Annotated in this window: 207 protein-coding genes and 3 pseudogenes (2 of these 210 only partly in view); 71 read left to right on the top strand and 139 right to left on the bottom strand. The window is 66.6% G+C overall.

All coding sequences use genetic code 11. The features are described from left to right. Together G3W89_RS10730 and G3W89_RS10725 are read right to left on the bottom strand one after the other, a co-directional pair. Positions 1 to 224, bottom strand: the start of a protein-coding gene (locus G3W89_RS10730; protein ID WP_162574067.1) for an excinuclease ABC subunit UvrA. Its footprint begins 2,425 nt before the window's first position; only the first 224 of its 2,649 coding nucleotides appear in the window; the start codon lies at positions 222 to 224; its stop codon lies beyond the left edge, outside the window. 132 nt (positions 225 to 356) lie between these two features. Then, positions 357 to 773: a surface-adhesin E family protein gene (locus G3W89_RS10725; protein ID WP_232076452.1), complete on the bottom strand. Its 417-nt coding sequence runs from the start codon at positions 771 to 773 to the stop codon at positions 357 to 359. A gap of 397 nt (positions 774 to 1,170) precedes the next feature. On the opposite strand from G3W89_RS10725, the gene G3W89_RS10720 reads away from it, so the two are divergent. Beyond that, positions 1,171 to 1,491 carry a hypothetical protein gene (locus G3W89_RS10720; RefSeq protein WP_162574065.1) on the top strand — a complete coding sequence of 107 codons (321 nt, stop codon included), beginning with the start codon at positions 1,171 to 1,173 and terminating at the stop codon, positions 1,489 to 1,491. A 19-nt stretch (positions 1,492 to 1,510) separates the two neighbouring features. Here the strand turns inward: G3W89_RS10720 and G3W89_RS10715 are convergent, their stop codons facing one another. The 4 genes from G3W89_RS10715 to G3W89_RS10700 are packed head-to-tail and all read right to left on the bottom strand — an operon-like array spanning position 1,511 to position 5,049. Then, positions 1,511 to 2,479: a Bug family tripartite tricarboxylate transporter substrate binding protein gene (locus G3W89_RS10715; RefSeq protein WP_162574064.1), complete on the bottom strand. Its 969-nt coding sequence runs from the start codon at positions 2,477 to 2,479 to the stop codon at positions 1,511 to 1,513. A 37-nt stretch (positions 2,480 to 2,516) separates the two neighbouring features. Continuing rightward, positions 2,517 to 2,894: a VOC family protein gene (locus G3W89_RS10710; RefSeq protein WP_162574063.1), complete on the bottom strand. Its 378-nt coding sequence runs from the start codon at positions 2,892 to 2,894 to the stop codon at positions 2,517 to 2,519. Further along, positions 2,891 to 3,880, bottom strand: coding sequence for a hydroxymethylglutaryl-CoA lyase (locus tag G3W89_RS10705; RefSeq protein WP_162574062.1), 990 nt, complete (start codon positions 3,878 to 3,880; stop codon positions 2,891 to 2,893). Before G3W89_RS10705 ends, G3W89_RS10710 begins: the two co-directional genes overlap by 4 nt. Then, positions 3,877 to 5,049: a CaiB/BaiF CoA transferase family protein gene (locus tag G3W89_RS10700; RefSeq protein WP_162574061.1), complete on the bottom strand. Its 1,173-nt coding sequence runs from the start codon at positions 5,047 to 5,049 to the stop codon at positions 3,877 to 3,879. The genes G3W89_RS10705 and G3W89_RS10700 overlap by 4 nt, the downstream gene beginning before the upstream one ends. 124 nt (positions 5,050 to 5,173) lie before the next feature. Between G3W89_RS10700 and G3W89_RS10695 the strand changes: the two genes are divergently transcribed. Together G3W89_RS10695 and G3W89_RS33490 are read left to right on the top strand one after the other, a co-directional pair. Then, positions 5,174 to 6,109: a LysR family transcriptional regulator gene (locus G3W89_RS10695; RefSeq protein WP_162574060.1), complete on the top strand. Its 936-nt coding sequence runs from the start codon at positions 5,174 to 5,176 to the stop codon at positions 6,107 to 6,109. 229 nt (positions 6,110 to 6,338) lie between these two features. Then, entirely contained in the window at positions 6,339 to 11,873 is a 5,535-nt protein-coding gene (locus G3W89_RS33490; protein WP_162574059.1) for an autotransporter-associated beta strand repeat-containing protein, read from the top strand. A gap of 26 nt (positions 11,874 to 11,899) precedes the next feature. On the opposite strand, the gene G3W89_RS10685 is transcribed toward G3W89_RS33490, so the two are convergent. Next, positions 11,900 to 12,112, bottom strand: a complete 213-nt coding sequence (locus G3W89_RS10685; RefSeq protein WP_162574058.1) for a hypothetical protein — start codon at positions 12,110 to 12,112, stop codon at positions 11,900 to 11,902. Between the two features lie 256 nt (positions 12,113 to 12,368). On the opposite strand from G3W89_RS10685, the gene G3W89_RS10680 reads away from it, so the two are divergent. From G3W89_RS10680 to G3W89_RS10665, 4 genes are all read left to right on the top strand, one after another. Beyond that, positions 12,369 to 14,201 carry an FAD-dependent oxidoreductase gene (locus tag G3W89_RS10680; protein ID WP_162574057.1) on the top strand — a complete coding sequence of 611 codons (1,833 nt, stop codon included), beginning with the start codon at positions 12,369 to 12,371 and terminating at the stop codon, positions 14,199 to 14,201. 62 nt (positions 14,202 to 14,263) lie between these two features. Continuing rightward, positions 14,264 to 16,069, top strand: coding sequence for a 2-oxoacid:acceptor oxidoreductase subunit alpha (locus tag G3W89_RS10675; protein WP_162577422.1), 1,806 nt, complete (start codon positions 14,264 to 14,266; stop codon positions 16,067 to 16,069). Further along, entirely contained in the window at positions 16,066 to 17,121 is a 1,056-nt protein-coding gene (locus G3W89_RS10670) for a 2-oxoacid:ferredoxin oxidoreductase subunit beta (RefSeq protein ID WP_162574056.1), read from the top strand. Before G3W89_RS10675 ends, G3W89_RS10670 begins: the two co-directional genes overlap by 4 nt. Positions 17,122 to 17,165: 44 nt before the next feature. Further along, positions 17,166 to 17,606, top strand: a complete 441-nt coding sequence (locus tag G3W89_RS10665) for a CBS domain-containing protein (RefSeq protein ID WP_162574055.1) — start codon at positions 17,166 to 17,168, stop codon at positions 17,604 to 17,606. Between the two features lie 31 nt (positions 17,607 to 17,637). Here the strand turns inward: G3W89_RS10665 and G3W89_RS33670 are convergent, their stop codons facing one another. The 13 genes from G3W89_RS33670 to G3W89_RS10600 all read right to left on the bottom strand — a co-directional run bounded on the left by G3W89_RS33670 (position 17,638) and on the right by G3W89_RS10600 (position 28,904). Then, a complete protein-coding gene (locus G3W89_RS33670; RefSeq protein WP_162574054.1) occupies positions 17,638 to 17,841 on the bottom strand; it encodes a TonB family protein in 204 nt (67 codons plus the stop codon). A 22-nt stretch (positions 17,842 to 17,863) separates the two neighbouring features. After that, a complete protein-coding gene (locus G3W89_RS10655; protein WP_162574053.1) occupies positions 17,864 to 18,172 on the bottom strand; it encodes a hypothetical protein in 309 nt (102 codons plus the stop codon). Between the two features lie 178 nt (positions 18,173 to 18,350). After that, on the bottom strand, positions 18,351 to 18,638 hold the full coding sequence (locus G3W89_RS10650; RefSeq protein ID WP_162574052.1) for a hypothetical protein: 288 nt from the start codon (positions 18,636 to 18,638) through the stop codon (positions 18,351 to 18,353). Between the two features lie 2 nt (positions 18,639 to 18,640). Next, a complete protein-coding gene (locus G3W89_RS10645; protein ID WP_162574051.1) occupies positions 18,641 to 19,831 on the bottom strand; it encodes an RHS repeat-associated core domain-containing protein in 1,191 nt (396 codons plus the stop codon). Then, complete coding sequence (locus tag G3W89_RS33260) at positions 19,807 to 20,526, bottom strand: aspartyl/asparaginyl beta-hydroxylase domain-containing protein (RefSeq protein WP_162574050.1); 720 nt, start codon at positions 20,524 to 20,526, stop codon at positions 19,807 to 19,809. The genes G3W89_RS10645 and G3W89_RS33260 overlap by 25 nt, the downstream gene beginning before the upstream one ends. Positions 20,527 to 20,599: 73 nt before the next feature. After that, a complete protein-coding gene (locus tag G3W89_RS10635; RefSeq protein ID WP_162574049.1) occupies positions 20,600 to 21,370 on the bottom strand; it encodes a hypothetical protein in 771 nt (256 codons plus the stop codon). Positions 21,371 to 21,376: 6 nt separating this feature from the next. Then, a complete protein-coding gene (locus tag G3W89_RS10630; RefSeq protein WP_162574048.1) occupies positions 21,377 to 21,823 on the bottom strand; it encodes an SRPBCC family protein in 447 nt (148 codons plus the stop codon). A gap of 97 nt (positions 21,824 to 21,920) precedes the next feature. Next, positions 21,921 to 22,304 carry a hypothetical protein gene (locus tag G3W89_RS10625; RefSeq protein ID WP_162574047.1) on the bottom strand — a complete coding sequence of 128 codons (384 nt, stop codon included), beginning with the start codon at positions 22,302 to 22,304 and terminating at the stop codon, positions 21,921 to 21,923. Between the two features lie 32 nt (positions 22,305 to 22,336). Next, complete coding sequence (locus G3W89_RS10620) at positions 22,337 to 23,845, bottom strand: efflux transporter outer membrane subunit (RefSeq protein WP_162574046.1); 1,509 nt, start codon at positions 23,843 to 23,845, stop codon at positions 22,337 to 22,339. Between the two features lie 13 nt (positions 23,846 to 23,858). Continuing rightward, the gene (locus G3W89_RS10615) at positions 23,859 to 24,989 is read right to left on the bottom strand and encodes an ABC transporter permease (RefSeq protein WP_162574045.1); all 1,131 of its coding nucleotides are present in this window, start codon (positions 24,987 to 24,989) and stop codon (positions 23,859 to 23,861) included. An 11-nt stretch (positions 24,990 to 25,000) separates the two neighbouring features. Next, on the bottom strand, positions 25,001 to 26,122 hold the full coding sequence (locus G3W89_RS10610; RefSeq protein WP_162574044.1) for an ABC transporter permease: 1,122 nt from the start codon (positions 26,120 to 26,122) through the stop codon (positions 25,001 to 25,003). Then, on the bottom strand, positions 26,119 to 27,879 hold the full coding sequence (locus G3W89_RS10605) for an ATP-binding cassette domain-containing protein (RefSeq protein ID WP_162574043.1): 1,761 nt from the start codon (positions 27,877 to 27,879) through the stop codon (positions 26,119 to 26,121). Before G3W89_RS10605 ends, G3W89_RS10610 begins: the two co-directional genes overlap by 4 nt. Beyond that, positions 27,879 to 28,904, bottom strand: a complete 1,026-nt coding sequence (locus tag G3W89_RS10600) for an HlyD family efflux transporter periplasmic adaptor subunit (RefSeq protein WP_162574042.1) — start codon at positions 28,902 to 28,904, stop codon at positions 27,879 to 27,881. Before G3W89_RS10600 ends, G3W89_RS10605 begins: the two co-directional genes overlap by 1 nt. A gap of 107 nt (positions 28,905 to 29,011) precedes the next feature. On the opposite strand from G3W89_RS10600, the gene G3W89_RS10595 reads away from it, so the two are divergent. After that, a complete protein-coding gene (locus G3W89_RS10595; RefSeq protein WP_162574041.1) occupies positions 29,012 to 29,692 on the top strand; it encodes a TetR/AcrR family transcriptional regulator in 681 nt (226 codons plus the stop codon). A 159-nt stretch (positions 29,693 to 29,851) separates the two neighbouring features. Here the strand turns inward: G3W89_RS10595 and G3W89_RS10590 are convergent, their stop codons facing one another. From G3W89_RS10590 to xdhC, 3 genes are all read right to left on the bottom strand, one after another. After that, a complete protein-coding gene (locus G3W89_RS10590) occupies positions 29,852 to 31,180 on the bottom strand; it encodes a glycerate kinase type-2 family protein (protein WP_162574040.1) in 1,329 nt (442 codons plus the stop codon). Between the two features lie 55 nt (positions 31,181 to 31,235). Next, a complete protein-coding gene (locus tag G3W89_RS10585) occupies positions 31,236 to 32,444 on the bottom strand; it encodes a urate hydroxylase PuuD (RefSeq protein WP_162574039.1) in 1,209 nt (402 codons plus the stop codon). 268 nt (positions 32,445 to 32,712) lie between these two features. Further along, positions 32,713 to 33,516 (bottom strand): xanthine dehydrogenase accessory protein XdhC, encoded by an 804-nt coding sequence (gene xdhC / locus G3W89_RS10580; protein WP_162574038.1) that lies wholly within the window; start codon positions 33,514 to 33,516, stop codon positions 32,713 to 32,715. A 53-nt stretch (positions 33,517 to 33,569) separates the two neighbouring features. Between xdhC and G3W89_RS10575 the strand changes: the two genes are divergently transcribed. Beyond that, positions 33,570 to 34,094 (top strand): hypothetical protein, encoded by a 525-nt coding sequence (locus G3W89_RS10575; RefSeq protein WP_162574037.1) that lies wholly within the window; start codon positions 33,570 to 33,572, stop codon positions 34,092 to 34,094. Here G3W89_RS10575 and uraH read toward each other — a convergent pair. Then, the gene (uraH, locus tag G3W89_RS10570; RefSeq protein ID WP_162574036.1) at positions 34,079 to 34,441 is read right to left on the bottom strand and encodes a hydroxyisourate hydrolase; all 363 of its coding nucleotides are present in this window, start codon (positions 34,439 to 34,441) and stop codon (positions 34,079 to 34,081) included. The genes G3W89_RS10575 and uraH overlap by 16 nt on opposite strands. Before the next feature lie 94 nt (positions 34,442 to 34,535). Between uraH and G3W89_RS10565 the strand changes: the two genes are divergently transcribed. The 4 genes from G3W89_RS10565 to G3W89_RS10550 are packed head-to-tail and all read left to right on the top strand — an operon-like array spanning position 34,536 to position 39,185. Further along, positions 34,536 to 35,213, top strand: a complete 678-nt coding sequence (locus tag G3W89_RS10565; RefSeq protein ID WP_162574035.1) for a GntR family transcriptional regulator — start codon at positions 34,536 to 34,538, stop codon at positions 35,211 to 35,213. Positions 35,214 to 35,222: 9 nt separating this feature from the next. Then, the gene (gene puuE, locus G3W89_RS10560; protein ID WP_162574034.1) at positions 35,223 to 36,176 is read left to right on the top strand and encodes an allantoinase PuuE; all 954 of its coding nucleotides are present in this window, start codon (positions 35,223 to 35,225) and stop codon (positions 36,174 to 36,176) included. 1 nt (position 36,177) lies between these two features. Continuing rightward, positions 36,178 to 37,956 carry a 2-oxo-4-hydroxy-4-carboxy-5-ureidoimidazoline decarboxylase gene (gene uraD / locus G3W89_RS10555; protein WP_162574033.1) on the top strand — a complete coding sequence of 593 codons (1,779 nt, stop codon included), beginning with the start codon at positions 36,178 to 36,180 and terminating at the stop codon, positions 37,954 to 37,956. Beyond that, a complete protein-coding gene (locus tag G3W89_RS10550) occupies positions 37,953 to 39,185 on the top strand; it encodes a M20 family metallopeptidase (protein ID WP_162574032.1) in 1,233 nt (410 codons plus the stop codon). Before uraD ends, G3W89_RS10550 begins: the two co-directional genes overlap by 4 nt. 41 nt (positions 39,186 to 39,226) lie before the next feature. Here the strand turns inward: G3W89_RS10550 and G3W89_RS10545 are convergent, their stop codons facing one another. Continuing rightward, entirely contained in the window at positions 39,227 to 40,327 is a 1,101-nt protein-coding gene (locus G3W89_RS10545; protein WP_162574031.1) for a glycosyltransferase WbsX family protein, read from the bottom strand. A 259-nt stretch (positions 40,328 to 40,586) separates the two neighbouring features. Here G3W89_RS10545 and G3W89_RS10540 point away from each other — a divergent pair, with 259 nt between their 5' ends. Then, positions 40,587 to 41,984, top strand: a complete 1,398-nt coding sequence (locus G3W89_RS10540) for an FAD-containing oxidoreductase (RefSeq protein ID WP_162574030.1) — start codon at positions 40,587 to 40,589, stop codon at positions 41,982 to 41,984. 376 nt (positions 41,985 to 42,360) lie between these two features. On the opposite strand, the gene G3W89_RS10535 is transcribed toward G3W89_RS10540, so the two are convergent. The 3 genes from G3W89_RS10535 to G3W89_RS10525 form a co-directional block, all read right to left on the bottom strand. Beyond that, the gene (locus G3W89_RS10535; protein WP_162574029.1) at positions 42,361 to 43,332 is read right to left on the bottom strand and encodes a Bug family tripartite tricarboxylate transporter substrate binding protein; all 972 of its coding nucleotides are present in this window, start codon (positions 43,330 to 43,332) and stop codon (positions 42,361 to 42,363) included. A gap of 56 nt (positions 43,333 to 43,388) precedes the next feature. Beyond that, positions 43,389 to 43,757 (bottom strand): AtuA-related protein, encoded by a 369-nt coding sequence (locus G3W89_RS10530; protein WP_162577421.1) that lies wholly within the window; start codon positions 43,755 to 43,757, stop codon positions 43,389 to 43,391. Positions 43,758 to 43,840: 83 nt separating this feature from the next. After that, entirely contained in the window at positions 43,841 to 45,226 is a 1,386-nt protein-coding gene (locus G3W89_RS10525) for an acyclic terpene utilization AtuA family protein (RefSeq protein ID WP_162574028.1), read from the bottom strand. A 106-nt stretch (positions 45,227 to 45,332) separates the two neighbouring features. Here G3W89_RS10525 and G3W89_RS10520 point away from each other — a divergent pair, with 106 nt between their 5' ends. Both G3W89_RS10520 and G3W89_RS10515 read left to right on the top strand, forming a co-directional pair. Next, a complete protein-coding gene (locus tag G3W89_RS10520) occupies positions 45,333 to 46,247 on the top strand; it encodes a LysR family transcriptional regulator (RefSeq protein ID WP_443083203.1) in 915 nt (304 codons plus the stop codon). Between the two features lie 143 nt (positions 46,248 to 46,390). Continuing rightward, a complete protein-coding gene (locus G3W89_RS10515; RefSeq protein ID WP_162574026.1) occupies positions 46,391 to 47,875 on the top strand; it encodes a nucleobase:cation symporter-2 family protein in 1,485 nt (494 codons plus the stop codon). A 4-nt stretch (positions 47,876 to 47,879) separates the two neighbouring features. Here the strand turns inward: G3W89_RS10515 and G3W89_RS10510 are convergent, their stop codons facing one another. Then, on the bottom strand, positions 47,880 to 48,737 hold the full coding sequence (locus G3W89_RS10510; protein ID WP_162574025.1) for an aldo/keto reductase: 858 nt from the start codon (positions 48,735 to 48,737) through the stop codon (positions 47,880 to 47,882). Positions 48,738 to 48,994: 257 nt separating this feature from the next. Between G3W89_RS10510 and G3W89_RS10505 the strand changes: the two genes are divergently transcribed. Then, the gene (locus tag G3W89_RS10505) at positions 48,995 to 49,453 is read left to right on the top strand and encodes a GAF domain-containing protein (protein WP_162574024.1); all 459 of its coding nucleotides are present in this window, start codon (positions 48,995 to 48,997) and stop codon (positions 49,451 to 49,453) included. Positions 49,454 to 49,493: 40 nt separating this feature from the next. On the opposite strand, the gene G3W89_RS10500 is transcribed toward G3W89_RS10505, so the two are convergent. Next, the gene (locus G3W89_RS10500; protein ID WP_162574023.1) at positions 49,494 to 50,426 is read right to left on the bottom strand and encodes a LysR substrate-binding domain-containing protein; all 933 of its coding nucleotides are present in this window, start codon (positions 50,424 to 50,426) and stop codon (positions 49,494 to 49,496) included. 108 nt (positions 50,427 to 50,534) lie between these two features. On the opposite strand from G3W89_RS10500, the gene G3W89_RS10495 reads away from it, so the two are divergent. Together G3W89_RS10495 and G3W89_RS10490 are read left to right on the top strand one after the other, a co-directional pair. Continuing rightward, positions 50,535 to 51,623: a tartrate dehydrogenase gene (locus G3W89_RS10495; RefSeq protein WP_162574022.1), complete on the top strand. Its 1,089-nt coding sequence runs from the start codon at positions 50,535 to 50,537 to the stop codon at positions 51,621 to 51,623. A 61-nt stretch (positions 51,624 to 51,684) separates the two neighbouring features. After that, a complete protein-coding gene (locus G3W89_RS10490; RefSeq protein ID WP_162574021.1) occupies positions 51,685 to 52,680 on the top strand; it encodes a Bug family tripartite tricarboxylate transporter substrate binding protein in 996 nt (331 codons plus the stop codon). A 19-nt stretch (positions 52,681 to 52,699) separates the two neighbouring features. Here G3W89_RS10490 and G3W89_RS10485 read toward each other — a convergent pair whose 3' ends face one another. Further along, positions 52,700 to 53,155, bottom strand: a complete 456-nt coding sequence (locus G3W89_RS10485; RefSeq protein ID WP_162574020.1) for a carboxymuconolactone decarboxylase family protein — start codon at positions 53,153 to 53,155, stop codon at positions 52,700 to 52,702. A 70-nt stretch (positions 53,156 to 53,225) separates the two neighbouring features. Then, complete coding sequence (locus G3W89_RS10480; RefSeq protein WP_162574019.1) at positions 53,226 to 54,413, bottom strand: MFS transporter; 1,188 nt, start codon at positions 54,411 to 54,413, stop codon at positions 53,226 to 53,228. Positions 54,414 to 54,525: 112 nt separating this feature from the next. Here G3W89_RS10480 and G3W89_RS10475 point away from each other — a divergent pair, with 112 nt between their 5' ends. From G3W89_RS10475 to paoC, 4 genes are all read left to right on the top strand, one after another. Next, the gene (locus tag G3W89_RS10475; RefSeq protein WP_162574018.1) at positions 54,526 to 55,518 is read left to right on the top strand and encodes a GlxA family transcriptional regulator; all 993 of its coding nucleotides are present in this window, start codon (positions 54,526 to 54,528) and stop codon (positions 55,516 to 55,518) included. Between the two features lie 125 nt (positions 55,519 to 55,643). Continuing rightward, complete coding sequence (gene paoA / locus G3W89_RS10470) at positions 55,644 to 56,297, top strand: aldehyde dehydrogenase iron-sulfur subunit PaoA (RefSeq protein ID WP_162574017.1); 654 nt, start codon at positions 55,644 to 55,646, stop codon at positions 56,295 to 56,297. Next, positions 56,294 to 57,304, top strand: coding sequence for an FAD binding domain-containing protein (locus G3W89_RS10465; RefSeq protein ID WP_162574016.1), 1,011 nt, complete (start codon positions 56,294 to 56,296; stop codon positions 57,302 to 57,304). The genes paoA and G3W89_RS10465 overlap by 4 nt, the downstream gene beginning before the upstream one ends. Positions 57,305 to 57,307: 3 nt before the next feature. Further along, entirely contained in the window at positions 57,308 to 59,521 is a 2,214-nt protein-coding gene (gene paoC, locus G3W89_RS10460) for an aldehyde oxidoreductase molybdenum-binding subunit PaoC (RefSeq protein WP_162574015.1), read from the top strand. 104 nt (positions 59,522 to 59,625) lie between these two features. Here the strand turns inward: paoC and G3W89_RS10455 are convergent, their stop codons facing one another. Continuing rightward, positions 59,626 to 59,871: a hypothetical protein gene (locus tag G3W89_RS10455; protein WP_162574014.1), complete on the bottom strand. Its 246-nt coding sequence runs from the start codon at positions 59,869 to 59,871 to the stop codon at positions 59,626 to 59,628. Positions 59,872 to 60,132: 261 nt separating this feature from the next. Here G3W89_RS10455 and G3W89_RS10450 point away from each other — a divergent pair, with 261 nt between their 5' ends. Both G3W89_RS10450 and G3W89_RS10445 read left to right on the top strand, forming a co-directional pair. Then, positions 60,133 to 60,447: a hypothetical protein gene (locus G3W89_RS10450; RefSeq protein ID WP_232076450.1), complete on the top strand. Its 315-nt coding sequence runs from the start codon at positions 60,133 to 60,135 to the stop codon at positions 60,445 to 60,447. Positions 60,448 to 60,472: 25 nt separating this feature from the next. Beyond that, entirely contained in the window at positions 60,473 to 60,742 is a 270-nt protein-coding gene (locus G3W89_RS10445) for a GlsB/YeaQ/YmgE family stress response membrane protein (RefSeq protein ID WP_162574013.1), read from the top strand. A 59-nt stretch (positions 60,743 to 60,801) separates the two neighbouring features. Here G3W89_RS10445 and G3W89_RS10440 read toward each other — a convergent pair whose 3' ends face one another. From G3W89_RS10440 to G3W89_RS10430, 3 genes are all read right to left on the bottom strand, one after another. After that, positions 60,802 to 61,368, bottom strand: a complete 567-nt coding sequence (locus G3W89_RS10440; protein WP_162574012.1) for a DUF4142 domain-containing protein — start codon at positions 61,366 to 61,368, stop codon at positions 60,802 to 60,804. 12 nt (positions 61,369 to 61,380) lie between these two features. After that, positions 61,381 to 63,399 (bottom strand): ATP-dependent zinc metalloprotease FtsH, encoded by a 2,019-nt coding sequence (ftsH, locus tag G3W89_RS10435; RefSeq protein ID WP_162574011.1) that lies wholly within the window; start codon positions 63,397 to 63,399, stop codon positions 61,381 to 61,383. 91 nt (positions 63,400 to 63,490) lie between these two features. Next, positions 63,491 to 64,627: an ATP-dependent DNA ligase gene (locus G3W89_RS10430; protein WP_232076447.1), complete on the bottom strand. Its 1,137-nt coding sequence runs from the start codon at positions 64,625 to 64,627 to the stop codon at positions 63,491 to 63,493. 124 nt (positions 64,628 to 64,751) lie between these two features. Here G3W89_RS10430 and G3W89_RS10425 point away from each other — a divergent pair, with 124 nt between their 5' ends. After that, positions 64,752 to 65,156, top strand: a complete 405-nt coding sequence (locus tag G3W89_RS10425; RefSeq protein WP_232076445.1) for a hypothetical protein — start codon at positions 64,752 to 64,754, stop codon at positions 65,154 to 65,156. Positions 65,157 to 65,171: 15 nt separating this feature from the next. Here G3W89_RS10425 and G3W89_RS10420 read toward each other — a convergent pair whose 3' ends face one another. After that, positions 65,172 to 65,453 carry a hypothetical protein gene (locus G3W89_RS10420; protein ID WP_162574009.1) on the bottom strand — a complete coding sequence of 94 codons (282 nt, stop codon included), beginning with the start codon at positions 65,451 to 65,453 and terminating at the stop codon, positions 65,172 to 65,174. Between the two features lie 216 nt (positions 65,454 to 65,669). Between G3W89_RS10420 and G3W89_RS10415 the strand changes: the two genes are divergently transcribed. Together G3W89_RS10415 and G3W89_RS10410 are read left to right on the top strand one after the other, a co-directional pair. After that, entirely contained in the window at positions 65,670 to 68,471 is a 2,802-nt protein-coding gene (locus tag G3W89_RS10415) for a PAS domain-containing hybrid sensor histidine kinase/response regulator (protein WP_162574008.1), read from the top strand. 137 nt (positions 68,472 to 68,608) lie between these two features. Continuing rightward, entirely contained in the window at positions 68,609 to 70,030 is a 1,422-nt protein-coding gene (locus tag G3W89_RS10410; RefSeq protein ID WP_162574007.1) for an FAD-binding oxidoreductase, read from the top strand. A 19-nt stretch (positions 70,031 to 70,049) separates the two neighbouring features. Here the strand turns inward: G3W89_RS10410 and G3W89_RS10405 are convergent, their stop codons facing one another. From G3W89_RS10405 to G3W89_RS10370, 8 genes are read right to left on the bottom strand one after another with little or no spacing between them, the layout of a single operon-like run. Then, positions 70,050 to 70,838: an ABC transporter permease gene (locus G3W89_RS10405; RefSeq protein ID WP_332107438.1), complete on the bottom strand. Its 789-nt coding sequence runs from the start codon at positions 70,836 to 70,838 to the stop codon at positions 70,050 to 70,052. Between the two features lie 16 nt (positions 70,839 to 70,854). Beyond that, the gene (locus G3W89_RS10400) at positions 70,855 to 71,742 is read right to left on the bottom strand and encodes an ABC transporter permease (protein ID WP_162574005.1); all 888 of its coding nucleotides are present in this window, start codon (positions 71,740 to 71,742) and stop codon (positions 70,855 to 70,857) included. Between the two features lie 17 nt (positions 71,743 to 71,759). Next, positions 71,760 to 72,764 carry a Rieske 2Fe-2S domain-containing protein gene (locus G3W89_RS10395; protein ID WP_162574004.1) on the bottom strand — a complete coding sequence of 335 codons (1,005 nt, stop codon included), beginning with the start codon at positions 72,762 to 72,764 and terminating at the stop codon, positions 71,760 to 71,762. A 34-nt stretch (positions 72,765 to 72,798) separates the two neighbouring features. Continuing rightward, entirely contained in the window at positions 72,799 to 73,974 is a 1,176-nt protein-coding gene (locus G3W89_RS10390) for an ABC transporter ATP-binding protein (RefSeq protein ID WP_232076444.1), read from the bottom strand. Then, a complete protein-coding gene (locus tag G3W89_RS10385) occupies positions 73,971 to 75,017 on the bottom strand; it encodes an ABC transporter substrate-binding protein (protein ID WP_162574003.1) in 1,047 nt (348 codons plus the stop codon). Before G3W89_RS10385 ends, G3W89_RS10390 begins: the two co-directional genes overlap by 4 nt. A gap of 35 nt (positions 75,018 to 75,052) precedes the next feature. After that, positions 75,053 to 76,066 (bottom strand): Rieske 2Fe-2S domain-containing protein, encoded by a 1,014-nt coding sequence (locus G3W89_RS10380; RefSeq protein ID WP_162574002.1) that lies wholly within the window; start codon positions 76,064 to 76,066, stop codon positions 75,053 to 75,055. 24 nt (positions 76,067 to 76,090) lie between these two features. Then, positions 76,091 to 76,540 (bottom strand): lactoylglutathione lyase, encoded by a 450-nt coding sequence (gene gloA / locus G3W89_RS10375; protein ID WP_174258250.1) that lies wholly within the window; start codon positions 76,538 to 76,540, stop codon positions 76,091 to 76,093. Positions 76,541 to 76,569: 29 nt separating this feature from the next. Continuing rightward, on the bottom strand, positions 76,570 to 76,956 hold the full coding sequence (locus tag G3W89_RS10370; protein ID WP_162574001.1) for a RidA family protein: 387 nt from the start codon (positions 76,954 to 76,956) through the stop codon (positions 76,570 to 76,572). Between the two features lie 264 nt (positions 76,957 to 77,220). Here G3W89_RS10370 and G3W89_RS10365 point away from each other — a divergent pair, with 264 nt between their 5' ends. Further along, positions 77,221 to 78,225 (top strand): LysR substrate-binding domain-containing protein, encoded by a 1,005-nt coding sequence (locus G3W89_RS10365; protein WP_162574000.1) that lies wholly within the window; start codon positions 77,221 to 77,223, stop codon positions 78,223 to 78,225. After that, positions 78,212 to 79,660 (top strand): amidase family protein, encoded by a 1,449-nt coding sequence (locus tag G3W89_RS10360; protein WP_162573999.1) that lies wholly within the window; start codon positions 78,212 to 78,214, stop codon positions 79,658 to 79,660. The genes G3W89_RS10365 and G3W89_RS10360 overlap by 14 nt, the downstream gene beginning before the upstream one ends. 108 nt (positions 79,661 to 79,768) lie before the next feature. On the opposite strand, the gene G3W89_RS10355 is transcribed toward G3W89_RS10360, so the two are convergent. The 4 genes from G3W89_RS10355 to G3W89_RS10340 all read right to left on the bottom strand — a co-directional run bounded on the left by G3W89_RS10355 (position 79,769) and on the right by G3W89_RS10340 (position 84,018). After that, positions 79,769 to 80,641: a carbohydrate ABC transporter permease gene (locus tag G3W89_RS10355; RefSeq protein WP_162573998.1), complete on the bottom strand. Its 873-nt coding sequence runs from the start codon at positions 80,639 to 80,641 to the stop codon at positions 79,769 to 79,771. Beyond that, the gene (locus tag G3W89_RS10350) at positions 80,638 to 81,492 is read right to left on the bottom strand and encodes a carbohydrate ABC transporter permease (protein WP_162577416.1); all 855 of its coding nucleotides are present in this window, start codon (positions 81,490 to 81,492) and stop codon (positions 80,638 to 80,640) included. The genes G3W89_RS10355 and G3W89_RS10350 overlap by 4 nt, the downstream gene beginning before the upstream one ends. An 82-nt stretch (positions 81,493 to 81,574) precedes the next feature. Beyond that, positions 81,575 to 82,903, bottom strand: coding sequence for an ABC transporter substrate-binding protein (locus G3W89_RS10345; protein ID WP_162573997.1), 1,329 nt, complete (start codon positions 82,901 to 82,903; stop codon positions 81,575 to 81,577). A gap of 41 nt (positions 82,904 to 82,944) precedes the next feature. Further along, positions 82,945 to 84,018 carry an ABC transporter ATP-binding protein gene (locus tag G3W89_RS10340; protein WP_162573996.1) on the bottom strand — a complete coding sequence of 358 codons (1,074 nt, stop codon included), beginning with the start codon at positions 84,016 to 84,018 and terminating at the stop codon, positions 82,945 to 82,947. A 166-nt stretch (positions 84,019 to 84,184) separates the two neighbouring features. Here G3W89_RS10340 and G3W89_RS10335 point away from each other — a divergent pair, with 166 nt between their 5' ends. From G3W89_RS10335 to G3W89_RS10325, 3 genes are read left to right on the top strand one after another with little or no spacing between them, the layout of a single operon-like run. Beyond that, entirely contained in the window at positions 84,185 to 85,006 is an 822-nt protein-coding gene (locus G3W89_RS10335; RefSeq protein WP_162573995.1) for a FadR/GntR family transcriptional regulator, read from the top strand. Beyond that, positions 85,003 to 86,019: a D-erythronate dehydrogenase gene (gene denD, locus G3W89_RS10330; RefSeq protein WP_162573994.1), complete on the top strand. Its 1,017-nt coding sequence runs from the start codon at positions 85,003 to 85,005 to the stop codon at positions 86,017 to 86,019. The genes G3W89_RS10335 and denD overlap by 4 nt, the downstream gene beginning before the upstream one ends. Next, entirely contained in the window at positions 86,019 to 87,827 is a 1,809-nt protein-coding gene (locus tag G3W89_RS10325) for an IlvD/Edd family dehydratase (RefSeq protein WP_162573993.1), read from the top strand. The genes denD and G3W89_RS10325 overlap by 1 nt, the downstream gene beginning before the upstream one ends. Before the next feature lie 46 nt (positions 87,828 to 87,873). Here G3W89_RS10325 and G3W89_RS10320 read toward each other — a convergent pair whose 3' ends face one another. Continuing rightward, positions 87,874 to 88,506, bottom strand: a complete 633-nt coding sequence (locus G3W89_RS10320) for a trimeric intracellular cation channel family protein (RefSeq protein ID WP_162577415.1) — start codon at positions 88,504 to 88,506, stop codon at positions 87,874 to 87,876. Positions 88,507 to 88,620: 114 nt separating this feature from the next. Continuing rightward, on the bottom strand, positions 88,621 to 89,889 hold the full coding sequence (locus G3W89_RS10315) for a M20 family metallopeptidase (protein ID WP_162573992.1): 1,269 nt from the start codon (positions 89,887 to 89,889) through the stop codon (positions 88,621 to 88,623). A gap of 552 nt (positions 89,890 to 90,441) precedes the next feature. Between G3W89_RS10315 and G3W89_RS10310 the strand changes: the two genes are divergently transcribed. Further along, positions 90,442 to 91,083, top strand: coding sequence for an N-acetyltransferase (locus tag G3W89_RS10310; RefSeq protein ID WP_232076442.1), 642 nt, complete (start codon positions 90,442 to 90,444; stop codon positions 91,081 to 91,083). 108 nt (positions 91,084 to 91,191) lie between these two features. On the opposite strand, the gene G3W89_RS10305 is transcribed toward G3W89_RS10310, so the two are convergent. The 8 genes from G3W89_RS10305 to G3W89_RS10270 all read right to left on the bottom strand — a co-directional run bounded on the left by G3W89_RS10305 (position 91,192) and on the right by G3W89_RS10270 (position 100,256). Next, complete coding sequence (locus G3W89_RS10305) at positions 91,192 to 92,247, bottom strand: LacI family DNA-binding transcriptional regulator (protein ID WP_162573991.1); 1,056 nt, start codon at positions 92,245 to 92,247, stop codon at positions 91,192 to 91,194. Positions 92,248 to 92,425: 178 nt separating this feature from the next. Next, the gene (locus G3W89_RS10300; protein WP_162573990.1) at positions 92,426 to 93,910 is read right to left on the bottom strand and encodes a CsgG/HfaB family protein; all 1,485 of its coding nucleotides are present in this window, start codon (positions 93,908 to 93,910) and stop codon (positions 92,426 to 92,428) included. Between the two features lie 21 nt (positions 93,911 to 93,931). Then, entirely contained in the window at positions 93,932 to 94,591 is a 660-nt protein-coding gene (locus tag G3W89_RS10295; protein WP_162573989.1) for a hypothetical protein, read from the bottom strand. Positions 94,592 to 94,647: 56 nt separating this feature from the next. Further along, the gene (locus G3W89_RS10290; RefSeq protein WP_162573988.1) at positions 94,648 to 95,784 is read right to left on the bottom strand and encodes a hypothetical protein; all 1,137 of its coding nucleotides are present in this window, start codon (positions 95,782 to 95,784) and stop codon (positions 94,648 to 94,650) included. Continuing rightward, positions 95,775 to 96,956: a hypothetical protein gene (locus tag G3W89_RS10285; protein WP_232076441.1), complete on the bottom strand. Its 1,182-nt coding sequence runs from the start codon at positions 96,954 to 96,956 to the stop codon at positions 95,775 to 95,777. Before G3W89_RS10285 ends, G3W89_RS10290 begins: the two co-directional genes overlap by 10 nt. Positions 96,957 to 97,249: 293 nt before the next feature. After that, positions 97,250 to 98,233, bottom strand: a complete 984-nt coding sequence (locus G3W89_RS10280) for a Bug family tripartite tricarboxylate transporter substrate binding protein (RefSeq protein WP_162573987.1) — start codon at positions 98,231 to 98,233, stop codon at positions 97,250 to 97,252. Between the two features lie 28 nt (positions 98,234 to 98,261). Beyond that, positions 98,262 to 99,383, bottom strand: coding sequence for a mandelate racemase/muconate lactonizing enzyme family protein (locus G3W89_RS10275; protein WP_162573986.1), 1,122 nt, complete (start codon positions 99,381 to 99,383; stop codon positions 98,262 to 98,264). Further along, positions 99,384 to 100,256, bottom strand: coding sequence for a TauD/TfdA dioxygenase family protein (locus G3W89_RS10270; protein ID WP_162573985.1), 873 nt, complete (start codon positions 100,254 to 100,256; stop codon positions 99,384 to 99,386). On the opposite strand from G3W89_RS10270, the gene G3W89_RS10265 reads away from it, so the two are divergent. Continuing rightward, positions 100,255 to 101,298, top strand: a complete 1,044-nt coding sequence (locus G3W89_RS10265) for a LysR family transcriptional regulator (RefSeq protein WP_162573984.1) — start codon at positions 100,255 to 100,257, stop codon at positions 101,296 to 101,298. The two genes, G3W89_RS10270 and G3W89_RS10265, sit on opposite strands and share 2 nt — an antisense overlap. 87 nt (positions 101,299 to 101,385) lie before the next feature. Here the strand turns inward: G3W89_RS10265 and G3W89_RS10260 are convergent, their stop codons facing one another. From G3W89_RS10260 to nac, 12 genes are all read right to left on the bottom strand, one after another. Then, positions 101,386 to 102,228 (bottom strand): ABC transporter substrate-binding protein, encoded by an 843-nt coding sequence (locus G3W89_RS10260; protein WP_162573983.1) that lies wholly within the window; start codon positions 102,226 to 102,228, stop codon positions 101,386 to 101,388. A 67-nt stretch (positions 102,229 to 102,295) separates the two neighbouring features. Continuing rightward, positions 102,296 to 103,030, bottom strand: coding sequence for an amino acid ABC transporter ATP-binding protein (locus tag G3W89_RS10255; protein ID WP_162577412.1), 735 nt, complete (start codon positions 103,028 to 103,030; stop codon positions 102,296 to 102,298). A 98-nt stretch (positions 103,031 to 103,128) separates the two neighbouring features. Further along, entirely contained in the window at positions 103,129 to 103,884 is a 756-nt protein-coding gene (locus G3W89_RS10250) for an amino acid ABC transporter permease (protein ID WP_162573982.1), read from the bottom strand. A gap of 3 nt (positions 103,885 to 103,887) precedes the next feature. Continuing rightward, complete coding sequence (locus G3W89_RS10245) at positions 103,888 to 104,589, bottom strand: amino acid ABC transporter permease (protein ID WP_162573981.1); 702 nt, start codon at positions 104,587 to 104,589, stop codon at positions 103,888 to 103,890. 31 nt (positions 104,590 to 104,620) lie between these two features. Beyond that, on the bottom strand, positions 104,621 to 105,373 hold the full coding sequence (locus G3W89_RS10240; protein ID WP_162573980.1) for an SDR family oxidoreductase: 753 nt from the start codon (positions 105,371 to 105,373) through the stop codon (positions 104,621 to 104,623). Positions 105,374 to 105,534: 161 nt separating this feature from the next. Next, the gene (locus tag G3W89_RS10235) at positions 105,535 to 106,299 is read right to left on the bottom strand and encodes a LamB/YcsF family protein (protein WP_162573979.1); all 765 of its coding nucleotides are present in this window, start codon (positions 106,297 to 106,299) and stop codon (positions 105,535 to 105,537) included. 18 nt (positions 106,300 to 106,317) lie between these two features. Then, positions 106,318 to 106,758, bottom strand: a complete 441-nt coding sequence (locus G3W89_RS10230) for an acetyl-CoA carboxylase biotin carboxyl carrier protein (protein ID WP_162573978.1) — start codon at positions 106,756 to 106,758, stop codon at positions 106,318 to 106,320. Next, positions 106,755 to 107,744 (bottom strand): biotin-dependent carboxyltransferase family protein, encoded by a 990-nt coding sequence (locus G3W89_RS10225; RefSeq protein WP_162573977.1) that lies wholly within the window; start codon positions 107,742 to 107,744, stop codon positions 106,755 to 106,757. The genes G3W89_RS10230 and G3W89_RS10225 overlap by 4 nt, the downstream gene beginning before the upstream one ends. Next, positions 107,741 to 108,403, bottom strand: a complete 663-nt coding sequence (gene pxpB / locus G3W89_RS10220) for a 5-oxoprolinase subunit PxpB (RefSeq protein WP_162573976.1) — start codon at positions 108,401 to 108,403, stop codon at positions 107,741 to 107,743. Before pxpB ends, G3W89_RS10225 begins: the two co-directional genes overlap by 4 nt. Then, a complete protein-coding gene (accC, locus tag G3W89_RS10215; RefSeq protein WP_162573975.1) occupies positions 108,400 to 109,752 on the bottom strand; it encodes an acetyl-CoA carboxylase biotin carboxylase subunit in 1,353 nt (450 codons plus the stop codon). The genes pxpB and accC overlap by 4 nt, the downstream gene beginning before the upstream one ends. A 10-nt stretch (positions 109,753 to 109,762) precedes the next feature. Then, complete coding sequence (locus G3W89_RS10210) at positions 109,763 to 110,236, bottom strand: acetyl-CoA carboxylase biotin carboxyl carrier protein (RefSeq protein ID WP_162573974.1); 474 nt, start codon at positions 110,234 to 110,236, stop codon at positions 109,763 to 109,765. Positions 110,237 to 110,369: 133 nt separating this feature from the next. Beyond that, on the bottom strand, positions 110,370 to 111,308 hold the full coding sequence (gene nac, locus G3W89_RS10205; protein WP_162577411.1) for a nitrogen assimilation transcriptional regulator NAC: 939 nt from the start codon (positions 111,306 to 111,308) through the stop codon (positions 110,370 to 110,372). 158 nt (positions 111,309 to 111,466) lie between these two features. Here nac and G3W89_RS10200 point away from each other — a divergent pair, with 158 nt between their 5' ends. From G3W89_RS10200 to G3W89_RS10180, 5 genes are all read left to right on the top strand, one after another. Then, complete coding sequence (locus G3W89_RS10200) at positions 111,467 to 112,675, top strand: aspartate transaminase (RefSeq protein ID WP_162573973.1); 1,209 nt, start codon at positions 111,467 to 111,469, stop codon at positions 112,673 to 112,675. A 41-nt stretch (positions 112,676 to 112,716) separates the two neighbouring features. After that, a complete protein-coding gene (locus G3W89_RS10195; protein ID WP_162573972.1) occupies positions 112,717 to 113,388 on the top strand; it encodes an RraA family protein in 672 nt (223 codons plus the stop codon). Between the two features lie 36 nt (positions 113,389 to 113,424). After that, entirely contained in the window at positions 113,425 to 114,429 is a 1,005-nt protein-coding gene (locus G3W89_RS10190; RefSeq protein ID WP_162573971.1) for a 2-hydroxyacid dehydrogenase, read from the top strand. Between the two features lie 105 nt (positions 114,430 to 114,534). Further along, complete coding sequence (locus tag G3W89_RS10185; protein WP_162573970.1) at positions 114,535 to 115,308, top strand: glucose 1-dehydrogenase; 774 nt, start codon at positions 114,535 to 114,537, stop codon at positions 115,306 to 115,308. An 8-nt stretch (positions 115,309 to 115,316) separates the two neighbouring features. Further along, positions 115,317 to 116,354 carry an L-idonate 5-dehydrogenase gene (locus tag G3W89_RS10180; protein ID WP_162573969.1) on the top strand — a complete coding sequence of 346 codons (1,038 nt, stop codon included), beginning with the start codon at positions 115,317 to 115,319 and terminating at the stop codon, positions 116,352 to 116,354. Between the two features lie 158 nt (positions 116,355 to 116,512). On the opposite strand, the gene G3W89_RS10175 is transcribed toward G3W89_RS10180, so the two are convergent. Continuing rightward, entirely contained in the window at positions 116,513 to 116,989 is a 477-nt protein-coding gene (locus tag G3W89_RS10175) for an NUDIX hydrolase (protein ID WP_162573968.1), read from the bottom strand. Positions 116,990 to 117,064: 75 nt separating this feature from the next. Between G3W89_RS10175 and G3W89_RS10170 the strand changes: the two are divergent. The 3 genes and pseudogenes from G3W89_RS10170 to G3W89_RS10160 all read left to right on the top strand — a co-directional run. Next, a pseudogene (locus G3W89_RS10170) lies at positions 117,065 to 117,358 on the top strand (carboxymuconolactone decarboxylase family protein); the annotation flags it as partial. Further along, on the top strand, positions 117,355 to 117,618 hold the full coding sequence (locus tag G3W89_RS10165) for an alcohol dehydrogenase catalytic domain-containing protein (RefSeq protein WP_232076440.1): 264 nt from the start codon (positions 117,355 to 117,357) through the stop codon (positions 117,616 to 117,618). The pseudogene G3W89_RS10170 and the gene G3W89_RS10165, both read left to right, overlap by 4 nt. 23 nt (positions 117,619 to 117,641) lie before the next feature. Beyond that, positions 117,642 to 118,598, top strand: coding sequence for an AraC family transcriptional regulator (locus tag G3W89_RS10160; RefSeq protein ID WP_162573967.1), 957 nt, complete (start codon positions 117,642 to 117,644; stop codon positions 118,596 to 118,598). A gap of 120 nt (positions 118,599 to 118,718) precedes the next feature. Here G3W89_RS10160 and G3W89_RS10155 read toward each other — a convergent pair whose 3' ends face one another. From G3W89_RS10155 to G3W89_RS10095, 15 genes and pseudogenes are all read right to left on the bottom strand, one after another. Further along, positions 118,719 to 120,359, bottom strand: a complete 1,641-nt coding sequence (locus G3W89_RS10155) for an acyl-CoA synthetase (protein ID WP_162573966.1) — start codon at positions 120,357 to 120,359, stop codon at positions 118,719 to 118,721. Between the two features lie 300 nt (positions 120,360 to 120,659). Continuing rightward, positions 120,660 to 121,370 (bottom strand): ThuA domain-containing protein, encoded by a 711-nt coding sequence (locus tag G3W89_RS10150; protein ID WP_162573965.1) that lies wholly within the window; start codon positions 121,368 to 121,370, stop codon positions 120,660 to 120,662. A gap of 3 nt (positions 121,371 to 121,373) precedes the next feature. Then, on the bottom strand, positions 121,374 to 121,685 hold the full coding sequence (locus G3W89_RS10145; RefSeq protein WP_162573964.1) for an NIPSNAP family protein: 312 nt from the start codon (positions 121,683 to 121,685) through the stop codon (positions 121,374 to 121,376). Position 121,686: 1 nt separating this feature from the next. Further along, on the bottom strand, positions 121,687 to 122,433 hold the full coding sequence (locus G3W89_RS10140) for an SDR family oxidoreductase (RefSeq protein ID WP_162573963.1): 747 nt from the start codon (positions 122,431 to 122,433) through the stop codon (positions 121,687 to 121,689). 12 nt (positions 122,434 to 122,445) lie between these two features. Then, positions 122,446 to 123,315, bottom strand: coding sequence for a 3-keto-5-aminohexanoate cleavage protein (locus G3W89_RS10135; RefSeq protein ID WP_232076802.1), 870 nt, complete (start codon positions 123,313 to 123,315; stop codon positions 122,446 to 122,448). An 85-nt stretch (positions 123,316 to 123,400) separates the two neighbouring features. Continuing rightward, a complete protein-coding gene (locus G3W89_RS10130) occupies positions 123,401 to 125,152 on the bottom strand; it encodes a CocE/NonD family hydrolase (protein ID WP_162573961.1) in 1,752 nt (583 codons plus the stop codon). Between the two features lie 183 nt (positions 125,153 to 125,335). Continuing rightward, complete coding sequence (locus G3W89_RS10125) at positions 125,336 to 126,304, bottom strand: Bug family tripartite tricarboxylate transporter substrate binding protein (RefSeq protein WP_162573960.1); 969 nt, start codon at positions 126,302 to 126,304, stop codon at positions 125,336 to 125,338. Between the two features lie 104 nt (positions 126,305 to 126,408). After that, positions 126,409 to 127,380: a LysR family transcriptional regulator gene (locus G3W89_RS10120; protein ID WP_162573959.1), complete on the bottom strand. Its 972-nt coding sequence runs from the start codon at positions 127,378 to 127,380 to the stop codon at positions 126,409 to 126,411. Positions 127,381 to 127,637: 257 nt separating this feature from the next. Beyond that, complete coding sequence (locus tag G3W89_RS33665; protein WP_443083202.1) at positions 127,638 to 127,850, bottom strand: DUF6537 domain-containing protein; 213 nt, start codon at positions 127,848 to 127,850, stop codon at positions 127,638 to 127,640. A gap of 50 nt (positions 127,851 to 127,900) precedes the next feature. Beyond that, positions 127,901 to 128,116, bottom strand: a pseudogene (locus G3W89_RS33660) (DUF6537 domain-containing protein); the annotation flags it as partial. Positions 128,117 to 128,239: 123 nt separating this feature from the next. Then, positions 128,240 to 128,704 (bottom strand): annotated as a pseudogene (locus tag G3W89_RS10115) (indolepyruvate ferredoxin oxidoreductase family protein); the annotation flags it as partial. 132 nt (positions 128,705 to 128,836) lie between these two features. After that, on the bottom strand, positions 128,837 to 129,130 hold the full coding sequence (locus G3W89_RS10110) for a DUF1330 domain-containing protein (RefSeq protein ID WP_162573958.1): 294 nt from the start codon (positions 129,128 to 129,130) through the stop codon (positions 128,837 to 128,839). A 1,000-nt stretch (positions 129,131 to 130,130) separates the two neighbouring features. Further along, positions 130,131 to 131,072 (bottom strand): thioredoxin-disulfide reductase, encoded by a 942-nt coding sequence (trxB, locus tag G3W89_RS10105; protein ID WP_162573957.1) that lies wholly within the window; start codon positions 131,070 to 131,072, stop codon positions 130,131 to 130,133. A 45-nt stretch (positions 131,073 to 131,117) separates the two neighbouring features. Then, positions 131,118 to 131,870, bottom strand: coding sequence for a glutaredoxin domain-containing protein (locus G3W89_RS10100; protein ID WP_162573956.1), 753 nt, complete (start codon positions 131,868 to 131,870; stop codon positions 131,118 to 131,120). A gap of 62 nt (positions 131,871 to 131,932) precedes the next feature. Next, positions 131,933 to 132,904 carry a LysR substrate-binding domain-containing protein gene (locus G3W89_RS10095; RefSeq protein ID WP_162573955.1) on the bottom strand — a complete coding sequence of 324 codons (972 nt, stop codon included), beginning with the start codon at positions 132,902 to 132,904 and terminating at the stop codon, positions 131,933 to 131,935. 129 nt (positions 132,905 to 133,033) lie between these two features. Here G3W89_RS10095 and G3W89_RS10090 point away from each other — a divergent pair, with 129 nt between their 5' ends. Continuing rightward, complete coding sequence (locus G3W89_RS10090) at positions 133,034 to 134,014, top strand: tripartite tricarboxylate transporter substrate binding protein (protein WP_162573954.1); 981 nt, start codon at positions 133,034 to 133,036, stop codon at positions 134,012 to 134,014. A 172-nt stretch (positions 134,015 to 134,186) separates the two neighbouring features. On the opposite strand, the gene G3W89_RS10085 is transcribed toward G3W89_RS10090, so the two are convergent. The 7 genes from G3W89_RS10085 to G3W89_RS10055 all read right to left on the bottom strand — a co-directional run bounded on the left by G3W89_RS10085 (position 134,187) and on the right by G3W89_RS10055 (position 143,668). After that, a complete protein-coding gene (locus tag G3W89_RS10085) occupies positions 134,187 to 134,528 on the bottom strand; it encodes a hypothetical protein (protein WP_162573953.1) in 342 nt (113 codons plus the stop codon). Positions 134,529 to 134,541: 13 nt separating this feature from the next. After that, a complete protein-coding gene (locus G3W89_RS10080; RefSeq protein WP_162573952.1) occupies positions 134,542 to 135,672 on the bottom strand; it encodes an acyl-CoA dehydrogenase family protein in 1,131 nt (376 codons plus the stop codon). 7 nt (positions 135,673 to 135,679) lie between these two features. Continuing rightward, positions 135,680 to 136,864 carry an acetyl-CoA C-acyltransferase gene (locus tag G3W89_RS10075; protein ID WP_162573951.1) on the bottom strand — a complete coding sequence of 395 codons (1,185 nt, stop codon included), beginning with the start codon at positions 136,862 to 136,864 and terminating at the stop codon, positions 135,680 to 135,682. Positions 136,865 to 136,916: 52 nt separating this feature from the next. Next, entirely contained in the window at positions 136,917 to 137,675 is a 759-nt protein-coding gene (locus G3W89_RS10070; RefSeq protein ID WP_162573950.1) for a 3-hydroxyacyl-CoA dehydrogenase, read from the bottom strand. Between the two features lie 15 nt (positions 137,676 to 137,690). Then, positions 137,691 to 141,215: an indolepyruvate ferredoxin oxidoreductase family protein gene (locus G3W89_RS10065; protein WP_443083163.1), complete on the bottom strand. Its 3,525-nt coding sequence runs from the start codon at positions 141,213 to 141,215 to the stop codon at positions 137,691 to 137,693. A 221-nt stretch (positions 141,216 to 141,436) separates the two neighbouring features. Next, positions 141,437 to 142,366 carry a hydroxymethylglutaryl-CoA lyase gene (locus G3W89_RS10060; protein WP_162573948.1) on the bottom strand — a complete coding sequence of 310 codons (930 nt, stop codon included), beginning with the start codon at positions 142,364 to 142,366 and terminating at the stop codon, positions 141,437 to 141,439. A gap of 84 nt (positions 142,367 to 142,450) precedes the next feature. Further along, positions 142,451 to 143,668, bottom strand: a complete 1,218-nt coding sequence (locus G3W89_RS10055; protein WP_162573947.1) for a CaiB/BaiF CoA transferase family protein — start codon at positions 143,666 to 143,668, stop codon at positions 142,451 to 142,453. Between the two features lie 55 nt (positions 143,669 to 143,723). On the opposite strand from G3W89_RS10055, the gene G3W89_RS10050 reads away from it, so the two are divergent. The 10 genes from G3W89_RS10050 to tnpC all read left to right on the top strand — a co-directional run bounded on the left by G3W89_RS10050 (position 143,724) and on the right by tnpC (position 155,511). Then, positions 143,724 to 144,422, top strand: coding sequence for an IclR family transcriptional regulator (locus G3W89_RS10050; protein ID WP_162573946.1), 699 nt, complete (start codon positions 143,724 to 143,726; stop codon positions 144,420 to 144,422). A 491-nt stretch (positions 144,423 to 144,913) separates the two neighbouring features. Continuing rightward, positions 144,914 to 146,257 (top strand): C4-dicarboxylate transporter DctA, encoded by a 1,344-nt coding sequence (locus G3W89_RS10045; protein ID WP_162573945.1) that lies wholly within the window; start codon positions 144,914 to 144,916, stop codon positions 146,255 to 146,257. A 14-nt stretch (positions 146,258 to 146,271) separates the two neighbouring features. Next, a complete protein-coding gene (locus G3W89_RS10040) occupies positions 146,272 to 146,970 on the top strand; it encodes a GntR family transcriptional regulator (protein WP_162573944.1) in 699 nt (232 codons plus the stop codon). An 86-nt stretch (positions 146,971 to 147,056) separates the two neighbouring features. Further along, positions 147,057 to 148,124, top strand: coding sequence for an AI-2E family transporter (locus G3W89_RS10035; protein ID WP_162573943.1), 1,068 nt, complete (start codon positions 147,057 to 147,059; stop codon positions 148,122 to 148,124). A gap of 177 nt (positions 148,125 to 148,301) precedes the next feature. Beyond that, a complete protein-coding gene (locus tag G3W89_RS10030; protein WP_162573942.1) occupies positions 148,302 to 148,712 on the top strand; it encodes a DUF2141 domain-containing protein in 411 nt (136 codons plus the stop codon). Between the two features lie 8 nt (positions 148,713 to 148,720). Then, entirely contained in the window at positions 148,721 to 150,226 is a 1,506-nt protein-coding gene (locus G3W89_RS10025; RefSeq protein WP_162573941.1) for a carotenoid oxygenase family protein, read from the top strand. A 306-nt stretch (positions 150,227 to 150,532) separates the two neighbouring features. After that, on the top strand, positions 150,533 to 153,085 hold the full coding sequence (locus tag G3W89_RS10020; RefSeq protein WP_162573940.1) for a galactose oxidase early set domain-containing protein: 2,553 nt from the start codon (positions 150,533 to 150,535) through the stop codon (positions 153,083 to 153,085). 83 nt (positions 153,086 to 153,168) lie between these two features. After that, positions 153,169 to 153,510 carry an IS66 family insertion sequence element accessory protein TnpA gene (gene tnpA / locus G3W89_RS10015; protein WP_014386446.1) on the top strand — a complete coding sequence of 114 codons (342 nt, stop codon included), beginning with the start codon at positions 153,169 to 153,171 and terminating at the stop codon, positions 153,508 to 153,510. After that, positions 153,507 to 153,848 carry an IS66 family insertion sequence element accessory protein TnpB gene (gene tnpB / locus G3W89_RS10010; RefSeq protein WP_014386445.1) on the top strand — a complete coding sequence of 114 codons (342 nt, stop codon included), beginning with the start codon at positions 153,507 to 153,509 and terminating at the stop codon, positions 153,846 to 153,848. The genes tnpA and tnpB overlap by 4 nt, the downstream gene beginning before the upstream one ends. A 145-nt stretch (positions 153,849 to 153,993) precedes the next feature. Next, complete coding sequence (gene tnpC, locus G3W89_RS10005) at positions 153,994 to 155,511, top strand: IS66 family transposase (RefSeq protein WP_059153614.1); 1,518 nt, start codon at positions 153,994 to 153,996, stop codon at positions 155,509 to 155,511. A gap of 9 nt (positions 155,512 to 155,520) precedes the next feature. On the opposite strand, the gene G3W89_RS10000 is transcribed toward tnpC, so the two are convergent. Further along, positions 155,521 to 155,700, bottom strand: coding sequence for a hypothetical protein (locus G3W89_RS10000; protein WP_162573939.1), 180 nt, complete (start codon positions 155,698 to 155,700; stop codon positions 155,521 to 155,523). 38 nt (positions 155,701 to 155,738) lie between these two features. On the opposite strand from G3W89_RS10000, the gene G3W89_RS33075 reads away from it, so the two are divergent. Further along, the gene (locus G3W89_RS33075; protein WP_162572177.1) at positions 155,739 to 156,209 is read left to right on the top strand and encodes a hypothetical protein; all 471 of its coding nucleotides are present in this window, start codon (positions 155,739 to 155,741) and stop codon (positions 156,207 to 156,209) included. 57 nt (positions 156,210 to 156,266) lie between these two features. On the opposite strand, the gene G3W89_RS09990 is transcribed toward G3W89_RS33075, so the two are convergent. Together G3W89_RS09990 and G3W89_RS09985 are read right to left on the bottom strand one after the other, a co-directional pair. Beyond that, positions 156,267 to 157,364, bottom strand: coding sequence for a cupin-like domain-containing protein (locus G3W89_RS09990; protein WP_162573938.1), 1,098 nt, complete (start codon positions 157,362 to 157,364; stop codon positions 156,267 to 156,269). Positions 157,365 to 157,419: 55 nt separating this feature from the next. Next, complete coding sequence (locus G3W89_RS09985) at positions 157,420 to 158,322, bottom strand: LysR family transcriptional regulator (protein ID WP_162573937.1); 903 nt, start codon at positions 158,320 to 158,322, stop codon at positions 157,420 to 157,422. Positions 158,323 to 158,432: 110 nt separating this feature from the next. On the opposite strand from G3W89_RS09985, the gene gcl reads away from it, so the two are divergent. The 4 genes from gcl to G3W89_RS09965 all read left to right on the top strand — a co-directional run bounded on the left by gcl (position 158,433) and on the right by G3W89_RS09965 (position 164,688). Beyond that, positions 158,433 to 160,226 (top strand): glyoxylate carboligase, encoded by a 1,794-nt coding sequence (gene gcl, locus G3W89_RS09980; protein ID WP_162573936.1) that lies wholly within the window; start codon positions 158,433 to 158,435, stop codon positions 160,224 to 160,226. A 19-nt stretch (positions 160,227 to 160,245) separates the two neighbouring features. Beyond that, a complete protein-coding gene (gene hyi, locus G3W89_RS09975; protein ID WP_162573935.1) occupies positions 160,246 to 161,025 on the top strand; it encodes a hydroxypyruvate isomerase in 780 nt (259 codons plus the stop codon). 39 nt (positions 161,026 to 161,064) lie between these two features. Beyond that, a complete protein-coding gene (locus tag G3W89_RS09970; RefSeq protein WP_162573934.1) occupies positions 161,065 to 161,994 on the top strand; it encodes a 2-hydroxy-3-oxopropionate reductase in 930 nt (309 codons plus the stop codon). A 333-nt stretch (positions 161,995 to 162,327) separates the two neighbouring features. Beyond that, positions 162,328 to 164,688, top strand: coding sequence for a hypothetical protein (locus G3W89_RS09965; protein ID WP_162573933.1), 2,361 nt, complete (start codon positions 162,328 to 162,330; stop codon positions 164,686 to 164,688). 24 nt (positions 164,689 to 164,712) lie between these two features. Here G3W89_RS09965 and G3W89_RS09960 read toward each other — a convergent pair whose 3' ends face one another. Next, positions 164,713 to 165,357, bottom strand: coding sequence for a hypothetical protein (locus G3W89_RS09960; RefSeq protein ID WP_162573932.1), 645 nt, complete (start codon positions 165,355 to 165,357; stop codon positions 164,713 to 164,715). A 110-nt stretch (positions 165,358 to 165,467) separates the two neighbouring features. Next, complete coding sequence (locus G3W89_RS09955; protein ID WP_162573931.1) at positions 165,468 to 165,833, bottom strand: nuclear transport factor 2 family protein; 366 nt, start codon at positions 165,831 to 165,833, stop codon at positions 165,468 to 165,470. 175 nt (positions 165,834 to 166,008) lie between these two features. Between G3W89_RS09955 and G3W89_RS09950 the strand changes: the two genes are divergently transcribed. Next, complete coding sequence (locus G3W89_RS09950; protein ID WP_162573930.1) at positions 166,009 to 166,500, top strand: thermonuclease family protein; 492 nt, start codon at positions 166,009 to 166,011, stop codon at positions 166,498 to 166,500. Between the two features lie 45 nt (positions 166,501 to 166,545). On the opposite strand, the gene G3W89_RS09945 is transcribed toward G3W89_RS09950, so the two are convergent. Then, positions 166,546 to 167,862: a hemolysin family protein gene (locus G3W89_RS09945; RefSeq protein WP_162573929.1), complete on the bottom strand. Its 1,317-nt coding sequence runs from the start codon at positions 167,860 to 167,862 to the stop codon at positions 166,546 to 166,548. Between the two features lie 25 nt (positions 167,863 to 167,887). Here G3W89_RS09945 and G3W89_RS09940 point away from each other — a divergent pair, with 25 nt between their 5' ends. Beyond that, entirely contained in the window at positions 167,888 to 168,730 is an 843-nt protein-coding gene (locus G3W89_RS09940) for a symmetrical bis(5'-nucleosyl)-tetraphosphatase (protein ID WP_162573928.1), read from the top strand. Positions 168,731 to 168,740: 10 nt separating this feature from the next. On the opposite strand, the gene G3W89_RS09935 is transcribed toward G3W89_RS09940, so the two are convergent. The 4 genes from G3W89_RS09935 to guaD all read right to left on the bottom strand — a co-directional run bounded on the left by G3W89_RS09935 (position 168,741) and on the right by guaD (position 173,256). Next, positions 168,741 to 170,210: a DEAD/DEAH box helicase gene (locus tag G3W89_RS09935; protein WP_162573927.1), complete on the bottom strand. Its 1,470-nt coding sequence runs from the start codon at positions 170,208 to 170,210 to the stop codon at positions 168,741 to 168,743. Positions 170,211 to 170,304: 94 nt separating this feature from the next. Then, positions 170,305 to 171,186, bottom strand: a complete 882-nt coding sequence (gene ypfJ, locus G3W89_RS09930) for a KPN_02809 family neutral zinc metallopeptidase (protein WP_162573926.1) — start codon at positions 171,184 to 171,186, stop codon at positions 170,305 to 170,307. Positions 171,187 to 171,340: 154 nt separating this feature from the next. Continuing rightward, positions 171,341 to 171,907: a dCTP deaminase gene (gene dcd / locus G3W89_RS09925; protein ID WP_162573925.1), complete on the bottom strand. Its 567-nt coding sequence runs from the start codon at positions 171,905 to 171,907 to the stop codon at positions 171,341 to 171,343. A 59-nt stretch (positions 171,908 to 171,966) separates the two neighbouring features. Next, a complete protein-coding gene (gene guaD / locus G3W89_RS09920; protein WP_162573924.1) occupies positions 171,967 to 173,256 on the bottom strand; it encodes a guanine deaminase in 1,290 nt (429 codons plus the stop codon). Positions 173,257 to 173,439: 183 nt separating this feature from the next. Between guaD and G3W89_RS09915 the strand changes: the two genes are divergently transcribed. Together G3W89_RS09915 and G3W89_RS09910 are read left to right on the top strand one after the other, a co-directional pair. Beyond that, positions 173,440 to 174,585: a glycosyltransferase family 4 protein gene (locus G3W89_RS09915; RefSeq protein ID WP_162573923.1), complete on the top strand. Its 1,146-nt coding sequence runs from the start codon at positions 173,440 to 173,442 to the stop codon at positions 174,583 to 174,585. After that, positions 174,582 to 175,244: an acyltransferase gene (locus G3W89_RS09910; RefSeq protein WP_162573922.1), complete on the top strand. Its 663-nt coding sequence runs from the start codon at positions 174,582 to 174,584 to the stop codon at positions 175,242 to 175,244. Before G3W89_RS09915 ends, G3W89_RS09910 begins: the two co-directional genes overlap by 4 nt. 15 nt (positions 175,245 to 175,259) lie before the next feature. Here the strand turns inward: G3W89_RS09910 and G3W89_RS09905 are convergent, their stop codons facing one another. Continuing rightward, the gene (locus G3W89_RS09905) at positions 175,260 to 176,348 is read right to left on the bottom strand and encodes a BMP family ABC transporter substrate-binding protein (RefSeq protein WP_162573921.1); all 1,089 of its coding nucleotides are present in this window, start codon (positions 176,346 to 176,348) and stop codon (positions 175,260 to 175,262) included. 241 nt (positions 176,349 to 176,589) lie between these two features. Between G3W89_RS09905 and G3W89_RS09900 the strand changes: the two genes are divergently transcribed. Further along, positions 176,590 to 177,333 carry an EAL domain-containing protein gene (locus tag G3W89_RS09900; protein ID WP_232076436.1) on the top strand — a complete coding sequence of 248 codons (744 nt, stop codon included), beginning with the start codon at positions 176,590 to 176,592 and terminating at the stop codon, positions 177,331 to 177,333. A gap of 38 nt (positions 177,334 to 177,371) precedes the next feature. Here the strand turns inward: G3W89_RS09900 and G3W89_RS09895 are convergent, their stop codons facing one another. Beyond that, positions 177,372 to 179,255, bottom strand: a complete 1,884-nt coding sequence (locus G3W89_RS09895) for a GspE/PulE family protein (RefSeq protein ID WP_162573920.1) — start codon at positions 179,253 to 179,255, stop codon at positions 177,372 to 177,374. Between the two features lie 108 nt (positions 179,256 to 179,363). Continuing rightward, positions 179,364 to 182,453, bottom strand: coding sequence for a sensor domain-containing diguanylate cyclase (locus tag G3W89_RS09890; RefSeq protein ID WP_162573919.1), 3,090 nt, complete (start codon positions 182,451 to 182,453; stop codon positions 179,364 to 179,366). 202 nt (positions 182,454 to 182,655) lie between these two features. On the opposite strand from G3W89_RS09890, the gene G3W89_RS09885 reads away from it, so the two are divergent. Next, complete coding sequence (locus G3W89_RS09885; protein ID WP_162573918.1) at positions 182,656 to 183,087, top strand: hypothetical protein; 432 nt, start codon at positions 182,656 to 182,658, stop codon at positions 183,085 to 183,087. Positions 183,088 to 183,144: 57 nt separating this feature from the next. Here G3W89_RS09885 and G3W89_RS09880 read toward each other — a convergent pair whose 3' ends face one another. From G3W89_RS09880 to xdhA, 10 genes are all read right to left on the bottom strand, one after another. Further along, a complete protein-coding gene (locus G3W89_RS09880) occupies positions 183,145 to 184,197 on the bottom strand; it encodes an adenosine deaminase (protein WP_162573917.1) in 1,053 nt (350 codons plus the stop codon). Position 184,198: 1 nt separating this feature from the next. Continuing rightward, complete coding sequence (locus G3W89_RS09875) at positions 184,199 to 185,182, bottom strand: aromatic ring-hydroxylating oxygenase subunit alpha (protein WP_162573916.1); 984 nt, start codon at positions 185,180 to 185,182, stop codon at positions 184,199 to 184,201. Positions 185,183 to 185,249: 67 nt separating this feature from the next. Beyond that, positions 185,250 to 186,419: a BMP family ABC transporter substrate-binding protein gene (locus G3W89_RS09870; protein ID WP_162573915.1), complete on the bottom strand. Its 1,170-nt coding sequence runs from the start codon at positions 186,417 to 186,419 to the stop codon at positions 185,250 to 185,252. A gap of 47 nt (positions 186,420 to 186,466) precedes the next feature. After that, a complete protein-coding gene (locus G3W89_RS09865) occupies positions 186,467 to 187,387 on the bottom strand; it encodes an ABC transporter permease (RefSeq protein ID WP_162573914.1) in 921 nt (306 codons plus the stop codon). Continuing rightward, complete coding sequence (locus G3W89_RS09860; RefSeq protein ID WP_162573913.1) at positions 187,387 to 188,541, bottom strand: ABC transporter permease; 1,155 nt, start codon at positions 188,539 to 188,541, stop codon at positions 187,387 to 187,389. Before G3W89_RS09860 ends, G3W89_RS09865 begins: the two co-directional genes overlap by 1 nt. Next, positions 188,534 to 190,072 carry an ABC transporter ATP-binding protein gene (locus tag G3W89_RS09855; RefSeq protein WP_162573912.1) on the bottom strand — a complete coding sequence of 513 codons (1,539 nt, stop codon included), beginning with the start codon at positions 190,070 to 190,072 and terminating at the stop codon, positions 188,534 to 188,536. The genes G3W89_RS09860 and G3W89_RS09855 overlap by 8 nt, the downstream gene beginning before the upstream one ends. Positions 190,073 to 190,158: 86 nt before the next feature. Next, complete coding sequence (locus tag G3W89_RS09850; RefSeq protein WP_162577409.1) at positions 190,159 to 191,511, bottom strand: NCS2 family permease; 1,353 nt, start codon at positions 191,509 to 191,511, stop codon at positions 190,159 to 190,161. A 105-nt stretch (positions 191,512 to 191,616) separates the two neighbouring features. After that, positions 191,617 to 192,570, bottom strand: coding sequence for a LysR family transcriptional regulator (locus G3W89_RS09845; protein ID WP_162573911.1), 954 nt, complete (start codon positions 192,568 to 192,570; stop codon positions 191,617 to 191,619). Positions 192,571 to 192,652: 82 nt separating this feature from the next. Beyond that, positions 192,653 to 195,079: a xanthine dehydrogenase molybdopterin binding subunit gene (gene xdhB, locus G3W89_RS09840; protein WP_162573910.1), complete on the bottom strand. Its 2,427-nt coding sequence runs from the start codon at positions 195,077 to 195,079 to the stop codon at positions 192,653 to 192,655. 2 nt (positions 195,080 to 195,081) lie between these two features. After that, positions 195,082 to 196,686 (bottom strand): xanthine dehydrogenase small subunit, encoded by a 1,605-nt coding sequence (gene xdhA / locus G3W89_RS09835; RefSeq protein ID WP_162573909.1) that lies wholly within the window; start codon positions 196,684 to 196,686, stop codon positions 195,082 to 195,084. 189 nt (positions 196,687 to 196,875) lie between these two features. Here xdhA and G3W89_RS09830 point away from each other — a divergent pair, with 189 nt between their 5' ends. The 3 genes from G3W89_RS09830 to G3W89_RS09820 are packed head-to-tail and all read left to right on the top strand — an operon-like array spanning position 196,876 to position 199,331. Next, positions 196,876 to 197,547, top strand: a complete 672-nt coding sequence (locus G3W89_RS09830) for an alpha/beta hydrolase family protein (protein WP_162573908.1) — start codon at positions 196,876 to 196,878, stop codon at positions 197,545 to 197,547. 3 nt (positions 197,548 to 197,550) lie between these two features. Further along, a complete protein-coding gene (locus tag G3W89_RS09825) occupies positions 197,551 to 198,510 on the top strand; it encodes a diacylglycerol/lipid kinase family protein (RefSeq protein ID WP_162573907.1) in 960 nt (319 codons plus the stop codon). Further along, entirely contained in the window at positions 198,507 to 199,331 is an 825-nt protein-coding gene (locus tag G3W89_RS09820; protein WP_162573906.1) for a metallophosphoesterase family protein, read from the top strand. The genes G3W89_RS09825 and G3W89_RS09820 overlap by 4 nt, the downstream gene beginning before the upstream one ends. A gap of 33 nt (positions 199,332 to 199,364) precedes the next feature. Here the strand turns inward: G3W89_RS09820 and G3W89_RS09815 are convergent, their stop codons facing one another. Genes G3W89_RS09815 through G3W89_RS09770 form a run of 10 tightly spaced genes read right to left on the bottom strand, consistent with a single transcriptional unit; the run spans position 199,365 to position 208,656 of the window. Beyond that, positions 199,365 to 200,339 (bottom strand): alpha/beta hydrolase fold domain-containing protein, encoded by a 975-nt coding sequence (locus tag G3W89_RS09815; RefSeq protein WP_162573905.1) that lies wholly within the window; start codon positions 200,337 to 200,339, stop codon positions 199,365 to 199,367. Positions 200,340 to 200,350: 11 nt separating this feature from the next. Continuing rightward, entirely contained in the window at positions 200,351 to 201,238 is an 888-nt protein-coding gene (locus G3W89_RS09810) for an alpha/beta hydrolase (RefSeq protein ID WP_162573904.1), read from the bottom strand. Beyond that, positions 201,228 to 201,941 (bottom strand): ABC transporter ATP-binding protein, encoded by a 714-nt coding sequence (locus tag G3W89_RS09805; RefSeq protein ID WP_162573903.1) that lies wholly within the window; start codon positions 201,939 to 201,941, stop codon positions 201,228 to 201,230. Before G3W89_RS09805 ends, G3W89_RS09810 begins: the two co-directional genes overlap by 11 nt. Next, positions 201,934 to 202,716 carry an ABC transporter ATP-binding protein gene (locus G3W89_RS09800; protein WP_162573902.1) on the bottom strand — a complete coding sequence of 261 codons (783 nt, stop codon included), beginning with the start codon at positions 202,714 to 202,716 and terminating at the stop codon, positions 201,934 to 201,936. The genes G3W89_RS09805 and G3W89_RS09800 overlap by 8 nt, the downstream gene beginning before the upstream one ends. After that, a complete protein-coding gene (locus G3W89_RS09795) occupies positions 202,697 to 203,764 on the bottom strand; it encodes a branched-chain amino acid ABC transporter permease (RefSeq protein ID WP_162573901.1) in 1,068 nt (355 codons plus the stop codon). Before G3W89_RS09795 ends, G3W89_RS09800 begins: the two co-directional genes overlap by 20 nt. Beyond that, positions 203,761 to 204,633 carry a branched-chain amino acid ABC transporter permease gene (locus G3W89_RS09790; protein ID WP_162573900.1) on the bottom strand — a complete coding sequence of 291 codons (873 nt, stop codon included), beginning with the start codon at positions 204,631 to 204,633 and terminating at the stop codon, positions 203,761 to 203,763. Before G3W89_RS09790 ends, G3W89_RS09795 begins: the two co-directional genes overlap by 4 nt. A gap of 36 nt (positions 204,634 to 204,669) precedes the next feature. Continuing rightward, positions 204,670 to 205,572 (bottom strand): hypothetical protein, encoded by a 903-nt coding sequence (locus G3W89_RS09785; RefSeq protein ID WP_162573899.1) that lies wholly within the window; start codon positions 205,570 to 205,572, stop codon positions 204,670 to 204,672. A 2-nt stretch (positions 205,573 to 205,574) separates the two neighbouring features. Further along, positions 205,575 to 206,510 carry a ferritin-like domain-containing protein gene (locus tag G3W89_RS09780; RefSeq protein WP_162573898.1) on the bottom strand — a complete coding sequence of 312 codons (936 nt, stop codon included), beginning with the start codon at positions 206,508 to 206,510 and terminating at the stop codon, positions 205,575 to 205,577. Positions 206,511 to 206,546: 36 nt separating this feature from the next. After that, positions 206,547 to 207,722 (bottom strand): ABC transporter substrate-binding protein, encoded by a 1,176-nt coding sequence (locus tag G3W89_RS09775; protein ID WP_162573897.1) that lies wholly within the window; start codon positions 207,720 to 207,722, stop codon positions 206,547 to 206,549. A gap of 52 nt (positions 207,723 to 207,774) precedes the next feature. Next, positions 207,775 to 208,656: a GntR family transcriptional regulator gene (locus G3W89_RS09770; RefSeq protein WP_162573896.1), complete on the bottom strand. Its 882-nt coding sequence runs from the start codon at positions 208,654 to 208,656 to the stop codon at positions 207,775 to 207,777. Between the two features lie 119 nt (positions 208,657 to 208,775). Here G3W89_RS09770 and G3W89_RS09765 point away from each other — a divergent pair, with 119 nt between their 5' ends. Then, positions 208,776 to 210,014 carry a hypothetical protein gene (locus tag G3W89_RS09765; protein ID WP_162573895.1) on the top strand — a complete coding sequence of 413 codons (1,239 nt, stop codon included), beginning with the start codon at positions 208,776 to 208,778 and terminating at the stop codon, positions 210,012 to 210,014. Between the two features lie 651 nt (positions 210,015 to 210,665). Here G3W89_RS09765 and G3W89_RS09760 read toward each other — a convergent pair. From G3W89_RS09760 to G3W89_RS09705, 12 genes are all read right to left on the bottom strand, one after another. Further along, on the bottom strand, positions 210,666 to 212,195 hold the full coding sequence (locus G3W89_RS09760) for a UxaA family hydrolase (protein WP_162573894.1): 1,530 nt from the start codon (positions 212,193 to 212,195) through the stop codon (positions 210,666 to 210,668). Positions 212,196 to 212,206: 11 nt separating this feature from the next. Further along, positions 212,207 to 213,181 (bottom strand): tripartite tricarboxylate transporter substrate binding protein, encoded by a 975-nt coding sequence (locus tag G3W89_RS09755; protein ID WP_162573893.1) that lies wholly within the window; start codon positions 213,179 to 213,181, stop codon positions 212,207 to 212,209. A gap of 35 nt (positions 213,182 to 213,216) precedes the next feature. After that, entirely contained in the window at positions 213,217 to 214,662 is a 1,446-nt protein-coding gene (locus G3W89_RS09750; protein ID WP_162573892.1) for an FAD-dependent oxidoreductase, read from the bottom strand. A gap of 33 nt (positions 214,663 to 214,695) precedes the next feature. Continuing rightward, positions 214,696 to 215,358: a GntR family transcriptional regulator gene (locus tag G3W89_RS09745; protein ID WP_162573891.1), complete on the bottom strand. Its 663-nt coding sequence runs from the start codon at positions 215,356 to 215,358 to the stop codon at positions 214,696 to 214,698. Positions 215,359 to 215,608: 250 nt separating this feature from the next. Continuing rightward, a complete protein-coding gene (locus tag G3W89_RS09740) occupies positions 215,609 to 217,282 on the bottom strand; it encodes a sensor histidine kinase (protein WP_162573890.1) in 1,674 nt (557 codons plus the stop codon). Between the two features lie 84 nt (positions 217,283 to 217,366). Next, entirely contained in the window at positions 217,367 to 220,198 is a 2,832-nt protein-coding gene (locus tag G3W89_RS09735) for an ATP-dependent Clp protease ATP-binding subunit (RefSeq protein ID WP_162573889.1), read from the bottom strand. A 17-nt stretch (positions 220,199 to 220,215) separates the two neighbouring features. Beyond that, positions 220,216 to 220,677: a PRC-barrel domain-containing protein gene (locus G3W89_RS09730; RefSeq protein ID WP_162573888.1), complete on the bottom strand. Its 462-nt coding sequence runs from the start codon at positions 220,675 to 220,677 to the stop codon at positions 220,216 to 220,218. 31 nt (positions 220,678 to 220,708) lie between these two features. Next, entirely contained in the window at positions 220,709 to 221,272 is a 564-nt protein-coding gene (locus G3W89_RS09725; RefSeq protein ID WP_162573887.1) for an Hsp20/alpha crystallin family protein, read from the bottom strand. A gap of 29 nt (positions 221,273 to 221,301) precedes the next feature. Continuing rightward, positions 221,302 to 221,919, bottom strand: coding sequence for an HdeD family acid-resistance protein (locus tag G3W89_RS09720; protein WP_162573886.1), 618 nt, complete (start codon positions 221,917 to 221,919; stop codon positions 221,302 to 221,304). Positions 221,920 to 222,024: 105 nt separating this feature from the next. Continuing rightward, positions 222,025 to 222,696: a BON domain-containing protein gene (locus G3W89_RS09715; RefSeq protein ID WP_162573885.1), complete on the bottom strand. Its 672-nt coding sequence runs from the start codon at positions 222,694 to 222,696 to the stop codon at positions 222,025 to 222,027. Between the two features lie 144 nt (positions 222,697 to 222,840). After that, positions 222,841 to 223,710 carry a helix-turn-helix domain-containing protein gene (locus G3W89_RS09710; protein WP_162573884.1) on the bottom strand — a complete coding sequence of 290 codons (870 nt, stop codon included), beginning with the start codon at positions 223,708 to 223,710 and terminating at the stop codon, positions 222,841 to 222,843. Between the two features lie 120 nt (positions 223,711 to 223,830). Further along, positions 223,831 to 224,454 (bottom strand): response regulator transcription factor, encoded by a 624-nt coding sequence (locus G3W89_RS09705; protein WP_162573883.1) that lies wholly within the window; start codon positions 224,452 to 224,454, stop codon positions 223,831 to 223,833. Between the two features lie 136 nt (positions 224,455 to 224,590). Between G3W89_RS09705 and htpX the strand changes: the two genes are divergently transcribed. Next, positions 224,591 to 225,499: a protease HtpX gene (htpX, locus tag G3W89_RS09700; protein ID WP_162573882.1), complete on the top strand. Its 909-nt coding sequence runs from the start codon at positions 224,591 to 224,593 to the stop codon at positions 225,497 to 225,499. Between the two features lie 16 nt (positions 225,500 to 225,515). Then, positions 225,516 to 226,144 carry the 5' portion of an NAD(P)/FAD-dependent oxidoreductase gene (locus tag G3W89_RS09695; protein WP_162573881.1) on the top strand. 652 nt of this gene lie beyond the right edge of the window, so only the first 629 of its 1,281 coding nucleotides appear in the window; it begins with the start codon at positions 225,516 to 225,518; its stop codon lies beyond the right edge, outside the window.

Here is a 226,144-nt window from a genome sequence, read left to right as displayed (position 1 = left end):
TACGGGGCCACCGATTCGAGATAGCGCCGCTGCGCCTCGGCATAGATCGTGCCGAAGGCCAGCGACGACTTGCCGGAGCCGGAAACGCCGCTGAAGACCACCACCGCATCGCGAGGGATGTCGACGTCCACGTTGCGCAGGTTGTGCTCGCGCGCGCCGCGGACCCGGACGAAGCGATCGTGCACAGGGACGCCGGGCGACTTCGTCCCTTCGGGCTTTCTCACCGGTCTGTCCTTGCTTCGGGAACGGCCATTTACCGGCAATGTTGGCGCGCCATGCGTTCGTGCAGCGCCGGCCGGCGCCCTGGGGACAAGTCGGACGGCTTCGCAGCCCTGCCGCCGCCGCGCAACCAGCTACTACGCCGCGACGATGCAGGCCGCACGGATGATGCGGTCGGTAGGATTGGGCACCATGTCGCGGAAACGCATCGGCCGCGGGTTGTCCGAATAGTCGGTCGTCTTGTGCGCCTCCCCCTGCCACAGGGGTGCCATATAGAAGCGCACGAAGCGGTACTCGGCCTTTTTCGCGCGGCAGTTAAAGGCGACGCGGGCCTCGTAGGAACGATAGGGTACCCCCTCCCAATTGGCGCGATCCTGCGACCGGCTCACGCGCAGATTCATCGTCCTGCGCTCGCCCGCAACCATGATCGCGACCGGATCGACCTGAACCGAGTCGACCGAAGCATCTGCCGGATTGCCGGCCACCGTGAACCAGGCCGCCTGTGCCGCTACGCTGGCGCCCCATAGACCGAAGCACGCGAACCACCATCTCACGCCCTGCATCCTTCCAAATAAACCACTGATTCTAGGGTGACCCGTGCCGGTCTGTAGGCAGCGTCGCCCGATTGCCGACGGCATCGTCCTACCCGTGGCGATGGAAGACCTTGTCGTATGCGAACCTCTCCAACGCGTTCCACCAGGGGGTTGCGCTATCTGCATGTATCCGACCAAGGCCACGCTCACCGGTGGAGACCCGCGGCTGGCGAGCTCGTACGTCTGCTCCTGAGGGGCCGTAGGCCGCGCCAGCGGCCTATGCCGTATGAAATCTTGCGCCGTGTGGCGACTAATGCCACAGTTCGCTAGCCTTCTCCTCTGCGGGGAAGGCCTTCCAACCTCTTTTTTGCGCGACTATCGAGCCATTCCAGCAACAGCACGCACTGCGAGCACTTCCATGGCCAAGACCACCGTCGCGCAATCGCCCGCAACCGCCACCCGGCGCGCTCCAAAGCTGGTTTTCCGTGCGGCCAATGCGCGCCGTCCGTTCCGCCGAGGTGACCTGGCGCTCCATGCCGGCTCCATCGTCGTGATCTGCATGTCGGAACATGACAACGGCGACCTCGACGCCGAGCTGCCGGTGCGCACCACCCGCGGTGTCGTCGGCAGCGCGAGCGCTAGAGGCCTGCGGCTGCTGGCCGGCGTCGACACGCAGGAGTTCGGCCCCGGCTACCACGACCTGCTGAAGTTCATCTCCGACGCCGCAACCGCTCGCTGATTCGCGTCGGCGGCGCCGATCAATCGGCCTTGATGTCGGCCGCCTTGATCACTTTCGACCACTTTGCGAGCTCCTGGTCGACAAACTTGCCCAGCGCAGGCGGGTCCAGGTAGACGGCGAAGGCGCCCTGGTCGTCCACCTTCTTGCGGAAGCTCTCGCTCTCGACGATCTTGCGGATCTCGGCGCTGAGCTTGGCCACCACCTCGGGCGGCGTCTTCGCCGGCGCGAACACCGCAAACCACGAATCCACCTCGTAGCCAGGCAGCCCGGCCTCGGCAGAGGTCGGCACATCGGGCATCGAGGGATGCCGCTGAGTCCCCGTATAAGCCAGTGCCTTGAGCTTGCCGCTCGCAATGTGGCCGATCACCGAGGGGGGCGTGGTAATGAACATGTCCACGTTGCCCGCGATCAAGTCGTTGATGGCGGGCCCCGAGCCCTTGTAGGGCACGTGGGTCATCGGCTGCTTCGCCTGGCGCGACAGCAGCTCGCCCGCGATGTGCTGGATCGAGCCGTTGCCGGAGGAAGCGTAGTTGAGGCCGCCGTCGCCCTTCTTCTTGCCGTACTCGATGAGCTCCTTCATCGATTTGACCGGCAGCTTGCCGCTGACCGCCACCACGTGCGGCGCGCGCATCACCAGCGCGACGGGCATGAAGTCCTTGGTCGGGTTCCACTTGATCTGCTGGAACAGCGCAGGGTTGCCCACGTGGTAGCCCGAGTACTGCATGAGCAGCGTATAGCCGTCGGGCGTGGCGCGGGCCACCGCCTCGGTGCCGATGTTGCCGCTGGCGCCGGGCTTGTTGTCGATCACCACCGGCTGGCCGAGCGCGCGTGACAACGGATCCCCGACCAGGCGCGCCATGATGTCGGTGGAGCCAGCGGGCGCGGTGGGAACGATGAAGGTGATGGGCTTCGAAGGCCAGCTGTCGGCGTGCGAGGCCATGATGGTGAAGGCGGCGCAGGCCGCGAACAGGCGGGGGGCGAGGTTCATGTCTTGTCTCCTTGTCGATACGAATACGGTGTGTTGCTCAGTTCAGTTCCGAGATCTCGATGAGGTTGAGATCCGGGTCGCGCACGTAAACCGAGCGGATGCGCGAGATCGCGCCGGTGCGCATCACGGGGCCCTCGACGATGGGCACCTGCTTCTCGGCGAGCCGCGCAATCACCCCGTCGAGCGGTACGGCGGCAATGAAGCACAGGTCCAGCGCGCCCGGCATGGGGACCTGCGCCTTCGGCTCGAACTCGTGCCCCTTCACGTGCAGGTTGATCTTCTGGTTGCCGAAGCGAAAGGCTTTGCGGCCCTCGCCGAAGGTCTCGAGCGTCATGCCCATGACTTCGATGTAGAAGTGCACGCAAGCGGCCTCGTCGCTGGTGGTGAGCACCAGGTGATCCAGGTGGTCGATCATGTCTGCAGCTCCTTCGTGCCTGCGTCGCGCGCCTTCGCCCGCTCGACGATCTGCGCGAATTCGGCCGGTGGCGCGTGGCGCGTGAGCCGATGGCCGGCGCGGGAGACCTGGGCTGCAAGCGCGTGCTGCACCAGCGCTTCGAGCCGCGCCGCCGCACCGACCAAGCCATCGAGGTCCATGCCTGTGTCGTAACCCATGCACTGCAGCATGTGGACCACGTCCTCCGTCGCGACATTGCCGGTCGCGCCCGGCGCGTAGGGGCAACCGCCGATGCCGCCCAGCGACATGTCGAGGCGCCGCACGCCTGCTTCGACCGCCGCCACCGTGTTGACCAGCCCCATGGCGCGCGTGTTGTGGAAATGCGCGGTGAAGTCCAACCCCGGAAAGCGCGCGAGCACGCTCGCGCAGACCTGCTGCACCTGCGTGGGATAGGCCATGCCGGTGGTGTCGCACAGTGTGATGCCCGCCACGCCCCACTCGGCGAAGCGCTCGATCCAGCCCAGCACGCCATCGAGCGGCAACTCGCCTTCCATCGGGCAACCGAACACGCAGGACAGCGAGACGTTCACCGGCACCGCTGCCTGCCGCGCCAGCGCGATCACCTCGGTCAGTTGCGCGAAGGACTGCACGCGGGTCATGCGCAGATTGGCCAGGTTGTGGGTCTCGCTTGCCGACATCACGACGTTGAACTCGTCGACGCGGCTGTCCAGCGCGCGCTCGCCGCCGCGCAGGTTGGGCACCAGCGCGGTGTAGACCACGCCAGGGCGGCGCGCGATCCGGCCCATGACTTCCGCGCCGTCGCGCAACGTCGGGATGGCTTTCGGCGAGGTGAAGGAGGTCACCTCGATCTTCGCGTAGCCGAGGCCGCTCAGCCGATCGATGAGCGCGATCTTTTCCTCGGTGGGGATGAAGCGGCTTTCCATCTGGAAGCCGTCACGGGTAGCGACCTCGTTGATGTACAGGCGCGTGCCGTTGCCGCTGTTCATGTCGGGCTCCTTCTGGTGCGCGCGGGCCAGCCAGCACCGGGCCGCAGTTGATCGTCGTGCTCGCCCAGCCGCGGTGCCGGATGCGCGATGCGGCCTGGCGTGGCGCTGAGCTTGGGCACGATGCCGGGCACCTTGAGCGTGCGGCCGTCGGAGGTCCGTGTCTCGACGATCATTTCGCGTGCCAGGTATTGGGGATCGCTTGCGATGTCGGCGACCGTGTAGATGCGCCCGGCCGGCACGCCGGCGGCGTCGAGCGCGGCCAGCACCTGCTCGCGGCTTCGCTGCACGGTCCACGCTTCGATGGAGGCGTCGAGCAGGTCGACCTGCTCCACGCGCCCGTCGTTGTGGCGCAACGCCGGGTCGTTCTCCAGGTCGGGTCGCTCGATGGCACGCATCAGCCGGCGGAAGATGCTGTCGCCATTGCCCGCCACCAGCACATAGTGGCCATCGTTGCAGCGGTAGGCGTTGGTGGGCGCGATGCCCGGCAGCGCACTGCCGGCGCGTTCGCGCACCGCGCCGAAGGCGTCGTACTCGGGCAGCAGGCTCTCCATCACGTTGAAGACCGACTCGTACAGCGCCACGTCGATGAACTGCCCCTCGCCGCCATGGGCGGCGCGATGGTAGAGCGCCATCAGCACGCCGATCACACCATGCAGCGCCGACAGCGTGTCGCCCAGCGAGACGCCGACCCGAACCGGCACCCGGCCCGGCTCGCCGCTCAGATAGCGCAGCCCGCCCATCGATTCGCCGAGCACGCCGAAGCCGGGCTTGTCGCGACAAGGGCCGGTCTGCCCGTAGCCCGAGATGCGCAGCATCACCAGCTTCGGGTTGAGCGCATGCAGCTGCTCCCAGCCCAGGCCCCAGCCCTCCAGCGTGCCGGGCTTGAAGTTCTCGATCAGGACATCGGCCTCGAGCGCCAGGGCGCGCACCGCCTCCTGCCCCTCGGGGCTGCGCAGGTCCAGGCAGACCGAGCGCTTGTTGCGCGATTGCACCTCCCACCACACGGACGTGCCGTCGCGCAGCATGCGCCACTTGCGCAGCGGGTCACCGGTTTCAGCTGGCTCGACCTTGATCACGTCAGCGCCGAACTCGGCGAGCGTCTTGCCAGCGAAGGGGCCGGCAATGAGCTGGCCCAGCTCCAGGACTTTGAGGCCTTCGAGTGCGTTCATGGCGCTGCGTCTGTCTCTCTTGAGTGGAAGGGCCTCCACTTTAGAAACGCAGCGCCGCTGGCGGAATTGCTTTGACGGCAGCAGGCCTTCGCAGAATGCGAAGGCCCTCTCTAGAATCTCGCGCATGGCCCGCACCATCAACCCGGCCCGCGTCGATTTCGTCACCCTGCGTCTGTTCTGCGCGGTGGCGCAGACGGGCAGTATCACCAAGGGTGCCGAGGCCTGCCACCTGGCGCTCTCGGCCGCGAGCCGGCGGCTTTCGGAGTTCGAGAGTGCCACCGGTTCGAAGCTGCTGGAGCGCAGCGCCCAGGGGATTGCGCTCACGCCAGCCGGCCACGTGGCGATGCAGCACGCGATGCGCCTGTTCCAGGGTTTCGAGCAATTCAGCAGCGAGCTGGGCGACTACGCGAGCGGCGTGCGCGGCCATGTGCGGCTGTGGGCCAACATGTCGGCGCTCACCGAGTTCCTGCCGGCGGCGCTCGCGACCTTCCTCGAGCGGCATCCCGACATCCGCGTCGAGGTGGAGGAACAGCTGAGCGGCGACATCGTGCGCGCCCTGGTCGATGGCCTGGCCGACGTGGGCGTGTTCGCAGAGAACACGCCCGCCTACGGCCTGGACATCGCCCCCTTCCAGACCGATGAGCTGGTGGTGCTTTGCGCGCGGCAGCATCCGTTGGCGCGCCTGAAGCGGGTGGACTTCAAGACCTGCCTGGCGTACGAGTTCGTCGGGCTGAATCGCAGCAGCTCGCTGCTGGAGCTGACCTCGCGCGCCGCCGAGCAGGCCGGCGTCCCGATGCGGCTGCGCGTGCAGGTGCGCAGCTTCGATGCGATGTGCCACATGATCGCTGCCGGCCTCGGCATCGGCGTGGTGCCGCTGGCGGCCTGCTCGGCGCAGGTCAGCGTGCTGGACCTGCGGGTGTTGCGGCTGAAGGATGCATGGGCGACGCGGCGGCTGCTGATGGCGACGAAGACGGGCGAGCCTCTCTCGGCGGCAGCAGCGCTGCTGGTGAAGCACCTGGCAGCCCTTTCGGAAACAGACAAAGGCGCGGTAAGCAGGTGACCTTTGCGCCGGCTGTGCCTTCCTGGGCCGGCAGGTCGCGAATGAATTCTCGCTTTTTGTGGCGACAGGCCGCCGATTCAAACGGCCATTCCTAGCATTTGCCGATCCTCGGCTCACCCGCCGCGGCCTGAGCACCGGCGTGTGTACGGGAAGCACCTCCTGCGCAAGACCCGGGTGCTGCCCCGCCCCGAACCATGCACGTTCCCCGAACGCCTCTTCGACATCCCTCATGAACAGAACACACCGCAGTCTTTGGAACTCCGCACTGGGCGCCTGGGTGGCCGTGCCCGAACACGCCCATGCACGAGTCAAGGGCGGCGGCATTCGGCGGGTTCGTGCGTCGGTGGCAGGGGCCTTGTCGATGCCCGGCATTCGCCTCCTCGTAAGCGCCAGCGTGCTTGCGTGCGGGGCACCCTCTGCCTTCGCCTGCAATGCCGACGACACCGCGTCATTGGCCAACTGCGTTGCAAACATCACCAGCGACAGCACGATCACGTTGACGGCCGATATCGCACTCACCGGCAACATCGGCGTGCTCGCCGGCGATGCGAAGATCGACGGCAATGGCCATACCCTGAGCGGCGCGAACACCTACCGCGGCTTCTTTATCGACTCCGGCGCGGTGACCATCAGCAACCCGGTCCTGCAGAACCTGAGGGCCCAGGGAGGCAATGGCGGCAGGGAGGTGGGTGTGGGCGGCGGCGGCATGGGTGCAGGCGGCGCCGTGTTTGCACGCAGTGGCGTGGCGCTGACCCTGCAGGATGTTTCATTGATCGACAACAGCGCAGCAGGCGGCGCTGGCTATATCACCACGAGTTTTCCGCTGCCTGGCGGTGCTGTACACCTCAATGGCGGCGGGGGCGGCGGCATGGGAGGCGACGGCGGCGCTGCCCCGATGGCGGCGAACCAGAACGTCGGGCAAGGTGGCGGCGGGCTGTACGAACCTGGCGGCGCAATCATCAATGCGGCGCCAGGTGTGCTGGCCGGCGGGCCGGGAGGCGGTCCCAACGGAGGCGCCGGAGGTGTCCTTCGATTCGTTCCCCCTTCCATCACCAACCCGGAGCCGGGAGGCGCCTACAGCGGCGGGGGCGGTGGGGTCGAAGGGGCCCATGGGGCGATGGGCGGCTTCGGCGGTGGGGGAGGAGGGGCCTACACAGGCGTCGGCGGAGCGGGCGGTTTTGGCGGCGGTGGCGGCGGAGCGTATGGCGGCATCGGCGGCGCCGGTGGTTTCGGCGGAGGTGGTGGTCACGGGGCCGTGGGTGGCGCCGCAGGATTCGGCGGAGGCGCCGGCGCGACGAACAGCAGCGGGTCCGGCGCCGGCATGGGGGGCGCGATATTCGTGATGGACGGCGCGAGCGTCACGATCACCGGGTCGCTCGACATCAATGGCAATCTGGTCACCGGCGGGAGCGCGCCCAACGCGAACGGAACCGGCGCAGGACTCGCGTTCGGTTCGGGCATCTTCCTCGAGGGCAGCGGTTCAGCACTCACCTTCGCGCCCGCCGCAGGTGCGACACAAACGGTCGGCAACGTCATTGCGGACCAGACCGGCTCCGGTGGTACAGGCAACGCTGCCGGCAGCGTCGGGATTGCCAAGAGCGATGCCGGCACGCTCGTTCTTACGGGCGACAACACCTATAGCGGCGGTACCACCGTCGGCGGCGGGACTCTGCAGGTCGGCAACGGCGGCAGCAGCGGCGCCTTGGGAAGCGGCGCGATCTCGATCGGCCAAGGCGCAATCCTGCGCTTCGACCGGAGCGACAGCGCTTCCGTCACCGACACGATCAGCGGGAACGGCAACCTCGACAAGACCGGAGCCGGGACACTGACGCTCTCGGGAGCGAACACCTACGCCGGGACGACAACGGTCAATGCGGGTACGTTGAAAGCCGGCGCCGCCACCAACGCCTTCGGCAACGGCAGCGCGGTCACCATCCGTACCGGTGCCGTGCTGGACTTGAACAACTTCGACGAAACCGTCGGCAGCCTGGCAGGATCGGGCGCCCTCGCCCTGGGCAGCGGCGTGCTGACGGCCGGAAGCGATAACACCAGCACGGTCTTCGCCGGTTCGATCCAGGGAAGCGGCGGGCTGATCAAGACGGGAAGCGGAACACTGGCGCTCTCCGGGGCCAACGACTACGCCGGTTCGACCACGATCAACGCCGGTACGCTGCGCCTGGGCCACGTCGCCGCCCTGGGGCGAAGCACTGCCACCGCCACTGTGAACGCCGGTGCCACGCTGGACCTCGGGGGCCAAGCGGGCGTCGCGCAACGGATCGGCGTGGCTGGGGGAACGCTCACCAACAGCACGGGCGCCGGGCTCCTGAGCGGGGCGGTGGACCTGAGCGCGGGAGGCGCCAACACGATCAGCAGCAACAGCGGCACCACCCTGACTCTGTCGGGCGTCATCGGCGGAGGCAGCGTCACCATTGCCGGCGGTGGCTCCGTGATCTACCGCGGAGCCAATACCTACACCGGAACGACGACGATCGAGGCGGGCACCACTCTGGATACAGGGGCGGCCGGTGTGGAATCCGGCAGCGGTATCGTGAACGGCGGCACCCTGGTCTTCAATCAGCCGACCGGCAGCGGTACGGTCGGCCAGCCCATCAGCGGCAGCGGCAGCGTGAGCAAGCGCGGAACGACGGGGACCGTGACCCTCTCCGGCGCCAACACCTACACGGGAGCGACGACCGTCAGCGAAGGGACGCTGCAAGCCGGGTCGGCCAACACCTTCAGCCCGGCCAGCGCGGTGACGCTCGGCGGCGGCGCCACGCTGGACCTGAACAACCACGACCAGACCGTTGCCAGCCTGGCCGGCTCCGGCTTCCTGACCCTGGGCAGCGGGACGCTGACGACGGGGAGGGACAACAGCAGCACGCTCTTCAGCGGCGTGATGTCGGGCAGCGGCGGACTGACCAAGGTCGGGACGGGGACGATGACACTGTCGCGGGACAACACCAACACCGGATCGGTCACGATCGACGCAGGCACGCTGCGCCTGGAAAACAGTCCTGCCGCGCTCGGGGCCGCCAGCGTCATCGCGACGGTGAACACCGGCGGCACGCTGGACCTGGGCGGACAGTACGGCGTGGCGCAACGCATCGAGCTGAACGGAGGCACGCTGGCCAACAGCAGCGGCGACGCCAGGCTGACGGGCCCGATCAACCTGGCCCCGGGCGGCGCCAACACGATCCGCAACAACGGCAGCAGCCTGACGCTGGCCGGCAACATCAGCGGTGACAGCGTCACGATCGGGGGCAGCGGCAGGGTCGACTATCAGGCAGCCAATACCTACACCGGGACGACGGTGATCGATGCCGGCGTGTTGCTGAACACGGCGGCGGCCGGGGTGGGCGGCGGCAGCGGCATCACCAACAACGGCACGCTGGTCTTCGAGGAGCCGGGCAATGGTGCCGTCAGCCAGCGCATCGGCGGCAGCGGCAATCTGTTCAAGATCGGCGGCGGCACGCTGACGCTCTCCGGCACCAATACCTACAGCGGCAACACCACGGTCGCGGCGGGCACGCTGTCCATCTCCGCGGACGGGCACCTCGGCGAACCCTCGGCCCTGTTGACCCTCGATGGCGGTACCTTGCGCACCACCCGCGCTTTCACCACCGGGCGAAATGTCCAACTCGGCGCGAAGGGAGGCACCCTGCAGACCGACACCGATCTCGCGGCGAGCGGCGTCGTGACGGGCACGGGTGCTTTGGTCAAAAGCGGTGCGGGCACGCTGGCTCTCACCGGCGAGAACGACTACAGCGGCGGCACGGACCTCAAGCAAGGCCGAATCGACGTCACCCACAACAGCGCCCTCGGCACGGGAGCGCTCGCCATGCACGAGGGCACCACGCTGCGCTTTGCCGCTGACCGGCTCGCCCTGGCCAATCCCATTGTCTTCACCAACGCGGTCGATCCGGCCATCGACACCGGCCCCTTCACCGCCACGCTCACCGGCGCCATCGCGGGGCCTGGAGACTTGAGCAAGCTGGGAAGCGGCACGCTCATTCTCTCGAGCGCCAACACCTACGCCGGCGCGACGACCGTGACCGAAGGCACCCTGCGCGCCGGGGCTTCCAACAGCTTCAGCGGAGCCTCGTCGCACACCGTCAACCCGGGAGCCACGCTGGACCTTGCCGGCTTCAATCAAAGCATCGCAGCGCTCGCCAATGGTGGCACGGTCTCCCTCATCGGCGGCGCGCCAGGCACCACCCTCACCGTCACCGGTCCCTTCGTGGGCAACAACGGACTCCTGCGCCTGGGCACCTTTCTCGCAGACAGCGCCAGCGCCAGCGATCGGCTCGTCCTGAGCAGCCCTGCTGCCGTGGCCAGCGGGCGCACGACCCTGCAGGTCGTCAACCTCGGCGGCCTGGGTGCGTTCACTACCGGGAACGGCATCGAGCTGGTCAGTGCGCTCAACGGGGCCACGACGACTGCGCAGAGCACGAAGGACGCCTTCGCCCTGCAGGGCGGCCATGTGGATGCGGGCGCCTACGAATACCGGCTGCAGGCGGGCGATGCCACTGGCGCCGGAGAGAACTGGTACTTGCGCTCCACCAGCACGATCGTCCTGCCGCCCTCGCCGCCGCCGCCCGCACCGCCAAGCCCTCCGGCACCGTCGAATCCACCAGCTCCACCTGCCCCAGCGGCCCCGCAAGCACCTCCAGCACCGCCGTCAGCCCCGTCAACGGCGGCCCCGCCTGCCCCACCGGCATCGCCGGCACCTGTCGGCACGCCTTCGCTGCCGCCGGCTCCCTCTGCGGCCCCCATCCAGGTGCCCACCTACCGCGCCGAAGTGCCCCTCTTCGCAGCACTGCCGGAGCAATTGCGCCAGGGCAACCTGGCCATGCTCGGCAACCTGCACCAGCGCCTCGGCGACGACGACGTGCGCTCGGCTGCCGGCGCACAGACCACCGCTGCCTCGGCCACCGGCGAACGCCGCGCCTGGGGCCGCGTCCTCGGCACCGGCCTGAACATCCAGCAAGGCGGGACCGTCAGCCCGCAAAGCGAAGGGCGCCTGAGTGGCCTGCAAGCCGGCACCGACCTGTGGACGAATGCCAACTGGCACGCCGGCCTCTACGTCGGCCAGCTCGACGGCGACATGCAGGTCAAGGGTTTCGCCCGGGGCATCGCCAACCTCGCCGTCGGCAGCAACGACCTGCGCAGCCAGTACCTGGGTGGCTACGCCACCTACACCGATACCAGCGGCTTCTACGTCGACGGCGTGCTGCAGGCGGGGCGTCACCGCTACGAGGTCAAGCCCCAGGCCACTCTGCGGACCAAAGGCAAGGCCAGCAGCCTGAGCGCCTCGCTGGAGCTCGGCCAGTCCTTCTCGCTCGGCGAGGGCTGGCAGATCCAGCCGCAGGTGCAAGTGGTGCACCAGCGCCTGGACCTCGACGATGTGGACATTGCGGGCGCACGCGTGCACCAGGAACGCGATGCCACCTGGCTCGCCCGCGTGGGTGTGCGCGTGAAGGGCGACATCGCCACGAGCGCAGGCCGCCTGCAACCCTATGCGCGGGTGAACCTGTACCGTGCCCCGGGCGGCAACGATGTCACCCGCTTCATCAACCCGGCGGCCCGCACCGCGATCGCCAGCAGCAGGGGCGGCACTTCGACCGAACTGGCAACAGGCTTCACGCTGGGCCTGAGCGAATCGACCAGCCTCTACGGCGAGGTCGGCAAGCTGTGGGCCTCGGGCGGCGACACCCGCGTCAAGTCGCAGCTCAACGCCTCGGCAGGGCTGCGGGTGCGCTGGTAACAACTGCTGGCAACCCAGGCGCGCTGCTAGGTATTCAGCGCAATCAGGCCGTCGCGCACATAGCGCTCGTACTCGGCGATCGGCAACGCGGTGCTCTGCGTGTTACCGGCGTCTCCCCAGCTGAGCACGGCGCTGTCGTCCGCCAGCTCCACTTCCACCGGCCCCTCGGGGATCCGGATCATGGGACCGTCACCGGCCCGGTAATTCACCTCTCCCTTGACCATCGCGTTGGCACCCATGTTCACTCCGGCTGTGCAGTTTGAATGCATCGCAGCCTAATGCCTTGGCGGGTGCACGGCGTCGCCGAAGAGCCTCCCGTTCTGTAGGTCGGCACAAGCGATGCGAACCGCCTTGCCGCCCCGGGGCCAAGCGGGACCCTGACCTGCTGAGGGCTTTCACCGAGCCCCGTCCGGGCCGCACGCGGCGCATACTGCCGGAAAAGCCCGCTTCGGCCCCACCCACGAGGAGCCACGGGCGGCAGCAAGGAGACAAGCTTTGCAGCGAACCGATATCGCGAACCCGGCCTACTTTCACAAAGTCGTCGATTGCCAGTACGCCTGTCCGGCGCACACCCCCGTCCCCGAGTACATCCGATTGATCGCGCAGCGTCGCTACAGCGACGCCTACATGGTCAACTGGGCCTCCAACGTCTTCCCCGGCATCCTCGGGCGCACCTGCGACCGGCCTTGCGAGCCGGCCTGCCGGCGCGGGCGGGTGGAGGAAAGCAATTCACAGAAGCCGGAGCCGGTGGCGATCTGCAGGCTCAAGCGCGTCGCGGCCGACATGAAGGGCGACGTGCGCGCGCGCATGCCGGCCCTCGAGCCACGCAACGGCAAGCGCATCGCCTGCGTGGGCGCCGGGCCGGCCTCGCTCACCGTCGCGCGCGACCTGGCACCCCTGGGCTACGAGGTGACGGTGTTCGACGAGGAGGCCAAGGCCGGCGGCTTCATGCGCACGCAGATCCCGCACTTTCGCCTGCCCGAGTCGGTCATCGACGAGGAGACCGGCTACATCCTGGACCTCGGCGTCGAATTCCGCAGCGGCGAGCGCATCGACTCGATAAAGGCGCTGATGGCGCAGGACTGGGATGCGATCTTCGTCGGCTGCGGCGCGCCCCGCGGACGCGATCTCGACCTGCCCGGCCGTCGGGAGGCCGCAGCCAACGTCCACATCGGCATCGACTGGCTGGCCTCCGTCTCTTTCGGCCACATCACCAGCATCGGCCGGCGCGTGATCGTGCTGGGCGGCGGCAACACGGCCATGGACTGCTGCCGGTCGGCGCGCCGGCTGGGCGGCAGCGACGTGAAGGTGATCGTGCGCAGCGGCTTCGAGGAAATGAAGGCTTCGCCCTGGGAGAAGGAGGATGCGCAGCACGAGGGCATCCCCATCATCAACTTCCACGTGCCCAAGGCCTTCGTCCACGAGAACGGCAGGCTCGTCGGAATGCGCTTCGAGATCGTGCGCGCGCAGTACGACGCACAGGGCCGGCGTTCGCTGGTGCCCACCGGCGAGCCCGAGGCGTTCTTCGCGTGCGACGACGTGCTGGTGGCCGTGGGCCAGGAGAACGCCTTCCCCTGGATCGATCGCGACTGCGGCATCGCCTTCGGGCCGTCGGGCATGCCGGTGCTCGACAAGAGCACCTTCCAGTCCACCGTCCCGAATGTGTTCTTCGGCGGCGATGCGGCCTTCGGGCCCAAGAACATCATCGAGGCCGTGGCCCACGGGCACGAGGCCGCGGTGTCGATCGACCGGCTGCTGCACGGCGAATCGATCCAGCAGCGCCCTGCCCCCATGACCAACCTGATGTCGCAGAAGATGGGCATCCACGAGTGGAGCTACGACAACGACATCACCAACGACCTGCGCTACAAGGTCCCCTGGGCCAAGGCGGAGACGGCGCTGGCCAGCATCCGGGTCGAGGTGGAGCTGGGCTTCGACGCCGCCACCGCCTTCAAGGAGGCCGAACGCTGCCTCAACTGCGATGTGCAGACCGTCTTCACGGAACCGGCGTGCATCGAATGCGATGCCTGCGTGGACATCTGCCCGATGGATTGCATCACGTTCACCACCAACGGCCAGGAGCCGGATCTGCGGCAACGGCTCAAGGCACCCGCGCTCAACCTGGCGCAGGACCTGTACGTGTCGGGAGGGCTGAAGACCGGCCGCGTGATGGTCAAGGACGAGGACGTCTGCCTGCATTGCGGCCTGTGCGCGGAGCGCTGCCCCACCGGGGCTTGGGACATGCAGAAGTTCCTGCTGAAAACGACGCAGGCGGGCCCGGGAAGCCGCGATGCGAGGCGCGCGCCGAAGCAGGGAGTGCCGGCATGAGCGCAACGCTTCCGCCCAAGGGCCTGCCGGCTGCCCCGGCGAGCGCAGGGGCCGTGCCTTCGATGGCAGCGGTGAACGACTTCGTCATCAAGTTCGCCAACGTCAACGGCTCGGGCTCCGCTTCGGCCAACGAGCTGTTCGCCAAGGCCATCCTGCGCATGGGCGTGCCGGTGAGTCCGCGCAACATTTTTCCGAGCAACATCCAGGGCCTACCGACGTGGTACGAAGTGCGCGTTTCCGAGCAGGGTCACATGGGACGGCGCGGCGGCACCGACATGATGGTGGCAATGAACCCGCAGACCTGGGACGCCGACGTGGCGGAGCTCGAACCCGGCGGCTACCTGTTCTACGACAGCACGCGCGCCCTGCCGCCCTCGAAGTTCCGCGACGACATCCGCGTGATCGGCATGCCGCTGACCGAGATCTGCAACGCGGTCTATCACGACCCGCGGCAGCGGCAGCTGTTCAAGAACATCGTCTACGTGGGCGCGCTCGCCGTCCTGCTCGGTATCGAGCCACAGGTGGTCGAGAAGCTGCTCGGCGAGCAGTACAAGGGCAAGGAGAAGCTGCTCGCCTCCAACGTGCAAGCCCTGCACCTGGGCTGCGACTTCGCGCGCGAGCACCTGCGCGAGACCGTGGGGCTGCAGGTGCGGCGTGCCGACCGCGTGGGCGAACGCATCTTCGTCGACGGCAACAGCGCCGCGGCGCTGGGCTGCGTGTACGGCGGCGCCACGGTCGCCGCCTGGTACCCGATCACGCCCTCCTCCTCGGTGGCAGAGGCCTTCCAGAAGTACTGCGCCAAGTTTCGCGTGGACCCGGGCACCGGCCAGAACCGCTTCGCCATCGTGCAGGCCGAGGACGAGCTGGCCTCCATCGGCATGGTGGTCGGCGCGGGATGGAACGGCGCGCGCGCCTTCACTGCGACCTCGGGCCCCGGCATCTCGCTGATGACGGAGTTCATCGGGCTCGCCTACTTCGCCGAGATCCCGGTGACCCTCATCAACGTGCAGCGCGGCGGGCCCTCCACCGGCATGCCCACCCGCACCCAGCAGGCCGACATCCTGTGCTGCGCCTATGCGTCGCACGGCGACACCAAGCACGTGCTGCTGTTCCCCGAGGACCCGCACGAATGCTTCGAGCATGCCGCCGCCGCGCTGGACCTGGCCGATCGTCTGCAGACCCCCGTGTTCCTGATGACCGACCTCGACATCGGCATGAACCAGCGCCTGTGCGCGCCCTTCGAATGGGACGACAGCCGCACCTATGACCGCGGCAAGGTCATGACGGCCGAGGAGTTGGAGGCCGGCCGCGATTTCGGCCGCTACAAGGACGTGGACGGCGACGGCATTCCTTGGCGCACCCTGCCCGGCACGCACCCGACCAAGGGCAGCTTCTTCACCCGCGGCACCACGCGCGACGCCTACGCACGCTACTCGGAGCGCGGGCCCGACTACATCTACAACATGGAGCGCCTGCTGAAGAAGTTCGCGACCGCCGCCACGATGGTGCCGCAGCCCGTGCTGCGCGCAGCGGCACAGGCCACGGACCTGGGCGTGATCTATTTCGGCTCGACCAGCCCGGCCATGCACGAAGCGCTCGACGCACTCGACGACCGCGGCATCCACCTCGATGCGATGCGCCTGCGCGCCTTTCCCTTTCCGCAAAGCGTGGTGCAGTTCCTGGCCGAGCACCGGCAGGTCTTCGTCGTCGAGCAGAACCGCGACGCCCAGATGCGCAGCCTGCTGATCAACGAACTCGACATCGACCCGGCCCGGCTGGTGCGCGTGCTGCATTTCGACGGCACGCCCATCACGGCGCGCTTCGTCACCGAAGCCATCGCCGCGCATGTGACGAAGGAATCCGAATGACCTATCTCGCCAAGCCCAAGCTGAGGCATCCCACCCTCGCCACCAACAAGGTCGGCCATACCCGGCGCGACTACGAGGGCAAGATCTCCACGCTGTGCGCCGGCTGCGGGCACGACTCGATCTCGGCGGCCATCATCGAGGCCTGCTGGGAGCTGGACATCGAGCCGCACCGCGTCGCCAAGCTCTCGGGCATCGGCTGCAGCTCCAAGACGCCGGACTACTTTCTTGGCGCCTCGCACGGCTTCAACACCGTGCACGGCCGCATGCCCAGCGTGCTCACCGGCGCCAACCTGGCCAACCGCGACCTGCTCTATCTCGGGGTCTCCGGCGATGGCGACTCGGCGTCCATCGGCCTGGGCCAGTTCGCCCACGCCATGCGGCGCGGCGTGCGCATGGCCTACATCGTCGAGAACAACGGCGTCTACGGCCTCACCAAGGGGCAGTTCTCCGCGACTGCCGACGAGGGCTCCAAGAGCAAGAAGGGCGCGATCAACACCGACAGCCCGGTAGACCTCGTCGCCATGGCGCTCCAGCTGGGCGCCACCTACGTCGGGCGTGGCTTCTCGGGCAACAAGGCGCAGCTGGTGCCGCTCATCAAGGGCGCCATCAGCCATGGCGGCGCCGCCTTCATCGACGTGATCAGCCCCTGCGTAGCCTTCAACAACCATCCGGGAAGCACGAAGAGCTACGACTACGTGCGCGAACACAACGAGGCGGTGAGCCGCATCGATTTCATCCAGGGACGCGAGGCGATCACCGCGGACGTGGCGCCGGGCGAGGTGATGGACGTGCGCCAGCACGACGGCACCCTGCTGCGGCTGCGCAGCCTGCATGCCGGCTACGACCCCGGCGACCGCCACGCTGCCATGGCGCACATGCAGCGGCACCAGGCAATGGGCGAGGTGGTGACCGGGTTGCTCTACGTCGATCCGCTGGCCACCGACCTGCACACGGCACTCAACACCAGCGCCCGCGCGCTCAACCAGCTGGGGCCCGCCGACTTGTGTCCGGGCGCCGCGGCGCTGGAAAAACTCAACGCCTCCTTGCGCTGAGCGCCGGGCCGTCGCAACATCGCGCTTTTGCCGGAGGGCGGACCATGGCGGAAGAACGTACTGTGTTTCAGTCCATATCGCGCAAGCATGTGCTGAGCCTCGGGCCGCATGCCAGCGTGCGCGACGCCGCTGGTGCGATGACCCGCGCCAACTGCGGCAGCGTGCTCATCATGGAGCCGCCCGACATCCTGCTGGGCATCCTGACCGAGCGCGACCTGATGACGCGGGTGCTCGCGAAAGGAGTCGATCCGGATCGCACGGCCGTGCGCGAAGTGATGACGCCCAATCCGATCTGCGTGCCGCCGGAGACGCCGGTGTCGGATGCCGTGGTGCTGATGCTCGAACGGGGGTTCCGGCACCTGCCGCTGGTGTCGGGGACGAAGATTTTGGGCGTGTTTTCGGTGAGGGATGCACTGCCAAGGGAGATCGGAGTGGCGCTGGGGCAGGCGGAGTTCAATGCGCAGGTGAATGATGTGTTGGGGTAGAGGCGTGGGGACTGGGGCGGGTCCGGCTCTCTTACTGCGAAGGTGCCGGGTCGTCCGGAGGATCCAGTTTGAAAGTAATTGGCTGACGAAGCCGCACCTTGACCGGTACGCCACGATAGGTGTGAGGCCGGAATTTCCATTGACTGACGGCGCTGACTGCTGCGTCTGCCAGCAACTTGGGGGACTCGCCGATGACGGCTGTACGCGCAACGTTTCCGTGCTCGTCGACTTCCATGGTTTATGTTTGCTAAATGGGATTAGTCCGCTATCGCATGAAGGGCCTTGTGATCGGCGATTGCGTCGGCTACTAACTCGCTCAATCCGTCGAGGAACCGCTGTAGATCAATCGACGTGACTTCGGCACGAAGTAATTGAACCTGTTCAGCCAGCTCCGGAAGATCATCGGCGGCAATCTCCGCATCTTCGTAGTAGTCCTCGAAGTCCTGGAAGCGACCAAGCGCACGAGCAGCGGCGGCGGTGATCAATTCATAGTGCAGATCGACACCCAGCGACAAGGTCTTCTCTGGTGCTCCGCTCTGACCAAGAATCGCAAAATCGAGAGACATAGAACCTCCTACGGGCGCCCGGGGTACGCTGTGACCAACTCGCCATTCGGACGGGTAATCACGGTCATGACTGAGGTTTGCTGACCGGTGCCACGATCGATTCCGATGGAGCGACCCGCATCCCATGTGAAGCTCACAGCAATGGTGCGGCGATAGCTCGGGGATCACTCCGCTCTGGTCAGCCCCCTTCCAGAACGTTCTTTAAGTACGCCTCCATGTCAGACACATAACGTTCGACATCCCTAGCGCTCACGTCGTTTCCTTGTTGAGCGCGCATGGATTCCAACGGTGTCCAAAGGTCGTACCACCTTTTAACAAGGCCCTGATCTCGAAACTCGCCCGCATCAAGAGTGCCTTCCAATGCGCCAACAAAATCGTAGTATTCCAACTTACCTTGCCGAAACTGCTCAATTAGTTGAAGCATTTTTCGCAAAAGTCTCGACTGGTGTTCATTCAGGACTGCCATATTCAATTTCCGATCTTAATCACAGAGATGATGCGAGTACCTTCAGGATTTGTGATCACTCGGACGTTCTCAAAGGTACGGACGACTTCGGCAGCACTATTTCCAGGCGTCACGTTACCAAGTCTGACTGCGTTTTCTACGGCAGACGGCGGAACGCCTCTGCTAAACATCGCACCCTCCTTAATGATCGTGCCTACGGGCTGCATTCGTTCAAGTGCGTGGGTCGTGTACTCAAGTCCATTGACGACGGTTCGACCTCCGCTTGCTGCTGGCCATAAAGACATCGCCTCCTTTGCGGCCACCTGTCCTGCGCCTCTCAGGATCGCCAGCCCTCCCCCAATCAGAAACTGCTCGGGATAGACCCCTTCAAGCGGCGGATCGTGGATTGGCGAATTGTCAATCCAGTTCCCAAGGGAAGTGCCTTGCACGTTGGACTGCGGAGCAACAGGAAATGCGGATGCACCGCCAACACCTGCTCCCAGCGCCGCTGCCTGGCTGGCGATCAACCCGGAAGGGTCGGTCCTGTTCGCCGGGTTGCTGCCCACGTAGGCATACAGATTGACATCATCCTTGTAGCCGATCGGATCGGTCTGCAGGAACCTGCCCAGGCTCGGCGAGTAGAAGCGCGCCTTGTAGTAGTACAGCCCCAGATCGCCGATGAGCTGCTGGCCCGTGTACCGGAACCTCGGCCCTGTCGTCGTGTTCGGCTCGCCGTAGGGCCCGTAGCTGTAGATGCCCGTGGAGGCGCCCGTTGCATTGGCCGTGGCCACGATGCTGCCCAGGTGGTCCGCGTAGAGCCAGTTCTTCGCGGTGGTGCCTGATCCTTCGTACCAGACGATCGGCTCGTCGGTGCCCGGTCCGTGCACATAGCGTCTTTGCAGCGTCGTGCCCGCCGCGTCGTACTCGGCAATCAGGTTCGCGGCGTCGTACAGCAGGTTCGTCGTCGTTGTTCCGATGGCTGTTTGCCGCAGTCTTCCCTCGGCGTCGTAGCTCAAGCTCGCTGCAGTGCCGACCTTGCTCGCCGTCTTCAGCCGGTTGTCCAGGTCATAGCCGTAGCTCCAGGTGCCATCGCCCGTGAGGTTGCCGTTGGCGTCATAGGCGTGCGCTGTACCACCCGCCGCGGTGTACTGGTTCAGCCCATTGCTGCTGTATCCATGCCCCAAAGGCTCTAGCTGTAGAACCCGTCTTCCCACCGCGCCTGGTTCTTCACCGCCACCTTCACGAAGGCCGTGCGCTGCATGACCTCCATCATGAGTTTGTTCACCAGGCGGGGCACGAGCGGCAGGGGTCGCAGGAAATCCACGAAAAGAACGATGCGCCAATGCGGCGTCCGGTTCCAGGCCTCGTGCATGAAGGTGTCATCGAAGACCAGCGACTCGCCTTCGGACCAGTTCCTCACGATGCCGTCGACGCGAATGGCGCAAGTCTCGTCCGATGCTGGAACGCGCAGCCCGAGGTGATACCTGAGGACGCCGTTGTAGGGACCACGATGCTCGGGAATCACCTTGCCGGGGGCGAGGATGGAAAAGAAGGCCGTCTTCATGCCGGGAATGAGCGCCAGTGCTTCGGCCGTGCGGGGGCAGCGCTGCATGTTCTTCGGGAAATCGACGCCGTAGCCTTTGAAGAAGAAGGTCTTCCAGCCGGCGTCACTGGTCAGTGTCGCCTGGTCCGGCGAAATTTCCTGGAAGCTCGGGAGCTTCTGGACGTCCTTGAGCAAGTCGTCCAGTTCGGCGCGAATCTCGAGGCTGCGAGCCTCCAGAAGCCGCGGCCAAGCCAGATCGCTTGACGAGAAGAACGGGTGGTTGCCGAGCAAGGAATGACGCCTGTTCATTCGCTCGGCGGCCATGAGCGTGCGGAACAGAACACGGGCGGGCAGATTCCTCAGCATGGGCTTCCTGGGTTCACGTAAGTTGTCGAGCCGGGACGCATGTTAGTCGGCGGCCTGGCGCTACACGCGCGAATCAAATCACGTCCGCGGTAACTTTCAGCGACCCGTTGCCGGGGAGCCAGCGGCCGGAACCCGGGCATACGCGAGCCTGTGCGCCATTCACCCAGACCTGCTCTTCATCGAGTTGCAACGAGGTCGAAGGGTCGACGTCGAAGTCGACACGAAGCACGCGCCCGACATCGGCATGTTCGATGGGAAGCTCCCAGGTCAGGAACAGTTGGGTGCAATCTTGCTCGGGCCCGAAGTCGGTTGAATCGAAGCTGCCGCTGTGCCGCCTGATGACGGCGTGCGGCTGGCCCGTATCGAAGATCACTGCGGTGCCCCTGGCAAGGGGAATTCGGCGACCTGCGGCGGGAAGGTGCAGGTCCAGTCCCTTGTCCTCGCTCAGGAAGAGATTGCAAAAGGCCGCGCCGCCGTAGTGCGCGCCGTCATGGTGGTACCTCGCGCCGCGGCAAGCCATCAGTGCGACTTCGCTGGACGCCAGCACCTGCTTGAGGCCGAGCGTGCGGGTCCAATGGGACACCGCCTGGACGCAATGCCTGAAGTCAGGCCAGCGCGCACGCGCTCGCGCCAACGACAATGCCTCGACGTCCCCGGGCTCCAGGCCCAGGCGCATCGATACCTCCCTTTCGCAATCTGCCAACAGCCTTGCAGGCAGCACAGGCATGCCGAGGAGGCCCGAGAGCACGACATCGCTCACGCTTCGACTGCGGACAGCATCGCCGCTCCAGAAGTAGGACACAAGGACGTCTCGTGCACGACACGGCGAAGGGGACAGGGTCATCCGGGGCTAGTCGTTGATCTCTGGTTCAACCAGCCTCGCCAGGTTCAGCAGCGACTCCTGCCAGCCCAGGTAGCACGCTTCCAGGGGAATCATCTCGGGGATGCCTTCCTGGACGATGTTCAGCTCGGTGCCGACGAGGACCTGCTTCAGCGTGACGGTAACGTGCATTTCTCCGGGCAGGTTCGGATCGTCGAAGACGTCCGTGTACCGCACGCGCTCATTGGGCACCAGCTCGCGGTATTCGCCGCCCCACGAGTGGCTCTTGCCCGTCGTGAAGTTGGTGAACGACATCTTGTATTTGCCGCCCACCGTGGCGTCCATGCTGTGGACCTTCCCGGTGAAGCCATTCGGCGGCAGCCAACGCGCCTTGGCGTCGGCGTCGATGAACGCCCGATAGACTTTTTCCGGCTTCGCGGCAATGACACGATGCAGCCTGACTGTGTTGGTACTCATGGTTCTCCTTGGATGATGGACGCGAAACCCCGAGCCTACGAAGGATCGGCCGGCGCCACAAGGACCAGGGAACCGCGAATCCTGCCAAGCCGCCGTTTCACAGGGCCCGCCACGCATCGAGACAATGCGCCGCGAGCGCCGTCACCCAGTGCGGCTGACAGGGGTCGAAGGCCAGCCCGAAGCGCGGGCTGACGACAAAGCCTGCCCGCTCGAACACCCCGGGATCCTGCTGCTGGACGAACGACGGCAGCGCATCGAATGGCACCGCCACATTGCCGAAGTTCACCACCGTCGCCTGCATGGTGACCTCCTCCAGCCTGCCACTGTCCTGAAACCGGTAGACCACCGATGCATAGTCGAGCTCGTTCAGCCCGACGCTGTTCCGGCCGGCTTCGATGGGCTGGCCGCGCATCTTCACGATCTCTTCTTGCGAGATCGTGAACGGGACTCCATCGACGCTGACGAACGGATCCAGTTTCATGACGGACCCAGCATGCCAGAGATCCGATCGCACTAGCGCCGCGCTGCGTTCCGGTCCTCGGCCCCGCCCAGCGCCTTGGTCAGCATCACCAGATCCATCGCCAGCCGCCCTCCGCTGTCCACCTGGTCGCGCTGCGCCTGCAGCAGCGTGCGCTGCGCGTCGAGTTGCACCAGGAAGTCGGTCAGCCCATGCGCGTAGCGCACCCGCGCCAGCTCCCACGCATCGCGGCTCTGCCGCTCCTTGTCCGCAAGCTGAAGATGCCGCTGCCGCTCGGCGGCGTAGGCGCTCAGCGCATCGTCGATCTCGTGCCAGGCCTTCAGCACGGCCTGCTGATACGCCACCACGGCTTCCTGCTGCTGCAGTTCGCGCAGCGTGACAGTGCTGCGGCGCCTTGCGCCATCGAACAGCGGAAGCTGCAGGCTCGGCCCGATGGACCATTGCCGGCTCCCCCATTCGCCGAAGTTGCGGCTTCCCACCGATTCAAGACCGAAGTTCGCGCCCAGCGTGATGTGCGGGTACAAGTCGGCCACCGCGACGCCGATGCTCGCAGTGGCCGAGTGCAGCTGCGCCTGGGCCCGCCGGATGTCAGGACGGCGCAGCGCCACCTCGGAAGGCAAGCCCGGCGACAGGTCGGGCAACGCGCCTGCGGGCCCATCGGCGGGTGCTGCGAGCTGCGCCTGCAGCGTGCCGGGCCGCTCGCCGAGCAGCAGCGTGATCCGGTTGGTGGTCTGCGCCTCCTGCGCCAGCAGTTGCGGCAGTCGTGCGCGCAGGTCTGCGGTCTGCGCCGCTTGCCGGCGCACGTCGAGATCGGTGGTCAAGCCGCCGTCGGCGCGGGCCTTCACCAGCGTCAGCGACTCGTCACTCGCTGCGATATCGTCGCGCGCGATGCGCAATTGCCGCTGCGCCGTGCGCAACTCGAAGTAGTTGCGCGCCAGCTCCGACTGCACGGCCAGTTGCACCTGCGCCAGCATGGCTTGCGACGCGTCGACATCCGCATCGGCCGCCTCGACAGCGCGACGCACGCGGCCCCAGAGGTCGAGCTCCCACGAGGCATCGAAGCCGGCCTGGTAGAGGTTGTGCGGCTCGCTCAGCGCGCCGATCAACTGCTCGCGGTTCGAGGGATTGAGCGCATCGATCAGCCGCGTGCCGGAGCCGAACTCGCTCTGCCGCTGGCGCGCAGCGGCTGCGCTGGCATTGAGCTGCGGCCCGCGCTGGGCCTCGGCTTGCTGGCGTTGAACGCGGCTCTGGGCGAAGCGAAGCGCAGCCGTCTGCAGGTCGTGGTTGGCGTCGAGCGCCTTCGCCATCAGCGCATCGAGCACCGGGTCGGCGAAGGCCGACCAGCCAATGGGCATGCCCGCTGCATCGCGCGCCTGCGTATCGAGCAGCTCCGCCGAGCCGCCGTGCCAGGCCGAGAAATCCGCCGGCACTTCCGCCGTGGGCGCCTTGAACTCGGGCCCCACGGCGCAGCCGCCGGCCAGCATCAGCACCGCGAGCCAGGGAATACAAAAGGACAGCGAGGAGGAGCGTTGGGGTTTCTTCATGTCGCGCTCTCTTTCAGACGAGACGATTGCGAAACAGCCAGGCCGCCAGCGGCAGCGTGATGGCCGCGATGACGACCAGCGGAATGAGGTTGTGCCAGACCGTCAGCAGGCCCACCCCTTCGAGGTAGACACGCTGCACCAGGTCGATGGCGAAGCGCAGCGGGTTGGCGAGCGTCGCGATCTGCAGCGCCTCGGGCATGTTGCGCACCGGCGTGGTCAGCCCCGACAGCAGCATCAGCGGCATGATCAGCACGAAGGTGTAGAGCATGGCTTGCTGCATGTTGGCCGACACCGCCGAGATGGACAGCCCGATGCCCACGCTGGCAATGGTGAAGCAGGCCAATCCCGCATAGAGGGTGAGGAGGGAGCCGGCCATCGGCACCTTGAACCAGAGGAGCGTGACCCCGAGCACGATGGTGGATTGCACCAGCCCGATCAGCACCGGCGGGACGGCCTTGCCGATCATGATCTCGGTGGGCGTGAGCGGCGTGACCAGCAGCTGGTCGAAGGTGCCCTGCTCCCGCTCGCGCGCCACCGAGAGCGCGGTCAGCAGCAGCGTCTGCAGCATGCTGAGCGCGGCAATCATGCCGGGCATCAGGTTCCAGCGCGTCTCGAGGTTGGGGTTGTACCAGGCGCGCGAGTCGATGCGCACCGGCGCCTGCGCCCCCCCATGCCGTGCGCGCCACTGCGCGTTGAAGTCGGCCACCACCGCGCTCACGTAGCCGGCGGCGGAGCCCGCGGTGTTCGAATTGCGCGCGTCCAAGATGAGCTGGACGGCGGCGTCTTCGCCGGCCTGCAACTGCTGCTCGAAGCGCGGACCGATGTGGATCACGAAGAGCGCATCCTGCGCATCGATGACGCGCTCGATGTCGCCCGCGCTGCGCAAGGTCGCGGCACGGTGGAAGACGCCCGTCCCGTCGAGCTTCGCGACCAGCGCCGTCGAAGCCGCGCTGTGGCTCTGGTCGAGCAGCGCGTAGTCGGCCTGGTTGAGGTCGTAGGTGGCGGCATAGCCGAACAGCAGGCTCTGCATGAGCGCGGGCACGATCAAGATGGCGCGGCTGGCCGGGTCCTTCAGCACGGCCAGGAATTCCTTGCGGCACAGGTTGAGGATGCGCAGCACGGTGTCGACAAAGGAAGCGTTCATGGCGGTCGGCCTCAGTCCAGCGTCTTGCGAGTCGTTGCACGCGCCACGCCGAGCAGCAGCACGGCATAGGCAATGAGAATGGCTCCGTTGCGCAGCACCAGCGGCCAGACGTCGCCGGCCAGGAGGAGCGTGCGGATCAATTCCATGAAGTAGGTGGCCGGCAATGCCTGCCCCACCACGCGGACCGCGGCGGGCACGTTGCGCAGGTCGAAGAGAAAGCCCGACAGCATCAGCGAGGGCAGGAAGCTCGCGAGCAGCGCGACCTGGCTGGCCAGGAACTGGTTGCGCGTGACCGCCGAGATCACCAGCCCCATGCCCACCGCCACCAGCATGTAGAGCATGGCGCACAGCACCAGCAGTGCGAGCGATCCGACCATCGGCACCTCGAACAGGAAGCGCGCGGCCAGCAGGCACAGCGCCAGGCCGACCATGCCCACGCCGAAGTAGGGAATGATCTTCGCCAGCAGGATCTCGATCGGCCGCACGGGTGTGACGAAGAGCGCCTCCAGCGTCCCGCGCTCCCATTCGCGCGCCATCACCAGGGCGGTGAGAAAGGCGCCCACCAAGGTCATGATCAGCACGATCAGCCCGGGCACCAGGTACCAGGTGCTGGTGTTGGCAGTGTTGAACCAAAGCCGCTGCTCGACGCTCACGCGTCCGATGGCAGCGGCGGGCTGGCCGCGATCGGCCTGGCGTTGCGCGTTCTGCTGCAGCGCCGCCGTCGCGTAGCGCAGCACGATGCTGGCGCGGCCTGCGTCGGCGCCATGCACCACGACCTGGATGTGCGCATCGCCGGCCGCGAGCCGGCGCGAGAAGTCGCCAGGCACGCGCACGATGCCGTCGACCCGGCGCTCGCGCATCAGCAGCTCGGCATCGTGCATCGAGCCGAGCATCACGGGGGAGATGTAGGGCGTGAGCTGAAGGCCCGCGACAGCGTCCATCGCCGTGGGGGAGCTGTCTTCCATCACCAGGGCCAGCGGCGCGTTCTTCACGTCCAGCGAGAGCCCGAACCCGAAGATCAGGATCAGGATGATGGGCAGCAGCACGCCGATCGCGATGCTGCTCGGATCGCGCAACAGCTGGCGCGTTTCCTTGCGCGTGAGGGCGGCCACACGCGAACCAAAGCCGCTCATGTCGTGGCCCTCCGCTCGCGCGCCTGCGTCACGATGCCGATAAAGGCCTCTTCCATGTCCGGCGCGCGGCCCGCCTGCAAGCGCACCTCCTGCGGCGTGCCGATGGCCAGCACCCGGCCGGCGTCCTGGATGACGATGCGGTCGCAGTACTCCGCCTCTTCCATGAAGTGCGTGGTGATGATCACGGTCACGCCGGCTTCCGCGAGCGCGGTGATGCGGCGCCAGAACTCGCGCCGCGCGAGCGGATCGGTGCCGCTGGTGGGTTCGTCGAGGAACAGGATCTCGGGCTCGTGCAGCAGCCCCGTGGCCATGGCCAGGCGCTGCTTGAAGCCGCCCGGCAGCAGCCCGCTGGCGGACTGCTCCTGGCAGCTGAGATCGAACTGGTCGAGCACGGCGCGCATGCGTTCGCGCAGGCGCGCGCCGCGCAGCCCGTAGGCGCCGCCGAAGAACTCCAGGTTCTCCTGCACCGTCAGGTTGCCGTAGAGCGCAAACTTCTGCGAGACATAGCCGATGCGCGCGCGGGCCTGCGCGCGCGCATGGCGCAGGTTGACGCCAGCCACTTGCAGGAAGCCGCTGCTGGCGGGCAACAGGCCGCACAGCATGCGAAAGGTGGTGGTCTTGCCCGCGCCGTTGGGCCCCAGCAGGCCGAAGATCTCGCCTCGGCGCACGCTGAAGCTGGTGCTGGCCACGGCGGTGAAGTCGCCGAACTTGCGCACCAGCTCCTTGACCTCGATCACTGTCTCGTCGGCAGCGCCGGCGACCGTCACGCCGGCGGCCGTCATGTTCGCTGCCGCGCTCTTCTTTTTCTGCTGGGCACGCAGCAGCACCATGAAGCCGTCCTCCAGGCGCGCAGGCACGGGCTCGCAAGGCGCGCCGTCGAGCAATGCGGCCAGCGCCCGGCTGTCCACGCCCGGCTGGCGGATCAGGCGCACTTCGCCGCCTTGCGGCACCGCATCGATGACGGTGGCCGGCGCATCCAGCAGCTTCGCTTGCAGTGTGCGCGCCGCCATGCCCCGCGGCGGCTTCGCGATGAAGCAGAGATCGCGCGCCCCGTCGCGCAACTGCTGCGGTGCACCGTGCGCGAGCAGGCGGCCTTCGTACAGCACGAAGACGCGCGAGCACCGCTCCGCCTCGTCGAGGTACGCGGTGCTGATGATCACGCTCAGTTGCTCGTCGTCGACCAATTGCCGCACGATCTCCCACAGCTCGCGGCGCGACAGCGGGTCCACGCCGACGGTGGGCTCGTCGAGCAGCAGCAGTTGCGGCGAACGCACCAGCGTGCAGGCCAGGCCCAGCTTCTGCTTCATGCCGCCGGAAAGCTTGCCCGCAGGCCGCGCGGTGAACCGGCCGAGGTCGGTCATCTCCATCAGCCGCGCATAGCGCTCGGTGCGCTCCTTCTTCGGCACGCCATGGAGGTCGGCGTAGAGGTCGAGGTTCTCCTGCACGCTCAGATCCTCGTAGAGGCCGAAGCGCTGCGGCATGTAGCTGATGCGGTCCTGCACGGCCTGCGGGTCGGCCGCTACGTCGATGCCCAGCACACGCAGCGTGCCCTGGTCGGCGCGCATCAGGCCGGCCGCGAGCCGCAGCAGCGTGGTCTTGCCCGCGCCGTCGGGGCCGACCAGCGCGCTGAGCGTGCCGGCGGGAATCTCGAGCGACACATCGGCAAGTGCCTGCACCGTGTGCCTGGCGCCCTTCGGCTCGAAGCGCTTGTGCAAGCCATGGCCCGCGAGCGCGGGCGCGGGCGCGGTCGCATTCATCAGCGCCCCGCGACGGCCGGCGTCGCGCTGCCGTCCAGTGGCAGGCGCACGGTGACCGGCATGCCCAGCCGGAGGCGGTCATCCTTGTCATCGGCGAGCACACGGATCTCGTAGACCAGGCTGCTGCGCAGCGCCTCGGTCTGCACGGTCTTGGGCGTGAACTCGGCCACCGACGAGATGTAGCCCACCTTCCCCGCGAGCGCCTGCCCGGGGTGGCTGTCGGTCGAGAGCGTGGCCGCCATGCCGGGCCGGACGCGGCCGAGGTCGGCCTCGGTCACATACGCGCGCACCCATTTCGGATGGATGATCGCGAGGGTGTAGACGGGGCGTTGCGGCGAGGCCATGTCGCCGGGTTCCATCAGGCGCGCACGCACCACCGCGTCGATCGGGGCGCGCAGTTCGGCTTCCTCGAGCTGGCGGTCGAGCAATGCGAGCTCGGCGCGTGCCACTTCGAGCTGGGCCCGCGCCTGCGCGATGTCTTCCTTGCGCGGACCGGTCACCACCAGCTGCCGGGCCTTGCGTGCGTTCTCCAGCTGCGCCTGTGCGACCTTGCGGCGGGCCAGCGCGCTGTCCAGGTCCTGCTGGCTGACGGCGCGGCCGGCGGTGGTCTGGCGGATGCCCTGCAGGCGCTCCAGTTGCTGGCCCGCCAGTTCGGCCTCGGCCTCGGCGGCGGCCACGCTGGCGCGGGCCTGCCCGAGCTCCTCGGGGCGGCTGCCGGCCTTCAGGCGCTGCAAGGCCTGCTCCTGCACGCCGATCTGTGCCTGGGCCTGCGCGGCGCGCAGTTTCAGGGTGCGGGTGTCGAGCTCGCCGAGCACCTGGCCGGCCTTGACGTGGTCACCCTCCTCCACGTTGAGCTTGCCGATGCGATCGCTGCCATTGAAGGCCAGCGAGACCTGGCGCTGGTCGACGTTGCCGTAGAGCACGAGGCTGGACGTGTCCACGGGCTTGCGGTTGAAGTACCAAGCGGCCGCAGCCAGCGCCGCCACGATCGCGATGCCGCCGAGGATGAGGGGTTTCTTGTTCATGGGTGGGCCTTCTCGCCAGCGTTCGCGTCGATGCAGTAGACTGGATCTTAGCGAATTCGAATTTAAATTCAAACTCAATTCGATCCGCGCGCATTGATTGTTCTGCCATGCCCACTGCCACCAGAAAAAAAGCCCCTGCGTCGCGCGCCGTGCGAGCGCCCCGCCCCGACGGTGCCGCCACCCGCGCGCTGCTGCTCGAGATCGCCGGCCAGGTGTTCGCGGAGCGCGGCTATGCCGACGCCACCAGCAAGGAGATCTGCGAGCGCGCCGGCACGCCGATGGCGTCGGTCAACTACCACTTCGGCAGCCGCGAGGCCTTGTACGAGGAGGTACTGGTCGAGGCGCACCGCCAGATTGTGAGCGTGGACGAGCTGGTCGAAATGACGCGCGCGCTCGGCGATCCGCGCGACAAGCTGCGCGCACTGCTGGGGCATATGGTGGCGCCCTCTCCGCGCGGAAACGCGCCCTGGGGCTTTCGCGTGGTGCTCCGGGAAATGATGTCACCGGGACCGCTGGCGCCAGCCCTGGTGGAAAAGGCGGTTCGGCCCAAGGCGAAGCTGCTGCTCGGCCTCCTGGCCGAGATCCTGCAGCTGCCGGCCGATCACCCGGCCGTGCAGCGAGCGCTGGTGTTCTCCGTGCTGCCCTGCATCGTGCTGCTGGTCGCGCCGAAGGAGATTCCGCGCAAGGTGCTGCCGGCCATGGCCAAGGACAGCGAGGGCATGATCGAAGACCTGATGCGCTATGTGTTCGCGGGATTGGCGGCGTTGGCGAAGGCGCATCGCCGATGAATGCGGCGCCCGTTCGCCTCCTCAAGCCATCTGCCGCGGCAGCACCTCCGGCGCACGCAGCCGCGCAATCTCCTCTTCGTCAAAGCCATGCGCCGCGAGAACGTCGGCCGAATGCTGCCCGAAGCTCTGGATGCTCGCGACGTCGAAGACACATCTGATCTACAACACCAGCAACGCCCTGAAGTCGTTCACATTGGTGTGCGTCGGCCCGGTCACGCACAAATCCCCGATTGCATCGAAGTACCCGTAGGCATCGTTGCGATCGAGGTGATCGGTCAGCTTGCGCCCCGCCGCTTCGGCGCGCGCCAGCGTGTCGGGCGTGACGAAGGCGCCCGCGTTGTCTTCCACGCCGTCGATGCCGTCGGTGTCGGCCGCCAGTGCCCAAACGTTCTTCTGGCCGGCCAGTGCACCCGCGAGGCCGAGGCAGAACTCGCCGGCCCGGCCGCCACGTCCTTTCGCCTGCCCCGGCTGGCGTGGGCGGATGGTGACCGTGGTCTCGCCGCCGGACAGGATCACGCAAGGCTTCGCAAAGGGCGCACCGCGCAGCGCGACCGCGCGCGCCAGCGCCCCATGCACCTTGCCGACCTCACGCGACTCGCCTTCCATTTCGTCGCTGAGGACGTGGGCCTCGATGCCGGCCGCGCGCGCCGCCGCGGCCGCCGCTTCGAGCGACTGCTGCGGCGTGGCAATGAGGTGCGTGGCATGGCCCTTGAACACTGCGTCGTTCGGCTTGGGGGTTTCGAGCGCACCGCTTTCGAGCTGCGCGCGCACGGCCGCCGGCACCTCGATGCGATAGCGATCGAGGATGGCGAGCGCATCGGCGCAGGTCGTCGCATCGGGCACCGTCGGTCCGCTGGCGATCACGGCCGGGTCGTCGCCCGGCACGTCGCTGATGGTGAGCGTGACCACCTTCGCCGGCGCACAGGCGGCAGCGAGCCTTCCGCCCTTGATGCGCGACAGGTGCTTGCGCACGCAGTTCATCTCGCCGATGTGGGCGCCCGATTCGAGCAGCTGCTTGTTGATGCGCTGCTTGTCCGCGAGGGTCAGCCCTTCGGCAGGCAGCGTGAGCAGTGCCGAGCCGCCGCCGGAGATCAGGCACAGCACCAGGTCGTCGGCCGTGAGGCCCTGCGTCAGCGCAAGGATGCGCTCGGCCGCCTTCAGCCCCGCCTCGTCCGGCACCGGATGCGCGGCCTCGACGATCTCGATGCGCTGCGCCAGCCCCTCGGGCCGCGGCGGGATATGGCCATAGCGCGTGACCACCAGCCCCGAGAGCGGCGCGTTGACGGGCCACAGCGCTTCGAGCGCCTGCGCCATCGAACCGCCGGCCTTGCCTGCACCCAGCACCAGCGTCCGGCCCTTGGGCGGCTCGGGAAGACAAGCGCCCATGCTGTCCAACGGCAGAGCGCGGCGCACCGCGATGCGGTAGAGCTGTTCGAGGAAATCGCGCGGCGCGGCCTGCGGATCGGGCAAGGCTGGAAATGGATTCATGCTTTCGGTCTCCGTTGCCCGGATTGTCCACCGCAGGTCGCGCGGGCCGCACGGGCTAGTTGGTCTTGGCGCCGCCCTCGAACCACTTCGCGATCAGCGCCCGCTCGCCATCGGTCATGCCAGTCGCGTTGTTCATCGGCATGATCTTCGTCACCACCGCTTGCTGGTAGACGCCCTGCGCGTGCGACGCGACCTGCTCGGGCGTGTCGAGGCGCACGTTCTTCATCTGCACCTGGGCGCCATGGCACATGTAGCAACGCTGCTCGAGCACCTTCTTGACCTCGCCGAAGGCCACCTTCTGCGACGCGGCGGCGCTGGCCATCGGCGCGGCGGCGGGCTCGGGCTGCATCCACACGATCGACAGGCCCAGCACCACGACGCCCACCATCGCATAGGGCAGCGGGTTTCCGGCATTGCCCAGCTTGAAGCGGTGCCGCACCACGAAGAACTGCCGGATCGCCGCGCCGCCCAGCATGATCAGCAGCAGCACGATCCAGTTGTACTTGTGCGTGTAGGTAAAGCTGTAGTGGTTGCTCAGCATCGCGAACAGCACCGGCAGCGTGAAGTAGGTGTTGTGCACGCTGCGCTGCTTGCCGCGCGCGCCGTGGATCGGGTCCACCGGCCGGCCCTCGCGCAGCGCCTGCACGTTCTTCCGCTGGCCGGGGATGATCCAGAAGAACACGTTGCCGCTCATGGTGGTGGCCATCATCGCGCCCACCAGCAGGAAGGCTGCGCGCCCGGCGAACCAATGGCAGGCCAGCCAGGCGGCGAAGGCGATGAAGACCGCCACCAGCACGCCGACAATGGTGTCGCCGTTCTTCCGCTGCCCGAAGATCTGGCAGATGGCGTCGTAAACGATCCAGAAGACGACGAAGAAGGCCAGCGCCACGCCGATCGCGGCGCCGGGCTGCCAGTCCATCCTGGACTTGTCGATCAGGTAGGTGCTCGCGTTCCACAGATAGGACATCGTGAAGAGCGCGAAGCCGCTGAGCCAGGTGGAATAGCTTTCCCAGTACGACCAGTGCAGGTGGTCCGGCAGCTTCTTCGGCGCCAGCGCGTACTTCTGCATGTTGTAGAAGCCCCCGCCGTGCACCGCCCACTGCTCGCCGCCGACGCCCTTGTCGAGGGACTCCTGGTCTTGCGGCTTCTCGAGGCTGTTGTCCAGCATCACGAAGTAGAACGAGGCGCCGATCCACGCGATGGCGGTGATGACGTGGACCCAGCGCAGCAGCAGGTTGGCCCAGTCGAGGTAGTAGCTTTCCATGTGCTCAACCTTGGTTTGGACTGCTCACCACTGCGGGCGCTGTAAGCAGAGAAAAGGCCGCGAACGCAGGCCCCTGGAAAGGCCTCGCTCCGCTGCGGCTTGTGGACTGGAGTGTATACACTTTTGGACTTGATATCGAGCGCTTTTCGTCCCGCGGCATGCTGGAAAACCCTGAGCCCCATTCCAGGAACACCGCGGAACTGGCTTTGCCGGGCCCCCCAGTGAAGGGGTGGGCGCTACACGAAGTGAGCCAACCTGGGGGAGAGTGTCATTGCTGCAATAGCTGTGCCGCGACGGCGACGGCGATGACTTCGGGCTCCTTGCCCGTGATGCCGGGCACGCCGATCGGACAGGTGATGCGCGCCAGTTCCTCGGCCGTGAAGCCGCGCGCCTCCAGCCGGTGGCAAAAGGTGGCCCACTTGGTCTTGCTGCCGATCAGGCCGACGTAGGGCAGGTCGTTGCGTGCGCGCAGGCGCTTCAGGCAGGCGACGACGATGTCCAGGTCCTCGGCATGGCTGAAGCTCATGATCAGCACGCGCGAGCCGGGCTCGAGTTGCGCCACGGCGTCGTGCACCGGGTCGGAATGCTCGGTCTCGATCTGGGCGGGCAGCGCATCGGGGAACACGCCGTCGCGGCTGTCGATCCAGCGCACCTTGAAGGGCAGCGTCGACAGGAGCCGCGCCAGTGCTGCACCCACGTGGCCGCCGCCGAACAGGGCCACCGGTTCCAGATGGGCCAGCAGTTCGGCCTGCAAAGCCTTCGCATCGGCCGCCGCGATGCGCCGATACGAGAGGAAGACCACGCCGCCACAGCACTGGCCGAGACTCGGGCCGAGCGGATAGCGCCGCACGCCCTCGATCGCAGCGCCGCCGAGCAGCCATCCGCGCGCCTCCTGCGTCGCCTGGTACTCCAGCTGCCCCCCGCCGATGGTGGCGGTCAGGCCCTCGGCCCACACGGCCATCCAGGTGCCGGCCTCGCGCGGTGCGGAGCCCTGCGTCTGCTCGACGCGCACCAGCACGCCGTGCTCGCCGCGCGCGAGCCGCGCCAGCAGTTCGTCGACCACGCCGTTCATCCGCGAAACCTCCGGTTGCGCCGGGGGCCTGCGCCCACGGTATAAATCTCCGCATGACATTCACGCTGCTCGCCACGCCTCTGCGCCGCGCCTTCGCGGCCACCCTGACCATGGCCCTCGGCCTCGCCGGCTGCGGCGGCCTGCCGGGATCGACGGGCGCCGTGCCCGGCCAACTCAGCGATGCGAAGGCCCAAGGCTCCAGCGCCGCACCTCGCCCTTCGAACGCCGCCACGCCGCGCGAATACAGGCAGGACGCCGCCCGCCACATCTACGCGCGCAATGGAAACCGCATCTACGCCGGCAAGCTGCCGCCGCTGCTCTACGCCATCGGGACGCTCTCGGTCAGCCTCGATGCGAATGGCCGCGTCACCGGCATGAACTGGATGCGCGCGCCCAAGCATGCGCCCGAGGTGATCGCCGAGATCGAGCGCACCGTCCTGAGCGCCGCGCCCTACCCCGCCGCGAGCCGCATCGGCAAGCTGACCTGGACCGACACCTGGCTGTGGGACAAGAGTGGGCATTTCCAGCTCGATACCTTGACCGAAGGACAGCTCTCGCAGTTTCAGGACCCGCGGTAGGTGGAATAGCTCCACGGGCTGACCAGCAGCGGCACGTGGTAGTGCTGCTCGACATGGGCCACGCCGAAATCCAGCGCCACGCGATTCAGGAAGTTCGGCTCGGGCAGCTTCACGCCGCGTGACTTGAAATAGCCCGCCACGTCGAACACCAGGCGGTAGGTGCCCGCCTTCAGCGCACCGTCGGCATAGAGCGGCCCGTCGCTGCGGCCGTCCGCATTGAGCGTGAAGCGCTTCACCAGTGTTGCGCGCGCCTCTTCGCCGGTGCCCTCGGTGGTATAGAGCGCGACCTCCATGCCGGCCGCGGGGCCGCCGTGCATGGTGTCGAGGACGTGGGTGCTCAGGCCCATGGTGATGCTCCTTCAAGAACGCAAAACACGTTCCAAGTCATTCGGGAAATTCCGGTCGACAAAAGTGTATACACTTCTCGGCTTTGGGTCTATCATGAAAAACATGGATTCGACCACCACCCGCGCCATCGTCGATGCGCTCACCAAGGCCATCGTTGAACATCGGCTGCAGCCGGGCAGCAAGCTGGCCGAGCAGAAGCTGGCCGATCACTTCGGCGTGTCGCGCACCCTCGTGCGGCAGGCGCTGTTCCAGCTCTCGCAGAACAAGCTGATCCGGCTCGAGCCCGCGCGCGGCGCCTTCGTCGCGGCGCCGGAGGTCGACGAGGCCAAGCAGGTCTTCGCCGTGCGCCGCATGCTCGAGGCCGAGATGACGCGCGAGTTCGTGCGCAGCGTGACGCCCGCCAAGATCAAGGCGCTCAAGGAGCACGTCGCACTCGAGAAGGCTGCCGTCTCGGGTGAAGACGTTTCAGACCGCACCGAGCTGCTGGGTGACTTCCACGTCCGCATGGCCGAGCTGATGGGCAACCAGGTGCTGGCGCAGATCCTCGGCGAGCTGATCTCGCGCTGCGCCCTCATCACGCTGATGTACCAGAGCGCGAGCGCGGCCGAGCATTCCAACGACGAGCATGCCGACATCGTGAAGGCGCTGGCCGCGAAGGACGAGGAGCGCGCCGTGCGGCTGATGACCGAGCACCTGCTGAACGTCGAGGCCAACCTTGTTTTCGACCGCAAGGTGCCCACCCACGACATCTCGGTTGCACTGGCCGCCTGAGTCCTCGTCATGAGCAACATCTACGACACCACCCTGCCCTATCCGCGCGACCTGGCCGGCTACGGCCGCAACCCGCCGCATGCGCAATGGCCCGGCCGCGCGCGCATCGCGGTGCAGTTCGTCCTCAACTACGAGGAAGGCGGCGAGAACAGCGTGCTGCATGGCGACGCGGGCTCGGAGCAGTTCCTCTCCGAGATGTTCAACCCGGCGAGCTACCCGGACCGGCACATCAGCATGGAAGGCATCTACGAGTACGGCTCGCGTGCCGGCGTGTGGCGCATCCTGCGCGAGTTCGAGAAGCGCGGGCTGCCGCTCACCGTGTTCGGCGTCGGCATGGCGCTCGAGCGCCACCCCGAGCTGGCGACCGCCTTCAAGGAACTGGGCCACGAGATCGCCTGCCACGGCTGGCGCTGGATCCACTACCAGGACATGGACGAGGCCGCCGAGCGCGAGCACATGCGCCTGGGCATGCAGGCCATCGAAAAGCTGACCGGCGAAAGGGCGCTGGGCTGGTACACCGGCCGGGACAGCCCGCGCACGCGCCGCCTGGTGGCCGACTACGGCGGCTTCGAATACGACAGCGACTACTACGGCGACGACCTGCCTTTCTGGATGAAGGTGCAGAAGACCGATGGCACGGTGGTGCCGCAGCTCATCGTGCCCTACACGCTGGACTGCAACGACATGCGCTTCGCGCTGCCGCAGGGGTACTCGCATGCCGACCCCTTCTTCCAGTACATGAAGGACAGCTTCGACACGCTCTACGCCGAGGGCGACGAAGCTCCCAAGATGATGAGCATCGGCATGCACTGCCGCCTGCTCGGACGCCCCGGCCGCATCACGGCGCTGCAGCGCTTCCTGGACCACATCGCGAAGCACGATCGCGTGTGGGTCTGCCGCCGGCTCGACATCGCGCGCCACTGGAAGGCCGCGCACCCCTACACCGAATCGAAGGGAGCCTGAGATGGCCCTGAGCATCGAACAAATGAACGCCGCCACGCCCGACCAGTTCGCGGCGCTGCTCGACGGCACCTACGAGCATTCGCCCTGGATCGCGCAGCGCGCCGCCGCGGCGCGCCCCTTCCGCTCGCTCGCGCATCTCAAGCATGCGCTGGTGCAGGTGGTCTCGAAGGCGCCGGAAGACGAACAGCTCGGCCTGATCCGCGCCCACCCCGAACTCGCCGGGAAGGCCATGGTCAGCAAGACGCTGACCGCCGAATCCACCCACGAACAGGGCAAGGCGGGCCTCACAGAGTGCACGCCCGAGGAGTTCGCGCAGATCCAGCAGCTCAATGCCGACTACAACGCGAAGTTCGGCTTCCCCTTCATCCTCGCGGTGCGCGGGCCACGGGGCACGGGCCTCGGCAAGCGCGAGATCATCGATACCTTCGAGCGCCGGCTGCACCATCCCGCGGATTTCGAGCGCGGCGAGGCGCTGCGCAACATCCACCGCATCGCCGAGATCCGGCTGGACGACAAGTTCGGCGTCGCGCCCAGCCTCGGCAATGACGTGTGGGACTGGCACGAGCAGCTTGCAATGCACACCGACCCCGGCTATGCCGAGAAGGGACAGCTCACCGTCACCTACCTGACCGAGGCGCATCGCGCCTGCGCGCAGCAGATCGCCGGCTGCATGCGCGAGGCCGGCTTCGACAGCGTGCAGATCGATGCCGTGGGCAACGTGGTCGGCCGCTACGAGGGCCGCACGCCCGATGCGAAGACGCTGCTCACCGGCTCGCACTACGACACCGTGCGCAACGGCGGCAAGTACGACGGTCGGCTGGGCATCTTCGTGCCCATCGCCTGCGTGCGCGAGCTCAAGCGCCAAGGCCGCCGCCTGCCCTACGCCTTCGAGGTCGTCGGCTTCGCGGAGGAGGAAGGCCAGCGCTACAAGGCCACCTTCCTCGGCTCGGGCGCGCTCACCGGGTATTTCGATGCCAGGTGGCTGGACCAGAAGGACGCCGACGGCATCACCATGCGCGAGGCGCGCGCGATTGCCGGGCTGGACGAAGAGGACATCCCGAAACTGCAGCGCGACCCCTCCAGATACCTCGGCTTCGTCGAAGTGCACATCGAGCAGGGCCCCGTGCTGACCGAGCTCGACCTGCCGCTGGGGATCGTGACCTCGATCAACGGTGGCGTTCGCTACGTCGGCGAGGTGATCGGCATGGCCAGCCACGCCGGCACCACGCCGATGAACCGCCGCCGCGATGCGGCCGCCGCGGTGGCCGAGCTGATCCTCTATGCCGAGAAGCGCGCCGCCAGGGATGGCGACTCGGTCGCGACCGTCGGCATGCTGGAAGTTCCCAGCGGCTCGATCAACGTGGTGCCGGGCCACTGCAAGTTCAGCCTGGACATGCGCGCGCCCAACAACCCGCAGCGCGACAAGCTCGCGGCCGACGTGCTGGCCGAACTGGTGGCAATCTGCGAGCGCCGCGGCGTGCGCCACACGATCGAAGAGAGCATGAAGGCCTCTGCCGCGCCCAGCGCGCCGGAGTGGCAGCAGCGCTGGGAGAAGGCGGTCGATGCGCTCGGCGTGCCGCTGCACCGCATGCCCAGTGGCGCCGGCCACGACGCGATGAAGCTGCACGAGGTGATGCCGCAGGCCATGCTCTTCGTGCGCGGCATCAACTCCGGCATCAGCCACAACCCGCTCGAATCGAGCACCAACAACGACATGCAACTGGCAGTCGAAGCCTTTCAGCTGCTGCTCGACAACCTGGCCTCCGAGGCAACGACATGACCACCACCGACTACGACAGGCTCGACGCCTGGATCGACGCCCATTTCGACGAGGAGGTTCGCTTCCTCCAGCAGATGGTGCGCGTGCCCACCGACACCCCGCCCGGCAACAACGCGCCGCATGCGGAGCGCACGGCCGAGCTGCTGGAAGACTTCGGCTTCTCCACCGAGAAGCACCCGGTTCCCGCGCAGGAGGTAAAGGACTACGGGCTGGAGTCGATCACCAACCTGATCGTGCGCCGCAAGTACGGCGGCGCAGGCCCCACGGTGGCGTTGAACGCGCATGGCGATGTGGTCCCGCCCGGCGAAGGCTGGACGCACGACCCCTACGGCGGCGAGATCGAGGACGGCCGCCTCTACGGCCGCGCGGCGGCGGTCAGCAAGAGCGACTTCGCGAGCTTTACCTTCGCGCTGCGCGCCTTGGAAGCCGTCGCGAAGCCGGCCAAGGGCAGCATCGAGCTGCACTTCACCTACGACGAGGAATTCGGCGGCATCCTCGGCCCCGGCTGGCTGCTGAAGAACGGCCTCACCAAGCCCGACCTGATGATCGCGGCGGGCTTCAGCTACGAGGTGGTGACCGCCCACAACGGCTGCCTCCAGATGGAAGTCACCGTGCACGGCAAGATGGCCCACGCGGCCGTGCCCGCCACCGGCGTCGATGCGCTGCAGGGCGCGGTCCGCATCCTGAATGCGCTCTATGCGCAGAACACGCTCTACCAGCAGGTCACGTCGAAGGTCGAGGGCATCACGCACCCCTACCTCAACGTCGGCCGCATCGAGGGCGGCACCAACACCAATGTCGTGCCTGGCAAGGTGGTGTTCAAGCTGGACCGCCGCATGATCCCCGAGGAGCATCCGGCCGAGGTCGAGGCCGCCATCCGCCAGGTCATCGCCGATGCCGCGGCGCAGGTGCCAGGCATCACCGTCGACATCAAGCGGCTGCTGCTGGCCAATTCGATGAAGCCGCTGCCCGGCAACAAACCGCTCGTCGAAGCGATCCAGATGCACGGCGCGGCCATCTTCGGCGAGCCGATCAAGGCCATGGGCACGCCGCTCTACACCGACGTGCGGCTCTATGCAGAAGCCGGGATTCCGGGCGTGATCTACGGCGTCGGGCCGCGCAGCGTGCTCGAATCGCACGCCAAGCGCAGCGACGAGCGCGTGGTGCTGGAAGACCTGCGGCGCGCGACCAAGGTGATCGCGCGCACCCTGCACGACCTGCTGGCCTGAATGATTGCGTCGGCCCCCGCGCCTCTTGTCGGCGCGGCGGCTCAGACGCTGGCGTTGCGAGCGACGACCGAGTGGATGGCCTCCAGATAGGCCGTGCCCATGTCCTCGTCCGGCTCCAGGTAGGTGCCCTCCGCCCATTCGTTCCAGGCATTGATGAAGATGAAGCGGGCTCCAGCTTCGCTGGCTCTCTCGTAAAGCTGCGAGAAGCCGCTGCGGAATGTGTCGACGTCCACGTTGCGCATGACCAGGCTCGTGTCCAGTTGCCTGCGCGGACTGTTGTCCCAGTCGACGAATGCGCCCGGGTACTGGTCCGGCCGCACGGGACGGCTGGCAAGCGTCCGCCACATCGCACGGTAGTCCCTGCTCCGCGGCGCGTAGGGTCCCCGTCCAAGATAGCGCCAGCACAGCCGGCTCGCCCCATTCACGAGCTTCTCGGACACTCTCAGGTGCACCGGCAGGTGCGCCTGCGTGTAGAAGGGCTCGAACTCGGCGTAGGCGTCGAAAAGATGACTGCGCTCGTCGCGGCCGAACACCGTCAGCATGCTCACGACGTGCAGCCCGGGGAAGCCGCTCTTCACCGCCAAATTGCGCCAGCAATCCAGCATGTCGCCGCACTCGGCGATGCTCGCGCTGCGGTAGATGAGGATCACCGGGCAGCCGTCCACCAGGATGTAGCGCGGGTCTCTGAATGACTTCTCGAGATAGCGGAAGTGCGCCTCCCAATGGCTCTTGTCGCCATAGCTCTGCGGCATCAGGACGTGGCGGTCGCCGCCGTCCCAGACACGCGTCCAGGGTTCGTTGGCCCAGGCCACGCAAAACGGGAAGTCGGGCGCACCGCGCCGCAGCATCGTCTCCAGCGGCCGTTCCAGCAACTGGCGGCCCGCGAACCAATAGTGGTAGTAGCAGAAGCCGCCCAGTCCGTGCGCCTTGGCAAGCTCGGCCTGCCAGTCCTGCGTGCCGGGATCCGACAGGTCGTAATAGTGGCCGTGCAGCGGCACGCGGGGCTGTCGGTGCCCGTGAAAACCCGGTCGCGCCTTCCTGACGTTGGTCCATTCAGTGAAGCCTTCGCCCCACCATTGGTCGTTTTCCGGGATGCGATGAAATTGCGGCAACAGGAATGCCAGCAGCTGTGGACTGCTCAAGAGCGCCTCATGTGTTCAGTGCCTTCAGGCGGAATCTGGGGGATTTCATCCTGACGCAAGCGGCAGCAGGCAGCGCTTCGCAGGAGTAAGTTTCGCCTGTAGGCCGACGCCTACGGGTCGGGAGGCAAACGGCGACCACCGGCACCGCGCGCGAGAAGCTGCTGGGCGACTTCCACAATGCGCAGGGGCCGGACCGGCAGCTGGATCTGGTCAAGGCGCTGCTGGCCTGAGACACTGCGCGCGTCCCAAGGAGATGCACATGGACGAGCCATTCGACGCCATCGTCATCGGCAGCGGCCAGGCCGGCCCCGCGCTGGCCGATCGCCTTTCGCAGGCCGGCCAACGCGTCGCGGTGGTGGAACGCCATCGCTTCGGCGGCACCTGCGTCAACACCGGCTGCATCCCGACCAAGGCGATGGTGGCGAGCGCGCACGTGGCGGCGCTGCTGCATCGAAGCGAGGAATACGGCATCTCGATCCGGGGCGAGGCCGCGGTGGACTTCGGCGCCGTGATGGCGCGCAAGAGCCGGATCTCCGGGAAGTCGAGCGAAAACGTCGAGACGTGGCTGCGCGGCATGCCGGGCGTCACCGTGATCCAGGGCCATGCGTGTTTCGAAGCGCCTGGCACAGTCCGCGTGGCCGACCGGCTGCTGCGCAGCGAGCGCATCTTCGTGAACGTGGGCGGGCGCGCGAGCGCGCTGGCGCCCGACATCCGCAACGGCGTGGACGTGCTGAACAACTCGTCGTTGATGGCCCTCGACCGCCTGCCCGAGCACCTGGGCGTGGTCGGCGGCAGCTACGTGGGGCTGGAGTTCGCGCAGATGTTCAGGCGCTTCGGCTCGCGTGTGACGGTTCTGCAGCGTGGGGCGCAGATCGTGCCGCGCGAGGACGCCGACGTGGCGGCTGCCTTGCAGGAGATCCTCCAGCGCGAGGGCATCGAGATCCGCACCGGCACCGAATGCTTCGCGCTGCGGCGCGAGGGCGAGCGCATTGCGGCGCGCTGGCGCTGCGGCGATGACCAGGACGAGATCCTGTGCACGCACGTGCTCAACGCCACCGGTCGCCGGCCCAATACCGACGACCTCGGGCTCGAGCGTGCGGGCGTCAAGGTCGACGAGCGCGGCTTCATCGAGGTCGACGACCAGCTCCGCACCTCGGTGGAAGGCATCTGGGCGCTCGGCGAATGCAACGGCCGCGGCGCCTTCACGCACACGGCCTACAACGACTTCGAGATCGTCGCCGCCAACCTGCTCGACGCCGATGCGCGGCGCGTGACCGATCGCATTCCCGCCTATGCGCTCTACACCGATCCGCCGCTTGCACGCATCGGCATCACGGTGGGCGAGGCGCTGCGCTCGGGACGGCCGACGCTCATCGGTGAGCGCCCCATGTCCCGCGTCGGGCGCGCGGTGCAGAAGGGCGAGGAGCAAGGCTTCCTGCGCGTGCTGGTGGATGCGCAGACGCGCCACCTGGTGGGCGCAACGCTGCTGGGCGTGGAGGCCGACGAGGCGGTGCATGCGCTGCTGACGCTGATGTACGCACGGCAGCCGGTGTCGACCCTGCAGCGGGCGGTGTTCATTCATCCCACCGTCTCGGAGTTGCTGCCCACCGTGCTCGGGGCACTGCGGCTGCTGGAGGCACCTGCAGCGCAGGAGTGAGCGGCCGAATCAGGGCGTGCTCTGGGCATGCATGTTCGACCGTGTCTTTGCTCGGTAACGCGCCTTGTCAGCGCGTGATTTATTTGTTAGCCGCGCTTGTGGCTAAGTTCTTAACCGTCAAGCTCCGACGCACCCTCCGCCAGAGGGAAATTTATCCCCCGGCCCCGTGGATAACGTTGTGGAAAACCCAGAGGGCAACTCATCCGTGCGAGGCCCCACGGGCGTTCCGACGGAATGCCCGCCAAACAGGCATCCGTGGACGCGGAGCGACGCAACCGCCTCACACCACCGATCTGACGCCCTGTTTAGTGAACTTAAGTATTCGCGGATTCTTACAAGTGCAGACAAAAAGAACCCTTGAGAAACAAAGGTGCGTCTACTCGGCCTCGATGCCCGCGGCCTTCACGATGCGGCCCCACTTCTGCGATTCAGCCGCCTGGAACTTCGCCAGTTCCTCGGGCGTGCTGGTGAACACCTCGGTGCCCGTCGGCTCGTAGAAGGCCTTCTTCGCGGCATCGCTCTTCGCCGCCTTCACCAGCAGCTCGTTCAGCCGCTTCACCACCGCAGGCGGCGTCTTCGCGGGCGCGTAGGCAGCGAACCAGTAGCCCATCTCGTAGCCCTTCACGCCGGCCTCCGCGATGGTGGGCACGTCGGGCGCCAGCGGCGAGCGCGCGGCGCTGGAGACGCCGAGCGCGCGCAGCTTGCCGGCCTTGACCTGCGGCAACCCGGTCGCGGTGTCGGTGATCATCATGTCGATCTGCCCGCCGAGCAGGTCCGTCACCGCCAGCGGGTTGCTCTTGTACGGCACGTGCAGCAGCTTGATGCCGGCCAGCTGCTGCAGCAGCTCGCCCGCCATGCGGCTCGACGAGCTGCCGCTGCCGAAGCTGTGCTTGCCCGGCTCCTTCTTCGCGAGCGCCACGAACTCGGCCACCGTCTTGGCCGGGAAGTCGGGCCGCACCACCATGATCTGCCCGCCCTTGCCGAGCGCTGCCACCGGCGCGTAGTCCTTCACGGGGTCGTAGGGCAGCTTCTTGAACAGGTGCTCGTTCGCGGCATGCGTGGTGTTGGTGGTGATCAGCACCGTGTAGCCGTCGGGCGCGGCCTTGGCGACCTGCTGCGAGGCGATGAAGCCGCTCGCGCCGGCCTTGTTGTCGATCACCACCGGCTGCTTCGTCTCGGCGGTGACGCCGTTGCCGAGTGCGCGGGCGATCTGGTCGGTTGCGCTTCCGGCTGCAAAAGGCACGACGAAGGTGATGGGCTTCTCGGGGTAGCCCTGGGCCGCGGCGCCGCCTGCGGCCAGCAGCGCGGCGAGGGCCAGCGGAAGGAATGGCAATCGGAATCGGATCATGCTTGTTGTCTCCTGGGTCGTCGTTGATGGGGATGGAATAAGAAATGGAGCGGCGCTCAGCCCCCGGGCGGCCCGGCGAGCCGGTGCCGCAGCGCATCGGGCACCTCGAGCCACATGTCCAGCAGCAGGAAGGACAGTGCCTTGCCGTGCGCATCGAGATTGAGCGCATCGTTGACGCCGCCGTCGAGCACGCCGTCGAGCACGAAGTTCATCGCGCCGAGCCGCGGCAGCAAGAAGCGCTGCACGCGGCTGGGCGCGCGGTGGCGGAACTGCGCGGCCACGGCCTCGGGCGTGATCTGCTCGACCAGCAATGGGTAGAGCTCGGGGTGCCAGGCGATCACGCTGATGTTGGAGCGGTCGCCCTTGTCGCCGGTGCGGCCATGGGCGGCGCGGAACAGCGGCACACGGTGCAACGGCTGCGTCACTGGAGTACCTTCGCCTTCGGCTACGGTGCTATTCGCCTTCGGAACGGCCGTGCGGCTCACTGGAGTACCTTCGCCTTCGGCGCTCATGGCTGCTCCTCTGTCAGCATCTCGAAGCGCACCGGCACCTGCTCGCGCGGCAGCAGGCACGAGTGGATGTTGAGGCGCGGGGTGAGCGCGGTGCGCACGCCGCCGCCGCCGGCCGGGCCGCAGGTGTAGAGCGCCATGACCTCGCGCGTCAGCCGCTCGGCCTGCGCGCGCTCGTCGTGCACCGCCGCCACGCGCAGCCGCACGTCGCGCGCGTCACCTGTGGGGGTGGCCGCCATTGCGCGGCCGAGGTCGTCGGCCAGGATGCTGATGGCGCCGATCAAATCGACGCGCAATTCCAGCCCCGCGAGACGGCTGCGCAGGATGTCGGCCGCCAGCCGGGCCCGGGCCTCGGCGCGCGCGCCGGCATAGGAGATTTCGCCCTCCGCCAGCCAGCCGCCCTCGTAGCAGACGTTGACCTTGTACTGCCCGGGGCGCGGATGACCGCGCACGCCGGACAGCATGACGCGATCCGTGCCGGCGGCACGCACCTCGGCCTCTCCGATGTCGGCCACCACGTCGGGCGTGAGATAGGCGGCAGGATCGTGCACTTCGTAGAGCAGTTGCTCCTTCACCGTGGCCTCGCTCACGAAGCCGCCGGTGCCCTCGGCCTTGCCGAGCGTGCAACCGCCATCGGACGCGATCTCGGCGATGGGGAAGCCGATGGAATCCAGTCCCGGCACATCCTTGTAGCCCGGGTCGGCGAAGTAGCCGCCGCAGACCTGCGCGCCGCATTCGAGCAGATGGCCCGCCATCGTGGCGCGGCCGAGGCGCTCCCAGTCGTCGGCGCGCCAGCCGAAATGCGACATCGCCGGCCCGACCGTGAGCGACGGATCGGCCACGCGCCCGCAGACCACGATCTGCGCGCCGGCATCGAGCGCGGCGGCGATCGGTTCCGCGCCGATGTACGCGTTGGCGCTGACCACGCGCATCCCGTCCATCGCAGCGCCCAGTTGCTCGCGCAACAAGGCGCGATGTTCGCTGCCGGAGAGATCGTCGCCCTCCACCACGGCAACGCGCGGTGTCGGTGCGCCGAGCTCGCGGGCCAGCCGGGCAATGCGGCGCGCCGCCGCACGCGGGTTGGCGGCGCCGAAGTTGCTGACGATGCGGATGCCATGCGCGAGGCAGCGCGCGAGCACAGGGCGCAGCATGGCGTCGAGCAGCGGCTCGTAGCCTGCTTCGGGATCGGCGCGGCGGCGCAGCTGCGCCAGGGCCAGTGTGCGCTCGGCCAGCGTCTCGAAGATGAGGAAGGCGCGCTGGCCCGCGGGACCATTGGCGAGCCGGGCGACGAGCGTATCCACCACGGCGCCCGCGGCGTCGGTGCGGTCGCCGGAGAAGCCCGCGGCGCAGCCGATCAGCAGGTTGGGTACAGGCGATGGGCGCATGTGTATCTCATGTTGTGAGAGTGAATGTAGGCATTCCACAGTCATCCGTAAAATTGAAACTTCGGATTGGCCCATTCGAATTTCAGATCAATAGAGGAACAGACGGATCATGGCCGCCACGGATCTCTCCACCCGCCAGCTGCGTGCCTTCGTGGCGCTGGTCGATCTGCCCAACTTCACGCGCGCCGCGCAGGCCTGCCATCTCTCGCAGCCGGCCTTCAGCACGCTGATCCGCGCCCTCGAGCAGGAGGTAGGTGCGAGGCTGTTCGATCGCAACACGCGCAGCGTGCAGCTCACGGCCGAGGGCCGCCTGTTCGAGGCCTCGGCGCGGCGTCTTCTCGCCGATGTCGAACGCGCGATCGGCGATCTCGGCGATCACGTGGAGCGGCGCAAGGGCCGCGTGCACGTCGCCGCCCTTCCCTCGCTGGCGGCCGGCTGGCTGCCCACGCTGTTCTCGGACTTCCATGCGCAATGGCCCGGCATCGAGCTCCAGCTGAGCGACCAGCTGTCGGACGCCTGCATCGACCTCGTGCGCGGCGGCCAGGCCGACTTCGCCCTCGCGGCTGCAGGCAGCCGCGCGGCCGACAGCGCGGAGCTGCGCATGCGCGTGCTGTGCACCGACCGCTTTCACCTGGTGTGCCGCGCCGACCATCCCCTGGCGACCGAGCCACGGCTCACGCTGCGCAAGCTGCAGCCCTTCTCCTTCATTCACATGACACGCAACAGCAGCGTGCGGCAGGCGCTCGAGGTCGCACTGCATCCCTTGGCGATGAACACCGTGCTGGAGGTCGAGCAGCTGGCCACCGTGATGGGCATGGTCGAGGCGGGCCTGGGCATCAGCGTGGTGCCCACCCTCACGCTCTACCAGTTCAGGCGCGAGACGATCGCCATCCGGCCGCTGCCGCTGCCGCAGCTCACGCGGCGCATCTACCTGGTGCAGCGGCGCGAGGGCAGCCTGTCGGCCGCCGCGCGTGGGTTCCATGACATGGTGGTCGAGCGGCTGGGTTCGCTGTCGGTCTGACCATGGGTGGGCGCCATCCGGAACTCGGGGTTTTCCGCCATACGGTCGCACCCATATTTTGTATACAGTTTGGCGTACACACCTGTGAGCCGCCGAAGACAAGCCGGCTCGCCCGTTCGCCATCCGCGCCAGGAGCTTCCTGCATGACTGCTTCCACTTCCTCCGTCCATCCCGTCGACGAGCGCCTGCCAGCCGGCAAGCTCACCGTCCTTGGCCTGCAGCACGTGCTGGTGATGTACGCCGGCGCGGTGGCCGTGCCGCTCATCGTCGGCCGCGCGCTCAAGCTCAGCCCCGACGAGGTCGCGCTGCTGATCTCGGCCGACCTGTTCTGCTGCGGCATCGCGACGCTCATCCAGGCGCTGGGCGCCACGCAATGGTTCGGCATCAAGCTGCCGGTGATGATGGGCGTGACCTTTGCCTCGGTCGCGCCCATGGTCGCGATCGCGAACGCCAACCCCGGCCAGAACGGGGCGCAGCTGCTGTTCGGCGCCATCATCGGCGCGGGGGTGATCTCGATCCTCATCGCGCCGCTGGTGTCGCGCATGCTGCGCTTCTTTCCGCCGGTGGTCACCGGCACCATCATCGCGGTGATCGGCATCAGCCTGATGCGCGTGGGCATCAACTGGATCTTCGGCAACCCCGTGGGCCCGACGGCGCCGGCGCTGGTCGACCCGGTCTACGCCAAGTGGCTGGCCGAGGTCACCTCACCCGGCAGCTCGGTGCCGCCGATCCCCAAGGGCCTGTCCATCGTGCCTTCGGTCCCGAACCCCAGGTACGCCGATCTGGGCGGCCTGGGCATCGCTGCGCTGGTGCTCGTGTCGATCCTGATGATCGTCAAATACGCAAAGGGCTTCGTCGCCAACATCTCGGTGCTGCTGGGCATCGTGATCGGCGCCGTCGTCGCCACCCTCTTCGGCTTCATGACCTTCGAGAAGGTGGCAAAAGCCGCATGGGTCGACGTGGTGCTGCCCTTCCACTTCGGCATGCCGCAGTTCGACCCGATCCTCATCCTCACCATGACGCTGATCATGATCGTGGTGATGATCGAGTCCACCGGCATGTTCCTCGCGCTCGGCGAGATGACCGGCCGCAGCATCGGCCAGAAGGACCTGGCACGCGGCCTGCGAACCGACGGGCTGGGCACGCTGATCGGCGGCGTGTTCAATACCTTCCCTTACACGAGCTTCTCGCAGAACGTCGGGCTGGTGGCCGTCACCGGCATCAAGAGCCGCTTCGTCTGCGTGGCCGGCGGGGTGATCTTGATCGTGCTGGGCCTGCTGCCCAAGGTGGCGGCGCTGGTCGAATCACTGCCGACGGTGGTGCTGGGCGGCGCGGGCCTGGTGATGTTCGGCATGGTCGCGGCCACCGGCATCCGCATCCTCTCGGGCGTGGACTTCAAGGGCAACCGCCACAACGCGATGATCGTCGCGGTGTCGATCGGCGTCGGCATGATTCCGCTGATCGCGCCCAACTTCAAGCAGTGGATGCCGCATGCGATCCACTCGCTGGTGGAATCCGGCATTCTCCTGGCGTCGATCGCGGCGGTGCTGCTGAACGTGTTCCTCAACGGCGCGAAGCATGACGAGGCTGCAGTGATCGCGGCGGCCAAGCAGGCCGAGGCGCACTGAGGATTCAGATCATCGCCAGCGGCTTCTTGCGCCTCGGGGGCGGGTGCAGGCGGTCGATCTCCGCGAGGACGTCCGCGCTCAGCTGCAGGTCGGCGGCAGCCAGGTTCTCGCGCAGATGCGCTTCGCGCCCGGCTTTCGGGATGGCCGCGACGCCGGGCTGCGCGATCACCCAGGCCAGTGCGAGCTGCGCCGCGGTGACGCCCAGCCGCCCGGCCATCTTCTGGAGTGCCGCGTCTGCGGCCAGTGCGCCCTGGTCGATCGGGCTGTAGGCCATCATCGGCATGCCGCGCTGGCGTTGCCACGGCAGCAGGCTGAACTCCGGCCCGCGCTCGCTCATCGAGAAATAGACCTGGTTCGCCGCGCAGTCGGCCGTCTCGCCGCAGACCGTGGCCAGCTCCTCCATGTCATCGGTGTCGAAGTTGCTGACGCCCCAGTGGGCAATGCGACCATCGGCCACGAGCTCGCGCATCGCCTCGCAGGTTTCGGCCAGCGGATGCTCGCCGCGCCAGTGCAGCAGGTAGAGGTCGATGCGATCCAGTCCGAGCCGCGCCAGGCTGCGCGCGCAGGCAGCCGGCGTGCCCTTGCGGCTGGCGTTGTGCGGATAGACCTTGCTGACGACGAAGAGCTGCTCGCGCGCCACGTCGCCGGCGCGAAGCGCCTCGGCGATGGCCTGGCCCACCACGTCCTCGGCACCGCCCTCGCCGTACATCTCGGCCGTGTCGATGAGGCGGTAGCCCATCGCGATGGCCGAGCGCACCGCGGCGACTTCCGCGCGCCGCTCGGAGGGGTCCTCGCCGAAGCGCCAGGTGCCCAGGCCGAGGACGGGGAGTCGGCCGCCGGCGGGAATCTCGAGAGTCCGCATGGCATGTTCACTCAAAAGAATCGATGGTAAGCCGCCCGACCCTTCTGCGGTTTGGCTCCCTTCCCTCCGAGGGATGACTGGGGGGGGGCACCGGGCCTTCGGCTCCAGCCTCGAACCAGGCGCACGTGTACGACGGCGCCAGCTTCTTCGCTTTAAGCGGATGGAGGCATCGATGCAGGGGAGGCACTGACCGGGACAGCCCCCGGGGTTCGGGTAACTATCCATGTTCGAATCCTCGCCCGAGGCAAAATGAAGGCATGGCGTTGCCGCGCAACCTGGAGACGTTTTCGGCGGTCCTGCGTGCCGAGGGCCCGGCGGCGGCGCTTGGTTACCTGAACGAAGGCGTCCCGCACCGCTACAGCGCCGTCTACCGCTTCGCCGGCCCCATGCTGCGCAACGTCATGCTGCACGACAAGGCAGGCGAGATGCGGCCCGAGTTCCTCGTTGCGGTGCCCTTCGACAAAAGCTTCTGCCAGTTCGTTCTTCGCGACGGCTCGTTCCGCACGGACAATTCGGCAGCCGACCCGAGGCTCGAAGGTCACCCTTACCGGGGCGTGGTCGTTTCGTATCACAGCGTTCCGCTGACGACCTCGCCCGGCGAACTCTGGGGCACGCTCAGCCATTTCGACATGGTCCCTCTGCCGCTCTCCCCTGCCGAGTTCGAGCTTCTGCAGGGTGCCGCCAGGTTGCTGCCGGGTTTTCTTGCGGAAGCTTGAGCGGCGGCAAGGCAGAACCGCCATCTCCGGGAAGAGCCCGCTACGGGCTGACCGCGCCAGGCCCCAGCCGCGCGAATGCCTCCGACAAACAATCGACGAACAGCCGCACGCGCGATGACAGCTGGTGGCGCTGCGCGTAGACGGCGTAGATGTCTGCGCTCGGCGTCCGGTACTGCGGCAGGACTTCTACCAGGCGCCCGCTTGCCAGGTAGCGCGCGATGTCCCACTCGGCACGCATGACGATGCCGTGCCCATCGAGCGCCCAGCGCACCGCGATCTCGCCATCGTTGGTGGTCAGCGCGCCGCGGACCTTGATGGACTCGGTGTGCTCCCGACGCCCCTTGCCGCTCGCCAGGCGCCAGACCCCGTAGGCATCGTTGCCTTGGCGAATGCCGATGCAGTCGTGCCGCGCCAGATCGCTCGGCACCGCGGGCGTCCCCCGCTGCGCCAGGTACTTGGGCGCGGCGCACAGCAGCCGACGGTTCGGCGCCAGTCGCTTCGCGATCACCCGCGCGTCGGGCGGCTCGCCGAACCGGACACACACGTCGAAGGCATCCTCGGTGAGCGGCGGCGGGTCGGCGGACAACTGCAGCTGGACTTCCACGTCGGGGCAAAGGCGGCAGTAGCGCGAGATGACCGGCGCAACGTGCATGCGGCCGAAGCCCAGCGTTGCATTCACGCGCAGCAGGCCCTTGGGTGACGCCCTCCCCTTGGCCAGGAGTTGGTCCAGGTCGTCGAGCTCGCCGAGGATCCGGCGCGCATGTTCCAGGAACACCTCGCCCTCGGGCGTCAGGCTCAGCCGCCGCGTGGTCCGGTTGACCATCGGCATGCGAAGCCGCTGCTCCATCTGCGACAGGCGCTTGCTGACCGCCGCCGTGGAGACACCCAGGTTGCGCGCTGCGGCACTGAGGCTCCCGCCGGCCGCGATCTGCACGAAGAAGCCCAGTTCGGACGGTTGGATGCCCTGGTTCATGGTCTTGGATTGTTAACTTCAGGTTAATGGCGGATTGAATCTACCGCCGTGGTGCACACGCATGCAACCCTCAGAATCGGCCTCGAACAGACCAAGGATCAGGCCCAAATGAAAACGTACCGGATTGCAACCATTCCAGGCGACGGCATCGGCAAGGAAGTCGTGCCGGCCGGGCGGGAGGTGCTGGATGCAGTCGCTTCGGCGAGCAGCATCCACTTCGAGTTCGAGAACTTCGAATGGGGCGGCGACTACTTCCGCCAGCACGGCGTGATGATGCCGGACGACGGCCTGGATGCCCTGCGCGACAAGGACGCCATCCTGTTCGGCTCGGCGGGCGATCCGCACATTCCCGACCACATCACGCTCTGGGGCCTGCGCCTGAAGATCTGCCAGGGCTTCGACCAGTACGCCAATGTGCGTCCGACGCGCATCCTGCCGGGCATCGACGGCCCGCTGAAGCGTTGCGGACCGAACGACCTCGACTGGGTGATCGTTCGCGAGAACTCCGAGGGCGAGTATTCGGGTGTCGGCGGCCGCGTTCACCAAGGCCATCCGATCGAGGCTGCCACGGATGTCTCGATCATGACCCGGGCAGGGGTCGAGCGCATCATGCGCTTCGCCTTCAAGCTCGCGCAGTCGCGGCCTCGCAAGCTGCTGACCGTCATCACCAAGAGCAATGCCCAGCGGCACGCCATGGTGATGTGGGACGAGATCGCGCTGCAGGTCTCCAGGGAGTTTCCGGACGTCACCTGGGACAAGGAACTGGTGGATGCATCGACCGCGCGCATGATCAACCGCCCGGCCACGCTCGACACGATCGTCGCCACCAACCTGCACGCCGACATACTGAGCGACCTCGCCGCCGCGCTCGCAGGGAGCCTGGGCATCGCGCCGACCGGCAACATCGATCCCGAGCGCCGCTACCCCTCCATGTTCGAGCCGATCCACGGTTCGGCATTCGACATCATGGGCCAGGGACTGGCGAACCCGATCGGCACCTTCTGGTCGGTGGTGATGCTGCTGGAGCACCTGGGCGAAGCCGAGGCAGCCCGACGCGTCATGAACGCCATCGAAGCCGTCACGGCCGACCCTTCGCTCCATACCCGCGACCTGGGCGGCACGGCGACCACGGCGCAGGTCACGCAGGCCGTGTGCGCGCGACTCGCTTCCGCCAGTCAACAACGACACGCCGCGTGAAAGCGCCGAGCTCCCGGCAAGCCCGGATGAACGGCGCAGACAGTCAACCTGGAGACAAGAGATGAATCAACGAGTCCCGCTCAATCGCAGAATCCTCGCGAGCGCCGCCGTCGCTGCGCTTGGCCTTTCGCTGGCCCCGTGGGCCGCTGCCCAGGAGGCATGGCCGGCCAAGCCGATCAGCCTGATCGTGCCCTTTCCCGCGGGCGGCACGACCGATGTGCTGGCACGAGCGCTCGCCGACGCGCTGTCCAAGAGCCTGGGGCAGCCGGTGGTGGTCGAAAGCAAGCCGGGTGCAGGCGCCACGCTGGGCGCGGACTATGTCGCAAAGGCGAAGCCCGATGGCTATACGCTGCTGATGGGTGCGGTGCACCACACGATCGCGACCAGCGTCTACAAGAAGCTTCCCTACGACTTTCAGAAGGACCTCGCACCTGTCACGACGGTTGCCATGGTCCCCAATGTGCTGGTGGTCAACGCCGCGCTCACGCCTGCCAAGACCGTGGGCGAGCTGGTGGCGTTCGCCAAGACATCTCCCACGACCCTGGCGTACGGCTCCAACGGCAACGGCACCGCGCAGCACCTGATCGGCACCCAGTTCCAGGCCAGCACCGGCACGACGCTGCTGCACGTGCCTTACAAGGGCAGCGGGCCGCTCACGACCGACCTTCTCGGCGGCCAGGTGGCGATGTCCTTCGACACCATCACGCCGGTGCTTCAGCACATCAAGGGCGGAAAGCTGCGCGCGCTTGCGGTGACCACGGCCAAGCGCTCCGCCGTGCTGCCAGAGGTTCCAACCCTCGAGCAGGCCGGGCTGAAGGGATTCGACATCGGGACCTGGTTCGGCGTGCTCGCGCCGGCAAGCACCCCGAAGGACATCGTCGCGAAGCTGAACCGCGAGATGGTGAAGATCATCAGGTCGCCCGACTTCGGCGAGCGCATGAAGGCCATCGGGGCGGACCCGATCGGTGACAGCTCCGCCGAGATGGCTACGCGCATACGCGAAGAGACGGTGAAGTTCGCGCAGCTGGTGAAGGACGGCAAGGTCGTCGTCGAGTAGCCACGACGCCGGTGCCGCATCACGCCTCGAGCACGGCCGCGGGCGTGTTCCTGAAGCTGATCGCCATGCGGTTGTAGGCATTCATCACGCTGATCGCGATCGTGAGATCCACGAGTTCGCGCTCGCTGAAAGTCGCACGCGCGGCCTGGTAGGCCTCGTCGGGCACGCCGGTCTGTGCGACGCGCGTCACGGTTTCGGCCCAGGCCAGGGCAGCACGCTCGCGTTCGTCGAAGAGACTTCCGCCTTCGGCCCATGCCTGCACCAGTGCCAGTTTTTCGATCTTCAGCCCCTTCTTCAGCAGTTCGCGCGTGTGCATGTCGAGGCAGTAGGCGCAGTTGTTGATCTGCGAGACGCGCAGATAGACGAGGTCGACCAGGACGGGCGGGAGGCCGCTCTGCGTCACGTAGCCGTAGACGCCGCCGAGGGCCTTCGCGCCCGCGGGCGCGACCTGGTTGTAATCGAGGCGATTGCTCATTTCGGATCTCTTTTGCTTCGGTAAATTGCTTGCCGGTGTGGTGAGTGCGACGCACGCTGCGGGCGATCGGTCATGCAGCTCCAGGCGCGGTGCCGCGGACATGGACTGGTACGCGCCCCCGCCGGATGTAGAGCTGCGCCGCTTCGGCGAGCACGAACGCGATCGCGATCAGCCCCGCTCCGACGAGACTGAGGTATTGCGGGTCCATGTACAGGAGCACGACGCCGCCGATCACGCCTGAGCAGGCAAGCCCGCCATAGGTGGCCGTGTTGTTCAGGGCGAGCAGCAGCGGTGCGACTTCGGGGGCGATCTTCACGAGCCGGTGCTGCTGGGGCACGAGAAGGCCCCATCCGCACACGCCCCAGATCGCCAGTGCCACCAGGGCTCCCACCGGATTTGCGGCGGTCCATGGCAAGGCACAGAAGTTGAGGATTGCGATGCCCAGGCCCGCATTGATGATCCTGCGGCTGTCGAATCGATCGACCAGCCGGCCGGCCATCACGTTCCCGAGGGTGGCGGCGATGCCCCAGAACAGCAGCATGCCGGCGAGGACGCGTTCATCGCCGCCGGTCACGCGCCCCAGCACCAGCCCCGCGTAGGTATAGACCATCAGGAATCCCCCGAAGGCGAACAGCGAGGTCAGCAAGGTCAGCGCGATGCGGGCGTCGCGCACCGGCGCCAGCCGATCCCGCAAGGCGATGCGCGCAGGCTGGGGCACTGAGCGAAGCAGGGTCCAGACGCCGATCATCGACACGAGTCCCAGGAGTGCAACGAACCACAGGGTGGCTCTCCAGCTCCCGAACCCTCCGATGAAGGTGCCGATCGGCGCGCCCAGCGCCGTGGCCCCGGCCAGGCCGGCGGTCACGGTGGCGAGTGCGCGTCCGCGCCTCGCCGGCTCCGCGAGCGCTGAAGCCACGCCGAGTGCCGTGGGGGCGAACATGGCGGCACCCAGGCCCGCGATCACGCGGCTCAGCAGCACGGTGTTCAGGTCGGTCGCGAGGGCACTGATGACATTGCCCGCAACGAAGACCCCCAATGCCGAGACCAGCAGAACCTTGCGCGACCAGCCTCCGGCCAGTGCGGCCATCACGGGTGCCATGACGGCGTATGAAAGCGCGTAGACGGTCACCATCTGGCCAGCGAGGCTGACCGAGGTGTGCAGTGACTGGGCAACGCCCGGAAGGATTCCGGCGACAACGAAGTTGTCCGTTCCCATGGCGAACATGCCGAGTGCCAGCATGAGGAGTCGACGGTCCATATCGATCAACTTTCGGTGGTTTCGATGGAGAAGAGTCGTCAGAATAGGCGCCCTGGCCGATGTCTCAAATGTCATAAATACTGCTGATTCGAGACATGGCGGGGAGTGACACATGCACACCATCGGTTTCGTCGTATTCCCCAACTTCTACCTGCTGGGCTTTGCTGCCGTCACCGCCTTCGAGACGGCCAACCTCGTGGTCGATGAACCGGCCTACGAGGTAAGCCTGATCTCCGAAACGGGAGGGCTCGTCGCGGCTTCCGCAGGATTCCGCGTCGAAACCCAGCCTTTCGGCGACGCCGAGTTCGACACGGTCATGTTCGGCTCCGGCCTCGAGACCGACCTGAGCTCGCCCGGCCTGGTCGCCTTCGTCAAGCGCGCGCTCGCGACATCGAGACGGATCGCGGCGCCCTGCACCGGCGCCTTCCTCCTCGCCGAAGCGGGCGTATTGGACGGTCGCCGCGCCACGACCCACTGGCGGTTCGCGCGCGATCTGCAGCGCCGCTTTCCGAAGATCGCCGTCGAGGAAGACCAGATATTCGTCGTCGACGGGCCGATCTGGACCTCCGCGGGCATGGCGGCCACCATCGACCTGGCGCTTGCCATGATCGAGAAGGACTTCGGCAAGGACGTGTCCCGCACGGTTGCGCGCAAGCTCGTCGTGTATCACCGCCGCACGGGCGGCCAGTCGCAGTTCTCTGCACTGCTCGAACTCGAGCCGAAGTCCGACCGGATCCAGAAGGCCCTCGACTATGCGAACGCCCATCTGCGCGAAGCACTGCCCGTCGAAGACCTCGCGGACGTCGCAGGGCTCAGCCCGCGGCAGTTCAGCAGGGCCTTCAGCACCGAGACAGGCCAATCGCCGGCCAAGGCGGTCGAGCTGTTGCGCGTCGAAGCCGCGCGCCTGAGGCTCGAGCAAGGACGCCTCTCGATGGATGTGATCGCCGACGAGGTCGGCTTCGGCGATCGCGAACGCATGCGGCGCGCGTTCCTGCGCACGCTCGGGCAGCCGCCGCAGTCGATCCGCCGGTTGGGCAGGGAGCTTCGCGCCGGGTCGCACCCGGCCGAGACTGGCGAACTTGTCGCCCCGACTACTCAGGCGTGAGCGTGCGGCCTACAGGGCCGCCCCGCTCGACGAGATCATCCTCGCCCTCCTTGCGCCGGGGCCGGCGACGGGCCTTCGCGGCCGCAGGCTGTTTCGCGCCGCGCCAACCACGAGGATCGAACAACATGGACAGTCCAAGCGACCTGACCATCTCCCGCCGTGACCTGTTGATCGCGGGAGCGGCCACGGCAGCGACCACCGCCGTCCCCCCTGAAGCGAATGCCGCCACTGCCAATGCCAATGCGGCAGCAGCCAGCGGCGGGGTGCCGATGGCCAAGTTCTCCATCGAGGTGAATGGCACCGCCCGCCAGCTCGCACTCGACACGCGGACCACCCTGCTCGATGCCTTGCGCGAGCACCTGCACCTCACCGGCACCAAGAAGGGCTGCGACCACGGCCAGTGCGGCGCGTGCACCGTCCTGGTGGACGGCGTGCGGATCAACTCGTGCCTGACGCTCGCCGTGATGCATGAAGGCAGCAAGGTCACCACCATCGAAGGTCTCGGCACTCCCGCAAACCCGCACCCCCTGCAAGCCGCATTCGTCCGGCACGACGGGTATCAATGCGGCTACTGCACGCCGGGCCAGATCTGCTCGGCCGTGGGCGTGCTCGACGAGATCCGCCAAGGCATCCCCAGCCACGCCAGCGCAGACCTCATGGCGCGCCCGTTGCTTTCGGCCGACGAACTGCGCGAGCGCATGAGCGGCAACATCTGCCGCTGCGGTGCCTATTCGAACATCATCGAAGCGGTGTCCGAAGTGGCGGGAGTCAAGACATGAAGCCCTTCACCTACGAGCGCGCGAAATCGCCCGCAGAGGCGGCGGCGGCGGTCGCCCGCGACCCGGCCGCGAAGTTCATTGCCGGCGGCACCAACCTGCTCGACCTGATGAAGTTGCAGATCGAGGCGCCCACGCACCTGGTGGACGTGAACGGCCTCGCGCTGGACAAGATCGAGCCGACGGCTGAAGGCGGCCTTCGCATCGGCGCGCTGGTGCGCAACACGGCGCTCGCCGCGGACGAGCGCGTGCGGCGCGACTACGGCGTGCTCTCGCGGGCCCTGCTGGCGGGGGCCTCGGGCCAGCTGCGCAACAAGGCGACGACGGCCGGCAACCTGCTGCAGCGCACGCGCTGCCCGTACTTCTACGACACCGACCAGCCGTGCAACAAGCGCCAGCCGGGCAGCGGCTGCAGCGCGATCGGGGGCGTGAGCCGCACGGCCGCTCCGAAGGCGAACAGCACCGTAGCCGAAGGCGAAGGTACGCCAGTGACCCGCCAACTCGCGGTGATCGGAAGCAGCCAGGCCTGCATTGCCACGAATCCCAGCGACATGGCGGTGGCGATGCGCGTGCTCGACGCCACCGTCGAGACGGTACGTGCCGATGGCCGCGCACGCGTCATCCCGATCGCCGATTTCCACCGGCTGCCGGGCGACACCCCGCACATCGAGACGACGCTGGAGCGCGGCGAGCTGATCACCGCCGTCACGCTGCCCCGGCCGGCCGGCGGCACCCAGCTGTACCGCAAGGTGCGCGATCGCGCCTCCTATGCCTTCGCGCTCGTCTCCGTGGCCGCGGTCGTGCAGCGCAATGGCGCGGGGCGGATCGCGCTGGGTGGCGTGGCGCACAAGCCGTGGCGCGACGAAGCTGCCGATGCCGCGCTGCAGCAAGGCGCCGAGGCGGTGGCCGGCCGGCTGCTGGCCGGCGCGCAGCCCACGCAAGACAACGCATTCAAGCTGCCGCTGGCGGAGCGCACCATTGCCGCTGTCCTGGCACAAGCGAGGGGCTGAGCCATGAAGTTCGACACACCCGCCACCACCAATCCGATCGACCAGCTCAAGGTGATCGGCAAGCCGACGGACCGGATCGACGGCCCGCTCAAGACCACGGGCACGGCCCCTTACGCCTACGAGCGCCACGACGTGGCACCCGACGCGGCCTACGGAACCATCGTCGGGGCCGGCATCGCGAAAGGGCGCATCGCCTCGATGGACCTGCGCGCTGCACGGGCTGCACCCGGCGTGCTGGCCATCGTCACCGCGGAGAATGCCGGCAAGCTCGGCAAGGGCAACTTCAATACCGCCAAGCTGCTGGGCGGGCCGGAGATCGACCACTATCACCAGGCGGTCGCGCTGGTCGTCGCGAGGACCTTCGAGCAGGCGCGTGCCGCCGCGCAGCTGGTGCGCATCGAGTACACGCGCTCGGAAGGCCGCTTCGACCTGACCATGCAGAGGGAGTCGGCCCAGATGCCGAAGCCGACGGAGTTCGCCGGGCCGTCGGAAACGAAGGTGGGCGATTTCGCAGCCGCCTACGCCGCGGCCCCGGTGCAGCTCGACGCCGCGTACAGCACCCCCGACGAGTCGCACGCGATGATGGAGCCGCATGCCTCCATCGCGGCCTGGAAGGGCGACAAGCTCACGGTCTGGACCTCGAACCAGATGATCGACTGGGGCGTCGGCGACGTCGCGAAGACGCTCGGCATCCCCAAGGCCAATGTGCGGCTGGTCTCGCCCTTCATCGGTGGCGGCTTCGGCGGCAAGCTGTTCGTGCGCGCGGATGCGGTGCTGGCCGCGCTGGGCGCGCGCGCGGCACGGCGGCCCGTCAAGGTGGCGCTGCAGCGGCCACTGATGATGAACAACACCACGCACCGGCCCGCGACGCTGCAGCGCATCCGCATCGGCGCCACGCGCGACGGCAAGATCACGGCCATCGCCCACGAGGGCTGGTCCGGCGACCTGCCCGACGGCCAGGCCGAGACCGCCGTCAACCAGACGCGGCTGCTGTATGCGGGCGCGAACCGCCTGACGACCACGCGGCTGGCGGTGCTCGACCTGCCCGAGGGCAACGCGATGCGAGCGCCGGGCGAGGCGCCGGGCATGATGGCGCTCGAGATCGCGATGGACGAGATGGCCGAAAAGCTCGGCCTGGACCCCATCGAGTTCCGCGTCCTCAACGACACGCAGGTCGATCCCGAGAAGCCGGAGCGGCCCTTTTCCCAGCGCCAGCTCATCCAGTGTTTGCGCACCGGCGCAGAACGCTTCGGCTGGAATGCGCGCAACGCCCGGCCGGCCCAGGTTCGCGATGGGCAATGGCTGGTGGGCATCGGGGTGGCGGCGGCCTTCCGCAACAACCTGCTGACGAAGTCGGGCGCACGGGTGCGCCTGGACAACCGCGGCATCGTGACGGTGGAGACCGACATGACCGACATCGGCACCGGCTCGTACACGATCATCGCGCAGACCGCCGCGGAGACGATGGGCGTTCCGCTGCAGAAGGTGCTCGTGCGCCTTGGCGACTCGGCGTTCCCGGCCTCGGCCGGCTCTGGCGGGCAGTGGGGGGCCAACAATTCCACCTCGGGCGTCTACGCGGCCTGCATGAAGCTGCGCGAGGCGATCGTGCAGAAGCTCGGCATGGCGTCGTCGGCCGACGTGACGTTCACGGACGGCATGGTGCGCGCCGGCGATCGGGTGGTCCCGCTCGCGGAAGCCGCCGGACCGAGCGGCCTCGTGGCAGAGGACGCCATCGAATACGGCGACCTCGACAAGAAGTACCAGCAGTCGACCTTCGGCGCCCACTTCGTGGAAGCCGGCGTCGATGCCGGCACCGGCGAGATCCGGATCCGGCGCATGCTCGCCGTGTGCGCGTGCGGACGCATCCTGAATCCGAAGAGCGCGCGCAGCCAGGTGATCGGCGCGATGACGATGGGCGTCGGCGCCGCGCTGATGGAAGACCTCGCGCTCGATAAGCGCCGCGGCTTCTTCGTCAACCACGACCTCGCAGCCTACGAGGTGCCGGTGCATGCCGACATTCCGCACCAGGATGTGATCTTCCTGGACGAAACGGACCCGATCTCGTCGCCGATGAAGGCCAAGGGCGTCGCCGAACTCGGCATCTGCGGCGTCGCCGCGGCGGTGGCGAACGCCGTCTACAACGCGACCGGCGTCAGGGTGCGCGACTATCCCATCACGCTGGACAAACTGCTGGAACGCTTGCCGCGCGTGGCCTGACGCGCGGCGGGCATCGCCTTGGGCTCAGCGTTCGACGGTTCGCGGCGCAGCCTGGTAGCGCTGGCCGAACCGCAGGAACGCACGCGCTGACTTGGCAAGGCAAATCAGTCGTTCTCGCGAGCGGACTCCTCCGGGCGACTGCGGTCCTGGTACGGAGAGCTGCCCTGGTTCCCGGACTCGCCGACGCCGGCATCGCCGGGCCGCACCGGCTGGTTCCTGGCCGTCGTCGCAGGCCCGTCGTTGGGCCCCACGATCTCACCGCGTTCAGCGGGAGTCTTCGCCTCCTGCTTCGTGGCCTTCTGCGCGGGCGTGGGCGTGTTCTGCTGCGGCGTCTTCGATGGGTCTTGCATGGCGTGTCCTTCCGTCTTTCAAAGGTGGAAAGGCAGATTGACGGCTGCTTCGATCTGCGCGCGTAGGAACGCACGCAACGCAGCCGCAGGCGTGCCTCGAGCGCCTGCGCCAGCCCTGCCTTCGCATGGACATCCTCGACAGGCCGCCGCCCTACACGGGCTGCGCCTGAACGCCGACGGTGGCAATGGTCGGCGACGTCGTATCAATGGGTCCGCCGGTCAGTCCGACCGCTTTTTCGTCCTCTCATCCAAGGAGTTGCCATGGAGAACTACCCCGAATCCGTGTCGCCCGGTTCGGCACAACCGATCAACCAGACCGCTGAAGAGAAGGCCAACGCGGCGGAGCTCGCAAGGCAGGCAGCGCGCCAGGTGATCGACTCCGGAAAGGAGTACGCGCAGAACGCCGTCAATGCCGCCGGCAAGAAGCTCACCTCGGCAAAGGAACAGATGGGCAAAGCCGCCGAGCAAGGCACTCAATACATGTCGGAGCAACCCGGACGCGCCGTCGCCATCGCAGCAGCAGGCGGTGCCATCCTGGGCGCACTGCTGGTGAGCGCAATGCGCAGCCGTCGCTGATTTTCACAACTGCCTGGAGAACAAGATGAACATCATCATTTGGCTGATCGTCGGCGGGATCATCGGCTGGATCGCCAGCATGATCATGAGGACGGATGCACAGCAGGGCATGATCCTCAACGTGGTCGTGGGCATCATCGGTTCGGTCATCGGCGGGTGGCTCATTGCGCCGATGCTGGGGTCAGCGACCGTCAACCAGAACGACTTCAGCATCATGGGGCTGGTGGCTTCGCTGATCGGCGCCATCATCCTGCTCGCGATCGTCAATCTCTTCCGACGAGGCAGGGTGCGCTAGCGTGATCCCGGGGCAGTGCCTTTCACCGGGCCGGCCCCGAGCGTGGCACGGCGAAAGGGCTACTTCGTCCCAGCCAGGCCTTGCGCGGTAGTCAGGTGCTCCTGAAGAACCGGCAGCGTGAGGTTCGCCCATTGCTTGATGTCGGCATCCTCGGCCGACCGGACGGCATCCTGGAACAGCTTGATGTCGGCCTGGTGGTCCGCAATGCCGACCTCCCGAACGAAGGCGCGGTCGAAGGCCGCGCCTTCCTGTTTTTCCAGTGCGGCGAGCTTCTGCTTCTTCTCTTCGGGCATGTCGTTCGGCAACTGAACATCCTTGCTCGCGGCCAGCCTCCTGAGCTGGTCGTTGGCTGCCGTGTGGTGTTGCACCAGCATGCTTGCGAACTGCTTCACCTGCGTTACGCGCGCTCGTCGGGCGGCGCGCCTGGCGGCCTCCACTTCATACAACCCGGCCTGGGCGGCACTGCGCAGGAAGACGTTGTCCCCATCGCTGACCTTTCTTGCCCCGCCGGTGAGCCCGCCGCCGGAATGCGGCGGGTCGACGGCCAGCGCCGGGGCGGCAATCATCGCGGCCGCAAGGGCGATCAAGGCTTGCCGCTTGTTCATGGAACACGATTCATCGTTCATGGTCTGGCTCCATCATGAAGACGCGGCGGCCTTCGCCAGCCGCAAGGGTTTGTTCTCGAGCTCTGGCGCGCCGGGCAGCCCGGTCACTTCCAGGATCTCCTGCTCCCCGAGCGTCTCGCGCTCGAGCAGCGCCGCGACCAGCGCATCGAGCGCGCGCCGGTGCTCGTTGAGCAGCCGCTTCGCCGAGTCGTGGCACTCGCCGATGATGCGCTGCACTTCGGCGTCGACCAGGCGCGCCGTCTCCTCGCCGTAAGGCCGGCCCTCGCCGAAGCCCCCGCCGAGGTAGCGGTTCTCGCGCGGTGCGAGCTGCACCATGCCGAGCTTGTCGCTCATTCCCCAGCGCGTCACCATGTTGCGCGCGAGCTGGCTCGCCTGCTCGATATCGCTTTCGGCGCCGGTCGTGCGGCTGCCGTAGACGATCTCCTCGGCCGCGCGGCCGCCGAGCATGCCGATGATGCGGGCGCGCAGGTAGGCCTCGGGGTAGTTGTAGCGGTCGGTCTGGGGCCGCTGGTAGGTCACGCCGAGGGCCTGCCCGCGCGGCACGATCGTGACCCGGTGCACCGGGTCCGCACCGGCCACCACCAGGCCGAGGATCGCGTGTCCGCTCTCGTGGTAGGCAATGCGCTCGCGGTCCTCCGCGCTCAACAGCAGCGGCCGCTCGGGGCCGAGCACGATCTTCTCGAGCGCATCCAGGATGTCCTTCTGGGCAACCTCGTCCTGGTCGCGCCGCGCCGCCAGCAGCGCGGCCTCGTTGACCAGGTTCTTCAGGTCCGCGCCCGACAGTCCCGGCGTGGTGGACGCGATGTTGGACAGGTCGACGTCGCGCGCCAGCGGCACCTTGCGGGTGTGGACCTTCAGGATCGCTTCGCGCCCGTTCTTGTCGGGCAGGTTCACGACCACGCGCCGGTCGAAGCGGCCGGGCCGCAGCAGCGCGCGGTCGAGCACGTCGGGCTGGTTGGTCGCGGCGAGCACGATGATCCCCTCGCGTCCCGAGAAGCCGTCCATCTCCGTGAGGATCTGGTTCAGCGTCTGCTCCTGCTCGCCCGCGCCGCCGACCGCGATCTGCCCGCGGGCACGGCCGATGGAGTCGATCTCGTCGATGAAGATGATCGAGGGCGCGTGCTCTCGCGCCTGCTTGAACAGGTCGCGCACACGCGCTGCGCCGACACCGACGATCATCTCGACGAACTCGGCCGCGCTCATCGAGAAGAAGGGCACGCCGGCCTCTCCGGCCACTGCCTTGGCCAGCAGCGTCTTGCCGGTGCCCGGCGCGCCGATCAGCAGCACGCCCTTGGGGGCGGTGCCCCCGAGCCGGGTGTACTTCTCGGGCGACTTCAGGAAATCGACGACCTCCACCAGTTCGCCCTCGGCCTCGTCGATGCCCGCCACGTCGGCGAAGGTGACGCGGGTCTGCGTTTCGAGGTCGTAGCGGCGCGCCTTGCTGCCGCCCATGCCCATCAACCCCATGCCGCCCGCGGCGCTGCGCCGGAACATCCAGACGTAGAACAGGATGATCAGCAAGGCCGGACCGAAGCCGAACAGCAGCGAAGCCCAGCCGCCGCCCGCCTGGATCGGATCGGCGCGGATCTCGACCTTGTGCTCGATCAGGAAGGTCTCGAGCCCCGGACTGACGAAGGTCGGCAGCGTGGTCTTGAAGGTCTCTACAGGACGTGGCTTCGCCTGTACCGGAACCGGGGTCTGCGACGCGCGGGGCCCGGGCACTTCGCCCGGCGGCGGCCAGGTCACGGGCTCGACGAAGCGTCCTTCGATGCTGGCGCCCTGGCTGTAGATCGACTGCACGTTGCCCTTGGCGACCTGTTCCTTGAAGGCCGTGTACGGCACAGTGGCCGGCGCGCTCGGGTCGGGGAACAGCAGCCGCACCAGGAAGTAGTTGGCCAGCAGGATCAGCGCGAAGGTCAGCCACGCCTTGCGCGGCGGCATCGAGGGCTGCTTGCCCGGTCCGGGCGGCCGTCCGGGGGGCGCCGTGGTGCGCGGAGCTTGCTTGTCGCGGGAGAGCGTCGGCCAGGCCATGTGCGGGTCTCCGAAGTGCGGAACCCATGTTACCCATGCTTCGTCTTCGCTTCAGTCGCGCGGCATTGGCGTCCCGTCGGGCAGTTACCGATCACCGGGCCGTCGAAAACACGCGAGCGAGCTCGTAGGGCGGCGTGACTTCCAGCTGGTCGTAACGGCAAGCATCGGGCGGCTTGTCGAAGCGCCATCGAAGGAACGAGGTCGCGTGGCGAAAGCGGTCGCCCTGCAGGTGGTCGTACCGCACCTCGCAGACGCGCTCCAGGCGCACCGGCTCCCAGGAGAGATCCTTGCTCCCGCTCCAGCGGCTTCGTGCGCCCGGCATGCGCTGCTGCGAGCTGTCGGCTGCAGCATCTGCCCAGCCGGCCCAGGGATGGCCCTCCAACGCGTTGTCGCGCAGGGGCTGCAACTCGTCGGCCAGCTGCCTGCGCGTCGCCATGTCGAAGGACGAGGTCACGCCCACGTGCTGAAGCACGCCGTGGTCGTCGTAGAGGCCCAGCAGCAGCGAGCCCACCGCGCCCGATCCGCTCTTGTGCCAGCGGAAGCCCGCGACCACGCAGTCCGCCGTGCGCTGGTGCTTCACCTTCAGCATCGCGCGCTTGTTGGGCAGGTAGGGCTGGTCTGCCCACTTGGCGATCACGCCATCCAGGCCCGCACCTTCGAAATGCTGCAGCCAGCCGAGTGCGAGCGCGCGATCGGTGGTCATGGGCGTGAGGTGAATGGGCGGTGCCGCCTCCGCCAGCAGCGCTTCGAGCAGCAGCCGGCGCTCCGCTTGGGGCCGAGTCGTCAGGTCCTGTCCGTCCAGCACCAGCAGATCGAAAGCGACGAACGATGCGGGCGTCTCGGCCGCCAGGCGCGTCACCCGCGAGGCGGCTGGGTGCACGCGCTGCTGCAGCGCATCGAAGTCGAGCCCGCGCGGCGTGGCGATGACGATCTCGCCGTCGAGCACGCAGCCCTCGGGCAAGGCCGCCATGAAGACTTCGTGCAGATCGGGGAAGTAGCGGTCGAGCGGCTTGGCGTCGCGGCTCTGGATCAAGACCCCGCCCTCTCGGCGGAAGACGATCGCGCGGAAGCCGTCCCACTTCGGCTCGAAGAGGAATTCCGCCCCCTCCGGCAGGCTCGTCGCGATCTTGGCGAGCATCGGGAGGATGGGCTTGAACACTGCGTCTGCGGCCACCATGGGGGCAATGGACCATTGCGCCCTGGCGCGCGTTGAAGGAGTGCCGGCCAAGATGGGGACATCTTTCTTCCTCCCCGGCGATCGCCTGCCGGCAATACCGCACTCGTCCTACCAGAGGCGTCGCACGTCATGACGCAACGTCACGGCTGGCCCACTTCGTTTCCGGAACCTTGCCATGTTGATGTCCTTCAGCCTCGATCCCTCCATGATCGCCACCCTCGGCGGCACCTTCTACCCATCGGGTTATTCCGTGGTCATGTTCCCGGACGAAGCGACGGCGGTGTCGGTGGGCGAGGAGCTCAGCACAAAGCTCGAGGACAGCGAGGTCTTCCTGCTCACGCCCGCCGCGATCCTGTCGCAGATCACGCCGACGGCGAGTGGCGCCGACGATCCGCTGCCGTCGCCGGGAACGGAGGGCGCCACCGTCAGGGCCTACACCAAGCTGGCGAAGGAAGGCCACCATGGCCTGCTCGTCAAGACGCCGGACGCGGAGACCGCGCAAGCAATGATGGACGTGGTGCGCCGAGGTCCCTATGCCATGGCGCAACGCTATCGCGCCCTGGTCATCGAGGATCTCTAGGAAAGCCGCAGCGCATCAGAAGACCTTGCCGGGCACGAGGCCGTCCTTGCCGTTGAACGTGAGTTCGCGGCGTTGGAGGAAATCGAGCACCATGGTCTTGCGACCTGCTGCCAGGCTGATCATGTAGTGCACCGCGTCCTGGGCATTCGACCAGGTCGTCGCGACCAGCTTCGGCGGATTCGAATCGAGATCGATCGCTACGTACCGCCCGGGTGAATGGCGGTCGAAACCAATGGGGACCTCGATGCCGGCCTCCTCGCAGTACGCCTCGATCTTTTTCTTGTAGCTCCCGAACATGGCTTGATCCTCAAAAGAACGGATGGATTGAAGCTGACCCTCTGCAGCCCACTGTCGGCAAGGACGGCCGCCCGACGCAGGTGCAAGCAACGCTTTCAGCTGACAGATAGTTGCTCATGACCGCGTCAGCGCCGGCGTGTGTCCCGCATGTATCCGGGCTGTATCAGCCAGGCAATGACCCTGCGCACCCCTGCGCGCCGGTCTAGACTGCGGGCCATGGCTGCTTCGGAACGCCGTCTTCCCTGCGCCGACGCGCCCGCGTGGACCGACGCGGCCGAAGTCGGTGGACGTGCCGCTGGCCAGATCGAACCGCTGGGTACGTGCGAAGCGCTGCAGCGCTCGGAGGCCAGCTATCGCGTGATCTTCGATGGCAGCGCAGACGCGCTTGCGCTGTGGAACGACGCCCTGTGCATCGTCGACATCAATCCGGCCTTCGCGAGCATGTTCGGCTATGCGCGCGAGCAGATCATCGGCAGCTCGCTCCCGTCGAACATCGACGCCCATGAGCGCGCCCGGCGCATCCAGCGCATCCGCGCCGCCCTGGCAGGCCAGGAAGGATCGATCGAGACGATCGGCGTGCGCCAGGACGGCAGCACCTTCGACATCGAGCTGCGCTATTTGCCGATCGGCTACGCCGGCACTCCGCACGTGCTGGCGGTCGGGCGAGACATCACGCAGCGCAAGGCGGCGCTGGCGGCGCTGCAGGCCCAGGAGCAGAAGTACCGCGCCATCTTCGATGGCAGCGTCGATTCGATGGTGCTGTGGAGCCAGGAACTGCGCACGGTCGACGTCAACCAGGCCTTCGTGCGCATGACCGGCATGACACGCGAGCAGGTGATCGGCAAGCATTGGACGGAACGCCCGGATGCGCCGGACATGCGGCGGCTCATCGGCTACATCGAAGCCGCGCTGCAAGGCCGCGAGACGCAGGCGGTCGAACCGGTGACGCGTGGCGACGGCAGCTCGTTCCTCATCGAGCTGCGCTATTTGCCGGTGCAGCTGGGCGACACGCCGTATGTACTGGGCGTCGGCCGCGACGTGAGCGAGCGGATCGTGAGCGAGCGTGCGCTGCGGGCCAGCGAGGCGCAGTACCGCGGCATCTTCAACGCCTCGGCCGATGCGCTCGTGCTGCGCGCCTCCGACTTCAGCATCGTCGACGCCAACGCAACCTACGAGCGCATGAGCGGCTACCGGCTCGACGAGGTGCTGGGCGTCGACCGGGTGCTGGCCAATCCACCCGAAGTCGCGGCCACGATCCGCCGCCTTCACGAGAAGGCGCTCGCCGGCGAACCGATCCGGCTCGAGACCGAGCTCGTGCGGCGCGATGGCCAACGCTATGACCTGGAGCTGCGCGGCGTCCCGATCCTTCACCACGGCGAACCGCATGTGCTCTACATCGGGCGCGACATGACGCAAAGCAAGCGTGCCGAGCGCGCCCTGCGCATCAGCGAGGAGCAATACCGGGCGATCTTCAACGCGTCTGCCGACGGCCTGGTCGTGCGGGATGCCGACTACCGCGCGGTGGACGTGAATCCGGCCTACCTGCGCATGAGCGGCTACGCGCGCGACGAAGTGCTGAGTGCGACCCGGGTGCTGACGCAACCCGACGAGACGCTCCAGGAGCGCCACCGGGAACAGCACACCGCGATCCTGGCCGGTCGCCCGGTCCGCTTCGAAGTGCCCGGCGTGCGCAAGGACGGCAGCCACATCTACCTCGAGGTCAACGGCATGCCGGTGACCTACCGCGGCGAGCCGCACGTGCTGTATGCGGCCCGCGACATCACCGAGCGCCGGGCTGCGGAATGCGAACGCGAGCGCCTCGAGGCCCAGCTGCGCCAGGCGCAGAAGATGGAGGCCATCGGCCAGCTCACCGGCGGCATCGCGCACGACTTCAACAACATCCTCACGAGCGTCATCGGCTATCTGGTCCTCGGGCAGGAGCGCGCCGAAACCCTGGCTGATGCCCGACTGCAGCACCAGTTGGGCCAGGCCCACCTCGCTGCGCAGCGGGCGCGCGAGCTCATCGCGCAGATGCTGGCCTTCGCGCGGCGCCAGCGCAGCCAGCGCCGGACCCTGGCATTGGGCCCGCTGGTCGACCAGACCCTGCAACTGCTGCGCGCCACCCTGCCGTCTTCGGTCTCACTGGAATTTGCCGCGCCACCCGCGACCGGGGCCCACGCGCTGCACGTGGCGGTCGATGCCGTGCACCTGGAACAGGTGCTGTTCAACCTGTGCATCAACGCGCGCGACGCGATCAGCGGGTCGGGGTGGATCCGTGTTCGCCTGGGCCGAGGCGGTGGCGGGTGGACCTGTGCGTCGTGCCGAGCCCAGGTCGACGCCGGCCGCTGGGTGGAATTGAGCGTTGCCGACAGCGGCAGCGGGATCGCGCCGGACCTGATCGACCGCATCTTCGAGCCCTTCACCTCCAGCAAGGAGGTCGGGCGTGGCTCGGGCATGGGCCTGGCGATGGTGCACGGCATCGTGCATGACCATGGAGGCCATGTCATCGTCGAGACGGTGCAGGGCGCCGGCTCCGTGTTCCGGGTGATGCTGCCACCGGCCAGCGGCGCGGAGGTCGACACCCCCGACGCGCCGGTCGTGAGAGCGGCCGGTGAAGCGCTTCGCGCGCGCGTGATGGTCGTCGATGACGAGGTCATGGTCGGCGACTTCATGGTCGAACTGCTGTCCGGCTGGGGCGTCGATGTGGTGCTGCATCGCAGTCCGCTGGATGCGCTGGCCTGGCTGGCCGACTCGAGTCAGCCGCTCGATCTGCTGATCACCGACCAGACGATGCCGCAGCTCGACGGCCTGCAGCTCGCCCGGCGCGCGACCGATCAGCGCCCGAAGTTGCCGGTCCTGCTGTACACCGGCAATGCCGATGCGGTCGATGAGGCCAACGCGAAAGAGCACGGCGTCAGCGGCGTGCTGCACAAGCCGGTCGACCACCAGGCACTGCGTACGCTGATGGAATCATGGCTTCGCAAGGGGCGCCTCGGCAGCTCCCACCAGGACGCCTGAACCTTCGCCCTTCGATACCGGGTCGATACAAAGACGAGTCGCCGCGACGCGCGGTGGTTACCAAGAGCCAGCAGACTTCTTCCCAGCCGTTGAAAACCGCGCCGTCCGGCCGGCGGCAGTCCAAGGAGAACAGTTCCATGATTGACTTTCACACCGCCCAAGGGGGCACGGTCGGCATCGCCGACGAGCCCATCGCGACGCTGCGCGGGGCACTGCGCGGCGCCCTGCTGCTGCCCGGGGACGACGGCTACGACGTGTCACGCACGCTGTGGAACGGCATGATCGACCGCCGGCCGGCTGCGATCGTGCGTGCCGCCGGCGCAGCCGACGTGATCCAGGCCGTGAAGTTTGCGCAAGAGCACCAGCTCCTGATGGCAGTCAAGGGCGGCGGCCACAACATCGCCGGCAAGGCTGCCTGCGATGGCGGCCTGATGATCGATCTCTCGGCAATGAAGTCGGTACGCGTCGATCCGGTGGCACGCCTCGCGCGTGTCGAGCCCGGCGCGCTGCTGTCCGATTTCGATCGCGAGACGCAGGCTTTCGGCCTGTCGACGCCCACCGGGATCAACTCCACCACCGGCATCGCCGGCCTCACGCTGGGCGGCGGCTTCGGTTGGCAAAGCCGCAAGCGCGGGCTGACCATCGACAACCTGACGGGCGTCGACGTGGTGCTCGCGTCCGGCGAGTTCGTGCAGGCGAGCGAGACGCACAACGCCGACCTGTTCTGGGCGGTGCGCGGCGGCAGCGGCAACTTCGGCGTGGTCACCTCGTTCGAATACCGGCTGCACCCGCTCGGCCCCGAGGTGCTGGCGGGGCTGATCGTCTATCCGCTCGACCAGGCGAAGCAGGTGTTCGAGGGCTATCGCAGGTTCACGGCCGACGCGGGCGACGAGATGACCGCCTGGATGGTGCTGCGCAAGGCGCCCCCGCTGCCCTTCCTCCCGGCGGATGTGCACGGCAAGGAAGTGCTCGTCATCGCCTTCTGCTGGATCGGCGAGCTCGGCCGTGGCGAACAGCTCGCCAGTCCGCTGCGCAGCTGGGGCACGCCTGCGGGCGAGCACGTCGGGCCGATGCCCTTCGCCGCCTGGCAGACCGCCTTCGACCCGCTGCTGCAGCCGGGCGCCCGCAACTACTGGAAGTCGCACGACTTCAAGGCGCTGAATGCCGAGGTCGAGCGCATCGTGTGCAGCGCCACGGCCGGGCTGCCGAGCGACGAGTGCGAGATCTTCATCGGCCAACTGGGCGGGCAGATCAACCGGGTCAAGGCCGGCGACACGGCCTACCCGCACCGCGATGCGGAGTTCGCCGTCAACGTGCACACGCGCTGGCGCGAAGCCGGTGGCGACCGCGAATGCATCGATTGGGCGCGTGCGCTGTTCGATGCGCTGGCGCCGCACGCGACCGGCGGGGTCTACGTGAACTTCATGTCGGAGGACGAGACGCAGCGCGTGGCAAGCGGCGCCTATGGCGCGAACTATGCGCGGCTGGCCGCGCTGAAGGCAAGATTCGACCCGGGAAACCTGTTCAGCCAGAACCAGAACATCCGGCCGCAGGCCTGAAGCCAACGCAGCGCGGGGCTCATCCCTCCGGCATCGGCCTTCGCGAGAAAACAGCGCTCAGCACCACGGCCACCAGGCTGCAAAGGATCAGCAGCGTGCTGACCGTGGCGATCGTCGGATCGATCTCGTCGCGCAGCGATCCGAACATCACCTTGGTGATCGTCGCGTTGTCGCCTGCGGCAATGAAGAGCGACACCACGACCTCGTCCAGCGAGGTGACGAAGGCGAACAGGGCGCCCGACAGGACGCTCACGCGGATCTGCGGCAACGTGACCGTGAGGAAGGCGCGCAGCCGGGTGCAGCCGAGGCTGCGGGCCACCATCTCCTGGGCCATGTCGTAGGAGCGCAGGCCGGCCAGCACCGTGACGACGACGAAGGGCAGCGCGAGCATCGAGTGGGCCAGCACCAGGCCGAAGAAGCTGCCGAGGATCTCCAGCTTGACGAACACGTAGAAGATGCCGACAGCCACCACGATGTGGGGCACCATCAGCGGCAACAGCAGCAGCGTCTGCAGCGGACCGACGGCTGCCTTGCGCCCGCAATGGATGCCGTACGCGGCGGCAACACCCAGTGGCGTGGCGAGCAGCACCGTACAGGCGGCCACCTTCAGGCTGACGATCAAGGCGCCCGACCATTCCATGGCGGTGAAGAAGCGCTCGTACCAGCGCAGCGACCAGCCCCTCGGCGGAAAGTCCAGCATGCGCGAATCCGAGAAGGACATCGGCACCACGATCAGCACCGGCAGCACCAGGAAGAGCACGACCACCAGCGCCAGCAGGTAGAGCCAGGCACGGCGCGAATGAGACACGAGGGGTTGCATCGCGCTACCTCTGGAACAGCCGGTCGACCGGCATCCAGCGCCCGGCCACGGCGAAGACCGCCAGCACGACGGCCACGAAGAACACGGCCACCGCACTGCCGATGCCCCAGTTCATGCTGCCGCCGATCTCGTGCTCGATCAGGATCGACATCACGACGGTCCGGCCGCCGCCGAGCAGCGCCGGCGTGATGTAGAAGCCCAGGCACAGCACGAACACCAGCACGCAGCCCGCGACGATGCCGGGCACGGTCTGCGGAAAGAACACGCGCCAGAAGGTGCAGGTGGGCGACGCGCCCATGCCGGCCGCCGCGCGGACGTGGTCCGGGTCCACCTTCTGCAGCGCGGCATAGAGCGGAAACACCATGAAGGGCAGCATGATGTGCACCATGCCGATCAGCGCACCGGTCACGTTGTGCATCAGCGGCAGCGGTGCGTCCAGCAGGCCGGACTTCTGCAGCAGCGAATTCACGATGCCGCGGTTCTGCAGCAGCACGAGCCAGGCGTAGGTGCGCACCAGCACGCTGGTCCAGAAGGGCAGCGCGACCAACGCCAGGGCGATCGTCACCGCCCAGCGCGGCAGGAGCGTCAGCGCATACGCAAGCGTGTAGCCGGCCACGGCGCAGATCAGGGTGGTGGCCGCCGCCATCCACAGCGTGAGATTGAAGGCGCGCGCATAGGAGCCGTCCGCAAAGATGCGCGCGTAGTTGCCGAGCGTGAGGCCGCCCTGCCCGTCCGAGAACGACATCCAGAAGAGCCACAGCAGCGGCACCACCAGCAGCAGGGCGACGAGGGCCGCGCCGGGTGCAATGTCGAGCAGCATCCAGCGCTGCTCGTCACGGTCGCTGTCGGCGGCGGCCGGGGCGGGGAGCGACGGGAGGGTGCGCGCGGACATGGCAGACCTGGCCCGGCTCAGTTGATGAAGGGGCCGGACGGATGCGCCCGCGGATAGCTGCGCAAGTACCGCAGGAAGCGCGCCAGCGTCGTGTCGGCCTTGGTGAGCAGGCCCTGCCGGTAGTGGATGGTGTTGAGGATGTCCTTGTCCTCGCCGACGGTGCGGCGGCTGATGCCGAGCACGTCGGCCAGCTGCGCCTGCGCATCCGGTCCGGCCCGCACCAGGCTGCAGCTGAAGACCTCGTGCTGGCCCGGCCGCGGCAGGGAGAAGCCGGTCACGTTGCAGCGCCAGTAGCCGTTGTACATGCCCCAGCGGTAGAACACGCTGGTGCCGAGGATGCCGGCCGTGTTCGCGATCGGCACGTCGCCCTGGTGCACGCCGGTGTAGCTGAACTCCATGCCGTGCGGATGCCAGCGCACCAGCTCGTGCGGATCGTCGGCGTCGAAGCGGATCTTGTGCACCACCTTCAGGTGCTGCATGTCCGGCGTGTTGGCGGCGAACACCCAGGGGTCGCAGCGCAGCGGCTCGCCCATGCGGTAGGCGCCGCTCGCCAGTTCGGCATCGGGATAGGGCAGCGACGGCAGCTCGAACAGCGGCTCCTCGCCGTTGAAGACCCAGATGATGCCGAAGCGCTCCTGGGTCGGAAAGACGAACAGGCAGGCGGCCTTGGGCGGTGGATCGCCGATGCCGGTCTTCACGCACACACCCTCGCCGTCGTATTCCCAGTGATGGAAGGCGCACTGCACGCGATGGCCGACCACCCGCCCCACCGAGAGATCCGCACCGATGTGGGGGCAGTACGCGCTCATCGCCTGCGGCACGCCGCCCTCCTTGCGGAAGACGACGATCTTGCCGTCGAGGAACGGGACGCCGAGCACCTGGCCTTCCGCCAGGTCCGTGGACAGCGCGACCGGGAACCACGACTGCGAGAAGCCGCCCTCGCCTTCCGGCGGCATCGGGTTGGTTCGTGGCGGCTGCGGACGCGGGCGGGTGGAGGTAGGTGGGGCGATGGTCTGTTGCATGAGGTACTTCCCGTGGAGTGGGCGGCGCAGGGGTTCAGTCGGCCACGACGATGGTCGCGGCCGGCATCAGCCCGAGCGCGATCGGCTGGCCCGCGACGAAGCCGTGCGCACCGGCAGCGCCCCGCAAGGGCTTGCGAACGGACACGCTGTGGCCACCTTCGATGCGGGCAACCAGGAGCAGGCTGTCGCCCTGGTAGATCACGTCTTCGATGACGGCCGGAATCCGGTTTGCGCCGGCGCCGTACTCGCCCGGCAGCAGGAGGCGCTCGGCACGCAATGCGACGTGCAGTGACGCCGACGCGGGGAGCGGATCTTCCACGCCGAGCAGCGTGCCGCCCGGAAGCATCACCGACCGCGAGGAGTTCGCCGCGGCGGGCACGAGCGTGGTCTCGCCGATGAAGCCGGCAACGAAGCGGCTGGCGGGCTTCTCGTACACGGCGGCAGCACTGTCGCACTGCTCGATCTGGCCCCTGTTCATCACGGCGATGCGGTCGCTCATGGTCAGCGCCTCGCGCTGGTCGTGGGTCACGTAGAGGGTGGTGGCGCCGATCTTCTCGTGCAGCCGGCGAATCTCGACCTGCATCTGCTCGCGCAGGTTCTTGTCGAGCGCCGAAAGCGGCTCGTCCATCAGCACGATGCGCGGCGAGAACACCACGGCGCGCGCGAGCGCCACGCGCTGGCGCTGGCCGCCGGAAAGCGCGGCGATGCTGCGTCCGCCCAGCTGGGGCAGTTGCACCAGCTCGAGCACTGCCCGCACGCGCCGGTCGATCTCGGCCTGCGGCATCTTCCGCACCCGCAGGGGAAAGGCGATGTTCTCGTACACGCTCTTGTGCGGGAACAGCGCGTAGTTCTGGAACACCATGCCCAGCTCGCGCCGGTGCACGGGCATCTGCGTCACGTCCTCCCCGCCGAACCAGAGCGAGCCCGAGTCCGGCCGGATGAAGCCCGCCACGATGTTCAGCAACGTGGTCTTGCCCGAACCCGACGGGCCCAGCAGGGTCAGGAACTCGCCCGGCTTCACGGCCAGCGCGACCTGGTCCAGCGCGGTGAAGCTGCCGTAGCGCTTGCACAGCGCTTCGACGCGGATGCCGGCGGAAGCACGCTCCGGCAAGGTGCCGGCAAAGGCCGCCGCGCCCTGCGCCCCCATGCCGGCTGGCGATGCGCTCGAATCCGCGGGCATGCCGGCCGCCGGGTCGAGGACGGCCGTCATTGAAGGAACTTGGCGAAGCGCTGCAGCACCGCCTCGGTCTCCGGCGCCGCATACCAGCGCTGGTCGGCCCACACCTGCCTCGACAGGTTCTGCGGCGCGCTCGGCAGCCATTCCATTGCCGCGGCGGGGATCAGCCCGCCCTCGAAAGCCTTGAGGTTGGTCGGACCGTAGTAGCTGGCGGTCGCGAACGCGGCCTGGTTCTTCGTGTCGAGCGCGGAGTTGACGAGCTGCATCACCGCCTTCGTGTTCTGCGCGTTGTTCGGCACCATCAGGCACTCGGTGTCGATGAAGGCCTGGTCCCAGACGAAGGTCAGCGGCGTGCCGTCCTTCACGACCGACTGGGCGCGGGCGTTGGAGATGAGGCCCATGTCCACTTCGCCGTCGCGCATCAGCTGCATCGCCTGGCCGCTGGACTTGTACCAGACGGCGACATGCGGCTTGAGCTTCTCGAGCTTGGCGAAGGCCCGGTCCACGCCGGCCGGCGTGCGCAGCAGCTTGTAGATATCGGCCGCGGGCACGCCATCGGCCAACAGGGCGATCTCCAGTGCGTACAGGCCGTCGGCCAGCATCGTGCGGCGGCCGGGGAATTTCTGCACGTCGAAGAAGTCGGCCCAGCTCTTCGGCCCGTTGGCGCCGTACTTCTTGGTCTGGTAGGTCAGGCCATAGGTGAAGGTGTAGACGCCGACATACTTCGGCTGCGCGAGCGCGGCCGATATCCTGCTCTTGTCGACCACCGTGTAGTCGACGTCCTGGATCAGGCCGGCCTGCGCCGCCTGTTCGCAGCGCGCGAAGCCAACCTCGGTCAGGTCCCAGCCGGGCGCCTTGGCCATCAGGTGGGCCTTGATGCCGGTCCAGAAGCCGTTGCGGTCTTCCTTGATGCGGATGTTGAGCTTGCCGGCGTCGGCAAACATCTGGTTGACCATGGCCTCCTGCAGCGGGCCGCCGAAGCCCGCGAAGGTCACGGTGGTCTGGGCCTGCGAGGCGAGCGGGACCTGCGCCAGCGCGGCAACCGCGCCCAGCACGAGGATCTTCAGGAATTTCATCGGGAGCACTCCGTGGGTTTGAGAAAGCGGTGCGGCTATCGGATGAATGCGGCCGAAGGATGCGCGCGCGGAAAGTCGCGCACGATGCGCAGGTATCTCGCCAGCGTTCGGTCGGCCACGGTGAAGGTGCCCTGGCGGTAGTGGATGGTGTCGAGGATCTGCTCGTCCTCGCCGATGGTCCGCTCGGTGATGCCGCGCATCTTCGCCAGCCGTTCCTTGCCGTGTTCGCCCTTCAGCACCATCGCGGCGCCGAAGACCTGGTGCATGCCGGGTGACGGCAGGCCGAAGCCGGTGACGGCGGCGCACCAGAAATCGCCGTAGGTGCCGGTGCGCCAGAAGAAGCCGGTGCCGCGCAGGCCCAGGGTCCAGTCGATCGGCACGCCGCCCTGGTGCTTCGCCTTCACGTTGTAGCGCAGGCCCCATTCGTCCCATTCGATCAGGTCGTGCGGATCGCCGTGCTCGAACTTGACGCCGTGCACGGCCTTGAGGTGCTGCATGTCGGGCGTGTTGGCGGCGAACACCCAGGGGTCGCTGTGGAACGGCCGCGGGAACTTGTAGGGCCAGATCTCGAGCGTGTCCTCGGGGTGGCCCATGTCCGGCAGGTCGAACAGCGGCTCCTCGCCGTTGAAGACCCACACGATGCCCCAGTGCTCCTGCGACGGGAACACGAAGAGGCAGGCCGAGCGCGGCGGCGGATCGCCGATGCCCGTCTTCTCGCACACGCCCTCGCCGTTGTATTCCCAATGGTGGAAGGCACAGCGCAGGTTGTTGCCGACCACCTTGCCCACCGACAGGTCGGCGCCGACGTGCGGGCAGTACGCGCTGGTCACGTGCACCACGCCGTCGTCGCCGCGGAACGCGACCACCTTGCCGTCGAGAAAGCTGCAGCCGAGCACCTGCCCCTTGGCAACCTCGCTGGAAAGGCACAGCGGATACCAGGACTGGCGGAACAGGCCGTCGTCCCCTTCCTTCGGAATCGCGAGGGCGCGCGGCGGCGTGGGCCTCGCGCGCGTGGCGGGCGGGGGCGAGATCGTGGTCGTGGTGTTCATCGTGGGGTCCGGCGTGCAGTCGTTTCAGGAACAGCCGATCAGTTCGATGCGGTAGCCGTCGGGGTCCTCGACGAAGGCCATCAGCGTGTCGCTGTGCTTCATCGGACCGGGCGGCCGGGTGATCTTCACGCCGGCCTCGGCCAGCTCCCCGCAGGCGGCGTAGACATCGTTCACCGCCAGCGCGATGTGGCCGTAGCCGGTGCCGAGCTCGTAGGGCTCGTCCTGGTCCCAGTTGTGGGTGAGCTCGAGCACCGTGTGCGCGGCTTCCTCGCCGTAGCCGAGGAAGACGAGGGTGAAGCGCCCGCTCGGGTAGTCCTGCCGGCGCAGCATGCGCAGCCCCAGCGCGCCGATGTAGAAATCCATCGAGCGCGCCAGGTTGCGCACCCGCAGCATCACGTGCAGCAGCCGCGTCGGCCGCTCGCTCAGGTCGAGCCGCGGCTGGGGCGATTCGTGGAGGGCCAGTTCGTAGTCCATGGGCTTGGGAGCGGCAGGCCGGGGCGGCGCTACTTCGCCGCGATGGCCTCGATCTCCACCTTCCACTCGGGCTTGACCAGGCCGGACACGTAGACCAGCGTGGACGCCGGCTTGTGCGTCTTGAGCACGCCCTTGCGCACTTCGACGAAGGCGGGATAGTCGGCGCGATCGACCAGGAAGATCGTCGTCTTCACGATGTTCTCGATGCCCATGCCCGCCTCGGCCAGGATGGCCTCGATGTTCGACCAGGTCTGGCGGCATTGCTCGGTGAAGTCCGGCGATGCCACGCCCTTGGCGTCGATGCCGATCTGGCCGGCGATGTAGAGGGTGCGGGCCGGCGACTCGGCCATCAGGCCGTTGCTGTAGGTGCCGGGCTCGCCGCCCATGGACGCCGGGTTGACTTTGATGAGGCTCATGCTTGTTTCCTTTTGAATGGTGTGTGTGCATCGACATCCGATGGGGACTGATCTTCGTCGCAGGTGGCCGCTTGCGGCAAACGAATAAATCTTGGGTTCGGCCCCCGGAAAACTTGGGGCTGCTGCGTTCGCGCGGGTCCACGAGGGCTGGCCCGGATTTCGCAATGGCGCAGTCGGCGCTATCTTCCGGAAGCCGCGGCGCCCCAAAACGGGGGGCATGCGGCGGCCGTGCCGTGTTCGACTCTCACAACCACGAACCATCTCATGCGAAAACGAAAGCAGCTCCCGCCGCTCAAGGCGCTGAAGGTCTTCGAAGTGTCCGCACGACTGGGCAGCTTCGGGCGTGCCGCCCAGGAACTCTGCGTGACGCAAACGGCCGTCAGCCACCAGGTGAAGATGCTGGAGGAGTTCATCGGCGGCCTGCTGTTCGAGCGGGCGTCGAGCGGCCTCGTGCTGACGCGCCTGGGCCAGACCATCCTCCCCGGCATCGTCGCCGGCTTCGAGCACTTCGAAGCGGCCATGGCGCTGCTGCCGCGTCCGCAGCCCCGGCCGGCCGAGACCCTGGTCATCAGCGCCCTGCCCTCGTTCACGCAGGAATGGCTGATGCCGCGGCTGGAGGCGTTTCGCGGGTACCGGCCCGAGATCGACGTCATGGTGCTCACCGACTACAAGATGGTCGACCTTGCCAACTCCGAGGTCGACCTCGCGATCCGCTTCGGCCGTGCCGGCTTCGCATCGGACCTGAAGGCGGACCTGCTCGCGACGGAACGCGTGTTTCCGGTCTGCAGCCCGTCCATCCTCGACCAGCCCGCGGGCAGCCTCGGCTTGCGGGACCTGTCGCGCTTCACGCTGCTCAACTCCTCGCAGCGGATGGTGCACGAGCCGTGGATGTCGTGGGAGCTCTGGCTCGAGGAAGCCGGCTTCGACAGCTCGGGCATCCACAGCGGCCCCTGCTTCAGCGACCCCTTGCTGATCCTGCGCGCGGCCATCGCCGGCCGCGGACTGGTGCTGGGGCGCAGCATGCTGGTGCGCGACCATCTGCGCGCCGGCCGGCTCGTGGCGCCGTTCAAGGACTGGAGCAGGCCGATCATGTCCTCCTACTTCGTCGTGAGCACGGTCGGGAAGTCGAAGCTGCCGAAGATCGCTGCGTTGCGCGAGTTCCTGCTGGACTGCGCGCAGCGCGAGGCCGTGGCGGGCGATGCCGGCAGCGGCGGGCCCGCCGTGCCCCCAGGCCGGCCCGTCGAAGATCTGAGCCTTGCCGGGGATTGACGAAACCGGCCTGCCGGACTCGGCGCGCGCGCTGGTGAACGGCGTCGCGGCCCATGGCCGCGGCATCCCCGCAGGCGGGTCGAGCCTTTCCGCGGAAAGCTGCTGCCGGCAATTCCTAGAGCGCTGCGAAACGCACCGCAACCTGAACGCCATGACCTGGCAAGCCGCGCCGGCCTTGCTCGAACAGGCGCGCAAGCTCGACCGCGCGCTTGCTGCGGGCGAGGCAGCCGGCAGGCTCGCGGGCCTGCCAGTGGTGGTGAAGGACAACATCGACACGCCGGGCTTCCCGACTTCCGCCGGCAATGCATGGCTGCGCTGCGACTTGCCGCCTGGGCCGGCGCCTGTCTGGCGTGCGCTGGAACAAGCCGGCGCCCTGCTGCTCGGCAAGGCCAACATGCATGAACTGGCCGCAGGCGCGACATCGAACAACCCGGTGTTCGGCCGGGTCCGCAACCCGCGGGCGATCGATCGCATACCGGGCGGCTCCAGCGGCGGCACGGCCGCCGCGATCGCTGCAGGTCTCGCGCCGGCGGGGCTCGGCACCGACACCTCGGGTTCCCTGCGAACGCCCGCGGCCTTCTGCGGCATTGCGGCCCTGCGGCCCTCCATCGGGCCCGCAAGGGCGTATTCCCTCGAAGGCATCGTGCCCCTGGTCGCCGCCTTCGACACTGCGGGACCGATGGCGCGAAGCGTCGACGATCTGATCCTGCTGCACGAAGTGATCTCTGGAAAGAAGGTCGGGCCGCCGCCGGATGCCGGCGCGCTGCGCATCGGCGTGCCGCGCGGTGGCCTGTGGGAAGCGCTCGCGCCCGCTGTCGACGCGGTGTGCGCCGCCGCACTCGAGCGATTTCGTGCAGCGGGGGTAGCGCTGGTCGAGTTCGACGCCGGCGCACTGGTCAGCGAAGCCGTGCATTGCCAGGTGGCGCTGGGAAGCCTGCGCCGCCGGCGCGAGCTGCGCGCATGGCTTGCGGCGCGCGGCCACGAGATCCCGTTCGACGCCTTCGTGGATGCGATCCGCAGCCGCGACGTGCGCGCCATCCATGTGGCCGATGCGGATAGCGACCACGACCGCGCCGCCGGGCAAGCGGTGGCGCTGACGCGGTACCTGGCCGTGCTCGGCCGCCGCTGGCTGGCCCTGATGGATTGCCATGCACTGGATGCCATCGCCTATCCGACCACCCCGGTCACCGCGCCTTCGGCGTCGGAGGCCCGGGGCGAGCCGGACGATTCGATCGTCCATCTGGGCGCCCGCGTGCCGCTCGGCGCCATCGTCTCGCGCAATGCGCGCTTCGCGGCGGCACTGGGACTTCCGGCGCTGGCGCTTCCGGCCGGCTACAGCCCCGACGGGCTGCCGGTAGGCATCGAGCTTGCCGCACGACGGGGCGACGACGAGGCCCTGCTGGCACTGGGCCTGCAGATGTCTCTTGCGCTCTGATGGCGCTCGGCAGTCGAAGGCGTCCGCGGGATGGCGCCGTGTGCGCCAGGGTCGCTCAGCGGACCGATGCCCTCGTGGCGGGTACGCCGTCCGGATCGCAAGCGTGATTCATTCCTTGACCGATCCTGTCAATCCCGACACGTAGTACTCGACGAAGAAGGAGTAGATGAACGCGACGGGCAGCGAACCCAGGAGCGCGCCGGCCATCAGCGGCCCCCACTGGTAGACGTCGCCCTGCACAAGCTCGGTCACCACGCCGACCGGCACCGTCTTGATCTCCGACGAGGAGACGAAGGTCAGCGCGTAGATGAACTCGTTCCAGGACAAGGTGAAGGCGAAGATGCCGGCCGAGATCAGGCCCGGCACGGCCAGCGGCAGCACGATCTTCACGAGGATCTGCCAGCGACTCGCGCCGTCGATCAGGGCGCACTCCTCCAGTTCGAAGGGGATGGAGCGGAAGTAGCCCATCAGCAGCCAGGTGCAGAAGGGGATCAGGAACGTCGGGTAGGTCAGGATCAGCGCGAGCCGTGTGTCGAAGAGTCCGAGCTTGAACACCACGTTGGCCAGCGGAATGAAAAGGATCGAGGGTGGAACCAGGTAGGCGAGGAAGATCGCCAGGCCTACCTGCCGCGAGCCATTGAAGCGCAGCCGCTCGATCGCATAGGCCGCGAACACCGAGCAGGCCAGCGAGCAGAAGGTCGACACCACGGAGACCAGCAGCGTGTTCCAGATCCACTGCGGGTACGCGGTCTGGAACAGCAGCTTGTGGAAATGGGCGAGCGTCGGCGCCACCACCCAGAAGGGATTGCCTTCTCGCGTCAGCAGCTCGGCGTCGGGTTTCACCGCCGTGATTGCCATCCAATAGAAGGGGAACAGCAGAACGACGAGGAAGACCACCAGTGGGACATAGACGGTGACCACCTTGCGCGGCAACGATTCCAGGTAGCTCATGCCGACCATGTCGGTCTGGGTGGCGCTCATTTGTCGGACCCTCCTTGTTGCCACTTGCGCCGCTGCAGGCCGAAGTAGCTGAACAGCACGCAGGCCAGCAGGAAGGGCACCATCGCGATCGCGATGGCTGCGCCTTCGCCCAGCGCGCCGCCCGAGATCGCGCGCTGGAAAGAGAGCGTGGCCATCAGATGCGTCGCGTTCAGCGGTCCTCCACGCGTGATCACGTAGATGAGCTGGAAGTCGGTGAAGGTGAAGAGCACGGAGAAGGTCATCACCACCGCGATGATCGGGGTGAGAAGCGGCAGCGTGACGTACCGGAACTGCTGCCACGGCGACGCGCCGTCGATCGCCGAGGCCTCGTAGTAGGAAGGCGAGATGGTCTGCAGGCCGGCCAGCAGCGTGATCGCGACGAACGGAATGCCGCGCCACACGTTGGCCGCGATGACGGACCAGCGCGCGTTCCATGGGTCGCCGAGAAAGTCGATGTAGCGATCGATAAGCCCCATCTTCATGAGCGCCCAGCTGATGATCGAGAACTGCGAGTCGTAGATCCACCAGAAGGCGATGGCCGAGAGCGCGGTCGGCACGATGTAGGGCAGCAGGATGACGGCGCGGAAGAAGGTCTTGAGGCGGAGGTTCTTGTTGAGCAGCAGCGCGAGCCAGAGGCCGAGCACGAACTTGAACACGCTCGCCACCACCGTGTAGAGCAGCGTGTTGAAGAGCGCGAGGCGCGTGACCGAATCGCCCCAGAGATACTCGTAGTTCTCCAGCCCGATCCACTGGCCGCCACGGCCGACCTTGGTGTCGGTGAAGCCGAGCCAGGTGCCCAGGCCGAGCGGATAGGTGAGGAACAGCAGCAGCAGCGCCGCCGCCGGCAGCATGAAGAGCAGGCCCAGGAAGTTGCGGCTGTCGGCCAGCCGCGCCGTCCAGGGACGCGCCACCTCGGGCGCGCCAGGGCCGGCCTCAGACCTTGTAGTAGCGTTCGGCACGCTTTTGCGCCCGCTCGGCCGCTTCCTTCGGCGACTTCGAACCGCTGGCCGCCTCGGCCACCATGTTGGGAATGATGAAGTCCGCCGCCGCACCAGCCGAGGCATAGCCCAGCTTGCCGTCGTAGCCCGCCGGGCGCAGGTTCTTCACGGAGTCGCGGTACGGCGTGTTCTTCGGGTCGACCGACCAGATCGGGTTCTTCTCGTAATCGGCCAGGGGCTGGGCGACATAGCCGCCGCCGCCCTGCAGCCAGTCGTCGAACTGCGGGCGCTCCATCATGAAGCGCAGGAACTCCTTCGCCGCCTGCGGGTACTTGGTGTACTTCATGATCATCTGGTTGAAGAACAGGTGCGACTCGGTCGGCACGCCCACCGGCCCGATCGGGAAGACCGCATGGTTGATGTCGGCCGCCATCTCCTTGATCTTCGGGTCCTGCGAGTTCTTGGCCGCGTAATAGATCGAGATGCCGTTGTTGGTCACGCTGATCTGGCTGTCGAGGAAGGCCTTGTTGTTGTTGGGGTCCAGCCACGAGAGCGTTCCCGGGATGAAGTTGGCGTAGAGCTCCTTGGCGTACTCGAGTGCCTTCAAGGTTTCGGGGCTGTCGATCACCACCTTGTTGCTCTTGTCGACCAGCTTGCCGCCGAAAGCCCACACCAGCCAGTTGGTCCAGGTGCTGTCGCCGGTCGCGTTGCCCAGCGCCATGCCGCCCGGCGTGCCCTTTTCCTTGAGCGCCCTGTAGAGCTTGAGGAAATCGTCGGTGGTCTTCGGGAAGGTGTCGAAACCGGCCGCCTTCACCATGCTCTCGCGATAGACGATCAACGAGCCCGATGCGCCGAGCGGCAAGCCGATCCACTTCTTGCCATCGGGCCGCATGAAGGCCTGCGCGGCCGGGTACCAGCCGCCGTACTTCTTGCCGAGGTACTCCGCCAGGTCCGTGACGTCGAGCAGCTTGTCGGGATAGAGGTTGGCGTCGTCGTTGGTCGAGAGAATGATGTCGGGCCCCGCGCCGGTATTGGCCGCCACGGCCGCCTTGGGCCGTACGTCCTCCCAGGTCTCGTTGTCCACGCGCACCTGCACGCCCGTTGCATCGGTGAACCTCTTCACGTTGGCCATGTACGCATCGATGTCGCCCTGCACGAAGCGGCTCCAGCGAAGCACGCGCAGCGTGGCCCCCTTCTCGGGCTTGAAGGTCAGCGACTGCCCGTGTGCAGCGCCGGAGAAGACAGCGGTGCCGGTGCCGAGCGTGGCCGCCGCGGCAAAGCCGGCGGAGCCTTCCAGAAACCTGCGGCGATTGAATTCAGTCATTCCCGTTTCCTTGGTGATTTGAACGAACTGCCCCCTGGAAATCAGGACACCAGGCGTGCGCCGGTGCCTGCGTCGAAAAGATGCGCGCGCTGCAGATCGGGCTGCAGGTGGATCGTGGTGCCGGGCGCGAAGTCATGGCGCTCGCGGAACACCGCGGAGAGTTCCGCACCCTCGTGGCGGCACGTGATGAAGGTGTCCATGCCCGTCGGTTCCATCACGGCAACGCGCGCCGGGATGCCGCTCGAATCGGCCAGCGCCAGGTGCTCGGGCCGGGTGCCGTAGACCACGGGCTGGCCGTCGACGCCGCCGGAGCGCAGCGGCGCTTCGAGCTGGGTGCCGTCCTTCAATTCGACGTGCGCGGCGCCGGCCGCGCGCCGCAATGTGCCCGGCAGGAAGTTCATCGCCGGCGAGCCGATGAAGCCGGCGACGAACTGGTTGGCCGGGTTGTCGTAGAGGTCGAGCGGGCTGCCGGCCTGCTCGATGCGGCCGTCGCGCATGACGACGATCTTGTCACCCATGGTCATGGCCTCGATCTGGTCGTGCGTCACGTAGATCGCGGTGGTCTTCAAGCGCTGGTGCAGTTCCTTGATCTCGCCGCGCATTGCCACGCGCAGCTTGGCATCGAGGTTGGACAGCGGCTCGTCGAACAGGAACACCTGCGGGTCGCGCACGATTGCACGGCCCATGGCCACGCGCTGCCGCTGGCCGCCCGAGAGCTGCCGCGGAAAGCGGTCGAGCAGCGGCATGAGACCGAGGATCTCGGCGGCGCGCTTGACCTTGGACTCGATCGCGCCCTTGCCCAGCTTGGCCAGCGCGAGCGCGAAGGCCATGTTGTCTCGCACCGTCATGTGCGGATAGAGCGCGTAGTTCTGGAACACCATGGCGATGTCCCGTTCCTTGGGCGGAAGGTCGTTCACGCGCCGGTCGCCGATGCGGATCTCGCCGCCGTTGATTTCCTCCAGGCCCGCGATCATGCGCAGCAGCGTCGACTTGCCGCAGCCCGACGGACCCACCAGCACGGTGAACGAACCGTCCTGGATGTCGATGTCGACCCCATGCAGGATGGCGACATCGCCGAAGTTCTTCTTGACTGCCTGGATCGTGACACTGGCCATGCACTGAGTCCTGAGGGTTCGGAAGCGGGGGCGTGCCGACGCGGAAACCCACGCCGTCGCAGCGCGCAGTATTGGCAATGCAATGGCTCGGCGCATCAGGGCAAACCGGTAGGCGGCACATGTTGCCAACTTGTATGATGACCCGATAACCGTTGCCACTACCGTCATGCGGGCGCCTCATCCCCCTCAGCCCCAGCAGTTGATCGTCGATCGCTTGTCGGACCGGTTGGCGCAGCGCCTGTGCGCGCAGATCGAATCGACCGCGCTGAAGCCCGGCGACCGGCTGCCGACCGAGCAGCAGCTCGCGGCCCTGCACGGGGTCTCGCGCACCGTGGTCCGCGAGGCGGTGCACCAGCTCAAGTCCAAGGGCATGGTGCAGTCGCGCCAGGGCCTGGGCGTGTTCGTCGTGCCGCCGCCGCAGAACCAGCCGCTCGCCTTCGACCCGGCCGTGCTGGGGTCGGTGCAGGCGGTGGTGCACGTGGTCGAGGTGCGGCGCGTGCTGGAGGGCGAGATCGCGGCGCTGGCCGCCGAGCGCGCCACGCGTGCGCAGATCGCCGCGCTGCGGCGCTGCCTCAAGGACATCGACGATGCGGTCGCCGCGGGGCACGACGGCGTGGCCGAAGACCTCGCCTTCCACCGCGTGATCGGCGAATCCACCGGCAACCCGCAGTTTCGGCTGCTGCTCGGGTTCCTCGAACAGTATCTGCGAGAAGGCATGCGCATCACGCGCGGCAACGAGGCTCGGCGGCTGGACTTCATGACCGCGGTGCAACGCGAGCATCGCGCCATCTTCGATGCCATCGCCGCGCATGATTCGACCGCTGCGAGACATCTCGCGACCGACCACCTGATTCGCGGAGAGCAGCGGCTCGTCGAGGGCGGCGTCATCGACGGGCGGCGCCGACGCGCCGCCGCAAAGGCCGTGCGCACCGCGGCCCCCCTCAAGCGACCCCAACGATCGGCATTTGCAACGAAGGACAAAGCATGAAACTGATGATCACCGGCGGCAGCGGATTCGTAGGCTCGCGGCTGGCCCGAGCGCTTCTTGCGCGCGGTAGCCTGGCAGGCGAGCGCATCGACAGGCTCGTGCTGACCGACATTGCGCCACCGGCGGCCGAATTGCTCGCGGATGCGCGGGTCGAGGCACGGACCGGCGCACTGCTCTCGCAAACAGAAGCCCTGCGCGACGAGCCCTTTGACGGCGTCTTCCACCTCGCTTCGGCCGTGTCCGGAGAATGCGAGGCCGACTTCGATCTCGGCCTGCGCTCCAACCTCGACAGCACGCGCGCGCTCCTGGACGCATTGCGCGCGCATGTCGGCGCGGGTGGCAAGGTGCCGCGCCTGGTCTTCTCCAGCTCCGTGGCGGTCTTCGGCCCGGACCCGGCCGTGCCGATGCCCAAGGTGGTGGCCGACGCCACGCTGCCCGCGCCCCAGACTTCGTACGGCACGCACAAGCTCATCTGCGAGCACCTGGTCGCGGACTACACGCGCAAGGGCTACATCGACGGCCGGGCCGCACGGCTGATGACCGTGACCGTGCGGCCCGGGCGGCCGAACGGCGCGGCCTCGTCCTTCTTCAGCGGGATCATCCGCGAGCCACTGGCCGGCGTGGAATCGATCTGCCCGGTGTCGCCCGATGTTTCGCACCCGGTGTCGTCGCCGGCGCGCACGGTCGATGGCCTGATCGCCGTCTACGAAGCCAGCCGCGAAGCCTTCGGGGGCCGCACTGCGCTCAACTTGCCGGCGCTCAACGTGCGCGTGAGCGAGATGCTCGATGCGCTCGAGCAGGTCGCCGGATCCGCAGTGCGCGCGCGCGTGCGCTTCGAGCGCGACGATCGCATCGCGGGCATCGTGGCCAACTGGCCCGCAGGCGCTTCGGCGCAGCGAGCCGCGCAACTGGGCCTCCTGCCCCACGACAACTTCGCCGACATCGTGCGGCAGTACATCGACGACTGCCGCGCCAGGCCGGACGCCGACCAGACTCTGAAGGGAATGCGCTGATGAAGACGAGCAAAGACGAGAAGAGCAAGACCTTGGCGCTGCGCTCGCAGGCCTGGTTCGACAACCCCGCCAACGCCGACATGACGGCGCTCTACATCGAGAGAACGATGAACTTCGGGCTGGGCTTCGACGAGCTGCAGTCGGGGCGGCCGATCATCGGCATCGCGCAGACCGGGTCGGACATCGCGCCGTGCAACCGCCATCACCTGGTGCTGGCCCAACGCGTACGGGAAGGCATCCGCGACGGCGGCGGCATCGCGTTCGAGTTCCCGATCCATCCGATCCAGGAAACCTGCAAGCGCCCGACGGCGGGGCTCGACCGCAACCTGCAGTACCTCTCGCTGGTCGAGGTCCTCTACGGCTATCCGCTCGACGGCGTGGTGCTGACGACCGGCTGCGACAAGACAACCCCGGCTCAGATCATGGCCGCAGCCACCGTGGACATTCCTGCGATTGCGCTCAACGCAGGGCCGATGCTCAACGGCTGGTACCAGGGCCAGCGCACCGGTTCGGGCACCATCGTGTGGAGAGCGCGAGAAATGATGGCCGCCGGCGAGATCGGCTACCAGGAATTCCTGAAGCTCGTGGCCTCCTCGGCCCCATCGACCGGGCACTGCAACACCATGGGCACGGCATCAACCATGAACTCGCTGGCCGAAGCCCTGGGCATGACGTTGCCGGGCAGCGCCGCCATCCCCGCGCCCTACCGGGACCGCCAGGAGATGGCTTACATGACGGGAAAGCGCATCGTCGAGATGGTGCGGGAGAACCTCAAGCCTTCCGACATTCTCACGCGCGCGGCATTCGAGAACGCGATCGTCGTCAATTCGGCACTCGGCGGGTCCACCAATGCGCCGATTCACCTGAATGCCATCGCGCGCCACATCGGGGTCGAACTGACAACGGCCGACTGGGAGACGCACGGCTACGAGATCCCGCTGCTGGTGAACATGCAGCCTGCCGGCGAGTACCTCGCCGAGGAGTACTACCGGGCCGGCGGCGTACCGGCGGTGGTGGCAGAGCTGATTGCCGAGGGCAAGATCCAGCCGGCGCTGACGGCCAACGGCAAGACACTCACCGAGAACTGCGAAGGCAAGTTCACCAGCGACCGCAACGTGATCTTTCCGTACGCCCAGCCGATGAAGAGGAACGCCGGCTTCCTCAATCTCAAGGGCAACCTGTTCGACTCCGCGATCATGAAAACCAGCGTGATCACGCCGGATTTCCATGAGCGCTACCTCGAGAACCCGAAGGACCCGATGGCCTTCGAAGGCACCGTCATCGTCTTCGACGGGCCGGAGGACTACCACCGCCGCATCGACGACGCGAACATGAAGCTCGATGCGCACAGCATCCTCTGCATGCGCGGCGTCGGACCAGTCGGCTACCCCGGTGCCGCCGAGGTGGTCAACATGCGTGCGCCCGACTACCTGCTGAAGCAAGGCATCTCGGCGCTGCCCTGCATCGGTGACGGCCGGCAGTCCGGCACCTCGGGTTCGCCGTCCATCCTCAACGCCTCGCCGGAGGCGGCGACGGGCGGTGGCCTGGCGCTTCTCGAAACCGGCGATCGAGTCCGCATCGATCTGAAGAAGCGCACCGCCGACATGCTCGTCCCCGACGAGGAGCTTGCCAGGCGCAGGGCCAGGCTCGAGGCGGCAGGCGGCTACCGCTATCCCCCGAGCCAGACGCCGTGGCAGGAGATCCAGCGCGCCGTCGTCGACGAGCTCTCCGCGGGCATGGTGCTCAAGCCGGCGGTCAAGTACCAGAAGATTCATGCGACCTTCGGCATTCCGCGGGACAACCACTAGCTGATGGTGGCGCAATCTTCCCGACCCTGGCCTGCGACAGGCCAGCTCAGTCGTCCATGCTGTCGCGTGCGGAGGAACGCGGCAGGTTCCACCTGTAGCGCAGCGACAGATAACGCAGCGCGAAGCAGGCGGCCAAGGCGACCCATGTCCGGCCGCTCGACAGCCATCCCAGGTGCTCACCCGCGACCTCTATGCCTGCGCCGACCAGCGCAGCCGACGCATAGATTTCGCGTTGCAGGATCACCGGAACCCGGTTGAGCAGCACGTCGCGCGCGACGCCACCGCCCACGGCGGTGACCACGCCCAGCAGCACCGCGACCTCGGCGTTGTGGCCAAAAATCATCGCCTTCTGCGCCCCGGTCACGGCAAAGAGACCCAGCCCCACGGAGTCGAACAGGACTACGGGATGCGCGAGGCGCACGACCAACGGGTTTGCAGCGATCGTCATCACCGATGCTGCCATGGCGACGGCGAGATAGCGCCAATCGGTCAGTCCTGCCGGCGGCACCGCTCCGATGCACAGGTCGCGCAGCACGCCTCCGCCACACGCGACCGCAAATGCAATGGCGATGACGCCGAACCAGTCGAGCCCACGGTCCCTGGCAGCGACTGCACCACTGATGGCAAAGGCGAAAGTGCCTGCCAGATCCAGGACGGTGAACAGGCGATGGTCGTTCAGGCCGGCAAGGGCCAGTTCATGGACGTTCATGTGTTCGGTTCGCGAGAATGCGCGAGTCCCGGCCGCAGCATAGCAATCGCAATTCGCGCAGCCCGGGTGGAGCCGCCCTCGATCTCAGGCCGCGGTGGGGGGACACAGCCACGCGCCGGCGGCAGTCAGCATGGCCTGCAAGCCGGTCTCGAGCGTCGGATGGATCTGGGGCGCGAACTTCGGCGAGTGGTTGCTGGGAATCTGGTTGACGGTCTTTTCCTGTCTGGCCTTGGCGTAGACCGCCGGGTCGGTGCCGCCGACGAACCAGAATACATAGGGGATGCCCCAGCTGCGGCCGAAGATGCTGAAGTCTTCGCTGGCCGACGCCGGACTCGGTGCCAGCGAAGCGTTCACGCCGAACTGCTGGCCGAACGCCTGTGCCACCTTCTGCGTGGCGACAAGATCGTTTTCAGTCAGCGGATAGCTGTTGATGGTGGTGAACTCGGGCGGGCGCTCGGCATTCGACGCATCGCACTCGGCGCAGCAGATGCGGCGGATCGCCTTGTGCATGTACTCGCGCGTGTCCTCATCGAAGGTGCGCATGTTCAGCTTGATGGTGGCGTCGTCGGGGATGATGTTTTCCTTGGTGCCGGCTTGCAGTGAGCCGATCGTCAGCACCGCCGGATCTGTCGGCGCGATCTCCCGTGAGACGATGGTCTGCAGGCGAAGCGTGATCGCGGCGGCCATGATGACCGGGTCGATCGATGTTTGCGGCTGTGAGCCGTGCGAGCCGCGCCCGAACAGCCTGATCTTCAGGCTGTCTCCAGCCGACAGCGTGACGCCGGGACGGTAGTTCACCGTGCCGGCCGGACCGGCCATCACGTGTTGCCCGAGGATGATGTCGGGCTTCGGGAAACGGCCTTCACCCCAGTCGCGCACCATGGCACTGGCGCCTTCGGCCGTTTCCTCGCCCGGCTGGAACACGATCATCAGCGTGCCGGCCCAGGCGGTGCGATTCGTCGCCAGGATGCGCGCAGCGCCGATCATCCAGGTCACGTGCATATCGTGGCCGCACGAGTGGGCAACCCCGACCTCGATGCCATCCTCGTCGCGCGCCGTCACGGCGCTGGCATAGGGCAGCCCTGTGTTCTCCGCCATCGGCAGAGCGTCCATGTCGGCGCGCAGCATCACGACCGGCCCGGCACCGTTCTTCATGATGCAGACCACGCCCGTCACGCCCACGTTGGGCGTCACGTCGTAGCCGAAGCCCTGCATGGCGTCAGCGACGATCTTCGAGGTACGGACTTCATGCATCGATAGCTCGGGGTGCCGATGGAGGTCCTTGTAGAGTGCTTCGAGGTCGCCCATCAAGGTCGGCTCGGCGGCGCCTAGAGCTTGGATAAGGGTATTCATGACACCTCGAGGTCGATTGATTCCGCCGACGCGCCGGCGCTCATTTCAAACCACTTTCGGGAAACAGGTCCTGACGAGCGGACAGCTCACGATACGCCTAACGGCATGGCCTGAAAAGTGCACCGTGAGATTGCTGGCATGACGTGCTGAACACCGCATAGGGATGCGGTTCCGCGTTCGCATGTTCCGCAATACAGCGCCCCCCAATGCGTCGAAGGTCAGCACGCCTGATGTCCGACGACGCTCGCACCATTCTGGCAAGGGCCGTGTGGCTTCTGTTGAATGCCGAACAGTGGCGCTTTACACTCGTTTCATGCACGTCGCGGCTTACATCCCCAGCAAACTCAGCGCTCACGTTCGCTTGTCAGCGCAACACAGCGACATGGGCACGCCTTTGCTTGCGGTGATGACGGCAGGGTCCCAGCAGACCCTCGCACATTCTTAAGCCCGACGGTCACCTTTCCATTTGCGCAAACCATCGACCGTCGGGCATCAGGCCTGCGCGGTAGCGACCCCTGACATGCAGCCGGTCGCGTTCGAGTGGAGTGCGACATGCATGCAACCCCGTCTGTATTGCCGAACTTGGTGCCGAGCCTTCTCGCGTCCCGGGTTCAACGCGCCATGGAGCTGCGTATCGATGTCGATCCGTCATTGACGAGTCCGAGTGGCGCACTGGCCCCCATCTACGAGCGCCTCAACACTCCAGGCGACCGCCTTCACGGCATTCCCTCCATCAGCCTGGGGGAGCCAGAACTCCAGATCCGGTTTCGTGAGGCGGACGGAGAGTTCTATGTGTATGTCGAAGACGTTCGCCGTGGGTGCCTGGCCGGCTACACGGTCTTCAATCGATTGGTCGAGTTGGGCAGCCTGGCGGACCGCTACGTGAGAGCGCCGCATTCCCAGTACGAACCGGGTTATCGGCGACGCGGGCTGGCCTCCGGCATCTACAGATGGGCCTTGGACTCCGGGCTCTGTCTGATGACCGGCGCGCGGCAGTCACACGCAGCACATGCGCTCTGGCGGAGCCTGGCCCATCACTATGTCTCCGGCTTCGTCGACCTTCGCCACAAGCGTTTGACGTATCTGGGACGCGAGGTTTCAGCTTCGACGCTCGCCCAACTGCACACGCGGATGTTCCTGCTTGGCGGCGGATGGACGCAGCGCCAGTTCAAGGACGCGGTGAGGATGTCTTAGCTGCGCACGCCGCGCACGTGCGCGCCATATCCACGGAACTTATGACAACGTTGTCATACATGGTCATGATAGGGAGGACGCAGCCGCACTGCCTATAGAGAAAACCCGTTAGCGCAGTGGCGCGAGCGTCTCGCCGGTGCGCAGCGTGGCCGCGAACAATGCAGGAGGAGCGACTGCCTGCCCCTCGGAGCGCGCGGCGATGTAGTCGAGCGCGGCGCGGCTGCAGGTGGCGATCTGCACGTCCACACTCGTCAGCCGGCGACCGGCCACCGCCGTGTCGGTGCCGCGAATACCGACGACCGACATCGCCTGCGGCACGGCGATGCCGTGCGCCTGAAGCCACTCCAACGTCACCGTCGACATGAAATCCGAGGTCGCGAGGATGCCGGTGATCTGCGGCTCGGCTGCCAGCATCGCATGCAGCGCGGCAGCAACCGCCTCGGTTCGGTAGTCGACCTCGCAGAGGTGCGGTGCAATGCCTGCCTCCCGGAGCCCCGCCAGCGAACCCGCGAGCCGCAGGCGCCCTGTTTCGCTGCGCGCATTGCCGTTCACGACGCCGATGCGTCGATGCCCAGCTGCCAGCAGCTGGGCAGCGGCCATGCGACCTGCTGCCTCGTTGTCGACGCAGAACATCGGCGCGCGGATCAGTCGCGGCCCGAGCGTGCAGACGATCAGGCCGGACGCCTGCATGCCGTGCGTGAGCACCGCCAGCTTCCTGGCGCACAGGTGCTGGTCGAAGCCGCCGCCCGCGAGGATCAGGCCAGCCACTCGGTGCTCCCACAATTGCTGGCAGTACTTGAGCTCGAGCGACGGATCGCGCTGGATGTTGCACACCACGGCCAGCAGGCCGTGTTCAGACTCCGCGCGCTCGGTGACCGCCTCCGCCACGGTGCCGTAGTAGGGATCGAGCATGTCCCCTACCACGAGGCCGATCGTGCGCGGCCGGGAGCCGCGCAGGTTGCGCGCCAGTAGATTGGGTACGTAGCCCAGTCGCTTGGCGACATCGCGCACTTTCTGCGCGACGGCCGGTGCGACCGGAAGATGTGACTTGCGCAGTACGCGCCCGGCCGTGCTGACCGACACGCCGGCGTCACGCGCCACGTCGACGAGACGCGCGACCTCGCGGGGCGTGTGGGAACCTGCCGAAGACTTCTTGATGGGCACGGCCGTGGATGAAAAATGACGGGATTGAACCACACCTTTTCTCGAGCGCGCGGCGACGCCTGCGGCGATGCGTCACAGGGGAAGCAGCGAACGACAGCGTCTGCCCTGCAAGCAGGGCCGGTGAACGATGCGCGCTGCGAGACGCGAAATCAAGGCGGCGCCGTTGGCGCCGCACCGCTCACCACTTGTCGTCGCTCTTCCCGGGCGCCGCGGGTGCGGCAACCGGCGTGGCTCTCGGTTGCACCGCTCGGGCCGCGGGTGCGGCGCCCGTGACGACAGCCGGGACGGTGGCCGCAGCAGCACGGTCCGCCTGTGGAGCAGCGCCTTGCGATTCAGACGCCTGGACCGGAGCCGGTTGCGCCCTGGCGACCGCGACGCCCTTGAGTTCGTCCCGGAGTTGCAGCCCGCCCACCGGCAGCTGCTCCAGGTTCGAGCGCACGTTCTCCAGCCTGCCATACGACAGGTTGGGCGTCACTCGCTCGATCACGAGCTCGCAGCAGGGCTGCTCGATGCGCCCCAGGCTCTGGCCGGTCTGCGGGTCTTTCATCTCGGCACCCATGGCGACCATCTGATAGCGGCCGCCTTCCTTCAGTGCCTGGCCGCCCTGGCTCAGCACCACGTTCGTTCCGTCGCGCGAAACAACGGTCACCGGGAAGGTGCGGCGGACGATGGAAGTCACCACCTGGTTGACCATGTCGGTGGTCATGTCCTCGAGGACTTTGTGGGAGTCCACGCCGCTGCCGAGGGTGGTGGCCGCCACCGAGGGTGCCTGACCTCGCAGCGAGTCCGATGCCATCACCTGGCGGGTGGCCACGTTCACCAGCTTCTCGGTGAGCGCCCAGCCGCCCGAATAGCTCACGAGTTCGCGGTCGCTGGTCTTCAGCTGGCGCGCGTGGCGGTTGTAGGCGAGGCTGCTCACGCGGCCGCTCCACACGATGTCTGCGCTGGCGGCCTGCGACAGCTTTGCCAGCTCGGCGCTGGGCGCCTGGCCGCTCTTGATCATGTCCAGTTCGCCCTCGATGTCGGGGCTCAGTTCGCGGTCGAGCACAGCGAAGCGACCGGTTTGCACCAGTGCATCGCTGATGCGTTGGCGGATCGTGGCGCCGACCTCGGCCGACGACACGTTGCGGTCGCCCATCGGCAGGCTGGGGCCGTCGAAGCGGATCTGCCCGACGACGACCTTGAGCTTCTGCATGTCCGCGGACGGCGTGAACTTGGCGATCTGCGCCTCGATGGTCGCCTTGTAGCGCTGGCCGCCGATGACCGAGGGCTCCTGCAGTTCGACCAGCTTGAAGTTCTGGATGACGCCGCCCGAGCGCTGGGCCACGACTTCGGCGAAGGCGCTGCCGCGCAGAGAGGCGGAATCCTGGTTCAGGCTCACGTCGAGGCCGTACTTGGCCGATACGCTGGTGGACTGGATGGCCGCGCCGTTGACCTGCAGCAGCGCGAGTTTCATTGCCTCTGCCACGGCCTCACCGGCGCTGGCGCCGAATCCTTGCGCGGTGGTGGCGATGTTGCCGACCTTGCCTGCATCGGGCACGGGTGGCGCGACGTTGGTGGTGGTCGGCGCAGGATTGGGGGGCGCCTTGTCGGATTCCTGCTTGCCGCACGCGGCCAGCAGGGTTGCCGCGGCGAAGGCGGTCACGCACAGGAGATGGCGCATCGGAAGGTGCTTCCCGACCACTTACAGGGCCGCCGCAGCGGCGGAGGCGTCCGAGGGAACCGGCACGCCGCTGGACTGCGCGAAGGACACCGCGTTCTTCAGGGCACCCGAGACGCTCGTCATCGCGTCGGGGAACTTGGTGACCACGTAGACCGCCGACTGCAGCTTCGGCAGTTGCAGGGGCGATGCGCCCTTGAGGCCGTTGCCCATGTTCGACACGTCCTTGCCCACGCCGACGTACTTGTTCACGCCGGTGGCCAGCAGCACCAGGCCCTGGCCGTACACGGCCTTCGACTGGGCATCCATGACAGGCTGGGTCGCGATCTTCTTGGCAACCAGGTCGGTCGACGTTGCCACGGCCTTGTTGGCTGCCTCGGCGCTGTCCTTGGTCGCGCCTTCCTGGAAGCTGTCTGCTTCGAGCTTGACCTTGGCGGCCTCGTCCTTCAGGCCGAGTGCTTCGGCGAGCTTGGCGTTCGCATACAGCACGTCCTTGCTGGCCGCCACGTAACCGCGCACCAGTGCGTCCTGCTGGCCCGGCAGGTCGGCCGCGGGGGCGGCTACGCCTGCGGACTTGGTCACTCCCGGGATCGAGGGCAGCGAAAACTGGGCGTGTGCCACGCTGGTCAGGCCAGCCGTCAGGATGGCGATAGCGGCGATGGCGGTGTGCGTCTTGTTGTTCATGGGTCTGGAATCCGTTCAGGTGCTTGTTGTAATGGAAAAAGGGGGGCGGGCCGGCCTTACTGCACGCGCAGGGCGGTGATCTGGCTGGTGAGTTCGCGTGCGGCGTTGTTGGCGGCCAGCTTGAGTGCGTTGCCGCGCGCCTCGTCTTCGGACGGGCCGACCCCGGCGTACTGCACCGGACCGACGGCGGCCTTGGTTTCAGGGAAGGCCTGCGTCACGTCGAGCAGCTTGGCGTTGACGGTCACCGACACCCGCACCAGGCCCGTGGCCGGGTCCTTGTCGGCGGCGCCGACGTCGAGCGTTCCGTAAGCGAGGTAGGGCACCTTGGCATTGCGCATGCCGGTCACCATCGACTGCAGCGTCGAGGACTTGAGGTCGTTGCCCGACTGGTAGTCGTTCTCGACGTTGGCGACCTTGAAGGCGCCGCCGGACATAGGCTCGATGTAGGCTGCTTCGGCAACCCGGAAGCCCGCCTTGCTGAACATACCGGTGAAGACCTGGTTCAGATTGGCGCTTGGGATCAGGCGGAACGTCGCCTCGCTGGCACGCTTGACCGTGCTGCCACCTGTTTCGAGGGTGCGCGTGCGGTTGGCCGCGATGTCGGTCTTGCTTGAAGTCGACTCGTTCGTGCGGATCTGGCCACCGCTTATCGACTCGCCCTCGACACCTGTCTTGACGTTCGCCGCGTTCACGGCGCCGCTCACGCTTTCATCAACGCGCTTGTACACGCGGTCGTCGAACGACTTGACCGAGGCGACCTGGCGCGAGACGAACAGGAAGGCCAGAGGCGACTTCTCCGTAGCGCCGGCCTTTGCGACCGCCGAGTTGGACTTCACCAGGTTGCGCAGGTTGGCAACGTTGAGCGACACGCGCACCGCCACGGTGTATTGGCGCTTGTCGGCGCTGTCTTCCTCGCCGAGCACGGTGGACTCGAGGATGTAGCGGTCGGGATTGGAGAGGATCTTGTCGCGCACCGCGTCGAAGTTCTCCGACTCGGACTCGCCGGCCTCGGCATAGAAGAATTCCACCGCCTTGAGCTGGGCGGCCTGGGTGGCCCTGGCCTTGTCATCGGCCGTGGCGCTCTTGCCCTGGTAGGTCACCGAGGCTTTGCCGCGCGCCTGCTGGACCTGCGCCATCGAAGTGATGGCGAAGCTCGCCAGCACGGCCAACGTGAAAGTGCGGATTACTTGCATTGCTGGATCATTTCCTTGGTTTTCTGAAGCTGGGAGTCGATGTCGGGTGCGGACGCCGCGGCCTTGAGCCAGGCGGCCTGGTCCTTGCCGGCCATGGCCTCGGCGACGCGCCTGAAGAGCGCGTTCCAGGAGTCGTAGTACGCCGGGAAGTCGTCGACGAAGGTCTGCGTGGCCGGCACGACCTTGGTCTCGCCGTTCTTGAACGACGAGTCCATGTAGTGGCTGGCCATGCCGGGCAGCTGGATCTTGATGGTGGCGAAGGTGCCGTAGATGAAGCTGCTGCCGGCGGCGACTTGTCCGAACTGCACCTTCTTCACGTGGGTCAGGTCGACCGAGATCGCATAGTCGGGCTCCGGCAGCTTGAGGTTGAAGACCGTGCCATCCGAGATGCGCATCGGAAACACGTTGCCGACCGCGTAGCCCTTGGTGTAGGGAATGATCGGCACGCCGGCGCGGGTCGAGATTGCCTCGCTCACCATATCCCCGGCCCAGGTCTGCGCGGCGCCCGGGCTGTCTTTCAGGTAGGCGGGCAGGCTTGCCGCGACGGCATCGCTCACCGTGACCTCCGTCACCTTGAGGAAGCGCGACACCTGCGAGGGAATTGTGGCGTTGGCCAGCACGTCGGCATAGCGCGCGAAGATGCCGGGCTTGCCTGCCGCGCCTTCGTAGACGCTGCGCACGCGCGCGAGCAATTCATCCTGCGTCGGCTGGTGGTCGAAGACGTCGATGTAAGCGAAGCTGAGCGGATACGAGCGGATAACGGTCTGCGTCTTGAAGTCGAAGAACAGGGCCTGTCCGCGGATGAGCACGAACAGCTTGCGAAGCTCGCCGAAGGTTTCGACCGAGACGGTCTCGGAATTGATGACGAGGGAGGTGACCAGCGCCTGGTCCCGCCCCTTCAGCTCCTCGATCAGTCCAGGAAGGACCTCGAAATGGCGCGGCGCCGTCTTGGCGATGGCGGCCCGGATCTGCGCGTCCACCCGAGCATCCGCGGCTTCGACGCGTTTTTCGTACTGGCGCGAAAAGGGAAATCGCGTTTCGAGGGACGCGGCATCGCCTGCATAAGCCAGGCCGGCAAAGGCCACCTGAGTGCCCTGGGCAGACGAAGCGATCGGCAGCAAGGCGGCAGCCGACAGCACGCAGACGCACAGCGCGCGTACAAGATTTCTCAACAGGATCTCCAACCTCTCGGGGTCGCCGCAGGCGCAGGTTCCTCTCATCGAAGAACGGACCGAAGAAGTGCTTCGGCTTTTGCGCTCACCGCATTGTTTTTTTTACAGCGCGGATGTTACGTGTCATTTTGGCGATCGTTGCCAAAACGAAGGACGAATCGAAAGTTGGATGTCGACGTGCGGCTTTTGTCACGTTGGCCGCGTGCAGGCGGGTGAGTCGCAGGAGAGGCAGTCCGCTCGAACTTCTTCACCCAACCCACCAACACCGCTAGAGAGATGAGTCGATCGTGTCTCTAGTCGGCGCGCAGCCCCAGTGCCTTGATCTTTGCACTCCACGCTGCCGTATCGCGCGCAACGATATCGACGAACTGTTGCTGCGACATGCGCTTCACCTCCAACCCCTGCTCGCGCATCTTCGAGATGATCTCCGGGTCCTGCAGGGCCTTGTCGACCGCATCGTGCAGCTTCTTCTGGATTGCGGGCGGCGTTCCGGCTGGCACGAAGTAGCCGTACCACGGCTCGTACTCGAATCCCTTCACGCCGACCTCTTCCATGGTCGGCAGGTCGGGCAGCGCAGGCGAACGCCGCGCGCCGGAGGTTGCCAGTGCGCGGAGGCTGCCTTGCTGTATGAAGGGCATCACAGCCGGAATGGTGAGCAGCATCGCGTGGATCTGCCCCGACATCAGGTCGACGATGGCCGGGCCGGAACCCTTGTATGGCACGTGCTGCATCGTCAGGCCGGTCATTGACGCCACGACGGCCATCGGCACATGGCCCGCACTTCCGACACCGCCCGAACCATAGTTGACCTTGCCGGGATTGGCCTTCGCATAGGCCAGGAACTCGGCGCCGCTACGAACCGGCAGGCTCTTGCTCACGACCAGGACGTTCGGCGTTGCACCGATGTAGGCCACCGGCCGGATGTCGCGCGCGGTATCGAACGGAAGCTTCTCGTAGAGGCCTGCATTGAAGGCAAGTCCCATGTGCTGGACCATGACCGTGTAGCCGTCGGGCGCCGCCCGCGCGAGCATGCCCGTGGCGATGGTGCCGCCGGCCCCGCCGCGGTTGTCGACCACGAAAGGCTGCCCGAGGTCTGCGGAGAGCTTCTGTCCCATCAGCCGGGCGATGATGTCCACCGTGCCACCCGCCGCGAACGGCGCGAGCACGGTGACGGGCTTTGAAGGGTAGCTGGCGGCGTCCGGGCCTTGGGCGGCCGCGCCGAGGGGCAGCAAGAGTGACAGCGCCGCCCTTGCGGCCATCTTCAGGAAGGGTCTCATGTTCTTGTCTCCAGCGTCGCGCGAGGGGTCACGCGTCAAAGTGGTATTGCTTCACCTTGTTGTCGTCGAGCGTCACGCCGAGGCCGGGGCCGTCGGGCACCGCGATGCGCCCGCTCGAGAGGTCGAGCTTGCGGGTGACGATGTCGTCCGAGGTCTTCAATGGCCCGACGCATTCCAGGCCCTCGAGGACTTGCGTGCTGGTGCAGGCCAGCATGATCTCGGCGACCGTGTTGATGCCGAGGCCGAAGCCATGGCCGATCACGACTTTCATGCCGGCCGCGGTGGCGGTCTCCAGCATGCGCCTGCAACCCAGGAAACCGCCCTGCTTCATGACCTTGAGCTTCACGATGTCGGCGCAGTTCGCGCGGATCACGGCGACCAGGCTGACATGGTCGGTTATCGATTCGTCGGCCATGACCGGAATGCCGATTGCCTGGCGAACGCGCGCCATGCCCTCGAGGTCCTCGGCGGCGACAGGCTGCTCCAGCAATTGCATCTCGAGCGGTTCGAGCAGGCGGCCGAGGGCGATCGAATCCTCCACCGAGTAGCCGGCGTTGGCGTCGGCACGCAGCGCCATGTCTGCACCCACGGCCTCTCGCACGGCGCGCACGCGGTCGCGGTCGGCTTCGATGCCGCCGCCCACCTTGATCTTGGCAGAGCGGAATCCGCGATCGAACCATTTGCGCGCCTCGACTGCGGCCTCGTCGGGCGGGACGATGCCGATCCAGGCGTTGAAGCACACTTCGTCGACCAGCTTGCCGCCGAGGTACTGGTGCACCGGGATGCCGAGCCGTCGCGAGATGAGGTCGATGCAGGCCATCTCGATGGCGGCCTTGGCGTCGAGGTGGCCGGCGAGCGTCTGGTCCATCCGTTGCAGGATGCGATGCGGGTTGCCCGCGTCCTGGCCCTGCACCGCCACGGCCAGCTGCTCGCGCAGCGCCCGCAGGGACTGCTCGATGGTCTCGACCGAGTAGCCGGGCGAGGGATCGATGTTGCCGAGGCCGACGCTGCCGTCCTCCGCGACGAGCCGCACGATGGCGCTCTTCTGCGCCTTCTTGACGATATACGCGTTGCGGAAGCCGGGGCCGACCAGCGGCACGGCGACGCCGAAGACTTCGACGCTGCGAATGGGCAGGCAGAGCGTGTCCATTCAAGCCGCCTCGAAGGCGGGCGCGACAGGCGTGCCTTTGATCTGGGTGCGATGCATCACGCGGCGCGCCGTCGGGTCGAAGGCATCGCGGCGGTGCAGCGTGCAGCGGTTGTCCCAGAGGATCAGGTCGTGCTGCTGCCATACCTGCCTGAAGGTGAACTCCGGGCGCGACGCGTGCGCCCAGAGTTCGTCGAGAAGCGCGTCGCTCTCCTCCAGTTCGAGGCCGAGCACGTAGCTATTGCGGCGACGCCCGAGGTAGAGCGCGGCGCGACCGGTGTCCGGGTGCTTGATGACGAGCGGGTGCTGTGCGCCGGGCGCCTTGCGGGGATCGGTCACCTCGCTCATGCCCTTGCGCATGACGCCGGCGCTGTTGTAGGTGGCATCGTGGATCGCGCGCAGGCCGGCGATGCGCTTCTTCATCGCATCGGGCAGGGTCTCGAAGGCGACGTACATGTTCGACCAGAAGGTGTCGCCGCCGCTCGGCGGGATCTCCAGCGCGTGAAGGAGCGCCGCCCGAGGAGGCGCCTCGATATAGGTCATGTCGCAATGCCAGACTGCCTCGCCGTCGCCAAGGTTGCCGATGGGCGCGCCACCGACCTTGACGTTGGAGATGACGTTGATCTCGGGGAAGTCCTCGAGGAAGGGCTTGCCGTAGGGATTGGGGCCCGGGGGGTCCAGCGGGCCGAGCAGGCGGCTGAAGGCAAGCAGTTGGGGGTCTGTGAGCGCCTGGCCGCGAAAGCGCAGCACCAGGTGCGAGGCCCAGGCGTCCTTCAGCGCGCCGAGGGTGGCGTCGTCGATGGGCAGGTGCAGGTCGATGCCGGAGATCTCGGCGCCGAGCGCAGGCGCGAGCTTGGTAACGGAAATGCGTGGCATGGAAAGTACCGGCGAAGTGGATGTGAGCGCCAAGTTAACAGCCCCAGGTGATTCCGTAAACGATATGTTAAAAGCATCCAGTAATATCAAAACCCTTATGGTCGAAAGCAAACGGGACTCGCAGCGCGCCATCCAGCGCCGGCATCTGGTGGCCATCGTCGCGATCGAGGACGGCAAGTCGGTGCATCGGGCCGCGGCGGCCCTGGAGTTGGCACAGCCAGCCGTGTCGCGCCTGTTGTCCGAGGCGGAGCAGTTGCTCGGTGGCCGTCTGTTTGAGCGGTCCAGCCGCGGCAGCCGTCCAACGCTCTTCGGCGAGCGCATTCTTCCCCAGGCGCGGGCCGTGCTTCGCGGTTTTGAACGCATGGACGTTTCGCCGCAGCGCGAGCGGGGCCCTGTCAGCCTGGGCTGCATAGCGCGCGCGATGCACACGCTGCTGCCGGCGCTGCTGACCCGCGTGTCGCAGGACGCTGAGCCCGGGCGACTGCGCGTGGTCGAGGAAAGCAGCGCCTATCTGTGGGACGCAGTGAGCCGGGGCATGCTGGACTTCGCCATCCTGCGAAAGCGCGGCGACTCGACCGGTGACGACGACATCGTCGCGGAACCGCTCTACGACGAGCGGACCGTGATTGTCTGCGGCGCCGATGCCGATGGGCCCGGGCGCTCGCCCTTGTCACTGGACGACTTGATGCGCCATCGCTGGGTGCTGCCAGATGCGCGCACCAGTTCGCGCGAGGCGTTCGACCGTTACTGCAGTGACGGCGGCTTGCCACCGGTGCAGCCGGTGATCGAAACGCGCGCCTTCGAAACCGGCCTGGCGCTTGCTGCGCGAACGGGCTTGCTTTCAATCGCGCCGGAGTCGATTGCCCGGCAGCATGCGTCGTCGGGCATGGTCCGCGTGCTGCGCACCCGCGTACCGCTGCCGACGAGCCCGACTCTTCTGGCCTTCAAGCGTTGGGCGATCGAAGACCCGGTGGTCGCCCGGTGGCACGCGCACATCCACGACGCAGGCACCAGCGTGCGGAAGGCGCTGAAGAGCAGATGAGACGGCAAGCCCTGGGCGCTGCGCTTGCTGAAGGGACTCGAGCGCATCTGCGTCGGCCGCTTCTGGAACGAATTCGCCGCCGAAGTCTCAAGGAAGAAGTTCGAACTTCAAATCTGCAAGCGGAGTGACTTTTTCGTCCCGTGTCATCTTGTATTCGGTGTTGGGACCAAGCCATTTGCTCCAGAGCTTGTCCAGCTCGCCCTTCTTTTCCAGTGAGTAGAGCGCTTCGTTGACTTTGGCCAGGAGCGCCGGCTCGTCCTTCTTCATCCCGATCCCGATCGGCTGCAGGACCATCGGCTCCTTGATCATCTTGAGCGCAACGCCTTCGTTCTTCGATTGATTGACCAGCTTGGTGATCGTCATGGTGTTGGCGACCATACCCATCGACTTGTTCTGCTGGACAGCCATGAACGCAGACCCGGTGTCCTGGAAGGTCACCGGTTCGGAGCCGTTCATCTTGATCGACAGCTCCGAGGTCGAGCCCTTGGTCGAACTCAGTCGCTTGCCCTTGTAGTCGGCCTTGGTGGTGCCCGGATCGGAGGCTTTGACCGCGAGCATTTCCTTGGCGACGTAGTACGGATCGCTGAACTGGATCTGCTCGCCGCGGCTCCTGGTGTAGGCCAGGTTGGCAATGGTCACGTCGACGCGACCGAGCTTGACCTCGGGCACGCGCGCCTCGACCGACAACGGGGTCACCTTGGCCGTCAGTCCCAGTTCCTTCGCAATCGCGTTGCAGAGGTCGACATCGTGGCCCACCATCTCGCGGGTCTTGGGATCGGGCGCCGCGAAAGGGGGCACGTCGGCAAAGGTGCCGCACTTGAGTTCCTTGCGCGCACTGATGTCGCTCCACTGATCGGCCTGGGCCGCCAGCGAGCTTGCGCAGAGGGCCGCGGCGAGGGCGGCAAGACGGGTCACATTGGCTTTCGACATGGGGAACTCCTGGAGAAGACGATCGGGTGGAGAAGAAAGGCGGGCCGGTACGCGGGGCAAGTCGGCTTCAGTGCGCGCGCAAGTCGGACAGGAAGCGCTGCGCTCGGGGATGCTGGGGTCGGGTGAAGAAGGTCTCGGGATCAGCCTTCTCGAGAATGCGGCCTGCGTCCATGAACCAGACCTGGTCGGCGACCTCACGTGCGAAGTTCATCTCGTGCGTGACGCACATCATGGTCATCCCCTCGTTGGCAAGGCTGCGCATGACCGAAAGCACCTCGCCGACCATTTCCGGGTCCAACGCGCTGGTGGGCTCGTCGAAAAGCATCGCCGGGGGCTCCATTGCCAGCGCGCGCGCGATGGCGACGCGTTGCTGCTGGCCACCGGACAACTGCGCCGGGTATGAATTGGCCTTGTTCGACAGCCCGACGCGTTCCAGCAGTTGGCCGGCTCTGGCTTTCGCATCACTGCGCTTCACCCCCAGCACGCGCACGGGAGACAGCATGATGTTCTCCAGCACCGACAGATGCGGGAACAGATTGAAGCTCTGGAACACGAAGCCGATGCGGCTGCGCAGCTTGTTCAAGGCCTGGCTGCTCATCGGCGCATGAATGTCATGGCCATCGAACAGCAACTTCCCGGACTTGATCTCCTCGAGCCGGTTCACGGTACGGATGAGGGTCGACTTGCCGGAGCCGGAAGGGCCACAGACCACGACCACCTCGCCTTTGCGGACCTCGGCGTTGACCTCCGTCAGGGCCTGGTACTCGCCATACCACTTGTTGATGCTGGAAAACAGGATCATGGTGTCGTCTTCGCGTGCCTTGGGCCGCGCGCTGGGTCGTACGAGGGTGTCCATGGTGTTGTCTCCGTTCCAGATTCTTTGGCCGTCGAATCGCGGCATCAGGGATTGGCTGCCACGGGCGGCAACGGCAGGTTGTCGTCCGAAGCGACCGGTGTCGCGCTGCCGAGCCGCTTGTGGGCGATCCGCCGCTCGAGCCATTGCGCGAATTGCGTCAGGCTGAAGCAGACGACGTAGTAGGTCATTGCGAGGATGAAGAACACCTGGAACGGTTTGGTCAACAGCTGGTTGTTGATCTGGTTCGCGGCAAAGGTGAGTTCCTGCACGTTGATCACGTAGCCCAGCGTGGTTTCCTTGATGGTGGAAATGAACTGGCTCAGCAGGCTCGGCAGCATGTTGTAGAGCGCCTGGGGCAGGATCACGAAGGCCATGGTGCCCAGGTGACTGTGGCCCAGGGCGCGGGCGGCTTCGGTCTGCCCCTGTGGCAGCGCCTGGATGCCGGCTCGCACCACTTCCGAGAGGTACGCGCCTTCGTAGATCACGAGCGTGCACAGCATCGTCGTGAAGCCGGACACCTCACGCCCGATCAGGATCGGCACGAGAAAGTACACCCACAGGATGACCATCAGGAGCGGCACGCCGCGCGCGATGTACACGAGCACCGTGGCCGGCAAGCGCAAGGCACGCCATGGGGACAAACGCGCCAGTGCAAGCAACACGGAAACAGGAAAAGCCAGCGCGATGCCAAGCACCGAGAGAATGAGCGTGGCGCATATGCCGCCCAGCGGGCCGTTCGGGTACTGGCCGACCAGCAGCAGCAGCCAGTTGTCGCGCAGGATGTCGAAGATTCCAAACATGTCTCACCTCGCCGCGGCAACGCGATAGTGACGCGAGATCGCCGCACCGACGCCCATGATCAGCAGCGACACCACCAGGTACATGACGGTCGCGAGGCTGTAGGCCTCGAACGTGCGGAAGCTCTGGCTTTCGATTTCCTTGACCGCATGGGTCAGTTCGGCAACGCCGATCGCCATCGCGAGACTGCTGTTCTTGAACAGCGACACGCTGTGGTTCACGAGGGCCGGCACCGCGTTGCGCACGGCCTGCGGCAGCAGCACATGTCGCATCGCGCCAAGATATCCGTGACCCAGCGCGCGCGCTGCCTCGGATTGACCGGCCTGGATGGCACGCAGGCCGGAGCGCATGTCCTCGCTGAAATAGGCGGCCTGGCACAGGCCGAGCGCGACGATCGAGATCAGGGCCTCTGCATTGTTGTTCGAAAGCCAGGCCTGCACGGCGTCGGGCAACAGGCTGAAGATACCGAAGTACCAGAGCATCAGTTGCACCAGCGTTGGCACATTGCGGTGATAGGACACGTAGACCGCCACCGCGCGCTCCGCGATCGGATTGGCGCTCAGACGCACTACCAGCAAGACGAAGGCGATCGCCATTGCGAGCAGCCATGAGCCGACTGCGATCTTCATCGTCAACGCCACACCGTGCAGCAGCATGGCGCCGAAATCGGGCTTCAGCAGGATCGCGAGGAGATCGAAGTCCTTCATGGCGTGCTCTCGCGGGGAGGGGCCGGCCCGCTCAGGCCCGGACCGTCTCCGGCTTCGCTGTGGACAAGCCGCCGGGCACCTGCAGCGTCGGCGTGATCTCCATGTGGCCGATGTTCACCGCGACGGGTGCCGCGATGGCGAAGGCGATGGCATTCGCGATGTCCACGGCCCGCGGCAGTTCGTAGCCATCGACGAATCGCTTGCGCGTTTCCTCGGAGTCTCCATGCACGTGCGCGAAGATGTCGGTGGCGACACGACCCGGGCAGATTTCGGTCACGCGAACGCGCTTGCCGAAGCAGTCCACGCGCAGTTGGCTCGACAGCATGCTCACGGCGGCCTTGGTCGCGTGGTAGGTGCTGTTGCCGCCGAAGTTGTAGGCCGCCGCGATCGAGCTGATGTTGACGACGTGGCCGCTGTCGCGCGCCACCATGCCCGGAACGACGAGCCGGCAAAGATGCAGCACGGCGCGCAGGTTGACGTCCACCAGGAGGTCGATGCCCTCGGCGTCGGCCTTCAGGATCGAACCCGGGCGGTCGACCCCGGCGTTGTTCACGAGCACGTCGAAGTCGACCTCCCGGGTGAGTGCGGTCACGCCGGCCAGATCGCTCACGTCGATCGCGTGCGGGATGCAGCCGGTGCGCGACGCGAGTTCCTTCAGCTTGTCGCCGCTGCGAGCCAGCGCGTGGACCTGCAGTCCTTCGTTGCACAGGCGCTCGACGACGGCGGCGCCGATGCCGGAGGAGGCCCCTGTCACGAGGGCGGTCTTGTAATCGGTGAATGGCATGGGGATCACTTTCTATCGGCGGATGAATTCACTGTATCGACGGCACACCGGGGGCGCCAAGACGGATTGGCTGTGGAGCGATAAGGCTCCCTTATGTCGCCCTCGAAGGGGGCGCTCGGTGTCAGGGTAAGCACCATGTCCGTGCCTGTTCGCGAGCCGGCTCAGGCGGTTTGGCGCGAGATGGGAACCACCCGGCCGTGGGCCTCGACCAGCTTGCGCACACCGCGCGCGAGCGCGACCGCTCCGGGGGTGTCCCCGTGGACCAGGATCGAATGCGCGCGCATCGGAATCCTGCTGCCCGCGTAGGTGGTGACGGTCCCCTCCTCCAGCAGCTGCCGAACCCGGGTCAGCACTTGCTCGGGGTCGTGGATCACCGAGCCGGGCAGCTTGCGCGAAATCAACAGCCCGGCGTCGTCGCAGGCGCGGTCGGCCAGGAAGGTGGTGCGAACGCGAAGCCCGCACCGCTCGGCCGCATCCTCGATGGCCCGGCTTGCCGACGTGCTGATCGTGAGTGCCGGATCGAAGTCGGCCACCGCTCGCACGAGTGGTGCCGCGAATTCCGCATCCGCCGCCGCCATGTTGCCGAGCGCCCCGTGGAAGCTCGTGTGCGTCATCCGGTGCCCGGCGGCGCGCGCGATCCCGGCCAGCGCACCCATCTGGTAGATGACGGCCGCGACCAGTTCCGGCGTGTCCATCTGCAGCGGACGGCGGCCGAAGCCCGCCAGGTCCGGGAAGCCGACATGGGCGCCCACGTCGACGCCGCGATCGAGTGCCGTGCGAACGGTGCGGTCCATGATCCGCGGGTCGCCCGCGTGGAAGCCGCAGGCGACGTTCGCCGAGGAAAGGATGCCCAGAAGTGCGTCGTCGTCGCCCATGCGCCAGGGGCCGAAGCCTTCACCGAGGTCAGCGTTGAGGTCCATGTCCATGGCGGTGTCCTCGTTTCGTCAGAAAGGATCGAGATCGACGAGGGCAGCGCCATAGCCGACGGGGGCGCAGTCCTCGACATGCAGTGCGGAGACCTTGCCGGCCCTGGGTGCGGTCACCGGCAGCAGCAGCACGCCGATGCGCAGGAGTCCCAGGATCTGGCCTGCCTGCACGCGCAGTCCTTCCCGCACAAAGGGGGAACTGGCGTCCGGGTGGGCGCGCAGGAACACCCCGACCGAAGCGGCGATCGCCGTGACGGGCGGAGAGTCCGCACAGGCCCTTGCAGCAGTCGGATGATCGAGCCGGGCATCGCTGTGCGGGCAACCCTCCAGGGCCACCACGTCGTGGCCACGTCGCGCCAGTCTGAAGGTGCCCTCGGGCATCCGCAGTTCGAGAAATCCGATGTCGGCCGCCGCCATCCAGCCGGCAATCTCGCGAAGCTCGTCGGGCGCCTTCTTCATGCGGCCATTCCCATCGGCCCGCTGCGGTGCAGCGCCACCATGCGGGCCACCTTCGCAAGCCAGGCATCTTTTTGTTCCAGCGCCCCGACTGCCTCGTCCCAGTTGGCCTCGATGAAACGGATGCGGCTGCCGATCGGCGCCTGGCCCAATCGCCACAGGTCCGCCTCGATGACCGTGCCGAATTTCGGATACCCGCCCGAGGGCTGCGCATCGCGCATCTGGATGATGGGTTGGCCGCTGTGAGGCACTTGAATCACACCCGGAACGATGCCATGCGAGCGCAGTTCCATCGGTGCCGTCGGGCACAACGCGGCGCCGGACAGCCGGTACCCATAGCGGTCACTCTGCGCCGTGATCCGCCATTCGCCGGCCCAGAAGGCCTCGCGCGAGGCCGGTTCGAAAGCTTCGTACTCGGCGGCCGGCAGCACGCGCAGCGCGACCAACCCGTCGCATTCCAAAGGCAGGGCCAAGGAAGGCGGCACCAGCCCGAAACCGGTCCGACAGACGCGGCCGGGCTCGGCGGCGCGCAAGACATCCCCTTTTCGCAGTGCCCTTCCCTCGTGCCCACCGAAGGAACCGCGCAACTGCGTACTGCGCGACCCCAGAACCTCCGGCACATCGACGCCGCCGGGCAGGCACAGCATGGCCCGGCTCGCGCGCCGTGCTCCCTGCGGAAGCCCCAGCGTCAGCACCTGACCGGCGTGCGCTCGATGCGCCCACCAGGGCAGCAACGGTTCGAGATCGAGCTTCGCTGCGCAGTCGGCACCGGTCAGTGCAAAGGCGCAATCGGCGTCGAAGCGGACCTTGAACGGAAATACCGGCACCTCGATACCCGCAGCCCCCGGATCGTTGCCGAGCAGAAGATTGCCCGCAGCCAAGGCCAGGTCGTCCATGGCGCCGGCGGTACCCACGCCATAGCGCAAGCTGCCCGTGCGCCCGAGGTCCTGCACAGTCGCCAGCGCAGCGTTGGAAAGGACTTCGATCATGGCTCGATCCCTTCGACGACGAAGCGGATGCGGTCCCCCGGCTCCAGGGTCGCGGGAGGATTGCGCGACGGGTCGAAGAAGGTCATCGTGGTCGTGCCGATGGTGTTCCAGCCGCTGGGCCCGGCGGAAGCCGAGACGCCGGTCTGCGCTCCGCCGATCGACACCGCTCCGCCCGGAATGCTCAGCACCGGCACCTGGCGCCGCGGCGTCGCGATACGTGGGTCCATGCCCCCGAGGTAGCAATAGCCGGGGTGACTCCCGAGCGCATACACCGGGTAGAGCGGCGCGCTGTGCAGCTCGACGATGGCCTCGACCGCGAGGCCGGTGTGCGCCACCACATCTGCCAGGTGCGGACCGCCTGCACCGCCGTAGCGCACCGGGAGCTCGAACACCCTGCCTTCGCGCGCGAGCGGCGTGACGGCCTGCCACGCGTCGTCCAGCCGTGCTTTCAGTTCATCGAGCGCGTGCGGCGGACGGGTGAAGCTCAGCATCAGGTTGTTCATGCCAGGGACCGCCTCGCGCACTTCGGGCCACGCCGCGGCTTCCTTCGCGAGCGCCCAGATGCGCTGCTGCGAAGGAAGCGCCATGGCGCCCGGCGCTTCGAAGAGCAGCGCAGTGGTGCCGAGGAGGCTGACCGTGGGCGATCCGATGGGGCTCATGAGGCACTCCTGCGCTGCAGCCAGCGCTCGAGGTGGTGGATATCGACGCCGCCGGCAGCGAAGCCCTCGTCTGCCATCAGTGCCCGATGCAAGGCGACGTTGGTCGCGATGCCTTCGATCTGCAGCTCGCCGAGCGCGAGCCGCATGCGGTCGAGCGCGTCATCGCGGCTGCTGCCGTGGACGATCAACTTGCCGATCATGGAGTCGTAGTAAGGCGGCACGCGATAGCCAGCGCCCGCATGCGAATCGAAGCGCACGCCGAAGCCGCCGGGCACGCACCAGTCCGTGATGCGCCCCGGCGATGGTGCGAAGGTGTGCGGGTCTTCCGCGTTGATGCGGCATTCGATCGAATGCCCCCTGCAAGGCACGTCGACCTGCTCGATGGCGAGCCGCTCGCCGCGCGCCATGCGAAGCTGCTGCTGGACGATGTCGATCCCGCTGGTCATCTCGGTGACCGGATGCTCGACCTGGAGCCGCGTGTTCATCTCGATGAAGTAGAAGGCGCCCTTCTCGTACAGGAATTCGAAGGTGCCGACACCGCAGTAGCCGATCTGCCTGCAAGCCGCCGCACAACTCTCGCCGACGGAAGCGATCAGTGCCTCGTCGATGCCGGGTGCCGGGGCTTCCTCGATCACCTTCTGGTGACGGCGCTGCAAAGAGCAGTCCCGGCTCCCGAGCCAGATCGCGCGGCCATGGTTGTCGGCCAGCACCTGGATCTCGACATGGCGCGGATGCAGCAGGAATTTCTCGACGTAGACCTCCGGATTGCCGAAGGCGCGGCGCGCTTCCTCGCGCGTGAGCGCAAGCGCCTCCAGCAGCTCGCCCTCCTGGCGCACCACGCGCATGCCGCGGCCGCCGCCGCCGCCGGCCGCCTTCACGATGACGGGAAAGCCGACCTCGCGTGCAATGGCGCGCACCGCGTCAGGGTCATCGGGCAGGCCGCTGTCAGGGCCCGGTACGCATGGCACGCCGGCCCGGCGCATGGCGCGCTTGGCCGACACCTTGTCGCCCATCACGCGGATGCAGGCGGCGCTCGGGCCGACGAAGTGCAGGCCGGCCTGCTCCACCCTCTCGACAAAGCCTGCACTCTCGGAGAGGAAGCCGTATCCCGGATGAATGGCCTGCGCACCGCTGACCTCGGCCGCATAGAGCAGCGCCGACTGGTTCAGGTAGCTGAGGCTTGGGCTGGCCGGGCCGATGCACAAGCCTTGGTCGGCCTGCCGCACATAGGGTGCGTCAGCATCGGCCTCGGAATGCGCGATGACCGTGCGCAGGCCCAGGCCGCGGCAGGCACGCAGGATGCGCAGCGCGATCTCGCCGCGGTTCGCAATGAGAACGGTGTCGAACATGGCGTCGCTCTCAGGCCAGGCGGAACAGGGGTTGGCCGGCCTCGACCTCGTCGCCCGAGCGCACGAGCACCTCGACCAGCTTGGCGTCTGCCTCGGCACGCACCTCGTTGAAGACCTTCATGGCTTCGATCACGCACAAGGTCTGGCCGGCCGCGACACGCTGGCCGGGCTGCACGAACAGCGGCTCGCCGGGCGAAGGTTGCAGGTGGATCACGCCATACAGCGGGGCGACGCACTGGGCCGCGGCGTCGGCTTCGGCTGCCGATTGCGCGCCGGCCGCGTCGGTCGGTACTGCCTCGACAGCCCGCTGCGCCGCATCAGCCTCGGGCCTGAGATGGCGGGCCGCCTGACACGGCCGGGCACTGCCTGCTTCCGCCGGCTGTTTCACCAACCTCAAGGTACAGCCGTCCTCGCTGTATTCGAGCTCCGAAAGCTCCGAGCCCGCCAACGCCTCGATGAGGATCCTGATCTGTTCCTGATTCATGCCGGACCCGCCGGGACGGCGGGATCTCCTTGGTGGCCGACGCATTCCGCGAACACGTGACGGCAGGCTTGAACGGTAGCCCGCGGCGCTCGCAAAGCCAAAGACGGATTGGCTGTGCCGGGATAAGGGCGTCTTATGACGGCATGGCCACCAAAGGCTCGCCGAGCGCGTGAGGGCTGTGCGACAGCTCGGTCACCAGTTCGAGCAGGATGTCCTTCACGGCTTGTGCGGGCTCGGACAGCGGCAGGTGGTCGGACTGGCAGAGCGCCAGCGGCGCTTCGATGACGGGATCGACGATCTGGAACTGCCAGGCCCCGCAGGCCGTCACCACCTCGCGCGCCATCGAGGCCGGCAGAATGGTCGCGCCCAAGCCATCCGCCACGGCCGCGGTCAGCGTGAACGCGGATTCGATCTCGGCGACGACACGCGGGGCGCCGCCGAGCCGGCTGAAGGCCGCATCGACCAGTTTGCGCACGACGTTGTAAGGCCGCGGCAGGAAGAGCTCCATGTCGCGAAGGTCGGCCAGGCGCACCGGTTGCGCCGGCGCCGGGATCGATGCCGGGCCGACCAGGAACAGCGGCTCCTTCAGCAGCGGCAAGAAGGTCAGGCCGTGAATCGCCTTGTCGCCGTAGAGCACGGCCAGGTCCATCCGGCCGTTCATGATGAGTTCGCTCAGCGTGGTGCCGTAGTTCTCGTTGAGATAGAGCAGGATGCCCGGGTGACGCGCCCGCACCGTGCGCAGGAGAGGCAGCGAGAGGGCCGCGGCTGCCGTGCCTGGCGCCAGGCCCACGGAGACCTGGCCCGACACGCCCTGGCCTGCGGCCTCCATGTCGGTCTGCGCCTGGTCGCACTGGCGCAGGATGATCTGCGCATGGCGGTAGAGGACCTTGCCGGCCTCGGTCGGCGTCACGCCGCGCTTGGTCCGCACCAGCAACTGCTGCCTCACCTCCCCCTCGAGCGTCGCCAACTGCTGGCTCAGCGCTGGCTGGGCAATGAAAAGAACCTCGGCCGCCTGCGTGAGGCTGCCGATGTCCACGATCTTCACGAAGTACTTGAGCCGCCGCAGGTTCACGCCTGCCTCCGAAGCAAAAGTTGAGCCTAGCACCGAGGCCGCTGGCCAGCCATCGGTGCGTTCCATAAGCTCTTCCTATCTGTACAGATCGAACTCGTCTTGGCCTCGGCGGCCGGTTCTGCGTACCGTACGGACCTGCCATCCCACACCTGGAAGTCATGACCACCTCACGCATCGCAGAGCGCGTACGGCGCATCAAGCCCTCGCCCAGCACCTCTGCCGCCGACCGCGCCAACGAACTGCGCCGCCAGGGCAAGTCCATCGTGAATCTCGTCGTCGGCGAGCCCGATTTCGACACCCCCTTGCACATCCGCCAAGCGGCGGTCGCGGCCATGGACAAGGGCGCCACGCGCTACACGCTGATGGCCGGAACGGTCGAGCTGCGTGAAGCCATCCTCGGCAAGCTCCAGCGAGAGAACGGTCTGACGTATGCGATGAACGAGATCATTGCCACGAACGGCGCCAAGAGCGCGATCTACAACGCGTTCGCCGTCACGCTGGAACCGGGCGACGAGGTCATCGTGCCTGCGCCCTACTGGGTGTCCTACCCCGACATGGTGCTCGCCTGCGAAGGCCAGCCCGTGATCGTCGCCTGTCCCGAGCGCAATGGCTTCAAGCTGACGCCCGCGCAGCTCGAGGCCGCCATCACGCCACGTACGCGCTGGCTGCTGATCAACTCGCCAAGCAACCCGACCGGCGCGGCCTACACCACGCACGAATACCGATCACTGGCCGATGTGCTGGTACGCCATCCGCAAGTCCTTGTCATGACCGACGACATCTACGAGCACATCCGCTTCGACGGCGAGAAGACGCCCCATCTCCTTGCCGCGGCCCCCGAGTTGCGGGATCGCACGCTCGTGGTGAACGGCGTTTCGAAGACCTATGCGATGACCGGCTGGCGCATCGGCTACGTGGCCGGACCGGCAGACATGGTCCACGCGATGGATACGCTGCTGTCGCAATCGGCCGGCAACTGCTGCTCCATCAGCCAGGCCGCGGCGGCTGCAGCCATGAACGGCGACCAGTCCTTTGTCGCCGAGAGCGTTGCCGTCTACAAGCAGCGTCGCGACCGCACGCTCGCCCGCATCAACGCGATCCCCGGCCTGAGCTGCGCCACGCCGCAGGGTGCCTTCTATCTCTACGTCAACTGCAGCGGCCTGATCGGCAAATCGACCCCGTCTGGCAAGGTCCTGGCAGACGACGGCGATGTCGTCATGTACCTGCTCGAAAGCGAGGGCGTCGCGATGGTCGCAGGCACGGCCTACGGCCTGTCGCCGTACTTCCGGCTGTCGATCGCGACCTCGATCGAGAACCTCGAGGAAGGTTGCGCGCGCATCGCCCGAGCCGTGGCCGAGCTGCGCTGAGCCCTCCCCCGCCGAAACCGAACACCGAACTGGAGACTTCCATGGAATTCAAGGCCATCCGCAAGAACCCGTCCGCACCGCAAGTCAATCCGGCGCACATCGCCGCGCTGCGAGACATCCCCGTTGCCGCGCTCAGCGACAACATGCATCGCAACATCGGCAGCGTCGGGCTCAACGCCTATCACCGGCCGGGCCCCGGCACGATGGCAGGCACTGCCGTCACGATCAAGTCCCGTGGCGGAGACAACCTGACGCTGTTGCGCGCCTTCGAGTTCTGCCGGCCCGGCGATGTGATCGTGATCGATGCCGACGGCTGCCTGTCCAATGCGGTCATCGGCGGCATCCTGTCGTTCTACGCGGCCACGATCGGCACGGTCGGGGTTGTGCTCGATGGCGCGATTCGTGATGTCGCCGAGATCCGGGCGCGTGACTTCCCGGTCTATGCGCGCGGCGTGAATCACCGTGGGCCGTACAAGGACGGCCCCGGCGAAATCAATGTGCCGGTGTCGGTAGGAGGCATGCTCGTGAACCCCGGCGATGTCGTGGTCGGCGACCAGGACGGCCTGATGGCGTTCTCGCCGAACGATGCCGAGTGGCTGATCGAGAGGGCCCGGGCCCACCTCGGCACCGAAGCTGAAACCCTGCGCGCCATGAAGGAAGGTCGCTGGGGCCGCAGCTTCGTGGATGCGCTCGAAGCACGCTGCCCCAACTGACCAAGCTGCCATGGATAACGCAATTTCGAGCCATCAATGAAGCCCGCCGTTCTCGTCACCCGTGCCACGTTCCCCGACATCGTCGAACGCCTGCGCGAGCACTTCGACGTCGAAGACAACCCTCACGACACCCTCTGGGACCCCGCCGAACTCAGGCGGCGCCTGCACGGCAAGCAAGGTGTGATGAGCCATGGCAGCGACCGCATCGACGCGGCCCTCCTAGATGCATGCCCCACGGTCAAGGCAGTTTGCAATGTCGGCGTGGGCTACAACAACGTGGATGTCGAGGCCTGCACCCAGCGCGGCGTGTTGGTGACCAACACACCCGATGTCCTCACGGAAACCACGGCCGACTTCGGTTTCGCGCTGATGATGGCCGCTGCCAGGCGCATCGGCGAATCCGAGCGCTTTGTACGGCAGGGCGACTGGACCAAGACAGGGATCTTCGACATGTTCGCGGGCCCGGACGTGCATGGCGCGACACTGGGCATTCTCGGCATGGGCCGCATCGGCCGTGCGGTCGCACGCCGCGGGTCGCTTGGCTTCGGCATGCAGGTGATCTATCACAACCGCTCGCGCTTGAGCCCCGAGGCCGAAACCGAGAGTGGTGCCCTCTATGTGGACAAGGCAACCTTGTTGCGCGAAGCCGATCACCTGGTGCTGGTGCTGCCCTACTCGGAGTCGTCGCATCATGCGATCGGGGCTGGGGAACTGGCGCAGATGAAGCCCACAGCCACTCTGACGAACATCGCGCGAGGCGGGATCGTTGACGATGCGGCGCTCGCCGCAGCACTGCGGGCCGGCACGCTCGCGGCGGCCGGGCTCGACGTCTTCGAAGGAGAGCCCATGGTCCATCCAGCGCTGCTCGGCTTGCCGAACGTGGTGCTGACGCCGCACATCGGGAGCGCGTCGATTCAGACGCGCCGGGCCATGGCGTCGCTCACCGTCGACAACCTGATCGCTGCATTGGGTGCTGGCCCATGCGGGGGCCAGCCACCGAGCCCGGTCAATGCAGAAGTGCTTTCGACCGATCGGCGATGAGCAGGACGCGAAGGGCATCTTCGCGATGAGCTGCTCGGACTCGGTTCATCTATGTGAACATTCCATTCCTTCCTCCGTTGTTCAACCGGATTTCAGGACACAGACGTGAACCCCATTCTCAAGCGTTTCGATCTCAGCGGGCGCACTGCGCTCATTACCGGCTCCAGTGCCGGCATCGGTTTTGCGCTGGCGCGCGGACTCGCAGGCGCCGGTGCCCGCGTGATCCTGAACGCGCGCAACGCGGCCAAGCTCGAGCAGGCTGCTGCGCAGTTGCGGGACGAAGGCGCCACGGTCTTCACCGCCGCATTCGACGTCACCTCGGGAGCGGCCGTCGACGAGGCGATCGGGCGCATCGAGACCGACATCGGGCCCATCGACATCCTCGTCAACAACGCCGGCATGCAGCGGCGCGGGCCGCTCGACCAGTTCGATGAAGCCCACTGGCACGAGCTCATGAAGACCAACGTCGACAGCGTGTTTCTGGTCGGCAAGGCGGTCGCGCAACACATGATTGCGCGCGGGCGCGGGAAGATCGTCAACATCTGCTCGGTGCAGAGCGAACTCGGCCGCCCCGGCATTGCGCCCTACACCGCCAGCAAGGGCGCCGTGAAGATGCTGACCAAGGGCATGGCGATCGACTGGGGCCAGCACGGGATCCAGGTCAACGGCCTCGGGCCGGGCTATTTCAAGACCGAGCTGACCGATGCGCTGGTCAAGAACGAGGAGTTCACGAAGTGGCTGGTCGGGCGCACGCCCTCGCGGCGCTGGGGCGACGTCGAGGACCTGATGGGGGCAGCGGTGTTCCTGTCGAGCGATGCCTCCAACTTCGTCAATGGCCACATCCTGTACGTCGATGGCGGCGTGACTGCAACCCTCTGAGAAATACCATGGAAGCACTTGTCATCCACGCCCCCGGCGACCTGCGCGTCGAGGAGATCGAGACCCCCGAACTCGGCGCCGACCAGTTGCAGGTGCGCGTGCGCTGCGGCGGCATCTGCGGATCGGACCTTCACTACTACCAGCACGGCGGCTTCGGCACCGTGCGCATCCAGCAGCCGATGGTGCTGGGGCACGAGGTGGCCGGGACCCTAGAGGCGGTGGGGTCCGCCGTCACAGGCTTCCGACCGGGCGAGCGCATCGCGATCAGCCCGAGCCGGCCGTGCGGGCTCTGCCGCTACTGTCAGCAGGGGCTGCAGAACCACTGCCTGGATATGCGCTACTACGGCAGTGCGATGCGCAACCCGCACGTGCAAGGCGCATTCCGCCAGCAGATCATCGTCGAGACCCACCAAGCCCATAAGCTGGCGGATTCGGTCAGCGACGGCGAGGGCTCGATGGCCGAGCCCCTGTCGGTGGCGCTGCACGCGGTGGGCCGTGCGGGTCCGCTGCTGGGCCGGCGCGTCCTGGTGACCGGATGCGGGCCGATCGGCGCGTTGGCGATCATCGCCGCACGCCGTGCGGGGGCGGCTCACATCGTGGCCACGGACGTCGGCGTGCTCACACTCGACAAGGCCCTCAAGGTCGGCGCCGACGAGGTCGTCAATGTGGCCGAAGAGCCCGAGGGCCTGCGGCGCTTCACGGCTGACAAGGGCAGCTTCGACGTGCTGCTCGAGGCCAGCGGCAACCCGCGCGCTCTGGTCGGCGCCTTCGAGGCGCTGCGGCCACGCGGAATCATCGTGCAGCTGGGCTTGGCCGGCGGTGAGATCCAGCTGCCCATCAACACCATCGTGGCCAAGGAGTTCGACCTGCGAGGCGCCTTCCGTTTTCACGAGGAATTCGCTGTAGCCGTGGAGCTCCTGAACAAGGGGCTTGTCGACGTCAAGCCGCTGATTTCGGCCACGCTGTCGTACCGCGACTCGGCCCGCGCCTTCGCGCTGGCGGCCGATCGATCTCAGGCGATGAAGGTCATCCTGAACTTCGATTAGGTAGACGTGTCCCTGCGCCCGGGCTCAACTGGCTGAACGAAACTGACGCGAGGCTCACAACGAGCTTCCCGCCAAGCCACTGGTGGACCGCGCCTCGGAGCAGTTGATCTCTGGAGGTCGTCGCTCATCGCATCGTCAAGGCGGGCGGCGCTCCGACCTCAGGGGTACTCGCGCTGCACCGCATGCGAGAACACCAGCGGATCGGACAGCAGTGAGGCCGCCAGAAAGGTCGGCCGCAGGTTGATCGACGCGAGCTCCCCGAGTGCGAACCAGCGGAACTCCAGCTTCAGGTGGGTCTCGATGCCGTGGTGGACTCGATCCTTGTCAAGCACGCTAGAGTACGGATCGAGCGCAACGCGGAAATAGAAGCCGATCTCGTGGTTGCGCCGGCCCGCAAGGTCGAAGAAATTCTCGGCGACATGGACGAGAGGGCCGCATTCGACCGCTTCGCCGAGTTCTTCCCTCATCTCGCGCACGACCGTTGCCGACGCGGCTTCGCCGACCTCGACGCGGCCGCCCGGCAGCGCCCAGTGCGCGTCGCCCGGCGCACGATGCACGAGCAGGTGACCGGCATCGAGCACGATGGCCGCAGCACGGACCTGGAAGCGCTGACCGTCAAGATGGACTGAAATCATGGGGGCCTGCCCGATCGTTTGCAGTGGGACTCGCGCAAGTTTGCACCATCGAGCAGCGCAGCCCCCAGGCGCGTGGCCGAGCGGATGGCCAAGATGTCTGCCGACGAAATCATCCTCGCTCGGCGGGGACAAGCCACCGATCCGAAGCGGCACGCTGCCGTCCAATTCGCGCGCAAAGTCATAGAGAACCGCGGCAAGGTCAGCGACGCTGATCTGCGAGCCGTTCGCGATGCTGGCTACACGGACGCACACGTCATCGAAATCGTCGCACTCGCCATGTACTCTCTGACGAACTTCTTCAACAACGTGTTCGATCTTGAGCAAGACTTTCCCCCTGACCAGGTAAGTCAACAAGGAGAGACCTCATGAAAGCGATTGTCGTTACCGACCCGGCGGCAGGAAAGGCCGGGATGAAGCTGGTGGAGCGCCCCGACCCGGTGCCTGCGATCAACGACGTCGTCGTTCAGGTTCATGCGTCGGGATTCGTCGGCACTGAGTTGGAGTGGCCTTCGACCTGGACCGATCGCGTCAGCCGCGACCGAACACCGTCCATCCCGGGACACGAGTTCGCCGGAGTGGTCACCGCTCTTGGCTATGGCACGACCGGACTCTCGGTGGGCCAGCGTTGAGCACTTTCACGAGCCGAAATCCAATGTCCCAAGTCGACTGGCTGAGCCAGCTCCTGCAAATGATCACCGTCACGGGCCGGCTGGAGGTCCGCTGCGCTTACGGCGCGCCATGGCGCGTCTCGTGGCCCCAGTCCGCGGCAGACGAGATTCCTTACCACATCGTGCTCAAGGGCCGGGCCATTCTCAAAGATTCAAAGATGGAGACGGTTACGGAACTGGTGGGCGGTGACATTGTGCTGCTGCCTCATGGCTCGGAGCACGTGCTGGACGACGGCAGTGGAGAGGCCCCGGCGCCCACACACAATCGCCGAGATTCGGGAGGTTGGATGCTCAGCGAGAACGATGGCTCAGGCGAGCGTCTGGATCTGTTGTGCGGGAGGTTCTTCATCAGGCAACCGCATGACCGCTTGATTCGCAATTACCTGCCCACGAATGTCGTCATAAGGTCGTCGGACAGCAATACCGACGAAGGTGTCAGCTCCGCTTCACAGCACCTGGCGGGTCTGATGGGCCTGATGCGGCTGGAGTCCACCGGCGACAAACTGGGCGGGAATGCCGTGCTGAACGCGCTCTCCTCGGCGCTGTTCACACTCGTTCTGCGTGCAGCAAGCGAATCCGAGCACGCCCCCGCGGGCCTGTTGGCGTTGGCCGGCCACCCACGCCTGGCGCCAGCCATTTCTGCCCTGTTTTCCGATCCGGCGCGCCCCTGGAAGCTGCCTCAGCTGGCCGACTTGTGCAGCATGTCGCGCGCTACCTTCATGCGGCACTTTCAGGAAAAGCTAGGGCGCTCGGCCATCGAACTGTTGACCGATATCCGCATGAGTCTGGCCGCCAACGAGTTGACGAAGCTGGGGATTACAACCGCGGCGGTAGCCGAGTCCGTAGGGTATCAATCCGAGGCAGCATTCCGGCGTGCGTTTGCCGAATGGATGGGAATGACGCCCGGGCAATGGCGCCGTTCGGCCCGTGAGGGTCAATAGTGGCGCTCAGTCGGACACTCATAGGGCCGACAGCCCCAAGTCGAAAGCGATGGTCTCCGCTTGGCGACGCGAATGAGCCGGAGCCTTGGCATGGTGGTCATCAGCCCCTGCGCGTTGAAGCTATCTCGGGGTGGTGGAACCGGCCCGCTTGCGCAGCTCGAACTTCTGCAGCTTGCCTGTCGAGGTCTTGGGGAGTTCGCCGAACTCCACCGCACGCGGCACCTTGAAGCCGGCCAGGTACTTCTTGCAGTGGGCGACGATCTCCTCCGGCGTCACCTGCGCGCCCGCCTTGAGCTCGATGAAGGCGCAGGGCGTCTCCCCCCACTTCGGGTCGGGCTTGGCCACCACAGCAGCCGCGAGCACGTCGGGGTGGCGGTAGAGCACGTCCTCCACCTCGATGGAGGAGATGTTCTCGCCGCCGGAGATGATGATGTCCTTGCTGCGGTCCTTGATCTTGATGTAGCCGTCGGGGTGCTGCACCGCCAGGTCGCCGGTGCGGAACCAGCCGCCGGCGAACGCCTCCTGCGTGGCCTTCTCGTTCTTGAGGTAGCCCTTCATCGTGATGTTGCCGCGGAACATGATCTCGCCCATGGTTTCGCCATCCCAGGGCACGGGCTTCATGGTTCGCGGGTCCAGCACCTGGGCATCGCGCTGCAGGTGGTAGCGCACGCCCTGGCGGGCATTCAGGTGCGCGCGTTCGCCGATCTCGAGCCGGTCCCAGTCCTCGTGCTTGGCGCAGGCGGTGGCCGGGCCGTAGACCTCGGTGAGGCCGTAGACGTGGGTGAGGTCGAAGCCCAGGCGCTCCATGCCCTCGATCATGGAGGCCGGCGGCGCGGCGCCGGCGACCATGGCCTTCACCCCGTGCGGCAGGCCCCGCTTCAATTCCTCGGGGGCGTTCACCAGCAGGCTGTGCACGATGGGCGCGCCGCAGTAGTGGGTCACGCCGTGCTCGCGGATCGCGTCCGCCATGGCCTGAGCCTCCACTTTGCGCAGGCACACGTTCACGCCGGCGCGGGCGGCCACGGTCCAGGGGAAGCACCAGCCGTTGCAATGGAACATGGGCAGGGTCCAGAGGTAGACCGGGTGCTTGGGCATGTCCCACTCGAGGATGTTGGAGATCGCGTTGATCGCCGCTCCGCGGTGGTGGTAGACCACGCCCTTGGGGTTGCCGGTGGTGCCGCTGGTGTAGTTGAGCGCGATCGCGTCCCACTCGTCGCCCGGCAGCTGCCAGTCGTAGGCCGGGTCGCCACCGGCCAGCAGGGCCTCGTAGGTGGTGCTGCCGATCCGGTCCTGGCGGCCCGTCCACACCTCGTCTTCAACGTCGACAAGCAGGATTGGGTCCTTGCGCTGGCGCAGCGCGAGCGCCTTGCCGACCACGCCCGTGAATTCCGGGTCGACGATGAGCACCCGCGCCTCGCCGTGGTCCAGCATGAAGGCCAGGGTCTGTGAGTCCAGCCGGGTGTTGAGCGAATTGAGCACCGCGCCGGCCATGGGCACGCCGAAATGCGCCTCCACCATGGGCGGAGTGTTGGGGAGCATCACGGCGACGGTGTCGCCGCGACCGATGCCGTGGCGGCTCAGCGCGCTGGCTAGACGCCGACAACGTTCGTAGGTCTCCGCCCAGGTTCGGCGCAGCGGACCGTGGACCATGGCCACCCGCGCCGGGTAGACCTCCGCCGCGCGCTGGATGAAGGACAGCGGCGTGATCGGCGCGAAATTCGCCTCGTTGCGGGGCATGTGCTGGTCGAACATCGAGTTCATGGATTGGTTCTCTCCTCGCGCGAAGCGCTTCATTTGATCAAACCCGCCCTGAGCGATCGAAAGCGTCTGAGCATCCGATCATCAGTCTTTCCACGGCTCGATGAGAAATTTCTTTCCCGTCGCCGGATGTGCGCAGATTCGGAGCACTTCGGGTGAGATGAGCTCCGCCAGCGAAACACTGCGCGTGTACCGGCTCGCAAACGTGGTCGTGATTTCTGCAGCAACCCGGGCTTTCGGAACAAGGAAGCTCTCCATCGTGGTGGGCGACGGCAATCTTCACGTTGTTTCCAGAGGGTGAGGTCAAAACGGCCGCCGCTGCGCCGCCCATTCGACGCCGCGCTTCACCAGATCCTGGAACACCGGCAGGTCCCAGGGACCGCGATGGTCGGGCTGTTCGGGCACGTGCGGGGGCTTGTCATACGGTCGATTGGCGTGGCCGAGCGCCAGATAGAGCACCCCGCCCTCGCCGACGGCGCGGCGGTAGAGCATCGGACGATCGGCTTCCCCGAACTGGATGCCGTCGAACCCTTCGCCCCCCCAGCGCGCGTGGAGCAGGACGTCGAGGTCCTCGGTGACATCCTCGATGCAATAGAGTTCGTCGGGCACTTCGAAGTCGCCGATGCCTTGGAGCAGCGGCTCTTCCGGCCGCGTCACCTTGACCGTGAAGGTCATGTACTTCGGGTGCGAGATGAAACGCGTGCCGAGGATGCGCGGCATCGCGTGGTTGCCCGCGACCGAGTTGCTCGCATGCAACGCGAACCAGCGCCCGCCGCGATCCAGGAAGCGCCGGATCGCGGTGCCCGCCTTGTCGCTCACCGGCACCTGCGAGGTGTAGCTGACGAGCAGGTCGGCGCCGAGGATCCCGGCCGAATCCTCATAGTCGTTGTAGCAATCGGTGCGGATGCCGTGCGCATCGTAGAGGGCCTGGGCGAGGCGCAGCCGCGCGAAATCGAAGTCGTGGTTGCGGTGGGGGCTGCCGCACACCAGCGCGGCGACGAGCGGGCGCGGCATCGCTCAGCCGACGCTGAATGGGGCCGGTATCAGAAGTCTGCTCTCCTGCCGGATGAAAAGAGGAGCGACTTCCGCGACGTAGGCTTGCCACGCAGGGAGAGCGGCGAGCGCCGCGCGCCGACGCAGCCGGTCCTCGAACGAACAGAATCCCCAAATGAAGATCACCTGGTTCAGGTCCCCGACTTCCGTCGTGTAGCAGCCGGCCAGGTGCCCGAGCACGTCACACTGAATCGACTTGCCTTTCTCTGCGTAGATGGCGAGGTAGTCCTTCAGGTGTGAGGGCGGCAACTGGTAAGTCCGCATCTCGAAGAGCATCTTATCTTCCGCCCGAAATGTCCAGGACGGCGCCATGGACGTACGACGAGCGTTCCGACACCAGCCAGAGCACAGCCTCGGCGACTTCATTCGCAGTACCCGGACGCCGCATCGGGATCGTCGGCGCGATGCTTTCGATGAGCTTTGCGCCTCCGAACTCATCGTGCATTTCGGTGACGATGACTCCGGGTCGAAGGCTGTTCACCCGAACGCCGAGTGGCCCGAGCTCCTTGGCAAGCGCGATGGTCATGCCGTCCAAAGCGGCTTTCGTGGACGCATAGTGCGACAGTTCGGGCATGCCCCCATGACGTGCCGCGGCCGACGAGACGTTCACGATCGAACCCCCTTCGCCCCCGCCGCTGCGTCCCATGCGCCTGACAGCTTCCCGGGAACAGTAAAACGCGGAAAACACGTTCGTCTCGAAGATCCGCCGCAACCTGTCCTCGTCCATTTCCGTGATCGGGCTCCGGCCACCGGAGATGCCGGCGTTATTCACCAGCGCGGAGACAGGGCCCAATGCCTGATCCACCTCAGTGAAGAGCTTCGCGGCTCCCGCGCTGGTCGACACATCGGCGCAGCTGGCCACGGCCCTGCCTCCTTGACGAGCGATATCTCGCACGAGCGCTTCCGCGGCGTCACGATCACTCCGGTAGTTGACTGCGACTGCGTAACCCTCCTTCGCACCAAGGAGCGCGATCGCGGCACCGATACCCCGGCTGGAACCGGTCACAACAAGAACTTTCGACACGCTGGTTCTCCTTCAGAAGTTGACGCCTGTGGCGCCCTTGAGTTGCAGGCGATCGCGCGCCTCGTCGGCCGTCGCGATCTCCAGCCCCAACCCTTCGATCAGTTTTCGCACGGCCCGGACCTGGTCCGCATTCGACTCCGCCAGCTTGCCGGGGCCGAGCCAAATGGAGTCTTCCAGGCCGACGCGCACGTTTGCGCCCATCGTTGCTGCCTGCGCCGCCACTCGCAGCTGGGCGGCACCTGCCCCGATCACTGACCAGTGGTACTGGTCCCCGAACAGGCGGTCGGCCGTCCGCTTCATGTGCGCCACATCCTCCGGATGCGCCCCCGCACCTCCCAGGATGCCGAGGACGGACTGAATGAAGAGAGGAGCCTTCACCAATCCGCGGTCCAGGAAATGCCGCAGGTTGTAGAGGTGCGCGGTGTCGTAGCACTCGAACTCGAAGCGGGTGCCCGCCTCGTACCCGACCCGCAAGATGTGTTCGATGTCCTTGAAGGTGTTCCTGAACACGAGATCGCGGGTGCTCTCCAGGAACGGCGCCTCCCAATCGAACCTGAAGTTGCTGAAACGCTCCAGCATGGGGTAGATGCCGAAGTTCATCGATCCCATGTTCAGCGAGGCGACTTCCGGCTTGAATGCGATCACAGGTTGGATGCGCTCGCTGACCGTCATGCCGGGCGCACCGCCGGTGGTGATGTTGATCACCGCATCGCATCGCTCCTTGATCTCCGGCAAGAATTTGCCGAATGCTTCCGGCGACTGGTCCGGGCGCCCGGTGACGGGGTCTCGCGCGTGCAGGTGAATGATGGCGGCGCCAGCCTCGGCCGCGCCGACTGCTGCGTCCGCGATCTGTTGGGGGGTGATCGGCAGGTGCGGCGTCATGGAAGGCGTATGCACACTGCCGGTCACGGCGCAGCTGATGATGACTCGTCGTTGCTTCACGAAGCTGGTCTCCTGGAGGGATGAATCACGCCCGGGGCGGGATCACGGGAAGAAGGATGGAAGACGGGTGCGCCGGACCGGTATGGATCGTGACCCGCCCACCGAACACGGACCGCGGACGGTCCCGCTCGTCGTCATGAACGAACGCCCCGCAGCCGCGCATTTCGTGCCTGGGGTGGTGGGCCATCACGGGTGGGCCGGCGTACTCGAAGTCCTTGCCACGGATGCTCAGGGCCAGTCGGTAGCCCGGCGGCACCACGATGCTCGTCGGCCAGATCTCCACGTCGAGGGGATAGACCTCGCCGGGCACGAGCGGGACGATCTCGTCGTGCGCATGCCAGGGCCGCCAGGGCTTCGAGCGCCCTGCGTCCAGCTTCCGGTGTGACGCACGCAGCCACCCTTGCGCGATCGGCGTGTTCGGGTCGTTGGCGCCCTGGAAGGTGACTTCCTTCATGTCGGGCGTGAACAGGCGAACGGTCAGGAAGAGATCCGCGTCGGTGGTCTCGGAGGAAACGTAGAGGCGGGCTGACACCGGCCCCGTCACCTCGAGTTCGCAGGTCGAGGGCGGCAGCATGAACACCAGGCCCGGCCCGAGGCCCTCGTAGGTGACGGAAGCGTTGTCCACCGGGACGGAAGTGCCGAGGACCGCATTGCCTGGCTCCAGGTAATACGGGGTCCAGCGCGTGTCCGGCAGCGGCCAGGCCTGCTCCTTGCGCTCGACGAACCTGTCCACGTGCCGGATCTTCAGGTTCACGGGAGGTTCGGCGTCCCAGCCGTTGTTCTCGCCCTTCAGGAAGTGATCGAAAAATCTCTTCTGCAGCGCGACCGAACGGGCGATGTAGAAAGAAGACCAGTGGTCGCCACCATGCATCTCGAGCCACTTCTGCTTGGATGCCGCTTGCATGAACCCTTCGGTGTTGCCCCGCAGATGCAGGCCGAGCCCTCCCCAATTGCCCGCCGAGAGAAGCGGCACGTCGATGGCGTCCCATCGTGCCGCCCGGGCCTCGAAGTACGGTTCCGGGCGGAGAGACCGGCTCGTCAGCTCATGTTCAAAGTCAACCCGGTTGGACCGGAGTGCCTCGTCACCCAGGGTCTCGGGCCCTGCGACCAGCTCACCCGTCACGCGACTGCGCGAACCGCGGTCGCCGGCGCCGTGCTGGACGGTCACGACTTGGGGTCCGAACCAGGACTTCCACAACGCCGTGCAAGGGATGCCACCGTGGCGCACGGCGTCCCGGTAGAGGTCGGCGGCGCCTTCCCAGACACAGATCGCCGACAGCGCCGGAGGACGGCGCGATGCGGTGAACCACTGGTTCATGCCGTAGTAGGAAATCCCGTTCAGGCCGACCTTGCCGTTGCTCCATGGCTGTGCTGCAGCCCAGGCAATCGCCTCGCAGATGTCGCGGCTCTCCCGCTCCGACCAGGGATCCAGCAGTCCGGGCGAGCGGCCGGCGCCGCGGCTGTCGACGCGGATGCACACATAGCCATCGCACACCCATTTCTCGGGATCCACCGTTTCCCAGTTCTGGTAGCGACCGCTGGAGCCCTCCGCCACATCGGGATGGCTGCGGACCATGCCTTCCCAGGCAGCCGGATAGCCGTCCTGGAACGCCAATCCCTTGCCGTATGGACCGTAGCTGAGGATCACGGGGTAGCGGCCCTCCTGCACCGGACGAAACACGTCGGCACGCAGAACCGTTCCGTCATCCATCGTGATGGGAACGTCCCAGTCCACAACGAGGGCGTCAGCGGTGGCGCCAACTTCTGCTTTGTTCATTCGTTCCATTGCGTCGTCCTTCGGCTTGTCGAATCGGCAAGAATAAGAATGGCGATTCGGTTCGGGAAATACTGTTGTGGCATGGCTGACATGCACTGGACGGTGGCGGCGATGCAAGGGGCACGCGAGGTCAAAATGAAGCGGGCGACCCGAAGGCCGCCCGCTCCGATGGACTCGCGACTTTCAAGTCTGGATGTTCAGCGACTTGATCAGGGGACGCCACTGCGCCTCGTCCGCTGCGACCTGGCGCGCGAATTCCTGCGGCGTGCTCGGGATCGGTTCCACGCCCCTCGCAAGCATCTTCGAACGCGCGTCGGCTTCGCGGAAATAGTCGCTCGCGTACATCGCCCACTGATCCAGGATCGGACGAGGCGTTCCTTTGGGCGCAAACAACCCGAGCCACACCCCGAGGACCAACTTGACGCCCGTCTCCGTCAATGTCGGGACATCAGGCAACTGGGACATGCGTTTGTTGGTTGCCACTGCGAGCGGGCGGACCTTTCCGGAATCGATGAGGCTGCCGGATGTCGCAACACTGTCCGAGAGGAAGTCGATTTCTCCTGCAATCAGCGCCTGCACCGCCTGCGGTGGCCCCTTGTACGCGACAGGCGTCGCTTGCGCGCCAATGGTCCGCAGGTAGAGTTCGATGCTCAGGTGCGACATCGAGCCAGGACCGATCGTGCCGTAATTCAACTTGCCCGGATTGGCCTTGATCGCCGCGGCAAGCTCCTGCGCGGTGCGGTACTTGGAATTGGCCGGCACGAGCAGCACCGCGTCGATGCGCCCAATGCCTGTGATGGGCTCGAAGTCGGCTGTGCCGCTGTAGGGCGTCTTCATGATGACGGCGGGCGACGTCACGATCGAGGTCGTGGAGCCGTACAGGAGCGTGTAACCGTCCGGTGCGGCACGCTGGACGAGTTGCGTGCCGATGGTGCCGCTTGCGCCGGGGCGATAGTCCAGGACGAGCGGCTGACCCGTGGCCTTCTGCATTGCATTGCCGATTTCCCGTACTTCCACATCGCCCGGCGATCCGGGTGGGAACGGAAAAATGACCGTGACCGGTCGGCGTGGATAGTCGTTGCTACCCTGCGCGTGCAGTTGGGTTCCCAGCACCGATGCGATCGATGCGGCGATCATGTTTCGCCTGTTCATGCGACTGTCTCCTCTAGTAGTCATGTGACGCGAGGAGAGGCTAGCAACCCGGCGCTAGCGGCGGAAATGCTTTCTCAGCATGGACGCGATGCCGATCCGGGGTGTCACGTCGAAAGCGGCGGAGGGAGCCCGCCCTCCGGCGGCATGAAGCCCTTCATCCTGGCGAGTGGCCAGCGACCGGTGGATATCTGCTCGTGTGCAACCTGACGAAGCATGAGCTGCATGCGCTGCCCGGCAACGGACAACCCCTGTTCGCGACCCTTGATCAAAAGCCAGGAGATCACCACGCCTTCGATCGGCGCCATGGAGATGGCACCCCGCTCGAGCAGCTCGCACCCGGAACACAGGGGCAAGGTTGTGAAGCCCAACCCTGATTGCACCGCCTTCAGCACCAGCTGCCGAGTATTGACCTCCAGCGCGACGTTGAGGCGGAGATTGCGCTCGGTCATCGCACTTTCCAAGAACATGCGGCCCACGTTGGGGCGGCTTGTCATGACCATCGGCCGATCGACGAGATCTTCCAGGGTCACCGGCTTGTCCAAGGCAAGACCTGATTCGGCTGGGCCGATCAGACCCATTGGCTCTTCGATGAATGGGTAGGCTTCGAGACTGGCGAGCGGTTCTCCGGAGCCCACCACCGCCAAGTCGGCCTTGCCGTGTGCAACCATCGACCACGCGTCGAGGACCCCGCTAGAAGCTTCGAAGACTCTCAGCAAGACATTGGGGAAGCTGGTCCTGAATCGCTGAACGACCGGAAATGCGAGCAGCTCCGACATGGACGGAGGCAGCGCGATCGTCAGCTCACCCCTAGGATCGCCAGACCGGTCTCGAACCTCCGAGCGCACCCGATCGAAGTGCCGCAGCAGTTCGACGGCCCTCTCGCGAAGGCATGCCCCGGCCTCCGTGAGCGCGATGCCGCGTTCGGAACGGTGGAACAGAGTCGCGTCGAGGTCTTCTTCGAGCGAACGAATCTGGCGCGACAACGCCGGCTGGGCGATGTGCAGGACCTCCGCTGCGCGCGTCACGCTGCCGACTTCGGCGACCTGGAGGAAGTATCGCAGCTGCCTAACGTTCATGTCATCCCAAAAGCCGTAACTCGGCGGCGCCGAAGCGGCGACATGGCGCTTCGATCCGGCGACCGAGACGGGGCCAGCTGCAGTCTACTCTGCAACAGCGATGACGTGAGGGGTAGGTCAGCTTCGCGGCCCAGCAGGCGCGGCGCCGTGCCCTCCGCCACCGGGTAGCGCTGCCCGTATTCGGCGCCGCGCAGCAAGTGGCCGCGCGTTCGGGCACGTCGCTGCCGCCCGCGCGGACCAGCTGCTCGCGGTTCACGTCAGGCCGCCTCGCGTTCTTCGGTCACTGGAGCCGCGTCGAAAAGGGCCAGCAGGCGCGCCTGCTCGGCCCGCATCCTCGCGATCGCTTTCTCCTTGACGTGGCCGAAGCCGCGCACCTGCTCGGGCAGGACGGCCAACGCGATGGCCTGGCCGTGATTGCCGGGGTGGAGCCTGTGCAGCACGTGTTCGACGAGTCGTTCGTAGTCCGCGATGAGCCGGCGCTCCTCTCGGCGAGACGCCGGCCGCCTCCGAGTGCCGACTCGGCCTGCGCGACACGCTCCACGAACGCGCGGTAGCGGGCCGCGAGCGCAGCCGACTGGTAGGCCATCAAGTGGCCCGCACGGTGCTCGACCAGTTGCTCCAGCGTCTGCGTGAGGCGCGGCACGAACTGGATCACTTGCGCGGGCCGCGCGGCCGCCTGGACCGAGGGCAGGACCGCGGCAGCCGCGCGTCCCCATCGGAAGGCCTGACGGTTCATTTCGACGGCCACTGCATTCAGCTCGATCGCGCGCTCGATCGAGGCCGCCGCCAGCGGGACCAGACCCTTCTGCCACGCGAATCCCAGCAGGAATGCGTTGGCAGCGATCGCGTCCCCGAGCAGGGCCGCTGCAAGCGATGCGGCCGGCACGCTGGCGCCCGCCAGTGCAAGCACCCCTCCGTGCGCAGAGGTGCCGGCCTGGTTGGCGTGCCGGAAGACATCCGCGCTGCGGTCCACGCCCGGGCCCTTGCCGTACCAGATTCCGAAGACACCGTCGTACTTCGCTCCAGGCCGCAGGTTCGCCTGCTGCGTGCCCCACACGGCCGTCGCCGCCAGTTCCTCGTTGACGCCCGGCATGAAGCTTACGTGGCGGCGGTCCAGGTGCTGCTTCGCCTTCTGCAGCGCCTGGTCGTAGCCGCCGAGCGGCGAGCCGCGGTAGCCGCTGATGAAGCCGGCTGTGTCGAGGCCTGCCGCGGCATCGCGTTCACGCTGCAGCATGGGCAGTCGCACCAGCGCATGTGTGCCATTCATGTAGGCCAGGCCCGAGACGGCCGTGTACTTGTCGTCGAGGCTGGTTGCGGTGTTCATCGTTGGAAGATCACGTGGAGGGAGGCGGGGGCGCCGGACGAAGTGGCCGCAGCCGCGCATCGATGGCACAGGCAACGCAACGGCCGTCACCGCCCGTGCACTTGCCTCTGTGTGGTCGGATGCCGATCGGCTTCAAGGAGCAAAGCCTTCCACGAACACCACGTCCGAGCGGGCGCCCTCGCGCCGGCCTCGGACGATCGCCTGATACTCCGGAGACCGGTACCAGGCTTGCAGATCGTCCATCGACGGGAACTCGATGACGACGAGCCTCGCAGGCTGCCAGGACCCTTCGGCGACCTCGGTGACGCCGCCACGGACAAGGAACCGTCCGCCGAACTTCGGCAACGTGCCGGCCGTCTGACGTCGATAGGAATCGTAGATGTCAGGCGTGTGGACTTCGATATTCGCGATGCAGTAGGAGGGCATGGTGTCTCGGTGCAGATGCCCGGGAGGGTACAAGCCGTTGCGGTGGCGCGGAAATGCCGCCTCGGCATGACGGCGATGCCGCCTTGCCTGCCTACCGCGGCATGCCCGCGGTCTTGTTTGCACCTGCATCCCGCGCTACGGCCGTGATCCCCGCAGCGAGGAACGTGTACAGGCTCTCGGTCATGTGAGCGACTTCCTTGGAGCCAAAACTTACCTTGCGACAGCGTCTCGACCGAGAGGTGTTCTGAGCCAATAAATGTCCAAACGGCGATCCAGGCGGCATGCGGCTTGCCAAGCTCCTCGAGCTTTAGGTTGCCGAGGCAAATGCCCGAACGAAGCCCGCCAACTCAGGTTCGGACGGCAGGTAACCGCAAATAAATGACCAAACTAGCGGTGCGCATCCTGTGTCGATCGCGACGGCCGCCTCGCTGTTCCCCTCACGACGGCCTGCGGAAGGGAAGCCGTCTCCCCGAGTCGCCGTCGGCAGCCACCAGGCGCAGTTTCGGCCGAACGCTATGGATCGTATGGGGATCGGCAGCAAAGTGCCCCTTCCGCATATCGCCGCGCGAAGCGCGTGCACACCCACTGGCTGTAAGGCAAGATCCGGCCCTCGGCCAATTCCGGACGTTCGGCAGAGGCGCGAGCAGCCCGTGAGTCGGACCGGCAGAATGGGGCCAGAACCGGCTGTTCGGCTTCGAGGCAGAATTCGCCCGAAAGCCGTCATTGCGCCTCACGCACAGGCGGCAGCCCGTCCAAAGCTTTCTTGATGGCCTCCATCAATCGCCGAGGGTAGGGCTTCTGCAAGAAGTCCCGAGGCGCCGTCTCTGATGGCTTGGACGGCCGCCGAAATCTCTGCGCTGCCACTGATGAAAACGATGGGCATGTTGGGGCCCGTCTCCCGAAGGCGCGTGGCGGTGCATGAGAGCTTGCAGTCTCTGACAGCTGAACCAAGCGGACGGATCGACTTTGCCCAGCACGCCGACGAACGTCCGCACAAAATTCAGGAATCCAAAAATCGTTGAGCATCCAGCGCAGCCATGCAGCCGCTTCCCGCGCTGGTGACCGCCTGCCGGTAAATATGGTCCTGAACGTCGCCTGCGGCGAATACGCCAGGGACGCTAGTCATGGTGGCGTAGCCATCCTGTGCCGACCGGGTTTTGATGTAGCCATCGGCCATCGATAGTTGGCCATCGAAGAGGGCTGTATTGGGCTGGTGCCCGATCGCGATAAAGCAGCCCTTGACTTCGACCAGCTCGCTGGTGGCCCCGACCTGATCGCGCAGCTGCACGCCTGTGATGCCATCGTCGTCACCCACCACCTGTTCGACCACGCGGTTGACCTTCAGCTCGATCTTGCCCTCTTCGACCTTCTTGTGCAGTCGGTCCAGAAGGATCGGTTCGGCCCGGAACTTCTCGCGCCGGTGAATGAGGGTGACTTTCTTGGCAATGTTTGTCATGTAGAGAGCCTCCTCCACAGCGCTGTTTCCCCCGCCTACGACGCAGACATCCTGGTCCACGAAGAAGAATCCGTCGCAGGTCGCACATCCCGAGACGCCGCGGCCGAGAAACGCTTGCTCCGAGGGCAAGCCCAGGTATTTGGCCGATGCGCCGGTGGCAATGATGAGTGCGTCGCAGGAGTAGGAGCCGCTGTCCCCCGCGAGCGCGAACGGCCGCTTTTGAAGATCCACGTTTGTGATGTGGTCGACCACCACGCGCGTATTGAAGCGCTCTGCATGCTGCAAAAACCGCTCCATCAACTGCGGCCCCATCACACCTTCGACGTCGGCCGGCCAGTTTTCGACGTCGGTGGTCGTCGTCAGCTGGCCGCCCTGCACGTTTCCGGTGATGAGCATGGGAGCGAGATTTGCTCGCGCCGCATAAATGGCAGCGGTATAGCCGGCAGGGCCTGAGCCCAGAATGATCAGTTTGGAGTGATTAAGCATGAGGAAGTCACAGGCAAGAGTTGCGCGAAGGTGGATTGAACGGGCCTATTCCCAGATGCCTTTAGGCACCGGCAGCCCCGCCAGGACTTCCTCGGTCAGCTCCTGCTCAACAGGGATGCCGTTTTCCTTGCTCCACCACAGGAGTTGACGCGTATGCTGGGCGCTGTGCCAGGTGGAGCGCTCCAAAAAGGAATGCGTGGAATGCACGCCGTAGAACATCTTCAATGGTTGCGTGCAGCTTCGATCTTCGAGGGTGTCCCACCACTGGGCCACGCGCTTCTTCTTGTCTTCCGCATAGGCGAGGATGCCGGGAATGTCGATGGCGGGCGGTGCGTCGATGTTCGCGACGACCGTCCAGTCCTCCAGCCCGTCGTTCACCACCTGCAGAAAGGCGTCCGGCACCTGGAAGATGTGATACGCCACATCACGAACCGTACGGGCACGCGGTGGCTTCGGCTGTTGCTCCAGCACACTGGCAGGGAGCTTCGAGATCGCATGCGTGGCGATCTCCATGATTTTCTTCCAGCGCTCCATGAGCACTTCCGGAGGCAGGACAGCGGCGAGATGCTCGATGCCCACGAACTTGGCAACGTCGTCCAGCGATTGTGCAAACGTAAACTTGTCGCCACGGACCACCACGGGAATGGAGCGTGCCCCCAGAGACGCCAAAAATTTCATGGCAGCGGGGTTGGTGGCGACGTTGATCGACTCAAAGGGTACTCCCTTGCGAGTCAGAAACTCCTTGACCCGGACACAGCTGGAGCACCCAGTTGTCCAGTAAACGCTGATTGCTTCCATGATGCCGTCCGATCGAGTTGGTGTAGGTCTTCACTTTACGAATTGCATCGCCACGGTGCTATTCAATGTGCAGACGGGCCCTTCGTTGAAGTCGATGGCGCATCAGCAACGGGACGGATACCTACCCACCTGCCATCTTGCAAGGCCTCTTGAATCAGATTTTCCAGAAGCTCATAAACGGCGGTCGCGCTCGCTCCCAGGGGCAGATGTTCGGACGTGCACAGCACCACGTTTCTGGAAAGATCCAGTGAATTGATCACCAGCGAGCTGTCGGCCCGGCTCTTGAGGTGCCCCTGCAGGGCGGATGCGGGCAGGATCGTGTGGGCGTTACCGGTTTCAACGGCGTCAATCAGGGTTCGAAGGGAATCCACCTCGGCAAGCGGCTCCACGGTGACACCGTGGGCGGCCAGTCCGGCTTGCACGAGTCTTCTCATCCCCGTCTGACCGCTTGAAAGAAACAACGGATACCGCGCGATCTCGGCGATCGCCAGCCCTCGTTCGCGCGGCTTTATTCCTGACTTGGCAGGGGACACGAGATAGATGATCTCGTTGAACAGGGGCTGTTCCACGATGCCAGGCGATGGCTCAAATTGGTAGGTGACCGTCATATCAAGCCTCCCCTGCAGCACCATCTCCTTCAAAAGGTAGCTCATGCCCTCGGCCAGATGAAGTCTCACCTGCGGCAGTCGCGTGCGCGCCGCCACCAAAAGATTGATCGCAAGAAGGTCCTGCAAGACCACTGGCAACCCCAACGAGGCAGGCCCGCTCACCTCGGCAGCCGATCGCTCCACGTCTTGGGCAGCACGCTCGACCTGGCGCAGGATGGCGACCGCGTGCTTGTAAAGGGTTTGACCGGCCGGGGTCGGGGAAACCCCGGTCGAACGCCTGATCAACAGCTTTTGCCGCAGGCGGGTTTCAAGAGTCGAAATCTGCAGGCTGAGGGCCGACTGAGCAACATTGAGCTCCACCGAGGCCCGCGACATGCTGCGTTGCTCGACGATCTTGACAAAATACTTGAGCTGACGAAGGTCCATTAGCGCTCCTGAGTTTGAAACACAGTACGCCATCTTCAGTTTCGATCCCGGGATCTTCCGATTGAATAGCGGACAACCGTAGCGAACCGGACACTCAGGCCGCATACCGCCACTACTCTAAGGCCCTAGATGAGACAAGCTCCTGTGATTCGCCGCCGTACCCTGTTGGCCGCTGCCGCCGCAGCCTCGGGATTGTGCGCCCTGCCCGCCTTCTCGCAGAACGCCAAGGCACTACGTCTCGTCGTTCCATACCCGCCAGGCGGCGCCGTCGACGCGACGGCCAGACTGCTTGCCGAAAAGCTGCCGGTCATGCTACAAGGCAGGACGGTGATGGTCGACAACCGTCCAGGCGCCGGCGGCAATATCGCTGCCGCGCTGGTGGCGAAGTCCGACCCAGACGGCAGCACCGTGCTAATCACCTCAAACAACCATACGATCAACCTTTCCCTGTACCAAAAGCCGGGGTATGTTCTCGATGAGTTCGCACCGATCGCGCAGATCGGCGTCACGGGGTTTGTGATCGTTGCGCATCCTTCGACCAACTTCAAGACATTGGGCGACATGCTGACCGCAGCCCGTGCCAAGCCGAACTCGATCTCCTTCGGCACGGGCGGCAATGGGCATCCTGCGCATCTCGCGACCGAATTGCTGAAGGAACGTGCCAAGGTCTCCATGCAACACGTTCCGTACAAGGGCTCTGGGCCGCTCACGACAGATCTGCTTGGCGGTCAACTGCCGGTGGGCGTCATCTCTGTCGTGGCGGCCCAACCGTTCGTCGCCTCCGGGCAGCTCATCGGTCTGGCGATAACAACCAAAGAACGCTGGCCCGATCTGCCGAAGGTCCCGACGGTAGAAGAATCGGGTTTTCCGGGCTACGAGTACAGCGGTTGGATCGGGTTACTTGGTAGAACCGGGATGCCGGAAGCCGAAATTGTGGCTCTCGAAAGGCAGCTGCTTGCGATCGCTGCGACCGAAGAAGTGCGGTCAAAACTGTACAAGCAAGGCATCGTCGTTGTGCCCAAGGGAAGGGCAGAGTTCAAATCGGCGATCGCCCATGATGCCGTTGTGAACCGCGAACTCATCAAGTCCGCCGGTGTGCAGATGGACTGAACGAAAACTGACGCGTCCCGACCTCTGTTTCCTCGTGAGCTGGATGTCAGAGGGCCGAGCCCAAGCGGCAAAGCACTTGTATAGCCTTTTTAGGCCCTAGTCTTGGCGCCGCACGACTGCTGCGGAAGGGCGTCGCGTCCCGCTGCTCAAGCCCGTAACGTCCTGCCGCAGCTCATTTCGCCTGCTTTGCCCCGTGATGCCGCGGCTGGATGGCAGCCGCCGCCGTCGGCACGAGTAGGCTCCCCGCCAATTCATGGCTCTCCATTGGCAAGGTCAGGGACAGAACGACGTCAAGGTCGAGCGGCTTTTCATCGGCGCTGATCGTCGAGACGCATTCGAGCGCCCATGCAACCCTATGAAAGCAGCAAAGACGCAAGATGCTTTGCGCCTGCTGCAGCGTCCTTGGGGACACCTTTATCGGGTGCCCTTCGCAGACATCCGATGCCGAGACCACTTCGACTAATGAGGCCCGCAAGTGTTCGGCCAGCTTCGTAGCATTGCGACGATGGGGCATGGTCCAACCCGTCCTACGCAAGCGCCCGTTGGATCAGCAGCTTCTGGATATCCGAGGTGCCTTCGTAAATCTGGCACACGCGCACGTCGCGGTAGATGCGCTCCAGGGGAAAGTCGTTGACGTAGCCATAGCCTCCGAGCGTCTGGATCGCGGCGCTGCAGACGCGCTCGGCTATCTCGCTGGCGAACAGCTTGGCCATCGCGGCCTCTTTCAGGCAGGGCAGGCCGGCATCGCGCAGGGTGGCGGCGTGCCAGATGAGCTGGCGTGCGGCTTCGAGTTGGGTGGCGCACTCGGCCAGACGAAAGCCCACCGCCTGCTGGTCGAAGATCGCGCCGCCGAAGGCTTGGCGCTCCTTTGCATAGGCCAGCGCCACGTCGAAGGCGCTGCGCGCCATGCCGACGCTTTGCGCCGCGATGCCGATGCGCCCGCCTTCCAGCGCGCCGAGCGCGATCTTGTAGCCCTCGCCTTCCTGGCCGAGCAGGTTCTCGGCCGGTATGCGGCAGCCGTCGAAGTTGATCTGCGCGGTGTCGCTGCTGTGCTGGCCGAGCTTGTCTTCCAGCCGCGTCGCGGCATAACCGGGTGCGTCGGTCGGCACCAGGAAGGCGCTCATGCCGCGCTTGCCCGCCGCCTTGTCGGTGACCGCGATCACGATCGCGACCTGGCCGTTCTTGCCACTGGTGATGAACTGCTTGACGCCGTCGATCACGTAGCCGTCCGCATCCTTCTTCGCGACGGTGCGCAGCGACGAGGCATCGCTGCCGGCCTGCGGCTCGGTCAGGCAAAAGGCGCCGAGCATCTGCCCCTGCGCCAGCGGCTGCAGCCACTTCTTCTTTTGCTGCGCGTTGCCGTGGCGCATGAGGATCGCGTTGACCGGGCAGTTGGTGACGCTGATCGCCGTGCTGGTGCCGCCATCGCCAGCCGCGATTTCTTCGAGCACCAGCGCCAGCGTCAGGTAATCGAGCCCGGCACCGCCGTCTTCCTCGGGCACGCAGATGCCGTAGGCGCCCAATGCCGCCAGGCCCTGGTGCGCGGCCTTAGGAAAGTGGTGTTCGCGGTCCCACATCGGCGCGTGCGGCCACAGCTCGGCCTGCGCGAATTCGCGCACCGCATCGCGGATCGCTTCCTGGTCGGAGGTGAGGAGCATGGCGGGCCTAGATCAGCTCGACGGCGACCGCCGTGCCCTCGCCGCCGCCGATGCACAGCGTGGCGACGCCGCGGGCCTTGCCGCGTGCCTTCAGCGCGTGGATCAGCGTGACCATGATGCGGGCGCCGCTGGCGCCGATCGGATGGCCCAGCGCACAGGCGCCGCCATGCACGTTGACGATGTCGTGCGCCACGTTCAGCTCCTTCATCAGCGCCATCGGCACCACCGCGAAAGCCTCGTTCACTTCCCACAGGTCGACGTCCTTCACACCCCAGCCGACCTTCTTGAACAGCTTGTCGACCGCACCGACCGGCGCGGTCGCGAACCACTCGGGCTGCTGCGCATGTGTAGCGTGACCAACCAGGCGCGCGATGGGTTGGGCGCCGATCTTCTTCGCGTGCGATTCGGTCATCATCACCAGCGCGGCGGCGCCGTCGTTGATCGACGAGCTCGATGCAGCCGTGATGGTGCCGCCGTCCTTCTTGAACGCTGGCTTGAGCGTCGGGATCTTGTCGAGCTTGACCTTGCCCGGGCCTTCGTCGATGGCGACGAGGGTGTCGCCGCTGCGGCCTTTCACCGTCATCGGCGCGATCTCGGCTTTGAACAAACCGTCGGCCGTCGCGTGCTTGGCGCGCTCGACGCTGGCGATGGCGAACGCATTCTGCTGCTCGCGCGTGAAGTTGTATTTGGCGGCGCAGTCTTCGCCGAAGGTGCCCATCGAACGGCCAGGCTGGTAGGCGTCTTCCAGGCCGTCGAGCATCATGTGATCGAAGATGCGATCGTGGCCCATACGGTAACCGCCACGGCCCTTTTGCAGCAGATAGGGCGCGTTGGTCATGCTCTCCATGCCGCCCGCGATCATCACCTCGTGCGTGCCCGCGAGCAGCATGTCGTGCGCCAGCATCGCCGCCTTCATCGCCGAGCCGCACATCTTGCTGAGCGTGACCGCCCCCGCGCTGTCGGGCAGGCCTCCCTTGTAGGCCGCCTGGCGTGCGGGCGCCTGGCCTTGGCCCGCCATGAGGCAGTTGCCGAACAGCACCTCGCCGACCGTGGCGGCATCGATGCCGGCGCGCTCCACCGCCGCTTTGATCGCCGCGCCGCCCAGGTCGTGCGCGGCAAGAGAAGAAAAGTCGCCCTGGAAGCCGCCCATGGGGGTGCGCGCGGCGCCGACGATAACGATCGATTGAGCCATGAAGTTTCCTTTGAAGATGGATGTATTGGCCTGGATTGCGCGACGCTGCGGTTCAGCGGGGGGGCAGGCGGATCGCGCCATCGAGACGGATGACTTCGCCGTTGAGCATGTCGTTCTCGATGATGTGCTTGGCGAGCTTCGCGTAGTCCTCGGGCGTGCCGAGACGCGAAGGGAAGGGTACGCTCGCGGCTAGTGCGTCCTGCACTTCCTGGGGCATGCCGAAGAGCATCGGCGTGCCGAAGATGCCGGGTGCGATGGTCATGTTGCGAATGCCATTGCGTGCCAGATCGCGGGCGATCGGCAGCGTCATGCCGACGACTCCGCCTTTCGAAGCGCTGTAGGCTGCCTGGCCGATCTGCCCGTCATAGGCGGCGACCGACGCGGTCGAGATCAGGACGCCGCGCTCGCCGGTCGATTCAGGTTCGTTCTTGCTCATCGCGTCGGCCGCGAGGCGGATCATGTTGAAGCTGCCGATCAGGTTGACCGTGACCGTCTTGCTGAACACGGCCAGCGCGTGCGGCCCCGTCTTGCCAACGGTCTTCTCGGCCGGCGCAATGCCTGCGCAGTTGACCAGCCCAACGAGCTTGCCCAGTTTCTGCGCGGCAGCGACCGCCGCCTGTCCGTCCGCCTCCTGGCTGACGTCGCACTTGACGAAGACGCCGTCAATCTCCCCGGCAACCGCCTTTCCCTTCTCCGCCTGCATGTCGGCGATAACGACTTTGCCGCCATTCGCCGCGAGCATCCGCGCCGTCCCCTCACCCAGGCCCGAAGCCCCGCCCGCGACGACGTACACGTTTCCTTCGATCTTCATGGTGTGCTCCAGGAATCAGCCGCAAGCGGCGCTAGAAATTGGAATGGAACGCGTCGCGCGGAATCTGGCTAGCAAGCCTTCCTTCGCTGAGCCGAACTCGGCGATCGCTTTCATCTTGACTGGACCATAGCCGCGAACCTGATTGGGCATGGCCGCCAGCTTCAACGCTGTCTCCAGGTTTCCCGGCCTCAGCCGGGTTGCGATCTCGTCGACCACCAGGAAGTAGTCTTCGAGGAGTTTTCGTTCTGCCGCTCGCTCAGGGTTCAGACCGAAGGGGTCGAAGCGGGTGCCGCGAAGTCCCTTCATGCGCGCCAAGCCTGCGAACGCACTGAAGACCCAGGGGCCGAACCTGATCTTTCGCGGACGGCCGGTCGCGGGATCGTGCCGGGCCAGCAGGGGTGGTGCAAGCCAAACGGAAAGGCGCCCGCCGTCGAGTTGACTGCGCAGGCTGCTTTGAAAAGCCGATTCGCTGTACAGCCGCGCAACCTCGTACTCGTCCTTGTAGGCCATGAGTTTGAATGCGTTCAACGCGACCATGCGAGCCAAGCCACCCCGATCGTTGGCCGCAAGGACCTTTTCAGCGTCACGCACGCGGTCGACCAGTGCCACGTAGCGGCTTGCATATTTTTCGTTCTGGTAACTGGTGAGTTCGGCGGCATAGCTCGCGACGAGTTCGTCGAGATCGTCCGGGGGACTCTGCTGCACGCTTTCGAGGCTGCCGATGGCTTCGGCTGCGGCCTGGGGATGGGCGGCGGCAATGCGCCCCCAAAGGAATGCACGGCGGTTCATCGCTGGCGCGACGCCGTTGTCGATCGCCAACTCCAGCGCCTCCATGGTGAGCGGAATCAGGCCCTTCTGCCATGCGTAGCCGAGCATCAGCACGTGCGAGCCGGTCGAATCGCCGAAAACCGCTTTGGTGAGCGAGCTCGCGCTGAAGGCATGGAAACCCTCGGGCCTCGAACGGCTCTGCATTCGCGCCCGCATTCGCGCTTGCGGCAGCTCGGCGTCACGCTGGCGAACGATCGCCGAAGTGGGCGTCAAGTCTTCGTTCAGCACGACGGCTGAGCGCATGGAGGACAAGCGTGCGATCGCATCGTCGCCCGCGGAGACGACCAGATCGGTGCCGAGCAAAACATCTGCCTCACCCGATCCGATTCGAGAGGCCTGAATGGCAGACGCAGACCGGCCAATGCGTACCTGACTGAGCACCGCGCCGTTCTTCTGCGCCAACCCGGTGAAATCGAGAACGTTGGACACCTTGCGATCGACCAGCGCCGCTGCACCAAGCAAAGCCCCGACCGTCAACACGCCGCTGCCGCCGATGCCGGCCAGCAGCACATTGAAACTGCGCTCACCGATGTCCGGAACCTGAACTGAAGGCAGGTCCGCCTTCAACTCGGCCTCGCGCTGCGCGGACACGCCGCTGGGCCTGACCAACTTGCCCCCGTCGACCTCGACGAAGCTCGGACAGAAGCCTTTGACGCATGAAAGATCGGAGTTGCAGCTCGACTGATTGACGCTGCGCTTGCGGCCGTACATGGTTTCCAGGGGCTCGATGGATATGCAGTTGGACTGGACGGAGCAGTCGCCACAGCCTTCGCATACGCGAGGATTGATCACGATGCGTCTGGACGCCGCTGCTGTGGGTGCCTTCTTGCGCCGGCGGCGCTTTTCGGCGGCGCAAGTTTGCTCGTACACGATCGCACTGACCCCGGGCACCGTTCGAAGGCGGCGCTGGACATCGTCCATGGCATCACGGTGATGCACGGTTACGACCGAGGCGAGCTCTCGGCTGGACCGCCAGCGCTCGGGCTGGTCAGAAACCAGGGCGATGGTCTTAACGCCCTCGGCGTGCAACTGGCGAGTGATGCGGGCAGGGTCGTTGGACCCCTCGGCCGGTTGGCCGCCCGTCATCGCCACGGCATCATTGAAAAGGATCTTGTAGGTCACGTTGGCACCCACAGCCAGTGCGGCGCGGATCGCGAGCAGCCCGGAGTGCTGGTAAGTGCCGTCGCCGAGATTCTGGAAGATGTGCGAGGTCTTCGAGAAGGGCTGGGCGCCTATCCACTGGACACCTTCTCCGCCCATCTGGCAAAAGGTGTCTGTCTTGAGTTCGGGCAGCATCAGGGCCATGACGTGGCAGCCGATGCCTCCGCCGCTGATGGAGCCGTCGGGGGTCTTGGTCGAGGTATTGTGCGGACAGCCGGAACAGAAGTAGGGACTTCTGCTGGGGACGTCAACGGGGGCAAGTGCCTGCTGCCGTGCCTCCATCCTCGTCAAGCGATCGGGAAGGTCCGCCGCGCCATCCATACGGCGCACCAGCGCGCGGGCGACCATCAGCGGCGTGAACTCACCGATCTCAGGGAGCAGCGAACGACCTTGTCGGTCCGTTTTGCCGGTGACGGCTGGACGTGCACCGTGAGGCGCGTGGTAGAGCGCCTCCTTGATCTGCAGTTCAACGGTGCCCCGCTTCTCCTCGACAACCAGAAGTTCGCGGTGGCCGGCCGCGAATTGCAGCATGCCTTCGGTCTCCAGCGGCCAGCTCATCGTTACCTTGTAGATCGAGATGCCGAGCGCGCGAAGGTCGTTGGCTGCCAGACCCAGGTCAGCGCATGCCTGCATCAGGTCCTGGTGCGCCTTCCCGACCGTCACGACGCCCAGGCGACGCTCAGGTGCCTGGACGATCAAACGATCCAACCCGTTCGCGCGCGCCCACAAGCGGGCTGCCGGCAGACGCTCGTCGATCAAGCGCCGTTCCAGTTCGTGACGCTGATCCGGCCATTTGAGCGCCGAGTCCCAGTTCAGCCGCGCCGCAAGAGGGTCGCGTTCAGGTGATACGAACGCGGGGGGCACTCCAAGGTCGACGACGGCGGCAGCTTCGATCACTTCGGCGATGGTCTTGAAGCCCACCCACAAACCGCTGTAACGGGAGAGGGCGATGCCAGCGAGTCCCATGTCGAGCACCTCGCCGACGCTCGCCGGCTGAAGGACGGGCATGGAGGCGGCCTGGAATACCCCATCGGTCTGGTGCGGATACATCGACGACTGTGCGGCGTGGTCGTCACCCGAAACTGCCAGAACGCCACCGAGCGGCGAGGTGCCCATGATGTTTGCGCTGCGGAACACGTCCCCCGTGCGATCGATACCCGGCCCCTTACCGTACCAGATGCCGAAGACGCCATCCACCCTCGTGGGTCCAAACGCCCGGTGCATCTGCGCCCCCCAAAGTGCCGTCGCAGCAAGGTCTTCATTGAGGCCGGGCTGGAAGACGATGTCGTGCGCTTTCAGCGCAGCGGCGGCCTTCCACAGTTGTTGGTCGTACGCGCCCAGTGGCGATCCGCGATAGCCAGAGACGAGTCCGGCCGTGTCCAGCCCTTGACTGCGATCCAGACGCCGCTGAACCATGGGCAGCCGCACCAGCGCCTGAATGCCCGAAAGAAAGGCCGGCCCTTCCTCGGTGCCGTAAATGTCCACCTTCTGAAAAGCCGTGTCGGCTGCGCCCATTGGGTATCTCCTTGTGGAGCATCGAGGCCCCTGCAAACTGTTCGACTGAGTGGGCCAACCTGTGAGGTGACCCAGGATTTCTGCGCACGCCTGCCCCCGCACGTGCTGCGGCGATGCAAGCTGCTGCCCTTGGCCGATCAGGCTGCCGTGCAGCTGGATGCCCAGGACTCTTCAGTGAACGCAGCGACCAACCGATGGCGCTTGCGCTCAGGTGCGACTACATGACGGAGATCAGCTGCCGAGACTGACGGCGCGGCTCATCGCGCCGTGGCGGAAGGTGCAGCCCCGGCGTCATAGAGCCGCAGTCGCTTGCCTGCGCGCATGACTTGACCGGGCAAAGGACGCCCCAAGGTCTCTTCCAACAGCCATGCCGACCGCACGAGCGAATCGAGGTCGATTCCCGTGCTGTGACCTTCCTCATGGAGGTAGTGCACGAGATCCTCGGTGCATACGTTGCCCGTGGCGCCCGGCGCGAAGGGGCAGCCTCCGACGCCTCCGATCGAGGACTCGTACACGTCGATCTCGAGCTCGAGTCCGGCGGCCACGTTCACGAGACCCAGGCCGCGCGTGTTGTGGAAGTGGAGGGATAGCATTGCCTCGGGCACCGCGTTCCGGACGCCCGCGCATACCGCGCGAACCACCGCAGGCGTCGCCATCCCCGTCGTGTCGGCCAAAGTGACCTGACGAATTCCGATGCGGCTGAGCGTCTGGACGATCGCCACCACTGAACCGACATCGACATCGCCTTCGAAGGGGCATCCGAAGACGGTGGAGACCGCGGCGCGCAAGGGCGTTCCACTTTGGGACGCCAACTCGGCTACCGCCTCGATGTTGATCAGCGAGTCGGCGACGCTGCGGTTGAGGTTTTTCCTGTTGTGCGTCGCGCTCGCAGACACGAATGCGACCAGCTCGTCAGCGCCGGCCCGGATGGCGTCGCGCGCCCCCCGGACGTTGGGTGCAAGCACACTCACGACGGAACCCTCGGGCCTGCTGATCTGCTGCAGCACGTCCGCAGCATCCGCCATCTGAGGGACGGCCGTGAGCGATACGAAAGAAGTCGCCTCCACGGACCGTATACCTGCGCCGAAAAGGGAGTCGATGAGCCGGACTTTCTGCGCGGTCGCAATGAAGGTCTTCTCGCTTTGCAGACCATCTCGCGGGCCGACTTCGATGATTTTGATTTGCATGTGATTTCCACTAAAAGTTAGCTGCCCGTTTGCCAGATCCAGGGTCGCACCTGACGGTCTCTTTGCTGAAACGCAGCAAGATGATCAGAGCGAGGGCTGTAGCTGGGGTCCGGCAACGGCACTGCAATCGAACAAGTGCTGGCACTCCGGATCCGTCAAGCCCCAGGTGCTCAGGTACTCGGCGGTCTGCGCACCGATGCCTTGGGGCTGGAGGCGAACGCTCGGCAAGTGGTCGTCAATTCGGAATGGCATGGCCGGCAGGCTGGCGCTTCTGTCGCCAACCGTCACATCCAGCAGTGAGCCATTGGCGCGCAAATGTTCGTCGTCAAGAAGATCCAAGGGGGTGCGAACAGGCCCGAACGGGATTTCAGCCTTCTTGCAGAGTGACTCGACAGTGGCCATCGAGAGCGTTGCGAACTTCTCGTTGAGACGAGGGATAAGCCAAGGCCGCTCGATGGTTCTGCTCGTATTGGTCGCCAAGCGCGGATCGTCCTGGAGTTCCTGCAGTCCGAAGGCGACACAGAACCGGTTCCACTGAGCGTCGCTGGTGATGCCGATGAACATCTGGCCGTCGGCGCATGGGCAAAGGTCATAGAGGCACCACGCTTGAGTCCTCGCCGGCATCGGCACGACTGGCGTGTCGCCGAACTGCGCCATGGCCATGTGTTGACCCACCAGGAAGGCGGTGGTCTCGTACAAGGCGCTTGTCACATGGGAACCTTGGCCTGTTGCTTCGCGAGCACGAAGAGCTGCCAAGACTCCGATGACCCCGAACATGCCCCCTGTCATGTCGACAATGGACGCACCCGCTCGGATCGGTTGGCCAACGGGTCCCGTCATGTATGCCAGCCCGCCCATCATCTGCACGACTTCGTCAAGGGCAGGGCGTGCCTGGTAGGGCCCCGGCAGAAAGCCCTTGAGTGAGCAATAGATGATTCGGGAATTGGCGCGGGTCGCGTCGGCATAGCCATACCCCAGCCGATCCATCACATCAGGACCGAAGTTCTCGATCACCACGTCGGCCCATTCGAAGGCGCGCTCGAGCACCGGACGTGACAGGGGATTTTTCAGATCGATCGCAACGCTTTGCTTGTTGCGGTTCAGATAGCCGAAGAAGCCTGATCCAAATCCCTTGAGGTTGCGCGTGGGATCGCCCTCCACTCGTTCGATGCGAACTACCTCTGCGCCGAGGTCCGCGAGGATCAAGCCACATGTCGGCGCCATCACCGTGTGTCCAAAGTCTAGAACCTTGACGCCCGCGAGCGGGAACTTTGAACTCGTTGGCGAGATATTGTGTTTCATCAGATGATCCTATATGATCGTTGTGTGAAACGAACTTTAATCGAAGGGAACCCATATGTCAAAAGCTGACGCGCCCGTAGGGGAACCAGGGCTGCGGGTCAATGCGCTGGAGCGCGGGCTACGCCTCCTGATGGCGTTGCGTTATGACGAGGGACAAAAGTTGAGCGATGTGGCGCGCGCGACCAGCCTAGACAAGGCCACGGCCTCCAGGCTGCTGCGATCCCTGGCCCAGTATTCGTTTGTGTTGAAGGACGGAAACGATCGATACCGCCTGGGGCCCGCCATCGCGGTCCTGGAGCGCACCGGTAACGCGACGCAGGGCATTGCAGCCGCGGTGCAACCGAGCTTGGAGCGCATGGCGGCGGACACGGGGGAAACCGCAAGCTTCTTCGTGCCGCATGGCGACCTGCGACTGTGCGTGGCAGTCGCGTTCGGAAATCAGGCCGTTAGCCACTTCCTGCGGGTCGGCGATACGCTGCCAATCGACCGAGGAGCGAGCGGCCGCGTCGTGCGCGCGTTCGCGGCCGGCAGGCCGCCCGATGCCTCGGGGCTGCTGCAAACGAGCATGGGGGAACGGGATCCAGAACTGGCAGCGGTCGCGACGCCGGTATTCGATTCGCGCAACAGGTTGCTGGGAGCCCTTTCTCTGTCCGGCACATGCACCCGGTACTCGTCGCCTGACCACCTGCACAAGGTCCAAGCCGCAATCCAGGCGGCCTCTCAGGAGATCGAATCACTCTTCGCAATGCCTTGAGGATGGTGCGTGGTCTTTCTCGCAGGCTGAAATGCTTGATGGGATCGGGGCCCCTATTCCAGAGGCGACCTCCTTTCAAATCTTTTCCAAAGCCCCAAGGACCATCCCCAGATCAATGACCGCATTGGGGAAAACCGAAAGACGGCTTAGGGCCCACTCCGGCTGTACAGATTTCTCCGAAGCGGCTGTTCGTTTCCTGCTCGTGGGAGAGGTGAACGGGTCGATTAAAGACGCTCTATGGACCTCACGTCGCCCCTTATTCACTCTCCAACTTGCGGAGGACAGGGCTTCCTTGCCTTAGGCAACTGTTTGCGCATTTATTGAGTTGTTTGCGCATTTAATAGGTTGTTCGCGCATTTATTTCCCTAGAACAAGAGGGGTTGCCGATCAGAACCACGGGAATACCCGCACAGAAAAATGCCAGGATCTTGCCTACATTGCTTGTATGCAAGAACTTCCTTGTCTTGCATGCAACCAACACGGAGACAAAGATGCCCCGTTTCGCCAAATCGCTCTTCGGTCAGGTGGTCATCGCGCTGGTGCTCGGCGTGGTGGCAGGCCTGTTCTTCCCCGACTTCGCCGTCAAGCTCAAGCCGCTCGGCGACGGCTTCATCAAGCTGATCAAGATGATCATCCCGGTGCTGGTCTTCTGCGTGGTGGTGCACGGCATCGCCGGCGCGGGCGACCTCAAGCGCGTGGGGCGGGTCGGCGTCAAGGCACTGGTCTACTTCGAGGTGCTGACCACCGTCGCGCTCGCCTTGGGGCTGGTGCTGGCCTTCGTATTCAAGCCCGGCGTGGGCATGAACGTCGACCCGCGCGCGCTCGACCCGGCGGCGATGAGCGCCTACGCGTCGAATGCCGACAGGCTCACCAGCGGGGGCACGGTCGAGTTCCTGATGAAGCTGATCCCGACCACGATCGTCAACGCCTTCGCCACCGGTGACGTGCTGCAGGTGCTGCTGTTCGCGGTGCTGTTCGGCTGCGCGCTGGCGCTGCTCGGCGACCTCGGCAAGCCGGTGGCCGCGGTGGTGGATTCGCTGTCGCTGGTGCTCTTCAAGATCATGGGCATCATCATCAAGCTGGCACCGCTGGGCGTGCTCGGCGCCATCGCCTTCACGGTGGGCAAGTACGGCATCGGCTCGCTCAAGCAGCTCGGGATGCTGGTGGTGCTGTTCTATGCCTCGGTGCTCATCTTCGTGTTCGTGGTGCTCGGCTTCGTGATGAGGCTGTCGGGCTTCAGCCTGATCAAGCTGCTGCGCTACCTTCGCGAGGAACTCACCATCGTCTTCGCCACCACCTCGTCGGACAGCGTGCTGCCGCAGATCATGGCCAAGCTGCGCCACATGGGCATCCGCGACTCGACAGTGGGCCTGGTGATCCCGACCGGCTACTCTTTCAACCTCGACGCCTTCTCGATCTACATCACGCTGGCGGCCGTGTTCATCGCGCAGGCCACCAACACGCCGATCTCGATGTCGGACCTGCTGGCCATCCTCGCGATCGCGCTGGTCACGTCCAAGGGCGCGCACGGCGTGCCGGGCTCGGCCATCGTGGTGCTGGCCGCGACGCTGCATGCGATTCCCGCCATTCCAGCCATCGGACTGGTGCTGGTGCTGTCGGTGGACTGGTTCATGGGCATCGCCCGCGCGCTGGGCAACCTGATCGGCAATTGCGTGGCCACGGTCGCCATCGCGGCCTGGGAAGGCGACATCGATCGCGAGCGTGCCCGCGCCGTGCTGGACGGCACCCACTCGCCGGAAGACGAGCCGCTGGCCGAGCTGGGATCGCCCGTCGCCGCCGCACACGCAATCCAGGCTGTCCACCCGGCACACTGAGGCTCCATCACCCCATGACCGACGTCACCCCCACGACCATCGCCGCACGCGTGGTAGAGGCCATCCTCGCCCAGAAGCTCTCGCCCGGCGAGCGCCTCGGCGAGCAGCAGCTGGCCGAGAATTTCGGCGTCAGCCGCACCATGGTGCGCGAGGCGCTGATGCAACTGCAGGCGCGGGGCTTCGTCGAGGTGCAATCGCGCCGGGGCTGGTATGTGGTGGAGCCCTCGGCCGAGGAAGCGCGCGATGCGTTCGCCGCGCGCCGCATCATCGAGGCGGGCATCCTGGCCGAGTCGGGTCGGCCACTGTCGAAAGTGATCCGCAAGCTGCGCGAGCACATCGCCGACGAGAAGCGCGCCATCGCCGGCGCTGACGCCGCCACGCGTGCCTTCCTGCTGGCCGACTTCCACGTCTGCCTGGCCGATCAGATGGGCCACCGGCTGCTGTGCGATGTGCTGCGCGACCTGACGGCGCGCACCACGCTGGCGGCCACGCTGTTTCAGTCCACGCACGAGGCGGGGCAATCCTGCGCCGAGCATGCAGCCATCGTCGCCGCGCTGGAGGCGGGCGAGCTGAAGCGCGCACGGCAGCTGATGCTGGACCACATCGGCAATGTCGAGGAGGCACTGGAGGCGGAGGTTGCCGCCAGCCCTGCTGCCGACGAGCGCCTGCGCGCCACGCTGGCGCCGGTGGCGCTGCCGCGAGCTTCACGCTGACTGCCCGTTGCCGCGCGCAAAGGGCGCCGGCACGGGCTTCCCGCTGACAGTCCCATGGCCCCGCGCTCGGCTACAGTCGCCGGGCCATGAATTCACCCGATCTGCAGCGCACGGTCTTCCTCTTGTTGCTGGCGGCCGTGACCGCCGCCTTCTTCTGGATCCTGCTGCCCTTCTTCGGCGCGGTGCTGTGGGCCGTGGCGCTGGCCATCCTGTTCACGCCGTTGTACAAGCGCCTGCTCAAGCGCATGCCGGGGCGGCACAACCTGGCGGCGCTCGCCACACTGACGATCTGCCTGGTGATCGTGATCATCCCGCTGGCACTGGTGACGGTCTCGCTGGTGCAGGAGGCCTCGCTGGTGACGCAGCGCATCCGCACGGGCGAGATCAACTTCGGGCGCTACTTCCAGCAGGTCCTCGGCGCCTTGCCGCAGTGGCTGAACAACCTGCTGAGCCGCTTCGGCCTGGGCGACGTGGAGACGATGCTGTCCAAGGTCGCACAGGGCGCTGCGCAGACAGGCCAGCTCGTCGCCACGCAGGCGCTCAATATCGGTCAGAACACCTTCGATTTCCTGGTGAGCTTCGCGCTGATGCTCTACATGCTGTACTTCCTGCTGCGCGACGGCACCGCGCTGTCGAAGACCGTGCGCCAGGCGCTGCCGATGGCGCGGCCGCACACCCATTTCCTGCTCAACAAGTTCACCACCGTGATCCGCGCCACCGTCAAGGGCAACGTGGCGGTGGCGGCTGTCCAGGGTGCGCTGGGCGGCCTGGCCTTCTGGGTGCTGGGCGTGCAGGGCGCGCTGCTGTGGGCGGTGCTGATGGCCTTTCTCTCGCTGCTGCCCGCGGTGGGCGCGGCGCTGATCTGGCTGCCGGTCGCGATCTATTTCCTCGCGACCGGCCACATCTGGGAGGGTGTGGCGCTGATCGTCTTCGGCGTGGTGGTGATCGGCCTGGTCGACAACGTGCTGCGCCCGATCCTGGTGGGCAAGGACACGCAGATGCCTGACTACATCGTGCTGATGTCCACGGTGGGCGGCATGGCGCTGTTCGGGGTGAACGGTTTCGTCATCGGACCGGTGGTGGCGGCGCTCTTCATGGCGACCTGGGATTTGTTCGCCTCCTCGAACGAGGAGGCCGAGGGGCCGCCGGGCTAGGAGGCCGACATCCCTACGCGAAGGCCTTGGCGCCCTTCACTCACGGATGCCGATGTCTTGCGCCGCTTCACACGCACCCGCGGCACTTGACGCCGCAATTCCGCATCTCGTCGCATTGCGATAGGCAGCGCTGACTGCCTGCGCGATCGTCGGGCCTCCACATCCAAAGAGGCCCTCATGAACAAGCTTCCTCTCCTCGCCACCGCCTTCCTCGCACCACTGGTCGCGGTGGCGGCCGACCTCCACGTGAGCGTCGTCGACGCCCCAACGGCGTCGACACCGCTTTACGTCGCCCTCTACGACAGCGCCCAGGCCTACGAAAGCAACAAGACGCTGGCCGCGCAGATCGTGCAGACGAACGCCGGCGCGGCCAAGGTCTCGTTCCCCGGCCTGGCGCCGGGGCGCTACGCGCTGCGCGTGTTCGCCGACGAGAACGGCAACGGCAAGCTCGACACCAACCTGATGGGCCTGCCCACCGAGCGCTACGGCTTCTCCAACGATGCCAAGGGCAACCGTGGGGCACCCGGCTTCGAGGCGGTGGCACTTCCGCTGAATGCCGATCTCCAGACCTTGATCCACCTGCGCTGAGGCCGGCCATGCAACGACGCGAACTCCTGCGCCTGCTGGCCATTGCGGGCGCGACACCCCTCCTCTCTCCACTGCTGGCCCACGGGGCCGCGGCTGACGACTGGCAGGCCGACTTCGAGGCCTCCGAGGCCCCGTGGAAGCTTGGCTTCGCCTCGGCGCCGGGCGACCTGCCGCTGGCGCCTGCCCAGGTGCGCGGGCGCTTTCCCGACGCAGTGGCCGGCACGCTCTACCGCATCGGGCCGGCCGGCCACGAACTGGGCGGCCACCGGTACCACCACTGGTTCGACGGCGACGGCATGGTGCAGCGGCTCGTCATCGAGGGGCGCCAGGTGCATCACCAGGGCCGCTATGTCGCCACGCCCAAGCGCGTGGCCGAGGTGCGCGCCGGCCGGCGGCTGACAGAGGCCTTCGGCACGGTGCCGCCGGGTGTCGAGCCGCCCACGTCGGCAGACAGCATCAATGTTGCGAACACCAGCGTCCTGCCGCTGCAGGGCGAGGTGCTCGCCTTGTGGGAAGGCGGCTCCGCCACGCGCATCGACGCGCGCACGCTTGACACCCTGGGCCCGAAGACCTGGCGCGCCGACCTCGCGGGCATGCCGTTCTCGGCCCATCCCAAGATAGACCCGGACGGCACGATCTGGAACTTCGGCGCTGGCGGCGGCCAGGGCCTGCTGGCGCTGTACGAGATCGCGCCCGAGGGCCGGCTGCGCCGCGCCGCCGTGATGCCGGTGGCCGACCTGCCGATGGTCCACGACTTTGCGGTGACCGAGCGGCACCTCGTCTTCCTGATGCCGCCGCTGGTCTACGGCAGGCAGGCCGATGGGCGCGCCGCCGGTACCAGCTTCCTCGATGCGCACGTGTGGCGGCCGGAGCTGGGCATGCGCGCGCTCGTCATCGACAAGAAGGACTGGGACAAGCGCCAGATGCTCACGCTGCCGGCGGGCTTCCTGTTCCATGTGGGCAACGCATGGGAAGAGGTCACGCCGGGCGGCACGCAGATCCATGTCGACTACGTGCGCTCGGAGGATGCGAGCTCGATCTTCACGACCAGCCGCGAACTGATGCGCGGGCGGCTGATGAAAAGCGCCGAACCCCGCCTGACCGTGGCCACCCTCGACCTCGGCACCGGCCGCGCCACGCAGAACGCGCTGGAACTCGACGCCGAGTTCCCGCGCATCGATCCGCGCCGCGTGGGGCTGCGCCATCGCAGCGTGGTGCATGCGACGCAGCAGATGAAGGGGCGGCCCGGCTTCGGCGCGATCGCGCGAACCGATGTAGAGACCGGGCGCTCGCAGCGCTTCGTCCATGGGCCGCAGGCGATGGTGGAGGAGCACGTCTTCGTGCCCGACGGCCGGGGGCCCGGCTGGATCGTGGGCACGGTGCTCGACCTGGCGCGGAGGAAGACGGTGCTGTCCTGCTTCGCGGCCGACCAACTGGCGGCAGGTCCGGTGGCGCAGGCGATCCTGCCCCGCGCCTTGCCGCTGGGATTGCACGGGGCTTTCGTACCGGCCTAGGTGAAATCTCTTAGATCTTTCGTGCTACACATACTGGTAGACGACACTCAGGGATGGCGGATGTACAACCTGTAGGTTCTCCTTTGTTTGGGGTGGGATATGCCAACTGCCTCGCCGCCGTTTCCCCCAGCTTCGGGCTTCAGGTGGATCGCCCTGTGGGCGCCACTGGTGATCACCGCCTGCGGCGGCGGCAGTGGGGACGCCGGCGTGGCAACGACAGGTTTGGCCGGCTCCGCGGCCGGCACGGCCGATACCTCCGCACCTGCCCCCGCCCCGGCTCCGAGCCCAGGCAATGGTGAGGGCGGGATGGCTCCGTCGGTCGCCGCAGTAGCGGCCCGCAGCGCTGAGCCCTCATCGCCCGCCGCTGGCAACAAAGCCGACGCCAAGACCTCGATCGTCCGAGCACGCAAGGCCGTCAAGACGCCCGAGGACATTGCCCGGCAGCGCGAACTGGAGCGGGACCGCCCCGCGCCGATCGACCGGGGCCGTGGTGCCGATGGCCCGCCCACGGCGACCACGAGCGCCATCACGAGCGCAGCCGCCGCGGCGGCGGCCGATGCCGTAGCGCCCGACATCGGTGGCCAGTGGGCCGCGCCCATCAGCTGGCCCATCAACGCCATCCATTCCGTGCTGACGCCCGACGGCAAGGTCATGAGCTATGGCACGGACCCGAGCGGCGCACAGGGGGCCCAGCTCTACTACGACGTCTGGACCCCGACCACCAACGCCCACAGCCTGCTGCAGCACAGCGTGCGCACCGACCTCTTCTGCACCGCCCAGACGGTGCTGCCGGCCGGGCAGGTGCTGATGGCCGGCGGCGACACGCGAGGGATCACGCCGGACAAGGTCAATGGGGGCGTGGCCGACGTCAACTTCTACGACCCGGTCTCCTCCACCATCACGGCCGGGCCGCCGATGGCCTATGCGCGCTGGTACGGCACCGCCGTTCCCCTGGCCGACGGCCGGGCGCTGATGCTGGCAGGCATCGACGGAGGCGGCGCCGGCTCCGGCGTGCCGGAGATCTACACGCCAGGGCAGGGCTGGCGCACGCTCTCTGCCATTCCCAACTGGCCGGGCGACTGGTTCTATCCACGCGCCGTGCTGGCGCCCAATGGCCGCGTGGTGGTGGCCAGCAGCAACCAGATGTTCAGCATCAACACCGAGGCGCCCACCATGGGGCCCATCGGCACGCTGCCGAAGTTCCTCAACTGGGTGCTGCCCTGGGCGTTGTTCGACCGCGGCAAGATGCTGATGGTGGCGGACGACGGCAGCGCGGTGGTGGTCGACATCAACGGGCGCACGCCGGTCGTCAGCACTGTCGCGGGCCCCGGCCCCAACCGCGAGTGGGGCACGGCCACCGTGCTGGCCGACGGCAAGGTGCTGGTCACCGGCGGCTCGGCGCAAGAGAACGAGCTGATCGACACCGCCTTCACGGCCCTGCTCTGGAACCCCGCCACCGGCCAGTGGACCACCGGCAATGCGGCGCAGAAGGCGCGGCTCTACCACTCCACGGCCATGCTGCTGCCCGATGCCACGGTACTGTCGGTCGGCGGCGGCTCGCCCGGCCCAGTGCTGAACCTCAATGCCGAGATCTATTCGCCGCCCTACCTTTTCGACGGCAGCGGGCAGCGCGCGGCGCGCCCGATCATCAACACGGCCCCGGGGCAGCTGAACCTCGGCACCGACTTCCAGATCAGCGTTGTCTCGTCGCAGTCGATTCAGCGCGTGACGCTGGTGCGCACGGGCGCGGTGACGCACTCGACCGACTTCGGGCAACGCTTCCTCGATCTGCCCTTCACCCAGGCTGCCGGAAGCTCCACGGTCGACGTCACCCTCAACGAAAGCCCGAACATCCTGCCTACCGGCTACTACATGCTGTTCGCGATCGACAACGCCGGCGTGCCCTCGATCGCGAAGATCCTGAAGGTGCAAGGTGGCTGGACGAAGGTGGCCGACCAGGGCCACACCTTCACGCTGCCGGCTTCTACCGTCGTGCAGTTCGGGCAAGGCGGAAACTGGACGCAGAAGACCGTCAACGGCGACGTGAGCTGCAGGAGCGAGTTCTTCGGGATGAATCCGGCGCCGAACGTCGCCAAGACCTGCCATGTGCTGGCGCCCAAGGCCGCCGGCGTGACGACGGGCAGCCAGCTGACGACCGGCGACCGCACCGTGGCCGCGCAAGGCGCCGCCTTCAACACGACGAGCGCGACCTTGGTGAGCTACGGGGTGGATTCGCGCTGGGTGGACAAGGTCGTGACCGGCGCGGGCTCCTGCAACACCTCTTTCTTCGGGACCGATCCCGCGCCCGGCGTGACCAAGTCCTGCGTGGCGGACACGGGGACTGCGGCGCCACCTGCCCCCGCCCCTGCACCCGCCCCTGCGCCTGCGCCCGCCCCTGCCCCCGCCCCTGCCCCCGCCCCTGCGCCGGCCCCTGCACCAGCGCCTGCTCCCGTGCCGTCCGGCGCGACGCTGGCCACCGAAGGCGGCACCTTTACCGTGGCGAACTCGACCCTGGTGGCGTATGGCGCGGATACCCGCTGGGTACAGAAGGCAGTCAGTGGCACCGTACCCTGCACCAACGCTTTCTTCGGCACCGACCCGGCGCCTTTCGTGGTGAAGTCGTGCAGGCTGACGACTGCTGCACCTGCACCTGCACCTGCGCCCGCGCCTGCACCTGCGCCCGCACCTGCACCTGCGCCCGCGCCTGCACCTGCACCTGCGCCCGCGCCTGCACCTGCACCCGCGCCTGCGCCTGCGCCTGCACCCGCGCCTGCACCTGCACCCGCGCCTGCGCCTGCACCCGCGCCTGCACCTGCACCCGCGCCTGCGCCTGCACCCGCGCCTGCACCTGCACCGTAAGCGTTCCGCGAACCCATCTTTCATCTCACCGTTGAAGCTGCGAACCTCGGGTCTTCGCAATCAACGAACGAGACGAGGTGGACATGGATCGACAGCAGATGGAACGGTGCCTGGAGCAAGTGGCGGCGTATCGTGCCTCTGGCCAGAAGGCGCAGGTATGGGCCGAGGCCAACGGGGTGCCAGCGGGAACGCTGCAAAGCTGGTGCGCACATGCGCGGCGCTGGCAGGCGCGGCTCGACGGCGTCAGCCCTGAGCCCTCGCCAGCCGCCAGGCCGAGCGGCTTCGTGGCCGCCCGCGTGGCGCCTGGTGCCGCATCGACATCGGTGCGCGTCGAATTGAACGTGGGAGGCACCCGGCTCGATCTGCATTGGCCGCTGGCGCACACGCGTGAACTCGCTTCGCTGCTGCGGGAGTTCGGCCGATGATTCGCATCGACGTCATCTGGCTGGCGCTTGGCGCGGCCGACCTGCGCGGGGGCATCGACACGCTGTTGGCCCAAGTGGTGCGCGGCTTCGCGCTGGGCGCGCAAGCCCACCACGCCTACGTGTTTGCCAACCGCCGCGCCGACCGGCTCAAGGTGCTGGTCTACGACGGCGCGGGCATGTGGCTGTGCACCCGGCGGCTGCAAGCGGGCAGCTTCGCCTGGCCGCGCCAGGACACGGGGTCACTTCAACTCACGCGCGAGCAGTTCGACTGGCTCGTCGCGGGCCTGCCGTGGCAGCGCCTGGGCAGCGCGCAGCCGCAGTCGATCACGGTGGTCTGAATGCGCTCGATTCGAGGTCGGGATTTGCGCGTTTGTCTATTGGAGAAAGTCATGCCTCGCGCGCACGCGCGCGCGAGGCATGATGGCGGCCATGCTCGAAGGCCCGGACACCCACACGATCGATGCGCCGGGCGCACTGGATTCGATGCAGGAGCTGCGCGATGTGATCGGGCGCATGCAAGGCGAGCTGAAGTTCAAGCAAACCAGGATCGAGGCGCTGAACTTCGAGATCGCGCGGCTGAAGCGCTGGCGCTTCGGCTCCTCCAGCGAGAGCCTGGAGACGAGCACGCAGGCGGTGCTGTTCGATCAGATCCTGGCCGACACGGCGCTGGAAGACCGCGCCGCCCAGCAAGACCAGAAGCCACCGGTAGCGCCACCCCGGGCCAAAGGCCAGGCGGTGCGCCAGGCGCTGCCGGCGAGCCTGCCGCGCATCGATCACCATCACGAGATCGAGCAGACCCACTGCGAGTGCGGCCAGCCCTTCAAGCGCATCGGCCAAGAAGTCAGCGAGCAGCTCGATTGCGTGCCGGCCCAATTCTTCGTGCTGCGCCATATCCGCGGCAAGTACGCCTGCACGTGCTGCCAGACGATCCAGGCCGCGCCGATGCCCGCGCAGATCATCGACAAAGGCATCCCCGCGCCGGGCCTGCTCGCGCAGGTGGTGGTGGCCAAGCACGACGATCACTTGCCGCTGTACCGGCAGGAAGAGATCTACGCGCGCTCTGGCGTGCACATCCCGCGCTCGAGCATGGCCCAGTGGATCGGCATCTGCGGGGTGCGTCTGGCACCGCTGGCCGATGCACTGAAGGGCTTCATCCTCAGCCACGGTGTGATCCACGCCGACGAGACGCCGGTGTCGCTGCTGGCGCCGGGGCGCGGCAAGACCAAACGGGCCTACGTCTGGGTCTACCGCACGACCAACTTCGTGGCCCAGCGCGCGGTGCTGTTCGACTTCACCGCCAGCCGCGCCGGCGAACATCCGCGGCGCGTGCTGCGAGGCTTCGGCGGCACGCTGGTCAGCGACGATTACAGCGGCTATTTTGGGCTTCAGGCGCAAGGCGTCAGCGCCGCACTATGCTGGGCCCACGCGCGGCGCAAGCTGTTCGAGGCGCACGAGTTCAACGCCAGCCAGATCGCCGGCCAGGCGGTGGCGCTGATCGCAAAGCTGTACGAGGTCGAGCGCGAGGCGCGCGAACTCGAACCCCAGGCACGGTGGCTGCTGCGCCAGCAACGCTCCAGGCCCATCGTCCAGGCCCTGCACCTCTGGCTGACCGGGCAGCGCCAGAAGCTGGCCAATGCCGACGTGACGGCCAAGGCGATCGATTATTCGCTGAGCAATTGGCGCGCGCTCACGCGCTACCTGGACGACGGCGACGTCCCAATCGACAACAACGCGGCGGAGAACGCGGTGCGCCCGCTGTGCGTTGGCCGCAAGAATTGGCTTTTTGTAGGCTCGCAGCAGGCCGGCGAGCGCGCTGGCGTGGTCATGAGCCTGATCGAGTCGGCCAAACTAAACGGGCACGATCCCTGGGCCTACCTCAAGGACGTCTTCGAGCGTCTGCCCACGCTCAAGCAGCGCGACCTCGCGCAGCTGCTGCCGCACAACTGGCGGCCTGCCACCGACATCGCCGTGCCAAACGCGGCGCTCGCCGCCGCCGCGTAGAACCATCCTTCAACACGCCGTCATCGACGGCGCAAGGGTGTCGTTCGCGGAACGCTTACCCTGCACCCGCGCCTGCGCCTGCACCCGCGCCTGCGCCTGCACCTGCACCCGCGCCTGCGCCTGCGCCTGCGCCTGCGCCTGCACCCGCGCCCGCGCCCGCGCCCGCGCCTGCACCGGCACCGCCTCCATCCGGAGCGACCCTGGCCGTCGAAGGTGGCACCTTTACGGTGTCCAGTCCAACGCTGGTGGCTTATGGCGCCGACACGCGCTGGGTACAGAAGACAGTCAGCGGCACGGTGCCCTGCACCAATGCCTACTTCGGCACCGACCCGGCGCCCTTCGTGATGAAGTCCTGCAGGCTGGCGTCCGCACCTGCACCTGCACCTGCACCCGCACCCGCACCCGCACCTGCGCCCGCGCCCGCGCCCGCGCCCGCGCCCGCGCCCGCGCCTGCGCCTGCGCCCGCGCCCGCACCCGCGCCTGCGCCCGCGCCTGCACCCGCACCAGCCCCGCCGCCGTCCGGCATGACCCTGGCCACCGAAGGCGGCACCTTCACCGTGTCGAGCCCGACCCTGGTGGCCTATGGCGCTGGCACACGCTGGGTACAGAAGACGGTCAACGGCACGGTGCCCTGTACCAACGCGTTCTTCGGCACAGACCCGGCGCCATTCGTCGTCAAGTCTTGCCGGGTCGTCTGAGCCAGGCCTTCAGGCGTCAAAGCGCGCGCCCTGCGCGAGCGGCAGGTGCGCTCTGGGTCAGGCATCCGGGACGACGCGCGGCACCGGATCGAAATAGGTGAACAGGTTGGGAATCGGCAAGGCCAGGTTCGAGTACGAAAAGGACACGCTGACGTCCAGCGCGCGCACCTGGTGCCACCAGCCGAGCGGCAGGAAGATCGTCTCGCCCGGCCAGACCACGACCTCGAGTACGCGCACACCTTGGAACAAGGGAAACCGCCTCAGGTCGACAGCATCCAGGTCGATGGGGCTGAAGACGCCATTCGAGTTGTACAGCCGCGGCCCCTGCAAAGGCGAGATGAGGCGCCAGCGCTTGCGCCCGACGACCTGCGTGTGGAACAGCATCAGCGTGTCGTGGTGCAAGGGAGTCACGGTGCCGGCCGGCCCGAACCAGAACGACGAGCGCTCAGCCAGTTCGGTGCGACTGCAGCACGGCGGCAGGCGGCCGATGTCATCCAGCAGAGGCGCGAAGTCGGGCCGCCGCAAGGCTTCGTTGTTGGCAGTGAGGTAGTAGTCGTTCGTTTCGCCGCCCGCCACCACCTGGTCGACGAAATCGCCGAGGCGAACGTTTCGCCGATGTGCCGCCTTGTCTTCCTCGTAGCGAGAGTTCGCGTTGCGTTCGGTCTGCACCTCGACATCGAGATGGCCGAATCGCTCTTTCAGGTAGTCCGGCGACCATCGCTGCATCGCGGGCCAGTCCCGCGTATGCCCCGTGAGCACCAGCGGCCGGCAGCCTCGCACATAGCGCTCGATGAACTCCTCCTCGCTGACCGACACGCGCTTGTCCACGATGCCGTACATCGGGTCGATTTCCCAGAGCAGCTGCAGGTTGGCCAGCGTCGACTCGAGCTTGCGCAGCTGCTGCGCCCGGCCCTCGGCCGCGATGTAGACGGCGTTGCCGGGCACGAGTTCAATCAACTCCGCGCCGGCTTGCGCATCGAGGCCGGCAGCGATCATGGACGCCAGCACCGATTCCGGGGTGCAGCCGCGCAGCAACTGCTCGGCGGTCCATCGCAGCCATTCGGGCGTCAACGGCGTGCCCGCCGGCGCCAGCGGTGCGTTCTCGGCCTGGCTCCCGGGCGGGCGTGGCGGAGCGGGGGGCTTGGGTGGATTCATGCGGAGACCTCCTGCGTTCTCTGGCGTTGTCGATTGTGGGCCGAAGCGGTGATCCCTAACGCTGCCACCATTCCTCGCCGAAGTGCCCCTGCAGGAAAGCCACGAAGCTCGACACCTTTCCCGGCACCAGCTTGGGCGACGGAAAGACCGCGTGGATCTCCTGCTCCGGCAATGCATGCCCTGGCAGCACCTCCACCACCTTGCCCGCCGACAGCGAGTCGCTCGCCACGTAGCGCGGCATCAGCGCGATGCCCAGCCCCTCGCGTGCTGCGGCCAGCACCGCCGAGAGGTTGTTGGAGCGCAGGCGGCCGGTGACGGGTACTGTCACCGGCTCGCCCTTGGGCGTGTGCATGCGCCAGACATCGTCGCCGACGACGCTGCTGTAGATCAGCGCCACGTGCGCGCTCAGGTCCTGCGCGCGCTTCGGCGCGCCGTGCTTCTTCAGGTAACCCGGCGCCGCCACGATCACCCACGGGTTCATGCCGAGGAAGCGAGCGCCCAGCGAGGAATCGGCGAGCTTGCCCATGCGCACCGCGACGTCGATGCCCTGCGCAATCAGGTCCACGTAGCGGTCCTCGAAGCTCAGGTCCACCTGCACCTGCGGATGGCGCGCCATGTACTCGAGCGCCAGCGGCACCACCACGCGGCGGCCGAAGGCGACCGACGTGCCGATGCGCAGCAGGCCCTGCGCCTGGGAGTCGCGCCGGCGCACGACGTGCTCGGCCTCCTCTGCCTCGCGCACGATGATCTTGCACTTGTCGTAGTACAGCGAGCCCGCTTCGGTGAGGCTCACGCCCCGCGTGTTGCGGTTGAGCAGGCGCACCTTCAGCCGCGCTTCGGTGGCCGCGACCTGCTTGGTGACAGTGGGCTGGGTGGTGTTGAACTCGCGCGCGGCCTTGGAGAAGCTGCCCGTCTCCACCACGCGAACGAACATTTCCATTGCCAGCAGTCGGTCCATGGCCGGATCGTATCGAGTTATTCCACTGCGGAATAGCTTTTATGGTCCGGTGCCGCCTTCTGCCCGAAGCCCCGAATTCCTACAGTGCAGGCATCCCAAGGAGACTTCACATGGCAAAGATGACCGCGGCCCAAGCCGCCGTACTGGTGATGGAAAAGGAAGGCGTGACGCAGGCCTTCGGCGTGCCCGGCGCCGCCATCAATCCGCTCTACTCAGCCCTGCGCAAGCACGGCAGTATCGGCCACATCCTGGCCCGCCACGTCGAGGGCGCCTCGCACATGGCCGAGGGCTATACCCGGGCGGTGGCCGGCAACATCGGTGTGTGCATCGGCACCTCGGGGCCGGCCGGCACCGACATGATCACCGGGCTCTACTCGGCCTGGGCGGACTCCATTCCGATCCTCTGCATCACCGGCCAGGCGCCGCGCGCCCGGCTCTACAAGGAAGATTTCCAGGCCGTGGACATCGAGTCCATCTCCAAGCCGGTCACCAAGTGGTCGGTCACCGTACGCGAGCCGGGCCAGGTCCCGCAGGTGTTCCAGCAGGCCTTCCACCTGATGCGCTCGGGCCGTCCGGGACCGGTGCTGATCGACCTGCCCTTCGACGTGCAGATGGCGCAGATCGAGTTCGACATCGACACGTACCAGCCGCTCACGCCCTACAAGCCGGCTGCCACTCGCGCCCAGATCGAGAAGGCGATCGCGATGCTGAATGCCGCCGAGCGCCCGCTGATCGTGGCCGGCGGCGGCATCATCAATGCCGATGCGAACGACCTGCTGGTGCGCTTCGCCGAAGCGACGGGCGTGCCGGTGATTCCTACCCTGATGGGCTGGGGCACGATCCCGGATGACCATCCGCTGATGGCCGGCATGTGCGGCCTGCAGACCAGCCACCGCTACGGCAACGCGACGATGCTCGCATCCGACTTCGTGCTGGGCATCGGCAACCGCTGGGCCAACCGCCACACCGGCTCGGTCGACGTCTACACCAAGGGCCGCACCTTCGTGCATGTGGACATCGAGCCCACGCAGATCGGCCGCGTGTTCACGCCCGACTTCGGCATTGTTTCGGACGCAAAAGCCGCATTGCAGCTCTTCGTCGAAGTCGCCGAGGAGATGAAGGCAAAAGGCCAGCTCCCGAGCCGCCGCGAATGGGCCGGCCAGTGCCTGGAGCGCAAGAGGACGATGCTGCGCAAGACCAACTTCGCGGACGTGCCGATGAAGCCGCAGCGCGTCTACCAGTGCATGAACCGCAACTTCGACAACGACACCTGCTATGTGAGCACGATCGGGCTGTCGCAGATCGCGGCGGCGCAGTTCCTGCACGTCTACAACCCGCGCCACTGGATCAACTGCGGCCAGGCCGGCCCGCTGGGCTGGACCATTCCCGCCGCGCTCGGCGTGCGTGCCGCGGACCCGTCGCGCAAGATCGTCGCGCTCTCGGGCGACTACGACTTCCAGTTCATGATCGAGGAGCTGGCCGTGGGCGCGCAATTCAAGCTGCCGTACATCCACATCGTGGTCAACAACTCCTACCTCGGGCTGATCCGCCAGGCGCAGCGCGGCTTCGAGATGGACTACTGCGTGCAGTTGGGCTTCGAGAACATCAACGCCACCGAGCAGAGCGGAATCGAACGCGACTACGGGGTCGATCACCTGAAAGTGGTCGAGGGCCTGGGCTGCAAGGCGCTGCGCGTCTACAAGCAGGAAGAGATGAAACCCGCGATCGAGCGCGCCGAGCAGCTGATGGCCGAGTTCGGCGTGCCGGTGGTGATCGAGGTGATGCTGGAGCGCGTGACCAACATCGCGATGGGCACCGAGATCGATGCCATCAACGAATTCGAGGCGCTGGCCGAGAGCGCCGAGGATGCGCCGACTGCCGTCGCCGCCGCAATGCTCGATTGATTCAGAGGAGACCCACGAGATGCCGCGTTTCGCCGCCAACCTGACGATGCTCTTCACCGAGCTGCCCTTCATGCAACGCTTCGAGGCTGCTGCCAAGGCCGGCTTCAAGGCCGTCGAATACCTGTTCCCCTACCCCTTCGACAAGAAGGAGCTCACCGCCGCGCTCCGCGCCAACGGCCTGCAGCAGGTGCTGCACAACCTGCCCGCCGGCAATTGGGAAGGCGGCGAGCGCGGCATCGCCTGCCACCCGGACCGGGTGGGCGAGTTCCGCGAGGGCGTGGGCATGGCCATCGCCTACGCCACTGCGCTGGGCTGTCCCAAGCTCAACTGTCTGCTGGGCAAGTTGCCTGCCGGCGTAAGCGCCGAGGACGCGCGCCAGGTGGCGGTGGAGAACCTGCGCTTCGCCGCTCGCGAGCTGCAGAGCGCCGGGATCATGCTGCTGATCGAGCCGGTCAACCACTTCGACATTCCGGGCTTCTTTCTCACGCGCACGGAGCAGGCGCTGTCGATCATCGACGAAGTGGGTTCGGCCAACCTGCTGCTGCAATACGACATCTACCACGCGCAGCGCATGGAAGGCGAACTGGCTGCCACGATCACGAAGAACATGGCCCGCATCGGCCATATCCAGCTGGCCGACAACCCCGGCCGCGGCGAGCCGGGCACGGGGGAGATCAACTATCCGTGGCTCTTCAAGCACATCGATGGTGCCGGCTACACCGGCTGGATCGGTTGCGAATACAAGCCGAAGAGCGACACCCTCGAAGGCCTCGGCTGGCGGACCACCCTCGCCGACTAACGACAGACAGACAGACAGACAAGACAAGGAATTCATCGCATGTCCGCTACGACATCCCAGAAGATCGGCTTCATCGGCCTCGGCATCATGGGCGCGCCCATGGCGGGGCATTTGCTCGACGCCGGCCATACGCTCTTCGTCCACACGCACGGGCCCGCGCCCGAGCCCTTCAGCTCGCGCGCCACCGTGTGCAGTTCGGCGGCGGATGTGACGAAGCAGGCCGACGTGGTCTTCATCATGGTCCCCGACACGCCCGATGTGGAGAAGGTGCTGTTCGGCGACAAGGGCGTGGCTTCGGCATTGAAGGGCTCGCAAGGCGGCCCTGCGGGCCGCGTGGGCAAGACCGTGGTGGACTGCAGCTCCATCGATCCGATCGCGACCAAGGGCTTCGCGCAACGCATCGAGGAACTGGGTTGCGGCTATGTCGATGCGCCGGTCTCGGGCGGCGAGGTGGGCGCCAAGGCGGCCACCCTGACCATCATGTGCGGCGGCGACGAGGGCGTCTTCGGCCGCGTGAGGCCCCTGCTCGAGAAGATGGGCAAGAACGTCACGCTGGTCGGCGCCGCGGGAGACGGCCAGGTGTGCAAGGTGGCCAACCAGATCATCGTGGCGCTCAACATCGCGGCCGTCGGCGAGGCACTGGTCTTCGCCAGCAAGGCCGGCGCCGACCCGGCGAAGGTGCGGCAGGCGCTGATGGGCGGCTTCGCCTCCTCGCGCATCCTCGAGGTGCATGGGGAACGGATGATCAAGCGCACCTTCGCGCCGGGCTTCCGCATCTCGCTCCACCAGAAGGACCTGAACCTCGCGATGCAGAGCGCGCGGTCGCTGGGCGTCGCGCTGCCGCAGACCGCCGGCGCGGCGCAGCTCATGAATGCCTGCGCGGCGCTGGGGCATGGGCAAGACGATCATTCGGCTTTGGTGCTGGCGCTGGAGGCCTTGGCGCAACATCCGGTGGCGCGCGGGGACTGAGCGTGCATGCGACGGCGCCACAGGAAGTGCGCCGTCGTTTCGCGACATTTTTGTGACAATTTTTGACCGGATCGTTACTTTTGGTTAGACATCGCCTTCCCCAATCAACCGGAAGGTCGTCAGATGCTCCCCAGCGGAATCCACATTCCAAACAGCGCCTCGTCACACTATCTGAATCCAGCGCAGACGACGCACGATCCCAGGCCTCTGAATCAGAACAGGAATCCTCCGACTCGACCACCCGGGGTCCCGACGCTCGCCCTCGCAGAGCTCCGGCAGCAGTTCCAGCAAACGAGGCCGCTCCACCACCCGAATCAGGCCAGGCAATCGTCATTGCCTTTGATCCGTCGCATTGTCGCGAAAGACCTGACCCGTGCCCTCACGAGGGCACAACGGGCTCTGCCCGAAGACGATATCGCGGCAGCGGGCGCGATCATCGCCCGTGCACAAGGCCTGATCGATTCCTCGAGCGACGACACGCCGGATCTTCCAGACGATCAAAAGGAGTTGCGCGCTGATATCGAGCACGTGATGGCCTGCATGCAGGAAGCCGTGGCGGAACATCCGGGGGACACCCCCGATGCCCAGCAGCAGCGGCGCTGCCTGCTGATCGACTGCCTGTGCGCTGTCTTTCGCAACGACTTCAAAAGCGACGCCGGACGATGGGCCGCCAATGTAGCCAATGTGTCAGCGCGCACCGGCCTGGTCGTGACCCTGAGCACTCTCATGCGCGACGCAGTCGCCTTCGAGGTGAGCCAATCCGACGCGCTAGGTGAAAGCGCGCTGAGCATCTCGAGCATCTTGGCGATCGCCATTGCACCTACCCTCAACGTGCTGGGCGGCATTCTCTCCGGCGGCCTGGGCACGGCCAATCGCACCAGCGTCATCTCGCGCCTGGTCCTGGGCGTCTTCAACCTCGGCGTCACTCTGGCCTGCTACCAGACGGGCACGCTGGAGGCATATGGAAGAACCATGAGCCCGTTCGTTTGCTACAGCCTCGCTCGCGATACATGCAACTACTTCTTCCCTCTCAGGGACAACCTCACATCGCTTCCGAAGCGCGCGGCTTTCGCATCGGGGGCGATCTATTCCTTGTTCCAATCTCTTGGTGGAATGGGGATGGGCATGGCATTTCCCCTTGCAGGTGCCAGCGGCCTCCCTCGCGCAGTCGGCGACGAGGCAAGTGCCGCAGCCGCACTCCATCTTCCTCACTCTCTTGGCCACTCCGTGACGAACTCCTTGCTGGAAATCGAGGACGACCTTGTTTTCGGGGCCTTCGCGAGATGGTTCGGCAGGGCCCGCGCAGACACTTCGAGCATTCAGGAGGAAGGCTTCCATGCGCGCTACATCGAAGAGCTGAGCACCTTCGCCAAGGAACTGCTGGACACGCCTGCCGAGCAGCGCGAGCAACTGATCAACTCGAAGAATTTCGATTTGTATGGGCGAGAGATCCAGCGGCTGGACGACGCGGGTGAGGACGCCCTCGACGATGCACAAAAGCAGTATTTGAAGCGTCTTCGAAGAGAACTGGATGTCTATAAGAAAACCAAGACATTGGACCGGCAGTGGCTTTCATTGGACCTGGACTGCAACATCTTTTCTTTTGAAGAGCTAGAGGGCATGGCAAATACCGAACGAGAGCTTGGCGTTTATAGAAAAACGCGAGAGCTGGACCGACTGCAGAAGCTGGCTCCGAATCAGTTCAAAACAAGCCGGCAAATGGAGTACTTGGCAGCGCTCGAGACAGACGTGGAAAAAGATGAAGAAGAATTGAAGCAAATCGAACAACCTGGACAACCGATTTCATTGGAGGAGGAAGTCCAGAAAACAGAGCGCCGAGCACATCTTCTCTCCGCACGTGACCGCCCCGATCCATTGCATCCAAGACTACGGCCAATACCCAGTCTGAAGCGCGACGCGCAGAAGACGCCGGATTTCACTTGCTTTGATCAGATGATCAGGCAAACCACCGGTCTGTTGGCGAACGCCCAGGCCTTGACACACCAGACACGCGACCAGATCGTGCAGGAAATTTTTGTGGACGCGTTCCTGCGAGCCTATTTCCCGGGCGTGCTCACGCCCGTGGAGTTCGCCGTCCTGGCTTCGCTCGACAACGAAGATTCGAAGACTGTTCCCTCCGAACGCAAGCAGACCTTTGTCCAGGAAGTTGCCGAAACGAGGCGTGAAGCCTCCGATGGATATCGCGTCCATGCCGAATTTCGCTCGTTCGGTGAGATGTCATGGACCGAGCTGTTCGAGAGCTTCGGCAGGCAACTCCTTCTCACCGATGCCGGGCGCCAGAACGTGTTTGCGAACGTCGTGGGCACGTCGATATTGCTGGACCCCTGGGTCCAACAGAACTTCGACGAAAGGACGCAGTTGCTGATCGGGGGGCTGATCGTCGGGATCTGCATCTTCGTAGTCTACGCACCGCTATACCTCCTGCACACGGAAGGTGCTTCACCGGGGCGGCGGGTCGAGCGGCCGGGAGGCCAAGGCGGCTTTCCTCCTCTTCGGCGCGAAGAGGAACTGAGAGAAGTCCTGACACCGAGGACCGATGGGAGAAACATGACGCGGCGCGACGAGCGCGCCATCAGCGAAGCGATGACCGAGTACGAACCCGATTCCGACTCGCCATCGGATGACGACATCGAACTCGGAAGAATCCCGACGCCCCGGATATTCGCGGAATAGGTTCGCGACCGCCGGGCGCGGGCCCTACCCCGCCCGGCAGTTCCCGAATTCGCAACGCACGGCCATCGTCTGGCCGTTGTTGCAGGGGATGCTGTGGCGCTCGTAGCCAGGGCCCTTGTCGACCAGCGTAGCCATCGGCAGCACGCTGCAGCGGCGGGCCTTGGCGAACTGCTCGGCGCTGTAGGTGTCGCGGCCGGTGCTTCGCAGTGCGGGCTGGGCAAAGCGCTGGCCCGGCGGCACCCAGGTCACGCGCACGCTGGGGTCGGTGTTGACGTAGCCCCTCTGCGCCAGGCAGTTGACCATGGCGGTTTCCTGCCTGGCATGCCAGACGCGGCGCTCGGGCGTGTAGACGGCCTTCTGGAAAGCGTAAAGGCCGCCGACCACAGCAACGCCGCTCAGCGTCGGAATGCCGGCCATCCAGCCGGCGCCGACCACGCCGGTGTCGATCACGGCGAGTGCGTCGTCATGCTGGCTGGCGCGGAACGGGATGGTGGCGGCCGAGGCGCGGCACCGGGCCAGGTCCTGTTCGTAGGCCGCAGGGTCGTTGGCAGGCGCCTGAACGGCGGGGACGTAGTCCGCGCCGGAACCTGAACCGGGGCCCTGGTTGGGGCGGGTCGCGCAGCCGGCCACCAGGGCGGCGATGCAGAAGATGCTCAGCAGTCTTTTCATGGATGTCCTCGACGGTCCTCTACTCCGCCGTCGATTGAATCACACAAATAGTTACTTTCCCAAGCGACTTTTGCCACGCCGGGGCGCCCGCGCCACACGCCCCCGGGGCCTCAGCCGCGGGCCTTGCGCCAGGAGTTCTTGAGCTGGATGTGGCCGTCGCGGAAAGTGAAGTGGTCGCAGCCGTTGGTCTCGACGCGGACGCCGTCGCTGGCGCGGGTGCCCACGAAGGTCCATTCGGAGACGCCCCGATCGCCGGCGATGAAGTGCCGCGCGCCAAGCCACTGGGCGTCGGGATAGTCGTGCCACACGCGGCTGAAGCCTTCGCGCACCGCCTGCGGCCCCACGAAGCGGGTGCCGCAGGCCTCGGGGCCGGCGCTGGCCTCGAAGACGCAGTCGTCGGTCATGAAATGCATGAGGGTGTCGATGTCGTGGCGGTTCCACGCGTCGGCAAAGGCCTGGAGAAAGGATTCAGTCATTTGCGGTCTCCTCGTTCATGGGTCGCCGAGGGCGCTGCGCAGGAGAATTGCCATCGCACCCTCGACGGTGGCAGGCCGTGCCGATCGTACAGGGCGCAGCCTCGACGCGGAGCTTCGGCGACGAGCGTACCGGCAGCGCCTGATCGGAACCCTTAGGATCGACCGCTTTGGCCTGATGCTTTCCGCCGCTCTCTTCTGCCTGGTCGTCGCCATCAGCGACGGCGACACCCTCAAGGTCCGCTGTGGCGAGCCCGGCGCCTTTCGCCAGCTCACCGTGCGCCTGCATGCCATCGATGCGCCCGAGCTGAACCAGCCCTTCGGACGGCGCGCCAAGCAGGCGCTGTCGCAGTTCACCTACCTCAAGACGGCGCGGCTGGACTGCGAGCACGACGAAGACCGCTATCAGCGGCGCGTGTGCCGCGTGCAGGTTGCACCGAACTCCTGCACCGACGCCCGCTGCGCGAAAACGCTGGACGCGGGCCTTGCGATGCTCACTGTGGGCATGGCCTGGTGGTCACGTGCCTATGCCGACGAACAAAGCCGCACCGAGCGCAGCCGGTACGAGTTCGCCGAGGTCGAGGCGAAGGCCAAGCGCGCCGGCCTGTGGGCCGATCGCCGGCCGGTGCCACCTTGGAGGTGGCGCGCCGAACATCCGCGCCCCCGCTGAAGCGCGGACGGCGTGCGTTTGCGCCTCCACCAGCGCCCACTGTCCTCAGGCGGCCTCGTTCTGGGGCGCCGCTGCAATCGAACGGGCCACCACCCGGTCGATGCGCTTGCCATCGAGCGCCACGATCTGGAAGCGCCAGCCCTCGCAATCGATCTCCTCGTTGACTTCGGGCAGGTGGCCGGCCACGAAGATCAACAGCCCGGCCACCGTGTTGTAGCGGCCGCGGTCCTCGTCAGGCAGCTCGCGGATGCCCAGGCGCGCACGCAGCTCGGCCACGGGCATCAGCCCGTCGAGCTCCCACACGCCATCGGGGCGCTTCTGAGCCCACGCGTCGCCCTGGGTAGCCGTCTGCAGCTCGCCGGTGATGGCTTCGAGCAGGTCGCCCGGCGTCATCAAGCCTTGCACCACGCCGTACTCGTCCACGACGAACACCAGGCGCGCGGCTCGCGCTCGGAACTGTTCGAGCAGCTCCATGCCGGTGAGGGTCTCGGGCACGAAGACCGCCGGCTGTGCTTCGTCCTCGATGGCGCCCGCATGTGCCAGGCCCAGCGCCAGCAGTCGTGCCACGCTGATGGTGCCCACGACGTCGTCCAGCGAACCGCGGCACACCGGGTACCACGAATGGATCTCGTCGCGCACCGCGTCCACCGACACCTTCCGAAGGGCCTCCTCGACGCTGGCGGAAGCTTCCAGCCAGTCGATGTCGGCGCGCGGAACCATCAGCGAGCTGAGGCGCCGGTCGTCCAGGTGGAACACGTTGCGGACCATCTGGTGCTCGTGCATCTCGATGACACCGGCGTCAACGCCCTCCTCCAGGCTCGCAGAGATCTCCTCCTCGGTCACCAAGCGGCCGGCGTTCAGGTCGATGCGCAGCAGCTTCAGCGTCGTGGCCGTGGCGCCCGACAGGAGCAGCACGAAGGGCTTGGCGGCGGCGGCCAGCATGTGCATGGGGCGTGCGACGTGTCGTGCCACCGGCTCCGGATAGAGCTGACCGATGCGCTTGGGCACCAGCTCGCCGAAGATGATGGTGAAGAAGGTGATGCAGCTCACCACCACGGCGGTGGACACGAAGCTGGCGGCGCCCGGGCCCATGCCGACGCCCTCCATCCAGATCGCCAGCGGGCCGGCGAAGGCAGCCTCTCCGACGATTCCGCTCAGCATGCCGATCGACGTGATTCCGATCTGCACGGTGGAGAGGAACTGCGTTGGGGATTCCATCAGGGTCAGCGCTGCCGCGGCGCCCGGATCACCCGTTTCGGCCAGCGCGGCCAGACGGGCCCGGCGGCTGGTGGACAGGGCCATTTCGGACATTGCGAACAACGCATTGAGCGTGGTCAACAAGGCCAGCAGAAGAACATCCATGGAGGGGGGGAGAGAATGGGGACCCATGGCACTTTACTTGATCGGCGACGTGCAGGGCTGCGATGAACCCCTGGCGCGTCTCCTCGACCACATCGACTTTTCCCCCAGCCGCGATCAGCTCGTGCTGCTGGGCGACCTGGTCAACCGCGGCCCGGACTCGCTTGCTGTCCTGCGGCGCATTCAGCGCCTGGACGGGGCCGCGCAGAGCCTGCTCGGCAACCACGACCTGCACCTCCTGGGCGTGGCCCAGGGCGCGCGCAAGCACGGCCGCAAGGACACGCTGGACGAGGTGCTGGCCGCACCCGACCGGGAGGCCCTGGTCGATTGGCTCCGTCGGCAACCCATGGCATTGCACCGCCAACTGGCCGATGGCGAGCTGCTGATGGTGCATGCGGGCGTGCTGCCGCAATGGAGCCTTTCGGACACGCTGGGGCTGGCGTCGGAGCTCGAGTCGGTGCTGCGCGGGCCCGCCTGGACCGAGTTCCTGCAGACCATGTATGGCAACGAGCCCGCGCAATGGAGCGATGCGCTCAGCGGCAGTGCACGCCTGCGCGTCATCGTGAACGCGCTGACGCGGCTGCGTTTCTGCAGTGCGGAGGGCGTGATGGAGTTCGAGACCAAAGACGGGTCAGCGGCCGCGCCCGCGGGCTTCATGCCCTGGTTCGACGTACCCGGGCGGCGCACCGCGAAGCTCGTGGTCGCCTTCGGCCACTGGTCCACGCTGGGATGGCTGTCGCGGCCAGACCTGCTGTCCACCGACACGGGCTGCGTCTGGGGCGGTTGCCTGAGTGCGGTGCGCATCGGCGCGACGGCCGCGGATCGCGAGCTGATCCAGGTGCGCTGCGCGCAGTCGCAGAAGCCGGGCTGAGAGCCCGGCTTCAGTTCGGCTGCGGCTCCGACGTGGCCTTGAACAGCGCCGGGACCTTGCGCTTGCTCTTGATGTTGCTCGAAATGCCGCGCGCGGGCGTTGCCTTGGCGGCAGCCTCCCAGGAAGGCGCGGCCTCCCGCTCCGGACTCTCGTAGGGTTTTTCGAAGAACGGGTCGCGCGGCGCCGCGGGTGCGCGGTGCGGCCGTGCGCCACGCCCGAAGCGGGCCTCGCCGTTGCGCTCGCGGGGCTGGTCGAGCACGTCGCGCGCGTCGCCGGCCTCGCCCTCGTCGCGCCAGTGGCGACGGCCATCGTTGATGCGCCCGCGCGGACGGTCTTCCTCGAACTCGATGGCTTCCAGCTCGATCTTCTTCTTGATGAGCTTCTCGATGTCAGCCACCAGCCTCACATCGTTGCCGCCGCTGGCGAAGCTCACCGCCAGGCCCGAGGCGCCCGCGCGGCCGGTGCGGCCGATGCGATGCACGTAATCTTCGGCGTTGAAAGGGATGTCGAAGTTGAAGACCGCGGGCACGTCCTTGATGTCGAGACCGCGCGCCGCCACATCGGTGGCCACCAGCAGGTCGACCTCGCCCGCCTTGAAGGCGGCCAGCGACTTCAGGCGCTCGTCCTGGCTCTTGTCGCCGTGCAGTGCCGTGGTGTTGAGCCCCTCGCGCTCGAGCGAGCGCGCAAGCCGCGCACAACCCAGCTTGCTGTTGACGAAAACGAAGGCCTGCTTGAGGCCACGCTGCCTGAGGATCTGCTTCAGCGCGCGGCGCTTGTCGTCGTCGCTCACGCTGTAGAAATGCTGCTCGACGGTGGAAGCCGTCTCGTTCGGCCGCGCCACCTCGATGGTGACCGGGTTCTGCAGGTAGCTGCCGGCCAGGCGCCTGATCTCGGGCGAGAAGGTGGCCGAGAACAGCAGCGTGGTGCGCTGCTTCGGCAGGTACGAGAGGATGCGCTGCAGGTCGGGCAGGAAGCCGATGTCCAGCATGCGGTCGGCCTCGTCGAGCACGACGTACTCGACCTGGTTGAGCACCGCATTCTTGGCCTCGATGTGGTCCAGCAGACGGCCCGGCGTGGCCACCAGGACCTCGACGCCCTTCTTGAGCTCCAGGGTCTGCGGCTTCATGTCGATGCCGCCGAACACCACCGCGCTTCGCAGGTTGGTGTACTTGGCGTAGAGCTTGACCTGCTGCGCGACCTGGTCGGCCAACTCGCGCGTGGGCAGCAGCACCAGCGCACGCACCGGATGGCGCGCGGGCGAGGTCGAGCTGTTTTCGTGCTTGAGCATGCGCTGGAGCAAAGGCAGTGCGAAGGCGGCCGTCTTGCCGGTGCCGGTCTGCGCGGCGCCCATCACGTCCTGACCTGCGAGCACCACCGGAATGGCCTGCTCCTGGATCGGCGTCATGCTCTCGTAGCCCATTTCGGCCACCGCGCGCGCCAGCGGTTCGGCCAGGGAAAGATTGGAGAAGGAACTAGTCATGAAGCCCGCTATTGTCGCACTGCGGCAAAAAACGGGGATGACAGTGCGGTGACTGGCGCAATCGCTCTCTTTTCGATAGCGCCCGGAATCCGCGTCAAAGGCTGCGCGCGGCGAAGGTGTCGCAATCCTGGATCTTGCCGGTCTTGTACCCGGCTCCGAACCAGCGCTGGCGCTGCGCGCTGGAGCCATGGGTGAAGCTGTCGGGGACCACGGCCCGGCCGGCCGAGCGCTGAAGGGCATCGTCGCCGATCTTGGCGGCGGCGTTCATTGCGGCTTCGATGTCACCCGGGTCCAGCCAGCGCTTGGATTCCTGCGAGTGGTGAGCCCAGACACCCGCGAAGCAGTCGGCCTGCAGCTCGACCCGCACGCTCAGCGCGTTGTTCTGCGCCTGGCTCAGGCGACCACGCATCTGGTCGACCTTGCCCGTGACGCCGAGCTCGTCCTGCACGTGGTGTCCCACCTCGTGCGCGATCACGTAGGCACGCGCAAATTCGCCCGGAGCGCCCAGCTGTCGCGAGAGTGTGTCGTAGAAGCTCAGGTCGATGTAGACCTTCTGATCGCCCGGGCAGTAGAACGGGCCCATGGCTGCCTGGCCCGCGCCACAGGCCGTTTGCGTGGCGCCGCGGAACAGCACCAGGCGCGTGGGCGTGTAGTTGCTTCCGTTCTGCCGGAACACATCGCTCCACACCACCTCGGTGTTGCGCAGCACCGTGGAAACGAAGGCGGCCTCGCGGTCCTCCGCCGGCGGCTTCTGGGCCGGGCCCTGCTGCTGCACCTGGGCCGGCGGCTCGCCGCCGCTCATCATCCCGAGCAGGGTGAGCGGGTTGATGCCGAAGATCCACCCCGCGATCACGGCGACCGCGACGGTGCCCAGGCCGACGCTGCGCCCGCCGATCGGCAGGCCACCGAAGCCGCCACCGCCACCGCTGCGCCGGTCCTCGACGTTGTCCGATTGTTCGTTGCCTTCCCATCTCATGACGTGTCTCCTTGCCGCCCGCGACGGCTGCTGCCTCGCCGATGGTACGCGCTCGATCCGGGAGCACATCCATGGCCCAGGATCCTCGCGCAGGCCGGAGAGGGCAGCAGGGCCGGCGAGGCGCAAGCCCGTGCAGGACAGCGCCGCGAGTGCATCAGGCCTTGGGCAGCGTCACGCCCCGCTGCCCCTGGTACTTGCCGCCGCGGTCCTTGTAGCTGGTCTCGCACACCTCGTCGCTCTCGAAGAAGAGCACCTGTGCGCAACCCTCGCCGGCATAGATCTTGGCCGGCAGCGGGGTCGTGTTGCTGAACTCCAGCGTGACATAGCCTTCCCATTCGGGCTCGAAGGGCGTGACATTGACGATGATCCCGCAGCGCGCGTAAGTGCTTTTACCCAGGCAGATGGTCAGCACGTTGCGGGGGATGCGGAAGTACTCCACCGTGCGCGCCAGGGCGAAGCTGTTGGGCGGGATGATGCAGGAATCGCCGTGGAAGTCGACGAAGCTCTTCTCATCGAAGTTCTTCGGATCGACCACCGTGCTGTGGATGTTGGTGAAGACCTTGAACTCGGGCGCGCAGCGGATGTCGTAGCCGTAGCTGGAAGTGCCGTAGCTGATGATGCGGTGGCCGTCCTGCTCGCGGACCTGGCCCGGCTCGAAGGGCTCGATCATGCCGTTCTTCTCGGCCATGCGCCGGATCCACTTGTCGCTCTTGATGCTCATGTCAGGTCCTTCCTTGGGGCCGCTATTCTAGGCAGCGGCTCCCGCCGACCGGACCGGCCTCAGGTGCCCGAGGCTTGGGAAATCACGGTGCGCTCCACCAGCCGGTCATCCCCCAGCACGATCATCGCGAACAACAGTTCCTCCAGGCTTTCCGCCCGCGCCGTCTTGCGCGCCAGCATCGGCGTCGCCTTGGGGTCGAGCACCAGGAAGTCGGCCTCGCAGCCCGGCTGCAAGTTGCCTATGACACCTTCCAACCCGAGAGCCCTGGCCGCTGCGCCAGTGTGCCGCCACCACAACTGCGAGGGCGCGATGCTGACGCCCGGCTTGGTCTGGCCCTCGCGCCCCACGTAGTAGGCGGCAAGCATGGTCGAAAAGGGACTGAAGCTGGTGCCGCCGCCCACGTCGCTGGCCAGGCCGTAGGCACAGCCGATGCGGTCGGCGCCCTCGAAGTCGAAGAAGCCGCTGCCGAGGAACAGGTTGCTGGTCGGGCTCACCGCCGCGGCGGTGCCGGTCGCGCGCATCAGGCGTCGGTCGTCATCGTCGAAATGAATGCAGTGGGCGTAGACGGCCCGCTCGCGCATCAGGCCGAAGCCCTGGTAGACATCGAGGTAGGAACGGGCGCCCGGGAAGAGCTCGCGCGCCCACTTGACCTCGTCCTTGTTCTCGGCCACGTGCGAGTGGATCCAGGTGTCCGGGTATTTGGTAGCCAGCTCGCCCGCGCCGCGCAGCTGCGCGTCGGTGCTGGTGGGCGCGAAGCGCGGGGTAATCGCGTAGCCCAGCCGGTCGACGCCGTGCCAGCGGCGAATCAGTGATTCGGTATCGATCAGGCTTTGTTCAGTTTCGTCGCGTACACCGTCTGGCGAATGGCGATCCTGCAGCACCTTGCCCGTGATCATCCGCAGCGAACGGTGCTGCGCCGCCTCGAAGAAGGCCTGCACCGAGGCCGGGTGCGAGGTCGCAAAGGTCAGGGAGGTCGTGACGCCGTTGCGCAGCAACTCGTCGAAGAAGACCTCGGCCACCTCGGCCGCATGGGCCGGCTCGGCGAAGCGGCTCTCGGCCGGGAAGGTGTAGTTCTCGAGCCAGGGCAGCAGCCCTTCGGAAGGCGCGCCGATGATGTCGGTCTGCGGGAAGTGGATGTGCATGTCCACGAACCCGGGCGCGATGATTCGGCCCGGCCAGTGCGTGACCACCGCGTCCGGATGGCGGGCGGAGACGCTTGCGAAGGCACCAGCATCCTGCACCCGCTGGCGGCCGGCGGCGTCGGGGCCGACGAGCAGCAGGCCGTCCTCGTCGAAAATGGGCTGGCCGGCGGCGTCGAATCGCAGAAGGGAGGCACGGTAGGCTTGCATGGACTGGAGGGTAAGGCAGCGAAGCCCGGTATGGAATGTGCAAGCGCGTATGGAGGCTATACGACAGCCTCGGCGGCCTTGGCCCACCTCCCGGGTGTTCCCGCCGCTAGAACATAATTCTTGCTTCACCCCAATAGGAACAGCGATGACTTCACGCGACGCAGACCGCCGCGCTTGTCCAACATGAAAGTGCTCCTTATCGGGAACTACGTCCCCGACGGCCAGACCAGCATGCTGGCGTTCAAAAGAATCCTGGAACGCGAACTGCCGCACAACGGCTGCGAGCTTCGCGTGTTGACGCCACCGCGGCGCGTGCTGCGGGTGCCCACCACGTCACGGCTGTGGAAGTGGCTCGGCTACGTGGACAAGTTCATCCTCTTCATCCCCACGCTCGCCCGTCACCTGCGCTGGGCCGATGTCGTACACGTCACGGACCATTCCAACGGGATGTACATCCCCTGGGTAAAGTCCAAGCCCAACATCATCACGTGCCATGACGTCATCGCGGTACAGGCCGCCAAGGGCATGGTCGACGGCTGGAACGTGGGCTGGACGGGCCGGCTGTTCCAGCGCCTCATCGTCAAGGGGCTGGACGCGGCCGACCTGGTTGCCTGCGTCTCGCACCTGACCCGGCGCGAGCTGCTGGCGCTGGGACTGGCCCAGGAGCCGCGGGTCACCGTGGTGCTCAACGGCCTCAACGACGACTTCCGGCCTGTGCCGCCCGAAGAGGCCCAGCGCCTGATCCAGCGCTTCGGCATCTCGACCACCGACAAGTTCCTGATCCATGTCGGCTGGGACCTGGCGCGCAAGAACCGACGCAAGGTGGTCGAGACCTTTATCGCGCTGCACGAGCGAGCAGCGGCGACCGGCCAGCCTGCGCCGGTAGAGCAGCTGCTGTTCGTCGGCCCGGAACTGGTGCCGGAGGTGGCCGAGCTCGCGCGCAAGCACGGTGTGGCCGATCGAATCAAGACGGTGCAGCGCGTCTCGCACGAGGAGCTGCGCGCCCTCTACGCCAGCGCGACTGCCCTGCTCTTCCCTTCGCTCCAGGAAGGCTTCGGCTGGCCCGTGATCGAGGCCCAGGCCTGCGGCTGCCCGGTCTTCACGTCCGACCTGGCGCCGATGAACGAGATCGGCGGCGAAGGCGCGGTCTACGTGGATCCCGACGACGCCGATGCCATGGCCGCCGCGATCGAGAACGCAGCACCGCGCTTCGCCGAGATGCGCCGCCTGGGCCTCGAAAACGCCACGCACTACTCGGCGCAACGCATGGCCTCGAGCTACGTGGATGCCTACCGCCGCGTGCTCGAAGAGCGGAAGGCCGTCCGGTGAAGAGGCTGCTGGGCCTGCTGGTGGTGTTCCTGCCCTGGACGCTGAAGCGCGCGGTACTGCGCCGCTTCTGGGGCTACGAGATCGCCGATGGCGCGCGCATCGGGCTCTCCTATGTCTTCCCGGGCCACCTGGTGATGGGCGAGGGCGCGTACATCGGCCACTTCAACGTCGCCATTCACCTGGGGCGGCTCGAGTGCGGCGCGCACTCGGTCATCGACCGCTCGAACTGGATTACCGGCCACCCGCCCGCCGGCGCCCATTTCAGGCATCGCACCGAGCGAGATCCGACGCTCTCTCTGGGCGAGCATGCGGCCGTCACCAAGCAGCACATCATCGACTGCACCGACCGGGTCGACATCGGCGCCTTCACCACCGTCGCGGGCTACCACTCGCAGCTGATCACCCACGGCATCAACGCGCAGGAGAACCGGCAGGACTGCAAGCCCATTCGCATCGGCGCCTATTGCCTGGTGGGCACGCGAGTGACGGTGCTGGGCGGGGCCGCCCTGCCCGACCGTTCAATGCTGGGCGCGGGCTCGGTGCTCAACAAGGCGCACGGCGAGGAATACGCGGTTTACGCCGGCTCGCCGGCCGTGCAGGTGAAGAAGCTCGACCCCGAGGCCGCATACTTTCACCGCGACCGCGGCTTCGTGCACTGAGACGTCCTGGCGGCGTCAGCGTGCAACCCGCCCCTCGACCCCCTCGACGAGCCAGTTCATCATCAGGATCTGGTCGTCTCGCAGGCCCGTGTCCTTGGCGATGACGACCCTGCCCTCGTTGTCGCGCACGTCCTGGCTTGCGCGAAAGACCTGCAGCTTGCCGGTTGCGATGTCTTGCTGCCGCGCCAACACCTCTTCCTGGACGGCCTTGGGCACCTTGGGCCCGAAGTCGCCGACGCGGACCATTCCTTCCTTCACGCCCCCCCAGGTGTTGACCGGCTTCCAGCTGCCGTCGAGCACCGCCCTCGCGCGCCGGGTGTAGTAGCCGCCCCACTCGTGGATGACGGCGACGATCTGGGCATCGGGCGCGACCTTGCGCATGTCGGAGTGGTAGGCCACGGCCATCCTGCCGCGCTCCTGGGCCGCCGCCATCACGGCGGTGGAGCCGGTGTGGAAGGCGATCACGTCCACGTCCTGGTTGAACAGCGTCATCGCGGCATCGCGCTCCCGCGGCGGGTCGAACCAGGCGTCCAGCCACACGACCTTGACCCGCGCCTTCGGATCGACCGAGCGCATGCCCAGCGTGAAGGCGTTGATGCCCTGCAGCACCTCGGGAATCGGAAAGCCCGCGACGTATCCCGCAACATGGGTCTTGCTCATGCGCCCCGCAGCGACGCCGGCCAGGTAGCGCCCCTGGTAGTAACGCGCGTTGGCGGTCGCGACATTGGCTGCGGGCTTGTAACCCGTGATGGATTCGAACTTCACGTCGGGAAAATCGCGCGCCACCTTGAGGGTGGGCTCCATGTAGCCGAAGCTCGGCGTGAAGATCAGCTTGTGGCCCTGCTGCGCGAGATCGCGGATCACGCGCTCGGCATCGGGCCCCTCCGGCACGTTCTCGACATAGGTGGTCTTCACCTTGCTGCCGAGCGCCGCCTCGATGGCCTTGCGGCCCTCGTCGTGCTGCCGCACCCACCCGGCATCGGTGACGGGAGCGACATACACGAAGCCGATCTTGAGCGGGTCCGCCTGGACGGCGGATTGCGAAAAAGAAGGCGAGATGAAAAAACAGGCAGCCGCGAGCGCGGCGGCGAGGTTTTGGTACATGGTGTTCCTCTACATGGCCCCGGAAAAAAATCGGCGCTGCGGGGCAGCAGCACCGGCATTTTAGGCGGCGCGGCAACCCGTGACTTCGTCCGCTGCGCGGACCGCTTTGTGGCGCCGAAGCCGCGCCGCCGCGCCCGGGCACGCGCACAATGCAGCCATGCGGGAATCTGCACCCACTCCCTGCGGCCCCGTCCACCCGGCACGCACCTGCTCAACCATCGCCCGCGAGGATCCCTTTCAAGTGACTGCCCCGATCAGAGCCGACGCCGCTTTCCCAGGCGGCGACTCGGATTTCACGATGGCCTTCCAGCCCATCGTGGACCTCTCGCGGCAGGAAATCTTCGCGCACGAAGCCTTGGTGCGCGGCGCTTCCGGGGAAGGCGCTTCCGAGGTGCTCGCCCGCGTGGGACCGCAAGACCGCTTCGCGTTCCACGAGGCCTGCCGCGTGAGGGCGATCGAACTCGCAGCCGCATTGGGCATGGAGTCCAGGCTCAGCCTCAACGTCATGCCCAACGACGTCGCCGGCCAGGAGGCCTGCTTCCGCACCGCCATGGCCGCCGCCGCACGCTGCAACTTTCCGGTGCAGCAGCTGATGTTCGAGATCACCGAAGGCGAGCGCGTCGAGGACCTGCCCGGACTCGCCGCCACCTTCCGCACCTTCAAGCGCTACGGCTTTACCTCCGCAATCGACGATTTCGGCGCCGCCTATGCGGGCTTCGAACTGCTCGCGGCCTTCCAGCCCGACGTCGTGAAGATCGACATGAGCCTGGTCCGCGACATCCACATGGACCCGGTCCGCATCACCATCGTGAAAGGCTTCGTGGCGACCTGCGACGAGCTCCAGATCCGGGTCATCGCGGAAGGCGTCCAGGCCTCGGAAGAAGTCCATACGCTGCGCGGGCTGGGCGTAGACCTTTTTCAGGGCTTCCTGTTCGCCAGGCCAGCCATCGCCGCACTGCCGCTCGTGGACTGGCACGCCGCCTGACCCGGACCCCGGCCGGTTGAAAGGGCCCGCCCCGGGGCTCAAACGTTGCTGGTCGCGCGCACCTCGTCGATCGTGGTCTGCCCGGAAAGCACCTTGGCGATACCGTCCTGGCGCAGGGTGCGCATGCCCTCGCGCAATGCGGCCTGCTGCAGCTCTTCCGCGCGGGCACCTGCCTGCACCAGGCGGCGCAGCCCCTTCGACATCGTCATCAGCTCATGGATGCCCACGCGGCCCCTGAACCCGGTGTCCTTGCAGTGCTTGCAGCCGGTGCTCGAGAAGCTCATGAGCCGCCCGTCGCGGGCATGGCGGCGCTCCCACGAAGCGACCACACCTTCGCGGTCGGACTGCGACGCCTTCGCCGCGTAGGCATTCAGGTAGTCGGATACCAGTTCATCGATCTCCTCAGGGGTCAGGGGACGGCTGCTGATGCATTCGGTGCACAGGCGGCGCACCAGCCGCTGTGCCAGCACGGCCAGCAGCGAGTCCGCGAAGTTGAAAGGGTCCATGCCCATGTCGAGAAGGCGCGTCACCGTCTCCGGCGCGCTGTTGGTGTGCAGTGTCGACAGCACGAGGTGTCCCGTCAGCGAGGCCTCGATCGCTGTCTTCGCGGTTTCCTCGTCGCGGATTTCGCCAACCATGATCACGTCCGGGTCGGCGCGCACGAAGGCCCGCAACGCCTTGGCGAAGGTCCAGTCGATACGGGGGTTGATCTGCACCTGCCGCAGCCCCAGCTGGGTGATCTCGATCGGGTCTTCCGCAGTCCAGATCTTTCGCTCGGGCGTGTTGATGTGCATGAGGGCGGAGTGCAGGGTCGTCGTCTTGCCCGAGCCGGTCGGCCCGACGCAGAGCACCATGCCGTAGGGACGCTCGATGGCTTCCTTCAAACGCACCAGGTTGCGCCCCGACAATCCGAGCGCATCCAGTGCGATGGGCTTGGCCGACGCCAGGATGCGCATCACCACGTCCTCGAGCCCACTGGTGGTCGGGATGGTTGCGACGCGCAGCTCGATACGGTGCTGGGGCGAGAACTTGGCAAAGTTGATCTTGCCGTCCTGCGGCTTGCGCTTCTCGCTGATGTCGAGGTCGCACATGATCTTCACGCGCGCAACGATCGCGTTGCGGTAGCTGGGAGGCAGCTCCAGGTAGGTGTAGAGCCGGCCGTCGCGGCGAAAGCGGATGCGGGTCTTCTCGCGCCCCGGATAGCTCTCGATGTGGATGTCCGAGACCCCCTCGCGGTGCGCTTCGAGGATCATGCTGTTGATCATCCGCACCAGCGAGTTGTCGGACTGCTCGATCGGCGCGTCCTCGTCGGCTGGCGGGCGGACCTCCTTCTCGAGGGTCTCCAGCAGCTCGCTGGTACCGGCCAGGTCGAAGTCGATGCTCATCGGGTCGGCTGCGCTCGAGCGCCCTTCGGCCGGTGCGCCGATCTTTTCGTAGGCCTTGTGCAGCACGGAGTCCAGGTCGCGGCACTCGCCGATCACCGGCACCACCTTCATCTGCGCGATGAACTCCACCTCGTCGATGGCGGCGTGCCGGCTGGCCGGGTCGTCCAGGGCGAGCACGAGGCGGCCTTCGTGGATCATCAGCGGCATGACCTGCAAGCGCCGCGCCACGCCATGAGCGAGCTTGCGCAGGGCCTCGGCCGCGGCCGGAAACAGCTGGAGGTCGACGAGCGGATAGCCCATCTTGCGGACCAGCGCAATCTGGAGCTGCGAGCGGCTGACCACGCCCATGCGCACCAATGTCTCGCCCAGCGGCACGTTGCGATCGAGCTGCTGCTGCGCCAGCGCGGCCTCCAGCTGCTTCTCCGTGACCATGCCGAGCGAGACCAGGGCTTGTCCGATGCGCATGATCGGCATGCGGCTCTGGGCATCGAGCTCCTTCAACAACTGATCGGGCGTGACGACTTCCGCTGACGACATGGCTTTGACCTCTGGTTCGATTTTGCATTGGGGATTCTGAGGTCCCCGTCACGATTTCAGCACAGCTGCGCACCGCTCACGGGCGCCACGTGGGCCGCCGTCAAAAAACTAGTCCGCAGTGAGCACGAAAGTATTGCGTCCGGCCGCCTTGGCGCGGTACAGCGCGGCATCCGCCCGGGCCAGGAGCTCCGCCGTCGTGACGGCAACCCCGGCAGGCAAATGGAAGGCGACACCGATGCTGGTCGTGACGTTCAGGCTTGCGCCATCGAGCTCGAAACCTCTTGCGCTGATGCACGCGTTGACTTTCCTGGCCACCGTCGACGCAGCCTCGGGCCTCTCCAGCTTCTCGAGCACGATCACGAACTCGTCGCCGGCCAGCCGCGCCACGATGTCGGTGCTTCGGACGCTGGCCTGCAGGCGCCGGGCAAACTCCGCCAGCACTTCATCGCCCATTGCATGGCCGAGCGTGTCGTTGATGGACTTGAAATGGTCGATGTCGAGAAACATCAGCGCGAGCGCGCTTTGAGCGCGCATGGCGCGCGCGATCGCTGCCGGCAGCAACTCGTTGAAGGCGAGGCGGTTCGGCAGGCCGGTGAGCGTGTCGACCCGCGCCAGCTCGATCAGCTTGCGCTCCACTGCCTTCAGGTCGGTGATGTCCAGGCTGAGCGAGAAGATCCCATGGACCGATCCGTCGGCCCCGACGTCCGGCACATAGATCACGTGGGTGACGCGATCGAAGTCCCCCCGCTTGGTGGCTGCCTCGAACTCGACGCGCTCCCCTGCCAGCGCACGATCGATCATGGCCTTGCGGGACTCGTACAGCTCGGGGCCCGCAATGTCCCGGATGTGGTGTCCCACCAGCGTGGCCGGATCGAGCCCGAGCCACTCACGATAGGTGCCGTTCGCGAAGGTGATCTTCCGCTCGCGGTCGATGTAGGTGATGAGTGCCGGCAGGTTGTCCGTGATGGTGCGCAGGCGCATCTCGCTCTCGGCCTGGAGCATTTCCGCCTCCTTCAACGCCGTGATGTTGAAGGTCATGACGTAGAAGCCCAGCACATGACCCTGCAGGTCCTTGTCCGGGATCAGGTTCACCTGGAAGTACCCGAGGTGGTCGTGGAGTGGCGCCTCGACCGGGAAGCGTGCCGCCTCTCCCGCCAGCACGGCAGGAATAAAGGGGAGGTGCTGCGCGTAGAGCGCCTCGCCGACCGCGGCGCGCAAGGTCACGCCGTCGAGCGGGCCGCTGCCCAGGCCCGCCATCTGCCGCGCCCGGCTGTTGCCGTACAGGCAGTTCTCGTCCCGATCGAAATACCCCACCAGTGCCGGAATGCTGTCGGTGACGTCGCGCAGCCGTTTCTCCTGCTCGCTCAGCGCCTTGCGGACGTTGACCTCGTCGGTGATGTCGAAGGTCATGGCGAACACGCCTTGCACCATGCCTACATCGTCCTGGTCGGGGATGTAGTGGGCCTTGTACGTCCTGCCGCCGATCCCGAGTGCAGCATCACCGGCCTTCTCGACGATCACGTTCTCCCCGGCGAGCGCACGCCGGTAGTAGGGCTCGACGACCGCGAAACCAGACGGGCCTCGCACCTGCCAAACCGGCTGGCCCACCAACGCGTCCGACTTGTGCAGCGCCTTGACCTGCGCATTGACGAAGGTGTAGTGCAGCGAGGCATCCACGTGCGAGACCAGTGCGGGGATGTTGTCGGCGATGGTGCGGATCCGCGCCTCGCTGTGCGCAAGGCTCAGCTCGATGCGCTTGCGCTCCGTGACGTCGGAGGTCATCGCGTAGTAGCCGCGCACCGCGCCTGCCCGATCCCGGTCGGGAATGAGGTCGGTCTGGAAGAAGCGCGGCTCCTCGCCCTGCCGGATGGAGCCCCGGCGTTCGAAGGTCACGGGCTCGCCCGCCAGAGCGCGCTGGAGGTAGCGCTCCGGTATCACGCTGGAGTCCGCACCGCGTCCGTCCCGCACGGGCTGGCCCAGAAGGTCGGCAGCACTGCGGCCCAGCTTCTCGCACAGGCGCGCGTTCACGAAGGTGTAGCGGCCTTGCGCATCCGCGTGCGACACCATGACGGGCAGGTTGTCGGTGATGTCTCGCAGAAACTTCTCGCTGGCGCGCCGCTGCTGCATCAGTTCGTCGAAAGTCCGCCAGAGGTCGCCGATCTCGTCGCGAACATAGGTGCGCGGCGCCACGGCTTCCGCAGGGGCGGTCTGCGCATCCAGCATGCGCCGGTGCAGCTGCGAAAGCGGCTGCAGCTGCCCCCGCACCACGGCGAGGGCGGCCGCACCCGCCAGCATGGCCAGCGCGATCGCGCCGCCCCAGGCCACGCGCTCGATGGCGTCGATGTGCGCGAAAGCTTCCTTCTGCGGATACACGGCGCCGAGGATCCAGTCGGCCTGGCGAATGCGCTTGAAGGCGTACAGGGCATGCGCGCCGTCCTGGTCCAACCCCTCGATCGTGCCCTCGAAACCCGAGATCGCACGCTCCATCTCGGAGTCCCCGGCACGTTCGCCGCCGGCTCGATTCAGCACCAGCTCCGGGCGCGGATGATCGATCACGATGCCGTCCTTGGAGAGAATGAACAGGTGGCCCGTTTCGCCGAACTTGACGTCGGCCAGGTCCCCAAGGATGTTGCGCTCCTTCAGATTGATCGACGCCGAGATCACCAGGCGAACCTGCCCGGCATCGTTTCGCACCGGCTGCGTGATGGCGACCTGTGCCAGACCGTTGATTCGGTTGTCGTAGGGCGCCGAGATCACCCCGGCTCCGGCGGACAGGGTCTCAGCAAAATACGGGCGGTCCTTGACATTCGCGCGTCCGATGCTGTGCGCTCCGTTGAGGTTGGCGACGATCTCGCCATCGAGATCGATGAAAGCAACGTTGTCGAAAGCCTCATGCAGGGACTGGTGCTTTTCCAGAAGGCCCTGAAGCGGCGCGACGTTGGAGACACCATGCGACTGCACGCTTTCGGCAAGCGCCTTCAGCAAGGTTCTCCGGCTCACGAACTTCTGGTCGACCGCATCGGCAATGACCGTCACCCGGGCGAATTCCTCATTGGCGATCGACGCCTGCATGCTGGCCTTGACAAGATGCAAGGCAACGGTTGCGATGGCAAAGGTCGCGGCCAGCACGACCGCCGCCACGCCGGCGCTCAGGCGCGTGTTCAAGCTGATGCGAAGATTGCTGAGGCGTGATTTCATCGACATGGTGGACCGGGCAGCATAAGCCAGACGGGTGCGCCGGCGACAGAGGGCTCGCCGGATCAAGTCTTGCTTCCGGTCAGGCGCCAAGCATGCGCGTGGCGCTGGCGCCACCCGCACCGATGCGAATCCGCAACTCCATCGTTTTCTCCCGGCACTAGTTCACGTCGGTGCCATGCACCCCCTGCAATGCGGCAGTAACATGCCGATGACGAACCCTCCAGCGTTCGTGAAGCGGCAGGTCCTCATGAAAGCGCGTGTTGAACTGGGAGCACTTCTATCGGCGTCAATCATCGGTATCTCCCTGCCGGTGGACGCCCAGACGGCACGGCCGGCGACCTCCCATGCCGCAGAGCAGCAGGAAGCCGACTATCGCGTGATCGCGGCGCGTTGCGGCACCCCGGCCTTTGAAAAGGGCTTCTTCAAGGACTCCAGGGCGGCCGTCGCCGCCGGGCTGGTCAACAAGAACCGGATGCCGGCCGATGTCGAGAAATCGGTCGAGGCGCTGCGGCGCAGCCCGTTCGTGCTGGTGGCCACCAACGCCGACTGCCCGAGTCAGCTCGTGCAGCTGAAGGAACTGCAGAAGGCACGCAAGGAAGCGATCCGCACTGGGCGCGCACGCAAACCGCTGTAACTCCCGTAAATCGTTTTCGTCAGGTAGACGAGGACGCATGCAGGGTGAGCCGAAGGCTCACGCCCTGCCGAACTGCGCAAAGCTCTCGTTCAGCCGATCCATCCAGCCCGCCTTGGTCTGCGCATCGACGAAGCTGCCCTCGAAGCTGTTCGCCGCCAGCTGCCACGCATGCTGCGCCGTCAACCCCGTTGCCGCGAAGGTCTGGACGAAGTTCTCGTTCATGTAGCCGCCGAAGTACGCGGGGTCGTCCGAGTTGACGGTTGCAACCAGGCCGGCATCGAGGAGTTGGCCGAGGTTGTGCCGTGCCAGGTCGGGAAAAACGCAGAGCTTGAGGTTGGACAGCGGGCACACGGTCAGCGGAATGCGGTCGTTCGCCAGCCGCCTCATCAGCGCCGCGTCCTTGGTGCTCTGGACGCCGTGGTCGACGCGCTCTACCTTCAGCACGTCGAGCGCGCTCCACACGTAGGCAGGCGGCCCCTCTTCGCCGGCATGGGCGACGAGGTGGAAGCCCAGTTCCCGGCAGCGCGCGAACACGCGCGCGAACTTCTCGGGCGGGTGGCCGACCTCGCTCGAATCGAGGCCGATGCCGATGAACTTGTCGCGAAAGGGCAGCGCCTGCTCCAGCGTGGCGAAAGCCTCCTCCTCGCTCAGGTGCCGCAGAAAGCACAAAATCAGCGCGGCGCTCACGCCCAGCTTCGCCTTCGCATCGACGCATGCCCGATGCAGGCCCTCGATCACCGTCCGGATGGCGACGCCGCGCACCGTGTGGGTCTGCGGGTCGAAGAACATTTCGGTATGGACCACGTTGTCCGCGGCAGCGCGCTCGAGGTAGGCCCAGGCCATGTCGTAGAAGTCCTGCTCCTTCAGCAGCACGCTGGCGCCGGCGTAGTAGATATCGAGGAAGCTCTGCAGGCTGGTAAAGGCATAGGCGCGGCGCAGCTCTTCCACGCTGGCGTAGGGAATGGCAACGCCGTTGCGCTGCGCCAGCGCGAAGATCAGCTCGGGCTCCAGCGAGCCCTCGATGTGCATGTGCAGCTCGGCCTTGGGCATGGCGCGCAGCAATGCCGGGAGGCGGTCGGCGGCAATGGAAGGAAGCGCAGGGGTCGTCATGTCAGCAGACTCCGAAGGTGATGCCGCGCGCTCTCAGGTGCCGGCGATAGAAGGAGGAAGCCTTGTCCGCCGCAGTATGCAGCTCCGCGCGCAGGTCCAGCGGCAGGCTGCGCGGGCGCTGCGATTCGAGCACGGGCTTGTCCTGAAGAAAGATGGTGTCCTGGAAGCCGCGCAATTGAGCATCGTCGCGCTCGAAGTCGGCCATGGCAAGCCGGAACCAGACGCGGGAGCGCTCGGGCTCCATCGGGCAGATGAAGAGCGCGATCGATTCCTGGTAGCCCTCGATGCCCACGCTCGCCGCCTCCGGCACCTTGGTCAGCACCGCGGCATAGGGCGCCGTGACCTCGTAGCGGTACTCGACCAGTGCAGGCGCGGTCGAGTTGACGCTCGACTGCGGCTGCCAGGCCTTGCAGCCGGTGGCAAGCAGGCCTTGCGGCGTGGCCTCGACGCGGTAGTCTTCGATGACCGTCATTTCACGCGCACCCAGCCAGCCTTCATGGACAAAGCCGAAGTGCGCCATGTCGAGAAAGTTTTCGACCAGCCGCGGCGCGCTGGTCTGGACCTCGTAGGGGCCGCAGTCGAGCTTGCGCAGGCGGGCATCGTGTTCGGCCGGGAAGGCCGGCAGCTCGCCGCCCTCGCCTTCCAGCCGTACCCACACCAGGCCGCAGGCCTCCTGCGCCGCATGGACGGTGGCGCGATGCGTGGCGGGCGGGACGAAGGCCGGCAGCGCCGGCACATAGACGCTGCGGCCGCCGCTGGCGAAACGCCAGCCGTGGTACGGGCATTCGAGCGTGGCGCCGCCATCGCAGAGGCGGCCCAGCGAAAGCTGCGCGCCGCGATGCGGGCAGCGGTCGGCCCAGGCTTGGATGGCACCCGCGGCGTCACGCCACAGCACCAGGCTTTCGCCCAGCAGCTGGACCGCGACGGGCACCTGCGCAACCTCGCCCGAGAGCGCCACCGGGTGCCAGATTTCTCTTTCGATCATCGTAGAAGAGTGGAATGCAAAAAGGGTTGCCGCCGGGGCAACCCTTTCAGGCGAACCATCGGGTCGCTTACTTCTTGTCGCCGCCGGGGACCTTGCCTTCCACGCCCTTGACATAGAAGTTCACGCCCGAGAGGAACTTGTCGTCGACGGCCGCGCCGGCAGCCACCAGCTCCTTGCCGTCCTGGCCGACGATCGGCCCCTTCCAGATCGAGAAGCTGCCGTCCTTCAGGCCCTTCTTGACCTCCTCGACCTTGGCCTTGGCCTCGGCCGGCACGTCCTCGGCAATCGAGACGATGTCGATCGCGCCTTCCTTCACGCCCCACCAGGTCTGGCCGGTGGTCCACTTGCCATCGAGCACCTCCTGCACCGTCTTGGTGTAGTAGGGCGTCCAGTTGATGACGGCCGAAGCCAGGTGGGCCTTGGGGCCATAGGCCGTCATGTCCGAGTCCCAGCCGAAGGCACGCTTGCCCTTTTCCTGCGCGGTCTTGAGCACGGCAGGCGAATCGGTGTTCTGGAAGAGCACGTCGGCGCCGCCGTTGATGAGCGCCGTGGCTGCTTCGGTTTCCTTCGGCGGGTTGTTCCATTCGTTGACCCACACCACGTTCGTGCTGATCTTCGGGTTGACCGACTGCGCGCCGAGCGTGAACGAATTGATGTTGCGCAACACCTCGGGGATGGGCACCGAGCCGACCACGCCCAGCTTGTTGCTCTTGGTCATCGCACCCGCGATGATGCCCGCCATGTACGCGCCTTCGTAGGTGCGGCTGTCGTAGGTGCGCATGTTCTCGGCCGTCTTGAAGCCGGTGGCATGCTCGAACTTCACGTCCTTGTTGTCGTTCGCCACCTTGAGCATCGGCTCCATGTACCCGAAGGTGGTGCCGAAGATCAACTTGTTGCCCTGGCTCACGAGGTCTCGCAGCACGCGCTCGGCGTCGGCGCCCTCGGGCACGTTCTCGACGAAGCTGGTCTTGATCTTGTCACCGAACTGCTTCTCGAGCGCCTTGCGGGCGTTGTCATGGGCGAACGTCCAGCCACCATCGCCGACCGGGCCGACATAGGCGAACCCGATGTTCAGCGGGCCTGCCGGGGCCGGTGCCGCGGCACTCGGCGCCGGGGCCGGCGCGGCGGGTGCGGGAGCAGGCGCCTCTTCCTTCTTGCCGCAGCCGACGAGCGCGGCCGAGGCGACCGCCGACACGGCAGCCAACTTGAGCAGGAGACGTTTGTTCATATCGTTCATTGGGGGAAATCCTCAAAGGATGTTGTCGGAAACAATTGTGAGCGCGATTATGAGCCGGGGTAGAAGGGTTTCCCGATGGAGGCCGGCATGTTCACGCGGATGAAGGCCGGGTTGCGCGAGATCAGGGCCAGCACCACGATCGGCGCGATGTACTGCAGCATGCTGAGGAACTGGCTGGGCACGTTGACGCCCGTGCTCTGCAGGTGGAAGCCCAGCATCGAGACCCCGCCGAACAGGTAGGCGCCCAGCAGCACCCGCACCGGGCGCCAGGTGGCGAAGGTGGTCAGCGCCAGTGCAATCCAGCCGCGGCCAGCCACCATCCCCTCGACCCACAGCGGCGTGTAGACGGTCGAGAGATACGCACCCGCCAGCCCGCACAGCGCGCCGCCGGCGATCACCGCCAGGAAGCGGATGCGCCGCACCGGATAACCCAGCGCATGCGAGGACTCGGGCGACTCGCCGACCGAGCGCAGCACCAGCCCGGCGCGCGTGCGGTAGAGAAACCAGATCAGCCCGACGGTCAGCAGCACCGCGAAATACACCATCGGGTGATGGCGGAACAGCGCCGGCCCGACCAGCGGGATGTCGCCGAGCAGCGGCAGCGCGTAGTTGGTGCTCTCGGGCAGCTTGGCCTGCACGAAGTTGATGCCGGCGAAGGCCGAGAAGCCGACGCCGAAGAGGCTCAGCGCCAGCCCGGTCGCGTACTGGTTGGTGTTGAACCAGATGACCAGCACGCCGAAGAAAGCTGCCAGCAGCGCGCCGGCCGCCATGCCGGCCGCGAAGCCGAGCCAGGGGTTGTGGGTGGTCACGACGGTGGCGAAGCCGGCGATGGCGGCGCACAGCATCATGCCCTCGGCACCGAGATTGACGATGCCGGCCTTCTCGTTGATCAGCAAGCCAAGTGCCGCGATCGCGAGCACGGTGCCGGCGCTCAGCGTCGAGCCCAGGAGGAGTGCGTAGGATTCCATCAGAGGGCTCCTTCGGTGGCTTGTGCAGGCACGGATGCGTTGAGCGGCGTGTTGGCCTGTAGCGACGAAGTTCCGGCCGGCGCAGCCACCGGCTTCGGCGCCGACTTGCGCCGGATGCGGTAGGCGATCAGCGTGTCGCAGGCCAGCAGGGTGAACAGCAGCAGCCCCTGGAACACGCCGGTCAGCGACTTGGGCAGCCCCAGCCGTGACTGCGCCAGCTCACCACCGATGTAGAACATGCTCATCAGGACGGCCGAGAAGATCATGCCCACCGGGTGCAGCCGCCCGACAAAGGCCACGATGATGGCCGCGAAGCCGTAGCCGGCCGGCACGTAGGGCGTGAGCTGCCCGATCGGGCCCGCCACTTCCAGCGCGCCCGCCAGGCCGGCCGCGCCGCCCGAAGTCAGCAGCGCAATCCAGATCGCACGCCGCGCCGAGAAGCCCGCATAGCGCGCCGCCGCCGGCGCCAACCCGCCGACCTGCTGCGCAAAACCTGCCCGCGTGCGGAACAGGAACACCCACAGCGCCGCCGCGCCCAGCAGCGCGATGATGAGCCCGATGCTCATGCGCGAGCCCTTCATGAGCCGCGGGATCTGCGTCACCGCCTCGAAGGTCTTGGTCTGCGGAAAGTTGTAGCCCATCGGGTCTTTCCATGGGCCGTAGACCATGTAGCCCAGCAGCAGCGTCGCCACGTACACCAGCATCAGGCTCACGAGGATCTCGTTGGCATTGAACTTGTCGCGCAGGAAGGCCACGATGGCGGCCCACACCATGCCGCCCAGGATGCCGGCCACGAGGATCGCGGCCACGATCCACGGACCCGTGGTCTTGTCGGCCATCAGGGCCACGCCCCCGGCCGCGATGGCGCCGAAGACGAACTGGCCCTCGGCGCCGATGTTCCACACGTTGGAGCGGAAGCACACGGCCAGCCCGAGCGCGATGATGAGCAGCGGCGTTGCCTTGACCATCAGCTCGCCGAGCGCATAGCCGCTCTTGATCGGCTCCCAGAAGAAGACCGCGAGCCCGCGGACCGGGTCCTTGCCCAGTGCCGAGAACAGCGCCATGCCGATCAGGACCGTGATCAGCAGCGCCAGGATGGGCGAGCCGTAGCTCCAGAAGCGCGACAGCTGCGGACGGGGTTCGAGCTTAAACATGGGCCACCTCCTCTTGCTCCCTCGCCTTGGACGGAGCGCTCCACAGGCCGCTCATCCACTCGCCGATCTGCGGCACCGTGGCCGTGGCGCGATCGATCGAGGGGGAGAGCCGGCCCTTCGCGATCACGTGCAGCCGGTCGCTGATCTCGAACAGCTCGTCCAGTTCCTCGCTCACGACCAGCACGGCACAGCCGGCGTCGCGCAGCGCGAGGATTTCGCCGCGGATCAGCGCCGCGGCGCCCACGTCCACGCCCCAGGTGGGCTGCGAAACGACGAAGATCTTCGGGTCGGCGTCGATCTCGCGCCCGACGATGAACTTCTGCAGGTTGCCGCCCGACAGAGAGCGCGCCGCCGCACCCGGCCCGCCGGCCTTGACCTTGAAGCGCTCGATGATCCGACCCGCATGCTGCTGCAGCGCGCCGGTGCGGATCCAGCCGCCCTTCCCTACCGCGTTGCTGCGCGTGAGCAGCATGTTCTGCGCAAGGCTCAATGCAGGCACCGCCCCGCGGCCCAGCCGCTCCTCGGGCACGAAGTGCAGGCCCAGCGCGCGCCGCCGGCGTGGGCGAAAGTGCCCCGCCGGCTGGCCGAACACCTCGATCATCCCGGCCTGGGCGCGCGTGTCCTCGCCGGAGAGCGCGTACAGCAGCTCCTTCTGGCCATTGCCCGAAACGCCCGCAATGCCCACCACCTCGCCGGCACGCACCTCGAGCGAGACGCCGTCGAGGTCGACGCCGAACTGGTCCTCGCGCGCCAGCGTCAAGGCCCGCACCCGCAGAGCCACGGCCCCTGCATGCACCGGCCGGTGCTGCAAGGGCGGTGGTTCCGCGCCGATCATCAGGCGTGACAGCGATTCGTTGCTCTCCTGGCGCGGATCGCACACGCCAGTGACCTTGCCGCCGCGCAGCACGGTGCAGCCGGTGCACAGCTCGCGAATCTCGTGCAGCTTGTGGCTGATGTAGAGGATGCTGCATCCCTCGGCCGCGAGCTTCTTCAGCACCACGAAGAGCTTGGTCACCGCCTGCGGGGTCAGCACCGAGGTGGGCTCGTCGAGGATCAGCAGCTTGGGGTCGGTCAGCAGCGCGCGGATGATCTCCACCCGCTGCATCTCGCCCACCGACAGCGTGTGCACCGGGCGCGCGGGATCGATGTCCAGCCCGTACTCGCCGGCCTTGGCGGCGATGCGGCGCGTGACCTCGGCCAGCGTCAGGCTCTTGTCCAGCCCGAGCCAGACGTTCTCGGCCACGGTGAGCGTGTCGAACAGGCTGAAGTGCTGGAACACCATGCTGATGCCCAGCGCCCGTGCCTCCTGCGGATTGCGCACGCTCACGGGCTGGCCGTTGAAGACCACGCTGCCCTCGTCCGGCTTCACCGAGCCGTAGATGATCTTCATCAGCGTGGACTTGCCGGCGCCGTTCTCGCCGAGCACGGCGTGTGTTTCACCGGGCGCCACCGAGAGCGAGACGTCGCTGTTGGCGACGACCGAGGGGTAGCGCTTGGTGATGTTCGATAGCTGGAGTCGTTGGATTGTCATGCCTGTGCCTGGCTTCCGGGTTTTCGCGATGGCCCTGAATCGCCCCTGAATTGTTCAAATGGGTCGATCGCATTATTTTCTGTGGTTCAGTGTCCTCCTATGTAGATGAACTTGAAGAGAAAGACGCCACCGATCAGCCACACCATCCAGTGCACCTGCCTGGCGCGCCCGGTGAACAGCTTGAGCACCGCGTAGGTGATGAAGCCGAAGGCCAGGCCGTTGGCGATCGAGTAGGTGAAGGGCATGGTCAGGGCCGTCACTGCGGCGGGGATGACCTCGGTCGTGTCGTCCCAATCGAGCTCGGTGATGTCCCTGAGCATGAGGCATGCCACGAAGAAGAGTGCGGGCGCGGTGGCGTAGGCGGGCACGGCGCCGGCCAGGGGCGAGATCGCCAAGGCGGCCAGGAACAGCACCGCCACCGTGAGCGCGGTGAGCCCGGTGCGCCCGCCCGCCTGCACCCCCGCCGCGCTCTCCACGTAGGCCGTGGTGCTCGACGTGCCGAGCAGCGAGCCGGCGAAGATCGCGCCGCTGTCGGCCAGCAGCGACTTGTTGAGCCGGTCCATCTTGCCCGGCACCAGCAGCCCCGCGCGGCGCGCCACGCCCATCAGCGTGCCGGTGGCGTCGAACAGCTCGACCAGGAAGAACACCAGGATCACGTTGAGGATGCCGCCCGACAGCGCCGACTTGATGTCCAGCTGCAGGAAGGTCGGCGCAATCGAAGGCGGCGCCGCGAACACGCCGTGGAAGGTGTTGCCCGCGAAGAAGAAGGACAGCACCGTCACGGTGATGATGCCGATCAGGATCGCGCCCGGCACCTTCAGGCGGTCCAGCACCACGATCAGGAAGAAGCCGAGGGTTGCCAGCACGGCCTGCGGCGTGTGCAGGTCGCCCAGCGTGACGTAGGTGGCCTTCGACGGGGCCACGATGCCCGCGCTCTTGAGCGCGATGATCGCGAGGAAAAGCCCGATGCCCACCGTGATCGCCAGCCGTATGGTCTGCGGGATGCCGCGGATGATCAGCTCGCGCAGCCGGAACACCGTGACCAGCAGGAACAGGCAGCCCGACACGAAGACCGCGCCCAGCGCCGCTTGCCAGGTGAATCCCATCTGCAGCACCACGACATAGGCGAAGTAGGCGTTCAGGCCCATGCCCGGCGCCAGTGCGATCGGGTAGTTGGCATAGAGCGCCATGATGCCGGTGCCCAGCGCCGCGATCAGGCAGGTGGCGACGAACACCGCGTCCTTCGGCATCCCCGCATCGCCGAGGATCGACGGGTTGACGAAGATGATGTAGGCCATCGTCAGGAAAGTGGTGAGGCCGGCCACGAGCTCGGTGCGTACCGTCGTGTTGTGCTCCCTGAGCTTGAACAGGCGCTCTGTCCAGCCGGTCGCGGGCCCGTGTGCTTGCGGGGTGAGGGTCGGCGTGTCGTGCTCGGGCATGCCGAGCACCTGCTCTGTACGGTTCATCGCGTTGTCTCCGAGTCTTTTCAGTCGTGGCGTTGGGGAGATGTCGCGACGCCGGGCGCGAGTGGCAGAAGAGGCTGGCTAACCGGAGCCGGCCGCGGAAGGTGCGGGCCGGAGCGAGGCGGCCACCGATTTGGTCCGCTCGCGCAGCCAGCGCGCCGAGCTGGAGGAATGGGTGCGCTCATGCCACAGCTGGTAGTACATGAGGCGCGGCAGCTCGACCGGGCATGGGAGGATCGCGACCGGGAGCCGCTCGACGAAGCGTTCGCAGTACTGCCGCCCGGTGGTGAGCACCAGCAGGCTGGACGCCACCATGTCGGGGATGAGCCCGAAATGCGCGCAGCGCGCCATGATGTTGCGTTGCCGGCCCATCTCGTCGAGCATCTGGTCGATGATGCCGCGCGCACCCGGATGCAGTGGCGTGGGCGCCACGTGCTCGGCCGCGAGCCAGCTTTCCAGGTCCCAGCCACGGCGAACCGCCGGATGGTCCTGGTTGACCAGGCAGACGATCTCGTCGCCGAAGAGCCGCGCCATGTGCAGGTCCTCGGGCGGCTTCAGCCAGTTGCCGATCACCAGGTCGACCTGGCCGAGCGACAGGTGCGCGTGGTAGTCCGAATCGGACGAGAGCGCATGGATCTCGATGCGGCAGAGCGGCGCCTGCGCCTTGACCTGCGCCACCAGCATGGGCAGGAAAAGCGGGTCCAGGTAGTCCGAAGCGGCGATGCGGAAGGTGGTCTGGGCGCTCTGCGGATCGAAGCCCCGCGCATCCGAGAACAGCATCTCCGCCGCACGCAGGATGCTGGCGGCGGGGTCGATCATGCGCAACCCCGCATCGGTCGGCACCATGCCCGAGCCGGAGCGCACCAGCAGCGGGTCGCCTGAAAGTTCCCGCAGGCGCTTGAGCGCGGCCGACACCGCCGGCTGGTACATGCCCAGGCGAATGGCGGCCCGCGAGACGCTGCGGTCGGTCAGCACGGTATGAAGCACCCGGATGAGGTGCAGGTCGATCTTGTCCAGAAGCGCTTGGTCTCTCATGAGCTGCCCGCAGGGTGATGCCGATGTCCGGGCAGTTATACAGCGCGGCATTCACATCGATCCCCTTGTTGGACGGGCTGCTTCAGACCGAGGCCGACTGCACGGCCATGACCGCGCGCAGGATGGCTTCGCTGGTGGCCGGCGCCGTGAGCGGCGGGTCCACCCGGTGCCCGCCCACCGCCGACACCGCGTCGCGGATGGCGAAGAAGACCGAGAAGGGCAGCAGCAGCGGCGGCTCGCCCACCGCCTTGCTGCGGTGGATCGAGTCCTCGAAGTTCTGGCCCTCGAACAGCTTGACGTTGAAGACCGGCGGGCAGTCGTTGGCCGTCGGAATCTTGTAGGTGCTGGGCGCGTGCGTGGTGAGCAGGCCGGTCTTCGGGTGCCACACCAGCTCCTCGGTGGTGAGCCAGCCCATGCCCTGGATGAAGGCGCCCTCGACCTGGCCGATGTCCACCGCCGGGTTGAGCGACTTGCCGGCGTCGTGCAGGATGTCGGCGCGCAACAGCTTCCATTCGCCGGTGAGCGTGTCCACGATCACCTCGCTCACGGCTGCGCCGTAGGCGTAGTAGAAGAAGGGGCGCCCGTGCATCCTGTCCTTGTCCCAGCTGAGGCCGGGGGTGGCGTAGAAGCCGTCGGACCACAGCTGCACGCGGTCGAGATAGGCCTCGCCGACGACGGTGCTGAAGGACAGCGAGCGGCCGGCGACCTCGACCTGGTCGTTGGCGAAGCGCACGTCCTCCGCCTTGCCGCCATGGCGCGCAGCGGCGCAGGCGGCCAGGCGCTCGCGGATCTGGCGTGCCGCGTCCTGCGCGGCCTTGCCGTTGAGGTCGGCACCGGTCGACGCAGCGGTGGCCGAGGTGTTGGCCACCTTCTGCGTGTCGGTGGCCGTGACGCGCACGCTCTCGAAGTTCACGCCCAGCTCGTGCGCCACCACCTGCGCCACCTTGGTGTTGAGCCCCTGCCCCATCTCGGTCCCGCCGTGGTTCACCAGGATCGAGCCATCGGTATAGACATGCACCAGCGCGCCGGCCTGGTTGAAGTGCTTGACGTTGAAGGAGATGCCGAACTTCAGCGGCGCCAGCGCAATGCCGCGCTTGAGCACGGGGCTGGCCTGGTTGAAGGCCGCGATCTCCTCGCGCCGCACGCGGTAGGCGCTGGTGCCCTCCAGCTCCGAGACCAGCTCATGGATGATGTTGTCGGACACCACCTGCCCGTAGGGCGTGACGTTGCGCTCGCCCTTGCCGTAGAAATTGATGCGCCGCACGTCGAGCGGATCGCGTCCCAGCTCGCGCGCCACGCTGTCGAGGATGTTCTCGACCGCGATCGCGCCCTGGGGCCCGCCGAAGCCGCGGAACGCCGTGTTGCTCTGCGTGTTGGTGCGGCCCGAATAGCCGTGCATCGCCACGTCCGGCAGCCAGTAGGCGTTGTCGAAGTGGCACAGCGCCCGCGTCATCACCGGGCCCGACAGGTCGGCCGAGTGGCCGGCGCGCGAGACCATGCTGATCTCGGCGCCGAGGATGCGGCCCTCGTCGTCGAAGCCCACCTCGTACTCGTACCAGAAGCAGTGCCGCCGACCGGTGATGAGGAAGTCGTCGTCGCGGTCCAGCCGCAACTTGACCGGCCGCTGCAGCTTGTTCGCCGCCACCGCAGCCACGCAGGCGAAGAGTGCCGATTGCGATTCCTTGCCGCCGAAGCCCCCGCCCATGCGCCGGCACTCGACCTGCACCGCGTTGGCATGCAGGTGCAGGGCATGCGCGACCAGGTGCTGCATCTCGCTCGGGTGCTGGGTCGAGCAGTGCACGTGCATCGCGCCGCCCTCCTTCGGGATCGCGTAGCTGATCTGGCCCTCGAGGTAGAACTGTTCCTGCCCGCCGACGTCGAGCGTGGCCTTGAGCCGGCGCGGCGCCTTGGCGATCGCGGCCTGCGCGCCGCCTTCGGTGGTGCTGCGCACCAGGTGCATCGGCGGCAGCACGTACTGGCCCTTTGCGTGCGCCTGCTGCGGCGTGATGACGGGCGGCTCGGCCTCGATGTCCAGCGCGTCCTTCGCACGGGCGGCGGCGCGCCGCGCAGCGTCGCGCGTTTCGGCGATCACCGCGAACACCGGCTGGCCCAGGTAGCGGATGTCGCCGCTGCAGAGGATCGGGTCGTCGTGCACGATCGAGCCGCAGTCGTTGCTGCCGGGGATGTCGGCCGCGGTCAGCACCGCCACCACGCCGGGCATGGCGCAGATCGCCTCCAGGTTCATGTTCTTGAGGCGACCGTTCGCCACCGGCGAGAGGCCGAGCGCGCAGTGCAGCGTGCCCGCGAGCTCGGGAATGTCGTCGATGTAGGTGGCCTCGCCAGCCACGTGCAGGTGCGCCGATTCGTGCGGGCGGCTGATGCCCACGCGCGCGCCGTCGTCGTGCGCCTTGGCCTCGGCATGCACGTCGATGCGCGCGGCGGTGTTCTTCAGGTAGTCGGCAAAGGCTTCGGCCGATTGCAGCAGTGCGGGGTCGATGGGCTTGTTCATGGTCAGACTCCTTCCGCGGCGGCGGCGGCGGTTGCGTGCGGCATCACGCTCCAGACGCTGGTGGCTTCCACGGGCAGCGGCTCGTTCGTGCGGGTTTCCAGCCACAGGCGTTGCAGCAGGTTCTGCGCCACCAGCAGCCGGTAGTCGGCGCTGGCGCGCATGTCGGTCAGCGGCTTGAAGTCCTGCGCCAGCGCGAGCTTGGCTGCATTGACGCTGGCCTGCGTCCAGGGCTTGCCCACGAGCGCGGCCTCGGCCTGCGCCGCGCGCTTGACGACCGCGGCCATGCCGCCGTAGGCCAGCCGCACTTCCTTCACGATGTCCCCGTCGAGCTCGATCGCGAAGCCCCCGCACAGCGCCGAGATGTCGCAGTCGAAGCGCTTGCTGATCTTGTAGGCCCGCACCTGTCGCCTCATCGCCGCCACCGGGACGACAAGCCCCTGCACGAACTCGCCGGGCTCCAGCCTGTTCTTCATGTAGTCGACGTAAAAATCGGTCAGCGGCATGCGCCGCACGCGTTCGCCCCGGCGCAGCTCGATCCCCGCATCCAGCGACATCAGCACGGGCGGCGAGTCGCCGATCGGCGAGCCGTTGGCAACGTTGCCGCCCATGGTGCCGGCATTGCGGATCGGCGGCGAAGCAAAGCGCAGCCACACGTCGGTGAGCGCAGGCACCCGCGCCGCGAGCGCGCGGAAGGCGTTCTCGAGCGAGGCGCCGGCGCCGATGTAGAGCGCGGAAATGCCCTCGACCTCGCGCTCCTCCACCAGCTTCATCTCGGCCACGTCGCCCACGTAGAGGATGTCGCCCAGGTCACGGAACTGCTTGTTGACCCACAGGCCGACATCGGTGGAACCGGACAGCAGCTGGGCGGCCGGCTTGGCTTCGCGCAACGCAGCCAGCTCGGCAAGCGTCGTGGGCGCATGGAAATGGTCCAGCCGCTGGCCCAGGGGCGCGACATAGTCGAAGCTCGCCTTGTGCTCGAGGCTCTGGAGCGCGGCCACCACCGGCTCGGTGTCCAGCCGCACCGCGGGCAGGTCGAACATGCGCTGGCCTGCGTCGAGGATCGGCCGGTAGCCGGTGCAGCGGCAGAGATTGCCCGAGAGATCGTCTGCCAGTTGCTGGCGCGTGGGCTGCGTGCCCGCGTTCCGGTGGTGCTCGTAGGTGGACCACAGCGACATCACGAAGCCCGGCGTGCAGAAACCGCATTGCGACCCATGGCAGTCGACCATGGCCTGCTGCACCGGGTGCAGCTGGTTCGCTGCCTGCTTGTCGCGCGGGGCCCGGTCACGCTGTCCGGTGCACTGCGCCTTGAGGTCTTCGACCGTGAACAGCGCCTTGCCGTGCAGCGTGGGCAGGAACTGGATGCACGCGTTGACCGTCTGCAACCGCAGGCCGCCCACCGCGTCCTTGTCGCCGGGCTCGGCCAGCTCGCCGACGACCACCGTGCAAGCACCGCAATCGCCCTCGTTGCAGCCTTCCTTGGTGCCGGTGCAGCGTGCGTCCTCGCGCAGCCAGTCCAGCACCGAGCGGGTGGGATGCACGCCGCTCACGTCGACGATCCGGCCGCGGTGGAAGAAGCGGATGGGTTGGGTGCTGGCGTTCATGCTCATGGCTGGTGGTGGCGGTTTCCGTGGCGATCAAAAATCGTGCCTGCGAAGGTATTCCTTTGCGAGGGCATACGCATACGGACGCGCCCATACGGCCTATGTGGGGCTTGCTATATGACGCCCGGGAAAACCCTTGATTCGGGGTGTTCAGTCGCCGCAGGCCGCACACTGGCACGTCCGACGGAATCCAGCATGACCCTCCGCACGCAACAAATCAACTTCCAGGTGGGCGACCACGGCACCGTCTCGGGACTGGTGGTGTCGCCGGCCGACCCCCTCGCCTGCTATGTCTTCGCCCACGGTGCGGGGGCCGGCATGGAGCACGCCTTCATGGGCGCGGTGTCCGAAGGCCTCGCGGCACGCGGCATTGCGACCCTGCGCTACCAGTTTCCGTCGATGGAGCTCGGCAAGAAGCGGCCCGATCCGCCGCCGGTCGCGCATGCGGCCGTGCGTGCGGCCGTGGCGCAGGCGGTGGCGCGCTTCGGGCCGCTGCCCCTCTTCGCCGGCGGCAAGTCTTTCGGCGGGCGCATGACGTCGCAGGCGCAGGCACTCGAGCCCCTGCCGCGCGTGGCAGGCCTCGTGTTCGTCGGCTTTCCACTGCATCCGGCCGGGACGCCCTCGACCGGGCGTGCCGACCATCTGGCCGATGTGCGCGTGCCGATGCTGTTCGTGCAGGGCACGCGGGACGCGCTGGCCGACCTGGCCAGCATCCGCATCGTGGTCACCAGGCTGGGCGCTTGCGCGACGCTGATGGAAATCGCCGAGGCTGACCATGCCTTCCATGTGCTGCGCCGATCAGGCCGCAACGACGAGGAAGTCCTGATTGAAATGCTCGACGGCATGGCGGCCTGGATGCGGGCGTAGCCGATGTCCGTTTGCAACTCGCACGCGCAGTCCGCGCTCTTCGTCGTCTTCAACGTGCGTTCAGGGCGCGGCAGTGCGCAGGCCCTGCGGGACGCGATCGCGCGTGCCTGCGCCGCGCAGGGGCGGGCCTATCGGCTGTTCGAAGTCACGCGCCCGAACCGCCTGCCTGAACGAATCCGCGAGGCTGTCGACGCAGCCCGGGCCGACCACGGCGTGGTTGTCGCGGCGGGTGGCGACGGCACGATCAACGCCGTTGCGCAGGCAGTGCTGGGCAGCGGCTGCGCAATGGGTGTGCTGCCGAAGGGCACCTTCAACTATTTCAGCCGCACGCATTCGATTCCCACCGACGTCGACGATGCGCTGCGCGTACTGCTCGATGCGCAACCGGTGCCGGTACAGGTGGGCCTGGTCAACGATCGCGTCTTCCTGGTCAATGCCAGCCTCGGCCTCTATGCGCGCGTGCTGGAGGACCGTGAGACCTACAAATCGCGCTATGGCCGCAGCCGGTGGGTTGCGCTATGGGCGGCGGTGATGACCGCGATGCGCCCCCATCCCGGCTGGGATCTTCGCATCCGTTGGCGCGGCGAGGAGCGCCTGGTGCGCACGCCGACGCTCTTCGTCGGCAACAACGCGCTGCAGCTCCAGCAGGTCGGCATGCCGCGGCCCGAAGCCGTCGAGCAGGGCGAGCTCACGGCCATCGCACTTCGGCCGAGCAGCCGTCTCGCCATGTTGGCGCTGATGCTGCGCGGCGCCATGGGCCGGCTCGGCGAGTCGGACAAGGTCATGCACACGTCGTTTCGGTCGATGTCCGTCAGCCCGGCGCGCACCACACGGCACCACGCCAAGGTCGCGGCCGACGGCGAGGTGCTGCGCATGGCCATGCCGCTGCACTTCCGGGTCGCGCCCGAGCCGCTCTGGCTCATCAAGCCCCGCGGGAGCGAGCGGGAGGATGCGGCTCGATGAGCTGTTTGCTGCACATGTCCGATCCGCATTTCGGGACCGAGCAGCCCGATGTGGTGCGCGCGCTCGCCACGCTGGTACGCACCGAGTTGCCGAGTGCGCTCGTGCTCTCCGGCGACATCACGCAGCGAGCGACGCGCGCGCAGTTCGCGCGGGCTCGCGCCTTCGTGGACAGCCTGGCCAATCCAGGGCTGCTGGCCATCCCCGGCAACCACGACATCCCGCTCTTCGCCTTGTCCACTCGCATGATGGCGCCGTATGCGCGCTACAGGGCGGCCTTTGGGGACGAGCTCGAGCCTGTCGTGGACGTGCCGGACTTCCTCGTCGTGGGCGTCAACACCACGCGCTGGTACCGGCACGAGAACGGCGCCGTCTCGGCGCAGCAGGCTGAACGTGCGGCGCGCCGCCTCGCCAAAGCTTCGGCGCGGCAGCTGCGGATCGTGGTGGTGCACCAGCCGGTCGCCGTCACGCGCGAGGAGGACCACAAGAACCTGCTCATCGGCCGCGAGGAGGCGGTGCGGCTCTGGGCCGAGGCCGAGGCCGACCTGGTCCTCGGCGGGCACATCCACCTGCCCTTCGTGCTGCCGCTGCACGAAGGCGCCGGCGGGCCGGTGCGCAGGATGTGGTGCGTGCAGGCGGGCACCGCCGTGTCGACCCGGCTGCGCGCGGGCGCACCGAACTCGGTCAACCTCATCCGCTTCGAAGGCGGAGATGGCGAACGACGCTGCACGGTGGAGCAATGGGACTGCGACGCAGGCGATGCACAGTTCAGGCGTGCCCGCGTCCACAGCCTGGCGCTGGGCACCACTCGACCGCGACCGTGACAACGTGCGTGTGCGATGGTCGCGCAGTCGTCCTCACGCGTCGACGGCGAAGCGGCCTGCCTCCATCAAACAGTGGCGGGCCGCCGGCAACGCGCCCGCGTGGTTCAAGAAGCCGTGTGGCACACCAGGGCAGATCCGGAGTTCGGCACTCACCTGCGCTGCCTGCAATGCGCGATGCAGGTCGACGGAATCGTCCAGCAGCATGTCCAGGCCCGCCGCGAGCAGCCAGGCAGGCGGCAAGCCATCGAGTCGGCCGAGCAAGGGATGGATGCGCGGATCGCCGATGTCCGCGCCCTTGGGGACATAGGCTCCGAGATAGCGCTGTTGCACTTTCGCGCTGAGCCCGAACTCACCACCGCCATAGGCCGCGACCGAGCCGCGATCGCTTAACGGCCCATAGACGCCGTAGAAGAGGAGCAGTGCCGCGATGTCCGGCGAGGCCCCCTCGTCGCGGCGACGCATGGCCTCGACCAGAGCGAGGTTGGCGCCGGCGGAGTCGCCCGCCAGCACGAGGCGGCCGCCGTGGCGCCGAGTCTCCGTCGACAGCAGGTCCACGACGGCTCGGACATCCCGGGTCGCCGCCGGAAACGGATGCTCCGGCGCAAGCGAATACTCGATGCCGCACACCGGCATGCCTGAGGCCATGGCGAGATGGCGCAGCACCGTGTCGTGCGTGTCGTTCGAGCCCACGCACCAGCCGCCGCCATGCAGATAGACGATGAGCGATGCATCGGCCTGTGCCGTCGGCCGGTACCACCGCAGCCCCACCGCTCGGCCCTCCACACGGCATGATTCTTCGTCGATCGCATGCATCGCCGGCAGGCCGGTGTGGCTGCGGCGCCGCTCCCCGATCAGCGCCGCACGGGCTTCCGCAAAAGGCAGTTCGTAGCGATCGACCACGGGCCCTTCGCGCAGCGCGGCCGCGCGCTGGCGTTCGAGGATCGCGGCCATCGCCGGATCGAAGTCGCGCGGATAGCCCTCGCCAGGCAGGCTGCGGTCTGATCTCATGGCAATGATGATCAGCCCGCGGGCACGCGCGACACGGCTTCGAACACCTGCTGGAACAGCGGGAGTTCCGGCCGCGCCAGGTCTTCGAGCACATCGAAATGCGTGCGCCCCGGCACGATCTCCAGCCGCGACGGCGTGCCCATGCGTTCCGCCCATGCCGTGAAATCGCGGCTCTGCCCGATGAACCCATCGGTCTCGCAGGCACCGACCGCAACGATGAACTCGCGCGCATGAAAGCAGGACATGCCGCCGGGACTGAATCGCAAGGCTTCGCGCGGCGTCATGCGCACGTCATCGTTGACACTGGTCAGCAGCAGCGGCGCAAGCGAAAACACACCGCTCACCGGCACCGATGCCACGAAGGGATGGCCTTCGAGATCGGCCGGCGTCGTGGCACTCAACATGGCCGTGAGATGGCCGCCGGCCGAATGACCCGACACGGTGACGCGACGGGGATCGAAGCCGAGTTCCCCCGCGCGCCGGTTGAGCCAGCGCATCGCATCGCTCACCTGTTCGATGATGCGGCCGAGCTTCACCGCCGGTGCGAGTTCATAACCCAGCATCGCGACCGAGATGCCCGCCTTCACATAGCCTTCCGCGATAAAACTGAAAAGCCGGCGATCGAGCGCGCGCCAGAAGCCGCCGTGGATGAAGACGAAGAGCGGCGTGCCGTCTCTCGGCACGCCCTTTGCGGTGTCGGCAGGAAACCAGTCGATGGCGCAGCGCTCCGGCGCCGCGTAGGAAAGCGACCGCCATCCCGGCGTCGCTTGGCGAAAGCGCTCGCTGCGCGCCGAGTAGTCGGCATACACCGCCTCGCGCTCGGGATGGCGGGGACGCAGGCTGTAGTTCTGCTCCATCGCCTCCACGAGCTCGACGACGAGCTGGCTGTCAAACTCCAAGATAGGCTTCCTTCACACGCTCGTCGCGCAGCAGTTCACTGGCCGGCCCCGACAAGGTCACCTGGCCGTTCTCGAGCACATGGCCATACGCCGCATGGCGCAGCGTGACCTCGCTGTTCTGTTCGCAGACGAAGATCGTCAGCCCTTGCCTGCACAGGGTCGAGAGCGTCGCAAAGATCTGCGTCACGACCAGCGGCGCAAGACCCATCGACGGCTCGTCGAGCAAGAGGAGCCGCGGCTCACACATCAGCGCACGGCCGATGGCCAGCATCTGCTGCTCGCCGCCCGACAGGGTGCCGGCCGGCTGGGCCAATCTCTCGGCGAGACGCGGGAAAAGAGCGAGCACGAAGTCGAGCCGTTGCCGATAGCGGTCTTTCGTGCCGCGGATCAGGAACTGGAACGCACCCATCTCCAGGTTCTCCGCCACCGAGAGCGGCGCGAAGACCTTGCGCCCCTCGGGCACCAGCGCGACGCCCTGCCGCACGATGCGTTCGGCGCGCTGTCCGGAGATGTCCTGGCCGGCGAGCACGATGCTGCCCTTCGAGGGCTTCATCAGGCCGCTGACCGCACGCATCAAGGTCGACTTGCCGGCGCCGTTCGCACCGATCAGCGCAGTGAAGCCGCCATCGGGAATGCCGAGCGAGACCCCGCGCAGGACGTCGCCCTGCCCATACGACACGTGCAGGTTGCGGATCTCAAGCATCGACGGTCTCCTCGATGGGGTTGCCGAGGTAGGCGCCGATCACCTCGGCATTCGACGAGATCTCGGCTGGCGTTCCCTCGGCCAGGAAGCGGCCGCTGCGCAGCACGAGAATCTCGTCGCACAGCCCCATCACCATGCGCATGTTGTGTTCGACAAGCACGACCGTCACGCCTTGCGCATTGACCTGCCGGATCATCCGTGCAATGGGCGCCTGCTCCGATGCGGGCACACCGGCGATGGGCTCGTCGAGCATCAGCACCTTGGGGTCTGCGGCCAGGGCGCGCGCGATCTCGAGCAGCTTCGATTCGCCGAAGCTCAGGTTGCCCGCGAGCGACATGGCGCGGTCGGCCATGCCGAGGAGCGCGAGCTTGTCGTAGGCCGTGGCTTCGATGCGATGCTCTTCCTCCCGCGTGCGCGGCGTGCCGAGCATCGACGCGATGAAGCCGCTGGCCTGCGCCTTCGGGTGGCAGCCGATCATCACGTTCTCGATCAGGCTGAGCTCCGGAAATATCTGCAGGTTCTGGAAGGTGCGCGCAAGCCCGAGCTTGGCGCGCTGGAAAGGCTTGAGCGTCTCGATGCGCTGGCCTTCGAGCGTGATCGAGCCCTGGCTCGGGCGCTGGATGCCCGCGATGGCATTGAAGAGTGTCGTCTTGCCTGCGCCATTGGGCCCGATGATGCCCTTGATCGAGCCTTTCCTGACCGACGTGCTTAGGCCATCGACCGCATGCAGCCCGCCGAAGGTGACGCGCAGGTCCTTAACGTCGAGCAGTGCCATCGACGGCCTCCACGTTGGTGCCCGACGCCGCAGGGGTGGTCGCGTTCCTCGTGACCTTGAACGCATCGCGCGGCTTCGCACGCTGCCGCAATTGCCCTGGCAGCCCGGCAATGCCGCCGGGAAAGTACAGCAGTACGCAGATCATGCAGATGCCGAACACGAGCAGTTCGACATCCTGGAACTGCCGCAGCAACTCCGGCACGACCGTGAGGATCGCCGCGCCGAAGAAAGGGCCCCAGTAGCGTCCCGCGCCGCCGAGCGCGACCATGACGACCAGCAGAACCGACGAGGCGAAACCGAAGGTCTCGGGCGACACGAAGAGGTTGAAGTGCGCATACATCGCACCGGCCAGCCCGGCCATCGCGGCCGAGAGGCTGAAGGCGATCACCTTGTATGCGAAGGTGTCGACACCGAGCGTGTTCGCACCGATCTCGCTGCCGGCGATCGCGCGCAAAGCACGCCCCGGTACGCTGGCGAACAGGTTCAGCAGCAGCCACATCAGCACTGCCGACACTGCCCACGCGAGCCAGAAGAAGCGCGCCGGACTGTCCAGCTCCCATCCGAACAGCGCGTAAGGCGCAATGCCGGCCAGCCCGTTCGGTCCGCCGGTGAGCGGCACGAGCTCGACGAACAGCACCGAGAGGATGCCGCTGAAGCCCAGCGTGCCCATCGACAGATACGGGCCCCGCAGGCGCAGCGTGGTCAAGCCGATGAAGCCCGCAGCCACCGCCACCATGAGAATGGCGGCCAGCGAGCCGAGCCACGGCGAGATCCCGTACTTGGTGTTGAGCACGCCGCTCACGTAGGCGCCGAGCCCATAGAAAGCCGCATGCGCGAGCGACACCTGCCCGGCCCAGCCCATGATCATGTTCAGGCTGCCGATCAGGATCAGGTTGAGGAAGAAGTAGATGCCGAGGCTCAGCACGTATTCGTTGGGCGCGACCATTGGCCAGGCGAGCGCCAGCAGCCAGACGATGATCAGCGCGCGCCGGCTCCTGCCCTTGCTGGCGACACCGGGTGAGCGGGCTCGTGCGTTGTCGCCCGTCATATCTTCTCGACCTGTCCGTGGCCCAGCAGACCATTGGGCCAGCGCACCAGCACCATCAGCAGCACGACGAAGGACACCGCGTCCTTGAAGTGCGACGACAGCATGCCGCCCGCAAAACTCTCGGCCAGCCCCAGCGCGAGCCCGCCGACCATCGCGCCCGGCAAGCTGCCGAGCCCGCCGAGCATCGCAGCGCAAAAAGCCTTGAAGCCGAGGATCGTGCCGTGGTCGAAGGAGGTCAGCGTGAGCGGCGTGACGATGACGCCCGCCAGCGCGCCGATGCCTGCGGCGAGTATGAAAGACAAGGACATCGTCAGCCGCGGGCTGATGCCCACGAGCGCCGCCGCCTCGGGTTGCGCCGCCGCGGCGCGCATCGACTTGCCCAGCACCGTGCGGTTGAAGAACCAGCCCGCGCCGCCCATCACCAGCGCGGCGACCCCGATGATCCACAGCGATTGGGACTCGAACACCGCGCCGGCGAAGTGCACCGGGCCGCCGCTGGAAAACGAAGGCAGCCCCGTCGGGTTCTTCCCGAGCAGCAGCATGACCAGGCTCTTGGTGCAGATGGCGATGGCGATCGTGACGATCGTGATCGACATGGCGGTCGGCCGCTGCAGCCGGCGCACGATGAGCCGCTCCGACACCGCGCCCACCAGCATCGCCACGCACACCGCGGCGACCAGTGCCAGCCACAGCGGCACCTTGGCCGCATAGAGCGTGGCAGCCACCATGCCGCCCAGCATCACCCATTCGCCCTGCGCGAAGTTCAGCGCGCCGGTGCTCTTGAAGATGATGTTGAATCCCAGCGCCACCAGCGCATAGATGCTGCCCGTGCCGAGGCCGGCGAGCAGCAGTTGGACCGGCTCGTTCATGAACGTCCTCTCTTGAGCTTCAGCCTTGCCGGGCCTTCAGACCTGGCCGATCACCGGATGGCCCACCACCGGCAGAGCAAAGCCCCACCGCGCGAGCCGCGAGCGCGCATCCGCGACACATTGCCTGAAAGTCTGCTGCTCCTGCGCCGGCGTGGCGGCGCCCAGGCCCGCTTCGGCCGCAAGCGTTGCAGCCGCGTCGTACTCCCCCGCATCGATCTCGGTCGAGAGACTCGGAATCTGGTAGCCGGCGAAGGCCACGTGCTTCAGCCATGACTCGATGCGCGACACGATGGCCGCCTTGGCGGCGTCGTCCATCCGCGCCGCGCGCTCCTCGAGATAGAGCCAGCCGAAGGACGCATGGCGTTCCTTGGCCGCGACCGCCTTGGCAAGGATCTGCGCGGCCACAGGCTCGCGCGCGTTGCCGGCATAGAGCTTGTACAGCGCGAGTTCGATCCCGTCTTCGATGGCGCAATGCACCGCCACATAGCCGTCGAGCGACTGCGATGCATCGAGCGCATCGCGGTAGAGCGTGCGGTTGAGCACGGCCTCCCACCGCTTGTCCGAGGGCGCGTTGATGTAGCCGCCCAGTGCCTGCGCATAGCGATGGAAGCATTCGAGATGCCACGCCTCCTCGGTGTTGCGCACCGCCAGGAAATACTTCGGATCGGACTCGCGGTCCAGCTCCAGGCAGAAGCGGATCAGCAGCGCCGGTGTTTCGGCCAGGCCCGTGTATTCGAGCCAGGCACGGCGGCTCCACACGAGCCGTGCGGCATGGCGCGCGGCTTCGGACGCCGGGGCATTGAAGCGGTCCCAGGCAATGTCCCTGGCTGGCGTCCATCTGCTGGCCTTGGCGCTTTCGTAGAGGTCGCGGATCGAGACGATCGAGCGCTTGAGTTCGAGCGGAAAGCGTCGCTCGACAATGATGGGTGTCGCCTGCATGCTCAGAACTCCCCTTCGATCTTCGGGTGGCGGAACATCGGGAGCTTGATGCCCCACGACTCCGTCATCTGGCGGCGGATGCGCGCCACGGAGGCAACGAAGACGGGCTTCTCCAGCTCTTCGACGGTCGAGCCCAGGCCGGCTTCCCAGGTCAGGCGGTCGACCTTCGTCTCGGCCCGCGCGGCGGGGCCGTCCGGCGCCAGCCATGAACTGTGGTAGCCGTTGAGCTCGACCTTCTCGATCATCGTGATGACCGCGTCCTCGACCCCCGCCAATTGCGTCGTCGAAAGATGCGGCACGCGGCTGCTCATGAAGGCCCAACCGAAGGCGCAGTGCCGCACCTCGTCGCGCATGATGCTCTTGAGCACCTGCTGCGCCACCTTGTTGGGCGTGATCTCGATCAGGTGGCGGAACACGTCGAAGGCGATCTCCTCGGCCGCGCAGACCAGTGCCGCCATCACGCCTTCGAGCGGCACGTCGGGGTCCAGCGCCATCTTGCGCACGCCATGCGTCGCGACGGCGCCCTGGAACTCGGAAAGATCGGGCTGCTCGATGTAGCCTCCCAGCAGCTCGGCCATGCGGTAGCAGACCTCGGCATGGCGCGCCTCTTCCTGCGTGCGGATGGTGAAGAAGAGCCGCATGTCGGGCGCGCAGTTCTCCTTGCAGAAGCGGATCTGCAGGGCAGGCGATTCGGAGATGGCGCCGTATTCGCCCCAGGCGCGGCGGCTCCAGTACATGCGCGCGGCATACAGCTGATCGGGGCTGAACTGCGTGATGTCGAGCGCGTCCCACTCGATGTCGCACGACGGGTTCCACTGGTTGCTGGTGGCCGAGTGAAACAGGTTGCGAATGCGCGGAATCTCGATGTCGAGGTCGAGCGGAAAGCGGCTTTCGGGCACATCGAGGATGGTGCGCGTGGTCGAGGTCGCGACGGACATGCGGAGGGCTCCTGGTGAAGGATGAAGAAGATCAGGTCACTGGTAGTCGGCGAGGCGGAAGCGGCCGTCCTCGTACTTCAACAACACCAGGTCGGACTTGGAGAGGCCCGAATGCTGGGTCGCGGAGAAATTGAAAGTGCCGCCAACCCCGTTGTAGTTGCGGATGCCGGCCAGCGCATCGCGCACCTTGGTCTTGTCTTCGCCGCCCTTTTCGAGCGCCATCTTCGCGAGGTACATCGCGTCGTAGGTCTGGGCTGCAAACTGGTTGGGGCGACGCTTGAAGCGCGCCTCGAAGTTCTTGTTGAGCGCGAGGATGCGCGGCTTGGCCGGGTCGGAGTCGGGCAGGTCCTCCCCGACCGGGAACTTGACGCTCACCAGCAGCACGTCCTTGGCGGCATCGCCCGCGAGGTCCATATAGCGCTTGTCGACAAAGCCGTAGCTGTGGATGAAGGGGATGCCGCCCAGGCCGAGGGTCCTGGCCTGCTTCATCGCCACCACGCCGGCCGGCGTGACGGTCCAGCAGACGATGGCCTGCACGTTCGCAGCCTTCAGCTTGCCGAGCTGCGGGGCCATGTCCGTGTCGGTGGGGTTGAAGGTCTCGTACACCACGTCGAGACCACGCGAGGCCGCCGTCTTCTTGAGCTGCTCCGCGGCGCTCTGCCCGAAGCCGGACGAATCGGAGAGCAGAGCGATCTTCGTGATCTTCTTCTTGGCGAAATAGTCCGCGAGCCGCTCCATCACCTGGTCGTCGTCGACCGTGGACTTGAAGGTGAAGGGCCGCTCGGCCACGGGCGTGACGATCTGCATGCTGCCTTCGGTCGCAACGAAGGGCATGGTGGCCTTCTCGGTCAGCTGCGACATCGCGATCGCCATGCCGCTCATGTTTCCGCCGCCGACGATCATGTCGACCTTGTCCTGCGTGAGCAGTCGCCGCGTCGCGCCCAGGCCCTTCTGCGTCTGGCTCTCGGCGTCGTAGAAGAACCATTCGATCTTCTTGCCGTTGATGCCGCCCTTCGAATTGATCTCGTCGAGCGCGAGCTCCATGCCCGCCTTCATGTCTTCGCCGAGGAAGGCCGCGGGCCCTGTCATGGAGAGAACCGAACCGACCTTGAAGCTGCCTTGCGCCAGGGCAGCAAGCGACGAACCGGCCACGATGCATGCGATCGCGAGCCGGGACGAGAAGCGGAGAAGCGAATGGAACGAGTGGAGCATGGTGAGTGGGTGCAGAAGTTGATGAACGAAAGGCAATGCGTGCGCGACGTCTTCAGTCGTGGTCCTCCAACGCGGTCTTGGGGCCGGGGTCCACCGGCGGATTCGTGTTGCCGCCGGCGGGCGGCGAGAGCGCGACGGTGAAGGCGTGCCGGAGCACGCCGCCCGGCGAATACGAGCGCCCGGCCATCACGGGCAGGCCCTCGGTGCAGTAGTAGGCGAGCTCGCGCACCATCACCGGTGAATCGAGCGCTACGCCGAGCAGCTTGGCGGTGCGCGCGTCTGCAAGCGAAGCTTCCAGCCGGTTCTGCGCATGCGAGAGGCTGGTGCGCCGGGCCAGCAGATCGAGCAGCGAATGCCGAGCTGCCTCGGCTTCGGTGATCGACGCGGCGAAATCGGGATGGATGTAGCGGAAGTCGTATGAAGCGATCGTCGGGCCGGTCTGGCGCACGCGTTCGATGTGAAGCACGCTCTGGTCGGCGCCGATGCCGAGATGGAAGGCCATGTCTTCAGGGCACGGCAGCATGGCGAAGCGCTTGAGCTTGAAGGTCAGCGGTCGGCCGATGCGTTCCCACTGGTGCTTGAAGTCCATCTGCGGGCCGAAGATTTCGTCGAACTTGTCGGTGTTGACAAAGGTGCCCTGGCCCTGCACGCGGCGCAACAAGCCTTGCGCCACCAGTTCCTGGATGGCCTGGCGCACCGTGAAGCGGCTGACGCCGAACATCGCGCAGAGCTCCTGGTCGGAATAGAACTTGCCGTCGCCCGGCACGCCCGTGCGGATGATGGCCTGCAGTCGGCGCTTGACCTGTGCGTAGAGCGGCAGGGCGGAACTGCGATCGAGGTCGTGCTCCACCGCATCGGCATGCGCCTTGTCGCCTGAAGGGGCCGCAACCGTTGTTGCGTTCGCTTCCGCGGGCTTGCGGGTCGACTCGTCCATGAGGTCTGATCCTTGCTTAGCTTGGGTCTTGCGCGGATGCCAACTGACTGCTTGTCTGGATATCCGGACATGATGATATATTTATCATCCAACCGCTGTCAACGCATTGCGCACCTTCCATGCAAATCGGTCTGCTCGATCTACGCCTGCCGTACCCTTCCGCGTCGCATTTCAGCTTTGCCACCCCGCTGCCGCTCGACGGCATCGACGTGCTGATCTGGAATCCGGCCGCCCTCGCGACCGCCTACCAGCCTGAAAGCACGCGCGACGGCTTCGCGCTGCTCAGCGTCGTGGCGTCGCAGCAGCTGCTGCGCCATACGCGGGCCTGGCGCGGCGCGCTGAGGCAATTCGTGGCGCGCGGCGGCACGCTGGTCGTGCTGTCTCCGGGTGCGGCCCGGCTCGCGCTCCATACGGTGCAGGACGTGGTGGGCTACGACCTGCTCGAAGCACTTCCCGATGCACCCACCGCCTCGCTGGACGCATGCGAGCCGATGCAGGTGCATTGCCCGTTCGGCGAGCCTTTCAAGAGCTTCTTCGAGCAACTCGGTGATCGCTTCATCGCGAGCGCGACATTCGGGACCGTGGCCGACGCGCAGCCGATCGCGACCGCCGGCGCGGCATCGTCGCTCGCGTGCGGCTTCTATCGCTATCGGCATCCGGGTCGCCTGCTCATGCTGCCGTCACTCGCCAGCACGTCCCCAGGCGCAGCGCACGACGTGGTGGCGGCCACCATCGCGCTGGTTGCGCGGCTGCGCCTCGAAGGCCGAGGTGCCACGCGCTACCAATGGGACGAGCCGCTGCAGATGGCGGGCGAATCCGCGCTGCGGTCGCGCCTTGCGGAGCTGTCGGCACAACGACGCGCGCTCGACGAGGAAGAAGCGGCGCTTGCGTCACGCCTCGACAGGCTGACGTTCCTCGCACAGCTTCAATGCGGTGACGTGACGGGTGTGATCGACGCTGCGGCGCTGGTGCTGCACGCCATGGGCGGCTACACGCAAAAAGGCTTGCGCGACATGAACATGCTGATGTGGGAACAGGACGGCCGCACGCGCGTGCTGGTGGCCGTCGACGACGCGCAGATCGAAGCCGATGCGAATGCAGTGATGTCGCTGGTCGACCACGTGCGTTCGCAGGCTGCCGAGTGGGCACCCGTGCTGCAGGCCGAGATCGAGCCGGTCGCGCTGTACATCGGAGGCAACCGGCGCGGCGCGCGACAGACGCGAGACGAGCTCGAGCTGCTGCGCAAGCGCTTCCCCGGCTTGCACTGGCTGTGCGGCGCTGATCTGTTCCTTGCCTATGAGGCAACGGATGTGGCGCTTGTCGAATCACAAAACCCACACATCAGCTCGATGCCGTGAGAGTCGATCAAAAAGGCATGAAGCCTGCTTAACGAGTGATCTTGTCTGGCTAAGAGTTCAGCTTGCTCTTGACGAGCATCTTGAGTGCCTCCCATTTGGTGAGATGGAGCGGCTCGCCGGTGAATGGCTTCTCGGAAGGAGCACCGATCGTGGCTACGAGCTCGGGCAGCAAACGCGACAGGTCGGGGGACGTGACCTGTCCGAGACGCAGCAGGTCGCCGGGCTAGTAGGGATGACCCACACATAGACCGTCGTCGATGTTGAAGCCTTGACTGCGGCAACGGCTTCCACGCAGCAGTAGCCAAACTAGCCTCCTTCGATGCGGTGGTAGTTGTGCCAGTACGGGGCCTTGAAGCGAACGGCCTGCTTCTTCCGGCCGGACGTTGCTGCGTTGCCGACCTCCTTGCACCAATGCTCTTGCGGTCGGGTGATCGGGTGGCAATGATGCGGTCGAGCAGCAGGTCTTCGCCTTCATGGCGCGATAGGGCTCTACTGCAAGACGGTGCGAAGGATGGCGAGCGAATGGGTCATGGCGCCGTCCCGTCCTCGGTGATCGCAACTGCCTTGATTCAAAGCGCGAAAGGTTCCCGCCTACGCCCGCGACCCACCCTGCACCGTTTGGCCACCAGTGACATCGCCGCAATTCGCGGGTCACATCTGAGCGCCGATCATCCAGGGAACGGTTTCCTCGTTGCCCACGCCTAGCTCCTCGCTCTTCGACTTTTCGCCGGAAGCGACGGCCAGCATCTTCTCGAAGATCTCCTTACCCTTTTGCTCGAGCGTCGCGTCGCCGTCCATGATGTCGCCGCAGTTGATGTCCATGTCGTCGCGCATGCGTGCATACATCGTTGAATTGGTCGCGAGCTTGATGGAGGGCGCAGGCTTCGAACCAAAGCAGGATCCTCGGCCAGTCGTAAAAGCAACGAGGTTCGCTCCACTGGCGATCTGGCCAGTAGCGCCCATCGGGTCATAGCCCGGCGCATCCATGAACACGAGCCCGCGGGCGGTGATCGGTTCCGCGTACCGATAGACCCCCATCAGTGCCGACGAGCCACTCTTCGCAACGGCGCCCAATGACTTCTCGAGAATGGTCGTCAGTCCGCCCGCCTTGTTGCCGGGCGTCGGGTTGTTGTCGATGCTGCCCTTCTCTCGGTCGGCGTAATCTTCCCACCACTTGATCAGGTCGACGATGCCTTGTCCGACCTCGGGTGAGACCGCGCGTCGCGTAAGCAGGTGCTCTGCGCCATATATCTCCGGGGTCTCGCTCAGGATCGCCGTGCCGCCCTGTGCGACCAGCAGATCGACCGCAACGCCGAGCGCTGGATTCGCCGTAATACCGGAGTAGCCGTCGGACCCACCGCACTGCAGCGCGACCGTCAGGTGCGCGGCGGACACTGGCACCCTGGTGCATTGGTTGGCCGCGGGAAGCATCTCTTCGATGGCTGCAATCGCCGCGTCGGCCGTCTTGCGCGTGCCGCCCAGGTCCTGTATCACCAACGGAACGGTCGTGCGGCCGGGTTCAATTCCTTGCGCCAGGAACATGGCCCCCATCTGATTGGCTTCGCAGCCCAACCCGATGACCACCACGCCTGCAAAATTCGCATGTTTCACATAGCCGCCCAGCGTTCGGCGCAACTGATTCACACCGTCTCCGTTGTGATCGATGCAACACCCGAAGCTGTGCGTAACGGGCACCACGCCGTCGACGTTGGGATAGGCATCGAGCATGCCTGCCTTGGAAAAATGTTCAACGACAAGCTTGGTAACGGATGACGAGCAATTGACCGTGCTCACCACGCCAATGTAGTTGCGCGTCCCTGCCCGGCCGTCCGGCCGTACGAAGCCCAGGAATGTTGCAGGCTCCGCGGCGGCTTCGGGTTTCCGGGCGTCGGCCCCGAAGGCGTGGTCGCGTTGGTACGCGCCCATTGCCAGGTTGTGCGTGTGCACGTGTTGGCCCCGTCGAATCGTTTGGCTGGCAAAGCCGATGATCTGCCCATATCGCCGGACCGGTTCGGACTGCTCGATATCAGCTATCGCGACCTTGTGGGCCGCCGGTATGTCGGCAGCGACGACTACGCCTGCGTACCCCGACAGGACACTGCCGCGCGAAAGCGCGTGCCGGGCGATCGCCACGTTGTCGTTCGGATCCAGCCTGAGAGCAAGGGATTCACCAGTGACCATGAAAGAATCCCTCACTCGAGCTTGACGCCGGCTTCCTTGATCACGGAAGCCCACTTGGCCATTTCGGACTTCAACGTGCTGCGGAATTCCTCGGGCGAGCTGGGCGTCAGTTCGAGTCCCTGGTCGCCGAGCTGTTTCTGCACCTCCGCGCGAGCCAGCACCTTGCGCAGCGACGCGTTGATGCTATCGACCACGTCTTTGGGCATGTCACGCGGGCCGACGATCCCGAACCATGCGTTGGTTTCGAAGCCCGGGAGACCTGATTCGGAGACCGTAGGCACGTCGGGCATTGCGGGCGAACGCTTGGCGCTGGTGACTGCCAAGGCGCTGACGCGTCCCGACTTCACATGCGGCACAGCGGTGGCCATCTGGTCGAACAACAGTTCGATCTGGCCACCCATCACATCGGTCATCGCCATTGCATTGCCCTTATAGGGAACGTGCTTGATGTCCACCTTGGCCGTGCTCTTGAACAGTTCGCAGGCCAGGTGCTGGGAGGTGCCGCTGCCGGCCGAGCCGCAGTTCAGGGAGCCTGGCTTGGCTTTCGCCAGTGCCACCAGGTCGCTGATCTTCTTGGCCGGAAAGCTGTTGTTGCTGACGATCATCAGGGGCGACGAGGCGAGCATGGAGATCGGCGTGAAGTCTTCGATCGGATCGAACGGCACCTTGGCGAACAGGCTCGAGTTGGTGACGTGCGTGATGGGCACCACCATCAGCGTGTAGCCATCCGCCGGTTGCCGGGCGACGTACTGCGATCCGATGATGCCGCTCGCGCCCGCCCGGTTCTCGACGACGACGGTCTGCTTCCAGGCTTCGCCGAGCTTCACTGCCAGCACGCGAGAGAGCAAGTCGGCGGTGCCGCCGGGCGGGAACGCGGCGACGATGGTGACCGGTTTGGCCGGATAAGCCGGCTCTGCAAGCGCCGGGGCGCTGGCGCCGAGCCACAGCGTTGCTGCTGCCGCGGCCAGGAATGAAAGAGCTTTCATGTCGGAATCCTTCAGTAGAGGGTTTGACCGGAGGCCTAGGCAGCCTGTGGCAGGAGCTTTTCGGCGGCCGAGCCCACGTCGATGCCTTGCTGCCCCAGGACGCTTTGCAACTGGCGCACGTCGAGCGCCGCGGGCGTGAGGCCCTGCTCGGCCGCCAGTGCTGCGCCGATGCCTGCAATCTGCCCGGTCACCAGGCAGCAGTACTGGCCACGGGTCCACATGTCCGCTTCGTGCGTGACGGACAGCACGCGGCCACTCACGGTCATGCCGTCGACCTTGTTCGGAGTGAACACGCGCCAAGGGATCTCGAACCACGTCAGGTCGGTGGTCACAGTGCGGTAGACGGCGTCATTCGGCGCGCCTTCGCCCCCCTCGGCCTTGTGCCAGTCGCGCCCTGCTGCCATGTGTCGCCATACGCGGATCACGCTGTCGTCGAATGTGCGTTGCGCGACCAGGTCCTCCTGCGGCAGCACATAGGAGCCGCGCACCCGGCGCGTTTCGCGCACGCCGACCGTCGGCGAGGAGTCGATGACATAGGCATTCTCGAAGCCGGGGATGTATTTGCGGATGACGGTCTTCAGCTGGCGGTTCTGCAGCCGGGCCTGAGTGTCGGCGCGTGAGATGTCCCAGGCGTTGGTGCCGTCGACGCCGTAGACGCGCGAGTTGTTGACGGTGACGATGCCGTGTGCAACGTCGATGCCCTCAAACCGGAGGTAGTGGATCTCTTCCGGGAGTTCGCCAGCCGCGCGGGCCTTGTCGGCGATATGGAAGAAGCCAGACAGCCGAACGAGCCCTTTTTCGGGCTGGATGATGTGAAAGTTGGGGTCAGCTGTGAAGTACTCTTTCGGTTGGCTTCGGCAGTAGTCGATCACCTTGCCCAGGTCGACACCCCCGAGCCTGAAGAGCACACTCATCGGGCGCATCTTGTTGTCCTTCTCGCGCCCCTTGACGTACTCGGCGCCGGCTGCGGCGGCGACGTCGGCATCACCCGTGGCATCGACAACGGTTTTCGCCAGAATCGCCTGGCGGCCGGATTTGTTCTGGATGATCACGCCCTTGATGCGTGAGCCTTCCATGATCGCGTCCTCGATCCAGGTGTAGTTCAGCACTTCGACGTTGGCCTGCTGCAGCAGGTCGACAGCCGCCTGCTTGAAGCCCTCGGGGTCGAAGGGAAAGGTCGGCCCCGTGATGTTGCCTTCGCCGCGCTCGGCCAGCGTCAGCGCGATTTCGCGGGCCACGCCGGTCATCCGCGAAACCGGCACGTTCCAGGTGTTCATGAGGACCGCGGTGGCGGCCCCGCCCAGGAACGCGTTCTTCTCGATCACCATGGTCTTGGCGCCGGCGCGGGCGGCGCCGAGCGCCGCACCGATGCCGGAGACGCCGCCGCCGCACACCAGCACATCGACCTCGCGGACGATGGGCGTGTTGCGGGGCGGCTCGACCAGGAAGTGCTCCTGGGAGTTGATGGAAGTGGCTTGCATGGGTAGTTTGCTCCTGGGTTGGTCCGGACTCGCTCAGCCGATGGCTGCAGTTCGGCTCTGGTATGAAAAAAGGGTGGCCTCGTAAGAAAGCCGCACGTGTTCGCGAGCGCGCGCTTCGGCGTCAGCGGCGTTGCGCGCCTTCACGGCGTCGAGGATGGCGCGGTGTTCCCGAATCGCGGCGTCGCGCCGTTGCGCGTCGGCGCGCAGGACCGAGCGGCGTGAGTGGACGATTTGCCCGTTGAGCGAATCGAGGATGTTGGCCAGGCGCTGGTTGCGGGCGGCGGCAACCAGGAGATTGTGAAAGTCCGTTCCGATCTGCACCCAACGATGCCAGTCCTGCTCGTTTTCATAGCGCACGCACAAGGACTCGAGTTCGGCGAGCTCCGCCTCGGTTGCGCGCTGCGCAGCGCAGCGCGCCGCAGTGCCTTCCAGGGACTCGCGCAGATCGAACAGGTCGCGAAGATCATCCATCGAGCGGTGGGGAACGATGTAACCGCGCGCAGGCACTGGCTGCACGAAGCCATCCCGCGCCAGCACTTTCAGCGCCTCGCGCACCGGTGTGCGGCTCATGCCCATCCGGGACGCCAGATGCACCTCGAACAGAGGGGCCCCCGGTGCGAACTCTCCTTGGAGGATCGCCTCGCGCACCTTTTGGTAGGCATGGGTCGCTAAGTCTTCGTTCTTGAGATTCAGCATGTGTCGACTCGGTGTGGACTCTGTGTATACACGGTGTACGCATCATAGAGGCTGAACGCGGCAGCGCGCCAGTGCTTTCAACTAGGTAAATACCCCAGGTGGCGCATGAGACCGGTCGACGCCCCCAGGCAGGCGGGCAGCACGCGCGCGGCACGCGTTGTATGGGCCCGGATTGCAGCTGACGCGTCCCTTTGCAGCTGATCACGGGCCGGGATTGCACCGGACCCGAGCAGCCAACAGTGCAGGCCGCTCAGACGGGCAGCGTGAAACTGAAGGTCTCGCCGCCCTCTTCGTTGGGCGAGCACCATAGCCGGCCTTCATGGGCCTCGACGATCGAGCGGCTGATGGCAAGCCCCATGCCCATCCCGGTCGGTTTGCTGCTGTAGAAGGCGTCGAAGATGCGATCGCGCTCCTGCGGGTTCAGCCCGACGCCTGCATCCCGCACGCGCACGCGCTGCATCTGGGGCCCGTCCTGGCTGACCTGCATGCTCAGGCAGCGCAGCGACGCGGGGGTCGTCGCCATTGCCTCGATGCCGTTCATCACCAGGTTGAGCATCACCTGCTGCAGCTGAACCCGGTCGCCGATCACCGGCCCCAGCACCCGCTCCTGGGGCTCGAGGTCCAGCTTGACGCCGCGCGCGCGCGCTTCGCTCCCCACCATGTCAGCCACCTCGCGCAGTAACCCGTGGAGATCGACCAGCGAGCGCTGGGTCTCGCCTCGCCGCACGAAGTCGCGGATGCTGGCGATGGCCTGGCCGGCGCGGCGCGCCTCGGCGACGATGCGTTCGATGGCGGCAACCGCCTCCTCGAGGTTCGGCGGTCGCATTGCCAGCCAGCGGACGGCGGCATGGCCGTTGGTCGCCATCGCGGCCAGCGGCTGGTTCATTGCGTGCGCGATCGATGCCGCCAGTTCGCCCATGCCCACCACGCGCGCCACATGCGCGAGCTCGTCGCGGGTACGCCGCAGCGCGTCGCCCGCCTCGTGGCGCTCGCTGATGTCCTGCACCAGCGCGACGAAGCAATCCACCGAGCCGTCGCTCGCGCGCAGGCATTTGACGGCCATCGTGCAGTAGATCGCGCGACCGTCCTTGTGGATGAAGCGCTTGTCGAGCACATAGCCGTCCTGCTCGCCGGCCACCACCTGCTCGAACTGCACCTGGTCGGCGGTCAGGTCGTCTGGATGCGTGATGTCGGGCCAGCGGATGCGCATGAGTTCGTCGCGCGAATAGCCGACGATGCGGCACAGCTCGTCGTTGACTTCGATACAGCCCGCACCCGGCGCGGTGAGCGCCATGCCGATCAGGCCCAGGTCGAAATAGCGGCGAAAGCGCTCTTCGCTGGCGCGCAGCGCCTCCTCGGCCCGAGTGCGCTCGATGACGTCGGCCGCATAGCGCGCGTACAGGTCGGTGAATCGCAGCACGCCTTGCGAGAACGTGTGGGGCTTTCGGAAGTACGTGGAGATGATCCCGAGCAGCTCGCCCGTGTGGCTGATGAGCGGAGTGGACTGCACTGCCCGAAAGCCGCTGGCCGCGACGATCGCGCGGTGCGGCGCGTAGCCCGGATCGGTCATCACGTCCTCGATGACGGCCCGCTTACCACTGTGCAACGCCCGGCTGCAGGCCATGCCGTCGTCGTGGGTCCGGGCAAAATAGGCGACAAACTCCTCGGACAGCCCGCGCTGCGCCACCAGGTCGCCTCTCTCGCGTTCGACCAGATGCACGAGGCCGAAGTCGGCCCCGTGCAGCCCGATCATCGCTTCGAGCACATCCTCGAGCAGCGGCTGCAAGCCCCTGAGGGTGAGCAGCCGTGTCGAGAACTCGTGCAGGCGCCGCAAGCCCGCGGCCTCGTTGGTGAAGTCCCGCAGCGCCTGCTCGCGCTCCGTCGCCTCGCGGTCCAGGCGTGCCGCCAGGCGGGGCCTCAGCATTCGGAACAGCCTGTTCATGCTGGAGCATAGTCCTGAGCAGCATGCGCTGGAACACGCGTTCGAATGGCCGCCGTCGCGCGGCGTTCAGGCCGTCACCGTGGCGGCCTCCGCTCCTGCTTGCGCCTCTGCCTGCGTTTTCGTCTTCGTCGTGTCGGCGCCCTGCTTCGCGCCCGGCGCCGTCCCGTCGGACACCTTGTCGATGCGAAGCGCCTTCTGGACCGGGTCGTAGCCGAGCTTCACGGTCTGGCCCGCCGACACTTCGCCCTTGAGCATGGCGGTTGCGAGCCGCGATTCGACCTCCGAGCGCAGCTTGCGCTTGAGCATCCGCGCGCCGAACTCGGGGTCGTAGCCGATCTCCGCCAGGTGGTCGACCAGCGAATCGTCGAACTCGAGCTGCACGTCCTGCGCGGCCGCGGTGCGCGCCACACGCTGCAGCTGCAGCCCGACGATGGCACGGATCTCCGCCCTGCCCAGCGCGTGGAAGACCACGACCTCGTCGACCCGGTTCAGGAACTCGGGCCGGAAGTGGTGGCGCAGCAGTTCCATCAGCCGGTCGCGCAGCGCCGGGTACTCGAGAACTTCGCGATCCTTGGCCTTGAGGTTGCGCTGGATCACGTCGGAGCCGAGGTTGCTGGTGGCGATGACGATGGTGTTGGTGAAGTCGATCACTCGGCCCTTGCCGTCGGTGAGCCGCCCCTCGTCGAACAGCTGCAGCAGGATGTTGTGCACCTCGGGGTGCGCCTTCTCGATCTCGTCGAGCAGCACCACGCTGTAGGGCCGGCGCCGCACCCGCTCGGTGAGCTGGCCGCCTTCCTCGTAGCCTACGTAGCCGGGCGGCGCGCCGACCAGCCGGGCGACCGTGTGGCGCTCGGAATACTCGCTCATGTCGATGCGCACCAGCGCGTCCTCGTTGCCGAAGACCGTCGCCGCCAGTGCCTTGGCCAGCTCGGTCTTGCCGACGCCGGTAGGTCCGAGGAAGAGGAAGGTCGCGGTCGGCTTGCCGGCCTCGCCGAGGCCGGCCCGCGCCAGGCGCACGGCTTCGCTGACCGCGTGCACCGCCTCCTGCTGGCCGACCACGCGTTCACGCAGCCGGTCTTCGAGCTTGAGGAGCTTCTCGCGGTCCTCGGTCGTCAGCTCGGACACCGGCACGCCGGTAAGCGCCGAGACGATCTGCGCCACATGCTCCGCGCTCACCTCGGAGGAACTGGTGCCGCGCTTCTTCTTCCAGTCCGCGGTGGCGTCGGCGAGCTTTTTCTCCTCGGTCTTGATGCGATCGCCCAGGCCCTTGGCCTTGTCGTATTGCTTGGCCGCACCGGCGGTATCCTGCTCCTGGCGCAGCTTGCGCATGTGGGCCTCGATCTGCTGCAGCTCCTGGGGTCGCGAGCTGGCCTGGATACGCACCCGCGCCGCCGCCTGGTCAATCAGGTCGATCGCCTTGTCGGGCAGGAAACGCGCGGCGATGTAGCGCTCGGACAGCTTCGCCGCGGCCTCGATCGCGGCCTCGCTGATCTTCACCTTGTGGTGTGCCTCCAGGCGGTCACGCAGCCCGCGCAGGATCTCGATCGTGTCCGCGACGCTGGGTTCCGGAATGTTGACCGGCTGGAAGCGCCGCTCCAGGGCTGCATCCTTTTCGATGTACTTCTGGTACTCGTTGAGCGTGGTCGCGCCGATCAGATGCAACTCGCCGCGCGCCAGCGCCGGCTTGAAGACATTGGCCACGTCCAGCCCGCCCTCGCCGCCGCCGGCGCCCGCGCCGACGATGGTGTGCAGCTCATCGATGAAGATGATCAGCTCGTCCTGCCGGTCGATGATCTCGTCGAGCACCTGCTTGATGCGCTCCTCGAACTCGCCACGGTACTTGGCGCCGGCCACGATGCTGTTGACGTTGAGTTCCAGCACGCGCTTGCCGCGCAGCACCTCGGGAACCTGGTCCTGCACGATGCGCTGGGCGAGGCCCTCGACGATCGCGGTCTTCCCGACGCCGGGTTCGCCGATCAGCACCGGGTTGTTCTTCTTGCGGCGCGCCAGCACCTCGATCGTGGTCTCGATCTCCCGGGCGCGGCCAATCACCGGGTCGAGCTTGCCCTGCCGTGCCAGCTCGCTCAGGTCGCGGCCGTACTTGTCAAGAGTTGGCGTACCGCTGCGCTGCTTGAGCTTGCCTTCTTCCGCGCCCTTGCCTACGACCTTGACGGTCTTCTGGCGCAGCGACTGCGAAGTGAGGCCGAGCTTGCGCAGCAGCTCACCGGCATAGCCGTCTTCCTCCTCAACCAGGCCGAGCAGAATGTGCTCCGGCCCGACATAGCTGTGGCCGAGCTCGCGCGACGCGATCAGCGCGTGGTCGAGCGCGCTCTTGGCGCGCGGCGAGACACCGATCTGCGGCGTCTCGCCTTCGGCGGCCTTGTGCTCGCCGCGCGGCGCGTTCTCTTCGATGTTCGACTGAATGTCGGGCGCTGACAGCTTCAACTCGCGCAGGACCTCCTGCACCACCTCGTTGTCGACCAAGGCCAACAGCAGGTGCTCGGTGTCAACCTCGTCCTTGCCGTAGGCCAGCGCCTTCTCGGCCGAGACCTGCAGCCGGTCCATCGCGGCTTCGTTCAAGAAGCTGCGCAGGTCCACCGCCTCGCGCGAGCGCTGGCGCCGCGGCGCACCTGCCCGCAGGCGCCCATTCGGACCACTGCCGCCGCCGCCGCCGGCGGCCGGCCGGTCGCCGAACAGCGAAGCGCGATCTCCGAAGAAGCTCTGGAACTCGTCGAACAACCCGCCGCGAAACAGCGATTCGAGCGGCGAGCGTTCGAAGGCGCTGCCCATCGCCTCGGCATAGTGTTCGTCGCACAGCGCGACCTCGCGGGTCTTGCCGCCTTCGCGCAGGGTGAGTTGGGTGGTGGCGGGGCGTCCGCACACGTCGCATTTGGCCATGTCCGCTCCTTTTGCGGTCAGACCGCGTATTCGAACTTCGGCAACGCCTTCAGTTCTTCCTTGCTGGCCTTGGGCAGCACGGCCTTCGGCGCGATGTGCGCGAACTGGCGCACAGGAATCGCGACCAAGTGCTTGCCCATCCCGAGGAAGCCGCCGACGTTCACCACGGCGGTGGAGAGCGTCCCGTCGGGCGAAAGCACGAGGTCGTCCACCTTGCCGATCTTGTCGCCCATGTCGTTGTAGACATCCTTGTTCAGCAGCTTCGAGGCACGGTAGCCCTTGGCGACCAGCTGCGTTTCGGCGATGGTCACGCCGAGCACGGCCCGGGCAGCCACCGGTACCTCAGTTGCCTTGGCGGCCTCCGACGGTTTGGGCGTCCCGGACGACTGCGGATTCGACTGTGTTGCCTGACCACCGGCAATCTGGGCGAGGCCCAGCAGCGCGCAGGCGATGCCGGTGCGAAGAAGGTTCGAGTTCATGATGATGCCGCTCCGTTGAAAATTGAGGAAATCACTGGATCGCGAGCTTGTGCGAGGCCTTGGTGTCGCCGGCCTTCTTCGGCAGCCGCAGCGTCAGCACGCCCTGGTCGAAGCGCGCCTCGGCATGCTCGAGGTCGACGCCGTCGGGCAGCGGCAGCACGCGCTGGAAACTGCCGAAGGCCCGCTCCAGCCTATAGCAGCCCTTTTCTTCCTGCTTGGCGTCCACGCGCTTCTCGCCGCTCAAGATCAGGAAGCCGTCTTCGACGACGATCTCCAGGTCCTTCTTCTCCATGCCCGGCAGCTCCGCAGTGAGGCGCAAGGCGTTGCCGTCGTCGACGACATCGACCTTCGGCTCGAACATGCCTGGACTGAAGTCGCCGAACCAGCGTCCCGCGCCGCCGAAGGGGCCTCGCAAGAGGCCGGGCAGCATGTTGAAGGGATCCAGGGCCTGGAGCAGTTGCCCCGACTCGACCCCCCCGGCGGGAGGGCGAGGCTGCGGCGAGGCCTCGGCGGCCGAGCCGCTCGATGCCGGCCGCGCCTCTGCGCTGCCCCGTGAGAACTTGAACGGATTCCATTTCTGCAGATCGATTGCCACGTCATGCTCCTTGTCGGATATGAAGATATTCAGTGCCCGCCGGCAGCCAGCGGCTGCTGCGGCGCATGGTCATGCGCTGCGCGCCGGATACGCAGACCCAGGCTCAGCAGAAGCACACCCGTGACCACGGCGTGCAGGCTGATCAGCCAGACCATGGCCAGCGCGCCCGGCCCGGGCGCGGCGAGCACCAGGGCGCCGAATAGCAGTGAGACGATGCCGCTCAACACCAGTGGCCACCTGCCGCGCAGCACGCGGCGCAGGCGGATCGCGAGTGCGATGTCGAGCGCACCGGTCAACACGGCGTTGAAGCCCATCACCAGCACGAGCACGAGGGCGCTCAGCGCGGGATAGACCAACGCATAGACGCCGGCCGCGACGCTCACGATGCCCAGCATCAGAGGCAGCCACCACTGCCGGTCGCTGCGCCTCCTCGCGAAGGCGGCCGCCACCGAGGCGAAGCCGCCCACCAGCGCATACGCCGCGAACATCGCCACGAACAGGATCAGCGTCAGGCCTGGCCACGCGACCGCGAGCACGCCGAACAGGATCGCGACGGCGCCGCGCAATATCAGCATCCAGGACGCCGCGCCGTCAGCCTGCGCATTCGACGACTTGTCATTCGCCCCAGGATCTTCCTTGGTCCTCATTGCAATGCTCCTGCGTAAAAGCCGGTGGAGGATCGAGGCTAGGCCGCCGGCGACGGTCTGTCTTGCCCGATCCTGCCGTTCGTGTCGCAAAGCTGCGAGCCAGCCTCAGAGGCCGATCGTGATGCGGTTCTCGACCGCGCTGACGCCGGGCGCCTTCCAGGCCGCGCGCTCCGCTTCCTGGCGCTCGGCCCACGCGCGCACCTTGCCCTTGAGGGTGACCTTGCCGCCTTCCACCTCGACCGTGATCCGCTCGGCGTCGGTCTGCGCGCTGCGTACCAGCGCCTCCTCGACCTTCTTCTTGATGTCCGAAGGTTGCACATCGGGCTTCACCTCGATCAGGTTGCTGACGCCCTTCACGCCGGCGAGATTGCGCACGACGCGCTCGGCCTGTTGCTTCTTGTATTGCCAGGCGACCGTGCCCTTCAGGGTGACCCAGCCCTTGGAAACGGTGACATCGATCTTTTCCCGCTCCAGCAGAATGTCCCATTGCAGGGCGCGCGCTGCGGATGCGGCGATATCGGGGTCGGTGCGCTCGTAGCTGGTGCCTAGCCGGACCTCGATGTCATTGGCCACGGCTTTCACGCCGCGCACGCGATGCGTAGCCTCTTCCGCAGCCCAGCGCTTGGTGTAGGAATCGACATAGCCGGTCAGCGTGACGACGCCTTCCTTCACGGCAACGCCGATCTCGTTGGATTGCACGCGTGGTTCCCATTTCAGTTCGGCCAGCACCTCGTTCTGGATCTCGACGTCGGTACGGGCAGCGGTAGCGATGGTCATGATGTTTCCTTGTCTTTCATCCGGCGCCCGCTTGCGGAAAATGAAGTCGCCTCCGACATCAGCGCGCGGGGCGCGGCGGCGCGGCGGTCGGTCGCATCGACAGTAGGCTTGCCGACCGCTGCCGTCTTTCACAGAGCTGCGCAGCTATATCGCAGGATTGCGCGCAACGCAGGAAGCCAGTGCCGCGCGGGAGTCCAGCCGGAAGGTGCGCGGCGTTAAGCCGGTGTAGCGGCGGAACACGCCGCAGAAATGGCCCTGTGTTCCGAAGCCCGCCTGCGCCGCGACCTCGATGAGCGCCAGCTCGCTGTCGCGCAGCAGCGTCTTCGCACGCTCCACGCGCTGCATCACCACGTAGAGATGCGGCGGCTGGCCGGTTGCCTGCTTGAACATGCGGGCAAAGTGGAAAGGGCTCATGTGCACCTCGGCCGCGAGCTGCTCGACGTGGATGGGTTCGGTGATGTACTTGTCGATGAAGGCCTCGACCCGCCGCAGCTTGTGCTGCAGCAGACCGGTGCGCAACACCGCGGTCGAAGCCGCTGCGCCAAAATGGCGCGCCAGGTGCACGGCCAGCACGCGGGCCAGCGGCTCCAGGTAGGCTGCGTTCGGCGGCCGGTCGCTCCGGAGCTCAGCCTCCAACGCGTTGCCGACCTCGCGGATGAACGGATCGAGGGCCGCATAGCGGGCCACCAGACGCGGCACCGCATTTCCGAGCGCGGCGCGGGCCTGACGCGCAAAGAAGTCCGGCGCAATCCGCAACAGCAAGATGTCGGCAGGCCGCCGGCACTGCACACAGCAAACCTGGCCTTCCGAAATCAGGGCCACCAGGGGTGCCCTCAGAAATGCCGCGCGCTCCTCGCCGTCGTCGGCGCGGTAGACGATGCGGACCGCCGCGTCTTCGGTGGGAATCAGGATCTCGATCGCATCCCGCCGGCGCTCGGTCTCATCGCTCGCGAACGACAGGAGCCAACCGACGCGCATTGGCGCGCCGACCGCCTCAAGCAGTGCAGGGACCATGGTCACCACCTCGCAAATGTTCCGGATGAAGGCAACCATAGGCGCTGCCGGCTCGCCATACCATGCCCCTTTGGTTTAAGCCAAAGAGGCGCTGCTCGCGCACAACCACGGCGTATCGGACTACGCCCGCTCCACCATCCTGACCAGCTCGGGCAGCGAACGCACCCCCATCTTCTTCATCAGGTTGTGCCGGTGCGCCTTGACGGTGTCCTCCGCGATGCCGAGCTCGGCCGCGGCCTGCTTGTTGAGCAGGCCCTTCAAGACCAGCATCATCACCTCGTGCTCACGTGCCGACAAAGACGCCATCCGCTCGCGGATGTCGGCAAGTTCGGTGCGCTCGTGAATGCCGGCAGCATCGCGTTCGAGGGCCAGCTCGATCGCATTCAGCAACTCGGCATCGCTGAAGGGCTTGAGAAGGAACTCGACCGCCCCCGCCTTCATCGCCTTCACGCTGACCGGGACCTCGCCGTGGCCGGTCATGAAGACGATTGGCAGTGCGTCGCTGCGTTCGGCCAGTATGCGCTGCAGCTCCAGTCCGCTGGTGACCGGGAGCCGCACATCGAGCACGAGGCAAGCCGGCACATTTGGGCGCGTATGGGCTAGAAACTCTGCCGCGGTTGAGAAGGTCTGAACCTGCCATCCGATCGCGCGCATCAGGCTGCTGAGCGCTTCGCGCACGGACGCGTCGTCGTCGACGATGAACACGATCGACTTCCGGCGTTCGCGGTCGCTGGCGAATGGCATGGCACCTCCGAGGGCGCGCAAGTGTGTGCCCCGCGTGAAGTTCTGTCCAGCGCCGCCGGACCTGGTCAGTTTTGCGCAGCAATCTGGAAGACGGCCGCTTCCGCCGCGCCTACGCTGCTGGCGACGGAGAAACCCGATGAAGCGCCTGTTCCTCTTCCTCGCCACCAACCTCGCCGTGGTGCTAGTGCTGTCGGTCACGCTGCGGTTGCTGGGCGTGGACCGCTTCCTCAGCGCCAACGGGCTGGACATCGGCGCGCTGATGATCTTCTCGCTGGTGGTCGGCTTCGGCGGTTCGTTCATCTCGCTGCTGATGTCCAAGCCGCTTGCGAAATGGTCCACCGGCGCGCGGGTCATCGAGCAGCCGCAGAGCGCTGAAGAGGCCTGGCTGCTCGAGACCGTGCGCGCGCTGGCGCGACGCGCGGGCATCGGCGAGCCGGAGGTCGCGATCTATGAGGGCGCGCCGAACGCCTTCGCGACCGGCGCCTTTCGCGACGCATCACTCGTGGCCGTGTCGACCGGCCTGATGCAAACCATGAACCGCGCGGAGATGGAAGCGGTGCTCGCCCATGAAGTGTCCCATGTGGCCAACGGTGACATGGTGACCATGACCCTGATCCAGGGCGTGGTCAACACCTTCGTGGTGTTCTTCGCGCGCATCGTCGGCTACCTCGTGGACAGGCTGGTGTCGCGACGCGAGGACGACCAACACGCCGGCGGCGGAATCGGCTACTACGCGACGGTGTTCCTCTGCGAGATCGTGTTCGGCATCGCCGCTTCGCTGATCGTGGCGTGGTTCTCGCGCTGGCGCGAGTTCCGCGCCGACGCAGGGTCGGCAAGCCTGTTGAAATCGCCGGAACCGATGATCCGTGCGCTGGGCCGCCTGGGCGGCATCGAGTCCGGTGGGCTGCCGCAGTCGCTGCGGACCCTGGGCATCAACAGTCCACCGTCGTGGACGCGCCTGTTCGCGAGCCATCCGCCGCTGGACGAGCGCATCGCAGCGCTGCAGACACGTCGGCACATGAGTTCCATCCCATGGGCGCGCTGAGGCTTCGACCATGGCCATGAGCGATGCCAGAGACCCACCGTCGCCAGCGGGGCCGGCGCTGGTGAAGATCTATGGGCGACTGGGCAATGCCGCCGCCTGGGCGATACGCGACTTCCTGCACCGCAGCGACGTGCCCTTCGAGTGGGTGGCGCTGCCGAGCGACGACAGCGCACGCAGTGAAGCGCAGGTCGACCACCTGCACGATGCGCGGCTGCCGATCTGCCTGTTCCCCGACGGCACCCGCATGGAATGCCCGACGATTCGGCAGATCACCGAAAAACTCGGCTGGTTCAGGAATCCGTCGCGCGGCGAATACGACCTGGCCATCTACGGCGCCGGGCCGGCCGGGCTGAGCGCTGCCGTGTACGCCGGGGCCGATGGCCTGTCGACCGTTCTGGTCGAGCGCCTGGCAGTCGGCGGCCAGGCCGGTAGCAGTTCGAAGATCGAGAACTATCTGGGATTTCCGCAGGGCATCAGCGGCATGGAGTTGGCGGAGCGTGCCCGCGAGCAGGCCCGCAAGTTCGGCGTCGAGATCCTGCTCGCCCGCGAAGGCGTGCGCGCCGAACTGCGCCCCGGACGCGGCGTCGGCGTGCTCGAGGATGGCACTCGGATCGTCGCGCGCGCCGTGATCTGCGCCACCGGCAT

Origin of the sequence: Variovorax sp. PBL-H6 (assembly GCF_901827155.1) — a bacterium.
Classification (GTDB): domain Bacteria; phylum Pseudomonadota; class Gammaproteobacteria; order Burkholderiales; family Burkholderiaceae_C; genus Variovorax.
The sequence above is the reverse complement of the archived record's forward strand: the minus strand, read 5'-3'. Positions and strand labels throughout refer to the sequence as shown.

Excerpts from the sequence above, each read along its gene's own strand:
- G3W89_RS10720 (WP_162574065.1), top strand. The coding sequence starts at position 1,171 with ATGGCCAAGACCACCGTCGCGCAATCGCCCGCAACCGCCACCCGGCGC.
- G3W89_RS10715 (WP_162574064.1), bottom strand. The coding sequence starts at position 2,479 with ATGAACCTCGCCCCCCGCCTGTTCGCGGCCTGCGCCGCCTTCACCATC.
- G3W89_RS10710 (WP_162574063.1), bottom strand. The coding sequence starts at position 2,894 with ATGATCGACCACCTGGATCACCTGGTGCTCACCACCAGCGACGAGGCC.
- G3W89_RS10705 (WP_162574062.1), bottom strand. The coding sequence starts at position 3,880 with ATGAACAGCGGCAACGGCACGCGCCTGTACATCAACGAGGTCGCTACC.
- G3W89_RS10700 (WP_162574061.1), bottom strand. The coding sequence starts at position 5,049 with ATGAACGCACTCGAAGGCCTCAAAGTCCTGGAGCTGGGCCAGCTCATT.
- G3W89_RS10695 (WP_162574060.1), top strand. The coding sequence starts at position 5,174 with ATGGCCCGCACCATCAACCCGGCCCGCGTCGATTTCGTCACCCTGCGT.
- G3W89_RS33490 (WP_162574059.1), top strand. The coding sequence starts at position 6,339 with ATGAACAGAACACACCGCAGTCTTTGGAACTCCGCACTGGGCGCCTGG.
- G3W89_RS10685 (WP_162574058.1), bottom strand. The coding sequence starts at position 12,112 with ATGGGTGCCAACGCGATGGTCAAGGGAGAGGTGAATTACCGGGCCGGT.
- G3W89_RS10675 (WP_162577422.1), top strand. The coding sequence starts at position 14,264 with ATGGCAGCGGTGAACGACTTCGTCATCAAGTTCGCCAACGTCAACGGC.
- G3W89_RS10670 (WP_162574056.1), top strand. The coding sequence starts at position 16,066 with ATGACCTATCTCGCCAAGCCCAAGCTGAGGCATCCCACCCTCGCCACC.
- G3W89_RS10665 (WP_162574055.1), top strand. The coding sequence starts at position 17,166 with ATGGCGGAAGAACGTACTGTGTTTCAGTCCATATCGCGCAAGCATGTG.
- G3W89_RS33670 (WP_162574054.1), bottom strand. The coding sequence starts at position 17,841 with ATGGAAGTCGACGAGCACGGAAACGTTGCGCGTACAGCCGTCATCGGC.
- G3W89_RS10655 (WP_162574053.1), bottom strand. The coding sequence starts at position 18,172 with ATGTCTCTCGATTTTGCGATTCTTGGTCAGAGCGGAGCACCAGAGAAG.
- G3W89_RS10650 (WP_162574052.1), bottom strand. The coding sequence starts at position 18,638 with ATGGCAGTCCTGAATGAACACCAGTCGAGACTTTTGCGAAAAATGCTT.
- G3W89_RS33260 (WP_162574050.1), bottom strand. The coding sequence starts at position 20,526 with ATGCTGAGGAATCTGCCCGCCCGTGTTCTGTTCCGCACGCTCATGGCC.
- G3W89_RS10635 (WP_162574049.1), bottom strand. The coding sequence starts at position 21,370 with ATGACCCTGTCCCCTTCGCCGTGTCGTGCACGAGACGTCCTTGTGTCC.
- G3W89_RS10630 (WP_162574048.1), bottom strand. The coding sequence starts at position 21,823 with ATGAGTACCAACACAGTCAGGCTGCATCGTGTCATTGCCGCGAAGCCG.
- G3W89_RS10625 (WP_162574047.1), bottom strand. The coding sequence starts at position 22,304 with ATGAAACTGGATCCGTTCGTCAGCGTCGATGGAGTCCCGTTCACGATC.
- G3W89_RS10620 (WP_162574046.1), bottom strand. The coding sequence starts at position 23,845 with ATGAAGAAACCCCAACGCTCCTCCTCGCTGTCCTTTTGTATTCCCTGG.
- G3W89_RS10615 (WP_162574045.1), bottom strand. The coding sequence starts at position 24,989 with ATGAACGCTTCCTTTGTCGACACCGTGCTGCGCATCCTCAACCTGTGC.
- G3W89_RS10610 (WP_162574044.1), bottom strand. The coding sequence starts at position 26,122 with ATGAGCGGCTTTGGTTCGCGTGTGGCCGCCCTCACGCGCAAGGAAACG.
- G3W89_RS10605 (WP_162574043.1), bottom strand. The coding sequence starts at position 27,879 with ATGAATGCGACCGCGCCCGCGCCCGCGCTCGCGGGCCATGGCTTGCAC.
- G3W89_RS10600 (WP_162574042.1), bottom strand. The coding sequence starts at position 28,904 with ATGAACAAGAAACCCCTCATCCTCGGCGGCATCGCGATCGTGGCGGCG.
- G3W89_RS10595 (WP_162574041.1), top strand. The coding sequence starts at position 29,012 with ATGCCCACTGCCACCAGAAAAAAAGCCCCTGCGTCGCGCGCCGTGCGA.
- G3W89_RS10590 (WP_162574040.1), bottom strand. The coding sequence starts at position 31,180 with ATGAATCCATTTCCAGCCTTGCCCGATCCGCAGGCCGCGCCGCGCGAT.
- G3W89_RS10585 (WP_162574039.1), bottom strand. The coding sequence starts at position 32,444 with ATGGAAAGCTACTACCTCGACTGGGCCAACCTGCTGCTGCGCTGGGTC.
- xdhC (WP_162574038.1), bottom strand. The coding sequence starts at position 33,516 with ATGAACGGCGTGGTCGACGAACTGCTGGCGCGGCTCGCGCGCGGCGAG.
- G3W89_RS10575 (WP_162574037.1), top strand. The coding sequence starts at position 33,570 with ATGACATTCACGCTGCTCGCCACGCCTCTGCGCCGCGCCTTCGCGGCC.
- uraH (WP_162574036.1), bottom strand. The coding sequence starts at position 34,441 with ATGGGCCTGAGCACCCACGTCCTCGACACCATGCACGGCGGCCCCGCG.
- G3W89_RS10565 (WP_162574035.1), top strand. The coding sequence starts at position 34,536 with ATGAAAAACATGGATTCGACCACCACCCGCGCCATCGTCGATGCGCTC.
- puuE (WP_162574034.1), top strand. The coding sequence starts at position 35,223 with ATGAGCAACATCTACGACACCACCCTGCCCTATCCGCGCGACCTGGCC.
- uraD (WP_162574033.1), top strand. The coding sequence starts at position 36,178 with ATGGCCCTGAGCATCGAACAAATGAACGCCGCCACGCCCGACCAGTTC.
- G3W89_RS10550 (WP_162574032.1), top strand. The coding sequence starts at position 37,953 with ATGACCACCACCGACTACGACAGGCTCGACGCCTGGATCGACGCCCAT.
- G3W89_RS10540 (WP_162574030.1), top strand. The coding sequence starts at position 40,587 with ATGGACGAGCCATTCGACGCCATCGTCATCGGCAGCGGCCAGGCCGGC.
- G3W89_RS10535 (WP_162574029.1), bottom strand. The coding sequence starts at position 43,332 with ATGATCCGATTCCGATTGCCATTCCTTCCGCTGGCCCTCGCCGCGCTG.
- G3W89_RS10525 (WP_162574028.1), bottom strand. The coding sequence starts at position 45,226 with ATGCGCCCATCGCCTGTACCCAACCTGCTGATCGGCTGCGCCGCGGGC.
- G3W89_RS10515 (WP_162574026.1), top strand. The coding sequence starts at position 46,391 with ATGACTGCTTCCACTTCCTCCGTCCATCCCGTCGACGAGCGCCTGCCA.
- G3W89_RS10510 (WP_162574025.1), bottom strand. The coding sequence starts at position 48,737 with ATGCGGACTCTCGAGATTCCCGCCGGCGGCCGACTCCCCGTCCTCGGC.
- G3W89_RS10505 (WP_162574024.1), top strand. The coding sequence starts at position 48,995 with ATGGCGTTGCCGCGCAACCTGGAGACGTTTTCGGCGGTCCTGCGTGCC.
- G3W89_RS10500 (WP_162574023.1), bottom strand. The coding sequence starts at position 50,426 with ATGAACCAGGGCATCCAACCGTCCGAACTGGGCTTCTTCGTGCAGATC.
- G3W89_RS10495 (WP_162574022.1), top strand. The coding sequence starts at position 50,535 with ATGAAAACGTACCGGATTGCAACCATTCCAGGCGACGGCATCGGCAAG.
- G3W89_RS10490 (WP_162574021.1), top strand. The coding sequence starts at position 51,685 with ATGAATCAACGAGTCCCGCTCAATCGCAGAATCCTCGCGAGCGCCGCC.
- G3W89_RS10485 (WP_162574020.1), bottom strand. The coding sequence starts at position 53,155 with ATGAGCAATCGCCTCGATTACAACCAGGTCGCGCCCGCGGGCGCGAAG.
- G3W89_RS10480 (WP_162574019.1), bottom strand. The coding sequence starts at position 54,413 with ATGGACCGTCGACTCCTCATGCTGGCACTCGGCATGTTCGCCATGGGA.
- G3W89_RS10475 (WP_162574018.1), top strand. The coding sequence starts at position 54,526 with ATGCACACCATCGGTTTCGTCGTATTCCCCAACTTCTACCTGCTGGGC.
- paoA (WP_162574017.1), top strand. The coding sequence starts at position 55,644 with ATGGACAGTCCAAGCGACCTGACCATCTCCCGCCGTGACCTGTTGATC.
- G3W89_RS10465 (WP_162574016.1), top strand. The coding sequence starts at position 56,294 with ATGAAGCCCTTCACCTACGAGCGCGCGAAATCGCCCGCAGAGGCGGCG.
- paoC (WP_162574015.1), top strand. The coding sequence starts at position 57,308 with ATGAAGTTCGACACACCCGCCACCACCAATCCGATCGACCAGCTCAAG.
- G3W89_RS10455 (WP_162574014.1), bottom strand. The coding sequence starts at position 59,871 with ATGCAAGACCCATCGAAGACGCCGCAGCAGAACACGCCCACGCCCGCG.
- G3W89_RS10450 (WP_232076450.1), top strand. The coding sequence starts at position 60,133 with ATGGAGAACTACCCCGAATCCGTGTCGCCCGGTTCGGCACAACCGATC.
- G3W89_RS10445 (WP_162574013.1), top strand. The coding sequence starts at position 60,473 with ATGAACATCATCATTTGGCTGATCGTCGGCGGGATCATCGGCTGGATC.
- G3W89_RS10440 (WP_162574012.1), bottom strand. The coding sequence starts at position 61,368 with ATGAACGATGAATCGTGTTCCATGAACAAGCGGCAAGCCTTGATCGCC.
- ftsH (WP_162574011.1), bottom strand. The coding sequence starts at position 63,399 with ATGGCCTGGCCGACGCTCTCCCGCGACAAGCAAGCTCCGCGCACCACG.
- G3W89_RS10425 (WP_232076445.1), top strand. The coding sequence starts at position 64,752 with ATGTTGATGTCCTTCAGCCTCGATCCCTCCATGATCGCCACCCTCGGC.
- G3W89_RS10420 (WP_162574009.1), bottom strand. The coding sequence starts at position 65,453 with ATGTTCGGGAGCTACAAGAAAAAGATCGAGGCGTACTGCGAGGAGGCC.
- G3W89_RS10415 (WP_162574008.1), top strand. The coding sequence starts at position 65,670 with ATGGCTGCTTCGGAACGCCGTCTTCCCTGCGCCGACGCGCCCGCGTGG.
- G3W89_RS10410 (WP_162574007.1), top strand. The coding sequence starts at position 68,609 with ATGATTGACTTTCACACCGCCCAAGGGGGCACGGTCGGCATCGCCGAC.
- G3W89_RS10400 (WP_162574005.1), bottom strand. The coding sequence starts at position 71,742 with ATGTCCGCGCGCACCCTCCCGTCGCTCCCCGCCCCGGCCGCCGCCGAC.
- G3W89_RS10395 (WP_162574004.1), bottom strand. The coding sequence starts at position 72,764 with ATGCAACAGACCATCGCCCCACCTACCTCCACCCGCCCGCGTCCGCAG.
- G3W89_RS10390 (WP_232076444.1), bottom strand. The coding sequence starts at position 73,974 with ATGACGGCCGTCCTCGACCCGGCGGCCGGCATGCCCGCGGATTCGAGC.
- G3W89_RS10385 (WP_162574003.1), bottom strand. The coding sequence starts at position 75,017 with ATGAAATTCCTGAAGATCCTCGTGCTGGGCGCGGTTGCCGCGCTGGCG.
- G3W89_RS10380 (WP_162574002.1), bottom strand. The coding sequence starts at position 76,066 with ATGAACACCACGACCACGATCTCGCCCCCGCCCGCCACGCGCGCGAGG.
- gloA (WP_174258250.1), bottom strand. The coding sequence starts at position 76,540 with ATGGACTACGAACTGGCCCTCCACGAATCGCCCCAGCCGCGGCTCGAC.
- G3W89_RS10370 (WP_162574001.1), bottom strand. The coding sequence starts at position 76,956 with ATGAGCCTCATCAAAGTCAACCCGGCGTCCATGGGCGGCGAGCCCGGC.
- G3W89_RS10365 (WP_162574000.1), top strand. The coding sequence starts at position 77,221 with ATGCGAAAACGAAAGCAGCTCCCGCCGCTCAAGGCGCTGAAGGTCTTC.
- G3W89_RS10355 (WP_162573998.1), bottom strand. The coding sequence starts at position 80,641 with ATGAGCGCCACCCAGACCGACATGGTCGGCATGAGCTACCTGGAATCG.
- G3W89_RS10350 (WP_162577416.1), bottom strand. The coding sequence starts at position 81,492 with ATGCTGCCGGCGGCGGCGCTGCTGCTGCTGTTCCTCACCTATCCGCTC.
- G3W89_RS10345 (WP_162573997.1), bottom strand. The coding sequence starts at position 82,903 with ATGACTGAATTCAATCGCCGCAGGTTTCTGGAAGGCTCCGCCGGCTTT.
- G3W89_RS10340 (WP_162573996.1), bottom strand. The coding sequence starts at position 84,018 with ATGGCCAGTGTCACGATCCAGGCAGTCAAGAAGAACTTCGGCGATGTC.
- G3W89_RS10335 (WP_162573995.1), top strand. The coding sequence starts at position 84,185 with ATGCGGGCGCCTCATCCCCCTCAGCCCCAGCAGTTGATCGTCGATCGC.
- denD (WP_162573994.1), top strand. The coding sequence starts at position 85,003 with ATGAAACTGATGATCACCGGCGGCAGCGGATTCGTAGGCTCGCGGCTG.
- G3W89_RS10325 (WP_162573993.1), top strand. The coding sequence starts at position 86,019 with ATGAAGACGAGCAAAGACGAGAAGAGCAAGACCTTGGCGCTGCGCTCG.
- G3W89_RS10315 (WP_162573992.1), bottom strand. The coding sequence starts at position 89,889 with ATGAATACCCTTATCCAAGCTCTAGGCGCCGCCGAGCCGACCTTGATG.
- G3W89_RS10310 (WP_232076442.1), top strand. The coding sequence starts at position 90,442 with ATGCATGCAACCCCGTCTGTATTGCCGAACTTGGTGCCGAGCCTTCTC.
- G3W89_RS10300 (WP_162573990.1), bottom strand. The coding sequence starts at position 93,910 with ATGCGCCATCTCCTGTGCGTGACCGCCTTCGCCGCGGCAACCCTGCTG.
- G3W89_RS10295 (WP_162573989.1), bottom strand. The coding sequence starts at position 94,591 with ATGAACAACAAGACGCACACCGCCATCGCCGCTATCGCCATCCTGACG.
- G3W89_RS10290 (WP_162573988.1), bottom strand. The coding sequence starts at position 95,784 with ATGCAAGTAATCCGCACTTTCACGTTGGCCGTGCTGGCGAGCTTCGCC.
- G3W89_RS10280 (WP_162573987.1), bottom strand. The coding sequence starts at position 98,233 with ATGAGACCCTTCCTGAAGATGGCCGCAAGGGCGGCGCTGTCACTCTTG.
- G3W89_RS10275 (WP_162573986.1), bottom strand. The coding sequence starts at position 99,383 with ATGGACACGCTCTGCCTGCCCATTCGCAGCGTCGAAGTCTTCGGCGTC.
- G3W89_RS10265 (WP_162573984.1), top strand. The coding sequence starts at position 100,255 with ATGGAAAGTACCGGCGAAGTGGATGTGAGCGCCAAGTTAACAGCCCCA.
- G3W89_RS10270 (WP_162573985.1), bottom strand. The coding sequence starts at position 100,256 with ATGCCACGCATTTCCGTTACCAAGCTCGCGCCTGCGCTCGGCGCCGAG.
- G3W89_RS10260 (WP_162573983.1), bottom strand. The coding sequence starts at position 102,228 with ATGTCGAAAGCCAATGTGACCCGTCTTGCCGCCCTCGCCGCGGCCCTC.
- G3W89_RS10255 (WP_162577412.1), bottom strand. The coding sequence starts at position 103,030 with ATGATCCTGTTTTCCAGCATCAACAAGTGGTATGGCGAGTACCAGGCC.
- G3W89_RS10250 (WP_162573982.1), bottom strand. The coding sequence starts at position 103,884 with ATGTTTGGAATCTTCGACATCCTGCGCGACAACTGGCTGCTGCTGCTG.
- G3W89_RS10245 (WP_162573981.1), bottom strand. The coding sequence starts at position 104,589 with ATGAAGGACTTCGATCTCCTCGCGATCCTGCTGAAGCCCGATTTCGGC.
- G3W89_RS10240 (WP_162573980.1), bottom strand. The coding sequence starts at position 105,373 with ATGCCATTCACCGATTACAAGACCGCCCTCGTGACAGGGGCCTCCTCC.
- G3W89_RS10235 (WP_162573979.1), bottom strand. The coding sequence starts at position 106,299 with ATGGACATGGACCTCAACGCTGACCTCGGTGAAGGCTTCGGCCCCTGG.
- G3W89_RS10230 (WP_162573978.1), bottom strand. The coding sequence starts at position 106,758 with ATGAAGAAGGCGCCCGACGAGCTTCGCGAGATTGCCGGCTGGATGGCG.
- G3W89_RS10225 (WP_162573977.1), bottom strand. The coding sequence starts at position 107,744 with ATGATCGAAGTCCTTTCCAACGCTGCGCTGGCGACTGTGCAGGACCTC.
- pxpB (WP_162573976.1), bottom strand. The coding sequence starts at position 108,403 with ATGAGCCCCATCGGATCGCCCACGGTCAGCCTCCTCGGCACCACTGCG.
- accC (WP_162573975.1), bottom strand. The coding sequence starts at position 109,752 with ATGTTCGACACCGTTCTCATTGCGAACCGCGGCGAGATCGCGCTGCGC.
- G3W89_RS10210 (WP_162573974.1), bottom strand. The coding sequence starts at position 110,236 with ATGAATCAGGAACAGATCAGGATCCTCATCGAGGCGTTGGCGGGCTCG.
- G3W89_RS10200 (WP_162573973.1), top strand. The coding sequence starts at position 111,467 with ATGACCACCTCACGCATCGCAGAGCGCGTACGGCGCATCAAGCCCTCG.
- G3W89_RS10195 (WP_162573972.1), top strand. The coding sequence starts at position 112,717 with ATGGAATTCAAGGCCATCCGCAAGAACCCGTCCGCACCGCAAGTCAAT.
- G3W89_RS10190 (WP_162573971.1), top strand. The coding sequence starts at position 113,425 with ATGAAGCCCGCCGTTCTCGTCACCCGTGCCACGTTCCCCGACATCGTC.
- G3W89_RS10180 (WP_162573969.1), top strand. The coding sequence starts at position 115,317 with ATGGAAGCACTTGTCATCCACGCCCCCGGCGACCTGCGCGTCGAGGAG.
- G3W89_RS10175 (WP_162573968.1), bottom strand. The coding sequence starts at position 116,989 with ATGATTTCAGTCCATCTTGACGGTCAGCGCTTCCAGGTCCGTGCTGCG.
- G3W89_RS10165 (WP_232076440.1), top strand. The coding sequence starts at position 117,355 with ATGAAAGCGATTGTCGTTACCGACCCGGCGGCAGGAAAGGCCGGGATG.
- G3W89_RS10160 (WP_162573967.1), top strand. The coding sequence starts at position 117,642 with ATGTCCCAAGTCGACTGGCTGAGCCAGCTCCTGCAAATGATCACCGTC.
- G3W89_RS10155 (WP_162573966.1), bottom strand. The coding sequence starts at position 120,359 with ATGAACTCGATGTTCGACCAGCACATGCCCCGCAACGAGGCGAATTTC.
- G3W89_RS10150 (WP_162573965.1), bottom strand. The coding sequence starts at position 121,370 with ATGCCGCGCCCGCTCGTCGCCGCGCTGGTGTGCGGCAGCCCCCACCGC.
- G3W89_RS10145 (WP_162573964.1), bottom strand. The coding sequence starts at position 121,685 with ATGCTCTTCGAGATGCGGACTTACCAGTTGCCGCCCTCACACCTGAAG.
- G3W89_RS10135 (WP_232076802.1), bottom strand. The coding sequence starts at position 123,315 with ATGACGCCGCACCTGCCGATCACCCCCCAACAGATCGCGGACGCAGCA.
- G3W89_RS10130 (WP_162573961.1), bottom strand. The coding sequence starts at position 125,152 with ATGAACAAAGCAGAAGTTGGCGCCACCGCTGACGCCCTCGTTGTGGAC.
- G3W89_RS10125 (WP_162573960.1), bottom strand. The coding sequence starts at position 126,304 with ATGAACAGGCGAAACATGATCGCCGCATCGATCGCATCGGTGCTGGGA.
- G3W89_RS10120 (WP_162573959.1), bottom strand. The coding sequence starts at position 127,380 with ATGAACGTTAGGCAGCTGCGATACTTCCTCCAGGTCGCCGAAGTCGGC.
- G3W89_RS10110 (WP_162573958.1), bottom strand. The coding sequence starts at position 129,130 with ATGCCCTCCTACTGCATCGCGAATATCGAAGTCCACACGCCTGACATC.
- trxB (WP_162573957.1), bottom strand. The coding sequence starts at position 131,072 with ATGCTTAATCACTCCAAACTGATCATTCTGGGCTCAGGCCCTGCCGGC.
- G3W89_RS10100 (WP_162573956.1), bottom strand. The coding sequence starts at position 131,870 with ATGGAAGCAATCAGCGTTTACTGGACAACTGGGTGCTCCAGCTGTGTC.
- G3W89_RS10095 (WP_162573955.1), bottom strand. The coding sequence starts at position 132,904 with ATGGACCTTCGTCAGCTCAAGTATTTTGTCAAGATCGTCGAGCAACGC.
- G3W89_RS10090 (WP_162573954.1), top strand. The coding sequence starts at position 133,034 with ATGAGACAAGCTCCTGTGATTCGCCGCCGTACCCTGTTGGCCGCTGCC.
- G3W89_RS10085 (WP_162573953.1), bottom strand. The coding sequence starts at position 134,528 with ATGCCCCATCGTCGCAATGCTACGAAGCTGGCCGAACACTTGCGGGCC.
- G3W89_RS10080 (WP_162573952.1), bottom strand. The coding sequence starts at position 135,672 with ATGCTCCTCACCTCCGACCAGGAAGCGATCCGCGATGCGGTGCGCGAA.
- G3W89_RS10075 (WP_162573951.1), bottom strand. The coding sequence starts at position 136,864 with ATGGCTCAATCGATCGTTATCGTCGGCGCCGCGCGCACCCCCATGGGC.
- G3W89_RS10070 (WP_162573950.1), bottom strand. The coding sequence starts at position 137,675 with ATGAAGATCGAAGGAAACGTGTACGTCGTCGCGGGCGGGGCTTCGGGC.
- G3W89_RS10060 (WP_162573948.1), bottom strand. The coding sequence starts at position 142,366 with ATGCAAATCAAAATCATCGAAGTCGGCCCGCGAGATGGTCTGCAAAGC.
- G3W89_RS10055 (WP_162573947.1), bottom strand. The coding sequence starts at position 143,668 with ATGAAACACAATATCTCGCCAACGAGTTCAAAGTTCCCGCTCGCGGGC.
- G3W89_RS10050 (WP_162573946.1), top strand. The coding sequence starts at position 143,724 with ATGTCAAAAGCTGACGCGCCCGTAGGGGAACCAGGGCTGCGGGTCAAT.
- G3W89_RS10045 (WP_162573945.1), top strand. The coding sequence starts at position 144,914 with ATGCCCCGTTTCGCCAAATCGCTCTTCGGTCAGGTGGTCATCGCGCTG.
- G3W89_RS10040 (WP_162573944.1), top strand. The coding sequence starts at position 146,272 with ATGACCGACGTCACCCCCACGACCATCGCCGCACGCGTGGTAGAGGCC.
- G3W89_RS10035 (WP_162573943.1), top strand. The coding sequence starts at position 147,057 with ATGAATTCACCCGATCTGCAGCGCACGGTCTTCCTCTTGTTGCTGGCG.
- G3W89_RS10030 (WP_162573942.1), top strand. The coding sequence starts at position 148,302 with ATGAACAAGCTTCCTCTCCTCGCCACCGCCTTCCTCGCACCACTGGTC.
- G3W89_RS10025 (WP_162573941.1), top strand. The coding sequence starts at position 148,721 with ATGCAACGACGCGAACTCCTGCGCCTGCTGGCCATTGCGGGCGCGACA.
- G3W89_RS10020 (WP_162573940.1), top strand. The coding sequence starts at position 150,533 with ATGGCTCCGTCGGTCGCCGCAGTAGCGGCCCGCAGCGCTGAGCCCTCA.
- tnpA (WP_014386446.1), top strand. The coding sequence starts at position 153,169 with ATGGATCGACAGCAGATGGAACGGTGCCTGGAGCAAGTGGCGGCGTAT.
- tnpB (WP_014386445.1), top strand. The coding sequence starts at position 153,507 with ATGATTCGCATCGACGTCATCTGGCTGGCGCTTGGCGCGGCCGACCTG.
- tnpC (WP_059153614.1), top strand. The coding sequence starts at position 153,994 with ATGCAGGAGCTGCGCGATGTGATCGGGCGCATGCAAGGCGAGCTGAAG.
- G3W89_RS10000 (WP_162573939.1), bottom strand. The coding sequence starts at position 155,700 with ATGGAGGCGGTGCCGGTGCAGGCGCGGGCGCGGGCGCGGGCGCGGGTG.
- G3W89_RS09990 (WP_162573938.1), bottom strand. The coding sequence starts at position 157,364 with ATGAATCCACCCAAGCCCCCCGCTCCGCCACGCCCGCCCGGGAGCCAG.
- G3W89_RS09985 (WP_162573937.1), bottom strand. The coding sequence starts at position 158,322 with ATGGACCGACTGCTGGCAATGGAAATGTTCGTTCGCGTGGTGGAGACG.
- gcl (WP_162573936.1), top strand. The coding sequence starts at position 158,433 with ATGGCAAAGATGACCGCGGCCCAAGCCGCCGTACTGGTGATGGAAAAG.
- hyi (WP_162573935.1), top strand. The coding sequence starts at position 160,246 with ATGCCGCGTTTCGCCGCCAACCTGACGATGCTCTTCACCGAGCTGCCC.
- G3W89_RS09970 (WP_162573934.1), top strand. The coding sequence starts at position 161,065 with ATGTCCGCTACGACATCCCAGAAGATCGGCTTCATCGGCCTCGGCATC.
- G3W89_RS09960 (WP_162573932.1), bottom strand. The coding sequence starts at position 165,357 with ATGAAAAGACTGCTGAGCATCTTCTGCATCGCCGCCCTGGTGGCCGGC.
- G3W89_RS09955 (WP_162573931.1), bottom strand. The coding sequence starts at position 165,833 with ATGACTGAATCCTTTCTCCAGGCCTTTGCCGACGCGTGGAACCGCCAC.
- G3W89_RS09950 (WP_162573930.1), top strand. The coding sequence starts at position 166,009 with ATGCTTTCCGCCGCTCTCTTCTGCCTGGTCGTCGCCATCAGCGACGGC.
- G3W89_RS09945 (WP_162573929.1), bottom strand. The coding sequence starts at position 167,862 with ATGGATGTTCTTCTGCTGGCCTTGTTGACCACGCTCAATGCGTTGTTC.
- G3W89_RS09940 (WP_162573928.1), top strand. The coding sequence starts at position 167,888 with ATGGCACTTTACTTGATCGGCGACGTGCAGGGCTGCGATGAACCCCTG.
- G3W89_RS09935 (WP_162573927.1), bottom strand. The coding sequence starts at position 170,210 with ATGACTAGTTCCTTCTCCAATCTTTCCCTGGCCGAACCGCTGGCGCGC.
- ypfJ (WP_162573926.1), bottom strand. The coding sequence starts at position 171,186 with ATGAGATGGGAAGGCAACGAACAATCGGACAACGTCGAGGACCGGCGC.
- dcd (WP_162573925.1), bottom strand. The coding sequence starts at position 171,907 with ATGAGCATCAAGAGCGACAAGTGGATCCGGCGCATGGCCGAGAAGAAC.
- guaD (WP_162573924.1), bottom strand. The coding sequence starts at position 173,256 with ATGCAAGCCTACCGTGCCTCCCTTCTGCGATTCGACGCCGCCGGCCAG.
- G3W89_RS09915 (WP_162573923.1), top strand. The coding sequence starts at position 173,440 with ATGAAAGTGCTCCTTATCGGGAACTACGTCCCCGACGGCCAGACCAGC.
- G3W89_RS09905 (WP_162573921.1), bottom strand. The coding sequence starts at position 176,348 with ATGTACCAAAACCTCGCCGCCGCGCTCGCGGCTGCCTGTTTTTTCATC.
- G3W89_RS09895 (WP_162573920.1), bottom strand. The coding sequence starts at position 179,255 with ATGTCGTCAGCGGAAGTCGTCACGCCCGATCAGTTGTTGAAGGAGCTC.
- G3W89_RS09890 (WP_162573919.1), bottom strand. The coding sequence starts at position 182,453 with ATGAAATCACGCCTCAGCAATCTTCGCATCAGCTTGAACACGCGCCTG.
- G3W89_RS09885 (WP_162573918.1), top strand. The coding sequence starts at position 182,656 with ATGCCGATGACGAACCCTCCAGCGTTCGTGAAGCGGCAGGTCCTCATG.
- G3W89_RS09880 (WP_162573917.1), bottom strand. The coding sequence starts at position 184,197 with ATGACGACCCCTGCGCTTCCTTCCATTGCCGCCGACCGCCTCCCGGCA.
- G3W89_RS09875 (WP_162573916.1), bottom strand. The coding sequence starts at position 185,182 with ATGATCGAAAGAGAAATCTGGCACCCGGTGGCGCTCTCGGGCGAGGTT.
- G3W89_RS09870 (WP_162573915.1), bottom strand. The coding sequence starts at position 186,419 with ATGAACGATATGAACAAACGTCTCCTGCTCAAGTTGGCTGCCGTGTCG.
- G3W89_RS09865 (WP_162573914.1), bottom strand. The coding sequence starts at position 187,387 with ATGGAATCCTACGCACTCCTCCTGGGCTCGACGCTGAGCGCCGGCACC.
- G3W89_RS09860 (WP_162573913.1), bottom strand. The coding sequence starts at position 188,541 with ATGTTTAAGCTCGAACCCCGTCCGCAGCTGTCGCGCTTCTGGAGCTAC.
- G3W89_RS09855 (WP_162573912.1), bottom strand. The coding sequence starts at position 190,072 with ATGACAATCCAACGACTCCAGCTATCGAACATCACCAAGCGCTACCCC.
- G3W89_RS09850 (WP_162577409.1), bottom strand. The coding sequence starts at position 191,511 with ATGCCCGAGCACGACACGCCGACCCTCACCCCGCAAGCACACGGGCCC.
- G3W89_RS09845 (WP_162573911.1), bottom strand. The coding sequence starts at position 192,570 with ATGAGAGACCAAGCGCTTCTGGACAAGATCGACCTGCACCTCATCCGG.
- xdhB (WP_162573910.1), bottom strand. The coding sequence starts at position 195,079 with ATGAACAAGCCCATCGACCCCGCACTGCTGCAATCGGCCGAAGCCTTT.
- xdhA (WP_162573909.1), bottom strand. The coding sequence starts at position 196,686 with ATGAGCATGAACGCCAGCACCCAACCCATCCGCTTCTTCCACCGCGGC.
- G3W89_RS09830 (WP_162573908.1), top strand. The coding sequence starts at position 196,876 with ATGACCCTCCGCACGCAACAAATCAACTTCCAGGTGGGCGACCACGGC.
- G3W89_RS09825 (WP_162573907.1), top strand. The coding sequence starts at position 197,551 with ATGTCCGTTTGCAACTCGCACGCGCAGTCCGCGCTCTTCGTCGTCTTC.
- G3W89_RS09820 (WP_162573906.1), top strand. The coding sequence starts at position 198,507 with ATGAGCTGTTTGCTGCACATGTCCGATCCGCATTTCGGGACCGAGCAG.
- G3W89_RS09815 (WP_162573905.1), bottom strand. The coding sequence starts at position 200,339 with ATGAGATCAGACCGCAGCCTGCCTGGCGAGGGCTATCCGCGCGACTTC.
- G3W89_RS09805 (WP_162573903.1), bottom strand. The coding sequence starts at position 201,941 with ATGCTTGAGATCCGCAACCTGCACGTGTCGTATGGGCAGGGCGACGTC.
- G3W89_RS09800 (WP_162573902.1), bottom strand. The coding sequence starts at position 202,716 with ATGGCACTGCTCGACGTTAAGGACCTGCGCGTCACCTTCGGCGGGCTG.
- G3W89_RS09795 (WP_162573901.1), bottom strand. The coding sequence starts at position 203,764 with ATGACGGGCGACAACGCACGAGCCCGCTCACCCGGTGTCGCCAGCAAG.
- G3W89_RS09790 (WP_162573900.1), bottom strand. The coding sequence starts at position 204,633 with ATGAACGAGCCGGTCCAACTGCTGCTCGCCGGCCTCGGCACGGGCAGC.
- G3W89_RS09785 (WP_162573899.1), bottom strand. The coding sequence starts at position 205,572 with ATGCAGGCGACACCCATCATTGTCGAGCGACGCTTTCCGCTCGAACTC.
- G3W89_RS09780 (WP_162573898.1), bottom strand. The coding sequence starts at position 206,510 with ATGTCCGTCGCGACCTCGACCACGCGCACCATCCTCGATGTGCCCGAA.
- G3W89_RS09775 (WP_162573897.1), bottom strand. The coding sequence starts at position 207,722 with ATGCTCCACTCGTTCCATTCGCTTCTCCGCTTCTCGTCCCGGCTCGCG.
- G3W89_RS09770 (WP_162573896.1), bottom strand. The coding sequence starts at position 208,656 with ATGGACGAGTCGACCCGCAAGCCCGCGGAAGCGAACGCAACAACGGTT.
- G3W89_RS09765 (WP_162573895.1), top strand. The coding sequence starts at position 208,776 with ATGCAAATCGGTCTGCTCGATCTACGCCTGCCGTACCCTTCCGCGTCG.
- G3W89_RS09760 (WP_162573894.1), bottom strand. The coding sequence starts at position 212,195 with ATGGTCACTGGTGAATCCCTTGCTCTCAGGCTGGATCCGAACGACAAC.
- G3W89_RS09755 (WP_162573893.1), bottom strand. The coding sequence starts at position 213,181 with ATGAAAGCTCTTTCATTCCTGGCCGCGGCAGCAGCAACGCTGTGGCTC.
- G3W89_RS09750 (WP_162573892.1), bottom strand. The coding sequence starts at position 214,662 with ATGCAAGCCACTTCCATCAACTCCCAGGAGCACTTCCTGGTCGAGCCG.
- G3W89_RS09745 (WP_162573891.1), bottom strand. The coding sequence starts at position 215,358 with ATGCTGAATCTCAAGAACGAAGACTTAGCGACCCATGCCTACCAAAAG.
- G3W89_RS09740 (WP_162573890.1), bottom strand. The coding sequence starts at position 217,282 with ATGCTGAGGCCCCGCCTGGCGGCACGCCTGGACCGCGAGGCGACGGAG.
- G3W89_RS09735 (WP_162573889.1), bottom strand. The coding sequence starts at position 220,198 with ATGGCCAAATGCGACGTGTGCGGACGCCCCGCCACCACCCAACTCACC.
- G3W89_RS09730 (WP_162573888.1), bottom strand. The coding sequence starts at position 220,677 with ATGAACTCGAACCTTCTTCGCACCGGCATCGCCTGCGCGCTGCTGGGC.
- G3W89_RS09720 (WP_162573886.1), bottom strand. The coding sequence starts at position 221,919 with ATGAGGACCAAGGAAGATCCTGGGGCGAATGACAAGTCGTCGAATGCG.
- G3W89_RS09715 (WP_162573885.1), bottom strand. The coding sequence starts at position 222,696 with ATGACCATCGCTACCGCTGCCCGTACCGACGTCGAGATCCAGAACGAG.
- G3W89_RS09710 (WP_162573884.1), bottom strand. The coding sequence starts at position 223,710 with ATGGTCCCTGCACTGCTTGAGGCGGTCGGCGCGCCAATGCGCGTCGGT.
- G3W89_RS09705 (WP_162573883.1), bottom strand. The coding sequence starts at position 224,454 with ATGCCATTCGCCAGCGACCGCGAACGCCGGAAGTCGATCGTGTTCATC.
- htpX (WP_162573882.1), top strand. The coding sequence starts at position 224,591 with ATGAAGCGCCTGTTCCTCTTCCTCGCCACCAACCTCGCCGTGGTGCTA.